This window comes from Streptomyces sp. NPDC107538 (assembly GCF_055657445.1).
Map to the genome: position 1 here is coordinate 1024692 of NZ_JBVKAY010000001.1, position 230686 is coordinate 1255377.

Genomic DNA, 230686 nt, shown 5'->3' on the forward strand with positions numbered 1-230686 from the left:
GGACGAGGGGTGCGGGGCAGTCGCGCGTCACATGCTCGACCAGGTCCGCGATGACCTCGAACCGTTCCTCGCGGTCGACCGCGTACCGCCGCTGCTGACGTTCCCAGCGCTCCACCCATCGCGCCGCCGTCGCCGTGCTCAGATCCATGCCGGTCGCACTGCCTCCGTCTCGACTCGCTTCCGCTCATGGAAATCATTGCAGATTAGCGAGGGCGGAGAGCAACTCGTCGATCTCCTGGGGGGTGTTGTAGACATGCAGACTCACCCGGACCGACCCGTCCGCCGCCTCGCGGCCCGCCTGGCAGTGGCCGTCCGTCCGCACCATGAAGCCATGGCTGAACAGGATGAACCCCAGGTCCCGCGAGTCGATCGCGCGATGCCGGAAGGTGACGAGACTGCGGCGCCGCTGCACCTCGCTGCCGACCGTCAGACTGGACCGGCAGCCGAGCACCTCGTAGGCCTCCATCCGGGCCAGTCCGTCCGTGAGCCGGGAGGTCAGGTCCACCGTCCAGCGCTCGATCCGGTCGGTTCCGGCGGCGTCCAGCCAGTCGAGCGCCGCCGTCAGCGAGACGACGCCGACCGTGTTGGGGGTGCCGCTCCAGCCACCGGGCCGGAAGGCCGGCCCCCGCAGATTCCGGGACCACACCGCACCCGTACCGGGCAGCGCCATCGCCTTGTGCCCGGAGAACACCACGAAGTCGACGTCGAGCGCCGCTGTCGAGAGCGGCAGATGGCCGACGCTCTGCGCGGCGTCCAGACAGATCGGCACCTCCGGCCCGACCACCCGCCGAATCCGGTGCACGTTCATGTCGACGCCGTAGACGTGATGCACGTGCGTCGCCGCCACGAAGCGGGTGCGCGGGCCGACGGCCTCGGCGAGCGCCCCGGGGTCGTAGTCGCCCGAACTCTCCTGGTACGGCAGTTCCCGCACCCGGACGCGCACGCCCCGTCGGGCGAGCAGGTCCCGCGCCTCCAGCCACGGTGACAGGTTCGCCTGGTGGTCGGCGAACGGGACCACGATCTCGTCGCCGTCGGTGAGCAGTTCCGCCAGCCAGTCCCGGGCGACGCTCCGCAGCCCCTCGGTGGTCCCACCGGTGAAGTGCACCGAGGACCGCGCCGGTTCGGGATCGGCCAGGAACTCCTTGACCCGGTCGCGGGCGTGCTCCACCAGCCCCGTCGTGGTGTTCGCCCACGGATACGAACCCCGCCCGGCGTTGGCGTTCGAGGTCGTCAGATACGTCTGTACGGCGTCCAGGACCGGCTGCGGCTTCTGGCTGGTGGCCGCGCTGTCGAGGTACGCCAGCTCCGGGTGCCCGGCGACGATCGGGAACTGGGCGCGCAACGACCGCTGCCACTCGGCCGGTTCCACCGCTTCTGCCGGTCGTGCGACGGGATCGGTCATGTCAGTCACGCACCAGCGGCGCGCCGGCGTCCCGCCAGGCGATGATGCCGCCCGCCAGGCTGCGCACGTCGGGGTGCCCCATCCGGGTCAGCAGGGCCGCGTACCGGGCCGACTTCTCCCCGACCGGGCACGCGAGCAGCACCGGCTGCCGCTTCCCGAAGGGCAGCCCGCCCCGCAGGAGTTCCTCGAAGAGCTCGTCGACGATGTTCACCGAACCGTCGATGTGCAGCGCCGCGTACGCGAAGGGGCCGCGCAGGTCGACCACGAGGGGGCGCTGCGCGGCGATCCACTTCTGGGCGTCCTCGACGTCGATGACCGTCGCCGAGCGGACCTCGGTGTCGGTCAGCGTGGTGACCGAGTTCTTCGCGGGCGGGCGGCCCAGCAGATCCGGGCGGCGCTGCCGGACGTAGTCGAGATAGCTCTCCACCCGGTCGCAGACGATGAACACCGCCGTCCTGCGCTCCGTCAACCCGGCGTCCAGGGCACGCAGATGACGGACCCCGCCGTAGTACGCCGCCCCTCCGGTGGGGCCGGCGAGCAGGCCGCAGCGGCGCAGCAGGGTGAGCATCCCGTCGATGGCCTCCTCGGCGCTCACCGCCTCCAGCGTGTCGTAGGTCGCCGGGTCGAAGATGCCGACCTCCTGCACCTCGTCGACGGTACGGATGCCGGGGATGAAGTCCGCCTTGCGGCCCACCAGTCCGACGACCCGCACCGCCGGGTCGTGCGCGCGCAGGGCGCGGGCCACGCCCGTGGAGGAGCCGGCGGTGCCCACACAGGCGATGAACCAGTCGGGGGCACGGCCGTCGAGGTCGGCGATGATCTCCGGGCCCGTCCCGGTGGCGTGGGCCTCGGTGTTGAGGTCGTTGAAGTACTGGTCCGTGTGCAGATGGGCGCCGCCGGGGCGGTTCAGCCGCTGGTGGAAGAGGGTCAGCGGATCGTCCGTGTCGGTCGGGTCGAGACATTCGCTCCGGCCGGGCAGTTCCTCGATCTCGGCGCCGAGCAGCAGGAGCAGGTCCTTGATCTCGGGGATCCGCATCCGGTTGGTGACACTCTTGAACGGCAGCCCGTGCAGGCCCGCGATGAGGGCCAGGGCCTTGGCGGTGTTCCCGCTGGACAGCTCCACGATCGTCTCGCCGCGCTCCTTGGCGCCGGCCAGCTCCCGCCGGGTCATGCTCCACGCCGCCCGGTCCTTCAGCGAGCCGAACGGGTTGAGCATCTCCAGCTTCGCGTAGAGGTCGATGTTGCGCAGCCCGTGGACGGCCGGGTCGATCCGGACCAGCGGTGTGTCGCCGATGGCGTCGGTGATGCTGTCGTACCTCATCCCTGCGGTTCCCCCGTACGGTCGAACGGCCAGTACTCCTCGTCCAGGCACCACCGCCACCGCCCCGCCTCCTCGTGGACGGCCACCTTCCGTGCCAGGGGCTGCTGTTGGGCGTGGGTGGCGCCGAAGTCCATGCAGTAGCCGGCCGTGTTGACGAAGGCGAGGAGATCGCCGGGGCGCGGCGGCCGGGGCAGGTACACGGTGCGGCGGGTGATCAGATCCGCCTCCAGGCAGAGGTTGCCCATGAGGTGCACCGCCACCGGGTCCGACGCGTCGGGCGGGGCCGGGGCGCGGGGCACGAGGACGGGGTCCATCAGCACCCCGTGGTCCTCCAGGCCCACGTCCCCCGCGTTCATGGCCAGCCGCACCATGGGTTCGCCCGTGTCCGTGGCCCGGACCTCCAGGACCCTGCCGAGGGTGAGCCCGCAACTGTCGGCCAGGGCCCGGCCGGGCTCGACGTAGAGGTCGTACAGGCTCTCCAGGAGCAGGGTGCCCAGGGGGCGGCCCAGGCCCGGCGCGGGGAGGGAGAGCAGGTCGTCCAGATACGCGGCGCCGGCCGTGGGCCGATGGGCCGGGTACAGGCTCAGGGCGCCCTTGAGGGTGCCGTTCTCGGCCCGGAGACCGTAGCCGTGGCCGCCCCGGGTCAGCGGCGGGCGGCGGCCCATGACGGCGCCGGTCAGCTCGGTGGTCCAGCGTTCCCACTGGGCCGCGTGCGCCAGGTAGTTGACTCCGTAACCGCCGCCGATGTCGATGGCGCGCGGCTGGGAGCCCTGGATCCGTAACTCCTCCATGGCCCGCAGACAGCCTTCGAGGGCCGCCGCCTTCTCGTCCGGGCTCGTGGTGTCGAGGTGGTAGCCGACGCCGATCGGATCCAGCTCTTCCCGGTGCCGTGCGAGGACGTCGAGCAGCTGGTGCAGGGACTTCACCGGCGTACCGAAACGGCTCTCGCGGACGAGCCGTCTGGCGCCGGGCGCCTCGAAGCCGGACAGCCGCAACAGGACGCGGACGCGCGGCAGTCCATGGGTCCGGACCAGGTTCGCCGCCCGCTCCAGCTCGGCCGGGCCGTCGGCGTTGAGACAGGCCCCGCCGCGCACGGCGAGCCAGAGGAACGCCGGGTCCTTCGGACCGGTCGCCATGATCCGGGACCCCGTGAAACCGGACCCGAGAGCGTGCCGCAGCTCGTCGAGCGACGCGACGTCGATGTCCGCGTCCGTCGTGGTCAGCCGGCGTATCAGGGAGCTGGAACGGTTCGCCTTGTGGGCGAAGAAGATCCGCCCGGCGAGCCGGTGGTGGTCGAGGACCGAACGGAAGCGCCGTACGTTGTCGGCCGTCTCGTCCGGCAGCAGGACGTTCAGCGGGGAGCCGAGGGCGTCCACGAGGGTGTGCAGGAAGGGTGCCGCGTCCAGGAGGGCCGCTGTGCGCGGTTCCAGCCGTGGTGCCAGGTACAACGGGTCGTCGCGCATCCCAGATGTTCCTCCCCACCGAGGAAGAAGACGTACCGGTGCCTGCGGGTGGTCATGACGACCGTAACCCTCCCCCCGCCGGGCCTCGGGAAATCGGGCGCGGTGGGGGAGGGGCCGTTTCCCGACGTCCGACGGCTGGAACCGGCCGGTCGGGGAGGGGCGAGGAGTTGAGGGATGAACGAATCGAGAGGGCGGAGGGGGCCGCCGGTTTCAGGGAATCAACCGGCGCGGAGGGGGAGGCTCATCAGGATCGCGTCCCGGTCGTCGCCCGGGGCGATCCGCAGCGCTCCGGGCCACCGGCCGACCTCCACCCAGCCCACCTTGCGGTAGAAGTCCTCCAGGCCCACCCCGCCCCGGGTGGAGAGCATGAGCCGCTCCAGGCCCATCTCGTCACGGGCGACGGCATGGACGCGGTGCATCAGCGCGGCGCCGATCCCCAGGCCCCGGAAGCGGGGATGCGTCTGGACGTGGTTGACCGTCCCGCAGTGCGCGCCGAGCCGGTGCGGCTCCCGGCGGACGATCAGCCAGCCCGCGAGCGCGCCGCCGACCGTGGCGACGAGGAGTCGGCCGTGCCCCGGGTGCAGGCCCCGCACGAGCCCGTCCACCACTGGGACCACGTCGTGCGCGCTCACCGGCAGCGGGGGGAACTCGGTGGCGAGGACCGCGCCGCCCGCGTTCGCCACGACCTCCCAGCAGTCGGCGATCTCCCGTCTGAGCCCCGGGGTGACCTCCCCGGGGCTCGTCAACTGCAGGAACTCCGAGACCTGATGCACCGTCATGGCCGTCAGCCTCGCACACGCGCCGCCGGGCACCTGTACGCCGAGCACCCCCGCCGCCGGCTCCGGGCCGGGCCCGGGGCTACGGCTTCGCCCTGACCAGCCCCGCGTCGTACGCCATGATCACGGCCTGGATGCGGTCACGGGCGCCGATCTTGGCGAGGACCCGGCCGACGTGCTTCTTCACGGTGGACTCGGTGAGGACGAGCCGTTCGGCGATCTCCGCGTTGGTCCAGCCCTGGCCGATGGCGACCAGCACCTCGTGCTCGCGGTCGCTGAGGGTCCCCAGCCGGGGGTCGGCCGGCAGCGGGGTGCCCGTCGGGGCGAGTACTTGGTGGGCGTAGGCGTCGAGGAGCCGCCGGGTGAGACTGGGGGCCACGACCGCGTCCCCGGTGGCGACCGCGTGGATACCGGCGACGAGTTCCTCGGGGCGGGCGTCCTTGAGCAGGAAGCCGCTGGCGCCGGCCCGCAGCCCCTCGTACGCGTATTCGTCGAGGTCGAAGGTGGTCACGATGAGGACGCGGGTGCGGCCGCCGGAGGCCACGATCCGGCGGGTGGCCTCCAGACCGTCCATGCCGGGCATACGGATGTCCATGAGGACGACGTCCGGGCGCAGTCGTGAGGCGAGGCGGACGGCCTCGGCGCCGTGTTCGGCCTCGCCGACCGGGGTGAGGCCGGGGGTGCCCTGGAGGAGCATGCGGAAGCCGAGACGCTGCAGGGGCTGGTCGTCGGCGATCAGCACGGTGGTCATGGCAGAGGGTCTCCTGAGGCCGGCCGGGCGGGCGGATCGGGGGGTGCCGGGGACGCGGCGGGTGTGGGAGGGGCGGGTGGCGCCGGGGACGCGGGGGGTGCGGGGGGTGCGTCGAGCAGGGCGTCCACGATCCAGCCGTGGCCGGTGTCGCGGGGGCCGATGGTGACGGTGCCGCCGTACAGGGCGGCCCGCTGCCGGATGCCGACCAGTCCGTGCCCCGGGTCGTCGCCCCCGGGCTCCGGCTCCGCGCGGCCGGGCGGGTCCGCCGGTACGCCGGTGTCGGCGACCCGGACGCGTACGGTGCCGGACTCGGCGCTCACCCCGACCTCGGCCGCGGCGCCCGTACCGGCGTGTTTGAGGGTGTTGGTCAGGGCCTCCTGGACGATGCGGTACACGGCCAGCTGCACACCGCTGCCGAGCGCGTCCAGATCGCCGACGGTCCGGAAGGTGACGGGCAGGCCCGCCGCGCGGACCCGCGCCAGCAGGGGGTCCAGATCGCGGATGCCGGGCTGCGGGCCGAGCAGCCGCTCGTCGTCCTGGCCCTCGCGCAGCACGCCCAGGACCCGGCGGAGTTCCCCCATCGCCTGGCGGCCGGTGTCGCCCAGGATGCGCAGGGCGTCGGCCGACTCCTCGCCCCGGTGGGCGGCGAGCACCGCGGCGCCGTCGGCGACGCTCACCATGACGGAGAGGTTGTGGCCGACGATGTCGTGCATCTCGCGGGCCACCCGGGAGCGCTCGGCGGCGGCGGTGAGCCGGACGCGCTGGTCGCGCTCGACATCCAGCCGCGTCGCGCGGTCCTCCAGGGTCGCCAGATACATCCGGCGGATCCGCAGGGTGAGGCCGAGGGTGACGGCCGCCGTGGCCGTCCCCAGCAGGAAGAACAGGCCGAGCAGCGGATGCTCGATCCGCCCCAGGAACCAGACCACGGCGACCAGTTCACCGGCGGTCACCGCCACGGCCCAGCCCAGCAGCCGCAGCGAGCCGTGCAGGGCCAGGCTGTACAGGGCGACGAGCATGCTGATCCCGGCCTGCTGCCAGATGTCCAGCGACCACTGGACGACGGAGACCGCCGCGATCACGAAGTAGGTGACGGCGGGCACCCGGCGCCGCCACCACAGCGGGAGGATCAGCGCGGCGGCCAGCACGAACGGGACGGCGGCGGGCAGGTCGGTGCGGTACTCCATCTCCCCGAAGGGGCCGCCGTTCCCGTCGCGCATGAGGAGGTCGGGCAGGCTGAGCAGGGCCACGACCAGCACCACCGCCGTGTCGAGCAGCCAGGGGTACCGCTGGTCCAGCTGCCGCCGCCGACGCTGCCCGTGCAGCATCCGACCCAGGACCGGGTGCCAGGCGGCGTCGTACCCCGGGGACGGCGGGAGAGCCGTCCCCGGGGGCGACTGCGCGCCGGGTGTCGCGCGGTGCGGACTCATGGTCCTCATTGTCCTCGCTCTCGCAGGTCGGGCGGCGTCCGTGGTCCCGGAGGTGGGAAGCCGGTGGGCCGGGCGCCGGGCGCCGGGCGCCGGGGGTCGGGGGCCGGAGTGCCGGTGGGGCCCGGAGCGGGGAGGCCGGCGGGCCTGGAGGCTGAGCGCCGGTGGGCCGGTGGGGGCCCGGGGCGGGCGGGGAGGCCGGCGGGCCTGGAGCCTGGGCGCCGGCGGGCCTGGAGGCTGGGCCCCGGCCCCGTGGGCCACCGGCCGGGGCCGGGCAGTCCGGGGGCCCCGGGTCAGGCGTCCGTGCGGGCCAGCCGGTACGCCGCTCCCGCGAGGGCCAGGGCCACCCAGCCGGCGAAGACCGCGAGCCCCTGTCCGGGCGAGAGGGAGTTCGCGGACTCGGTGAGGGCGTAGACCGCCGACCCGGCGTTGCTGGGGAAGTAGGGGGTGAGCGTGTCGTACCAGGAGTCCGGCAGCAGTGTGGCGAGCCCGGGGAGGATGAGCAGGATGCCGACCAGGGCCGCGATGGCTCCGGCGGAGGAGCGCAGCAGGACGCCCAGGGCCACCCCGAACACGGCGACCAGGCCGAGATAGACGCCGGCTCCGGCCAGGCCGCGCAGCACCCCGTCGTCGCCCAACGAGAGGGAGATCTTCTCGCCGTCCAGGCCGGGCACGCCCAGCTGGAACGCGGCCAGCGCGCCGACCGTGGTGAGCACCAGCGCGATCACCCCGATCACGGCGCTCTTGGACCACAGCACCGGCAGCCGGCGCGGCACCGCGGCGAGCGTGGACCGGATCATGCCGGTGCTGTACTCGCCGGCCGACAGCAGCACCCCGAGGACGCCGACCGCCAGGGACGCGAAGGTCACCCCGGTCAGCGCCAGACTGACCGCGTCGCTGTCGCCGGACCCCTGTCCGGGCGGCCCGTCGGCGACGACATCGGGGCTGTAGGTGTAGCTGGCGATGGCCCCGAACAGGATCAGCAGCACCAGGGCCACCCCGAGGGTGATCCAACTGGACCGCAGCGACCAGAACTTGGCCCACTCCGAGCGCAGCACCCGCAGGCCGGTCACCTTGTGCACTCTGGTGCGGGCGGGGACCACGGAGAGATCGGTGGCGGTCATCAGGCGGCCTTTCGCGCGGGCTCGGCGGGAGCGCTCTGGTATTCGACGGCGTCATGGGTGAGTTGCATGAAGGCCTCCTCCAGGGAGACGGCCTGCGGGGTGAGTTCGTAGAGCGGCACCCCGTGCTCGGCGGCGATCGCGCCGATCTCCCGGGCGTCCAGGCCCGCGACGATCAGTTCCTCGGTGGCGGAGGAGCTGATGGTGACGTCCGGACCGGCCAGCAGCGAACGCAGCTTCAGCGGCTCGGTGGTGGCGACCTTCACCCCGCCGCCGCCCGCGTCCCGGACGAAGTCGTCCACGGTGGTGTCGGCCAGCAGCCGCCCCCGCCCGATGATCACCAGATGGTCAGCGATCAGCGCGGTCTCGCTCATCAGGTGCGAGGAGAGCATCACGGCCCGGCCCTCGTCGGCCAGTCGGCGCAGGAGGTTGCGCACCCACAGGACGCCCTCCGGGTCGAGGCCGTTGACCGGCTCGTCGAGCATCACCACCGCCGGGTCGCCGAGCAGCGCGGCGGCGATCCCGAGCCGCTGTCCCATCCCGAGGGAGAAGGCGCCCACCCGCTTCCCGGCCACGCTGGTCAGCCCGGCCAGCTCGATCACCTCGTCCACCCGGCCGCGCGAGATGCCATGGGTGTGCGCCAGGGCCATCAGATGGTTGACCGCGGTCCGCCCGGGGTGGACCGACTTGGCCTCCAGCAGTGAGCCGATCTCGTGCAGCGGCGCCGCGTGCCGGGCGTAGGACCGCCCGTTGACGGTGACCGTGCCCGCGGTGGGGGAGTCCAGTCCGATGATCATGCGCATGGTCGTGGACTTGCCCGCGCCGTTGGGTCCCAGGAACCCGGTCACCTCACCGGCCTTGACGGTGAAGCTCAGGTGGTCGACGACCGTCTTGTCCCCGTACCGCTTCGTCAGCTCACGCGCTTCGATCATGACAGTGGGCCTTCCTCGCCTCGCGACGGGCCGCGATTCCCCCGCGGCCTCCGCCATCGAAACTACGAGCCGGGCCGCCCGCCGCCCTGGGACCCCGGGGGACTCTTCGGCACCCCGCTGGTACCGCGGTACCAGCGGGGCGTCATCCTTCTGTCGCACCCCCGGTATTCGGTGTATTCGGTGGGTGGATGACAGGCATCCAGAGAATCGATTTCGCAGATCACGGGGTGGGGCACCACATTGGGTCCATGCGCTTCGCCTCCTACGCACACCGGCACCGACGCCGGGTCGCCGTCCTCGCACCGGACGGCACCCTCCACCCCGTCCCCGGAACGGACTCGCTGACCGAGCTGATCCGCCGTCACGAGGGCCTCGACGTCCTCCTCGCGGCCGGCGCCGCCGCACTCGACGGACCCGCGGGCCCCCGGCTGTCCGACGTACGGCTGCTCGCGCCCCTGGAGCCGCCCACGCTCCGGGACTTCGTCACCTTCGAGGAACACGTCGAGGGCGTACGCCGGTCCGTGGACGGCGTGGGCGGGGTACCGGAGGCCTGGTACGACGTGCCGACGTTCTACTTCACCAACCCGTACGCCGTCATCGGCCCCCACGACGACGTCCCCGTGCCCCCGGGCTCCCAACTCCTCGACTTCGAACTGGAGGTCGCCGCCGTCATCGGCCGCGAGGGCCGCGACCTCACCCCCGAGCGGGCCCGTGACCACATCGTCGGCTACACGATCCTCAACGACTGGTCCGCCCGCGACCTCCAGTCCCGCGAGATGCGGGTGGGGCTCGGCCCCTGCAAGGGCAAGGACACCGCCGCCACCCTCGGCCCGTACCTGGTCACCGCCGACGAGCTGGAGCCGTACCGGGACGCGGACGGCTTCCTCCGGCTGGCGCTCACCGCCTCCGTGAACGGCGAGACCGTCGGCGAGGACCTGCTGTCGAACATGAGCTGGACCTTCGAGGAGATGACCGCCTACGCCTCGCGTGGCACCCCGGTCCGCCCCGGCGACGTGCTCGGCTCGGGCACCTGCGGCAACGGCGGCTGCCTCGCCGAACTGTGGGGCCTGCGCGGCGAACGCGTCCCGCCGCAGCTCAAGCCCGGCGACACCGTCACCCTCACCGTCGAGGGCATCGGCAGCGTCTCCAACACCGTGGTCGCGGGCGTCGCCCCGGTGCCGCTGCCGGCCGCCCGCCGCCGCACCCGGGAGCGGCCGTGACCGGCCCGCGCGCCGGGCGGCTGCACGGCAAGGTCGTGGTCGTCACCGGCGCCGCACGCGGCCAGGGGGCCGCCGAAGTGGAAGCGCTCGCCCGGGAGGGCGCCCTGGTCGTCGCCACCGATGTACAGCCGACGGGCGGCTGCCGCCGCCTCGACGTGACGAGCGACGCGGAGTGGGCCGAACTCGCCGCCGAACTGCGGGAGTCGTACGGCCGGGTCGACGGCCTGGTCAACAACGCCGGCATCACCTGGCGGGCCCGCCTCGGCGAGGTCGACCCCGAGGACTTCGCCCGCGTCCACGCGGTCAACGTCACCGGGCCCCTCCTCGGCATCCAGCATCTCGCCCCGCTGATGCCCTCCGGCTCCTCGATCGTCAACGTCGGCTCGCCCGCCGCCCTCACCGGCCACTATCCGGTCGCGTACACGGCCAGCAAATGGGCGCTGCGCGGTCTGACGAAGACGGCCGCCACCGAACTCGGGCCGCGCGGCATCCGCGTCAACATCATCCATCCGGGCTTCATCGAGACCGAGATGACCGCCTCCGCGGCCCCGGAGTTCCGCGAGGCGACCGTGCGCGAGACCCCGCTCGGCCGGACCGCCGATGTCGAGGAGGTCGCCCCGGTCGTGGTGTTCCTCCTCTCCGACGACGCCTCCTTCGTCACCGGCGCCGAGATCCCGGTCGACGGCGGTCTGACCGCCCACGGCGGCACCAAGTCCATCTCGGACACCCTGCGTTCGAGACGGCCCCCGGCATGACCGTCCCGGTGACACGGCCGTTCAGCGTCGTTGCGCGCGCGCTCTCCGGCGGGCGTTCAGCAGGACCCGCAGTGTGCTCGGCAGCGACGGGGACGCGGAGCCGCGCAACAGCCGGGCGCCGCGCGCGAACGCCGCGTCGGCCGTGAGCAGTTCGATCCTGATCACCGCGTCCAGCAGCACTCCGGCGGGGCCCTCCGTGAGGACGGGCTCCTCGGCCGCCGCCCGCAGACAGACGCGGGCCGCCTCGACCTGGTCCTCCACCAACTCCCGTGCACCCGCCGTCTCCCGGCCCGCCACGAGGTCCTCCACGGAGACCGAGAAGCGTTCCAGGGTCTCCACCGGGATGCCCAGCCGGCCCTCCGGCAGGTCCTCGGCCAGGTCGTTGACGAAATCCAGCCGTTGGCTGCCGTCGATGAGCGTGCGGCAGGCGGCACGGAACCGTCCCTGCCGCCCGTCGTCCCCCTCCGGCCCGACCAGGCACGCCACCAGCAGGAACGCGGGCAGCGAATAGGCGTCCACATAGGCCTGGTAGTCGGCCTCGGTCGCGAAGCCGGTGAACTCCAGATCGGTGGTGGCGGTGGCCAGATACTCCTCCACCGCCACCCGCAGCCGCGGATGCGCGTCCGCGCTGTGCAGCAGCGCGCGGATCAGCGGATCCTCGCTGATCCCCGTGTCCAGCGCCTTGCGCACCGCTTGTTCCCACGCCGCCCACGCCGCGATCCGCTGCGGCTTCGGACCGGTGTCCAGGAGGTCGTCCCCGTGATGCATCACCGCCGTCGCCGCCACGAAATGGGGCAGCAACGGCCGCGGCGACAGCAGCCGCGCCGCGACGTACGAGGTGCGCCGCACCCGCGCCACCAGGTCCCGCTGCGCGGTGTAGTCCCGCCGCGCCTCCGGCTCCCGCACACCCGCGGCGTCCAGGCTCTGCTTCCACACACTCATGCGCCGACTCATGCGCTGATCGTAGGCGCGCCCGCCGGGCACGGCCGACGACCCCGGACCTGCCCCTTCATCCCTTGCGCCCGGAGCGGACGCGCCGCGGCCCCGGTCGGCGCCGCGTGCGAGGATGGCGGTGCGAAGACCGGGTGGGGACATCGGAGATGGGACGCAATGATCGGGACCGTGTTCCGTAGCGAGGACGTGCCTGCGGAAGACAGATTCGACTTCTGGCGCGAACTGCTCGGCGCCACCCGGGCGAGCGAGGCGATCAGCGCCCACGCCGCGGACTTCCGGGCGGAGTTGCGGTTGATGGAGCTGGGCCCGGTGACCGTGTGGCCGGCGTCGTGCCCGCCGTCCCGCTACGTGCGCGACCAGCGCATGGTGCGCCGCTCCGACCCCGAGCTGTACCACCTGACCCTGCTGCTCGACGGCGCCCTGGCCCTCGAACACGCGGGCCGGTACGACACGTTCGGGCCGCACGACCTGCATCTGGCCGACAGCTCACGGCCGTACGACATCCGGTCGGCGGACGGCCGGGGAGCCGCGCTCATCAGGGGAGTGGGCGTCGACTTCCCCAAGGCGCTGCTGCCGCTGCCGCCGGACCGGGTCCGGAAGTTGCTGGGGCGGGGGCTGTCGGGGCGGGAGGGGCTGGGCGCGCTGCTGGCCGACTTCCTCACCGGTCTGGACCGCCAGGCCGACTTCCTGCGGCCGTCGGACGCGCCCCGGCTGGGCACGGTCGTCCTCGATCTGCTGTCGGCCTGGTTCGCGCACGCGCTGGAGGCCGAGGCCGCCCTGCCGCCGGAGACCCGGGTGCACGTGCTGACCCAGCGGATCCGGGCGTTCATCAGGAAGAACCTGCACGATCCGGAGCTGACTCCGCCGGTGATCGCCGCCGCGCACCACATCTCCCTGAGCTATCTGCACCGCGTCTTCCAGCAGCAGACGCGGGGGGAGACGGTCGCCGCCTGGATCCGTGCCCGGCGGCTGGAGGGCGCGGCCCGCGATCTGGCCGACCCCGCCCTGCGCACCACCCCGATCCATGTCATCGCCGCCCGCTGGGGCATGCCCCGCGCCTCCGACTTCACCCGCGCCTTCCGCACCACGCAGGGGCTCTCGCCGCGGGAGTACCGGGTGCGGGCGCTGCCCGAACAGCGGCCGACGCCGCCTGAGGGCGGTTAGGGCTGTGGAGTCACCGGAGTTCGCGATGCGCCGAACTTCGCGGTCCATGTCACCGACGCCGCCGCGACCGCCGAGCGGCTGCGGCGCGACGGCCACGAGATCGAGCTGCTGACCTTCGCCCGAGAGGGGTCGCCCGTGTCGTTGCGGGAGGCGTTCCGGTCGTGCCGCTGCCCGGCGGGCATGTGCACTTCACCTCCGGCCCGGCGGACCGGATCACCGCGCTGCTGCTGCCCGGGGCCCCCGCCCACGATGGTGATCCGCGACCTCGACATGCGCCCGCGACAGCTCACTCGGCGTCCGCGACAGCTCACTCGGCGGGCGCGGCGGCCTCCGGGCGCGGCGCGCGGCGGCGGATGAACCAGGCGGCGGCCGGCTCGGTGTACCGGGCGGTGAGCGGGCCGACGACGACCAGGATGAGGACGTACGCGGTGGCCAGCGGGCCGAGGGACGGTTCGATGCCGGCGGTGACGGCGAGGCCGGCGATGACGATGGAGAACTCGCCGCGCGCGACGAGCGTGCCGCCCGCCCGCCAGCGCCCCTTCGTCCCCACGCCCGCCCGTTTCGCCGCCCAGTAGCCGGTGGCGATCTTCGTGGCCGCCGTGACGACGGCGAGGGCGAGCGCGGGCAGCAGCACGGGCGGGATGCTGGCGGGGTCGGTGTGCAGGCCGAAGAAGACGAAGAACACCGCGGCGAACAGATCCCGCAGCGGCGCCAGCAGCCCGTGCGCGCCCTCGGCGACCTCACCGGAGAGCGCGATGCCGACGAGGAACGCGCCGACGGCGGCGGACACCTGGAGCTGCTGGGCGACCCCGGCGACCAGCAGGGTCAGCCCGAGGACGACGAGCAGCAGCTTCTCGGGGTCGTCGCTGGAGACGAACCGCGAGATGTGCCGCCCGTACCGCACGGCCACCAGCAGGACGAGCCCGGCGGCCGAGAGGGCGATCGCCAGGGTGACACTGCCCGCGGCCAGGCTCGTCCCCGCGACCAGCGCGGTGAGGATCGGCAGGTACACGGCCATGGAGAGGTCTTCGAGCACCAGGATGCTGAGGATGACCGGGGTCTCGCGGTTGCCGAGCCGTCCCAGGTCGCCGAGGACCTTGGCGATGACGCCGGAGGACGAGATCCAGGTGACCCCGGCGAGGACGACGGCGGCCACAGGGCCCCAGCCGAGCAACAGCGCCATGGCGGCGCCGGGGAGGGCGTTGAGGGCGGCGTCGACGAGGCCGGCCGGGTACTGGGTCTTGAGGTTGGAGACCAGATCGCTCGCCGTGTATTCGAGGCCGAGCATGAGCAGCAGCAGGATCACGCCGATCTCGGCGCCGATCGCCACGAACTCCTCACTCGTGCCCAGCGGCAGCAACCCGCCCTCCCCGAAGGCGAGACCGGCCAGCAGATAGAGCGGGATGGGCGAGAACCTCAGACGACCGGCGAGCCGGCCCAGCAGCCCCAGCCCGAGGATGATCGCGCCGAACTCGATCAGGAAGACGGCGGAGGAGTGCCCGGACGACGGCGACCCGGCGGCTATCTGAGCGGAGAGGTACATGAACAGCTCACGTCCGCCCGAGTATCGCGGCGGCCGACTCCACACCCTCCCGGGTGCCGATCACGATGAGCGTGTCACCGCCCGCGAGGCGGAAGTCCGGAGTGGGGGACGGGATCGCCTGGGCCCGACGCAGGACGGCCACGATCGACACGCCCGTCTCGGTCCGCATCCGGGTGTCGCCGAGGACCCGGCCGTTCCAGTACGAGGTCGACGCCAGCTCGATCCGCTCCGCCACCAGCCCGAGATCGGTGGTGGACAGCAGGTTCGGGCTGTGGTGACCGGGGGCGAGCGCGTCGATCAGGAGGGCGGTCTCCGGTTCCGTCAGATGCAGCGCCTGGGCGCAGGCGTCCGGGTCGTCGGCCCGGTAGACGTTCACCGTCCTGGTGCCGTCCCGGTGCGCGATCACCGACAGATGACGGTGCTCCCGGGTGGTCAGGTCGTACTGGACACCGATCCCCGGCAAGGGTGTGGTGCTCATCCGGCCGGCAGGCACAACCCCTCCCCCTTTTCGTAGAACTCTGCGTGCGCTTGCGTGGAACTCTTCGTGTGACGAGGGGCCATGGTGCCATCCGCGAAGTGGCCGGGGATATGGGTGTCAGCACGGATGGACAGGGCCGGTGACCGGCGGAAAGGGTGGGGCGGGGCAGTGGGCCCGGAACCGTGGAGGGAGCATGGAGGCATGTCGCTGTACTGGCGGATCCTCCTGTCCAACGCGGCCGTGCTCATGGTCGCGGTCCTGCTGCTCCTCGGCCCGGTCACCGTGTCCACGCCCGTGCTGTTCGGCGAGGCCCTCGTGCTGCTCGCCGGGCTGGTCGTGATGCTGATCGCGAACGCCGTCCTGCTGCGGGTCGGGCTGGCCCCCCTCGGCCGGCTGACCCGGGCCATGACCACCGCCGACCTCCTGAGACCCGGTAGCCGCACCACGGTCACCGGCCCGGTCGAGATCGCCGGACTCACCCAGTCGTTCAACGCCATGCTGGCCCGCCTCGAAGCGGAGCGGGCCACGAGTTCGGGCCGGGCCCTGTCCGCGCAGGAGGCCGAACGCCGGCGCCTGGCACGCGAACTCCACGACGAGGTCGGGCAGACCCTGACCGCCGTGCTGCTCCAGCTCAGCCACGCCGCCGACCTCGCGCCCCGGGCCGTACGCACCGAACTGCGGCAGGCACAGGAGACCACCCGCGCGGGCCTGGAGGAGATACGCCGCATCGCGCGCCGCCTGCGCCCCGGCGTACTCGAAGAACTCGGCCTGCACAGCGCCCTGCGCGCCCTCACCACGGAGTTCACCACCCCACGGCTGCGGGTCACCGCCCACATCACCCCGGGCCTGCCCCGCCTGGACCCCGACACCGAACTCGTCCTCTACCGCATCGCCCAGGAGGGCCTCACCAACACCGCCCGGCACGCCGACGCCACCCGCGCCGAGATCCACCTCCGCCCCCTGCCGGACGGCCGCACCGCCCTGCTGATACGGGACGACGGCCGCGGTATCGCCGCCGCGCCCGAAGGAGCCGGTCTCAACGGCATGCGCGAGCGGGCCCTGCTCATCGGCGCCGACCTCACCATCGGCACCGGCCCCCGAGGAGGCACGGAGATCACCCTGCACGCCAAGACCGGTGACCTCGCCCCGACTGCCGACCGAGTCCCCACCGTCGGGAGTGCCCACACTGCCGACCTCGTCCCCACCACCGACCGCGTCCCGGAAACCGCACGATGACCCGACCGGCCCCGGCCCGTATCCTCCTCGCCGACGACCACGCCCTCGTACGCCAGGGCGTGCGCCTCATCCTCGACGCCCAGCCCGATCTGACGGTCGTGGCGGAGGCGGCCGACGGTGTGGAGGCGGTCGCGCGGGCCCGCGAGGGCGGCATCGACCTGGCCGTCCTCGACATCGCGATGCCCCACCGGACCGGACTGCAGGCGGCCCGCGAACTGGCCCGGCTGCGGCCCGAACCACGCACGCTGATGCTGACGATGTACGACAACGAGCAGTACTTCTTCGAGGCGTTGAAGGCCGGCGCCTCCGGCTACGTCCCCAAGTCGGTCGCCGACCGCGACCTCGTCGAGGCCTGCCGCGCCGCCCTGCGCGACGAACCCTTCATCTACCCCGGCGCCGAGACCACCCTCATCCGCACCTACCTCGACCGCGCCCGCACCGGCGACCGGCTCCCCGAACGCCCCATCACCGAACGGGAGGAGGAGATCCTCAAACTCGTCGCCGAGGGCCACACCTCCAAGGAGATCGCCCGCCTCCTCGTCATCAGCGCCAAGACCGTCGAACGCCACCGCGCCAACCTCCTCCACAAACTGGGCCTGCGGGACCGCCTCGAACTCACCCGCTACGCCATCCGCACGGGCCTGACCGAGCCCTGACCCGCCGCCGGTCCCCTCAGTCGGGGGTAGTGGAAGAAGACGGTCCGGTTCAGGGTGAAGGCATGACAGAACTGCAGACCTTCGTACTGCCCTCGACGGTTGACGGCAGTGACACGGACCAGGCGCTCGGCCAGGCACTGATCGCCGCCTGGCAGGCCGACGGCATCTTCCAGATCCAGGCCACACCGGAACAGGAAGCCGCCACCGAGCGGGCCCTCGACGCCTCCAGGGGCTTCTTCGGCCGCCCGTTCAAGGAGAAGGCCGGGCACGTGTCCGACCTCACCTACAGCGGGTACGTCGCGTCCGGTGAGGAGGAGACGGCCGGGGAGAAGGACGGCTCGGAGATCTTCACCGTCTGCCCCGACATCCACGAGGACGACGCCCGGGTCGCCGAGAAATGGCCGTGCCACGGCCCCGCGCCCTGGCCGTCCCAGAGCTACGCCGACGCCATGAAGGACTACATGGGCACCGTCGGCGACATCGGCGAGCGACTGCTCCGGCTGGTCGCCCTCGGCCTCGGCCTGGACGACATGGACCACTTCACCAAGCTCACCGAGGACGGCTGGCACCACATGCGCGTCCTGCGCTTCCCGCGCGCGGACGCCACCTCCGAGCGCGGCATCGGCTCCCACACCGACTACGGTCTGCTCGTCATCGCGGTCCAGGACGACGTCGGCGGCCTCTACATCCGTCCCCCGGTGGAGGGCGAGACCCGTGGCCGCAACTGGCTGCCCGACGAGTCCATGGCCGGGCGGTACGAGAACGAGGAGCCCTGGACGTTCGTCACCCCGGTGCCCGCGGTGTTCACCGTCTTCCCCGGCGACATCATGCAGTTCATCACCGGCGGCAACCTCCTCTCCACCCCGCACAAGGTGCGCCTGGCCGACCGTGAGCGGTACACCATCGCGTACTTCCACGAGCCGTCCTTCCAGGCCGTCGCCCGGCCTCTGGAAGGGGGCGGGGAGGACGAGTTCATCCACTACGGCACGCACTTCACCAACATGTTCATGCGCTGCTACCCCGACCGCACCGCCACCGCCCGCATCGAGAGCGAGGACCGGCTCACCGTCCTCGAACGCCTCCGCAAGGAAGCCCTCACCTCCTGAACCACGACCGAAGCCGCCCGGCACCTGCCGGGCGGCTTCCGTGCACGGGTTCTCTCCCGGCCGTGCGGCCGTGCGGCTGTGTGGACATGTGGCCGTGTCGCCTGGTGCAGGAGTTCAGGGCAGCAGTCCCAGGCGGCGGGCGGTCACGACCGTCTCCATCCGGGTGTGGCAGCCCAGCCGGCGCATGGCGCTGCGCAGATAGCTCTTCACCGTCTCGGCCCGCAGACCGAGTTCGTCCGCCACATCGGCGTTGGTCCGCCCCAGCGCGACGCAGGACAGCACATCGAGTTCCCGCGACGAGAGGCCGCTGAAAGGGTGCGAGGCGGGGGCCGCGGCGGTGGCCAGCCCGTCGGACACCCCGACGACCCGGTCGCGCAACTCGTCGTCGGTGAGCTGCTGGGCGAGGATCCGCAGCTCCGCGTACGCCTCGCGGACCGTCTCCCACCGGGGGGAGGTGGGCTCCGTCGTCCGGTCGGCCGTCTCCGGGGGCTCGTTGAGGGCGTCGAGGCGGCGCAGCACCTCGTCCCGGACGGCGAGGTTCTGTTCCAGGCTCCGGGCGGCCTGCATGACCGCGTCGACCGTCCGGTCGCCCAGGGCCACGGACCGGCGGACCGCGCCGTACATGACCGCCCGCACCGTGCGGTGCACCACCACGGGTGCCGCGACGACGCCGTGGATGCCCTCGGCGGCGACCATGAGGTCGTAATGGTGGCTGATCTGCCTGGAGTTCGCATAGTCGTTGACGGCGACGGGGCGTTGCAGGGCCACCACCTTGCCGCCGAGGCCCATACCGAATCCGAGGGTCAGACCGAACAGGGCGTTGGTGGAGTTGCCCGTGAACTCGGTGAGCTGTGCGTGCCGGCCCCGGACGACGACGCCACCGAAGGCGAGGTCCACGTCGGCCGTGTCCCGTAACGCGGTGATGCCGCGTTTCACCTGGCGGTCTTCGTCCGGGACGGGGGGTGATTTCACTGTCATACGGCTACCTCGATCTGCCCGGGGGCAAAGCGCGCCCCCTGCCCGACAAGTGCGCGGGCTTCGTGCGGAATGGTGCTTGTGGTGCGTCTGCTGTGAATCAATACGCGAAAGCGGGGTTCGTGACTCGCCGCCGACGGTGGCTACGGCCGCCGCTCGTCGCTCGTCGCTCGTCGTTCAGGCGGAGCGGCTTCCCCGTTCGGGGAGCACTCGATGCCGGGCGGGCGGGCGGTGCGGAGTGTGGATGTCGGCCGCCCCGTGGCCGGGGCCGGGCAGGGTCTTCGGCGCGGGTGCCGGCCGCGTCAGGGCTTCGCCGGGTTTGTCGGTCAGCCGGGCAGGGGCTTCGCGGCGATGGGGAGGGGGAGAGGGAGGCCGAGGCCTTGGGCGATCCGTTCGGCGGCGGGCTGGAGGAGGGTGCACAGCCGGTGCGTTCGCTGGGCGCCGAGCGTGTCCCAGGGCGTCGAGGCGAAGCGGTCGGTGAGTATCTCGACGGTGTCCCGGGCCGCACGGCCCCCCGGGGTGAGCTCTCCGGCGGAGTCCAGCAGCCGGCGGTCGCGCAGCCGCCGTTCGCCCTCGGCCCACTCCTCGTCGGTCCAGCCCCGGCGGGCCTGGATGCTCGACCGGACCTCGCCGCCCGCCGCTGTGATCGTCACCAGCGCCTCGACGCCGTCGAACCCGGCATGCGTCAGCGCGGCGACATGCCCGTCCCCCCGGTACTCGCGCAGTGTCGTGGCCGCCTGCCACAGCGCGAGGTGGGGCGCTTCCGGGAGCGGCAGGGCGGCGTTCGCGGCGCCGAGCGGACGGCCGGGCGCGCCGCACGCGGCGGCGGCCGAGACGGCGAGGGACGCGGCCTCGGCGATGCACGGACCGTCGACCGTCTTGCCCAGCAGAGCGCGCAGCGCCGCGTCCACGCCGGTCAGCCGGGCGGCCAGGATGGCGTCGGGCGGCGCGGCCTCCCAGACGGACGGGACCGCCCGTGCGACCAGACCCGGCTCGAAGTGATGGAAGAGCGCGGTGACCACGGCCGCCGGGGCCGGGCCCAGCGGGGCGGCACGGCCGCCGAAGTAGCCGCGCCACAGGCCCTTCACCCCGATGTCCGCGAACGCCTCCTGGACTTGGGGCGCGTAGTAGAGCACCGCGTGGTACGGCTCCAGGACGTCGTGCAGGGCCCGTGCGGTCGTCCGGGGCGCCACGGCCGGCGCGCTCACCGGGCCGCCCCTTCCACGAGCGGGCCCCGCGCCCCGGGCGACTCACCCGGCGAACCGTCCGTCGTCACCTCCCGCGCCTCACCCAGCTCGCCACCCAACCCCTCACCCAACCCCTCACCCAACCCGGCATCCCGCCCCTCGTTCTCCTCGGCCGGTGCCGCGGCGAACCGCAGCAACCCCGACAGCCCCCGCTTGTCGATCTCGTCGGCGATCACGAGCCGCTGGACCTCGGAGGCGCCCATCCAGATCCGGTCGACGCGGGCCTCGCGGTAGAGCCGCTCGACGGGGTTGTCCCGCAGGCAGCCGCGCCCGCCGAAGATCTGCACCGCGCGGTCGACGACCCGCCCGGCGGCCTCGGTCGCCGACACCTTGGCCATGGCCACCATCGCGTTGAGTGTCCTGGGGTCGCCGCCCCGGTCGATCTCCCACGCGACCCGGTACACCAGCATGCGGTTGACGGCGATGTCGGTCGCGGAGTCCGCCAGCATGGCCTGGACCAACTGGTGCCTGATGAGGGGCTGTCCGCCCTCCACCCGCTCGCGCGCCCAGTCCGAGGCCAGCCGCAACGCCCGCTCCGCGGCGCCCACGGCGCGCGCCGCGACGAGGACCCGCTCCTCCAAGCAGGTGGCCCGCACGAGGTCGAGCCCGGCGCCCACCTCCCCGAGGACGGCGTCGTACCCCACGTGCACGTCGTCGAAGGCGAACTGCGGGTGCTCGTAGGCGAAGTGGTGGGTGTAGCGCGGTGTGGCGACCGGCCGTACCCCCGGGGTGTCCTTGTCGACGAGGAACAGCGTGGGCCCGCCGTCGGGCCGGACGATCGCGAGGACGAGCAGATGGTCCGCCGGCTCCCCCGGGCCGACGAACCACTTCTCACCGGTGATGCGATACCCGTCGAGGGCGCGCTCCGCGACGGTCGCGAGGCGCCGGGGGTCCGACCCCGCGTCCGGCTCGGTGATCGCCATCGCCCCGAAACGCTCGCCCCGGTTCCCCGGCAGGAGATACCGCTCGCGCTGCTCCGGGGTGGAAGCGAGCAGTGCGGCGGCGGTCGGCCGCCACACGGCGGCCCACAGACCGTTGGTGAGCGCCCCCAACTCCTCCTCGACGGTGACCTGTTCGACCCAGGTCAGCCCCGCGCCACCCCAGGCGACCGGCGCGTTCATCGCCTGCAACCCACTGTCCAGCACGGTCTGCCGGAGCGCGGCTCTGCTTCGCGGGCCCAGACCGTCGCCGGCCTCGCACTCGTCCTCGTAGACCATGATCTTCCGGGCGAGGTCGACAGCGCTTTCTCTGAGGTCGGCGAGACGTGGGGAGTACGAGAAATCCATGGGGCGCCTCTCTGTGCGCGCAGGCTCGGGCTGCTGGGGGCACGCAACGGCCCTGCGTCCAGCGGGCCTTGAGTCGGTGGAGGGAGAGAGCACGCTGGCTCGCCCCCGGCCCGGCCGGAGCCGGGAGCGGCCTGTCGCTCGCACCACGATGAGGTAAAGCGGGCCGTCCAGCTACCCCCGTCTGAGGGTGGGGCGGGGGAGACCGCTACTGAACGCCCGATCAGAAAGCCGTCTCGGGCACCTCGACGCGCCGCGGCGCCGGGGGCCCGCGCCGGCGCGGGCACGTGTCACCTCTTCTGAAGACTGACTCTTCGTCAACTACGTTTCCGTTGAGCACTCTTGACGCGGTCGCGGCGCTTGAAGAACTGTTTCTCCTGACGACGGGGGAGTCGCCCACAGCGATGTGTCACCCACTGTCTGTCAGGTGAGGAGTCGGCCCTGTCGTGTTACCGGCGGAAGACAGCGAAGAGGCCGCGGCCGCCCGCGCCGCGGTCCTGACTCTGCGCAGGGAGAGCGGGTTGCCCGTCGCCGGGGCGGCCTGGGTGGTCGCCCCCCGGCAGCTGCGGATCAGCGAGACGAGCGGCGTCCGGTCACGCAACCGCCGGGGACTGTCCGTCCCGGCCGGGGCCGGACTGATCGGCAAGGTGCTCAGGACCGGCAGACCGGCGGCGGTCAGCGACTACCGGACCGCCCGGCAGATCAGCCACGAGTACGACTCCTTCGTCGCGGCCGAGGGCGTACGGGCGATGGCGGCGGCCCCTGTGATCGTGGGCACCACCGTCCGGGCCGTCCTCTTCGTGGGATCCCGCGACGCGGTACGGCTCGGCGACCGGGTGCTGACCGCGCTGACCCGGGCGGCGCGCGACCTGGAGCAGTTCCTCGCGTCCCACGAACAGGTGGGCAGGCTGCTGTCCGAGGCCCGCGCCGTGCGCGACAGCGCCGCGCCGCGTGACGGTGCCGCGCTGGGCCGGGTCCACGAGGCCCACGCCGCACTGCTGGACGTCACCGCGACCCTGGACGACGGGCACCTCAAGGACCGCTTCCACGAGGTGTGTCTCCTGCTGGGGCAGGGCTGTTGCGCCGAGGAGCCCGAAGGGGCGTCCCTCGCGCAGCCGGCGCGGCTGTCGCCCCGCGAACTCGACGTCCTCACCGCGGTCGCCGCGGGCTGCACCAACCTCGACATCTCCGACCGGCTCGACATCGGTCTGGAGACCGTGAAGGGCTATCTCCGCTCGGCCATGCGCAAGCTCGGCACCACCACCCGCTTCGAGGCGGTCACCGCGGCACGGCGCGCCGGCCTGCTGCGCTGACCCCCTCACCGGGTGCCCCCCCTCACCGGGGGCCCCGCAACCGGGAGGCGCGGTCAACTCCGGTGCACGACGGTCACCTTGACGCTCAGCGTGCCCCGGTTGTCCTCGGAGCAGACGCCGGCGGTGTCGTTCATGCCGAGCTGAAGCGTGCCGTCCCCGGTGGCCTTGAAGGTCAGCTTCTTCCCGACGGTGTGCACGGGGAACTTCTTGTCGCCCGTGAGGACCGCGAGCAGCGAGGCGAACGGCGCCGCGGCCTTGACCTTGCAGTCCTTCGCGCCCTCCAGCAACGCGTCGGTGGCCGCGTCGTAGCCGGCCGGCCCCGCCATCGGCATGTTCCGGTGATCGGCCGTCCACTCGCCCGAGACGAAACGCACGGTGACCCGGTCGCCCTGCCGCACGGTGACCCCGTTCACCGGCTGCCAGCCGGTGGCCGACTGGACGACATGGGCGACGGTCGCCGTGGATTCCCCCTGCAACGGCAGCACTCCGGCGAGGAAGAGCCCGCCCACCGCACCCGCCGCCAGCACCGCCGTACCGGCCAGCCCCCACCACAGCGGCTTCCGCCCGGCCGGACGCGCCGTCCCCCGGCCCGGCCCCCTGGGCGCGGACGACCGGGCGTGCCCGGCCGTCGGCACGGTCTCCCCGACCCGTACGGGCCGCTCGTGGCCGCTGGTCACGGTGTCGACGTCGGCGAGCGGCGCCGACGGCCGGGAGACGCGCACGGTCGCCGAGGGCAGCGGCCCGGGGCCCGGCTCGCCCGCCGCGACGAGCCGCAGCGCGGACCGTACGCCCGCCGCCGACGGACGCGCCTCGGGGGACTTGCGCAGCAGCGCCTCGACGACCGGCCGCAGCGGGCCCAGCCGCTCCGGCAGCACAGGCTCCTCGTACGCCACCGCGTGCAGCGTCGCGGGCCCTCCCGGCCTGCGGAACGGCGACTGCCCGCAGCTCACCGAGACGAGGGTCGCGCCCAGCGACCACAGGTCGGAGGCCGGACCGCTCTCCGCGCCCGTCACCCGCTCGGGCGCCATGTACTCCAGGGAGCCCACCAGTTGGCCCGTGCTGGTCAGGAACTCGCCGTCGTCCAGGGCCGCGATGCCGAAGTCGGTGAGCACGGCGTTGCCGTCGCGGCGCAGCAGGACGTTGGCGGGTTTGACGTCCCGGTGCAGCGCGCCGGCCGCGTGCACGGCCTCCAGCGCGTCGAGCATCTGCAGCCCGAGCGCCGCCGTGTGCTGCGGGGTGAGCGGTCCCGACTCGGCGACCCGGTGGGCCAGCGAGGGGCCCTCGACGAGTTCCATGACGATCCAGAGCCGGTCCTCCGCCTCGACCAGGTCGTGGACGCCGACCACATGCGGGTGCGGGACCCGGGCCACCGCGCGCGCCTCCCGGACCGCCCGGCGCATCCGGACGCGGTGCTCGTCGTCGCCGTGGGAGAGGAGATGCAGTTCCTTGGCGGCGACCGGGCGGTCCAGCAACTGGTCGTGGGCGCGCCAGACCGTGCCCATGCCGCCCCTGCCGAGGACCTCATGGAGCAGATACCGTCCGGCGATCAGCCGTTCCGTGCCGCGCTGGGCGCGCGTCGCCGTCTGGTCGTCGCCGTCTGCCGGTATCACGTGCTCGCTCACGTTCCCTCCCGGTGAGCGAGGTGCCCGCCGGTCGTCGCCTGTTCGGTCGGTCGTCATGCGTTCGAACGGGGCCGAGCATAGCGGAGCGCGTGGTGCGGGCATGCCGTCAACTGCGGTGCGCCGAAGGTGTTTTGCGGAAGCGGCCGGGCTCGCACGCCCTGACGGAACGACTCCCGGGCCCGGCGCCCTTAGGCACCGAACCCGGGAGGCTCCTGCTTGTCCCGCTACTCCTGCTTGTCCTGCTGCTACTTCTTCTTCCAGGCGTAGTGCAGGCGGTCGAGGCCGCTCTGGTTGTTGACCTTCAGGCTGAGGCGGGTGCCGGTGCCCTGGAGGGTGGTGAGGGAGTACGTGTCACCGTTGCGCAGACCCGGCCAGTAGACCGAGCCGAGGCGCAGCTCCCGGATGACGTCGGTCGCGGCCTGGATGTAGGCGACCTCGTTGGAGCCGTTGACCGGGCCGTTGTAGTCCAGGCCGGTGGTCATGGAGGCGCCGAACTCGTCGAGGATGGTGCGCGAGGCGCAGTCGCCGATGCGCGCCTTGAAGTCCGCCTTCCACTGGTCGACGCTGGTCCAGTCGGTGTGCCAGAAACCGTAGTTGTGCAGGGCGATCCGGGTGCCGTCCAGCCGGCTGTCGGCGCAGATCGGCTTGACGTCCTCGCTGTACTTGTAGCCGCCGATCAGAACCCGGTCGCGGGGGATCGAGCGGTGGACGGTCAGCCAGCGAGCCGCCACGTCCTGCCACTCCTGCGCGGTGTAGCCGAACGGCTCGTTCATCGGCTCGAAGTACACCTTGGAGTTGTGGCCGTACGCGGTGGTGATCCGCGCCCACATCCGGTCCCAGGACGCCTGGTCGTCGATCTTGCCGTCCTTGGCGTTGTCGGCCTCCCAGTAGCCCAGGATGACCTTGAAGCCCTTGGCGGAGGCGGCGTCGATCGCGGCCCGGTACGACTTCCAGAAGGGGCCGTTCACGGACGTGGGGTTCACGGGGAGCCGGACCGTGTTGGCGCCCAGCTTGGCGAACCCGTCGATGATCGCCCGGGACTTGGCGTACGTCGTGGCGTAGCCGTCCGAGGTGGACAGCCCCGAGGGCACGACCGCGTCGTCGGCGTAGTTGTCGCGGGCGTCGGCCCAGTTGACGCCGCGGAAGTCGCTGACCGGAGGCGGCGAGGCGTGATGACGGGAGGCGGCTGCGGAGTCGGCGGACGCCGGGGCGGCGATGAGGCCGCCGAATGCCGTGACGCCGGCCAGCGACGCCGCGAGGCAGGCCGTCCCGCGATGGTTCTTGAGTGGCACCGGATCCCTTTCTGGGCGGTTGCGTCCGCGAAACCTGGAAGTGCAGGCCGGCGGCTCTGTGGCTCCCGCAAACTAAAAGAGATCTCGAACAGAGGTCAACACATCTGCACACCAAATTTCATCAAGAACACAGAGCCGACGGATCTACGAGCCGCCGCCCACGGCCAGTTCCGACCCGGTGAGCCGCACCCGGATGCCGTCCTCCTCGACCCGCACGTCCCGCAGCCGTACGGTCCCCCGCTCCGGCTCCGGCAGTTCGAACGACAGCGACAGCCGCTCCGCGAGCACGGGCCGGGTCAGCCGGGACAGGGCGTCGAGCAGATCGGGGTCGAGGCCCAGCCCGCGCAGCACGTCGGGGTTGTCCAGGGCCAGGTCGATGAGGTTGAGGTCCTGGGCCTGGCGGGCGAAGCGCGGGGAGCCGGTCAGCTCGGCGAGTTTGCCCTCGTCACCCAGGGCCTCGCGGGCGGTCGCGTCGGACACGCCCAGCCGCTTCACGATCGCCGGCACCGACAGCAGCGCCTTCGCCTTCCGGGTCTCCCGGGCGAGACCGGCGGACGCCTTCGGCGTCAGATGCAGTCCGTCCGAGGCGCCCGAGCCGGGACGGTAGGTGGCCAGGTCCCCGATGTCCAGCTGCATCCCGCCGATCTCCGTCGCGATGCCCCGCTCGCCCTGCCGCTCGATCGTGGCCTCCGCGCGCAGCCGCAGATCGCGCCCGGCCACCGGCAGAGTGCCGCGCGCCCGTACCCGGTCCCGGCCGTCACCGGTGAACGTCACCTGGGAGGCGCCGAGTTCGCGATTGAGATCGGCGAACGACAGCAGGACGTCACCGTCGAGCCGCGGCACTTGGGCGCCGCGCACCGAGGTGAGACCGTCGGCGTCCAGCCGGATGTCATGGGCGGTCGCCGACACCCTCGCCAGTGACACCCGGTCGGCCGCCACGTCCGGCACGGTCAGCCGTACCGACTCCAGCCGCTTGCCCGCGAGTTGGGTGAGAAAGGGGAAGCCGCCGATCTCCACCTCGGGCGCCGCCGCGAGGTCCAGCCGGTCCTTCAGGGCGTCCCCGGCCCTGTGCTCCGCGTACAGCAGGGCCCAGCGGTCGGCGAGGGTCACGAAGGAGGCGAGGACCACCAGACCCACCACCGCCTTCACCGCGAGCGGCAGCCCGGCGAAACGGCCACGCCGCCGCCGGCCGCCCCGGCGATGGACGGGCGGCGTCCACTCCGGCTCCTGCTCCGCCTCGTCCCCGGACCGGCCGGTGTCCGCGTCGAAGAACTCCTCCAGCGAGGTCACTTCGAGCGGGCCGTCGTCGAGGGCGCCGAGTTCGTCGTACGGGTTGCGCGGTGCCTCGGCGGGAACGTGGGGTGGCGCGGCGGGACCGTGGGGTGCCCCGGAGGGGCCGTGCGGTGCCGCGGCCTGGGCGTCGATGTGCTGATGCGGATCTGTGCGGTGGGGGGAGCGCATCACCTCATCCGAACACGCGCACCACCCCCGGCCGCAACCCGAACCCCGGGGATGCGATGTACTTCACGATCGTGATCAACCGCCGAAGCGGGTCAGGAACACGGCTGCCCTCTCACGACGGGGGCGGCCGATTTCACGCCCGAGGGCACTCGTTCGGGCCGCCCGTACCGTGATCACCCGTCACCCACCGTGCCTGGCCCGTACAGTCCGTGCTGCGAGGGCCGGTGTGTCGCCGGCCCGGCGGTCGATCGATCAGGGGACAGACACATGGACACCGAAACCGGTCGCGGCTCCCTCCCGTCCGCGCCCGAGGAGCCGTACCTTCCCGGCACGGGCAAGCCGGTTCCCGAGGCCGATCCGGAGCTGGTGAAGCGGTGGCACTCCGCACGCGGCGAACTGGTCGCGCTGCTCACCGAGGTACGTGAACGGCACGGCGGTGTCGCGGCGTTCCGCCTCGGCCCCACGCCCACGATCCTCGTCACGGACCCGGCGGCGGTGCAGCACGTCCTCGCCCGGCGGCCCGAACGGTACGTCAAACGCTCGCACCGCGCCCGGCTGCTGGTCGGCGACGGTGTCCTGTCCGCCACCGGCACGGCCTGGAAACGCCAACGCCGCCTGCTGCAGTCCCAGTTCACCGGCACCGGGATGCGCCGCTACGAACAGCGGATCACCGCCGCCGCCCGGACCACCGCGGCCCGCTGGGACAGCTGTGCCCGGACCGGGCGGACCGTCGACATCGGCGAGGAGATGCGCCGCTTCGCCCTGGACACCATCTGGCGCTCCCTCACCGGGCACCCCCTCGACGACGACACCCAGCGGGAACTGGCGGCCGTGGAGACCGTGGCCGCCGCTCTGCCGACCCTGCCCACCGAAGCCGACGAGGCCCGGGAGGCCGTCGCCGCCGATCTCGCCCGTATCGACGCGGTGGCCCGGCACGCGGTCGAGGCCGCCCGCGACGGGGCGGCGGGACCCGAGGGCCCCGGCCTGCTGCACGTCCTGACCGAGGCCGCCGCCGAACACCCCGAGTACACCGACCGACTGATCCGCGACGAGTTCGTCACCCTGCTCGCGGCCGGACACGAGACCACCGCCACCACTCTGACCTGGCTGTATCTGCTGCTCGACCGGCACCCCGAAGCCCGCGAACAGGCGCTGGCCGCCGGCCCCGAGGGCTCGGCCGAGCGCCGTCAGGCCCTCCAGGCGCTGGTCCACGAGACGCTCCGGTTCTACCCGCCGGCCTGGATCCTGCCCCGCCACGCCGCCGAGGACGACCTCCTCGCCGGACACGCCGTCGCGGCGGGCACCGACCTCCTGGTCTGCCCGTACCTCACCCACCGCGACCCCGGACTCTGGCCGGATCCCGAGCGCTTCGACCCCCGGCGCTTCACCACCCCGGGCGGCCGGCCCTCCCACCCCGGCGCCTACTACCCCTTCGGTATCGGCCCCCGCGCCTGCCTCGGTCTCCAGTTCGCGCTGCGCGAGTCGACCGTCCTCCTCGAACACCTGCTGCCGGTCCACGTCCCGGCCTTCCACTCCGTCCCCGCGAAGGCCGTCCACGGCATCACCGTCCGCCCCGACGGCCCCACCCCGGCGACCCTGCGGCCGTCGCCGAGCTGAGTCAGCCGGCGAAGCTGTCGCGGGCGTGTTCGATGTCGCCGAGATACCGGTGGGTCCAGCCACACAGGGCGTCGACCGTGGTGCGCAGGGCCCGGCCCGGTTCGGTGAGGGTGTACTCGACACGCGGCGGCACGGTCGGGTACACCGTCCGGTCCACCAGGCCGTTGCGCTCCAGCATCCGCAGGTTCTGGGTCAGCATCTTGTGACTGACCCCCTCGACCTCGTCGCGCAGCTCGCTGAAGCGCAGGGTGCGCTCGCCCAGCGCCTCGATGATCAGCAGCGCCCACTTGTTGGCGACGTCGGAGAAGATCTCCCGTGCCAGGGAGTCCGCCCGCCGGAGGTCCGCGTCCTCGGGCAGGCCCTTGAGCTGGTGCTTGGTCGCCATCAGGTCCCTCGGTCATCGCACAGTGCGTGCTTCGTACAGTGCGTTTCTTCGTACAGTGCGTTCTTCCAGGTCACCGCTCACTCTCCTACGGTTTCCGAGTAACCACAAGAGAGCCAGGAGCCGGGGTCAGGCCTCGGCCGGCCCGTAGCGGGCCGCGGCCGCCCCCGTGCGCAGGGCCCAGTAGCGGTCGCCGTACGACCAGTGCCACCACTCCGTGGGGTAGTTGGCGAGGCCGGCCGTGGTGAGGGCGGCGGACAGGATACGGCGATGGCGGCGCGCGGCGGCCGAGATGTTCGGGGCCGCCGTGTAGCAGGCGCCGTCGCTCTCCTCGGGGCTCGCGTTCACCGGGGTGCCCAGATCCAGTTCGGCGCCCCGGGCGGTGCACAGGGTCAGATCGACGGCGGCGCCCGCCACATGCGGGCCGATCTCCGGCGGCGACAGGGAACGGCTCGTCCGGTCCCGCAGATACGACGCCGGCCACTCGGGATGCGCGGCGCGCAACTCGGCCTCGTACCGGTCGAAGTACCGCTGCTGCAGGGCGAACGGGCGGTAGCCCTCCGTGACCAGCAGACACAGCCCGTCGGGCAGCAGCCGCGCGGCCCGGGCCAGCCGCCAGGCCACACCCTCGCGCAGAAGGGCGTAGGCACCCGCCGGGTCGGCGAGCCGGGTGTCGACGCGCAGGAACGACAACTCCCGCAGATCCACCAGGGGTTCGCGGGACTCGTGGACCGGGACACCGGCCACCCGGGGGTCGTTCATGAGGATGATCTCTGACATCTCAGTCCTGTGGGAGGTGGCGTGACGCACGAGATGCCCCCGGGGCCGGTTTGGGGACCGGCACCGGGGGCTCCCCCGTGGGTGTCTGGCTCTCGTTTCCGCCGCTCGTTACTTCTTGGGCGTCACATAGCCGACGACGTCACCGGCCTTGGTGTTGTACCGGGTGCGCTGGTACACGCCCTCGGTGCCACCGTTGCCGGTCTTGGTGGTGTTGCCCTCGATGGTGGTGAGGGCCTTGGTCTTGGCGTTGTAGCCGATGACGATGCCGATGTGGTCGACGTCCCAGCCGTTGGTCCCGAGGCCGGGCGTGCTGCCGTCCCAGTCGTAGAGCACCGCGTCACCGATCTTCGGGACGTAGGAACCCCGGGCGTGCCAGGTGCCGATGGAGTTGCGGGCCCGGTAGAACGAGCCGGCGAAGGCGTCGGTGTTCTTGGTGCGCGCGCCGGAGTTCTTCCAGACGTAGCGGACGAAGTCGGCGCACCAGTTGTTCGTGCGCCACTGGAGTCCGCCGACCTTCTTGCAGTTGCCGACGACACCGCTCTTCGGGCTGGTGGCGACGGCGCTGTAGTAGTTGCAGTTACCGGCCTTCTCGCGGTTGCGCGGCGACAGGTTCACCTGCTGCTGCGCCTTGCTCTTGATGGCCGACTGGAGCGAGACCGCCGCCGCCGCGGAGGCCGAGCGCGGCGACTCCGTGGTGGCCGACGCCGCCCCCGCGGTGAGCGTGCCGCCCGCGAGGGCCGCGATCAGCAGGAGGGTGGTGGCGGTGCCGTGCTTGGTGGTGCCGTGCTTGGTGGTGCTGGACATCGGAAGTCCTTTCCCCGTTGAATCCCCGTTGGTGCCGGGGGAGTTCGGGTTGCTGCCCGTTCCCCTCCGACACCGAGAAGCTTCGCGGGGCCCGCTACAACTTCCCTTCAGGTCCTCTTCACTTCGTCTACTACGACTCCCGTGCCTCATGCGCCTCGTACGCGGTGAACACCTCGCCCGCTTCCTCCCGCAGCGCGAGAGCCCCCTTCTCGTCGCCGAGGCGGTCTCGCAACTCCGCGAGGGAGCGCAGCGTACGGGCCCGGGGCAGAGGGAGCCGTAGCGTGTCCCAGAGTGCGACGGACTCGGTGAGATGCGTCTCCGCCTCCGCCAACTCCCCTGCGGCGAGGGCGCATTCGCCGAGCGTGCGCCGGACCAGCGCCTCGCCCCACCGGTCGCCGTACGTCCGGCACACATCGAGCAGACCGGCCAAATCCGCCGCCGCCTCCCGGGTCCGCCCCAGCCTCAGCCGGGCCTTCGCGCGCGCCTGGGCGGCGTACGCGCTCATCAGCCGGTCGCCGAACTCCTGGAGAATCGTCAGCGCCCGCCCGGACAGTTCCTCCGCCGCCGTGTACTCGCCGAGGGCGCGGTGCAGCAGCCCGTACGACCGCAGGGCCAGCGCCTCGCCGCGCCGGCTGCCGAGCCGGCGGTAGGCGGCCAGGGACTCGTCGAGGAGGACGCGGGCGGTGGCGTACTCGCCGACTTCGAGGTGGACCGAGCCGGCGAGACGGCAGGCGAGGCCGAGGCCCGCCGTGTCGTCGAGCCGTCTGAAGTCCTCGATGGCACGGGTGAGTTCACGCGCGGAGTCCCGCAGCCGGCCCTGCTCCCGGTAGGTGCCGCCCAGTCCCGCCAGGGCCGCCGCGTGTCCCCGGGTGTCGCCGAGATCGGCGCACAGCCGGACCGCCTGCCGGTAGTGGTCCACTGACTCGGTGAAGTCGTCCTGCTCGTACCGGAGTTGCCCGAGGCCGATGAGCAGCAGGGCCTCCCCGGTACGGTCCTCGGCTCGGCGTACGGCGGCGAGCGCGGCCTCATGGGTACGCGACCACGAGTCGAAGCGGTTGTTGACGATGTACGCCGACGAGCACAGGGTGACGGCGGCCTCGCGGGCGAGCGCGTGCAGGTCCATCGCGGCGGCCCGCTCGACGGCGGTGGCGATCGCCCCGGCCTCCGCCTCGAACCACGCGGTCGGGTCCGCCAGCACCTGCCGGGCGGCCCGATCACCGACCGGCCACAGGGTGCTGGGGTCCTGGAGCACCACCTCACCGGACGGCCCGGCGGCGGTCGCCCGGGCGGTGAGCCACAGCCAGGCGCCGAGCGCGCGCCCGAGGGCGGCGGCCCGCTCGGCGCGCGGTTCCTCCGTCTCGGCCCGCTCGGCCGCGTACACCCGGACCAGGTCGTGCAGTCCGAACCGCGCCTGCCCGGCCGGGTCGACACCGGTGAAGTGCAGCAGCTGCGCGTCGACGAGCCGGTCCACGACGTCCTCGGCGTCCTCGGGATCCGGCAGGTCCAGCAGCGCGGCCACCGTCCAGGCGGCCACGTCCGGCGCGCCGAGCAGACCGAGGCGCCGCAGGGCGGTACGGCAGAGCGGGTCGAGGGCGTCGTAGCTGAGACCGAGGCCGGTGCGGACCTCCAGGTCGCCGACGGTGAGTTCGTCGAGACGGCGGCGTTCGTCGGCGAGGCGGTCGGCGAGCATCCGCGGCGTCCAGTGCCGGCGGGTCGCGAGGCGGGCCCCGGCGATCCGCAGGGCCAGCGGCAGCCCGCCGCACAGGGCGACGATACGGCGGGCCGCCTCCGCGTCGCTCCGGACCTGCCCGTCACCGGCGATCCGGGCGAGCAGATCGATCCCCAACTCGTCGTCCAGCACGTCGAGTCCGGTACGGGCCGCGCCGCCGAGCCCCGCCAGCCGGGCGCGGGAGGTGATCAGCACGCCACAGCTGGCGCTGCCCGGCAGCAGGGGCCGTACCTGCGCCTCGCTGCCCGCGTCGTCGAGGACGAGCAGCACCCGGCGGCGGGCGAGCAGGCTGCGGAAGAGGTCGCCGCGTTCGGCGGGGCCGTCGGGCGGTTCGGTGCCCAGCGCGCGCAGCAGCCGGGCCAGCACCTCGGCGGGCGGCACCGGATCGCTGAAGCCGTGCAGTTCGGCGTAGAGCTGGCCGTCCGGGTAGTCGGCGGCGACCCGGTGCGCGACCTGCACGGCGAACGCGGACTTCCCGACCCCGCCGGGCCCCGACACCACCGCCACCGGCATCGCCTCCCGCGCCCCGGTCAACAACGCCGACACCTCCCCGAGCTGCCGCTCACGCCCCGTGAAGTCCCCGATGGCAGGCGGCAACAGAGCGGCCCGCGGCAACCCGTCGGTGCGCGGCAGCGCGTCCCTGCGCAGCAACGCTTCATACGACGCCCACGCCTCGTCCGGCCCGCGCGCCGGGCCCACGGGGGCGCCGTCCCCATCGCCCACCACGGAGGGGGCGGGCCGCGGGGTGGGCTCGGACGGGCGGTTGGGGTCCGAGGGGCTCGCGGGGCCTGAGTGGTGAGCGGGGTCCGAGGGGTGAGCGGGGTCCGAGAGGCGGTCGGGGGCCGGCCGGTGGGTGGAGTCCATCCCGTGGAGGGAGCCCGAACGGTGAGCGGCCTCCTGACGATTGGCGGCCCCGGCCCCGGCCCCGGCCCCGGCCTCAGACCTGGCCTGGGCTCCGGGAGATCCGGCCCCGGCCCCGGGCCACGAACTGAACCCGGCCTCAGACCCGGCCCCGGCACCGGCCCGGGCCTCGGGCTCAGACCCGGCCCCGGGCCCCGACTTGGGCCCGGTCCCTGCCTCAGACCCGTACCTAGCCTCGGAACCGGCCCCGTGCATCAGCTCCGGGTCCGAGCGCAGGATCGCCGCGTGCAGCTGGCGTAACCCCGGGCCGGGATCGATGCCCAGTTCGTCGGCGAGGACGGCGCGGCCCTCGGCGTATGTCGTGAGGGCGTCGGCCTGTCGGCCCAGGCGGTAGAGGGCGAGCATCAGATGTCCGCGCAGCCCTTCCCGGGTGGGGTGGGTGCCGACCAGCGCGGTCAGTTCGGCGACGAGGCTCTGCTCATGGCCGGGCACGGCGAGGTCGGCCGAGATACGGTCCTCCAGGGCGGCCTGCCGCGCCTCCTCCAGCCGCTCGGCCTCGACACGCAGTGCGTCCCCGATCCCCCCGAGGGCAGGCCCGTGCCACAACTCCAGTGCCGCACGCAGGAGTCGGGAGGCCTCGGCACGGTCGCCGGCGGCCGCCCGGCCCCGCCCCGCCACCGTGAGCCGCTCGAACTCCCCGAGGTCGATCCGGTCGCCACCGCCGCCCTCGTCGCCGTCCACGCGCAGCAGATAGCCGGGCGGACGGGTCTCGATCCCGTCGGCCCCGGTGGGCAGCGCGCGCCGGAGTCCCGAGACGTACGTCTGGATCAACGCCCGTGCCGAGTCCGGCGGTTCGTCACCCCAGATCGTGTCGATCAGCGCCTCGGCCGCGACCACCCGCCCCGGCCGCAGCAGCAACGCGGCCAGCAGCGCCCGGGGTTTGGGCCCGCCGAGCGAGAGACGACGGCCGCCGGACCAGACCTCGACCGGCCCGAGCAGTCGGTATTCCAGGCTCACAGCGCCCCCGTTTCCGCCCCATAGCGCTCCGTTCCCGCACTATTTCGCGTGCATGCCAACTCTGAACAGCTCGGGATCGTACGCATACGGTGAACGCACGGTCACGAACGACATGCACGGCGACGGCTCCCCGCCCGTTCACGTACGACACTCGTGTTCACACGCGACACGCTTGCCGGTAGGGAGTGACCTTCGTCGGTGACACCACCTCCGGCGGCGCGCCTACAAGGTCTACCGGGCACAGGCGGGCTCGTACCGCTTCAACGGCACGTCGCCCACGGCCCGATAGGCAACGGAGGGACCCGGCCGGAAAAGCTGAGTTCAATTCGGTACCGGAGGTCGTCCGCGTCAGTCGGGGATCAGTACGGCACGCCCCCGTACCCGGCCCGAACGGAGCGCGTCGATCGCCTCCGGGGCCCGCGACAGCGGGAACCGCTCCGTCGCGACCCTGACGGCGCCGGCGCGGGCGAGCGCCACGACCTGCTCCAGGTCGGGCCGGGTGCCCCAGAACGGCAGGGAGATCCGCAAGCCCGGAGGGAGAGCCCCGGGCTTGCGGACCGTCAGTTCCCCGCCACCGCTGCCGACGAGGGAGAGGGCACCGCCCGCCCGCAGCACGCTCAGCCCCAACCCGAGCGTGGCGGACGTGCCGACGAAGTCGAGAACGGCGTCGGCCCCCGCGCCACCGGTCCGCTTCCGCAGCACCTCGGCCGTGTCCGCCCGCACGACCGTCCCGAAGTGCGCCCCGCACTCCTCGGCGAGGGCGATCGCCTCCTCCCGTACGTCCACCGCGAGCACCCGGGCGGCCGTGGTGGCGCGGAGGATCTGCACCGCCAGATGCCCCAGCCCGCCGACGCCGACGACGAGCACGCTCGCGCCGACGCCGGGATCCACACCCCCGTGCTCCCCGTCGCCGAGCGTCGGCCGCAGTCCCGCCACCGCGTGGTACGACGTGAGCCCAGCGTCGGACAGCGGCGCGGCCTGGGCCGGGTCAAGGTCGCCCACCGGTACCAGCAGGCGTCCGGACGGGACGAGCAGGAAGTCGGCCAGGCCGCCGTCGCGCCCGAGTCCCGCCCCGGTCCCGGTACGGGTCGCGTCCAGGGCGGCGCGGCGGTCGCAGTAGTTCTCCGCGCCCGCCGCGCAGCGCCCGCACCGGCCGCAACCCCAGGGGCCGTACACGACCACCCGCTCCCCTGCCCCGGGCCCTACGGCGTCCGGACCCCGCTCGACCACCCGGCCGGCCACCTCGTGCCCGAGAGTGAAGGGCGGCTCGTACGGCAGGGCGCCGGGTCGCGCGGCGAGGACGTGCAGGTCGGAGCCGCACAGCCCGGCCGCCTCGACCCGCAGCAGCACCTCCTCGCCACTCGGCGCGGGGCGTTCCACCTCGGTGACCACCGGTTGGCCGCCCCAGCGCGTCAGCCGGACCGCTCGCATTCCGTCCTCCCGGCGCAGCCTGTTGACAGGGGCGCCACCATAGCAAAAATGAAGTCAGTTCAGTAGGAGTCGGTTGAGTAGACGGCGACGGTGCGAGGACGGTGGCTCGATGGGCGACAGAAGCACGGGGCACGGCCGATTCACGGGACGGGTCGCACTGGTCACCGGCGCGGGCTCCGGGATCGGCAGGGCGGTCGCGCGCGGACTGGCCGCCCAGGGCGCCGAGGCCGTCGTCGTGGCGGACATCGACGGCCCGGCCGCCGGCACGGTGGCACGGCAACTGACCGCGGGGCACGCGGTGGACCTGGACGTGGTCGACGCCGACCAGGTCGACCACGTGGTCGACGCGACCGTACGGGCGCACGGCCGACTGGACGTGGTGGTGCACGCGGCGGCCGTCGACGATCCCACCGTGAAGGAGTGGCTGGCCGACGCGGTACTGGCGGGCCGGCCGCCCGAGGTGACCACGCGCCTCGGTACCGAGGCCTGGCGGCGGGTCCTGCGGATCAACCTGGACGGCACCTTCCACGTCCTGCGCGCCGCCCTGCGGGTGATGGCGCCGAACCGCTCGGGAGCCGTCGTCACCTTCGGTTCCTCCGCGGCCTTCGACACACTCACCGGCTATCCGCACTACGCGGCCTCCAAGGCCGGCGTGCACGCACTGAGCCAGTCCGTGGCCAAGGAGGCCATCGCGTTCGGCGTGCGCGTCAACACCGTGGCCCCCGGTCCGACCGAGACCGGCATGGCCGCCCACACCCCGGCGGTGCTGCGCGCGGGCTTCGCCGACCCGCGCGTACGGCCGTACGCGACGCCGGAGGAGATCGCCGACGTCGCGCTGTTCCTGGCGAGCGACGAGGCCGCCAACCTCGTCGGCGCGGTGCTGCTCGCCAACGGCGGCCGCTTCACGGCGTAGCCGGCGGTCCGGCGCACAGGCGGGAACCGGGGGACCACACATGACCGTGCTACATGACCGCGACGCGGGAGGCCTGATGTTCCGGTTCGACGTGGATCCGGCACTGCTGGGAGAGACGGAGGAACGGCGGCAACTGCGCACGGCGCTCCGGGAGTTCCTGGCGCGGATGTGCGGGCCCGAGGAGGTGCGCGGGCAGACGGCCGGGCCGCGCGGGTTCGACCGGGCGCTGTGGGACCGGCTCGCCGGGGAGATCGGGGTGCACGGTCTCGCGCTGCCCGAGGAGTACGGGGGAGCCGGCGGCTCGTTCGCCGACCTCGCCGTGGCGCTGGAGGAGACCGGACGCGTCCTGTGTCCGGCCCCGCTGCTGCCGACCGTCGTGCTCGCCGCGCACGCCCTGCTGGTCGGTGGCGACCGGGCGGCGTGCGCTCGCTGGCTGCCGGGGATCGCCTCCGGCGCCCTCACCGCCACCGTCGCCGGGTTCGCGCACCCGGCGCGGATCACCGCCGAACGCGGGCCGGGCGGCTGGCTGCTGCGCGGCGAGGCGGACTTCGTGCTCGACGGCGAGGGCGCCGACGTCGTGCTGGCCGTCGCCCAGGCGCCCGACGGCCCGCGCCTGTTCGCCTGCGAGCCGGACGCCGGGGGCTGCGACCGTACGGCGCGGCGGGTACTGGACCCCACCCGCCGTCAGGCCCTGCTCCGCTTCCAGGGCGCACCCGCCGAACCGGTCGGCGAGGCGGGCCAGGCCTCCGAAATCGTCGGCGCCGTCCTGGACGCCGGGCGGACGGCGCTGGCCGCCGAGCAGGTCGGCGGCTGCGGCCACGCACTCGACGCGATCGTGAAATACGTGTCGCACCGAACTCAGTTCGGTCGCCCGATCGGGTCGTTCCAGGCCGTCAAGCATCGCCTGGCCGATCTGCTGGTCGAGGTCGAGGCGGCGAGGTCGGCGGCCGGGTACGCGGCCGTCCGTCTCGCGGTCCCGGAAGCGGGGCGGGAGGAGGAGTCGCGGGTGGCGGCGAGCGCCGCGGCGGTGGTGTGCGCCACCGCCTACCGTCGGGCCGCCGCCGAATACGTGCAGCTCCACGGGGGGATCGGCTTCACCTGGGAGCACCCGGCCCATCTGTATGTACGCCGGGCGCGGGCCGACGAGGCGCTCTTCGGCACGGCGGACGACCACCGCGTACGACTGGCCGGACTCCTCGGCCTCACCGGGCAGCCGGGCTGAGTCCGCTCCGCCGGCTGATTCGGCCGGCCACCCGCAGGACCTGTTGACAGGGTGCCTACCGACCCCGAGAATCAAATGAATTCAGTTCAGTTTGAGGGAAGTGAAGGAGAGAGCGGATGGCAGTCGAGGACGAGATCCAGTTCGAGCGGGACGGCCATGTGGCCCGTGTCTGGCTCAACCGGCCGCACAAGAAGAACTGTGTCACCGTGCCGATCCTGAACCGGCTGGACGAGATCATCACCGAGGTCGACGCCGACCCCGAGCTGCGCGTGCTGGTCCTGCGCGGGCGCGGCAACACCTTCTGCTCCGGGTTCGACCTGGACAGCCTCAAGGCCGACTTCATCGGCAGCTCCACCGCCATCGACGTCGCCGTGCTCTCGGCGAAGGTCTGCGACCGGCTCTACTCGATGCGGACCCCGTCGATCGCGGTGCTCGAAGGACATGTCACCGCGGGCGGGTTCGAGCTGATGATCTCCTGCGACTTCGCCATCGCCGCGGACGACGCCCTGATCGGCGACTTCCACATCCGCCGCGCCCTCTTCGGCGGCGCCGGACCGATCTACCGCGTCCCCCGCATGATCGGCGTCCGCAAGACCAAGGAGCTGATGCTCACCGGCAAGCTGCTCACCGGCGTCGAGGCCGCCGAGTTCGGCCTGATCAACGACTCGGCGCCGGCCGACAAACTCGACGCCACGGTCGAGGAGTTCGCCGGACAGCTCACGGACAAGAGCCCGTTCACCATGTGGATCACCAAGATGACCATCGACCGGAGCCTTGACGCCGACATCCAGTCCCTCATGGTCATGGAGCACCTCGCGGTCGGCGTCATGCTCAACTCCGAGGACGCGTCCGAAGGCGTCTCCGCCTTCCTGGAGAAGCGCGAGCCGAAGTGGAAGGGGCGCTGACGGCCGTGCCCGGCGCCCACCCGGCGTCGCGGTCCGTGCCCGAGCCGGCCTTGCGCGGCTCCCGCTGCGCGGCCTGTGCCGTGACCGTCCACCCGGCCGACCCCGGCTGCCCGAGGTGCGGAGGGCCCGCCGAGCCGGTGGTCCTCTCCACCACGGGCACCGTGTGGACCTGGACCGTGCAGCGGTACGCGCCCAAGTCGCCGCCGTACGTGCCGCCCGAGGACGGGTTCCGTCCGTTCGTGGTCGGCTACGTCGAACTCCCCGAGGGCGTACGGATCCTGGCGGTCCTGGACGGCGTACGCCCCGAGGAGATGAGGATCGACATGCCGGTCACCCTCACGGCGGGCGAGGGCGTCCCGCGTGCCCGGCCGGCGGCCCCGGGCAGTGTCCCGCGTGCCCGGCCGGCCGACCCGAAGAGCGTGGGTCGTGCCCGGTGGACCGGCCCGGAAGGAGCGCCGACGTGAGCGCCGAGGACATCCTGGTCTGCGGTGTCGGCATCACCCCCTTCGGCCGGTCGGCGGCCACGGGGAGGGACCTCGCGGTGGAGGCCGTGCACGCGGCGCTGGCCGACGCCGGACTGCCCTGGTCCCGGGTGCGGGCCGCGTTCGGCGGCAGTGACGCCGCCGGCAACGCCGACACCCTGGTCACCCGGCTCGGCCTCACCGGAGTGCCGTTCGTCAACGTCCGCAACGGCTGCGCCACGGGCGGCAGCGCCCTGGTGTCCGCCGTCAACGCGCTCCGCGCCGGCGCCGCCGACGTGGCGCTCGCCGTCGGCTTCGACAAGCACCCGCGCGGAGCGTTCGACCCGCGCCCCGCCGACTGGGGCCTCGACGAGGCGTACGGCGCCGACGGCCTCATGGTGACCACCCAGTTCTTCGCCCTGAAGATCCAGCGGTACATGCACGACCACGGCATCACCCCGCACACCCTCGCCCTGGTCGCCGAGAAGGCGTACGCCAACGGAGTCCGCAACCCCCACGCCTGGCGCCGCGAGCCCCTGACCGCCGACGAGATCCTGGCCTCCGGCATGGTCAACGACCCCCTGACCCGCTACATGTTCTGCTCACCCGGGCAGGGCGCGGTCGCCCTGGTGCTGTGCAACCGCGCGGCCGCCCGTGAACTGGGCGGTGCCGCCGCCCCGGTCACCCTCGGCGCGGCCGTCGTCCGCACCCGGCGGTTCGGCTCCTTCGAGGTGTTCAGCCCCTGGGCACCCGGCGGCACCCCGACCTCCGTCAGCACGGACGCGGCCCGCGCCGCCTTCGAGGAGGCCGGGACGGGCCCGGAGGACATCGACGTGTGCCAGCTCCAGGACACCGAGAGCGGCGCCGAGGTGATGCACATGGCCGAGTGCGGCTTCTGCGAGCACGGCGAGCAGAAGTGGCTGATCGCCTCGGGCGCGACCGCGATCGGCGGCGCGCTCCCCGTCAACACGGACGGCGGCTGCATCGCCAACGGCGAGCCCATCGGGGCCTCCGGGCTGCGCCAGGTCCACGAGATCGTCCAGCAACTGCGCGGCCGGGCGGGCGACCGCCAGGTACCGGGCGAACCACGAACCGGCTTCACCCATGTCTACGGAGCACCGGGCGTCAGCGCCTGCACCGTACTGACCCGCTGAACGGAAGGGAGGGGAGGTGAGGTGACCCAGGTGGCGCCGAGAGCCGTACCCGGGCCCGAGGAGTTCCGCACCGAGGCCCGCCGCTGGCTGGCGAAGGTGGCGGAGCGGCGGGGCCCCCGGGGGCGGGAGTGGGGTCACGGCGACGACTCCGTGGCCGTGTTCGAGAACTGGACCGAGGACGAGGAGCGTGCGCACACCGCACGCGTCCGCGCCTGGGAACGCCTCCGCCACGACCAGGGCTGGGGCGCCCTCGGCTGGCCCGAGGAGTACGGCGGACGCGAACTGCCCGCGTACTACGAGCAGTTGTACCGCGCCGAGGAGGCCGCCTTCGACGTACCCCGGCGCCCCGAGATCTTCCCCGTCACCCAACAGCTGGTCGCCCCCGCGATCCATGTCTGGGGCACCGAGGAGCAGAAGCGCCGCTGGCTGCGGCCCCTGCTCCGCACCGACGAACTCGCCTGCCAGCTCTTCTCCGAGACCGAGGCCGGCTCCGACCTGGCCGCCGTCCGCACCAAGGCGGCCCGCGACGGCGACGGCTGGGTGCTCAACGGGCACAAGGTCTGGACGTCCGGCGCCCGCGTCGCCACCTGGGGAGTCGCCGTCTGCCGCAGCGATCCCGACGCGCCCAAGCACGCCGGTATCACGGTCTTCCTGGTCCGGATGGATGCCCCCGGCGTCACCGTGCGCCCGATCCGGCAGATGACCGGCGGGTCCAGCTTCAACGAGGTCTACCTGGACGACGTCCGGGTCCCCGACACCGACCGGCTCGGCCCGGTCGGCGGGGGCTGGCGGGTGACGCTCACCGTCCTCGCCGCCGAACGGCTGGACTCCGGCACCCTCGGCCTGGACAACGCCGACCGCGCCCTCGACCTCGCCCGGCACCTGCCCCGGCCGCTCACCGGCGGCGAACAGCAGCAGGCCGCCGACCTCTACGTCCGCACCTTCGTCCAGCGGCTCATCGGACTGCGGGTCACGGCGGCCCTGGTCGCCGGCCGCGAGCCGGGCGCCGAGGCCTCCGTCGGCAAGCTCTACGCCACCGCGACCATGCGCGCCACCACCGACCTCGTCCAGCAACTGCTCGGCCCGCGCCTGGCCGCCGACACCGGGGAGTGGGGCACCTTCGCCTGGACCGAACACCTGCTCGGCGCCCCCGGCTACAGCATCGCGGGCGGCAGCGACGAGATCCAGCGCACCATCCTCGCGGAACGCGTGCTGGGCCTGCCCAGGGAGCCGAGGCCCGCGGAGCCCAGGCCCGCCGAGCCGCACACCAAGACGCCGAAGGAGGTGGCGAGTTGAGCACGCTCGCCGAGGTGACCGAACTCGCCGGACGGGTGCGCGAATGGCTCGCCGCACTCCACCCCGGCCAAGCGCTCGGCGCCCTGGAGACCCTGCCCGGCGGCCACTCGGGCCTCACCTACTCCGTCACCGCCGGCCCCCACGCGTACGTCGTCAAGGCCGTCCCTCCCGGGCAGCGGCCGGTCGGCCGGAACGACGTCCTGCGCCAGGCCCGCGCCCTGCGCGCCCTCACCGGCGCGGTCCCCGTACCGGCCGTCGTCGCCCTGGACGAACGCGAACCGGCCTGGTTCGCCATGGAGTTCGTGTCCGGCGAGGCGATCGAACCCGTCCTCGACGACCACCGGCTCGACCCCGCGCTCTGCCGGACGAGGATGCTGGCGCTGGCGGGCGTCCTGCGCGAGCTGCACCTGACCGAAGTGCCGGGCCTGGAGCGGTCGGACCCCCTCGACCCGGCCGCCGAACTCGACCGGTGGAGCCGTACCATGCGGGCCGTACCGCCCGAACTCCGGGTCGGCGCGGAGGAGTTGCTCGAACGCCTCGCCGCGAGCGTTCCCGCCGGCCTGCCGCCGGTCCTCACTCACGGCGACTTCCGGCTGGGCAACGCGCTCTGTGCGGGCGAGACCCCCGTGGCCGTCATCGACTGGGAGATCTGGGCCCACGGCGACCCCCGCACCGACCTCGGCTGGTTCCTGCTCTTCACCGACCACCGCCACTTCCCCCGGCTGGGCCACGAGATCCCCGGCCTGCCCACCGAGAACGAGCTGCTGGCCGCCTACCTCGACGGCCGCCCGGCCCCGCCCGCCCTCGACTGGTTCCGCGCCCTGGCCCGCACCAAGATGGCCGCGATCATGGGCCACAACCTGCGCCGCCACCGCGAGGGCAAGCACCACGACCCGGACCAGGAACGACTGCCCCCGACCATCGCGGCGATGATCCGCACCGCCCGGGACATCCTCGGCTGACGGAGAAGGAGCGACACCCGCATGGACTTCGAACTCTCCCCGAGAGCACGGGAACTGCGCACGCGCATGAGCGCGTTCATGGAGGAGTACGTCCTCCCGGCCGAAGCCGTCTACGACCGGCAGCTCGCCGCATCGGGCGAACCCCATCGACAGCCCGCCGTCATGCGGGAGTTGCAGGAGAAGGCCCGCGCCGAGGGCCTGTGGAACCTGTTCCTCGCGCACGGCGACTGGGGCGCCGGCCTGACCAACCTCGACTACGCCCCGCTCGCCGAGCTGGCCGGACGGTCCGTCATGGGCCCCGAGGTGTTCAACTGCTCCGCCCCCGACACCGGGAACATGGAACTGCTCGCCCTCTACGGCACCCCCGCCCAGCAGGAGCGCTGGCTGCGGCCCCTGCTGAGCGCCGACATCCGGTCCTGCTTCGCCATGACCGAGCCCGAGGTCGCCGGCTCCGACCCGCGCAACATCCGTACCCGTATCACCCGCGACGGCGACTCCTATGTCGTCAACGGCCACAAGTGGTACACCTCCGGCATCCTCGACCCCGACTGCGCGCTGATCGTCCTCATGGGGGTGACGGACCCGGACGCGGAGACCTACCGGCGGCAGAGCATGCTGCTGATCCCGCGCGACACGCCCGGCATCACCGTCCTGCGTGATCTGCCGATGTTCGGCTACACCGACCGCTGCGGCCACGGCGACGTGCTCCTCGAGGACGTCCGTGTCCCGGTCGGGAACCTCCTCGTGGGGGAGGGGGAGGGTTTCGCGCTCGCGCAGGGGCGGCTCGGCCCCGGCCGGATGCACTACGCCATGCGCGCCGTCGGTTTCGCCGAACGGGCGCTGGACCTGATGTGCCGCCGGACCCTCAGCCGGACCGCGTTCGGCGGCCCCCTCGCCGAGCAGGGTGTCGTCCGCGAATGGATCGCCCGCAGCCGCATCGAGATCGAACAGCTCCGGCTGCTGGTCCTCAAGTCGGCCTGGCTGATGGACACCCGGGGCAACGCCGCCGCCCGCACCGAGGTCGCCGCGATCAAGGTGGCGGCCCTGGAGGTGGCCCACCGGGTGGTGGACCGGGCCGTGCAGGCCCATGGCGCGGCCGGGGTCAGCGACGACACCGTACTGGCCCGGCTGTACGCGATCACCCGCGCGCTGCGGATCGCGGACGGGCCGGACGAGGTCCATCTGCGCACCGTCGCCCGGCGGGAACTCGCCAAGTACCGGAAGGAGCAGGCGTGAACGGACACACACCCCAGGCGCCGCACGCACCCCAGGCGCCCGGGGCCCTGCACGGCCGGGTCGCCGTGATCACCGGCGGCTCACGCGGTATCGGCCTCGGTATCGCCACCGCCTACCGGCAGGCGGGCGCCCATGTCGTGATCGCCGCCCGCAAACCGGACGGGCTCGCCGCCGCGCGCGAGGAACTGCTGCGGACCAAGGGCGACGGCGACGTCCACGAGGTCGTCGCCAACGCCGGGGAGCCCGACCAGGCCGAGCGGTGCGTCGAGGAGACCATGGCCCGCTTCGGCCGCCTCGACATCCTGGTCAACAACGCCGCCACCAACCCGTACATGGGCGACCTGCTCGACCTGGACATGCCGCGCGCGGAGAAGACCGTACGGGTCAACCAGTACGGGATGATCGCCTGGACCCGGTACGCGTGGCGGGCCTGGATGTCCGAGCACGGGGGAGCGGTGGTCAACATCGCCTCCGTCGGCGGCCTCGTCGTCGACCCCCACATCGGCTGGTACAACGCCACCAAGGCGGCGATGCTGCATATGACCCGGCAGCTCGCCTACGAACTCGGCCCCAGGGCGCGGGTGAACGCGATCGCGCCAGGCCTGATCAAGACCGAACTGGCCCGGGCCGTCTGGGAGCCGAGGGAGCCGATCCTCACCGCGAGACTCCCGCTGCGCAGACTGGGCACGGTCGAGGACGTGGCGCACGCGGCACTGTTCCTGGCGTCCGACGCCTCCTCCTGGATGACCGGGCAGACCCTGGTCCTGGACGGCGGCGCCACGGTCCTGCCCATCGGGGTGGACGCGTGACGGCCGACATCTTCTCCCTGCACGGCCGCACCGCCGTGGTCACCGGCGCGTCCTCGGGCCTCGGCGCCCGGTTCGCCACCGTGCTCGCCGAAGCGGGCGCCACCGTCTTCGCCGCGGCCCGACGCCTGGACCGGCTGAAGGAACTCGCCGACACCAACCCCCGCATCCACCCCGTCGCCTGCGACGTCGCCCGCGACGAGGACCGCGTACGGCTCGCCGAGACCGTGCTCGCCGCCGGCGGACGCATCGACGTACTGGTCAACAACGCGGGCGCGCCCGGCGCGGTACGGGCCGAGGACGAGGGCGCCGACGACTTCGCGGCGGTGCTCGCGGTCAACCTCGTCGCGCCGTTCCACCTGGCGCGGCTGATGGCCGAGTCCTCGAACGCCGGCCGCGGGTCGGTCGTGAACGTCTCTTCCGTCCTCGGCCTCGTCGCCGGCGCCCCGCTGGGCGGCGCCTCGTACGCCGCCTCGAAGGCGGGCCTGATCGGGCTCACCCGCGAACTCGCCGGACAGTGGGGACCGGCCGGGATACGGGTCAACGCGCTCGCCCCCGGCTGGTTCCGCTCGGAGATGACCGACGACCTGTTCGCGGACGACCGCTCACGGCGCTGGGTCGAACGGGGCACCATGCTCGGCAGGGGCGGCACACCGGGTGAACTCGACGGCGCGCTGCTCTTTCTCGCCTCGGACGCCTCCTCGTACTGCACCGGCCAGGTCCTCACCGTCGACGGCGGCTGGACGGCCCGATGAACGCCGTCACGGTCCGCGTCGACGGGACGGGCGTGGCGCGTGTCGAGCTGTGCCGCCCGGAGGCGGGCAACGCCATCGACCTGGCCCTGGCGACGGGACTCCTCGACGCCGCCAGGACCTGCGCCGAGGCGGACGGGGTGCGGGCGGTGCTGCTCACCGGACGGGGACGCTCCTTCTGCGTCGGGGGCGATCTGCGGGAGTTCGCCGAGCTGACCGGCGACCGGCTCGCCGCGCACCTCGGCCGGGTCACGGACGCGCTGCACGGCGCGCTGCGGGTGTTCGCCGCGCTGGACGCGCCGCTGGTGGCGGCCGTGCAGGGCGCCGCGGCGGGCGCCGGGCTCGGACTCGCGGCGGCGGCCGACCTGACGATCGCCGCCTCCGACGCCACGTTCGTCGCCGCCTACACCGGCATCGGGTACTCCCCGGACGCCGGGGTCAGCTGGTCGCTGCCACGGCTCGTCGGCCCGAAACGGGCCCTGGACCTGCTGCTGACCAACCGGCGGGTCACCGCGGCGGAGGCGGCCGGCATGGGGCTGGTCAGCAGGGTCGTCGACGCCGGCCGGCTGACCGAGGCGGCCGGGGAGACCGCGGCGGCGCTCGCCCGGGGCGCCACCGGGGCGTTCGGCGCCACCCGCAGACTCGTCGCGGCGGGACTCTCCACGGACCTCGACGCCCACCTGGACGCGGAGGCCCGTCACCTCGCCGACGCGGCGGTCTCGGCCGAGGGGCGTGCGGGTGTGGCGGCCTTCCTGGCCCGGCGGAGGCCGGACCACGGCGTTTCCCGTGTCACCTGACTTCGTAACCGAGTTCAGGTAGGTCTACCCTCAGACATCCGATCGGCGACCGGCGCCGGTCATGGAGCGCAGGGAGAGCCGATGGCGAGGGCGCGGATCGTGGATCCGGACCAGGGGCCCAGGTCCAAGCGGGCGGCCATTCTGGAGGCCGCGGTCGAGTACTTCGGCGAGACCGGCTACGAGACCACGAAATGGTCGGACGTGGCCGACCGGGTCGGCATCGGGCAGACCGCGCTCTACCACTACTTCGAGTCCAAGGCGCACTGCCTGCTCACCATCATGCGGCTGGAACTGCAGCGTTCCCACGACATGTTCACCGAGGCGGCGGCCGAGGAGGAGGACCCCGTCGAGGCCCTCCGGGCCGGGGTCCGCGCCGCCTTCGCGGTCTCCGAGCAGGAGATCCGGCAGATGCGGGTGCTCCAGGCCAACATGTCGCTGCTCGCCACGCCCCGGAAGTCCAAGCGCGAGGAGACCGAGCGGATCGCCGCCCGGCAACTGGTGCAGATGGTCGAGCGGGACTGGACGAACCTGCTGGTGCGCGGCATGGCGAAGGGCGCCTTCCCGGTGCGCGACGCCCATATGCTCGGCCTGTCCGTGCTCGGGACGATCGTCAGCGTGTGGCGGTGGTACCGGCCGACCGGGGCGATCCCGCTGTCGGAGATCAGCGACCTGATCGAGGGATGCGTGGTGCGGATGGTCGGCGAGTAGCGCGGCGACCGGGGAGTGCTCCGCCTCTTGTGTGGGCGGGGCACCCGTCCTATCCTCAAACTGAACTGAACTCAGGTTGAAAAATGGTGAGGGACACGGCAGGGAAAGGGCGCAGAGCATGTTGCTTCGCGAGTACATGGCCCGGATGGACGGTCAGGATCCGGAGAAGGCGCTGGAGTTGCTGGAGCCAGGGTTCCGCTTCCTGATGGCCCTGCCGGGCGGCGAGCGGACCGGTGAGTCGAAGGCCGACTTCGCCGCGTACATCGCCGGCCGGAACGCCGTGGACCGGGTGCACGAGATCGTGCGCTCCTCCGTGGACGGGGACCTGGAGACCGTCTACGGCTTCGTGGTCGAGCAGGGCACCACGACCGGGGCGTTCCTGTCGGCGGCCCTCGTCTCGCCCGCCGGTCTGATGGCGCGCTACCAGTCCTTCTTCACCCCCGCCTTCGACCTCGTCGACCGGCCCTGAACAGGAGGCCCAGCGGATGCCCGAGACCCAGACCCCGCCGTCCGCGCCCGCGCCGTTCCTGAGCGCGTGGTTCGCGCTCCTCGACAGCCCGGACGCGTCCCGGATCCTCGATCTGATCAGCGACGACTTCTCGTTCTCCATCCTCTTCTCCACCGGCGGCGACGGCGCGACCGACTTCCACGGCGGCCGGGCCGAGATGGAGGGCTACCTCGCACAGCGCGAGCAGGGCACCCGCACCCACCACCTGCTGACCGCCGGCGCCCACGGCCCCGACGAACTGTTCCTCGGCGAGGTCCGCCGCTCGGGCGAGCCCGAGGCGACCTTCGTGGCCTCGGCCCGGCTCGACCCCTCGGGCAAGGTCCGCCGCCTGCTCATCGGCCGGTCGCCCGCGGTGCTCTTCGCCTGACGCCCTTCGCCCGACGCTCCGCGTCTGACGCTCTTGGCCCGACCCACCCGCACTCACCCGGGAGACGGCATGTACAACCTCGTCCTGCTGGCCGCACGGCCGCCCGACTGGACCCATGAGCGGTTCATCGACTGGTGGCGTGGCGACCACGCCGAACTGGCCCGCCGGCTGCCCGGACTGCGGTCCTGGCGGCACACCGAGATCGACGCCGCGCTGGAACCGCGCTCCGAGGGCTGGGACGGCCTGTCGGTCCTCGGGTTCGACACCGCCGAGGACCTGCGCACGGCACTGGACAGCCCCGAGTGGGCGGCCTCCGTCGCCCAGGTCGGCGACATGCGGGGCCGCCGGATCGCCGTCATGGGCACCGAGCGGGAGATGTACGCGGGCTGACCGCCCCGACGAGCGAAAGGGCAGGGGCCGGATGCGACAGACCGTACGGGAGTTCCAACAGCTGGCGGAGGAACGCGACTTCACCGCCGTCATCGACGACCACGGCCACCACAGCGCGCGCGACCTCCTCGACTCCGCCGTCACCCTCGCGGAGGCGATGACCCCGGACGGCACGGCCGTCGGCACGGTCCTGGTGCAGGCCGACAACTCCTGGCGCACCGTCGCCGCCACCCTGGCCGTGGGCATGACCGGAGGGGTGCTCGCCGTGGTCAACCGGCACACCACGGCCGCCGAGTTCGCGTCGGCCCTCGCCGACATCCGGCCGGACGTCGTCGTCGCCGAGCCCGCCGCGCTGCGCGAGTGGCACGGACCGGGCATGCCGGCGGGCGGCAAGGCGGAGGCGCTCGGCGGCTGGACCGTGCTCTGCGACCGGACCCCGAGAGACGTCACCCGCTGGAACGGCGGTACGGTCATCGGCTTCACCTCCGGCTCCACCGGGCGCCCCAAGGGCGTCGTCCAGTCGGAGGCCGCCCTGCGCTACGCCTGCGCCCGCACCCGTGAGATCAACGGACTGCGCCCCGGTGACGCGGTGGCCGCGATCGTGCCGCTCTCCTCCACCGCCGCGTACTGCTTCGGCGTGTGCATGTCCCTCATGCTCACCGGACCGCTGGTGCTGACCGGCCGCTGGGACCCCGGCGCCGCCGTCGAACGGATGGCCGAGCACCACGCCCGGTGGACCATGTGCGTCCCGACGATGGCCCTGCAGATGGGCGCGGCGGCCGCGGGCTCCCGGGCCCTCGAAGGGGTTCGCTCGATCACGGTCGGCGGCGGCCCCATGGACCGGGGCGCGCTCGCCCGCGCCGAACGCTCCCTCGGCACCCGGATCCTGCGGGTCTTCGGCATGTCCGAATGCCTCGGCCACACCTCGCCGCACCCCGACGACCCCGAGGAGATCCGACTCGCCCGCGACGGCCGCCCCTTCCCCGGGACCGAGCTGAGATGCGTCGGCCCGGACGGGACCGTCCTCGGGCCGGGCGCGACCGGACGCGCGCAGGTGCGCGGCCCCTCCCTCTTCCTCGGCTACGCCCGCGACGGCGCCGTCGAGCCGCCCGCCCTCACCGCCGACGGCTTCCTGCCCACCGGCGACCTGCTCATGACCGCCGCCGACGGCACCGTCACCGTCATGGGCCGGGAGAAGGACGTCATCATCCGCGGCGGCCGCAACCTCGACATCACCGAGATCGAACGCGCCGTGGCCAGCCACCCCCGGGTGGCCCGCGTCTGCGTCGCCCCGCTCCCGGACCCCCTCCTCGGCGAACGCCCCGCCGTGCTCGTCGTCCCCGAGGACACCTCCGACGACCTCCCCCTCGACGAGATCACCGCCCACCTGGAACGCACCGGCCTGTCCAAGGCGAAGTGGCCCGAGTTCGCGTTCACCGTGCCCGAGCTGCCCCAGACCAGGGTCGGCAAGCTCGACCGAGGGGGCGCCCGGGACCTCGTACGCGACCTGTACGAGCGGCACTTGGGGACGCACCCCGCACAGCGACACATGGGAGACGTATGACCACCCGTTTCGACCGAGGACAGTGGGCGCGGAGCGGAGCCCAGACCGTACGGCCCGGAGTGCACCGCGTACCGCTGCCGCTGCCCGACGACGGGCTGCGGGCGGTCAACGTCTACGTCCTGGAGGAGGACGACGGGCTGGTGCTGATCGACGGCGGGTGGTCGATCCCCGAGTCCCGCAAGGCGCTGGAGGAGGCCCTCGCCGGCCTCGGCCACGACCTCGCCGAGATCACCCACGTCCTGGTCACCCACATCCACCGCGACCACTACACCCAGGCCGTGGAGCTGCGCCGTCTGCTCGGCTCCCGGGTCTACCTCGGCTCCGGCGAACGGCGCGGCCTGGAACTGCTCGGCGAACTCCGCACCGACCAGCCCGTCGGATCGCTGCGGACCCTGCGCCGGGCCGGCGCCCTGGAACTGGCCGACCGGATCGAGGCGATGGACCACGGCGGCTTCGACCCCGCCGTGTGGGAGGCGCCCGACCGCTGGCTGGAGGCGGAGGAACTGCGGTTCGGGGACCGCACCCTGCGGGTCGTACCCACCCCCGGGCACACCCGCGGTCATGTCGTCTACCTCGACGAGGCACGGGGGCTGCTGTTCTCCGGGGACCATGTGCTGCCGCACATCACCCCGTCCATCGGCTTCGAACTGGGCGACGGCCCCGGGCTGCCGCTGGGCGACTACCTCGCCTCGCTGCGGCTCATGACCACCCTCGCCGACGCCCAGCTGCTCCCCGCGCACGGGCCCGTCGGCGACAGCGTCCACGGCAGGGTCGCGGAACTCCTGGCCCACCACGACGACCGGCTCGGCGAGACCCTCGCGGTCCTCGGCACCCGGTCCCTCGACGCCCACGCCGTGGCACGGGAGCTGGGCTGGACCCGGCGGCAGGTCCCCTTCGACGACCTGAACCCCTTCAACCAGATGCTCGCCGTCAACGAGACCGCCGCCCACCTGGACGTCCTCGTGGCCCGCGGCCGGGCCCACCTCGCCTCGGTGGACGGTGTGCACCGGTACACACGGTGTGACTCCGGCGCCGGCGACGACACGGGCACGTCGGCGGGCGGGCGCCTCAGCGGGCCGTCCAGCCCCCGTCGACGTACAGCTCCGAACCGGTCATGAAGCCCGCGTCGTCCGAGGCGAGGAACGCCACGGCGGCGGCCACCTCCTCGGTCCGGCCCAGCCGGCCGAGCGGGGTGCCCTCGATCATCGCGGCCAGCCGGGGGGTGCCCTTCCACAGCTCGCGCGAGAGGGGCGTCTCGATGAAGCCCGGGTGCAGCGAGTTGACCCGCACCCCGCGCGCGCCCCAGTGCAGCGCGGCGTTCTTCGTCATCAGCCGTACGGCGCCCTTGGCCGCGTGGTACGAGAACTGGGCGCCGAAGCCGCCGACCGTGCCGAAGATCGAGGCGACGTTGACGACGGAGCCGCCGCCGGAGCGCTCGATGGCCGGGCCACCGTGCTTCATCCCGAGCCACACACCGGTCTGCGTCACCCCGATCACCCGGTCCCAGCCCTCCCGGTTCTCGGTCTCCACCGTGGCCATCGTCGCGATCCCCGCGTTGTTGACCAGCACCGACAGACCGCCCAGCCGGTCGCTCACCTCGGCGACGACCGTCTCCCAGGCCGTCTCGTCGGTGACGTCCAGGGCCAACCCCAGGGCGCCGCCGGGCAGTTCCCCGGCGAGTTTCGCGCACCGCTCGCCGTCGAGGTCGGTGACCACGACGGTCGCGCCCTCGTCCGCCAGCCGCCGTACGATCGCCTCGCCGATGCCTCCGGTGGCACCGGTCACCAGCGCCACCTTCTCCGAGAGCCGCATCGTCACTCCCGCACCTCCTTCTCTCGTCTCAGACACGTGGCGGGTCGACGGACAAACCCGACCGCAGCAGTTCCGGGACCGCCGACCCGACCCGGTCGAAGCCCGGTCCGACGGTGCTCCCGGCGCGATGGCGGGCGTGGATGCCCTCCGCGATGACCGCCAGCTTGAAGTAGCCGAGGGCCCGGTGGAACGGCAGCGCGGAGACGTCCTGGCCGGAGCGCTCCGCGTACCGCTCGGTCAGCTCCCGTGGGGAGAGGAACCCCGGGTTGGCGGTCGGGACATGTCCGTCGCCGAGGACCGGCTCGCACACCGGGTCCCAGTAGACGAGCAGCAGACCGAGGTCGGCGAGCGGATCGCCCAGCGCGGCCATCTCCCAGTCGACGATCGCGGCGATCCGCCCCGGGTCGCCGACGTCGAGGATCACGTTGTCGAGCCGGAAGTCCCCGTGCAGGACCGCCGGTTCGCCGCCGTCGTCCCGCGTCACGGCCAACCTGTTCGTCAACTTTCCGTACAGCGCGTCCAGTTCGGGCAGCTCGCGGGTGGCGACCCGGTCCCACTGGCCGCGCCACCGCCGCACCTGCCGTGCCACGTACCCGGCCGGGCGCCCGAATCCGCTCAGCCCGACCTCGTAAGGGTCGAGCGCGTGCAGGGCCGCCAACTGGTCGACCAGCGCCAGGGAGCATCGCCGGGCGTCCTCGGCGGGGAGCCGGGCGGCCTGTTCGGCGTCCCGCAGCACTGGGCCCTCGACGAAGGAGACGAGGGTGAAGGGCGCGCCGATCACCGACGCGTCGGCGCAGGACACCACGGTCCGGGGCACCGGGACGTCCGTCGCGGCGAGCGCGGCCATGACCCGGTACTCACGGTCCATGTCGTGCGCGGTCGGGGTGAGCGTGCCGAGCGGCGGCCGGCGCAGCACCCAGCGGTGTGTGCCGTCGGTCACGAGGTAGGTGAGATTGGACCGCCCGCCGAGCAGCGGGCGGACGTCCAGCGGACCGGTCCGGCCGGGAACCTCGCGTGCGACGAAGCGCTGGAGCGCGGGCAGGTCCACCCCGGCCACGGTGGCGTCGCCCGGGGCCGTCATCCCGCACCCCCGGGCACGGGTGCGACGGCCTCGCGCCCCTGCTCCCCATGCCCACTTCCCGGATCCGCCTGCCCACTCCTCAGATCCACGAGTCCCCGCCCCTGGTCCGCCTGCCCGCGCTCCCGCGTCGCCCGGACCGCGCGTTTGGCGATGGCCCAGCGGTGGGTCTCCGAGGGCCCGTCGTAGATCCGGAACGGGCGGACCTCCCGGTAGAGCGAGGCCAGCGGGATGTCCTCCGAGATGCCGAGGGCCCCGCAGATCTGGACGGCGCGGTCCACGACCCGGCCCACGGCCTCCGACACGAAGGTCTTCGCGATCGAGGTCAGCTGGGCGCCCGGCCCGCCCTGGTCGAGTTCCCAGCAGGCCCGCCAGAGCACCGCCCGGCTCGTCTCGATGTCGATCTCCGAGTCCGCCAACTGCTGCTGCACCATGCCGAGTTCGGCCAGCCGCCCGCCGAAGGCCCGGCGCCGGGAGGCCCGGTCGAGGGCGATGTCCTGCGCCCGGCGGGCCACCCCGAGCCAGCGCATGCAGTGGGTCAGCCGCGCGGGGCCGAGCCACACCTGCGCGTATTCGAAGCCCCGGTGGACCTCGCCGAGCACCGTGTCGTCGGGCACCTCGCAGCCGTCGAGGACGAGTTCGCTGTGTCCGCCGAACAGGGCCCGGTCGAGGGTGCCGATGTTCCTGACCGTCGTCATCCCGGGGTTCTCGGCATCGATCAGGAACATGGTCGCCCCGCCCGGGTCCCCGGGTTCGCCGCCCGTGCGCGCCATACAGATGGTGAACGCGGCCCCGTCCGCCCCGCTGATGAACCACTTGCGGCCGTCGATCCGCCAGCCGCCCGGGACCCGGACCGCCGTCGTGGCCAGCGCCCGCGGATCGGAGCCGGCCCCGGGGGAGGGCTCCGTCATCGCGAAACACGACCGCGTCTCCCCGGCCGCCAGCGGCGCCAGGAACCGGGCCTTCTGCGCCTCGGTGGCCACGGCTTCGAGCAGATGCGTATTGCCCTCGTCCGGCGCCGCGCAGTTGAGGGCGAGCGGGCCGAGCAGCGAGTACCCGGCGGCCTCGAAGACGACCGCCTGGCCGCGCAGATCCAGCCCCAGCCCGCCCCACCGCTCCGGCACATGCGGGGCGAACACCCCGGCCGACCGCGCCGCCTCCTGCAACGCGCGCCTCAGCGGCTCCGGACCCGCGTGCACATCACCGCGGCACTCCTCCTCGACAGGCAGCACGCTCTCCCGGACGAACGCGGTGGTCCGCCGCGCGAGGTCGGCGACTTCCGGATCGATGGCGAACTCGATGGCCATACGGCCCCTCTCCGATCAAAGGTGTTCATTCCCGGACCCCGTGCCAAGCCAGTGCGCCGCCGTCGATGACGTACGAGGCTCCGGTGATGAACGCCGCGTCGTCGGAGGCCAGGAAGCAGGCGAGCCGGGCCACCTCCTCGGGGCGCCCGAGCCGGGGGACGAGCTGATGGGCGGTCAACTCCCGCTCCACGGCGTCGCCTTTGCCGGAGGACTCGAAGAAGTCCCGCGCCAGTGGCGTCTCGACGATCCCGGGGCAGAAGCAGTTGCAGCGCACGGGTGCCAGATCGATGGCGGTGACCTTGGTGAGGTGGATGACGGCGGCCTTCGTGGTGCCGTAGACCGGGGCCAGGGGGCGGCCGGTGAGCCCGGCCACCGAGGCCGTGTTGACGATGGCGGGCCCCCGGACGGAGCGCCGCAGATGGGGTGCGGCGAACTTCGTCGCCAGCCAGACCGCCTTGAGGTTGACCTCGTACACGGTGTCCCAGACGTTTTCGGGAAGGGTGTCGACCGCGCGGTCCCCGGGCCGGTCCACCAGCGCGGACTCGATCACCCCGGCGTTGTTGACGAGGACGTCGAGCCCGCCGAACCGTTCCGCCGTGCGGTCCACCATGGCCTCGATCTGCTCGCGGTCGCGCAGATCGCAGACGATCGGCTCCGCGTCGGCCCCGGCGGCCCGGACGAGTCCGGCGGTCTCGGCCGCCGTCGTCGCGTTCCGGTCGGCGACCGCGACCGCCGCCGCGCCCCGGCGCGCCATCTCCACGGCGATCGCCCGCCCGATGCCCTGACCGGCGCCCGTCACCAGCACCGCCCTGCCGTCCAGCGCACCCATGCCCATGCCCCTGCCTCCGGTCACAGTTTCTCGAAGATGTCGGAGCCCGCCACCGCCATGGCCACGAACACACCCGCCGACGTCACCAGCGTCATGACGAGCGCGATGGCCGCGACCAGCGGATAGGAGCCGTTGGTCCAGTAGTCGAACAGGATGGTGCCCATGACCTGTGTCGTCGGCGCCCGGACCAGCAGCGAGGCGGTGAACTCATGGGTGAGCAGCACGAACATCAGCGCCCCGGCACCCGCGAGCGTGGGGCGCAGCAGCGGCAGCATGATCTCGGTGGTGGTGCGCAGCGCGCCCGCCCCGCTGGTCCGTGACGCCTCGACATAGGTGTCGCCGAGCGCCACCATCCCGGACAGCTGCATCCGGGTCGCGAACGGCAGCATCAGCGTGACGTAGACGAGGACGATCACCGTGCGCGTGCCGTACAGGATGAACGGCTCCCGGCTGTACGTCAGCAGGAAGCCGGCGCCGAAGACGACCGCGGGGATGCCCAGGGGCATGGCCACGATGAAGTCGACGGCGGTCCGGACGACACGGAACCGGCGCCCCTTGAGGAGCAGGGAGGCGGCGACGAAGCCGAGGGGGAGGGCGATGGCGACGGAGATGACCGAGGTGGTGAGGCTGTTGACGATCGCGTCGGTGATCCCCGACTCCTGGAACACCCGGCGGAAGTTGTCGAGCGTGAATCCGCTCGGCTCGATCTTCCCGCTCCAGAAGGAGGAGAGCGACACCACCAGCAGCGCGCCCAGCGGCAGGGCGAGCGCCACCAGGGCGTAGAGGAGGATGCCGGTGACCGCGACCCAGGACGGGCGGCCCCCGGCGCGGAACGCCTTGCCGCCGTGGGTGACGAAGCGGCTGTGGTCGCCGAGGATCACCTTCTGGAAGAAGACGACGGCGATGCCGAAGAGCAGCAGCGGTGAGCCGATCGCCGCGGCCCGGCCGTAGTCGACGGGGCTCTGCGACACGGCCGCGTACATGTCGGTGGTGAGGACGTCGATACCGTTGTTACGGCCGAGCAGCAGCGGCCCCGTGAACTGGCCGAGCCCGAGGAGCAGGGCCACGAAGCCGCCGTACACCAGCACCGGGCGCAGCAGCGGCAGGGTCACCCGGAAGAACACCCCGGCGGCCGACGATCCGCTTACCTGGGCCGCCTCGATCAACTCCGCGTTGATGTTGCCGAAGCCCGCGCTGACGAACAGGTAGACGAACGCGGTCAGCCCGAAGCCGGTGATGATCACGATCCACGGCAGGGTGTAGATGTCGACGGGGCCCTCGTCGAGATGGTTCCACCAGGGCAGGTTGCGCAGGGCCGCGTTGAGGTAGCCGGGGCGGGGCGAGAACAGGAACGCCCAGCCGGTCACCGCCGCCACGGCCGGGACGACGATGGGCAGGATGGGCAGCACGCGCAGCAGCCGCAGCCGGGGCGGCAGCCGGGTGGCGGCCCAGGCCAGGAACGTGCCGAGGACGAGCGCGATGGCCAGCGAGCCCAGCGCCAGTCCGGCCGTCCGGCGCAGGGTCTCCCCGATGTCCGGTGCGTCGAAGGCGGTCCGGTAGCCCCGGGCGTCGTTCTCGAAGGCCAGCCGTTGCAGGCCCACCAGCGGGGCGATCACCAGATAGCCGATGGCGGCCAGGAACACGAGCGCGCCGAGCCGCGGCAGATGGCGCCGCGCCCGGGTCAGCGCCGTCGTAGGCGACGGGTCCGGGGGCGGCGCCGTCGTGGGGGCGGGAGCGGATACGGCGGGTGCGGCCATGACGTCACGCCCCCACCGGGGCCGCGGGTGCCTGGGCGGCCGTGCGCACCCCGTCGGCGTCGTAGTAGATCGCCGCGTCCTTGGGGAACCACGCGGTGACCCGCCGGCCGCGTGACAGACCGCGGGCCCACGGTGTGCCGGTCAGGGGCGCGCGTGCGTGCAGTCGGCTGCCGCCGATCGTGACGACCACGTCCATGTGGCGCCCGCCGAACTGCGCGTCCACGACCTCCGCCGCGAGGCCGACGCCGTGGCCCGGCGGTTTCTCCTCGACCGGACAGAGCAGCAGGTCCTCCGGGCGCAGCCGGGCGGAGACCTCGCCGTGCGAGCGGGGCACGGGCAGCTCGCCCATCACGTGCCCGGCCGTCGCGTCCGCCGTGCCGTCGGCGCCCGGTGCGCCGGCGAGGGTCCAGCCCTCGCCGGACCGCCGGAGCGACAGCCGGTTCGACATGCCGATGAACCCGGCGACGTACTCGGTGGCCGGTTCCTCGAAGACCCTTTCCGGGGTGTCCAGTTGCTCGATCCGGCCCGCCTTCATGATCGCCAGCCGGTCGCCGAGCGCCAGCGCCTCGCTCTGGTCGTGGGTGACGAACACGGCGGTGAAGCCCAGCCGTGCGTGCAGTTCGTGCAGCTGGGCGCGGACCTGGTCGCGCAGCCGGGCGTCGAGGTTGCTCAGCGGCTCGTCGAAGAGCACCAGGTCGGGCCGGGCGGCCAGCCCGCGGGCCAGCGCCACCCGCTGCTGCTGGCCGCCGCTGAGCTGGGCCGGATAACGGTCGAGGAGGGCGGCGCAGTCGACGAGTCCGGCCGCCTCCTCGATCCGCTCGCGCGCCTGGTCACGGGGCACCCGCCGGGTCCTGAGCGGATAGCCGATGTTGCGGCGCACCGTCATGTGGGGCCACAGCGCGTACGACTGGAACACCATCCCGATCCGGCGTTTGTTCGGAGGGAGGTTGACCTTCCCGCGTACGTCCAGCACCGTCCGGTCGCCCAGCGAGATACGGCCCTCGTCGGGTGTCTCCAGTCCGGCCAGACAGCGCAGGGTCGTGGTCTTCCCGCAGCCGCTCGGGCCGAGCAGGACGATGAACTCGCCCGGTTCGATCTCCAGCGACAGATCGTCGACGGCGACCGCCGGCGGTTTGCCGGCGAACCTCTTCGTCAGACCCTCGATGCGCACATGGGACACGGGGGACTCCTCACATCCAAAGATCGGGTGAGTGGGCACCCGTCGGCGTGGGTGCCCACACTGCTCCGCACACGTCCTGCCGGACGCGGTCCACCGCCCCTACTGGAACAGGGACTTCCACTTCTTCTGGTAGGCGGCCACGGCGTCCGGCGTGAGCTTCGCCGGGTCCTGGATCCGCACCTTGTCGTTGGTGATCACGGTGCCGGGGACGTCGGGCAGGACCGAGCCGGCCGACGGGGTGATCAGCTCCTGTCCCTTGGCGGTGACCATGAAGTTGGCGAAGAGCTGACCGGCGTTGGGGTGCGGGGCGGTGCTCAGCACCATGCCGTAGTACCGGGCACCCCACGCGCCCTTGGGCGGCATGCGGTACTCGATCGGAGCGCCCTTCTTCTTGGCGGGGTCGAGCGCGATCGGCGCCACGAAGCTGCCGGCGGCGATCTCACCGGACTGCAGCGCCTCGCCCATCGGCAGGGAGCTGGGGTAGATACGGGGTTTCTGGGCGGCCAGCTTCTTCACGAAGTCGGCGCCGTACGTCTCCTCCAGCCACAGGTAGAAGTCGACGAGGGAGGGCGCGGTCGGCTCGACGACACCGATCTTGCCGCCCGCGAGCGACGGGTCCAGCAGGCCCGTGTAGTCGGTGAGTCCCTTGGGATGGAGCTTGGTGTTCCAGCCGAAGGTGAGGACGGCGGAGTTGGTCTCGAAGTAGTTGCCTTTATGTACGTACTGCTTGGCGTCGTAGGCGCCCTTGCCGGTCAGCTCGGGACCGACGGGGGTGAGGAACCGTCCGGCCTCGGCCTGCGGCTCCACCCAGGACAGGCTGGCGCTGACGTACATGTCGGCGATGCCCTTGCCGGAGTTGAACTCCGTCTCGACCTTCACCCCGAGGTCGCCGTCGACACCTCGTACGGTCTTGACGTCGATCCCCGGGTATTTGGCCTCGAAGGCCTTCGCGAGGTTGTTGAGCGAGGTCAGGTCCTGCGCCGAGTAGACGGTGACCTGGCCTTCCTTCTTCGCCGCGGCGACCAGTTCGTCCATGCTCGCCGACGCGGGCACGACCTTGGACTCGGCGTTGGTGTCGCTGCCGCCGCCGCACGCGGTGGCCAGCAGGGCGGTGATCGACAGCAGGACGAGCAAAGCGCCGCGCCGTCGCGGTTCTGGTCTCATTTCGGCTCCCTTGCCTGAAACCGGCTCCCGGCCCGACCACCCCGCCCGGACTGACTGCGCGCCGGACGGTGGCTGGACGGCCAAGATTTCAGGGAAATTACCAAACTGAACTAAGTTAGGCAATAGTTCGCGCATGTGGGGGAGGGGAGAGGAGTGCGACGGGATGGGCTCGATCCGGGGCGGTGGAAGAGGGTGACGTGCGGTGCCGCGGTGCGGAAAAGGCCTGCTCGGCGGCGGTTTGCCTGAGTGGACGACGATGGTGCGGGCAGGGTGGGGGCTCCGGCCGGGCGATGACCTGCCTCTAGATTGAACTCATTTCAGTTCAGTGACGGTGTGGTTGCGACGGGTGTGGTCAGCCGCCGGGGTTCTCACGATGCGCGACGCCGTCGATCCGCACAAGCGTCTTGCCGGTGTTGTCCCCCCGGAACAGCGCCGCCAGCGCCTCCGGTGCCCGCTCCAGCCCGTCCACGACCGTCTCCCGGTACCGGAGCCGTCCCTCGCGGACCCAGCCGCCGAGCCGCTGTCTGACCTCCGGCAGCAGGGAGGCGTGCTCGCTGCCTCGGAAGCCGCGGATCGTCAGGTTCTTCGTCACCGCGAGCATCAGATTGCCGGGACCCCGCACCGGCCCCCGCTCCGCGTACTCCGAGATCATCCCGCAGATCGCGACGCGCCCCGACGCCCGCAGCGCGCCGAGGGCGGCTTCGAGATGGTCACCGCCGACGTTGTCGAAGTACACGTCGATGCCGTCCGGTGCAGCCTCGCGCAGCAGGCCGGGCAGCGGGCCGTCCTTGTAGTCGAACGCGGCGTCCAGGCCGAGTTCCTCCCGGAGGTACCGCACCTTCTCGGCGGAGCCCGCGCTGCCGATGACCCGATGCCCGTGGAGCTTCGCCAGCTGGGCGACGACGCCGCCCACGGCACCGGCCGCGGCGGAGACCCACACCACGTCATCGTCCCGCAGCTCCGCGACTCGGAACAGTCCGGCGTAGGCGGTGAGCCCGGTGGCGCCGAGGACGCCGAGATGGGCCTGCGGCGGTGTGCCGCGCACATCGAGCCGCGTGAGCGCGCCGACACCGCCGAGCGCCCGGCCGCCCGCCTCGACGACCGCGTAGTCGCGCCAGCCGGAGGCGTGCGACACCGTGTCGCCCGGCGCGAATCCGTCGGCACGGGACTCGACGACCTCCCCGACGGTCATGATCCCGTCCATCGGCTCGCCGAGGGGGAAGGCCGGGAAGTACCCCTCCGGCGCCCGCTCCCGCAGACGCAGCCGGAGAGCGGCGTCCACGGACGTCCAGGTGTTGCGGACCAGTACCTCGCCCGGCCGCGGCCGGCGCACCCGGGCCTCGACGACACGGAAGTCGGACGCCCGGACCTCGCCGCGCGGATAGGCGACCGGCCGGATCTCACGGCCGAGCATCTCGTCCATGAACTGAACTTGTATCATGATGACTCTTGCGCGTCCATGCTTGGTGCGACTGGCAGGAGGCAGCGCTACTGGTCAATACTTGAAGTGAGTTCACCAGGCAATCAGGTCGGGAAGTGCTCTTCGGCCCCCCGTCAGAGCATGCGGTTCAGCAGGTGGTCGCGGTCGACCAGCTGGTGTTTGAGCACCAGGCCGACATGGACCGCGACAGCCGCGTAGAGGACGATCTGGGCCGCGATGTGGAGGGCGAGCAGCTCGTCGCCGGAGAGCAGGAGGGCCAGACCCGTGACCGGGACGGCGAACGTGACCGCGTACAGGGTGGTCTCGGTGCCGTGGGCGAGCCGTCGTTCCGCCGGGGTGAGGGTCGGCGCCCACGGGGGCAGCGGTGTGGCCAGCCGCCAGGCGAGACGCGCGGCACCGAGCAGCAGGACGGTGACACCCAGCACCACGTGCGCGGTGAGCAGCGCGTCGTCGCCGAAGGGGTCGTAGGCGTCCTCCCCGCCCCGGCCACGGCCGCGCCCTCGGCCCGAACCCTCTCCTCGCCCACGGCCCCGCCCCCGGCCGTGCCCGCTGTCGTCGACGTCGAGCAGGTAGCCCACGGCGAACTGGGCGGCGAGGGCCGTGAACACCACCCAGTGGAGGGTCTTCGTGACGATTCCATAGCCGTGCGGACCGTTGCGCAGGGAGGGGCACATCGCTCCAAAGTGCCCCACGGCCGGCTCTCCGCCCGCCTCCGACACGACGGGAACCGGCCCCCGGCGCACCGTGGGCCGGCTCCCGTCGCGGGGATCGTCACCGGTCGGTCAGAAGTCGTCCGGTGTACGGATGCGGTCGCGGATCCAGACGCCCGCGGGCTTGAGGGAGGACGTGCCGGTCCACGGGCCGTTGCCGTCGCAGGTCCCCTGCTTGAAGACGGCACCGCTGCGTTCGTCGTCGGAGAAGTTCCAGTTGACCCAGCTGATCTTCTTGGCCGCGAGCAGATCGAGATAGCGCTGCGACATGGCGAAGTCGTTCGCGCCCTCACCCGCGTAGTTCTGGGTGCCGAACTCGGTCACGAAGACGGGGATGCGGTCGGCCGCGCGGGAGAGGGTGCGGAGGTACTCGTCCCGGTGCGAGTACGCGTAGAAGTGGAAGGTGTACATGATGTTGGCCGCGTTCACCGGGTTGTCGACCACCTCGGACTCGTTCGCGCCCTCCGACACACCGAGCGAGGACCAGGCGCGGCTGCCGACCAGGACCGGGGCGTCGGGGTCCTTGGCCCGGATGACGGGGATGAGCTGCTCGGCGTAGCTCTTGATACGGGACCAGCTCACGCCGCTGGGCTCGTTGGCGATCTCGTACAGCAGGTTGTTCTTGTCGCGGTGGCGCTGGGCGATCTCGGAGAAGAAGGTCTTGGCGCGGGCGAGGTTCTGGTGCGGGTCGCCTGGGTCGAGCATGTGCCAGTCGACGATGGCGTACATGCCGCGGGCCGTGGCCTGCTCGATGGCGGAGTGCACCAGATCGGTGAAGCGGCGCGGATCGGTCTCGTAGCCGCCCTCCTGGACGTACATGGAGACGCGCAGGACGTCGGCCTTCCAGTCGGTGGCCAGGGCGTTGAGCGAGCCGCCTGTGACGCACTGGCTGTACCACTGCAGTCCGTGGGTGCTCATCCCACGGAGCTGGATCGTTTTTCCTTGCTGGTTGCAGAGCTTGGTGCCGCAGACCTTGAGCTGGCCGTTGGCGGCGACGGGGGTGGCCGCCGCCGGGGCCGTGGGGCCGGCCTGGGCGGTTCCCGGGATCAGGACGAGGCCGAGAAGGAGCAGCACGGCGACGAGCGGAACGGATCGTGCCGGTCTCATGGGGGACTCCTCGCTAACTGGTAGGAAACTTTCCTAACAGAAGGGAATAGCGGTTGGTCCGGACCTTTACAAGGGATCTGACAAGACCACGACAACATCGCCACGTGGGGCACCTGGTGTGGGGCGTGCGCCGCCCCGCATGTCACATCCGCGCCGCACGACCGGTCTTAGGGGGGGAGACAGAGGGCCGGCCCGTCGGGGCGGTCCGCTCCGGGAGGGGATGAAGCGATGACGACGCCGGACGGGAAGACCGCGAGCGAGGTCGCGCACGCGGGCACCGCCACCGGGAGCCGCGCCCCCGGCGTTCCCGCCGGTGACGCCCCGGACGCCTCGATCAGTGGCGCCTCGGCCAGTGATGCCTCGGTCGGTGACGCCTCGGTCGGTGACCCGCCTGCCGGTGGGTCGCCCGTCGGTGATCCGGAGGTCTGCCTGCAGGCTCCCGAGCGGGTGGCGGAGCGGCTCGGCGTCGACCCGGCGGTGGGGCTCGGCGAGGAGGAGGTCGCCGGGCGTACGGAGGCCTGGGGCGCCAACCGGCTGTCCGAACCGGCCCGGCGCCCGGAGTGGCTGAAGTTCCTGGACCAGTTCCGCAACTGGCTGATCGTCGTCCTGCTGATCGCCGCCGTGGTGGCCGGAGCCGTCGGCGACCTCCGGGACGCGGTGGTGATCACCGTCGTGCTGCAGGTCAACGCCGTCCTCGGCTACTGGCAGGAGCGACGAGCCGAACGCAGCCTGGAGGCGCTGCGCCGGATGCTGGTGCCCATGGCGAGGGTGCGCCGCGACGGCACCGAACAGGTGGTGCGGGCCCAGTCCCTCGTCCCCGGGGACGTCGTCCTGCTGGAGGCCGGCGACCGCGTACCGGCCGACGGCAGACTGACCGTCGCCGAGACGGTCGAGGTGGACGAGGCGGCCCTGACCGGGGAGTCCCAGCCGGTCACCAAGAGCGTCACGGCCGTCGAGCGCACCTCGACCGCCACCGCCGTGCCGCTCGCCGAGCGCACCAGCATGCTGTTCATGAACACCGCGCTGACCCGGGGCCGTGCCGAGATGCTGGTCACCGCCACCGGAATGCGCACCGAAGTGGGCGCCATCGCCGAGGCGTTGCGCACCGGGACGGAACCGCCGAGCCCGCTCCAGGTCCAACTGGACAGTCTGGGGCGGCGGTTGGCACTGCTGAGCGGAGCCGCGGTCGTCGCCTACGCGCTGACCGCCTGGGTGCGCGGCGAACCGCTCTCGGACATCGCGCTGCAGGCCGTGGCCCTGGCCGTCGCCGCGATCCCCGAGGGACTGCCCGCCGTCCTCGCCCTGACGCTGGCCCTCGGCGTGCACCGCATGGCCCGCCGCGGCGCCATCGTCAAGCGGCTCGCCTCGGTGGAGTCGCTCGGCGCGGCGACGGTCGTGTGCAGCGACAAGACCGGCACGCTCACCCTCAACGAGATGACCGCGCGCACGCTGTGGACCGGGGGCAGGTTCTACGACGTCACGGGGGAGGGGTACGGGACGACGGGCGCCCTTCGCCGCCACGGCCCGGATGCCTCGTCTCCCGGCGACGGTACGTCTTCCGCCGCCGACCCACGGCTCACCGCCGGCCCCTCGCTCACCGCCGGCCCCGCGCTCGCCGGCGATCCCTCGCTCACCGGCGACCTCGTCCTCCCCGACGCCACCCGTGCCGCCGACGATCTCCGGGACGCGGTGCTCCCCTTCGCGCTGTGCAACGACGCCCGGCTGACCGGCGGTCACTTCATCGGTGACCCGACGGAGGCCGCGCTGGTCGTGCTGGCGGCCAAGGCCGGGGTGGACGCCGACCGGGTGCGGGCCGAACTGCCGCGCGTGGGCGAGGTGCCGTTCGACGGGGCCACCAAGTACATGGCCACCTTCCACACCGGACCCGACGGCCGCACCCGCGTCCAGGTGAAGGGCGCGGTCGACGTCCTGCTGGGGATGTGCACCGATGTGCTCACCGAGGACGGCGTGCACGCCCTCGACGCGGCGCACCGGGACGAGGTCCTCGCCGTGACGGCGCGGTTCGGGGGCGCCGGGCTGCGCGTGCTGGGCGCGGCCACCGCCCTGCTGCACGGCCCGCCGAGCACGGTCACCCCGGTCACCCTGCCCGGCCTGACCCTGGTGTCGGTCGCCGGGATCGCCGACCCGCCCCGCCCGCAGGCCAGGGACGCGATCACGCTGTGCCGCACGGCCGGGGTCGCCGTCAAGATGATCACCGGTGACCACGCCGACACGGCGGCGGCGATCGCCCGCGAGCTGGACATCCCGGGGCGGGTCGTGACGGGCGCCGAACTCGACCGGATGACACAGCGGGACATCGCCGAAGGCGTCGACGACATCGGTGTGTTCGCCCGGGTCGCCCCCGAACACAAGGTGGTGATCGTCCGCGCGCTCACCGACCGGGGACACGTCGTCGCCATGACCGGTGACGGTGTCAACGACGCCGCCGCGCTCAAGACCGCCCACATCGGCGTGGCCATGGGCGTCACCGGCACGGACGTGGCCAAGGAAGCCGCCGACATGGTCCTCACCGACGACGACTTCTCCACGATCGTGCGGGCCGTCGAGGAAGGGCGGGCCATCTACGCCAACATCGTCAAGTTCGTCCGCTTCCAGCTGGCCACCAACATCGGCGCGATCCTGACCCTGCTCAGCGCCTCACTCGCCGGACTGCCCTCCCCGCTCACGGCGGCCCAACTGCTCTGGATCAACATCATCATGGACGGTCCGCCCGCGATGGCCCTGGCCGTCGACCCCGCCCGCGACGATGTGATGCGTCACCCGCCGCGCGACCCGCGCGAACGCATCCTGGACGCCCGCCGGCTCCTCGCCATCGGCTGGGCCGGTGCGGTCATGGCCGCGGGGACCGTGACACTGTTCGCCTTCGCCCGTGCGTACGTCGACCCGGACACCGCCCTGACCATGGCGTTCACCACGTTCGTACTGTTCCAGCTGTGCAACGCGCTCAGCGCCCGCGGCGACGAGGGGCCGGTCCTTGGCCGCTACCAGCTCACCAACCGCGCACTGTGGCTGTGTCTGGCCGGTGTCCTCGCCGTCCAGGTCGCTGTCGTCCAACTGCCGTGGGCGGGCACGGTCTTCGGCACCGTCCCGCTGACCGCGGCCCAATGGGCCCTGTGCCTGGGCACCGCATCCACCGTGCTCCTCGCCGAATCCGCCCTGCGCGCCGCACGGTCGGCGAAGCCGACCAGAAACACCGTTGTCACACCGTCACACACTGACCTGTCCAGCTGAACGAGGGACGAGAAACCGAGGGAATCATGCGTGAGATCCTGATCGTCGGCGGCGGTTACGCGGGCTTCTACACGGCGTGGGGCCTGGAGAAGTCGCTGCGGGCGGACGAGGCCAGGGTGACGGTCGTCGACCCGCGCCCCTACATGACGTACCAGCCCTTCCTGCCGGAGGTGACGGCCGGGTCGGTCGAGGCCCGCCACGCCGCCGTGTCGCTGCGACGCCATCTGCGCAGGACCCGGCTGGTCGCGGGGAGCGTGACGGAGATCCGGCACCGGGACCGGGCGGTCACGGTCCGCCCCGCCGACGGAAACGACTACGAACTGCGCTACGACGTCCTCGTCGTCACCGCCGGCGCCGTGACCCGCACCTTCCCCGTCCCCGGGGTGGCGGAGCGGGCCATCGGCCTCAAGCACGTGGAGGAGGCGGTCGCCATCCGCGACCGCCTGCTGACCGCGTTCGACCAGGCGGCGTCCCTGCCGCCCGGCGCCGCCCGGCGGAAGCTGCTCACCGTCACCTTCGTGGGCGGCGGGTTCTCCGGCGTCGAGGGCTTCGGCGAACTGCTGTCGCTGGCCACCGCGATGCTCAGGTACTACCCCGAACTGGGCCCGGAGGACCTGTCCTTCCACCTGGTCGAGGCCCGGGACCGCATCCTGCCCGAGGTGAGCGACAAGCCAGGGGCGTGGGTGGTGCGCTCCCTGGAACGCCGGGGCGCGCGGGTGCACCTCGACACCCGGCTGGTCTCCGCCGTGGACGGGCACGTGGTCCTCTCCACCGGAGAGGAGTTCGACTCGGAGCTGATCGTCTGGACCGCCGGCAACGCCGCCAACCCGGTCGTGCACAACCACACGGACCTGCCGGTGGACGAGCGGGGCCTGCTGGTGGTCCGGCCCGACCTCCGCGCGGGCACCGACACCGAGCCGCTGCCGGACGTCTGGGCGGCCGGCGACGACGCGGCCGTCCCCGACCTGGCGCTGCCGATCCCGGGGGCACGCACGGTGCCCAACGCCCAGCACGCCGTCCGCCAGGGCAGGCGCCTCGCCAAGAACATCGCCGCCGACCTGCGCGGGCGCAAGCTCCGCGACTACCGCCACGGCAGCCTCGGGGTGGTGGCGACGCTAGGGCTGGGACGCGGCATCTTCCAGTACCGGAGCCTGGTCATCAAGGGCTTCCCGGCCTGGCTGATGCACCGCGGCTACCACGTCCTGGCCGTGCCCACCTGGGAGCGCAAGATCCGGGTGCTCACCGTCTGGCTCACCGCCGCCGTGTTCGGCCGGGACCTCGTCTCCCTCGCCTCCGTCCAGCACCCGCGGGACGCCTTCGTCACCAGCGCCGGTCCGCGCACCGCCCCCCTCTCAGGAGCCCGCCATGGACGCGAGTGAAGAGGCCGCGCGCGGCCTGACCGACATCGAGGCCCTGCTCTACCGGGAGGGCCATCTGCACGCGGCCCAGCAGCGGGTGGCGGCCTTCATCGCCCGGGAGCCCGGTCTGACACCCGAGCAGAGGAGCGACATCGAGCGCTGGTACCTCGACGAACAGACCTATGTGGCCCGGATGGTCACGGACCACATCACCGACAGCGTCGCCACGGCACACGCACAGCACCGCGTCCGCCTCGGGCGCTGGCTGAGGGGCACCATGATCGCCATGACGCTGATCACCGTCGCCATGGTCGGGCTGTGCGTGGTGATCGTGGAGTCGGTGAACTGACACCGTGTGCGACTACGAACGCGCGGCGCGGTACAGGCCCCGGCCGGCCCGCCGTACCCGGGAGGCGCCGACCAGCCGGTCGAGGGTGCTGCGCACCCCGTTGATACTGCCGCTGTCGGTGTCACGGCCGAGTGCCGCGGCGACATCGCGCGCCCGAACCTCGGCATCGCCGACCCCCGCGAAGTACTCCATGATCTGCTCGGTGAGCCTGCCGTACGACTTCTGCCCCTGGGCCTCGGCAGCGGCCCCGGCGGCGCCGCTGACGTCGGTGTCATCGGTGTCTACGCCGTTGCCCGCGGCCTCGGCGGCACCGGACATGACGGTCCCGGACATGACGGCCGCGCCGTCGGTCCGCGACGCGGTGGCGGCGGCCGTGGAAGTGCCAGTGGCCGTGGCCGGGGCGTCGAGCAGGAGGGGCTGGAGGACACCGAGGGCCCGCTGCACCGAGCCGAGGTGAGCCACGACGGCGGCCAGTTCCCGTTCCAGTGCCTGCTTCTGGATCCGCAGCCGGGCCAGCTCGCCCCGAAGGCTCTCGGCGGTGACCTCGATGCTGTGCCCCGTAACAGAAACCATGTGTTCCTCTCCATCCGCAACTCCCGCAATCATAGGCAGTCGTCGGACACAGGGTGGGGGCCCGCGGAGCGGGTGCCGGAGGCGAGGAACGCGGCGATCTTGCCGGGGCTGAACACCCACATCAGCTGGTGGATGCCCTCGGCCGACGCGGCGACGGTCAGGAACGCGATGGGTGCGCCGGCCCGGCTGATCAGCACACCCGTACCGCCGTTGGCGTCGACGAACCGGGGTTCCGCGTCCCGCCAGAGCTTGGTGTAGGTCACCATCTTGGCCACCCGCGCCCGGCCCCGTACGGGGATACGGGCGCAGCCCCGCATCCCGTTGCCGTCGGACAGGCTGACGGTGTCGGGGGTGAGCAGCGCCTCCAGCGACGCCACGTCCCCGGTCTGCGCCGCCGCGACGAACACGCTGAGCAGACGGCGGTGTTCGGCCGTGTCCACGCTCGCGCGCTGCTCCTGCGACAGATGCTTGCGCGCACGGCTGACGATCTTCCGTACGTTGACCAGGCTGAGGCACAGGATCTCGGCGATCTCGGGATAGGCGTAGTCGAACGCCTCGCGCAGCACGTAGGCGGCGCGTTCCGTGGGGCTGAGTCTCTCCAGCACCAGCAGCATGGCCATTTCGAGCGCTTCCGCGCGCTGCGCGCCCAACTCCGGGTCGGAGCCGGTGTCGACGGGCTCGGGCAGCCACGGTCCGATGTAGGTCTCCCGGCGCACCCGCGCGGACTGTGCGACGTTGATGGCCAGCCGGGTCGTCGTGCTGGAGAGGAAGGCGACGGGACTGATCACCACGGAGCGGTCGGTCCGCTGCCAGCGCAGCCACACCTCCTGCACGACGTCCTCGGCCTCGACCGCGCTGCCGAGGACACGGTAGGCGATGCCGAAGAGACGCCTACGGTGCTGGACGAAGACAGCCACCGCATCTTCGAGATCTCTCGTCGTGGGGGACGGTTCGGGATCCGTCGGCCTGCGGTCTCCGCTGAAAGTCACGGCTGCTCCAATCGCGTCTGCCCCACAAGACCGAGCAGAAAGCGTTTTTGTGACAGTGGTGGCACAGTGGGAACCGTTTGTTGCTCCGGGACGGCCCGGAGACGGACTCGATGGACACACGGTGTGTTCAAGACGCTCGTCGTCACTCGGTGCGCAGGCCCTCGGGGCGCATCATCCGCCACAGCGCCGGCAGGCTCAGCAGGGTGACGAGCAGGACCAGGACGCCGCCCACCCCCGCGTAGGGCAGGAAGACCCACCGGTCCCCGGTCTCCTTCCCCAGCATCCCGAGCATCACATGGCCCAGGACCAGGCCGCCGACCGAGGCGAGCAGGGTGCTGAGGACGACCGGGACGGCCGTCTGCCAGAGCACCGACCAGGCCAGTGTGGAGCGCCGGGTACCGAACGCCACCAGGACCGACAACAGGTGTCTGCGTTCCCGGAGTTGCTCGATCTGCGAGACCAGCATGCTCGCCGCGATCAGGACCAGCATCAGCGTGCCGCCGACCAGCAGACCGGTCTGCACCGACTGGTAGTCCTTGTCGCGCTGCCGGTTCTGCCGCTCCCGCACCACGAGGGTCGGATCGACCTCGGCGGCCGTGTTGCGGATCTCGTCCGCCACGTCGGTGACCTGGGGATCGGTGATCACACCCGCCAAGGTGACGGCCCCGGGCAGGGGACCGTCCGGCAGCGCGCCCGGGGTGGCGAGGATCCCGTCGTGCCGCTCACCCAGCGGGTCGGGCACGGTCGGCACCACCGGACTGTCCTCGGGCAGCGTCCAGCGGACCGTGCGCGCCGTACCGGAACCGTAGTCGTCGAGGGTGACGGCCCTGCCGGGCCGGGCCGCCTCGTCGACGGCCCGACTGCCCACGGTGTCACCGGGGTTGTGTGCGACGAAGGTGTCGCCGTCGCGGCACGAGGGCAGCCGTGCCAGCTTCCGCAGCTGGGCGCAGTCGCCGACGGTCAGGGTCGTCACCGCCCGCGCGGAGCCACTCGCGTACGCCTGGGTGTACGCGAACGCCGTCGTCACCCCCGGCGTACGCCGCAGCCCCTCGTCCAGCCGCGCGGTCGTGGCGGCGGACCCGTTCTCGGACACGAGGGTGACGTCCGGCGTCCGGGCGGCACCGGTGGCCGCGCCTCCGCCTCCGCCACCTCTGCCCCCGGCACCGCTGTCGGAGGGGTTCATGAAGCTCTGCTGCATCGCGCCGAACATCAGCTGCAGCACGATCGCGCCCGCCGTGGCCACCATGATGCCGCTGACCGCGCGGGACGCCGATCCGCTGGACAACTGCAGTCGGCGCACGGCGAGTTGCCATGGCACGGGGCCGGCTCCCAGCCGGGCCACGGCCGCCTCGACCAGCCAGGGGAGCAGCCCCGCCAGGCCGATCAGGACCAACGTCACCCCGGCGGCGACGGGGATCGTGCCGATCTCCTGGGACCGCGAGGTGACCCGGTCGGAGAGCAGCAGGATCGCCAGGCCCAGGACCGGCGGCACCAGCCGCCACCACAGACGCCTTCGGCGCGGGCGGGCGCTGCGGACGACACCGAGCGGTTCCACGGACACCGAGCGCATCGCGGAGAGCGTCACCACGACCGAGGCGAGCGGCACCGCGACGGCCACGAGCACGGCCCCCGCGGGGCTCGGAACGATGTCGCCGGGGTGGGCGCCGACGTCCCACAGCCTTACGTACGACGCCGCCTGACGGGCCATCAGGAAAAACCCGGCGCCGAGGACGACCCCGAGGACCGAGCCGAAGAGGGCCTCACCGGCGGCGATCCTGGCCACCGTCCGCCGGTCCGCGCCGACCAGTCGCAGCGCGGCCAGCCGCCGGTCCCTGCGGTCGCCTCCGAAGCGCACGGCGGTGGCGATGAAGATGCCGACGGGTACCAGCAGCACCACACACATCGTCACCACCAGCAGATACAGCAGGGCGTTGAGGGAATCGTGGCGGGGGACGTACCCGAAGCGGTCGGCGCGTACGGACCCGCCGGCGACGCTGATGCGGTCGGTGCCCGCGTAGTAGCGCAGCTCTTTTGCGTCGAGGAGGCCGGAGGGGGCGATGGTGCCCACGATCCGGTGGTCCAGACGCTCCTTCAGCAGCGCGCCCTCGGACGATTCCAGCAGCTCCCGCAGGGCCGGCGAGACGACCATCTCGCCCGGGGCGGGGATGCGCGCGACGCCGGGTGGGGCGGGCGCGTGGGAGCCCTCGGCGCGCAGCAGCAGGCCGCCGACGCGGTCGGAGCGGTAGTCGGTGTCACCCGAGTCCCATACGAAGGAGGAGTCCGACCGTGGTACGGAGGTCTCCGACGCGGCGTTGGAGGGCTGACGGGCGTTGCCGCGCTCGGTGCGGGCGGACAGGACGTTCGGGGTGGACGCGGCGAGCAGCAGCAGCGCGACGCCGAGTGCCACCCCGGTGGCGGTGAGGACGGTCCTGCCCCAGCTGCCGCGGCCCCCGGCCGCGGCGAAGCGTATGCCCAGGCCGAGGTCACGGACCCACGAGAAAAAGGTGTTGCCGATGTGCATGGGTGGGACTATACACACTATGTATACACGGTGTGTATAGAGGTGGAGGTGACGGTGTTTCAACGGTGGTGGTGGCCCGCCGCGTCGGTGGTGGGGGGCCGGTTCCAGGTGCGCAGCTTGTCGGGGTTGAGTACCACCCAGACCTGGACGACGCGCTGGTCGGCGACGTCGAGACTGATGACGGCCGCGACCTGGTGGTGGTAGCGGGCGACGAGCCCCGTGGAGCCGTTGACGGCGTGGGTGGTCAGGGTGGTGCGCGGACGGTGGGCCAGGAGGGTCAGCAGGCTGCGGGCCACCTGCCGGTCGCCGTGGACGGGCCCGGCCAGGGCCCGGACCTTGCCGCCGCCGTCGAAGAACGCGGTGGCGTCCGGGCACAGCAGTGACGCCAGCCGGTCGGCATCCTCGGTGACACACGCCTGGCGGACGGCGTCGACGAGGGCGTCGTGCTGCGCCGGCGTGGTGGGGCGCGAGCGCCGCCGCCGGAGACTGTGGCGGGCCCGGTCGGCGAGTTCGGCACACTCCGGCTCGGTGCGTCCCACGATGTCGGCGATCGCGCCGGAGGCCATCCCGAAGACGTCGTGCAACACGAACGCCGCCCGCTCGTCCGGCGACAGACACTCCAACGCATGCAGCACAACCCGACTGACCACCTCCGGCACACCCGCCCGCCCGACTCCCTCACCCCTGTCGCTGCCGGGCCCCGCGTCGGCCCTGCCGGGGGTGTCGGGGCGGGGCTCCTGGTTGGGTTCGTCGGCGCGGGGCGCCTTGAAGGGCTCTTCGGTGCCGGGCGATCTGCCGGGTTCGTCGGTGCGGGGCGCTTGGCCGGCCCTGTCGGTGCCGTCCGTCCCACCGGGCTCGGCAGCGCGGGGCGACCTGCGGGGTTCGTCAGCGCGGGACGCCTGGCCGGGCTCGTCGGTGCCGTCCGTCTCACGATGCTCGTCGGCGCCGGGCCTCCTACGGGGTTCGTCTACGCCGGGTCCGCTGCCGGGTTCATCAGCGCCGGGCGTCTGGCCGGTGCCGTCCATTTCACCGGGCTCGTTGGCGCCGCGGGCCCTGCCGGGTTCGCCGATGCCGGGCCCCCGGCCGGGGGCGTCGGCGCGGGGCGCTTGGCCGGTCCCGTCGTTGCAGTCCGTCCCACCGGGCTCGGCGGCGCTGGGCGACTTGCGGGGTTCGTCGGTGCGGGGCGCTCGGCCGGGCTCGCCGGTGCCGTCGGTCTCACCAAGCTCCGCGGCGCCGGGCCCCCTGCCGGGTCCGTCCGCGCCGGACGCCCCGTAGGCCCTGACCTGGACCGCGGCCGACTCGGGTCCCTCGGCCCCGTCACCCCTCCCGGCCCCCTGGCTCCACTCGGCCGCCCCGCCCCCCTCGTCGGCCCCCCTCGGGTACGCGGTGTCGGCGTTGGTCGTCCCGCCCCCGCCCCCCTCGCCGCCCCCCTCCCCGTACGCGGCCCCGGTGTAGATCGGACCCGGTGTGGCAAGTCGGGTGAGGCAGAAGGTGCCTGCGGTGCGGGCGAGCCAGGCGCGGGGGAGGGGGATGGCGTGGCGTGCGGTGTCGGACAGGCCGTACCAGCGCCGGTAGGTCTCGGCGACGACGTGTTCCGCCTCGCCGGGGCTGCCCAGCATCCAGTAGGCGACATCCAGCAGATACCGACGCTCCTCGACCAGCTCCGCGATCGGCACCGCCTCACCGTGATCCATGCAGCAGCCTTCCTCTCTCACCGCGCCGATTCCTCGCCTCGACCGATTGACCGGGCACACCCGGTTCCTGTGACACGGCCTCCACGGATGCCCCGTGGCCCGGAGCGCGGCCGGGTGTCACACCCGCGCCGGCTGCCCGGTCTGAGCTGGCAGCCGGACTCTGGAGGTTCGCTCTCATGGCTGCTGAACGCGGAGACGAAGCCCTGTACTGGCGCGAACGGGCGGCCTGCCTGCGCGTCGATCCCGATCTGTTCTTCCCCATAGGTGTGAGCGGTCCGACGCTCGTCCAGGTCGACGAGGCCAAGGCGGTCTGCGCCCACTGCCCCGTCGTGCGGCGCTGTCTCGACTGGGCCCTGCGGGCGGGCCAGGTGGAAGGCGTCTGGGGCGGCACGACGGAGAGCGAACGCCGCGCGATGAGACGCCATGGCCACTTCCGAACGGTTCACGATTGGCGGCAGGGACATGGATGACGGGCCTGGGGGAAAGCAAGCGCCGGCCGGTGGAAAAGGCGAAAGGCTCGCCGAATGGGCCGGCGTACGCCTGGGCGTTCACCGCTCGCTCAAGGAAAGGACCCGGCGACTCTTCCCGGACCACTGGTCCTTCCTGCTGGGGGAGATATGTCTCTACAGCTTCGTCGTCATCGTCATCACGGGTGTGTATCTGACGTTCTATTTCCACCCCTCGATGGAGACGGTGGAATACCAGGGCAGCTACGCGCCCCTGCGCGGGCAACTGGTGTCGGAGGCCTTCGACTCGACGATGCGCATCTCTTTCGAGGTCCGCGGCGGCCTGCTGATCCGGCAGGCCCACCACTGGGCGGCACTGGTCTTCGTCGCCGCCATGCTCGTCCACATGATGCGGGTCTTCTTCACGGGCGCCTTCCGCAAGCCCCGCGAACTCAACTGGCTGTTCGGATTCTCGCTGCTGATCCTCGGCATGTTCGGTGGCCTGACGGGCTACGACCTCCCCGACGACCTCCTCTCCGGAACCGGACTGGCGGTCGTGAACGGAACGATCCTCTCCGTCCCGATCGTCGGCACCTATCTCTCGATGTTCCTCTTCGGCGGTGAATTCCCCGGCCATGACCTGGTGGCGCGCTTCCACGCGATCCATGTCCTGATCATTCCGGCGCTGATGGTGGCACTGATCGTTCTCCATCTGCTGCTCGTGCTCCGCCATCGGCACACCCAGAAACCGGGCCCGGGGCGGAGCGACGGAAAGGTCGTGGGTCTGCCGTTCAAGGCGAAGGCCGTGAAATCCGCCGGATTCTTCTTCCTGGTCTCCGGTGTCATCTTCGTCATGGCCGCCGTCGCGCAGATCAACCCCGTCTGGCTCTACGGCCCCTACCGTGCCGACCAGGTCTCGGCCGGCTCGCAGCCGGACTGGTACATGGGCATCGCCGACGGCCTGCTGCGGGTCATGCCGGGCTGGGAGGTCGTGCTGTGGGGCCACACCCTGGCTCTGGACAACCTCATCCCGCTACTGGCCGGCGTCGGTTTCTTCCTCGCCCTGGCCGCGTACCCGTTCGTCGAGGCGTGGGTGACCGGCGACGACCGGGAACAGCACCTCCTCGACCGCCCGCGCAACCGCCCGGTGCGCACGGCACTCGGCGTCGCCTGGCTCAGCTTCTACGGAGTGGCCCTGGTCGGCGCCGCCAACGACATCATCGCCATCCGCCTCCATGTCTCGGTCAACGCGGTGACCTGGGCGGTGCGCATCGGCCTGTTCGTCGTCCCCGTCGCGGCCTACGTCCTGGCGAAGCGGTGGGCGCTCGGGCTGCAGCGCCGGGACCGGGACAAGGTGCTGCACGGCCGGGAGACCGGCATCGTCAAGCGCCTGCCGCACGGTGAGTACGTCGAGGTGCACGAGCCGCTCGGCCCGGCGGAACTGCACCGGCTCACCCAGCACGAGCAGTACACACCGGTCGCCGCCCGCCCGTCCGTGAACGGCGGGGGCCCCGACGGCGCACCCCGTCCCGCCGAGCGCCTGCGGGCCAGGCTCAGCCGGGGCCTCTACGGCGAGGGCGCCCAGATCATCAAGCCGACCGAGCAGGAGTACAGCCGGCGTCCGCACACAGAACCCGCTCCAGACGGTCCAGGTCACCGCGGTGAGCTGCCGTGAGGAACGCCTCGACCAGCCGCCGGTGCGCCACGGAGTCCACCGGCTGCCCGCGATGCCCCGCCGCGAGGCGCTGCTGGGCGCGGACGACCTGCTGTCTGGCGTTGGCGGCGGTGAGACCCAGCAGCCCGGCGATCCGGCCGTAGGAGCAGCCGAAACCCTCGCGCAGGACGTAGACCGCCCGCTGCCTCGGCGTCAGCGCCTCCATCAGCAGCAGGACCGCCCGCTCCACGGCGTCCCGCCGCTCGACCAGGGCCTCCGGGGTCGCGCGTTCGTCCATGAACTCCGGGAGCCAGGGACTGGCGCAGGACTCCCGGCGCCGCCAGGCCGACTGCACGACATTGATCGCGAGCCGGGCGGTGGTCGTCCGCAGCAGCGCCGACGGGTTCACGACGAGCGTGCGGTCGGTGCCCTGCCAGCGCAGCCACGCCTCCTGGAGCACGTCCTCGGCCTCGTTCGTGTTCCCCAGGATCCGCTGGGCGGTCCTCAGCAGTCCGGGTCTGGCCCGCACGAACACCGCCACCGCCACCTCCAGCTCACCGCTGGAGTCCCTCTCGTGCCCGGCTCGGGCCAGATACGTGTCCACGACCGGCTCCTCTGCTCCGCGCCCACCGGCTGGGCAGGCTGTCGCCCCCAACCTCGCGCCGGTGAGCGCCCGGCCGCGCCCCTGGGACCCCGTGGGCACCCCCGTGGTCGTACCCCGGGGGTGCCGCGTGGCCGGGCGGCGGAGCCCACCGCCTCCCACACGGTGTCCCGTGCGTGTCACACCGTCGGCGGGTGTCCGGTCATAGAGGTGACAGCGGGCGGTGGCCCGCCGATCCGAGGAGTGCAGCGATGACGAAGCACGTTCTTGAGACCGCGGCTCAGGAACTGGCGGACACGGCGTCCGTGCCGCCCTTCCTGTACGAGCTGGGTCCGGAGGGTGCCCGGAAATTCCTCGACGAACTGCAGGCGCGGCCGGTGGAGAAGCCGGACGTCGACGAGCGGTGGATCACGGTGCCCGCCGAGGCGGGCGAGGTGCCGGTCCGCATCGTGAAGCCCGTCGGCAGCCGAGGCCCGCTGCCCGTCGTCCTCTACACGCACGGCGGCGGCTGGGTCGTCGGCAACGCCGGCACGCACGACCGGCTGGTGCGGGAGCTGGCCGTCGGGGCGGACGCCGCCGTCGCCTTCGTGGAGTACGACCGCGCCCCGGAGGCCAGGTACCCGGTCGCCGTCGAACAGGTCTACGCGACGGCCCGGTGGATCACCGACAGCGGTGCCGAGGCGGGCCTGGACGCGTCCCGGCTCGCCGTGGCCGGGGACTCCGCCGGCGGCAACATGACCGCGGCGCTGACCCTGCTGGCCAAGCGCCGCGGCGACGTGACCTTCGTGCACCAGTCGCTGTACTACCCCGTCACGGACGCGGCCCAGGACACCGACAGCTACCGGGAGTTCGCGGACGGCCCCTACCTCACGGCGAAGGCCATGGCCTGGTTCTGGGACTGCTACACCACCGACCCGGCCCAGCGGGCGGAGCCCACCGTCTCACCGCTGCGGGCGAGCCTGGAGGAACTGCAGGGGCTGCCGCCCGCGCTCGTCATCGTCGACGACAGCGATGTGCTGCGGGACGAGGGCGAGGCGTACGCCCGCAGGCTGACCCAGGCCGACGTCCCCACCACGAGCATCCGGGTCAACGGCGCCTTGCACGACTTCATGGTGCTCAACCCCCTCCGGACCACCCAGGCGGCCAGGGTCGCGACGGAACAGGCCGTCCGCGCCCTGCGCACCGCCCTGCACGGCGACTGAGAAAGGCAGGTCGACATGAGCGACTCCTCGGTGGGTCTGCGGGGCCTGCCCCGTCCCGTGGCCGCGGTGGTGGGTGCCGGCGGTGTGCTCGGAGCGGCCCATGTGGGGGTCGGGTACGCGCTGGAGCGGCGCGCGTTCACCCCGGACATGATCATCGGTACGTCGGTGGGAGCCCTGAACGGGGCCATCGCCGCCGCCCACCCCGACCGGGCCGCGCCCTGGCTGGACCATGTGTGGACCCGGCTGCGCCGCCGCGAGGTGTATCCGCTCGGCTATCTGTCGTCCCGGACCAGCCTCTTCACCGACCGCGGCCTGCGCCGGTTGATCGCGCGGGCCGAACTGCCGTCGCGGATCGAGCAGTTGGCGATCCCGTTCACCGCCGTCGCGATGGATCTGGTGACCGGTGTCCCGGTGGCGCTCGACCACGGGGACCTGGAGTCGGCGCTCCTGGCGAGCGCGGCCATCCCCGGGGTGCTGCCGCCGGTGGCCCGCGGCGGCCGGACGCTGGTCGACGGCGGGGTGGTCGCCTATGTGCCGGTGCTGGCGGCGCTGCAGGCCGGCGCGGCCAGTGTGGTGGTGCTGTCGACCGGCCCGGAGAGCTCGCCGCTGCGCCCCGTCGAACCGGGTGCGCGGGCCGGTGCGATCGCCTCCCGGGCCGGGCTGTTGCTGTTGCGCCACCAGATCGAGCGCGATCTGCACGAGGTGTCCCGGCACATCCCGACCGTGGTGCTGCCCACCGGTATCGAGGCCTGGCCCGCCCCCTGGGACTTCGGCCACACCCAGCGGCTGATCGGCACCGCCGCCCGCACGGCGGGCCGCTTCCTCGACGACCTGCGCATCAGCGGACCCGGCCTGTACCGCGTCGACGGCCCGCCGATGGCGCCCCCCGGCCCGGCCGCCCCCGCCGGACGGGCCACGCCCGGCGCCCCCACCGGTCCCACCACGCCCGCCGATCCCGGCGTCCGGGCCGTGCCCGCGGATGCCGGCGTCCGGGCCGTGCCCGCTCGTCCGGGCGTTCTGTCCGCGCCCGCCGACCCCGGCGTCCGGGCCGTGCCCGAGGATCCCGGCGTCCCGGCCGTGCCCGTGGATCCCGGCGTTCCGTCCGCGCCCGCCGACCCCGGCGTTCCCACCGCGCCCGCCCGTCCGGGCGTCCCCACTGTTCCCACCGCGCCCGCCCGTCCGGGCGGGGCACCGACTTCCTCGACCGTGGAGGCAGGGCTGTGAGCACCATCGCGTTCCTCAACATCAGCATGCACGGGCACATCAATCCGACGCTGCCGGTGGTGGCGGAGCTGGTGCGGCGCGGCCACACCGTCACCTATCACGCCTCGCCCGAGTTCCGCGCGGAGATCGAGGCCGTCGGCGCGACCGTGCGCGACTACCCGGGCGGCAACCCGCCGTTCCCGGACCCGCCGACACCGCTGACGTGGATGGAGGCGCTCGCGGAGACCGCCGTCCGCTGGCTGCCCGGGGTGCTCGCCGACCTCCGCCGCGACCCGCCGGACCTGATCGTCCACGACAGCGCCTGTCTGTGGGGCGCGGTCGCCGCCCGTGAACTGGGGGTGCCGGCGGTCTCGTCGTTCACCACGTTCGCCTTCGGCCGGCAGGTGCCCAGCCCCACCCACGGCTCCTGGGAGCTGCTGGCGGCGGCCCGGGCCCGGCCCCGCAGCCTGTGGCGCTATCTGCGGTCCCGCTGGGAGCTGCACCGGCGCTTCACCGCGAGCGGGCTGCCCCTGCTCGACGTGGCCAACATCCGCCAGCCGCTCAACCTGGTCTACACCTCGCGGGAGTTCCAGCCCGCCGTGGAGGAGTTCGACGGGTCCTACCGTTTCGTCGGCCCGAGCATCGGCGCCCGCCCGGCCGACCCGTCGTTCCCGCTCGACCGGCTCCAGGACCCGGTGCTGTACGCCTCGCTGGGCACGGTGTTCAACGCCGACCCCCAGCTGCTGCGGACCTTCGCCACCGCGCTCGCCCCGCTCGGCGGCACCGTGCTCGTGTCCACCGGTCAGACCGACCCCGACGCGCTGGGGCCGCTGCCGGCAAACGTGCTGCCGTACCGCTTCGTACCGCAGCCGGAGGTACTGGCCCGGGCCGCGCTGTTCGTCACCCACGGCGGGATGAACAGTGTCAACGAGGCCATGTACGCCGGTGTGCCGCTGCTGGTGGTGCCACAGGGCGCCGACCAGCCGATGGTGGCCCGGCGGGTCGTCGAACTCGGCGCGGGCCTGTCGATGCGCACCGAGGACGTCGCCCGGGGCACCGTGCGGAGCCTGGCCCGGCGGCTGCTCCACGAGCCCGGGTTCCGCACGGCCGCGGCCGGGCTGCGGGTCGCCCAGCACGAGGCGGGTGGCGCTCTGCGGGCCGCCGACGAGCTGGAGGGGTGCCTGCGCGCGGCCGGGGCGCCCCGGCCGCAGGTCCCCGTCGACCCGTCACGGCGGGGCTGAGCGATGTCCACCGCCGTCGTCCTGCTGCTGGTGTGCGCCGGTCTCTCGGAGGCCGCCGGACGCATCGTGCCCCTGGTGTCGCGTCGCCCCGGCATGTCGCGGACCTTCGTGGCCGGGCTGCTGGTGGCCGCCGGTCTCGTCGAGGGCGCCGTCCTCGCGCTGTGGCCGCTGACCGCCTGGACCCTCGCCGAACTGCTCCAGTCCTCCCCGCCGCCGGAGAGCGGACTGTCGTGGACGCCGAACCTGCTGGTCCCGCTGCTGCTCTCCGCCGTCCTCGCCTTCCCGCTGCTCGGACCCCTGCTGCACATGCTGCTCTTCGTCGGCGTCGGGGCCGGTCTCGCGGGCTCGCTCGCGACGGCGTCCGGGCTCGGCTGGTGGACCGCCGCCGGGTGCGTCGCCGTCGCCGGGACCGGCCTCGGCGTCACCGTGGAGGGCGTGCGGCGGCTGGTCGTACGGGTCAGCGCCACCCGGACACCGGAGGTGATCGTATGAACGACCTCGTGCTCTGGATCTGCGCGCTCGGGCCGGTCCTGATCGCCGAGGGACTGCTGGCCCGCTACGAGGTGCTCGCCTACAGCGCGGGCTGGCGCGACCCGGTCACCGAACTCCCCGACGGCGTCCCCTACGCCAGGGGCGCCGCCCCCGACAGCCCCCCGGCCGCGTACCTGGTCTATCTGGACGGCATCGGCAAGCGGCGCTTCCGTGACACCCGGGACGGCGGCCAGCTCGTCAAGGCCGTGCTCGCCGGAGCGCCGGAGCTGCGGGTGCTGGGGCAGGTGCAGCCGTACTCGCCGCTGGCCGACCCGCTGGCCGACCGGCCCGTGTGGGCGTGGCTGCGCCGGCACATCGGGCTGCTGCTGTTCCTGCACAACGTCATGCAGGTCTTCGTCGCCGCCGACCACCGCTACCGCCCGCTCTACAACCGGGCCGTCGGCTCCCAGATCGCCACCCAGCTCCGGCTGGCCGGTTATCAGCCCGACAGCGGCATCCCCGTGGTGCTCCTCAGCTACAGCGGGGGCGCGCAGGTGGCCACCGGCGCGATCGACGAACTCCACACCCAGTTGCGCGCGCCGCTCGTCGTCATCACCCTCGGCGGGTTCCACAACGGGGCCAACGACCTCACCCACGCCGCGCACGTGCACCAGCTGACCAGCGCGGGCGACCGGATCGAGCGGGTCGGCACCTGGATCTTCCCGCAGCGCTGGCCCCTGCTGCGCCGCAGCGGATGGAACCGCGCCCACCGCGCGGGCCGGATCACCGTGCACCGGCTCGACCCGGCCACCCACCTCGGTCCGCGCAGCTACATCAGCCCGGACACCCGGCTGCCCGACGGCCGCACCTACCTCGACCGCACCACCGACACCGTGATCGGCATCGTCCGCGCCCACCACGGCACACCGACGACGACGGACCCCTCCCTGCCCTGACGGTCCCCCTTGCCCTGACGCCCCCCTGCTGCCCGGAAGGCTCACCTCTACCCGGGCGTAGCGATCGAAAGGCGTATTACCATACCGGTCGAAGCGTTCAGACCGGGGAGCGGCCATGGCGAGGAGCGGTTCACACGCCGGACTCCTCGGCAGACAGAACGAGTGCCGGGCTCTCGACGACCTGCTCGCGGGCGCCCGGGCCGGCCGCAGCGGCGTCCTGGTGCTGCGCGGTGAGGCGGGCATCGGCAAGACCGAACTGCTGCGGTTCCTCCTCGACCGCGCCGACGGCTGCCGCACGGTCAACGTGGCCGGCGTCCAGTCCGAGATGGAACTCTCCTACGCCGGACTGCACCAGCTCTGCGCACCCCTGCTGGCCGGCCTCGACCGGCTGCCCGGCCCACAGCGCGACGCGCTCGGCACGGCCTTCGGACTGAGGGCCGGTGCCGCCCCGGACCGGTTCCTGGTCGGGCTGGCCACCCTGAGCCTCCTCGCGGACGCCGGCGGGGACCAGCCGCTCGTCTGCCTCGTCGACGACGCCCAGTGGCTGGACCACGTCTCGGCCCAGACCCTGGCCTTCGTCGCCCGCCGACTGCTCGCCGAATCGGTCGTGCTCGTCCTCGCCGTCCGCGAGCCCGGCCCCGCCGAAGCCCTCGGCGGCCTCCCGGAACTGCCCGTCACCGGACTCTCCGAGAGCGACTCCCGGCGACTCCTCGACTCGGTCGTCACCGGCCCCCTCGACCAGCGGGTGCGCGAACGCATCGTCGCCGAGTCCGGCGGCAACCCGCTGGCCCTGCTGGAACTGCCCCGCCGCCTGGCCGTCGGAGAACTGGCCGGCGGCTTCGGACGTCCGGACGCCGGACCGCTGCCCAGCCAGATCGAACAGGGCTTCGCCGACCGGGTCCGGTCGCTGCCCGCCGAGTCCCGCCGTCTGCTGCTCACCGCCGCGGCCGAACCGGTCGGCGACGTGACCCTGCTCAGGCGCGCCGCCGAGCGGCTGGGCATCGACGTCGACGCCGCCCTGGCGCACCCCGACGCCGCGGAGCTGATCACCCTCGGCACCCGCGTCCGCTTCCGGCACCCCCTGGTGCGCTCGGCCGCATACCGCGCGGCGAGCCCGCACGACCGCCGCGAGGCACACCGGGCCCTGGCCGACGCCACCGACGCCGCACTCGACCCCGACCGCCGGGCCTGGCATCTGGCCGGCGCCACCCCGGGCCCCGACGAGAGCGTCGCCGCCGAACTGGAACGCTCCGCCGACCGGGCCCAGGCCCGCGGCGGCATCGCCGCGACGGCCGCGTTCCTGCAACGCGCCGCCGCCCTGACCGAGGACCCGGACCGACGCGCCCGGCGCACGGTGGAAGCCGCCCGCGCGACCCTCCACGCGGGCGCGTTCGAGCCCGCGGCCACGCTCCTCGCCACGGCGGAGTCCGGGCCCCTCGACGACCTCGGACGCGCCCGGATCGACGTCCTGCACGCCGAACTCGCCTTCGCCCAGAACCGGGGCAGCGAGGCGGTCCCGCTGCTCCTCGCCGCCGCCCGCCGGTTCGGTCCGCTCGACGCCGCGCTCGCCCGTGACACCTACCTGGACGCCGTCGCGGCGGCGATATTCGCGGGCCGCCTGGCGCGCGGTCCGGGTCTGCGGGAGGTGGGCCGGGCCGCCCGGGAAGGAGCCCCGCCGACCGAGCCGGCGCTCCTTCCCGACCTGCTGCTGGACGCCGTCGCCGTGCGCCTCACCGACGGCTACGCGGCCTCGGTGCCGCGCATGGAGAAGGTCCTCGAAGCGTTCTGCGACGACGGCCTCCCCGTCCAGGAGGCGCTGCGCCGGCTCTGGCTCGCGGGGGTCCTCGCCTCGGACCTCTGGGACGACGAGCGCTGGCACCGGGTCGTCACCCGCCATCTGACGATCACCCGCCGGGCCGGGGCGCTGAGCGCCCTCCCCGACGTACTGGAGGCCCGCGCCCACACACACCTCCTCGCCGGTGAGCTGACGGCCGCCGCGGCGCTGGTCGAGGAGGTCGGCACGGTCTGCGCGGCGATCGGGAGCCACCCGACGCGCGTCCTGCCGCTCGGCCTGGCCGCCTGGCGCGGCCGCGAGGACGAGGCCCGCACCCTGCTCGACGAGATCATGGGCGAGGCCGTGCCACACGGCCAGGGAGCCGCCGTCACCGTCTCGCACTGCTACCACGCGGTGCTCTGCAACGGCCTCGGCCAGTACACCGAAGCGCTCGCCGCCGCCCGGGAGGCCGCCGCCCACCCCTACGAGTTCGCCTCGCCGCACTGGGGCCTGACCGAGCTGATCGAGGCGGCCGTCCGCAGCGGTCTGCCCCAGTCGGCCACCGACGCGCTGGAGCGGCTCTCGGCGGCCACCCGCGCCAGCGGCACCGACTGGGCACTGGGCCTGGAAGCACGCTGTCGGGCCCTGCTGAGCGAGGGCGACACCGCGGAGCGGCTCTACCGTGAGGCGATCGAACGCCTCACGCGGACCCGGGTCCGCGTGGAGCTGGCCCGCGCACAGCTGCTGTACGGCGAGTGGCTGCGCCGGGAGAACCGCCGGGTCGACGCCCGCGCCCAGCTGAGCGTCGCCCACGACATGTTCAGCCGGATCGGCGCCGAGGCCTTCGCCGGACGCGCCCGGAGCGAGTTGCAGGCCACGGGGGCGAAGGTCCGCAGACACACCATCTCGGCGCCCACGGCCCTCACCTCCCAGGAGGCCCAGATCGCCCGGCTCGCCGGCGAGGGCCTCACCAACTCCGAGATCGGCACCCAGCTGTTCCTCAGCCCCCACACCGTCGAATGGCATCTGCGCAAGGTGTTCTCCAAGCTCGGCATCTCCTCCCGCAAGGAGATCCGCACCCTGCGCCTCGAAGGCGAGGCGACATCGGCCTGAGGGCCCGCTCTACTCCGCGGTGGTGTCCAGGCCGTCGACCAGGCCCCGCACCAGCGGGCCGTATTCCGGGTGGGCCAGCGCGAAGGCCATCTGGGCGACCAGGTAGTCGGCCGGGTTGCCGGTGTCGTACCAGCGGCCCTTGATGACCTGCCCGTACACCGCGCGGGTGGCGGCGTAGGCGTTGATGGCGTCGGTCAGATAGACCTCGCCGGTCCGGTGCTCGTACCAGCGGCGGGTCTGCTCGCGCAGTTCGTCGATGATGCCGGGGGTGACGACATAGCCGCCGATCGCCGCGTACGCCGAGGGCGCGGCGGCCGGTTCGGGCTTCTCGACCAGGCCGGTGATGCGCAGCTGGCCGTCGCCGAGGTCCTCCTTGACGATGGGCACGCCGTAGCGCTGGGACTCGGTGGGGTCCATCGGCAGCAGGGCCAGCACCGGGCAGCCGGTCTGCTCGTAGGCGCGGATCAGCTGCTGGGCGCGGGGGACCTCGGCCACGAACACGTCGTCGGGCCAGAGGACCAGTACGGGCTCGTCGCCGAAGGCACGCGCGGCGTTGAGCACCGGGGTGCCGTTGCCGTACGGCCCGTACTGGTCGAGGTAGGTGATGTGGCCCCGGCGGGCCAGCTCCGCGACCTCCTCCACGGCGTCGGCGTAGGCCGTCTTGCCGTCCTCGCGGAGCTGCTCGACCAGGGCCGGGTTGGGGCGGAAGTGGTCCTGGATGAGGCTCTTGCCCCCGGAGACGACGATGGTGATGTCGGTGATGCCGGAGTCCACCAGTTCGCGCACGGTGTGCTCGATGACCGGCTTGTCGCCGACCGGCAGCATCTCCTTCGGCGTCGCCTTCGTCAGGGGCAGCAGACGGGAACCGAGGCCGGCGGCGGGGATCACAGCCCGGCGAATCGTCGGGGGCATCAAATCTCTCCTGGTAGAGCGGCACACCGTACCGGTTGGCACGGCGACCCGGGCACACACGTACACGGGCGTGCGGCTCCGGGAGGAAGCCTACCCAGGGCCTCTCCGGCCCCTACCCAGGGCCTCTGCGGCCGCCGCGGGCCCGTCCCTGGTCGAGGCGGCGCAGGGCGTGCAGGACGGCCCGCGTCCGCTCGTCGAGGTCGGCCAGCTCCCGGCGCAAGGTGTCGACCCGGGTCTCCAGCGCGGTGGCCTCGGCGGCCAGCGACACCACGGTGGCCGCCATGGCGGTCCGGTCCTCGGACGGCCGGGTCATCGCGGGTCCAGCTCCACGGCGGAGATGTCGAGGACCAGCTTCACCTTGTCGCTGATCAGCACCCCTCCCGTGGCCAGCGGCGAGTTCCAGTCGATCCCCCAGTCGGAGCGCCGCAGGGTGGCCGTGCCCTCGAAGCCGACCCGCTGCTGCCCGCCGGCGTCCTGGCCCGCGCCGCCGAACTCCAGGTCGAGGTCGAGGGGCAGTTCGACGTCCTTGATCCGCAGGAGGCCCGACATCCGGAACCTGCCCTCCCCGGCGTCGGCGATCCCGGTGGAGCGGAAGGTCATCAGGGGGAAGGTCGCCGAGTCCAGGAAGTCCCCGCTGATGACATGGGCGTCCCGCTGGGCGATGCCCGTGTCGAGACTGCCGGTCTGGACACTGACATGGGCCTCGGACCGGGTCGGGTGTTCCCCGTCGAGTGTGAGCAGCCCTTCGAAAGCGGTGAATTTCCCCCGCACATTGCTGATCATCGCGTGGCGGACGGAGAATCCGATGGTGCTGTGTTCCGGATCGATGGTGTAGGTGCCCGTCAGCCCTGAATAGGGCGCGGAATCGGACAGCACGGTTTCGGTGCGGTTGGACATGGCGAACCGTCCCTTCGGGAGGGGAATTCCGGAAAGCGGTGGATCCAGCGGCCCCCGCCCGTCGGCGGGGGCCGCGGGAAAGGGCCTACTTCTGCTGGGCGAGCCAGTCGGCGAACCGGGTCTCGGCGATGTGCGCGTCCGGGCCCGGGACGAGCGTGTTCTCCTGCACCTGGGCACCGGAGTACGCGGCCTTCGGGTCGGTGACGACCCGGCGGGGGTCGCCCTTGGCGGCGAGCCCCTTGCGGATCAGCTCGTCGAGCTGGAAGACGTCGGGGCCCGCGACCTCGACCAGCCCGTTGACCGGGGAGCCGACCGCGGTGCGGCCGACGGCGGCGGCCACGTCGCCGGAGTAGATCGGCTGGATCTTCACGGGGGCCAGCCGCACGGTGTCGCCCTCGGTCGACATGTCCGCGATCCCCTTCATGAACTCGAAGAACTGCGTGGCGTGCACGATCGAGTACGGAATCCCGGACGACTGGATCAGCTCCTCCTGGGCCTGCTTGGCGCGGAAGTAGCCGCTCTCCTGGAGGCGGTCCGTGCCGACCACGGAGAGGGCCACATGGTGCTCCACACCGGCCTCGGACTCGGCCTTGAGGAGGTTGGTCGTGGAGGTGCGGAAGAAGTCCATGACGGCGTCGTCCGCGAAGGAGGGCGAGTTCGACACGTCGACCACGACCGACGCGCCCTCCAGGACCTCGGCGAGACCCTCGCCCGTCAGGGTGTTGACGCCGGTGTTGGGCGCGGCGGCGACGGCCTCGTGCCCGTGCTCGTTGAGCTTTTCGACGAGCTTCGAACCGATGAGCCCGGTTCCACCGATCACTACGACCTTCATGACGGAATCCTTTCGGAAGTTCTTCTCGTTACCAGAGGAGACAGGACAGGGGCGGTACTTGTGACAGGGGTTCCGCGGGAATTCCGAGAATTCTCGTCGTTCCCGTCGTTCTCGTCATTCGACGAGCTTGCCCTCTGTCGTGACCTCCTGCATCAGCGCGGAAATCTCGTCCGGGATCGCCGGAATACTCTCGTGGGTGATCCCGGTCGTCGGTGACCACACGAGATTCACCCGCATCGCGGGGTCGAGGTCGGGATAGTCGCTGCGGTTGTGGCAGCCGCGGGTCTCGCGGCGTTCCAGCGCCGCTTCGAGCGTGGCGCGGGCGGCCAGCGCGGCGGACTTGAGGTCGAAGGCGTGGGCGAGGTCCTGATAGCCGGCGATGTCGGGGTGGACCCCGACGTCCTCCATCCGCTTCTCGATGACGGAGAGTTCCGCCAGCCCGGCCCGCAGGCCCTCCTCGTCGCGTACGACCCCCGCGTGCTCGGTCATCGTGTTGCGGATGGCCCGCTGCAGGGCACGGACGTTCTCCGGCCCGTCGGCCGTGAGCAGGTCGTCGACCTCCGCGCGGGCCTGTGCGACGGCCGCGGCCGAGCGCGGCTGGGCGGTCAGGGACTCGGAGTAGGCGGCGGCGGCCCGGCCGGTGATCCGGCCGAAGACCAGCAGCTCGATCAGGCTGTTCCCGCCGAGCCGGTTGGCGCCGTGCAGTCCGCTCGACGCCTCCCCGATGGCGTACAGCCCCCGTACGTCGGTGCTGTGGTCCTCCGGGCGCACCCACACCCCGCCCATCGAGTAGTGCGCGGTGGGCGCGATCTCGATCGGTTCCCGGGTGATGTCCAGCATCTGCAGGTCCAGCAGCGTCTGGTAGACGCGGGGGAGCCGCGTCATGATCGTCTGCCGGGGCAGCTGGGACACGTCGAGCCACACCCCGCCCTTGGGGGTCCCGCGCCCCTCCTTGATCTCCGTGTAGGAGGCCAGGGCCACCCGGTCGCGGGTGGACAGCTCCATCCGGTCGGGGTCGTAGCGGGCCATGAAGCGTTCCCCGAGCGCGTTGCGCAGGACCCCGCCCTCACCCCGGGCGGCCTCGCTGACCAGGGTTCCGGCCGCGCTCTCCGGCTCGATGATCCCGGACGGGTGGAACTGCACCAGCTCCGGGTCGCGCAGCCGGGCCCCGGCGTCCACGGCCAGCCGGAAGGAGTCGCCGGTGTTCTCGTCGCGCCGCGAGGACGTACGCCGCCAGATCCGGGTGTGCCCGCCCGCCGCGAGGATCACGGCGTCGGCGTGGATCAGATACCGCGTCCCGTTCGTCAGGTCGAAGCCGTAGGCGCCGAAGACGGCCCCGTCGTGCACCAGGAGCCGGGTGATGTACACCCCGTCGAGGATCGGCACCTTCAGCTGCTCCGCGCGCCGGATCAGCGTCCGCTGGATCTCCAGCCCCGTGTAGTCGCCCGCGAAGGCGGTGCGCCGGAACGTGTGCGCCCCGAAGAACCGCTGGGAGATCCGGCCGTCCTCCTCCCGCGCGAACGCCATGCCGAACCGCTCCAGGTCGTCGATGCCCCGGGCGGCGCCCCGGGTGACGATCTCGGCGGTGCGGGGATCGGCGAGCAGATAGCTCTCCTTGAGGGTGTCCGCCGCGTGCTGCTGCCAGCTGTCCTCCGGGTCCATGGTGGCCAGCGCCGCGTTGATCCCGCCGGCCGCGAGAGCCGTGTGCGCGTCCTCCTTGGGCCGCTTGCCGACCGCGAGGACGTCCACGCCGGCCTCGGCCAGTTCGATCGCCGCGCGCAGCCCCGCGCCTCCGGTGCCGACCACCAGCACCATGGTGGAAAGACGTTGTTCGGTGAGTGCCACGGTCTACTCCGATCGCCGGTGTTGTCACCTCTACGACCGGACCGGCCCGCGATCTGTGACATCACCGGCCACGGACTCCTCTGCCGGGGACCCCGCGGCTACGGGGCCAGCGTGATGGTGGTCGGCGTGCCCCGCCAGGCCATCTTCGCGTAGGGGCACAGCGAGTCGGCCTTCGCGAGGAGCGGGGCGGCGGTCTCCGGATCGACGCCCGGCCAGGTGACCACCAGGTCGACGTGCAGCAGATAGCCGCCGTCCTCCGGGTCCCGGCCGAACGCCACGGTCGCCTCGACGGTGAGGGCGGACGGATCCAGCGCGGCCTGCCGTGCCACCAGGCTCAGCGCCCCGTGGAAACAGGCGGAGAAACCGGCGGCGAACAGCTGCTCGGGGTTGGTGCCGCTGCCGTCGCCGCCCAGTTCGGCGGGCATGCGCAGATCGAGGTCCAGCACCCCGTCGTCCGAGCGCGCCCGCCCCGAGGCCCGCCCATGACTGGCCGTCCCGCCGCTCACCGTCACCGTCGTGGTGTAGATCGGGGCGAAGGACTCCCCGTCGAAGTCCTTCTCGACGGACAGATCGGGCAACGGGTTCCGTTCGGTCACCGCGCGCCCACCGAACCGGCTTTGCCATATTCCATGCCGTATGCACCTTTATGTGGGAGGGAAGCCGCTGGCTCCGGACAGCTGGTTGACCGGCCAGTCACCCCGCTTGTGACACGGCCCACGCCGCCCGCGTGGTCCGCACCGCCAGGACGGACCGTTCGCTCCGCTCGGGCAGCGGAGCGAACCCGGCCTCCCTCAGTTCCCCGATCACCTCCGTCCGGGCCGCCGGCCACATCCAGAACGTCTCGTGGTGCACCCGCAGCACACCGCCCTCACCGCGCACCCAGTAGTCGAAGCGGGCCCGGATCCGCTCCCCGTCGGGCGAGGTCACCATGCGCCCGCCGTACTCGTGCCGGCCGATGCGCTGGGCCGGGAACTCGTACGCGGTCGCGTGCCGCGGCGGCCGGGCGGGCGGCAGCTGGACCAGCAGCACACCGCCGGGCACCAGCGCCTCGGCGACGGCCGGCCACAGGGCGCGCCGCGCCACCGGCGGCAGACAGGCGACCGTGTTGTGGCACACCGCGACGTCGGCCACCGCGCGCAGCCCCGCCTCGTCGACGCGGTGCGGATGCACGGTGACCCGCCGGCGCTGGTCGGCGGGCAGCGCCGCCAGCCGTGTCATCAGCGGGGCGCGCATGGCACGCGTGGGCTCCACCGCGTGCACGGGGACCCGCGACTCCAGGAGGCTCATCAGCGTCACCCGACCGGTACCGGCACCCACGTCCAGCACCCCGACCCGGGCCCGCGCGACCTCACCCCCGTACAGCCGGCGTACCCGGGCCCCGTCCCGCTCCGCCTGCAGCACGTCGTAGAACTCGGCACTGACCGCGTAAGAGGGACGGCGCATGGCACTCCTCGGCGACCGGTCAGGCCCGCCGCTCGTGGCGGGCGCGCGCTCGGACGACGGTCTCCGGGGCGACCGCGCCGGCGCGTGCCAGCCGGTCCAGGGCGGCGACGACGATCGACCCGGCGTCCACATGGAAGTAGCGGCGCACCGCGTCCCGGGTGTCCGACAGTCCGAAGCCGTCCGTGCCGAGCGAGGTGTAGTCCTGCTCGACCCACTGGCTGATCTGGTCGGGCACCTGCCGCATCCAGTCGCTGACCGCGAGGACGGGCCCCGGCGCGCCCGCGAGCGCCGCCGTCACATACGGCACACGCTCCTCGCCCCGCAGCCGCGCCCGGTCGGCGCTCAGGGCGTCACGGCGCAGCTCCGTCCAGGACGTGACCGACCAGACGTCGGCCTGCACCCCCCACGCGGACGCCAGCGACTCCTGCGCCTCCAGCGCCCAGTGGATGGCCGTGCCCGAGGACAGCAGCTGGATCCGCGGCCCGGCCGCGTCGGGCTCCGCCGCCCGGAACCGGTACATGCCGCGCAGGATCCCCTCCTCCACCGCGGGCCCGTCGGGCATGGGCGGTTGCCGCTTGGGCTCGTTGTAGACCGTCAGATAGTGGAAGACGTCCTCGGGCCGCTCGCCGTACATCCGCCGCAGGCCCTCCCGGACGATCACCGCGATCTCGTACGCGAAGGCCGGGTCGTAGCTCACGGCGGCCGGATTCGTGGAGGCCAGGAGATGGGAGTGCCCGTCGGCGTGCTGCAGCCCCTCGCCGGTCATCGTCGTACGGCCGGCCGTCGCGCCGATGACGAAGCCGCGGCCCAACTGGTCGGCCAGGGCCCAGAACTGGTCGCCGGTGCGCTGGAATCCGAACATGGCGTAGAAGATGTAGAAGGGGATCATGGGTTCGCCGTGGGTGGCGTACGACGTCGCCGCGGCCGTGAACTCGGCCATCGACCCGGCCTCGGTGATGCCCTCGTCGATGAGCTGGCCGTCCGTGGCCTCCCGGTAGCGCAGTAGTTGATCGGCGTCCACCGGATCGTAGGTCTGGCCCTTCGGCGAGTAGATGCCGGCCGTCGGGAACAGCGACTCCAGCCCGAACGTCCGTGCCTCGTCGGGGACGATGGGCACCCAGCGCCGCCCCGTCCCCTCGACCCGCATCAGATCCTTGACCAGCCGGACCAGCGCCGTCGTGGTGGCCACCTCCTGCTTCCCGAAGCCCTTGAGGAGGGGCGCGAACGGGTCGGACGGCGGCTGCGGGAGAGGCCTGGCCACCACCCGCCGTACCGGGACGGGGCCCGCCAGGGCGGCCCGCCGCTCGCGGAGGTAGCGCACCTCCTCCGAGTCCTCGCCGGGGTGCCAGTACGGGACCATGTCACCGCTCAACGCACTGTCGGGGATGGGGAGTTCGAGGGTGTCGCGCAGCTGGCGGAACTGCGCCATGGTCAGCTTCTTCATCTGGTGGTTGGCGTTGCGGGACTCGAAACCGGACCCCAGCGTGTGGCCCTTCACCGTCTGGGCCAGGACCACGGTCGGCTGCCCCCGGTGCTCGACGGCGGCCCGGTAGGCGGCGTACACCTTGCGGGGCTCGTGCCCGCCCCGGGAGTTCTCGAACAGGTCGGTGAGCCGCGCGTCGCCCAGGCCCGCCGCGAGGCGCGCAAGCCCGTCCCCGACGAAGAAGTGTTCGCGCAGGTAGCCGGCGTCCCGCGCGGCGTACGTCTGGAGCTGGGCGTCGGGTGTCTCGTCGAGGCGGCGGACGAGGGAGCCGTCCGTGTCCTGCCGCAGTACGGGGTCCCAGGCCTCGCCCCACAGGGTCTTCACCACCTGCCAGCCCGCACCGCGGAACCGGGCCTCCAGCTCCTGCACGATCTTGGAGTTGGCCCGTACCGGGCCGTCCAGCCGCTGCAGATTGCAGTTGACGACGAAGGTGAGGTTGTCGAGGTCCTCACGGGCGGCGAGCTCCAGCGCGGCCGTCGACTCCGGCTCGTCGACCTCGCCGTCGCCCAGGAACGCCCACACCCGCGACCCGGACGTGTCCTTGATGCCCCGGTGGTGCAGATAGCGGTTGAACCGTGCCTGGTAGACGGCGGCGAGCGGGCCGAGCCCCATCGACACGGTCGGGAACTCCCACAGCCAGGGCAGCCGCCGGGGGTGCGGATAGGACGGCAGCCCGTGACCGTCGGCCTCCCGCCGGAAACCGTCCAACTGCTCCTCGCTCAGCCGTCCTTCGAGGAAGACCCGCGCATAGACGCCGGGCGAGGCGTGCCCCTGGAGATACAGCTGGTCCCCGGAACCCGTGCCGTCCTTGCCCTGGAAGAAGTGGTGGAACCCGACCTCGTAGAGCCAGGCCGCCGAGGCGTAGGTCGAGATGTGGCCGCCGAGGCCCAGCGGCGAGGCACGGGTCACCATCGCGGCCGCGTTCCACCGGTTCAGCGCGGTGATACGGGACTCCAGAGCGAGGTCGCCCGGGTAGGCGGGCTCCGCTGACGCCGGGATCGTGTTGATGTAGTCCGAGGTCAGCAGGCCCGGCACGGCCACTCCGGAGCGGGCCGCGTACGCGTGCACCCGGCGCAGCAGATACGCGGCCCGCTCGGGCCCCGCGTGGGCGATGACGACGTCGAGCGAGGCCCGCCACTCCGCGGTCTCCTCCGCGTCACGGTCGGGCAGCTGGTCGAGTTCGCTCGTCGGGGGGAACTCCGCGGACCGGACCGGGCCGTTCATGACACGGGCCCGTCCGCGTGGACGACGGGCCGCGCGAGCCAGTCGGCGAACGACAGGTGCCCCATGTGCGCGTCCGCCCCGGGCAGCAGTGTCCGCTCCCGCAACTCGGCACCGAAGTAACGGGCCTGCGCGTCGGGGACGACGACTCGCTCGTCCCCGTGGGCGGTCAGTGCCTCGGCCGCCAGCTCGTCGAGCCGGCGCTCCTCGGGCCCGGCGACCTCGCGGAGTCCGAACAGCGGCAGTCCCACGGCGACATGCGCGACGGTGACGGCGACGTCGTCCGTCGACACGGGGCGGGCGAGGACCGGCGGCACGTGCACACGGTCGCCGTAGGTGTTCCGGTCCACCATGACCTCGACGGACTCGAAGAACGGCGTGGCCCGCACGACGGAGTGGGGAACGGGCGAGCTGCGCACCATGTCCTCCTGGAGCAGCTTCGCGCGGAAGTACTCCGACCACAGCTGGTCGGCGCCCACGGCGGAGAGGACCACATGGTGCTCGACCCCGGCCACGACCGCCGCGGCCAGCAGATTGGCCGTGGCGGTACGGAAGAAGTGCATCCCCGCCCCCTCGGTGCGCGCGGGCGCGTCGGTGACGTCGACCAGCACCTCGGCTCCCCGCAGCGCCTCGTCCAGACCGTCCCCCGTGAGCACGTCCACACCGTGGCGACGGGAGACCGGCACCGCCTCCACACCGTGGTCCCTGAGCCTCGCCACCGTCCTGGACCCGATCCGGCCCGTGGCCCCTGCGACAACTACCCTCATCTGGAATCCCTTTCCATGAGTCCCCGCGTGCACCACATACGACAGACCACGTCCCACTGTTGTGACAACGAGCTGTTGTGACGGCGAGCGCGACGACTGTCACAGAAGCGGTGCGCGTCCGGTCTTCCCGGCGAAGCAGCGGGTGGAGGCGGACGGTGAAGCCTCGCCCGCGCGACCCATGGAGGTGCGACCGTGTCCGACGACGACCTGACGGGGACGACGACCGACGACCATCCGCGTCCGGAGACCTGGACGACCGCGGCGACGGTGCTCCAGGACGCCGAGCCGCCCCACATTCCCGAGGGCGCCTCGGGGATGACGCTCCTGGTCACCTGGCCGCCCGGCGACATCGGCACCCCGCCGCACCGCCACTCGGGCCCCGCGTTCGGCTATGTGATCGAGGGCGCGGTGCGTTTCGAGCTGGAGGGGGAGCCGGAGCGTGTGGTCAAGGCCGGGGAGACCTTCTGGGAACCGGGCGGCGACGTCATCCACTACCAGGACGGCAACGCCCTGACCGACGCGCCCACCCGGTTCGTGGTGACCATGCTGTGTGCGCCGGGCCGACCGATGCTCACGTTGGTCGACGAGGAGGAACTCGCCCGCCGGGCCCCCTTGCGCGCACCGCGGCCCGTGGACTGAACCGGCGAGTCCGTCTCCCCGCCGTAGGTCGGGGCGGCGTGGAGACGGACCGTGGGGCGCCTGCCCGGGGAGGGCCTGGCCGAGCTGGCCGAACTAGCCGAACTGGCCCGGCTGGTAGTCCCCGGCAGGCTGCTGGTTGATGACATTGATGCGGTTGTAGGCGTTGATGATGGCGATGAGCGAGAGGAGGGCGACGAGCTGCTCCTCGTCGAAGTGCTTCGCGGCGTTCGCCCAGGCCTCGTCGGTGACACCGCCCGCCGCGTCGGCGATACGGGTGCCCTGCTCCGTGAGTTCCAGCGCGGCGCGCTCGGCCTCGGTGAAGACCTTGGCCTCGCGCCAGGCGGCGATCAGATACAGGCGCTGCGGGGTCTCGCCCGCAGCGGTGGCGTCCTTGGTGTGCATGTCGGTGCAGAAGCCACAGCCGTTGATCTGGCTCGCGCGGATCTTCACCAGCTCCTGGACGGTGGCCGGCAGCGCCGAGTCCGACACCAGCTTGCCGGCCGAGTTGATGTGCTTCAGTACCTTGCCCGCGAGGGGGTGACCGAAGTAGTTGAGACGCGATTCCACGGTGATCTCCTTGCCGTGTGGCGGATACACCCTACTGACCGGACGGACCGGGCGATCCGTGACAGGAAGTCGGGTGTGACGTGCGTCTCATGGGCGGTCTGCACCTCTCACCCGCCTCTCACCCGCCCTGCTCCCGCGCCTACTTGGTGAGCCAGAGGTCGGGGCCGAAGACCTCGTAGTGGATGGCGGAGGGGTGCAGCCCCTTGTCCAGCAGTTCGCCGCGCACCACCCGCATGAAGGGCAGCGGCCCGCAGAGGTAGGCGGTGGTGTCGGGGGCGGGGGTGAGGTGGTCGAGGGTGGCGCGCCCGGCGAAGACCTGGGCCGCGGGGGAGCGGTGGGCGTCGTTCTCGTACCACAGATGAAGATCGGCGCTGGTCAGACGGTCGACGAGCGCCGCCTGCTCGTCCCGGTGGACATGGTCGGCGGGCGAGCGGTCGGCGTGCACGACGGTGACGGGACGCGAGGAGGAGGTGAGGGCGAGATGGTCGAGCATCGACAGCATGGGGGTGATGCCGATGCCCGCGGAGGCGAGGAGGAGCGGGGTGCCGGCCTCGGGCAGGACGAGATCGCCGGCGGGCAGTGACACATCGAGGAGGTCGCCCACCTCGGCGTGGGCGTGCAGCCAGGACGAGACCTCGCCGTCCGGGACACTGCCGTCGGCGGCCTTCTCGCGCTTGACCGTGATGCGCCAGGTCTTCTGATCGGGCGCGGTGGACAGGCTGTACTGGCGGCTCTGGCGTGCGCCGTCGGGCAGTTCGACGCGGACACTGACGTACTGTCCGGGCCGGAAGGAGGCGGTGGGGCGGCCGTCGGTGCGGCGCAGCACCAGGGACACGGCGTCGGCCGACTCCTGACGGCGCTCGGCTATCTCCATGCGGCGCCACACGTCCCCGTTCTCGACACCGGCCTCGGCGTAGAGCCGGGACTCGATGGCGATCAGGGCGTTGGCCATCAGCCAGTAGACCTCGTCCCAGGCGGCGCCGACCTCCGGTGTCACGGCGTCACCGAGCACTTCGGCGACCGCCCCGAGCAGATGCCGTCCGACCAGGGGGTACTGGTCGGCGGTGATGCCGAGCGAGACGTGCTTGTGGGCGATCCGGGCGAGGACGGAGTCCGGGCGGGTGTCGGGCCGCTCGACCAGCAGGGTGGCGAAGGCGGCCACCGATCCGGCCAGCGCCTCGCGCTGCGCGCCGGTGGCCTGGTTGGTCCGGTTGAACAGATTTTGCAGCAGCTCCGGACGCTCCTCGAACAGCCGCCGGTAGAACAGCTCCGTGATCGTGGTCAGTGAGGCTCCGACCGCGGGAAGGGTCGCTCGTACGACGGGGGCCGACTGCGCAGACAGCATCAGACACACTCCTGGATCGAGTTCGATTGAATTGGTATTCGAGATGCATATTTTTGGTCATGGGTGTGACGGCCCCGGCGCTCCGGGAGTGGTGCCGGGAATGTCACGGGAAAAGCTCGGGCGGTCAGCCCGGGGGAGCGCCCAGCGTCAGCAGGACCGGGCCCGTCGGGGAGGTCACCAGATCGGCGACCGTCACCCCGTTCAGCGAGGAGTAGAACGCCTCCTGCGCCTCCCGCAGGGCCCGCCGCAGCCGGCAGGCGCCCGAGAGGGGGCACGGGGCATCCCCCTCGCACACCACGGCCTCCCGGTCCCCCTCCAGTGTCCTGACCAGATCCCCCACAGGGGTGCCGCGACCCGCGCCGGTGAGCGTCAGCCCGCCGTTGCGCCCCCGCCGCGCCTCGATCACCCCCAGGTGCTGCAACTGCGCGATGGCCTTCGCCATGTGCGTGTAGGGGACGTTCATCGAGTCGGCGATCTGCCTCGTCGTCAGCAACTCCTCGCCGTCCACGACGGCCAGACGCATCACTGCCCGAAGCGCGAGATCCGTGTACCTGGTCAGCCTCACGCAGGCAGACTATCAATATTGCATCGGAGATGCGTATTTACGGGGAGTGGTCTACGTCTCCTCAACGGCCGTACGGCCGACGGGTTTTGCCCGTGGCCCTGCGGTGGACGACGAGGCGGCGGACGACGCCGACAGCGTGGACCAGGGCCACCGCCAGGACGACTCCGGCGACCCAGTGCGTCCACGGGCCCGGCGACGCCAACAGGAGTCCGCCCGCGCCGAGATGGACGGCCACGACCAGCAGGACGACGGCGACGAGGCCGAGCGTCCTGCGGGGCCCGGGCCGGGGCCGGGGCCGACGGGCGGTCGTGGGCTCCTGGGGTGTCGACTCGGCGCTCATGATGAGGACTTCACCTTCCGCGTTCTCGTCCCGCGTTCGTGGGGGTTCCCTGCGCAAGACAAGGCGGCGGACTGATCTGTGACAGTCGCACCGGGTCGGCCCGGCCCTCGCGCAGCCGCCGGGCCTCCCGGAACAGCTGGTTCGTGTGGTCCGCCAGGACGCCGCCCAGGAGGAGCTCCGGGCTGTAGAAGGACCGCGCGGCGGTGGCCACCTCCCGCGCGGACAGGGCGATCTGGATGATGTCGGTACGGCGGATCTCGTCGATCGAGCTGGCCCACACGACGCGCCGCACATCCGCCCACGCCAACGCGCTCATGCACATCGAGCAGGGCTCACCCGTGGTGTAGAGGGTCGTCCCCGCCCAGCCCTGATTGCCCTGCCGGCGCACGTAGTCGTTCATCGCGACCACCTCGCCGTGCAGCAGCGGACTGTCCGCCCCGGAGTTGACCCCGCTCCCCAGGACCTCACCGGTACGGGAGTCGACGATCACCGCGCCGAACGGCCACTCCGGGTTCTTGCGCGCCTGCTCGACGGCCAGCCACATGAACCGCTCGTGCGGGGTGGGGTCGTCGGCGGCCGTGGGCGTCGTCGACGCCGCGTTCGGCGCGAGGGTGAGTGGTGCCAGAACCCCCGTCGCGATGGCTGCCGATCGCCCGAGAAACCGTCGCCTGCCCGCATCCATACGCTTCTCCTCGCCTGATGTCCGACACCGAAAGTGCCACAAGGTGACCGGATCATCACGGACCGTCCCCATGTCGCCCCGCGATCATGCGCCGTGCCGGAATCGGGTGTCGAGCGACGAACCGCGGCCTAACCGCCCGGGGGCGGGGCGCTGTCGCCCCGGCCGCCCGGGCCCAGGAGGCCGGTGGGGCGGAGGGGCTGTTCGGAGGCGAGGCGGGGGAGGGTGCGGCGGGTGGCCCGGAGGACGAGGGGTGGGATCGCGGCTCGGGTCAGCTGGGCCAGGCGCAGTCGGCGGGGGACGTAGACGGCGGTCCTCCGCCGCTCCACGGCCCGGACCAGCCGGGCGGCGACGGTGTCGACGGGCTGGACGTGCCGGGCGGGCAGGGGCATGTGGGCGCGCAGTTCCCGCACGGCCGCGTACCGGTCGGCGTCGCGGATCAGCTCGGTGTCGGTCCAGCCCAGGTAGGCGATGCCCACGGCCACACCCTGGTGCGCCGTCTCCGCGCGCAGCGTCTGGGCGAATGCCTCGACGCCGGATTTGGAGGCGCAGTACGCGCTCATCATGGGGGCGGCGCCGATCGAGGCCAGCGAGGCGATCTGCAGGTGATAGCCGGCCGTCCCGATCAGGTCCGGCAGGAACGCCCGCGCGGTCCCGGCGCTGCCGATCAGGTTGACGTCGATCACCCGGCGCCAGGTGTCCGGGTCCGACAAGGCGAAGGGCCCGCCCTCGGCGACTCCGGCGTTGGCCACGACGACCGAGGGTCGGCCCAGCCGCGTCCGGACGGTCTCGGCGGCGTCGTCGAGGGCCGCGCCGTCGGTGACATCGGCCCCGAGGGCCAGCACCGGGCCGGGAAGGCCGGCGGCGGTCGCCCGCAGCGCCGGTTCGTCGTGGTCGAGGAGGGCCAGGCGCGCGCCCCGCCGGGCCAGCGCGTCCGCCAGCGCCGCACCGATGCCCCGTGCCGCGCCGGTCACCACGACGACACGGTCTTTGAGAGGGCTGTCGTCCACGGCTGATCCCTTCCGCGCACGCGGTTCACGCGACGTCCGTACGTCTGCGCACGCTGTTCAGATGACCGGGGACCGGGCCGCCGCCGTACGGGAGGGAGGACGGTGTCAGCGGCGTGGGCCCGGTTTCCGTCCGGTGCGGTCCCGGTGGGCGAGGGCGCGCTGGGCGCGGGTGAGACCGGGCAGCCGGTGCCGCCGCAGCGCGGCCCGGGCGGCGTTGGCGCCCGGGGCCCCGTGGACCCCGCCGCCCGGGTGGGCGGAGGCGGAGGCCAGGTAGAGACCGTCCACCGGTGTCTCGGGGCGGCCGGTGCCGGGGGCGGGCCGGAAGACGAGTTGCTGGTGCAGGGCCGCGGTGCCGCCGTTGAGGGCGCCGCCGTACAGGTTCCGGTCGAGTGCCTGGAGCGTGGGCGGGGCCAGCACGCGCCGGGCGCGGACCCGGGAGCGGAAACCGGGCGCGAACCGCTCGACCTGGCGTTCGATCCGGTCGGCCATCACCTCCTGCTCGGTACGGTTCCAGGTGCCGGTCAGGCCCTCGTCGCCCGCGTCGGACCGGACGGTGTGCGGGACATGGGTGTAGGCCCAGGCGGCCTCGGTGCCCCGGGGTGAGCGGGAGGGGTCGGCTGTCGTCATCTGGCCGAACAGCGCGAAGGGACGGTCGGGCACCTGGCCCATGGCGAGCTGGGCGGCGCCGCGGGTGAGTTCGTCCACCCCGTCGGCGAGATGGACGGTCCCGGCCGACGCCGCCGCCTCGGCCCGCCAGGGCACCGGCCCGTCGCAGGCCCAGTCGACCTTGAACGTGGCGAAGTCCCACTGGAAGCGCCTCAGATCGGCCGTCAGCTGGTCCGGCAGCTGGTCCGGCCCGACGAGTTCGCCGTAGAGGGCCGGTGCGGACACGTCCGCGAGGACGGCGCGGCGCGCGGCCACCTTCTCGCCGTCGTCGGTGAGCACCCCGGCGGCCCGTCCGTCCCGCACCAGGACGCGGCGGACCCGCACACCGCAGCTGAGGCCGCCGCCCCGCGCCCGCAGCCGGCTGACGAGGGCCGCCGTCAGGGCGCCCGCACCGCCGGCCGGTACCGGGAAGCCGTACGTCTGTCCGAGCATGCACAGCAGCCAGCCGTAGCCGCCGCTGCCCGCGGCCTCCGGGGCGAGGTCGGCGTGCTGGGCGTTTCCGGCCAGCAGGAGCTTGCCGCCTTCCCCCCGGAATTCCTCGTCCCCCATGCGGCGTACCGGGGTCGCCAGGGTGCGGGCCATCCGCAGGCCGCCCGCCGCCCTCAGCCGGACGGCGAGGCGGGCGGTGGCACGCAGCGGCGGGAACGGGGTGAACAGCGCGTCCACGATGTCCGGGCCCAGCCGCTCCCACGTCGCGTGCAGGCGCCGCCAGGAGTCCCCGTCGCCCGGGTGGAAGGCGTCCAGGGAGTCGGCGGTGACGTCGATCTCGCGGGAGAGGACCGCGCACCTGCCGTCGCGCAGCGGGTGGGCCAGGACGTGGGGCGCATGGCTCCACCGCAGACCGTGCGCGTCGAGACCGAGCCGGGCCAACACGGGGGACGCGGCGGCCAGGGGATAGAAGGAGCTGAAGAGATCGCTGACGAAGTCGGGGTCGACCCCTGTGTCATGGCGCACCGCGCCGCCGGGCTCGGGCTGCTCCTCCAGGACCTCGACGCTCCATCCGGCGTCGGCCAGCAGATTCGCGGCCACCAGCCCGTTGGGGCCCGCGCCGATCACCACCGCGTCAGGCATGGTCGCCGGTGCCGCGCGCGGTCGCCCCGCGCCGCCGGACGCGCGCCGGCCCTCCGGTCCCGGTCCCGGCCTCCGTGGCCTCCGGGGCTTCCGGCTGGTCCTCGCAGAGGCGGGCGAGGCGGGCGAGCATCGTGCGATGGCGCAGCTGGATCAGCGCCTCCACGCCCACGTTGTGGAGCGCCCCGCCCACGCCCTGCAGCGGGTGTTCGTCCGCGATCACCAGGCAGTAACGCCCCCAGGGGCGCAGCCGGAGAGAGATCCGTGCCGTGCCCAGCGCGCCCGCCCGCGCCTCCAGCCCCAGTTCGGAGCCCTCCTCGCAGTGCCGGACCACGGTCTCGTTGGTCAGCCGCAGCGGGCCCAGACGGATCTCGTAGGCGATCGCCGAGTCCACCTGCGGCCACTGCCCGCGCACCGGCTCGGAGGCCGACGTACCCACCACCCACTCCGCGTACCGGGTGCCGTCCGCGAGGACGGCCCACACGGTCCGCGGACTCACCTTGATCAGCCGATGCCGTACCGCCATGCCGCACCTCCAGCCCGCCCCGCCTCGGTCGACGGCCGAGTGCCCGAACCGCCGAGATCCACACCAGGTGGTGCGCGGTCGGAGGCGCCGGGCGCACAGCGGCGCGCGGTCGGAGGCGCACGGCACACAGCGGGGGAGTGGACCCGCCGCCCCACGGGAGCCGAAGGTAGGACCCATGACTGACGTGTACACGGGTACCGAGGCCGCGGAGATCCGCCGGTTCTGGGAGTCGCTCGGCCTTCCCGGGCTGGTCGACGTCCATACGCACTTCATGCCCGAGCGGGTGCTGCGCAAGGTGTGGGAGTACTTCGACGGGCTCGGACCGCTGACCGGCGGAATGGAATGGCCGATCACCTATCGCGAGGAGGAGGCGGAACGGGCCGCCCTGCTCCGGGAGTTCGGCGTCCGGGCGTTCACCGCGATGCTCTACCCGCACAAGCCGGGCATGGCCCGGTGGCTGAACGGCTGGGCCGTCGACTTCGCCCGCCGTACCCCCGACTGTCTGCACACCGCCACCCTCTTCCCCGAGCCGGGCGTCGAGACCTACGTCCGGGAGGCCGTCGAGGCGGGCGCGCGGGTCTTCAAGGCGCATGTGCAGGTGGGGGCGTACGACCCGGCCGACGCACTCCTGGACCCGGCCTGGGGACTGCTCGCCGAGGCCGGCGTCCCCGTGGTGATCCACTGCGGCTCGGGGCCCGCGCCCGGCAAGCACACCGGGCCCGAGCCGATCGCCCGTGTGCTGGCCCGGCACCCCCGGCTGCGGCTGGTCTTCGCCCATATGGGGATGCCCGAGTACGAGGACTTCCTCGGCCTCGCCGAGCGGTACGGGGAGGTGCGGCTGGACACGACCATGGCGTTCACCGACTTCACCGAACGGTTCATGCCCTTCCCCCGCCAAGCCCTGCCCCGGCTGACCGCCCTGGGCGACCGCGTCCTCCTCGGCACCGACTTCCCCAACATCCCCTACCCGTACCTGCACCAACTCCGCGCCCTGGAACGGCTCGACCTGGGCGAGGACTGGCTGCGGGCGGTGTGCCACGACAACGGGGCGGAACTCTTCGGGCTCTGACTTGATAGGCAAGTGGCGACTTGCCTATGCTGGGGTGGTGGCCGACGACGACCTGTTCAAAGCCCTGGCCGACCCCACCCGCCGCACCATCCTCGACGAGCTGACCGAGCAGTCCGGACAGACACTGTTCGAGATCTGTTCGCGGCTGAGCATGAGGCATCGGCTCGGCATCTCGCGCCAGGCGGTCTCCCAGCACCTCGCCGTGCTGGAGGCCGCCGGACTCGTCGAGACGAGGCGGGAGGGCCGCTACAAGTTCCACGACCTGAACACCGCCCCCCTGGGGCGGATCGCCGAGCGATGGCAGGTGCCCGGCACCGCCGGACCGAAGGAGAGCACCCCATGAGGATCCATCTGACCAGCGTCTTCGTCGACGACCAGGCCAAGGCCGAGCACTTCTACACCGAGATCCTCGGCTTCGTGAAGAAGCACGACGTCCCGGTGGGCGAGAAGGACCGCTGGCTGACCGTCGTCTCGCCCGACGAGCCCGACGGCACCGAACTCCTCCTGGAGCCCGCCGGGCACCCGGCCGCCCGCACCTACCGCGACGCGCTCGTCGAGGACGGCATCCCGCTCGCCCAGTTCGCCGTCGACGACGTACGGGCCGAGTACGAACGCCTGCGCGGCCTCGGTGTGCGCTTCACCCAGGACCCCGTGGAGATGGGCCCCGTCACCACCGCCGTCCTCGACGACACCTGCGGCAACCTCATCCAGATCGCGACCCAGCCGCAGTAACTCCGCTACGCGTCCTGCCGCCGACGCACCATCTCGGTGATCCAGACGGGGGCGAACGGGGACGTGCAGCCCGGGGAGGTCGGATAGTCCTTGAGCACCTCCAGACGCTCACCGATGGCGAGCGCACGGGCGCGATGTCCGGGGTGGTCGATGCCGATCTGGGCCAGACAGTGGTTTCATCGCCCACTGGAGACGGTCGGGGGCGTCCTTCATCTCCGCCTCGATGACGTCGAGCAGTCCCCCCCCGGCCGCTCGTTCACCTCGCGTGCCCTGGGGTCCTCCAGCGAGGCCAGTTCGGCCATCAGCTCGGCCATCACCTCGGCCACGTCGGTCTCCTGTCCGTCACGGGGGAGACGCAGCCCAGCCGGGACGGAACGCGGGGTGTCACCGACCGGGGGCGTCGAGTGCGGACGAGGGCGACAGATGCTGGTTGGCGGCCCAGGAGGCGAGGATGCGCAGACGTTCGTGGGTGGGGGAGCCGGGGGCGGCGGTCCAGACGGTGAGGTGCTGGTCGGGGTCGGTGTCGGCGGTGAGGGTGTCCCAGTCGAGGACGAGTTCCCCGACGACCGGGTGGTTGAGGGTCTTGGTGCCGACGGTCCGGGACGCGACACGGTGGTCCCCCCACCACTGGGCGAACTGCTCGTCCCGGGTGGACAGTTCACCGACCAGCTCGATCAGCCGGGGGTCCTCGGGGTACTTGGTGGCCTCCATCCGTACCTGCGCCACGGCGATCTGCGCGGAGGCCTGCCAGTCGGCGTACAGCGTGCGCATGGACGGTTCGGTGAAGATGATCCGGGGGTAGTTCCGGTGCTTCTCCGGGATGTGGGAGAAGTCCATGACCAGCGCGGCCGCGAGCGCGTTCCAGGCCAGGACGTCCCCGCGCCGGCCCTGCACGATGGCGGGGGTGGCGGTGAGGTCGCCCAGCACCCGCTGCAGCTGCGGCTGGACCTGCTGCCTGCCACGGCGCCGGGTACGGGTGCCGGGGCGTCCCGCGAGCTGGAAGAGGTAGCCCCGCTCGTCGTCGTCCAGGTGGAGTACCCGGGCGAGAACGGTCAGCACGGGCGCGGACGCCCGCATGCGGCCCTGTTCGAGCCGGGTGTAGTAGTCGGTGCTGATACTTGCCAGCTGGGCGACCTCCTCGCGACGCAGCCCGGCCACCCGGCGGGGCCCGCCCGTCTCGGGCAGTCCGACCGCGCGGGGAGTCAGCGCGGCGCGGCGCTTCTTGAGGAATTCTCCCAGCTCGTCGCGGGGGACGTTCTTGGACATGGCTTCAGCATGGCACCGAGGAATCCTGGGGAGAGGGGGAGAATTTCCTCCCAGGATGCGGTTGTCCAGGAGACGTTTCTCCGCTGTTCCCGTCCTGCGTTCTGCGTTCCGGCCGGTGGTGTAGAGCGGGCTGCCCGCGCCGGCCGCGTCAGGGTCGCCGACCGCCCGGCACCGCGCCCGGCCCCGTGACAGAAAGTTTCGCTCAGTGCGGTGGAGAATCCAACCTGCGGATTGTGCCGGAGACCGCAGGCGTGGTGGTGCGAGGTGCCAGAATGAGCCGGGCACATCGAGAGGACGGGCGGGCGACCTTGGCGGAGCACGCGGCCGGCGGGCCGGCGGACGACCACGACGGGCGGGGCGGCACCTCCCGGCCCGTCACCATCGCTTTCATCGCCGAGTCGGCGGGGGTCTCGGTCCCCACCGTGTCCAAGGTGATCAACGGCAAGTCCGGCGTCTCCGCGGACACCCGCGCCCGCGTCGAGGAACTGGTCGACCGGTACGGCTACCGCAAGCCGACCGGCGCCCACCGCAACAACGTGGTGGAGCTGGTGTTCCGCGAGCTCAAGCACATGTGGGCCGTCGAGATCATCCGCGGCGTCGAACAGGTGGCCCGCCGCCACCGGGTCGGCGTCATGGTCTCCGAGTTCGGGCTGCCCGACACCGACCCGCCCACCTGGGACGACACCGTCTCCCGGCGACCCCACTGCGTGCTGTCCGTGGCCCAGCTCTCCGCGGCCGAGCGGGAGCAGCTGACGGCGAAGGGCATCCCCTTCGTCGTCGTCGACCCGGCCACCGAACTCCCGGACGACGTCCCGTTCGTGGGCGCCACCAACTGGTCCGGCGGCCGGGCCGCGACCCGCCACCTCACGGACCTCGGACACCGCCGCATCGCCATGATCGGCGGCCCGCGGGACCAGCTGTACTGCTGCGCCCGGCTGGACGGATACCGCTCCGCGATGCGGTCCGCCAATCTGCCCGTCGATCCCGAACTCGTCGTGCACGCGCCCCTCACCAGCGAGGACGGCTACGCGGCGGCCCACACCCTGCTGGCCCGGCCCGAGCGCCCGACAGCGGTCTTCACCGCCAACGACCTCCAGGCACTCGGCGTCTACCAGGCGGCCCGCGAGGCGGGTCTGCGCATCCCCGACGACCTCAGCGTCGTCGGATTCGACGATCTGCCGGTCGTCGCCTGGGTGGACCCGCCCCTGACGACCGTTCACCAGCCCCTGACCGAGATGGCCGTGGCCGCGACCGAACTGGCGCTCACGCTCGGCCGCGGTGAGGAAGCGCCACAGGCCGCCCGCCTGGAGATCGCGACGACCCTGACGGTCCGGGCCAGCACCGCTCCGCCCAAGCGCTGACCCGTGTGCTCACCGGCGCTCACCGGCCGTTGACCGTGGACACGGCCCGTCGTTAGCCTGCTCGCGAAACTATCCATCGGCGGATGAGAAAGTATCCATCGGTGGATGAGGAACTTTCGTCACTGCGAAGGGACCCGATGAGGGTGACGAGCGTGTCCGAGACCGGAAACACCGTCAGCAACCCGGTGATCCCCGGCTTCTACCCCGATCCGTCCATCTGCCGGGCGGGCGACGACTACTACCTCGCGTGCTCCAGCTTCGAGTACTTCCCCGGCGTCCCCATCCTGCACAGCCGGGACCTGGTGCACTGGACGCAGATCGGCAACGCGCTCGACCGCCCGAGCCAACTGCGTCTGCCGCCGGACACGCCCTCCTCCGGAGGGATCTACGCACCCACCCTGCGCCACCACGACGGCCGGTTCTGGCTGATCGTCACCAACGTCAGCGGCGACGGCAATCTGCTGTTCACGGCCACCGACCCGGCCGGCCCCTGGTCCGAGCCGATCCGGCTGCCCGGGGTGCACGGCATCGACCCCGACCTCGCCTGGGACGACGACGGCACCTGCTGGATCACCACCGCCGGTGTCGGCCAGATCCGCGTCGACCCCCACACCGGCGAGACGTTCGGCGAGCGCCGCCAGCTGTGGTCCGGCGCACCCGGCGCCAAGGCCCCCGAGGCACCCCACCTGTACCGCATCGGCCAGTACTGGTACCTCCTCATCGCCGAAGGCGGCACCGAACGCGGCCACGGTGTCTCGATCGCCCGGGGCACCGCCCCCACGGGCCCGTTCGAGCCCTGCCCGGACAACCCGGTCCTCACCCACCGCGGCACCGACCACCCCGTCCAGAACACCGGCCACGCCGACCTCGTCCAGGGCCCCGACGGGTCATGGTGGATGGTCCTCCTCGGCGTACGGCCGGGCGGCGGCACCCCCGGCTGGCACGTACTGGGCCGGGAGACCTTCCTGGCGCCGGTGGAGTGGGTGGACGGCTGGCCCGTCGTCGGCCCCCTCTCCTGCGCACCGCCCGCACCGCCCTGGCCCCTCCAGCCACCCACCGCCGCGCCGGACCACCGGGACGACTTCGACGCGACCGAACTGGCCCCGCACTGGGTCTCGTTGCGCCACCGCCCCGCCGAGGACTGCACCACCGAGGAACGGCCCGGCTCGCTCACCCTGCGGGCCCGGGGCGCATCGCTCGACGACGCCGAGGTGACCTTCGTGGGCCGACGGCAGCGGCATCGGTCGTGCCGGGCCCGCACCCTGGTGGACGCGAGCGACGGGGAGGGCGGCCTGGCCGTACGCCTCGACGAGAGCCACCACTACTCCGTCGAGGTCGCGGCGGGGACCGGACAGGTGCGGGTCCGTGCGCGCATCGGCCCGTTGAGCACGGTCGTGGCATCCCGTCCGGTGCCGCCGGGCCCGGTCGTCCTCCGCGTCGAGACGACACCCGTGGACACCGTGAACAGCCCCCTCGCCGGACCCGACTTCGTCTCGCTCGGCTTCGAGGAACCGGACGGCACCTTCGTCGAACTCGCCTCCCTGGACGGCCGCTATCTGTCCACGGAGGTCGCCGGCGGCTTCACGGGCCGGGTCCTCGGCATGGTCGCCACCGCCGGCACCGCGCACTTCGACTGGTTCGACTACGCGCCTCTGGAGCACCGAGCACCGAGGACTCCTCCGGAGGACTGAGGACCGATCGCCCCGTAAGCCCACGTCCCCGGGTAAATCGTCAACGGCCCATGCCGAGCGAGGCGTTGGAGGTAGCTTCCTCGGCATGAGCAACGACATCCGCATCGACCGCGCCCCGTCCGCCGGGGGCGGCATCCAGATCACGGTCAGCCTTTCCCCCACGGTTCTGGAGAAACTCCAGCAGGACGGCTCCTGGACGGAGTCCATCGGCGACGGCCAGGTCACCGGCGATGGACCGTCCATCACCCAGATCGAGTTCAAGGTCTCGTAGCCACCGCCGCCACCGCCGCGTCCCGGACTTCAGCGGCGGGCCAGCGCCAGCACACTAAGTCCGAACATCAGGACACCCAGGGGAAGATGGACCGACGGGACGTGCGCGATCCCGAGCACGACCTGGACCGAGGCGAGGACGAGGAAGCCGGACGCGTGCAGAACGGGCCGGGACGAGCCGCCGCCCGGCTTCCACGCCAGTACCGCCGCGAGCAGGTACAGCATCGACGCCCCGTACATCACCCGGGCTCCGACACTGTGCAGGACCTCCCCGTAGGACGTGCTCAGCAGCAGTCCGGCGGAGACCGCCTGGAGGAAGACGGTCAGGGTCTGCAGGGCTATCGCGATCCGCAGGAACGAGGAGCCCCGTCGCGCCTTCGCCGTCCCTGTCACCGTCACCTGGGTGGCCATGTCTCACGTCCCCGTTTCCGCCCGTCGGGCAGTGGATCGATAAGGTCTCACCGACCCGACGACGCGGGCCGACGAAAGGTAAGGCGAGGGGGCGGCCGGAACCATGGGGACTGCCGGGACCGGCGCGGAGGCGACGGACGGAACAGGCGGAGTGCGTGGACCGGACGGAGTGGCGGGCGAGCGGCGTCAACTCGTCAATGTGGCCTACCGGTTGCTCGGTTCGGCGACCGAGGCCGAGGACGCCGTCCAGGACGCCTACGCCCGCTGGTACGCGCTGCCGGGCGACCGGCGGGCGGCGATTCTCTCCCCCGGCGCATGGCTGACGACGGTGACCGGCCGTATCTGTCTCGACCTGCTCGGCTCGGCGCGAGCCCGCCGGGAACGCTATGTCGGCGCGTGGCTGCCCGAGCCGCTGCCCGACCGCGGCGCATGGGAGCCCACGGGCGGTGACCCCGCCGGCCGTGCGGACCCCGCCGACCAGATCGTGCTGGACGAGTCGGTGGCCATGGCCTTCCTCGTCGTCCTGGAGTCGATGACGCCGGCCGAGCGGGTGGCGTTTGTGCTGCACGACGTCTTCCGGTACCCCTTCGCCGAGATCGCCGGTGTTCTCGGCCGGACCCCCGCGGCCTGCAAGCAGCTCGCGGCCTCCGCCCGGCGGCGGCTGGACGGCGAACGCGCCGCGGTGCCCGCGACCGGCCGCGCCGAGGTGGTGCGACAGGTCAAGGAGGCCTGGCAGAGCAAGGACATCGCGGCCCTCGTCGGCCTCCTCGACCCGGCCGCCGTGATGACCGCCGACGGCGGGGGTCTGGTCGGCACCGTCCTGCACCCGGTCGAGGGCGGCGCGCGCATCGCCCGGTACCTGCTCGCCATCGCCGACAGGGCCCCGGGGCTCGAACTCCTGGAACTCTCGGTCAACGGCACACCCGGCCTGGTGGCCCGGCACACCGGCCGCGTCATGACCGTGGCCGCGTTCGACATCTCCGACGACCGAGTCACCCGCATCTGGGCTATCCGCAACCCGGAGAAACTGCGCCCGTGGGCGCGGGCGACCGCGTAGGGAGGGCTTTCGCGGGTCCACGATTCCCGGACCGCGTCCCGGCGGACGAGCCGCTCGGCGACCGGAATCCGCCGGCGGATCGAGGCCGGAGGCGGGTCACGTCGTGCCGCGGACATCCAGAGTCGGCGTCAGGACGATGGGGGGCGGCAGTTCGCCCGCGAGGAGCCGGTCGACCTGGTGGATGGCCAGTTCGCCCAGCCGTCGCTTGTCGAGGTGGAGGGTGGTCAGCGGCGGGTCGACGAGATCGACGACGCTCAGCCCGTCGTAGCCGATGAGGGCGCAGTCGTCCGGTACGCGCACGCCGAGCCGGCGGGCGGCCCGGAGCGCGCCGATCGCCACCAGGTCGTTGAAGGCGACCACGGCGGTGACGTCCGGGCGGGCGGCGTACAGCGCCTCGAACGCGGCGGCGCCCCCTGCCGGGGACTGTTCACCCATGACGATCCAGCCCTCGTCGACGGGCAGCGCGTGTTCGCCGACGATGTCGAGGAAGGTACGGCGCCGGACCATCGGGACGTTCAGGCACTCGCAGTCGATCATGCCGATCCGGCGGTGGCCCCGGTCGAGGAGGTGCCGCAGCCCGGCCCGGATGCCGGCCGCGGCGTCGATGTGGACCAGGGCGTGGTTCGACGAGTCCAGTCCGCGATCGACCAGCACCAGCGGCACGGTGCCCACGTACGGCTCCAGCTGCGCGTCGGGATGGTTGATGTAGCCGACGAGGGCGTCGACCTGCTGGCCGAGTGAGCGGACCAGGGCCAGCTCCCGGGTCCGGTCGTTCTCGCTGCTGGCCACGAGCACCTGCCAGTCGCGCTGGTCCGCGGCCGCGATCACTCCCGCCACGAACTCCGGGAAGAAGGGGTTGACCACGTCGGGGACGATGAGCCCGACGGACACGACGTCCGGGCGGGCCAGACCGCGGCCGAACCGGCTGGGCCGGTACCGCAGCTGCTTCGCGACATCGAGCACGCGTCGCTGCGTCTCCGGGTCGATCTCCCCCTTGCCGTTGATCGCCCGGGAGACGGTCTGATGGGACACGCCCGCCGCCAGGGCGACGTCGCGCAGGGTGACGCGCTTGACGGCTCGCGCACCCCGCGCCCGCTGGTCTTCCGTTTCCCGCTGTCCGGCCACGCTGCCCACTCACTTCTGTTCCTGTGCCGCCCGGTGTCCAAGTCAATCAGGTCCCCCCGCTGTTGACGGCATCCGCTTCCCTGGTCCAGACTCCCGTTACCGGTCACGTTAACGGTAACGGCACTAATGAAGGAGAGTGCAGTGGCTTCTTTGAGGGGTCCCCTGCCGCACGAGCCCCACCCGATGTTCCGTGGCGTGTTCCACGGCTGGCACGCGAAGGCCGACGTCTTCTCGGCGCTGCCGGACGCGCCCGTGCAGCCGGATGACCCGCCATCTCGGTGGCGCCGACGCGGAGTTCGGCGGCGGGAGCCGAGCGGCGGCGGATCTTGGCTCAGGTGGTTCATCGCGCGTCCCCGGGGCTGTCCCGCTCCCGGTGGGGACGGCCGGACCCCCTGATCCGGTGCATCCGGTGCGCGAAGCGGTTCGTTGTTGTGCAAAACGTTTTGGATGTCTAGCTTGTGCCGCATGAGCGACAGAACGTCCCCTTCCGCCGTCCCCCACCGCCTCCTGGTGCGGGGCTGTGACGTGCTGCGCGTCCCGGTGGAGGGGGAGTGCGAGGTACTGCCCGGGCAGGACATCGCGGTCGAGGACGGACTCATCGTGGACGTCCGGCCGACCGGGGCGCGGCCGCCGGGGGAGCGCGGCACGGAGGTGATCGACGGGCGCGGGCTGCTGGCCCTGCCCGGGCTGGTGAACGCGCACACGCACAGCCCGATGGTGCTGATGCGGGGCGCGGCCGAGGATGTGACGGTCGAGGGCTGGTTCAACGACCGGGTGTGGCCGATGGAGTCCAATCTGACCGCCGACGACGTGCGGGCCGGGGCGCTGCTGGCCTGCGCGGAGATGATCCGGTCAGGGGTCACGACCTTCGCGGACCACTACTTCTTCCCCGAGCGGATCGCCGAGGCGGTCGCGGAGACGGGCCTGCGGGCCGACATCGCGCCCACCTACTTCAGCAGCGGCGGCCCCGCGGCCCTGGAAGCCGGCGTCGCCTTCGCCGAGACCTGGCACGGCGGCGCCGACGGCCGCGTGACCGTCTCGCTCGGGCCGCACGCCCCGTACACCGTGGACGACGCCGATCTGCGGACCCTCGCCGACCACGCCCGGCGGCTCGGGGTGCGTATGCACATCCACGCCGCCGAACACCTGGAGCAGACCGAGTCGAGCCTGCGGCGGCGCGGGATCACCCCGGTCCGGGTGCTGCACGACACCGGCGTCCTGGACGCCGGCGCCCTCATCGCGCACGGCTGCGGCATCGTCGAGCGGGACCTCCCGCTGCTCGCGGAGCACGCGGACACGACCGCCGTGGCCTGCTGCCCCAAGGTGTACCTCAAGCACGCGCTGTCCCCGCTGACCCCGGTCCGTGACCTGCTGGCCACCGGGGTCGCCGTCGCCGTCGGCACGGACGGGGCCGCCGGGCACAACACGCTGGACGTGTGGGAGGCGCTGCGGCTGGTCGCGCTCACCCAGAAGCAGGCCGAGCGCGACGCGACCTGGATGACCGTGTCCGACACCCTGCGGACGGCCGTGCGCGGCGGCGCCAGGGCACTGGGCCTCCAGGACCGCATCGGCGCGCTGGAGCCGGGCCTGCGGGCCGACATCGTCCTCACCGATCTCTCCGGCCTCCACTGCCGTCCGCTGCACGACCCGCGCGCCGCACTCGTGTACAGCGCCCGCGCCTCCGACGTCCGCACGGTCGTCGTCGACGGACGGGTCCTGATGCGCGACGGACGGCTGCTCACCGTCGACGAACCCGCGCTGCTCGCCGACGCGGACGCGCGGGTCGCGCGGCTCCTCGACACCTCGCACGGACGGGCGGTGCAGCACTATGACCCGTGACCTGTACGGCACCGCCCCCGACCCCGACCGGCCGGGCCTCGCGCCGCTGAGACCGGGCCACGATCCGCTGGGCCACGACCGGCACGCCGTCCGCCGGGCCGCCTCCATCAAAGACGTGGCCGCGGCGGCCGGGGTCAGCCCCACCACCGTCTCGCACGTCCTCAGCGGCAACCGGCCCGTCAACGAGCAGACCGCCGCCCGTGTGCGCGGGGTCGTCAACCGCCTCGGCTACGTCCCCGCGTCGCTGGCCCGCAGCCTCCAGGCCGGATCCACCTCCGTGATCGGGCTGCTCATCCCGGACATCAGCAACACCTTCTTCGCCGAACTGGCCAAGGGCGCCGAGGACGCCGCCCACGACCTCGGCTACGGCCTGATCCTCTGCAACACCGAGTTCGACGCCGAGCGCGAGGACCGCTACCTCGGCATGATCCGCAGCCGGTTCATCGACGGCATGGTGTACGCCTCCGGGTCCCCGCCCTCCCGGCGGCGGCTGCAGGCACTGATGGGCAAGTTCCCCATCGCGCTCGCCGACGAGGAGGTCGAGGGACTGAGCGGCGCGCTCATCGCCAGCGCCGACCACGAGACGGGCGGCCGGCTGGCCGGCGGGCATCTGCGGACGCTCGGCCACCGCCGGGCCCTGATGCTGACCGGCCCCCGCGACCTGCGAAGCAGCGCGGCCCGCGCGCACGGCTTCCGCGAGGCCTTCCGCGGTGACGTCGTCGAGCGGGCGGGCGACTTCAAGGAGGCGTCCGGGTACCGCCTGGTCGCCGACCTGCTCGACCAGGGCCGCTTCGAGAGCCGTACGGCCGTGTTCGCGGCCAACGACCTGATGGCGTTCGGCGCCCTCACCGCGCTCCGCGAGGCCGGGCTCACGGTGCCGGACGACGTCTCCGTGGTCGGCTTCGACGACATCCGCGCCGCCGCGCTGATCGACCCGCCCCTGACCACCGTCCACCAGCCCGCCTACGACGTCGGCCGCACCGCCACCGCGCAACTCCTTCAGTACGTCACCCGGGGCGAGGTCCCGCCCGCGTCCCGGCACACCCTCCCCGTCGAGCTGAAGGTACGCGGGAGCACGGCACCGCCCGCCTCCCGCTGAACCCACCCCCTCCCCAGGCCGCCACGCCGCGCGGCCATGCCCCTGTGCCCGAAGTACATCCCGCAGCACCCCTATGAGAAAGGTGGTTGACCCATGCCCGCAGTCCTCGTCATCGGCGAGTCCTGGTTCACGTACACGGTCCACCAGAAGGGCTTCGACGCCTTCCACACCGCCGAGTACACCGAGGGCGGCGGCGTCTTCCTCGACGCCCTGCGCGCCCGCGGCCACGAGGTGACGTACGTGCCCGCGCACGAGATACCCACCCGGGTCCCGGACACCGCCGACGGCTTCGACGCGTACGACGTCGTGGTCATCAGCGATGTCGGGGCCAACAGCTTCCAGCTGCCGCCGGAGACCTTCAACCGGTCCGAACCCGCCCCCGACCGCTCGGCGCTCGTGCGGGACTTCGTCGAACGCGGCGGTGGCGTGCTGATGATCGGCGGCTATCTGACCTTCAGCGGTATCGACGCCCGCGCCCGCTGGGGGCGTACGCCACTGGCCGCCGCGCTGCCGGTGACCCTGCTCGACCGCGACGACCGGGTGGAACTGCCGTCCGGCGCCGTACCCGAGGTGGTCGGCCTGCACCCGGTGGTGGCGGGCCTCGACCGGACCTGGCCCGCGCTGCTCGGCCTCAACGAGGTCACCGTACGGCCGGACGCCGCGCTGCTCGCCGAGTGCGCCGGGCATCCGCTGCTGGCCGTCGGCGACCATGGCACGGGCCGCTCCGCGGCCTTCACCTCCGACGTGGCACCGCACTGGGCCCCACCCCCCTTCCTGGCCTGGGACGGCTACCCCGAGCTGTGGGACCGCCTGGTGCGCTGGCTCGCGGGGGAGGAGCTGTGACGGCCACCGACGGCGCGCCCGGCACCTCCCCGGGCGGCACACCCCTCGGCCGGGGCACACCCCATCTCTCCGCCGCGCCCGGCGACTTCGCCCCGCTCGTGCTGATGCCGGGGGACCCACGCCGCGCCCGGCGGATCGCCGAGACGTTCCTGGACGACGCCCGGCTCGTCACCGACGTACGCGGCATCCTCGGCTACACCGGCGCCCACCGGGGCGTACCGATGTCCGTGCTCGCCTCCGGCATGGGCATCCCGTCGATGTCGATCTACGCGACGGAACTGTTCCGGCACTACGGGGTCCGCCGGATCGTGCGCGTCGGCACGGCGGGCGCGCTTCCCGCCACGGTCCGCGTCCGGGACGTCGTCATCGCGTCCGCCGCGCACACCGACTCCGGTATCGGCAGCCGTCTCGTGGACGGTGTGACCCTCTCCCTCGCCCCCTCCTACCGGCTGCTGCGCGCGGCCGTGGACGCGGCGGACGACGTCGGACGGGAGCCGTCGGACGGGGTGGCGGCCGTGCGCGTCGGCCCCGTGTTCTCCAGCGACCACTTCTACCTCGACCGGCCGGCCGTCTTCGACGCCCTCGAACGCCGGGGCACCCTCGCGGTCGAGATGGAGGCGGCGGGGCTGTACGCGGTGGCCGCCGCCGAGGGCGGCGAGGCCCTCGCCGTCCTCACCGTGTCGGACCACGTGCGCACCGGGGAGGCCCTGTCGGCCGAGGACCGGGAGACCGGATTCGACCGGGCCGTACGCATCGCGGCGACCGCGTTGCGGGCCGACGGCTGAATTTCTCCTGGAAGAAATCAAACAGAAACCCTTCGACGTAGCCAAAACGTTTTGCACTTCTTACTGTCGCTGTCAGCGAGAACAGCGGGAAATGATCAGGAGGTCGATGACGATGAGAAGTTTCGGACCGGGCGCCGCCGTCGCGGTGGTGGGAATGCTGGTGCTGAGCGCATGCGGCGGATCGGACGCGGGCGACTCCGGATCGGCCGCCTCCGGAAAGACCCGGATCAAATTGGTGGTCAATGGCGGACTCGGCGACAAGTCGTTCTTCGACTCCGCCTACGAGGGCCTGAAGCGGGCCGAGAGCAAGCTCGGCTACGAGCTGAAGGTGGTCGAGCTGGGCTCGGACCGCACCAAGTGGGAGCCGGGCTTCGAGGACGCGGCGGCGGCCGACGACTACGACATCCTCGCGGCCGGCACCTTCGACGTCACCGACTACATCGGTGAACTCGCCCCGCAGTACCCCGACAAGAAGTTCTGGGTGTTCGACTCCGCCGTCGACTACAGCGGAAAGAACGGCTGTTCCAACAAGTGCGAGAACGTCTACTCGGTGACCTTCAAGCAGAACGAGGGAGGATATCTGGCCGGATTCCTCGCCGAGAAGCTGGTGGCCGAGAAGGCACTCAAGGGAGCCGAATCCCTGAACAAGGTCGGCGTGATCGGCGGGGTGAAGATCCCCGTGATCGAGGACTTCGTCGTCGGATTCAAGGCCGGATTCAAGGCGGCCGGCGGCAGGAACTCCGATGTCCTCGTGCAGTACGTCGGCGGCGACAAGCCCTTCGGCGACCCCGCCAAGGGCAAGGAGATCTCCACCGCGATGTACGGACAGGGCGCCGCCCTCGTCTGGCCCGTCGCGGGGCTCTCCGGACTCGGCACCTTCGAGTCGGCCGCGAGCGCCGGCCGCTACACCTTCGGCGTCGACTCCGACCAGTACAGCACGCTCACCGACAACGCCCAGAAGAACACCGTCGTCACCTCGATCCTCAAGAACGTCGGCAACGCCCTGTACAAGGCCGCCGAGGACGACAAGAAGGACACCGTGAAGTACGGCGCCGCCGAGAGCGTCGGGCTCTCCGAGGACGCGGTCGGCTACGTGGACGACCAGCACTTCGAGGAACTCGTCCCCTCGGGCATCCGTACCGAGTTGGAGGAGGCCGCCGACAAGGTGAAGTCCGGCTCCGTCACGGTCCCCAGCGCCTTCTGACCCCCGAACGGCCTTGAGATGAACGAGTCATGGGACCCGGCCGGGCCCGCCGTCGCCACCCGCGCGGTCACCAAGACCTACGCCAACGGTGTCCGCGCGGTCCGAGGCGTCGACCTCGACGTACCGGCCGGTGAGATCCGCGCGGTCGTCGGCGAGAACGGCGCCGGCAAGTCCACGCTGATGAAACTGTTCTACGGCCTGGAGCAGCCCACCTCCGGCGAGATCCTGATCGGCGGCCGGCCCCGCGTCCTGCGCGGCCCCGCCCCCGCGATCGCGCTCGGCGTCGGCATGGTCCACCAGAACCTGATGCTGGTGCCGTCCTTCACGGTCGCCCAGAACGTCGTCCTCGGCGTCGAACCCGGCCGACGCGGCCTGGTCGACACGAAGGCCGCCGTCGAGGCCACCGCGCGGCTCGCCGAGGAGGCCGGACTCGCCGTCGACCCGCTGGCCCGGATCGACGAGGTGTCCGTCGGAATGCGCCAGCGCGCCGAGATCCTCAAAGCCCTCCACCGCCGCGCCCGGATCCTGATCCTGGACGAGCCGACCGCCGTGCTCACCCCGCAGGAGACGGAGGACCTCTTCGCCGCCGTACGACGGCTGCGGGACGGCGGGATGACCGTGCTGTTCATCTCCCACAAGCTGCGCGAGGTACGGGAGATCAGCGACCGGGTGAGCGTGATGCGGGCCGGCGCGCTGGTCGGGACCGTCACCACCGCCGACACCACCGAGCACGCGCTCGCCGCGATGATGGTCGGCCGCGAGCTGTCCCTCGACGTGGCCCGCACCCCGGCGAGACCCGCCGGGACCACGCTCCGGGTCCGCGGTCTGGAGTACACCGCCCCGACCGGGCAGTCCCTGCACGGCCTCGACTTCGACGTCGCCGCCGGCGAGATCGTCGGCGTGGCCGGCATCGAGGGCAACGGGCAGACCGAACTCGCCGAGATCCTCGCCGGGTTGCGGCGGCCGAGCGCCGGAAGCGTGCGGGTCGGCGACACCGACACCGCGGGCCTGGACGTCGCCGGACACCGCCGTGCCGGCATCGGCTACGTCCCCGAGGACCGCCTCCACGACGGGGCCGCGCTGGACGAGTCGATCGCCGACAACCTCGTCGTCGACCGGCACGACCGGCCACCCCTCGCCCGCCGCGGCGTCCTGCGCCCGGCGGCCGTACGCGCCCACGCCGAGCGGCTCGTCGCGGACTACGCGATCCGCACCCCCGACCCGTCCGTCCCCGTCCGCGCACTGTCCGGCGGCAACATGCAGAAGGTCGTCGTCGCCCGTGAACTCTCCGCCCGGCCACGGCTGTTGATCGCCTCCCAGGTCACGCGCGGCGTGGACATCGGCGCCATGCGCTTCATGTACGAGCGTCTCGTCGCCGCCCGCGACGAGGGCGCCGCCGTCCTCCTCGTCTCCGCCGACCTCACCGAACTCCTCGCCCTCTCCGACCGGTTGCTCGTCCTCAAGGACGGCCGCCTCGTCGGCCGCTTCGACGACACGACGGACCTCACGGAGAAGCAGGTCGGCCTCCACATGCTCGGTGTCGAACACCACGGACCCGCGCGGCTGCGGGCCGGGCTGGACGACGACGGCGCCGGCGACTCCGGGAAGGCGGCCACCGCATGACCACCAGCCCTCCGACCCCTCCGACCTCACCGACTCCACCGACCACGCTCATCGAGAGCGAGGACCGCCGGGAGTACCGGGCCACCCGGCGCCGGGGACTCGCCGTCGATCTCAGCATGACCCTGGCGACGATCCTGGCCGCGCTCGTCATCGGCTTCCTCGTCATGCTCGCCACCGGCAAGGACCCGATCGCGGCCTACGAGGCCCTGCTCACCGGCCCGTTGGAACGCTCGTTCCGCGTGGGCCGCTGGCTGGAGGACGCGACCACCCTCACCCTGCTCGGCCTGTCCGTGGCCATCCCCTTCCGGGCCCGGCAGATCAGCCTCGGTGCCGAGAGCCAGCTGTACGCGGGCGCGCTGGCCGCCGCCATGGTCGCCATCCTCCTGCCGCTGCCGCCCGTCGCCGCCGTGATCGTCCCGCTGGTCGCCGCCGCGGCGGCCGGGGCCGGCATGGGCTTCGTCCCCGGCTCGATGAAGGCCCGGCTCGGCGCCAACGAGATCGTCGCGACGCTGATGCTCAACGCGATCGTCGTCCGCGTCTACGACTACCTGGTCAACGGCCCCCTGAAGGAGCCCGGCAGCAGCGCCGTCCACTCGGAACGCATCCGGCCGGACTCCGCGCTCACCCCGCTCACCGAATGGTTCGGCGTCCCCCTCGGCCGCGCGAACATCGGCCTCCTCCTCATGGTGCTCACCGCCGTCGCGCTGTGGCTGCTCATCACCCGCACCCCGCTCGGCTACCGCATCCGGATGACCGGCTCCAACCCGCACTTCGCCGAGTACGGCGGCATCCGGGTGCCCCGCGCCATCGAGTGGAGCTTCGTCATCGGCGGCGCCGTCGCGGGCCTGGCCGGGGCGCACCTCGTGCAGGGCGTGTACGGGCGGCTCGAACCCGGACTCGCCGGGAGCCTCGCCTTCGAGGGGATCGTGGTGGCGCTGCTCGCCCGGAACAACCCCCTGGTCGTCGTGGTCGCCGGCCTCTTCTACTCCTACCTGCGCGCCGGGGGAGACATCATGGAACAGCAGACGGACGTGGGCACGGAGATCGTCGTCGTGATCCAGGCGGTCATCGTCCTCCTGGTCACCGCCCAGGCCCTCCCGAACCTCCTCAAGCGCCGCCTCGCCCGCAGACAGGCCGGTCCGTCGCACCGGCGGCCGACCGCCCCGCAGGGGAAGGCCGGTGCCCGATGAACTCCGTCCTCGACGTCGTCCTCAGCAGCGCCTTCCTCGCGGCCGTCCTGCGCGTCGCGACCCCCTACCTGCTCGCCGCCATGGGCGGACTCGTCGCCGAACGCGCCGGCATCAGCAACATCGCCCTGGAGGGCCAGATGCTCAGCGCCGCCTGCACGGGCGCGCTGGTCGCCGGGTACAGCGGATCGGTCGCGGCCGGTGCCCTCGCCGGAGTCACCGTGGCCGTCCTCCTCGGCCTCCTCCTCGCCGCGCTCCGCCTGGAGCTGGGCGCCGACGCGATCATCGCCGGTATCGGCATCAACCTGCTCGCCTCCGGCGGCACCGCCTTCGCCGTCTTCACCCTCCTCGGCGACAAGGGCGGCACATCGGGCTTGAAGAGCGGAACCCTTCCCACGGTCACCCTGCCCGGCATCGAGCACATCCCGGTGGTCGGCGAGGTGCTGAGCGGCCAGAACACGGTCACCTGGCTGGCCTTCCTCGCCGCTCCCTTCGTGGCCTGGCTCTTCTACCGCACCCGCTTCGGCTTCCACCTCCGCGCGGTCGGCGAGATGCCGGACGCCGCCGCCTCGGTCGGCATCGCGGTACGGCGCGTCCAGTACGCCGGACTCGCCCTCAGCGGCGCGCTCGCGGGCCTCGCCGGGGTGTTCCTCAGCATGGGGTACGTCTCCTTCTTCGTCCGTGACATGACCGCCGGCCGCGGCTTCATCGCCCTGGCCGCCGTCTTCCTCGGCGGCCTGCGCCCCTGGGGCGTCTTCCTCGCCGCCCTCGGCTTCGGCGCGGCGGAGGCCCTCGCGGTGCAGTTGGGCACCCTCGACGTACCCCCGCAACTGGTGTCGACCATCCCGTACGCCATGACGCTGGTCGCCCTCGCCCTGTACGCGTGGCGGAGGAAGCGGCGGGGAGCGGGGGAGGTGGCTCCGGCGTCCCTCTGATGCCGGCTGCTGCTGGGTGGGGGCTGGTCGCGCAGTTCCCCGCGCCCCTGAAAAGCAGGGGCTGCGCCCCTGTGCTTTTCGGCCCGCAGGGCCGGGTCTTTCAAGGGGCGCGGGGAACTGCGCGACCAGCCCCCACCCACCCGCACCCCGCGACGCGACAGCTCCACCCCTCACCCTCCCCGGAAGGAACACCCATGCCCGGACACAGAAGGCCCGTCGGCAGGCACAGACGCAGACGCGTCGCCCTCGCCGCCCTGACCGCCGCCGCCCTTCTCGGCGGCCTGACCCTCACCGACAATCTCGCCGCCGACGCCGCCCCCGAGGCGGACGGCACCCCCAGGAAGACCCAGAACGGCATCACCCTCCTCGACACCCTCACCGTCCCCGCCGGCACCACGGAACTCGGCATGCCCTTCGGCGGTCTGTCCGGCATCGACTACAACCCGAGGACCCACACGTACGCCGCCCTCAGCGACGACCGCTCCGAGAACGGCAAGGCCCGCTTCTACTCCCTGCAACTCCCCCTGAAAGGAAAGAAGTTCGCCACCGACAAGCCCACCCTCGACGCGCTCACCGTCCTCGACGACACCACCGGCGAACCCTTCGCCGCCAAGGCCGTCGACCCCGAGGCGATCCGCTGGAACCCGGACGGCAAGGGCCTGCTGTGGACCAGCGAGGGCGCCTCGTCCTCCGGCCAGCCGGCCTTCGTCCGCGAGACATCGACCTCCGGCGCGTACGTACGCGACCTCCCGCTCCCCAAGGCGTATGCCCCCGTCCGCTCGGAGTCCGGCACCCTCACCGCCGGTGTCCGCAACAACCAGGCCCTGGAAGGGCTCAGCCTCTCCCCGGACGGCCGCAAGGCCGTCACGATCACCGAGAACGCGCTCGTCCAGGACGGCCCCGCCGCCGGACTGACCGCGAAGAGCCCCTCCCGACTCCTCGTCCTGGACCGCCGCACCGGCAAGGCGGAGGCCGAGCACGTCTACGAGGTCGACCCGATCTCCGCCGCGCCCACCGCCCCGCTGCCCGCCCCTGTCGGCACCTACTCCGCCGACCGGGGCGTCTCCGAGATCCTCGCGATCAACAAGACCGACTACCTCACTGTCGAACGTTCCTTCGCCTCCGGCGTCGGCTTCGCGATCCGCCTGTACTGGACCACCACGCGCGGCGCGACGGACGTACGCGGCGAGGCGAAGCTGTCCGGCTCCGAGCGGCCGATGCCGAAGAAGCTGCTCTACGACTTCACCCTGTCCGGCACGGACGCCGACAACGTCGAGGGCATCACCTGGGGCCCGACCCTCCCCGACGGCTCCCGCACCCTCGTCCTGGTCGCCGACGACAACTTCGGCTTCAACGGCAGCGTCACCAAGTTCCATCTGCTGTCCCTCCGCCCCGGCCTCCTGGCCCATGGCGCCCCCGCCACCCCGAAGCAGCCCGACACCGTCGACGTCCAGCTGCTGTCCTTCAACGACTTCCACGGCAACCTGGAGCCGCCCACCGGCCGGGACGCCAACCTCGGCTCCAAGCTGGACCCGAAGTCCACCCCGGTCGGCGGCGCCGAGTACCTCGCGGCCCGGCTGAAGCAGCTCCGCGAGGGCACCGACGCCTCGCTGACCGTCGCCGCCGGCGACATCATCGGCGCCAGCCCCTTCCTCTCCGGCCTCTTCCACGACGAACCGACCGTCGAATCCATGGAGAAGCTGCGCCTGGACGTCACGAGCGTCGGCAACCACGAGTTCGACGAGGGCACCGGGGAACTGCTGCGCATCCAGCACGGCGGCTGCCACCCCGACGACGGCTGCTACATCGACGGCGAGCCCTACGACGGCTCCGCCTTCCCCTGGCTCGCGGCCAACGTCCTGGACCGCACCACCGGCAAGCCGCTCCTCGCCCCCACCTGGGTCAAGAAGGTCGACGGCGTCAAGGTCGGCTTCATCGGCATGACCCTGGAGGGCACGCCCGAGGTCACCGGCCAGTCCGGCATCACCTCCGTACGCTTCGCCGACGAGGTGGAGACCGCTGACGCCGCCGCCCGCAAGCTGCGCCGGCAGGGCGTCGAGGCGATCGTCGTCCTGCTGCACGAGGGCGGCGTCCAGGCCGGTTCGTACGGGCAGTGCGACGGCGTCTCCGGCCCGATCGTCGACATCGCGAAGCGGCTGGACCCGGCCATCGACGCCGTCGTCACCGGCCACACCCACCAGCCGTACGTCTGCTCCCTGCCCGACCCGGCCGGTAACCCCCGCACGGTCACCTCGGCCTCGTCGTTCGGCCGGGTCGTCACCGAGACCCGGCTGCCGGTGGACCGCCGTACCGGTGACGTCGTACGCGACCGGGTCGCCGCGATGAACCACCTCGTCGCCCGCACCGGCGCCAAGGATGCCGAGCAGACCGCCGTCATCGACAAGTGGAAGGCGCTCTCCGCGCCCCTCGCGAACCGTGTCGTCGGTGGCGTGACCGCCGACATCACCCGCTCCGAGACCCGCGACGCCGAGTCGGACCTCGCCAACCTCGTCGCCGACGCCCAGCTCGCGGCCACGTCCGCACCCGAACGGGGCGGCGCCCGGATCGCGTTGATGAACCCCGGCGGCGTACGGGCCGACCTCGTCCACGCCTCCTCGACGGGCGGCGAGGCACCCGGTGAGATCACCTACGCCGAGGCGTTCGCGGTCCAGCCCTTCGCCGGATCCCTGGTCTCGGTCGACCTCACCGGAGCGGAGATCGAGAAGATCCTGGAGGAGCAGTTCAACGACTCCGGCACCCGGGCGCCGACCCTGATGCTCGGCGTCTCCAAGGGGCTGACCTACTCCTTCTCTCGCTCCGCCCCGGTGGGCGACCGCATCGACCCGTCCTCGATCAAGCTCGACGGCGAGACCCTGGATCCGGCCGCCACCTACCGGGTGACCGCCAACACCTTCCTCGCAGGAGGCGGTGACGGCTTCACCGCCTTCGCCGAGGGGACGAACACGGTCGGCGGCGGCGACGACATCACCGCGCTGACCGACTACCTCACGGCCCACAGCCCGGTCTCCCCGCCGGGCACGGACCGGGTGACCGAACTCCCCTGATCCGCAAGGGAGTTGCGGCCGCCGCAGGACGCCCGCAGTCCGTCATCAGTAGCTGAGCGCGTCCTCGGCGGTGCCGAAGAAGCTGGTGACCTGGCTGTCGTCGACGGTGACGGGACCGTCGACGATGGCCACGGTCGCCGGGCTCTCGGCCGCGGTGAGCGCGATCTCCACCTGGTCGGCGCTCTTGCCACCCGTGGTGTCGGCGCCGTCGAACAGGATCCCGGCGTAGGCGTGTCCGCCGGGCTCCACGATCCAGTCCGTGCCGGCGGGGCCTCTGTGTTCGGCGGCGCCGTCGAGCCCCGGGATCGTGATCACCAGGTCGTCGGCGGGCAGCAGACAGGGGTCGCCGCTGTTGTTGACCGCGGTCAGCAGGGCGTGACTGACGGGCTGGGACGCGACGGTGACGGTGTAGACCAAGTCGCTCGTCTCACACATCCCCACACCACCGTCCTGGCCGTCGTCCGGACCGCCGACCTGACCTTCGTCCGTGCCGGGTTCCGACGACGGCGAGGCGCTGTCGGCGCCACCGGACGGGCTCGCCTTCGTGCCGGGGGCGGTCGTGCTGGGAGCCGCCGTGGTCGGAGCCGCCGTGGTCGGTGCGGTCGCGCTCGGAGCCGTGGCTCTCGGCGTGGCCGTGCCCCCGGCGTCCGTGTCCTTCTCCGCTCCGCCGCCGCAGGCGGTCAGAGCCAGGACGCCGAGCGAGAGAACGGCGAGTGCGGCGGTGGTACGGCGTGGACGAGCGGTGTAAGTCATGACAAGCCCCCGGGATTCGTGATGTCCCGGTGATCGTGCCTGGTGGGAGCGGTACCGCACCGTTCGCCGACGGAGAGGGAACCGTTTCCGCACAGCTCTGTGACACTGTGGTCGGCTCCGTGACGGGTGCCGCTCAGCTCCGGGCGCGGGCGCCCGGCCCCAGGCGGGCGGTGACGTCCTTGGGGGCGAGGGTCGTGTGGTCCGCCGAGCACGCGACGACGACGCGTACGGGGGCGTCGCAGTCGGTGTGCCGGACGTCGAGCGCCGGCCCCTCGGAGCCGAGCGCGTAGGTCTCGCCCCACTGGCTCAGTGCCATCAGGACGGGCCACAGGTCCCAGCCCTTACGGGTCAGGCGGTACTCGTTGCGGGAGCGGCTGCCCGGTTCCCGGTACGGCACGGCCGCGAGGACACCCGCCGAGACGAGCTTGCGGAGACGGTCGCTGAGGACGGCCTCGGACAGGCCGATATGGCGGTGGAAGTCGTCGAAGCGTCGGACCCCGTTGACGGCGTCCCGCAGGATCAACAACGTCCACTTCTCGCCGACCACGTCGAGCGTCCGCTGGACGGGGCAGTTCTCCGTACTCGCGTCGAGCCACTCCATCACGCCATCGTAAAGGCCTGGCTTCGTCATTGACAGCCAGGTGTCGCGCATCTAGCTTCGCTTTCAGAAGTCAGCTGAGAGGATGGTTCCCGGTCGTGGGGCGAACGCGTACATATCAGTGGGATGATCCCGCGATCCTGGCGGAGGCCGCCGGACGTATGTCCGGTATCGACTTCCTGCGCGCGCTGACCGAGGGCAGCCTGCCGAGGCCGCCCATCAACTACGCCATCGACTTCGCCCTGGACGAGGTGGAGCCCGGCAGGGCGGTCTTCTCGCTGACGCCGGGGGAGGAGCACTACAACCCGATCGGCAGTGTGCACGGCGGGATCTTCGCCACCCTGCTCGACTCGGCGGCGGGGTGTGCCGTCCAGTCGACCCTCCCGCTCGGTATGGCCTACACCTCCCTCGACCTGACGGTGAAGTTTCTGCGGCGGATCACCGCGGACACGGGCACGGTGCGCGCCATCGGCACCGTCGTCAGCAGCGGCCGCAGAACGGCCCTGGCCCAGGCGCAGTTGCTGGACGCGTCGGACCGCCTCCTCGCCCACGCCACCAGCAGCTGCATGCTGTTCCCGGTGCCGACCCCCGAGAGCTGACCGAGCACCGCCACCGCGGGCGGGTGGCCGCGCCGGTGACCGGATCGGTCCGTAGTGGGACCCGATGCGGCCTGTCGGTGGCACGGGCGTACGGCGGAGGCTGGGGGCATGACCCGAGCACTGATCGTCATCGATGTCCAGGAGTCCTTCCGCGCCCGCCCGCAGTGGGAGGCGATCTCCGACCCGAAGATCGCCGACAAGGTGAACCGGCTGGTCCGGCTCGCACGCCGGGCCGGGGACCTGGTGGTGTGGGTGCTGCACTCCGAGCCCGGCAGCGGCGACGTCTTCGACCCCGCCCTCGGCCACGTCCGGCCGCTGGAGGAACTGGACGGGCGCGAGGACGGCGAGCCGCTGATCCACAAGACCTCGCACAACGCCTTCACCACCACCAACCTGCAGCAGATCCTCACCGAACACGGGATCCGCGAACTCACCGTCTGCGGCATCCGCACCGAACAGTGCGTGGAGACCACCGCCCGCGTCGGAAGCGACCTCGGCTACCGGGTCACCTTCGTCGTCGACGCGACCGCCACCGACCCGATCCCGCACCGCGACGCCCCCGATGACCTGACCGTCGCCGAACTGCTCGCCGACCCCCGCACCCTGCCCGCCGCCGAGGTCGTCCGGCGCACCGAGTACGCCCTCGCCGGACGCTTCGCCACCATCACCACGGTCGACGAGGTGGAGGCCGCGGCGGACCTTCGGGCATGATGACCGGATCGTGAGCCACGTCGTCTTCTTCCTGGTGCCCGGAGTCCATCTGCTGGACCTGGCAGGACCCGCGCAGGTCTTCTCCACCGCGGCCGACTTCGGGCACCCCTACACCCTCACCTACGTCGCCGAACGCCCGCAGGTCCCCACGGCCCAGGGACTGCCGCTCGTCGCCGGGCTGGACTGGCCCGAACTGGGGCCCGACGACCTGATCGTGGTCCCCGGCTGGCGGGCCGCCACCCTCGCCGACTCGCCTCCCGTCACCGAGGCCTCCCTGAAGGTCCTGCGCGACCACCACGCCAGGGGCGGCAGCGTGGCCAGCGTCTGCGCCGGCGCCGAGGCACTCGGCCGGGCCGGGCTGCTCCAGGGCCGCCGCTGCACCACCCACCACGACGTGCAGGACGAACTGGCCCGGCGCCACCCCGGGGCGGTCGTCGTCCGCGACGTCCTGTTCACCGCCGACGACCGGGTGATCACCTCGGCCGGAATCGCCAGCGGCATCGACCTCGCCCTGCATCTCGTCGCCGGCCGCCACGGACCCGCCGTCGCCGCGCAGGTGGCCCGCGACATGGTCGTCTACGCCCGTCGCAACGGCCACGAGCCGCAGTCCAGCGCGATGTTCCGGCACCGGTCCCACCTCGACGACACCGTGCACCGCGCCCAGGACCTCATCGACACCCGCTTCGACCAGCCGCTTCCCCTGCCCGGCCTCGCCTCGGCCGTCGGCGTCAGCGAACGCACCCTCACCCGGCTCTTCAGCCGCGCCACCGGCCTCACCCCGCTGCGCTACCAGCAGACCCTGCGCCTGGAACGCGCCGAACACCTCATCAGCCACGGCGCCACGGTCGACGCCGCCGCCCGCTCGGTCGGCTTCGAGGACGCCCGCATGCTGCGCCGCCTGCGCGCCCGCGCCACCTGAACGCCGGCCCGGGAGCACGGGAGGCTCTTGCGGACGTGGCGTGGCTCAGCGGGCGAACACGTCCGCGAACTTCCGCCCCGCCACCACCGGGTAGCCGAAGTCGGTCGCATTGAAGGACGTCGCCGAGGTCGTCGTCAGGCCGGAGGCCGCGCCCCGCAGCACCCACGCCGCCCCGTCGTCGTAGCCGTTCGACAGGACGTCCTCGCCGAACGCGCCGATCGCCAGATCGGCCTTGCCGTTGCCGTTGACGTCACGCAGCCGCAGCGAGGAACCGAAGTGGTCCCCGGCCTCCGCCGCGCCCGGCACCCCCGCCGTGGCCTGGTGCAGGGACCGGGCACCGGCCGTGGTCAGACCGTTCGGGCCGCCCTTGAGGAGCACGACATCGCCGACGTTCCGCTTGCCGTCCACGTCCTCGTACGGGGCGCCGACCGCGAGGTCCGCGTAGCCGTCGCCGGTCACATCGCCCAGGGCGAGCGCCGAGCCGAAGTCGTCACGGACCTCGTCGGTGCCGGGGACGCCGGGGCTGTCCTGGTGGTATGTACGGCCCTTGAGCGGCAGCCCGGCCGCAGAGCCGTACCGCACCATGATCGAACCGCCCTCGACGCCCGCCTCGTCGGCGGTGACCAGGTCGTCGTAGCCGTCGCCGTCGATGTCGCCCGTCGCGACGGCCGCCGACCACCACGCGGCGGAACCGGTCGTCCCGTCGTCGCTGAGGACGGTGTGGAGGGAGCCGATGTCGCCGTGCCCGCCGCGCAGCACGCCCACATAGCCGGACATCGGGGTGCCGTCCGGCTCGGTCCGGGTGCCGTGCAGCACGTACTCGAAGCCGTCGCCGCCGTCCTCGGAGGAGAAGTGGCCCGCGACGACGCCGTCCAGGCGGACACCGTCCGGCAGGAAGTCCACCTCGGGGGCGAGCGCGCCGTCCTGCGTGGGCCCGCCGTCGCCGTACCACCAGAACGTGTCGTTCCCGACGACGGCGAGCTGGGCGGTGCCGTCTCCGTCGAGGTCGGCGAAGGCCGCGCCCTCACCGAAACCGGCCGCCTCGGCGGTCGGCGCGGTGAGCACCATGCCGCCGGACGTGAACGGCTTCGCGCCGCCCCAGACGATCGTCACCGAGCCGCGCGGCTTGCCGGTGACCTCCTCGCCGGGCGCGCCCACGATCAGATCGGCGTAGCCGTCACCGTTCACATCGCCACTGGTGACGTTCTCACCGAACCTGTCCACGCTCTCCGAAGTGCCCGGCACACCAGGGGTGTTCTGGGTGACGTTCACGAACCGGGTCCGCGCGACACCGGAGGCGGAGCCGAACAGGACGGTGACCGTGCCGCCGCTCGCCTTGGGCGTTCCGACGGCGAGATCGCGGTAGCCGTCGCCGTTGAAGTCGTCCGCCAGGGGAGCGGGCGCCGCGTCGGCCACGGGCGCGCCGAGCCCCGTGACGGCGAGGGCGAGGGCGGCGGCTGCCGTGGCCATGGTCAGGGTGGATCTGCGCAAGTCATGCTCCCGTCCGAGAATCCGACGCCCCTACGACGCCCTTGGTGCACAAAGGGTTGTACGGGGCGGAAGACGCGTTCAGCGCTGTGCGAGGCGGCGGGGGTGCCGCGTCGGAGAGCCCGCAAAACCGTGTGCGGGCGACCGAGGTGGGTCCTTACCCTCCGGTCATGCATCTTCGCGAAGAACTTCCGGGCGACAGCGAGTCCGTGCGGGACATCCACCTGCGGGCGTTCGGTGACCACGGCCTTGTCGTGGCCGACCTGGTCGACACCCTGCGCGGCACGATCACGGCCGCGGACGGTCTGTCACTGGTCGCCGAGGTCGACGGGCGGAGCGTCGGGCACGTCATGTTCACCCGCGGTCTGCTCGACGCCCCTCGGCGACTGGTCGAGGTGCAGGTGCTCAGCCCGCTGGCCGTCATGCCCGAGCATCGCAAGCGCGGTATCGGCTCGGCCCTCGTCCGGCACGGGCTGAACACCCTCGCCGAGCGGGCCGTCCCCCTGGTCTTCCTGGAGGGCGATCCGGGCTACTACTCCCGCTTCGGCTTCGCGCCCGGCGACGGCCAGGGCTTCCGGAAACCGTCCCTGCGTATTCCGGACGACGCCTTCCAGGCCTTCCGACTCCCGCCGTACGAGCCGTGGATGACAGGGACACTGGTGTACGCGGAGCCGTTCTGGCGACACGACGCGGTCGGCCTCCGCGACCCCGGCGCATAGCACCGCACGCCCCCGACCATGACGTGACGCGCCCTCCGCGCACTCACCCTCGTCCCGGGTGAGGGCGCGGCGAGCACGGTCCCCGGCCGCTCAGAGGGTCGCCGCGTGGTCGGGGACGTACGTCTGCAGATCGCGTGGCGGGCGCTGGTAGCCGGTCGACGGCGGGCGCGTCGGCAGGTCCAGGACCGGGGGCGGGACCTCGTGGTACGGCACGGAGGCCAGCAGATGGGCGATCATGTTCAGCCGGGCGCGGCGCTTGTCGTCGCTCTCGACGACGAACCAGGGCGCCTCGGAGATGTCGGTGTGCACCAGCATCTCGTCCTTGGCCCGGGAGTACGCCTCCCAGCGGGTGAGCGACTCCAGGTCCATCGGCGACAGCTTCCAGCGTCGCAGCGGATCCTCCAGCCGCTTGCGGAACCGCTCCTGCTGCTCGGTGTCGCTCACCGAGAACCAGTACTTGCGCAGCAGGATCCCGTCCTCCACCAGCATCCGCTCGAAGATCGGGCACTGCCGCAGGAAGAGCTGGTACTCCTCCTTCGTGCAGAACCCCATCACATGCTCGACACCGGCCCGGTTGTACCAGGACCGGTCGAGCAGCACGATCTCCCCGGCGGCCGGCAGATGCTCGACGTAGCGCTGGAAGTACCACTGGGTGCGCTCGCGCTCCGTCGGCTTGGGGAGCGCCGCGATCCGGGCGACCCGGGGGTTGAGGTGCTCGGCGACCCGCTTGATCGTGCCGCCCTTGCCCGCCGCGTCCCGCCCCTCGAAGACCACGACCAGCCGGGCGCCCTCCGCCCGTACCCACTCCTGGAGCTTCACCAACTCCGTCTGCAGACGCAGCAGTTCCCGCTCGTACGCCGCGCGCGGCACCTTCGCCGCCTTCTTGTCGGCCATGTCGCCTCCACCACCCGACCAAGGTCGCACACCAGAACGTCACCGTACGTTCTGCCGAGGAGCCGCGCACCCCGGACGCCCGCCCGCGAGGTCACGGGCGTCGGTCGGCTCCGCCGGGGGAGAGGGCCGGCTGCAGTTCCGCCTGCTGCAGTTCGGCGAGCAACTCGCTCTGACCGGCGAGTAGTTCGGTGAGGATACGGCGGGCCGCGCGCAGCAGTTCGGCCACGTCACCGCCGGCGAGCGCGTAGCTGACGGTGGAGCCCTCCCTGATGGAGACGACGATGCCCGACCGGCGCAGCACTCCGAGCTGTTGGGAGAGGCTGGACGGTTCGATGTCGATCTCGCCGAGAAGGTCGCGTACGGCGAGAGGGCCGCCCTGCAGCAGTTCCAGGACCCGGATGCGTACGGGGTGCCCCAGCATGCGAAAGAACTCGGCCTTTGCCTGGTAGAGGGGGACCTGCATGAGAATCGCTCGCTCCCTGCCGCGTTCGACGGGCCTTCAGTGGGCGCGGCGACCTGAACGGATCACCGCAGGCGGTATCGCGGACCTATTTTCGAGGACCGGGCCTCGCACGCTCAGGGGATTGACCTGATCTGGACATTCCCACTTGAAGACATCTTCAAGTCGTGGGCGTGCGAGGCCGCGCAACGAGGCGCTTTTCTACACGGTGAGTTCCACTTCGATGCGTTTGAGCTGGTGGCGGGCCATGGCGAGATTCGACTTGGCCCTGTCGAGCACGAGGTAGAGGAACAGTCCGTTGCCGCCGCGTCCCTTGAGCGGCTGGATGATGTGGTACTGGCTGCCGAGCGTGATCAGCATGTCCTCGATCTCGCCCTTGAGGCCGAGGTGTTCCATGGTGCGGTTCTTGGCGCGGATCACATCCGTGTTGCCCGCCGCCGCGACGGTCAGGTCGAGGTCCTTGCCGCCGCCCAGTGTGCCGAGTGCCATTCCGCTGGTGTAGTCGACCAGCGCGGTTCCCAACGCCCCTTCGATCGACGTCATGATCTCCTTCAGGGAAATCTCGACATTGCTCATCCCGATGTCTCCTTCTGGGCGCCACGTGATTCCGGCTTCGCCCTCTCCGCCGGTGCGAGGACTCTACGAAGCGCCCGTGACCGCCACCGCTGTTGTTCCGGTACTGAATGAGGAAGCCCGGAATTGCCGGGCGGCACGTCATTTCTGACCGGTCATGCGCGTGGGCCGAGGCGGGCCGTCACCCAGGGGATGCTGCGGCCGGTCGCGGCGGCCAGTTCCCGCAGGGTCGCGCCCTCGGCGGTCCGGGACCGCAACCACGCCCCGATGTCCCCGGTGCCGACACGCTCGGCGGCGGCCCGGTCGTTGAGCCGTACGCGGGAGCGCCGCCCGGCGGCGGAGTTGGCGCCGACGGGCCGGATCGCGACACCGTGCTCGACGAGCAACTCCCGTACCCGGCGCTTGCCCACGCCGAGCACCCGCGCCGTGTCCTCGATGCTCGCCTGCCGGTCGACGTACACGGCCCGCAAGGCCTGCTCGACGTCGGCGAAGCCGCCGGCGCTCAGCGCGGCAGCCATCCGCTCCGCGGAGGCGCGGCTCTGCGTACGGCGACCGGCGGCAAGGCTCTCCGCGCGCTTGTGCCGCGACTCCGCCGCATCCCCCTGCACACGGTCACTGGCCCGGCGCCTGCGGGCCAACTCGCCCGAGCGCGCCATCGCCCGACCCGACGCGAACCGCTCCTGCGCCGCCTCCGACGCGTGGTACTCCGCACGCCGCGTACGGGACTGCTCCCGCGCGAACGACCGCGCGCTGAGCGCCCGCCCGCGCATCAGCCCGAACTCCCGCCGGTACTCGACCGCGGTCATCCCATGAGCCCGTACATGCGCCCCGAGCGAACGGAAGGCCCGCCCGCACACATGACAGAGCACGGTGTCCGCGTCCTCGTCACGGATCAGCCGCCCGAAGTCGGGATGCCGGGCTCCACCGGGCACGGACGCGGGGAAGTCGGCACCGAGGAAGCCGGGTTGCCGCTCCATCGCCCCCCCCAAGCCCGACCGGTACGTGTTCCCGAACCCGCACACGCGTGCTCCAGTCTCGCGGATCCGAACGGGCCGACGCGAGGGGCGACACAGGCCCGTGGTCAGCGCAGGCGGCGTGCGCGCAGTACCAGGTCGTCGGTGTGGTGTGCGCCGGCGCCGCCGTCGGGGGCCGTGCGGGGGCGTTGCTCGTTCACCTCGATCTCCCAGTCGTCGTCGAGCAGGGCGGCGACCATCGAGGGCCAGACATAGTCGGCCGGGTCGAAGCCGCCGTCCTGCGGCTGGTGGGTGTCCATTCCCGCGTGGTGGACGAGCAGCAGCACCCCGCCCGGCGCGACGGCCGCGAGCAGCGCCCGCTCCGCGGCGGCGTCAGGGGTGCGCAGCAGCGCCGGGTACTGCGCGGAGACCAGGTCGAAGGAGGTCGGCGGGAGCGCCGCCTCGGTGAGCGTGGCGTGCACCCAGCGCACGGGGAGACCGGCGTCCCGCGCATGCCCGGCGGCTCGTTCCAGCGCCACGCCCGACACCTCGATCGCGGTCACGTCCCAGCCGCCGCGCGCGAGCCAGACGGCGTCCGCGCCCTCGCCGCAGCCGACGTCGAGCACTCGCCCGGGCGTGAGCCCGGCGACCTCCTCCACCAGCGCCCCGTTCGGCTGCCCGCTCCACAACTGGTGCCGGTCGGCGTACCGGCTGTCCCACTCCGCCCGCACCGCGGGATCCCCCACGTACCCCTCGACAACCGAGGACGAGAACGAGGGGGAGGGGGAGAGGTCGGGGGAGGGGGATGCGGAAGCGGGCGGTGCCGCGGTGATGTCGTCAGTCATAGGCCCACCGTCGTCCACCACACCCCGGCCCGCCCACTCCTGTTGCCGTTCCGGCAAAACGGCTTCCCGCCTCGGCCGGTCAGGTCTCGGGCGATGTGTCCGGGGAGGCGGGGAGTTCCTGCTCGGCCCAGATCGTCTTGCCGGTGTACGTGTTGCGCGTACCCCAGCTCTGCGTGAGCTGGGCGACCAGGAGGAGGCCGCGTCCGCCCTCGTCGAAGGTGCGGGCCCGGCGCAGATGCGGGGCCGTGCTGCTGGCGTCGGAGACCTCGCAGATCAGGTTGCGGTCGCGGATCAGCCGGAGCCGGATGGGCGCTCCGCCGTACCGGATCGCGTTGGTGACCAGCTCGCTGACGATCAGTTCGGTGACGAACGCGGCCTCCTCCAGGCCCCACACCTCCAGTTGACGGCAGGCGTTCTTGCGGGCGTCGGCGACCGCGGCGGGGTCGGACGGCACGTCCCAGGTGGCGACATGCGCGGCGTCCAGGGCCCGGGTGCGGGCCATGAGCAGCGCCACGTCGTCGGCCGGGCGTTCCGGGAGCAGCGCCCGCAGCACGCTGTCGCAGGTGTCCTCCAGCGACGGGGTCCGCCGGGCCAGTGTCGTCCGCAGGGCGTCGAGGCCCTCGTCGATGTCGCGGCCCCGGAACTCGACGAGACCGTCCGTGTACAGGGTGAGGACACTGCCCTCGGGCACCTCGATCTCGGTGGCCTCGAACGGCAGACCGCCCAGCCCCAGCGGCGGCCCGGCGGGGACGTCGAGGAACTCCACGGTCCCGTCCGGCGTCGTCAGCGCGGGCACGGGATGGCCGGCCCGGGCCAGCGCGCAGCGCCGCGAGACCGGGTCGTAGACCGCGTACAGACAGGTGGCGCCGATGCCACCGGCGGGATCGGCGGAGCGTTCGGCCTCGGCGGACAGATGGATGACCAGGTCGTCCAGGTGGGTCAGGAGTTCGTCGGGCGGCAGATCGACATCGGCCAGGGTGCGGACGGCGGTGCGCAGCCGCCCCATGGTGGCCGAGGCCTGGATGCCGTGGCCGACGACATCGCCGACGACCAGCGCCACGCGGGCACCGGACAACGGGATGACGTCGAACCAGTCCCCGCCGACGCCGGCCTGCGTGCTGGCCGGCCGGTAGCGGGAGGCGACCTCGACGGCAGCCTGCGGCGGCAGCCGCTGCGGCAGCAGACTGCGCTGCAGGGTGAGGGAGGTACGGCGCTCACGGGAGTAGCGGCGGGCGTTGTCGATACAGACGGCGGCCCTGGCCGTGATCTCCTCGCCCAGGAGCAGATCGTCCTGTTCGAAGGGCTCCGGGCTCCGGTGCCGGGAGAAGGTGGCCACGCCGAGGGTGATGCCACGGGCCCGCATCGGCACGGCGAGCACCGAGTGGAAGCCGAACCTCCGCACCCGCTCGGCCCGGACCGGGACCTGGTGCGCCCACTTGTCGATCGCGGGTTCGGTCACCGCGCGGATCAGCGGGCGCCCGGCCGCCAGGCACTCGGCCGCGGGCGACGCGTCCGGGTAGGCGGCCAGCTCGCCGTACCCGACCACGGCCTCGGGGCAGCCGTCGAGGACGGACTGGTTGGCGACGCGGCGCAGCATGACCTGGCCGGGCGGCGGTCCGGTCGGCGGATCGTCACCGCCCTCGATGGCGGGCAGGAGGTCGACGGTGACGAAGTCCGCGAAGCGGGGGACGGCCACGTCGGCGAGTTCCTGCGCGGTACGGGCGAGGTCCAGGGTGCTGCCGATGCGGACACTCGCGTCGTTCAGCAGGGCCAGACGCCCCCGGGCCACATGCTCCTCGGTCATGTCGTGGGCGGACAGCAGCACCCCCTGTACGGCCCCCTCGGCGTCCGGCACGGGGGTCAGCGTCGTGCTCCAGACGCTCTCCCGGGCATGGCCGACCATGCGCAGGGTCTGCCGCAGATACTGCTCCTCGCCGGTCTCCAGCGCCCGGCGCATGCACTGTTCCGTCCGGTCGCCCTCGGGGTCCACCACGATCTCCGAGACCCGCAGGCCCCGCATCGCCGCCTCGGGCAGCCCGATCACGCGTTCCATGTCCGCGTTCGCGCGCCGCAGCCGCAGGCCCGTGTCGTAGAGGGCCGTCGCGGACGGGGAGCGGGCGAACGCCCACCTCACCAGCGCGTCGTCCCCGGCCGGCGGCGCCGCGCGGGCCAGGGGGACGACCAGGAGCCACCCGCCGGTGCCCGGGTCGTGGCCGTCCGGCGTCCGGCGGTGTGCCAGCAGGTCCACGGTGAGACGGCGGCCGTCGCGGTGGAGGAGTCCGACCGGCCCGTTCCACCTCGGCAGGTCGCGAAGGTCGCGAAGGTCGCGAAGATCCGGCGCGGGCGGTGCCCCGGCGAGCAGGCGGGCCGCGGGCCGGCCGACGACCTCCCCGGACCCGTAGCCGAGCAGCCGCCGCGCGCCCTCGCTCCACCCGGTCACGACACCGCGCGCGTCCACCGTGGCACGGGCGGTGGCCGCCTCGTCGACGGGGTCGTACGACCGCCGCGCCTCCCGGTCGTCGCCGACGGCATCAGAACCCGTCATCGTGCTCATCCGCCCTCGCCTCGGTCATTTCCACGGTGCGCCCGGGCCCGTCCGGGAGCAACCGTGGGCGGAACAGCCGGACATTAAGGAGTAATCATCAGTAATCATGATGTGCATACCAAAAGGTGTCGTGCGTCGACGAGGACGAGAGCGAGGGCGTGCCATGACCGCCATCAGCGGGCAGACGTGGCCGGACGTGGCCGACTGGACCGGGAAGATCCACAGCGGTGGCTGGCGCCGGTCCGAGGGCGGAACCCTCCTGGTGACCGAACCCGCCACGGGCGAACGGCTGGCGGAGGTGGGCGTCGCCACACCCGCCGACGTCGCCCGGGCCGCCGCGCTCGCCGCCCGCGCCCAGCCGGACTGGGCCGCGACGGCCCCTCCCGAACGCGCCGAGGTGCTGCTCCGTGCCGCCCGGGCGCTGCGGGACCACAGCGACGCGATCCGCGAGTGGATCGTCAGGGAGTCCGGCGGCGTCCCGGCGAAGGGCGACTACGAGATCGCGGCCGGACTCAGCCAGCTGGCACAGGCCGCCGGAACGGCGTCGCTGCCCCTCGGCGAGATCCTCGGCTCCCCGGTCCCCGGCCGGGCCAGCCACGCCTGGCGGGTGCCGCTCGGGGTGGTCGGGGTCATCAACCCCTGGAACGCTCCGCTGCTGTTCGCCATGCGCGCCCTCGCACCCGCGCTCGCCCTGGGCAACGCCGTGCTCCTCAAACCCGATCCGCTCACCCCGGTGTCCGGCGGGGTGATCGTGGCGCGGCTGTTCGAGGACGCGGGACTGCCCGAGGGGCTGCTCCACGTCCTGCCCGGGGGTGTCGTCACCGGTGAGGCCGTCGTGGCGGATCCCCGGGTCGCCATGGTCTCCTTCACCGGCTCCGTCGAGGCCGGCCGGGCGGTCGCCCGCGCCGCCGGGGACGGGCTCAAGCGGGTCTCCCTGGAACTGGGCGGCAAGAACTCGATCGTCGTCCTCGACGACGCGGACGTCGACGCCGCCGCCACCGCCGGTGCGCTGAGCACCTTCGGCTACCAGGGACAGGCCTGCGTCGCCGCCGGGCGCCATCTCGTGCACGAGGACCTCGTGGAGCCGTACACCGAGGCACTGATCGGGCAGGCCCGTGCCCTGCGGGTCGGCGACCCCCGCGAGGACGGTGTCGCCCTCGGCCCCGTGATCAGCGAGCGGCAGGCCGCCAGGATCGAACGCATCGTGCAGGAGAGCGTGGCGGCGGGCGCCCGGGTGCTGGCCGGGGGGCGGCGTGACGGACTGTTCTATTCGCCGACCGTGCTGGACCGTGTCGGGCGCGCCATGCCCGCCTTCCGGGAGGAGATCTTCGGGCCGGTCGCGCCGATCGTCGCCTTCCGCACCGACACCGAGGCCGTCGAGATCGCCAACGACACGGAGTACGGCCTGGCGGCGGCCGTCCACTCCCGTTCGGTGCCGCGCGCCACCGCGCTCGCCGAACAGCTCCGTACGGGCATGGTCCACATCAACGGCGTCACCGCCGCGGACGCCGCGAACGCGCCCTTCGGCGGCATGGGCGCCTCGGGCAACGGCACCCGCATCGGCGGCACCGCCAACCTGGAGCAGTTCACCCAGTGGCGCTGGGCGACCACCCCGGAGGCGGGCTGACACGACCGCGAGGCGATGCCGGGGCTCCGGTCGTACCCTGACCACATCGGATGACGTGTGCGACAACGGTGGTGCCCCAGCCGCGCCCTAGCCGCGCCGGAAGGAGCGGCCCGCATGCACGGGTATGCGACCCCAGATCGCGACGAGACGCTGGCGACGCCCGGCGGGCTGCTGGACCTGTTGCACGTGGCGTCGGTGGTGCTGGACGCGGACGGCCGGATCGTGCTGTGGAGCCCCGCGATGGAACAGCTGCTCGGCCATTCCGCGCAGGAGGCGCTCGGGCAGCGCGCCGACACCCTTCTGATCACGCCCGAGAACCGGCCCCGGGCCCGCGCACTCTTCGACCAGGTCAGCGGGGGCGCCCGCTGGACGGGTGTCTTTCCGCTGCGGCACCGGGACGGCGGCGAACGCGCCGTGGAGTTCCGCACGATGCGGCTGCTCGACAGCGAGGGCAAGCGCCATCTGCTCGGGCTGGCCGCGGACGCGAGGACCGTACGTGGCGTCGAGCGGGACCTCGCCCTCTCCCACAGCCTCGTCAACCAGACCCCCGTGGGCATCGCCGTCTTCGACACCGCCCTGCGGTGGATCGGCGTCAATCCCGCGCTGGAACGCATGAACGGCGTACCCGAGTCCGCCCTGGTGGGCCGCCGGGTCGGCGAGGTGCTGCCGGACCTGGACGTGGAGGCCATCGAGTCCCGGATGCGGCACGTCCTGGAGACCGGCAGATCCCTGCTCGACCAGCACACCGTCGGCCACACGGCCGCCGACAGCCAGGACCGCACCTACTCCGAGTCGTACCACCGCATCGAGGACACCAACGGGCGGGTGCTCGGCCTCGCCATGGCCGTCCTGGACATCACCGAACGCCAGCGGGCCGCCGCCGAGGTCGCCGAGGCCCGCCGGCGCCTGGCCGTGATCGCGGACGCCGGCGTACGGATCGGCACCACCCTGGACCTGGAGCAGAGCGCGCAAGAGCTGGCCGACGTGGCCGTACCGCACGTGGCGGACCTGGCCGCCGTGGACGTCCTGGAATCCGTCGTGGCCCTCGGCGACGTGCCCCCCGTCACCGGTGATTCCCCCGCCGAGTTCCGAGCCCTGGCCGTGGCGTCCGCCCACCCCTCCGACGCGATCCACGCCGCCGACCCCGTCGGCGAACTGACCGCCCACCGGGCGTCGAGAGTCATCACCCAGTGCGTCCGCACCGCCCGGCCGGTCCTCGTCGAGCGCGTCGACGAACGGAGCATGCGGCGGATCGCCCGGGACGCGGCCGCCGCCCGCGCCCTCCTCGCGGCGGGCGTCCACTCCTACATGGCGCTGCCCCTGGTCGCCCGGGGCAGTGTGCTCGGCACCCTCAGCCTCTACCGCACCGCCAACGAGCGCCCCTTCGACGACCAGGACCGCCTCCTCGCCTCGGAACTGGCCGCGCGTGCCGCCATCTGCATCGACAACGCCCGCTCCTACGGCCGGGAACGCGCCACCGCCCTGACCCTCCAGCGCAGCCTCCTGCCCGCCACACCGGCCCGGCGCGAGGGACTCGACATCGCCGCCCGGTACCGCCCGGCCCTCAGCGACGTCGGCGGCGACTGGTACGACGTCCTGCCGCTCGGGCCGGGACGGACCGGGCTCGTCGTGGGGGACGTCATGGGCAAGGGCGTCCAAGCCGCCGCGATCATGGGGCAGTTGAGCAGCGCCACCCGTGCGCTGGCCCGCCTCGACCTGGAACCCGCGGAACTGCTGCGGCATCTCGACGACATCGCCGGCTCGCTCGGCGACGCCATCGCCACCTGCGTGTACGGCGTGTGCGACCTGAACCGCGGCACCTGCGCCCTGTCCAGCGCCGGACACCTGCCGCCCGTCCTGGCCACCGCCGACGGCACCGCACGCCTCGTCGACATCCCCGGCGGCGTACCGCTCGGCGTGGGCGGTGTGGACTTCGGCACCGTCGAAGTGGACCTCGCCCCTGGCTCGTTGCTCGCCCTCTACACCGACGGACTGGTCGAGAACCGGGCGGAACCGATCGACACCGGCCTCGCCACCTTCACCCGCCTCCTCCGCTCCCCGACCGACGCCGGCCTGGAACACACCGGCGACACCCTCCTCAACGCCCTGTGCCCCCGCCCCGACGACGACGTCGCACTCCTGCTGGTGCGCGTCCGCGCGGGGCACGTCGGGCCGCCCAACTGAGGCTCCGCAAAAGGCGGTTGACCGCACCGGTGGCCCGTCCTGACACTGGTCTCAGCGGAACCGTTTCAGCGGGGGCTGTGTCCTCCTTCGCGAAGGTGGTTCCACGCTGAGCAACCACCCGGTGAAGGGGGATCACCATGGGGCAGGTACGCGAGGGGGCGCGCATAGCGGCCTGGGCCGTCGCGGGGGTCCTCGGCCTGGCGGTGCTCTACGTGATCGGGGCGTTCGCCTTCGGCGGCGCCGCGTGGATCACCGCACCGTTCCGCGGCGAGACGGCGGAACGCGAGAACACCGTCGGCTCGGGCGTGTTCCGGCAGTCCACCTATGAGCAGTTCTTCGAACTGTGCGAGGCCGTGCAGAACGCCGAAGGGACGATCGAGGCGCTGGAGGAGGAGCGGAAGACCGCTTCGGAGACGCGCACGACACAGATCGACCAGTCGATCACCGCGCTCAGGGCCACACGCGTCGAGTCGGTCAACGAGTACAACTCGAAGGCCGCGCAGGAACACCGCGCGCCCTTCCGCGACAAGGACCTGCCGTACTCGCTGGACGCCGACGCCGAACGCACGACGTGCACCAACTGACCACCGGCGCACCCCGGAAAGAGGGCAGCACCTCATGAAGAACGTCGTACGCATCGCCCTGGCCGCCGTCGTCGCGCTCGTCGTGGGCCTCGCCCTGACGTCCTGCACCGACTCCAGCCAGGACAAGGAGAACCAGGCCAAGCAGGAGAACTACGACCGCCTCGTCGCCCAGCAGCCGGCGGGCCGCATGGAGTACTCACCGACCCGCGAGGCGATCAACCAGTGGGTCAAGACGTGGGGGAAGCGCGGCAAGCTCTCGTACGTCTACATCCAGAACGCCAACGGCGAGTACGGGTACTTCATCATGAAGGGCCTGCCGGTGCCGCGCTGCAAGATGCTCACCCCGACCGAGAGGGTGGAGCACTCCGACGGCGGCGTCGCGGTCCTCGCCCAGCCCGGCATGGACGGCACGTACACGACGGGGTCCACCTGCAACGCCTATTACGGCTTCGACGCCACGACGGACGCCTACATGGAGTTCACGGTCGGCACGAACCAGTCGTTCTTCCTGTTCGACAAGCCCATGACGATGCCGGAGTACGCCAGCGCCAAGCAGATGGGGCCGACCTCGGTGAAGGACGTCGAGAAGAAGCCCTGACCCCGCGGGGCCTCGTCCTGGCTGAGCGCGTCGTTCAGCTGACGCCTCCCGTCAGGGTGTCCGAGGCCCAGCGGGCGACGCGCTCCGCGACCGGGTCGTCGCCGTCGCCGTCGCTGTCGAGGAGCAGGCGGGAGAAGGCGTCGCGCTCATGGGTCAGGATCGCGGCCTCCCAGACGCAGGGGGCGAGGCCGCTGCGCCCCGGGCGGAGTTGGTCGGGGCGGCCGGCCGGGCCGGTGAAGACCGCCAGGTCCGACATGTACCCTTCGATCCAGCTGTGGACCAGGACGTAGTCGCCGTCGCCGCCGGCGTGCACGACCAGGACAGCGAGTCCCAACGACCCCCGGTGGCGGCCGAGTTCCAGATGCGCCGCGGCGATCCGCAGGGCGGCGGCGACGTCCTGCTCCGTCACGGCGCGGCCCGGGGCCTCCAGGGCGTACGTCTTCACCAGATGCCCGCCGGCCTCCCGGGTGCCCGTGGCCCGTGCGACGCGCTCGTGGTGCCCCCGGGCCAGGGCGAGCAGGGCGTCCGTGTCCACGGACGGCGGCAGTTCCTCGTGATCACTCATGCGTCCATCATGCGGCCGGTGCGCGCCCTTGACGGGTTTCCCCTGGGGCGGTCCCGGTCATTCCGGGGGACACGCCAGGTCGATCAGGCGGTGGACGACCGTGGTGGGGAGCGCCGGGTTGCCGGCCGCGGCCTCGGCGGTCTCCGGGTCGCGGAGCAGACGGACGAGGGCCGGCACGGGGAGGCGAGGGTTTCCGATGGCCGCTCGGCGGGTGCGGGGGGTGGAGTGGAGCAGGCGCAGCACCGTGCCGGGCGAGAGCCGGGGGTCGGCCGCCGCGCGTGCCCTCACCGGCTCGTCGGGATCGTCGGCGAGACGCTCGGCGAGTTCGCCGGTGGAGTCCGGGGCGTCCAGGGCCAGTCGGCGCCGCAGGGGGTCGGGATCGTCGGCGAAGCCCAGGAGGAGGTGGCGGGGGAAGTTCGGACGGGCGAGCACGGTGACGGGACGGTTCCTCTGCCGGATCGCCACCTCCAGCAGGAGTTCGGCCGGGGCGTCCTCGCAGAACTCGGCGAGGAGGGACCGTACTTGGGGATCGGGGTCGTGGGAGAGGCGGTCCACGACGTCGGGGGACAGACGGCGGGCCCGCGCGACACCGCGCCGGATCGCCACGCTCGCGGAGGCGGCCAGCCGGCGCATCGACTCGGGGTCGCCATGGAGTTCCTCGACCCACGCCACACGCCAGTAGCCGGTGCCCGGGGGAAGTCCGGCGCCGATCTCGGCACGCAGCGCCTCGGTCGCCCTGGGGTGGACGGCTGTCGCCGCGCGCACCTGGAAGTCCTCGTCCCGCGCCGGCAAGGCGAGCAGATCCGCGTCCAGGCGCTCGTTGCGGACGACGGACATCCGCAGTCCGTACTCCGGGTGGTGGACCAGGTGTTCGGCGAGGTCGCGGTCGAGCACCTGGCAACCCGCCGCGCGCCGCTGTTCCGTGGAGGTCAGGGCGTCGAAGTCCGACCGTGACATCGGCCGGTCGAAGGCGGCCTGTCTGCGGGCGACTTCCCTGACCTGAGGCGCGGGATCGTCGACCAGCGCGGACCGCCGGTCCGCATCCAGCCGCGCCCAGGCGTAGGCGCAGGCCTCCGCGCGCACCTCCGGGTCGGGATCGGCGGTCAGGGCCGTACTCAGCCGCTCGGGAAGGCCCCGGAACCACAGGGCTCGCACGCGGATCCGCGGATCCGGGTCGCGGACCCAGCGTTCGAACTCGGCCTCCGGCACCTTCGGGCAGTGCCAGGCGGCCACCGCCCGGAGGCAACGGCGAAAGCCTTCACCGGGTTCACCGGCGATCAGACGAACCCATTGATCGATGTTCATCTCCCTCTGGAACTCCGCGAGTTGCAGGCGGATTTTTCGCTCGGGGCGCGCGATCGCGGCGTCGACGACCTCGGCCGGGAGTGACCTGCGGACCACCAGGTCGGGCACCACGCCCAGCAGCCGCACCAGCGTGTCCGGCGGTGCGACATCGCTCAGGCCGCGCAGCCAGGCCCGCCGTATCGACGCCTGCGTGGCCAGGGCCTCGATGCCCACGAACAACTCCGCCCAGTCGTTCCCGGCATCCCCTGTACCTCGCGTCGACATGCGAACACGGTAGCTGTCACCGGTCGGCGGGGCGGATTGTCAGTGCCGAGTGCTTCGATGACTCGCGCAGGTCCTGCGAGACGCGCAGCACATGTCGGGACGATCGGGATGACCGGGATGACCGGGGTCACAGGGATGACAGGAGAGACCATGACGCGTACGACGCCGCCACGGACGTTGGATCTGGCCGCGGTGTTCCCGGAGTTGGCCACGATGTCGAGGGGCGTCACCCGGCTGCATCCGCGGACGGGTGCGCCCACGGTCGCGGACAGTTCGGTGGGGGGTCCGCTGCTGTGGCCGAAGGACGAACCATGGCCGACCTGTACGCGCGCGCACGAGGTGTACGAGGTGTCGGAACTGGAGGCGGTGCGTGCGGCCCATCACGTCACGGTCGCCTGGTGGTCCCGACCGGAGGAGGAGCGGCACACTCCCGAGGAACAGGCGATCTTCGACCGGAACACACCGAAGAAGGTCGACAGCCCTCTCACGGACCCGGTGCCGCTGCTGCCCGTGGCGCAGGTCTACGCCCGGGACGCCCCCGGTCTGCCCGTCCCCGAGGGCGCCGACCTGTTGCAGATCCTGTGGTGCCCGTTCATGGACCACGAGGACGACATCCCGGCCGTCCATGTGCGCTGGCGCAGCGCCGACCAGGTCACGGAACTCCTCTCGCCACCGCCGGAGCCGACGGTGATCGAGCTGGAGGACTACTGGCCCGCCCCCTGTGTCCTGCACCCGGAGCGGGTGACCGAGCTGCCGGCGGCCAACCAGCTCCCCGCCGCCGTGCGCGAGCGCGTGCACGCATGGCAGGAAGACACCGGTCACTACTACTCCCAGTTCGCGACGGCTCCGGGCTGGAAGCTCGGCGGCTGGGGCGTCGTCCCCACGGACCTGGACCCGGGCGATCGCCTGGGCGAGGACGGGGAGGTCCGTCCGCCGCGCTGCGCGTGCGGCGCGGAGACCGAGCCCCTCTTCACGATCGGCCTCGGCGAATGGAACGGGAACGACATGGGCGGTTGGCGCCCGGTCGAGGACGCCGATGCCGACGTCGCCGAATGGCGAGGCTACCCACCCGTCGGGAGCGCGACCACGATCGACCTCGGCGACGAGGAGATACAGATCTACCACTGCCCGGCGTCCCACGAACACGCCCCGGTGGTCGCCCGGGTGTACTGCACGCTGTGAGCCGCGTGTGCCGCCGGGGCGTACGTACCGCCGGTGCCGCACATCCGCCGGAACAGCAGGTCGACGGAGCGTGGTCCTCGGGGCGTGGTCGTCGGGTGTGGTGAAGTGGGGATCATGACGACGAGTGACGTGATCGTGGTGCCGGAGCTGTACGTCGGCTACCCCGGGGTGGCCTTCGGTGGTTACGTCGCGGGCGTGCTGGCGGAGAGGTCCGGGGCGGAGACGGTGCGGGTGGACTTCCGTGGGCCGGTGCCCGTCGGCGTGCCCGTGCGGATCGCCGAAACGGCGGTCGGGAGCGTGGAGGTGGGCGAGCCCGAACAGCCCCTCGCCGCCGCCCGCCCCGGAGAGCTGCCGCTCGACGTGCCGGCCGCGCCCTCCTGGGACGAGGCGGCAGCGGCGGCGGAGAGGTACCGGGCGGCGCCGCCGCCGGGGGTGGTCGACTGCTTCGGCTGTGGCCTGCGCACCGCCGAGCGCGGTCTGCGGGTGCACTGCGCACCCGTGCCGGACCTCGGCGTCGTGGCCTGCGCCTGGACCCCGTCCCCCGCCTTCGCCGATCCGGACGGCCTCCTTCCGCCCCGACTGGTCTGGGGCGCCCTGGACTGCCCCGGACACTGGGCCGGCCGCTTCCTCGGCACCCAGCGACCCGGCGCGGTCACCGCGGCCCTCACGGGCACGATCCTGCGCCCGGTCACCCTGGACGAGCGGTACGTCGTGTACGCGTGGCTGCTTGCGGAGTCCGGCCGCAAACACACGATGGGCGTCGCTCTCACCACGGCCGACGGTGAACTGTGTGCCGCGTCCGAGTCGCTGTGGATCGACCCCCGGCCCACCGCGCCCTGAAGCCACCGCCGCCGTCCCCGAGTTGGCGACCAAGGTGCCCCCGGTTCCCCGACCGTGCCTTCACAAACAAGGCACATCTGGGGAATGAGGGAGCATCGGCAGGGCACACGGAGCGGCAGGAGGTCGATGACTATGGTTCCCCTGCTACTGGTTCTGCTTCTCGCGGTCGTCCTTTTCGGTGCGGGTTTCGCCGTCAAGGTGCTTTGGTGGCTGGCCATCGCCGTGCTGGTGCTCTGGCTGCTGGGCTTCGTGATGCGGTCCACCACCACGGGTGGTGGCCGCGGCCGCTGGTATCGATGGTGACGTGATCCGCAGCACATCCACCCTCGTAGGGCCCGGCCGTCACGACGGCCGGGCCCTACGCGCGTGCCTCGGTGCGATGGTCGTAGTAGGCCCACACCGCCACTCCCGCCACCAGGGTGAGCCCGACCGCCAGGATCCGCACGACGCCGCTGGTCGCGAAGGCGACCAGGCCGGTGGCCGCCCCTCCGCACAGCATGATCACGCGGCTGACGACGTACTGCCGCGGCGGCCGAGGGGCCTCGCGGTCCTGGAGATCGTGCAGGGCCTCGCGTGCGGGCCGGTCGGAGCCGCGCCGGGCGCGTGCGCGGTACGCCAACCCGTAACTGATCAGGGCGTACAGCGCCAGTGCGCCCAATGCCCAGAGCCAGCCCTCACCGTCCGCGCTTCCTCCCCGTGCCAGATACATGACACCCTCTCCTCCCTTGAGGACTCCTCGCACCATGGCCCGCCCGGCACCTCGTCCGGCCCCCGTCTCGGCACGCCCTGGCCGTCCGGATCCCCCAAGTGCCCGCTTCTGAACGCGTCGTGCGCGTATGGGCCGGAAAGACACCGCCCGGGAACCGCCGTGGAGTCAGAAGGTGAGCACCACCCGCCCCCGGTGGCCCGCTCGGCCGGCAGGGTCCGGGCCACTGGCAAAAGGTGCGGCAAGGGGGGATGAAACCCTCCCTGCCAAGGGTGGGGTCGGTGGTGCGAGACTTCCCGCCGGCTGCTACGTCAAGATCGTGCGCGCGATCGAGCGGACCGCCGCCCGGAAGTGAGGAGCGGCCCCATGCATCGCGCGACGGCTACCGCTACCACGCCGAACCCCTGCCCGACCGACTCCCTGCCCGACTGACTCCCCGGACGATGCCGTGACCCCGACCACCCGTTCCAGCCTCGCCCGCGCCGTGCCGACCGCCTTACTGCTGGCGGCGACCGCCTGTACCGACGAGGCACCGCCTTCTCCCGCCGCCCGACCCTCCGCCTCCGCGGCACAGGTCACGGCGACGCCGACCGCCACCGCACCGGCCCCACCCCCGGATGACGAGAACACCGCCATGAACCTCCGCCTCACCCTCGACGGCCAGCGCGTCGACGCCACCCTCGACGACAGCGTCACGGCCCGCGACTTCGCCACCCTGCTGCCGCTGACCCTGGAGCTGAGCGACTTCCACGGCACGGAGAGGATCGCCGACCTGCCCCGTCGGCTGTCGACCTCCGGCGCCCCGGACGCCGCCGCGGCCGAGCCCGGCGACCTGGCGTACTACGCGCCCTGGGGCAACCTGGCCTTCTTCCACCGGGGCAGCGGCTCCAGCGACGCCGGCCTGATCATCCTCGGCCGAGTGCACGCCGACACCGAACTCCTCGCCACCGCCGGCACGGTCACCATCGAAGCCGCCCCCTGACCCGGGCACTCCCTCACTGGGAGACAACACGTGAACCCCGCCTACGACTTCACCGGCCAGGTCGCCTTCGTCACCGGAGCCGGCTCCGGAATGGGCCTGGCGACCACCCGCGCCTTCGCCGAGGCCGGCGCCGCCGTCGCCCTCACCGACATCGACCGGGCGGCCCTGCACACGGCCGTCGAGGAACTCAGCGACGCCGGGCACCGGGCACTCGCCCTCACCTGTGACGTCAGCGACGAGGACCAGGTCGCCGCCGCGGTCGACCGCACCGTCGAGACCTTCGGCCGCCTCGACATGGCCTACAACAACGCCGGAATCCAGATCCCGCGCAGCGACGCCGCCGACGAACCCGCCGCCCGCTTCGACCACGTCAACGCCGTCAACCTCCGCGGAACATGGGCCTGCATGAAGCACGAACTACGGCACATGCGCGCCCGGGGCAGCGGCGCCATCGTCAACTGCTCCTCCCTCGGCGGCCTGGTCGGCCTCCCCGGCCGCGCCTCCTACCACGCCTCCAAGCGCGGCGTGATCGGCCTGCGTGGAAGGCGGCTACGTCGCCCGATAGCCGCGGGGGAGCCACCCTCACGCGCGATCCACATGGAGGGCCGACGACAGCGCCCTGGGATGAACCGTGTAACCGCTCGGGACGTACTCCTGGTTCGACGGTGCGATCGTTCGACGGTTCGGCACAGGGAGGGGACCGGGTCATGGAGGGTGTGCCCATGGTGCGGGCTCCGTTCGCGAAGGAGAGCGTATGACGACCGGAGCGGATTTCGTCTTCGCGGACTCCGAGCCGATGGAGCGGGGCGACGAAGGCGCCGACGCGGTGCCTTCGGCCGAGGAGTTGCTGGCGGTGCACGGAAGAGCCGTCCTGGACTACGCGGCGCTGTGCACGGTGCCGCGCCGGGGCGCCGCGGAGCGGCTGGCCGGGCAGGCGTTCCGGAACACCCACCGCGACCTGGCACCGCATGTCGGCGTCGACTTCCCGTGGCGCCCACGGCTGCTCGCGGCCGTCCTCGACGCCGCCCGCGCATGGCGCGCGGACGACAGACGCCCGTCCCTCCACCCGGACCTGCGCGACGGCACACCCGGCGACGTACGCCCGGCGGCACCGGCCCCGGCACCAGCACCGGCACCGGCCACGGGCCCCGGCAGTGGAGCCGCAGGTCTGGTCCTGCGCGCCTTGCGCAACCTGCCCGACCGTGTGCAGTTGCTCCTGTGGCACATCGAGGTCGAGGGCGAGGACCTCGAAGCGGTGGCACCCCTGCTCGACGCCGACCCCGCCCTCCTGAACCCCGAGCGCGCCCGCGCCCTGCTGCGCGACGAATGCGTACGCGTTCACCTCGATCGCGCACCCGACGAGTGCTGCCGTCGTCTCAACCGGCTCATCGACGTCCACGCCCGCCGGGGAACCGCCGAGATGATGGCGGAGGTGAGCGACCACCTCGATGTCTGCGCCTACTGCCGGGCGGCGGTGGACCAGTTGGACCAGTCCCCGGACCGCCTCCCCACGCTGCTCGTGGACGCCGTCCTGGGCTTCCGTGCCGCGGACTACCTCGCGACCCGGCCCGCCCGCCAGGTGCTCGCGTCGGCCCGGGCGCGCTCGGAGCCCGTCCCGGCACCCGAGGACGAGGAGACCCGGCCGCTCGCCCCGTCCGCTGCCGCGCCTTGGCGGCGCCGGTGGCCGCTGCTGGTCGCCTCGGGGGTGGTGCTGTGCGGGGTGGTCGCGGCGTCGCCCATGGCCCTCAGCGGAACCGAGAACGACCGTGAGGCGGCAGGCGCTTCGGTGCCCGGAGCCACCGGGAGCCCCTCCGCCGCCGGCCCCGGACAGCCCGCCGTACCCCCGTCGCCCGACCCGTCTCAGCCCGACCCGTCTCAGCCCGACGGGGCGTCGGCCCCCGGCACGGGTGAGCCCCCGGCCACCCGGCTGCGCAACGCGCGGACGGGGCTCTGCCTCGACCTGCGCGCCTCCACGGAGTCGGAGGTGGAGGGCGTGCCCGCGGTGACGGCGGAGTGCGGGGCGTCCCCGACCCAGCTGTGGTGGCTGGAGGACGGGGGACGACTGCGCAACCAGGCGGCCCCCGACCTGTGCCTGAACGCCGAGCCGCAGGGCACCGTCGCCCTGCGGCCGTGCGCCGACCCGGAGGGCGCGGACGGTGAGGAGTCCGTCGACGACGGGGGCGGCGACACGCGGTACGACCTGGCGGCCGACGGTCTCCTCACGCTCGTGACCCAGCCGGGGGTGGCCATGACGCCCATTCGTCTGGCCGAGGGGGCGGTCATCCTCCTGGAGCCCGTCCCGCAGGACAGGATCCGCAGGTCCCAGCGCTGGAGCGTCGACGAGGACGGAGTCTCCGCCCCCTCGTCGTCGGAAGCGGTCCGGGCGGCCTCGGCCGAAGGCTGAGGCCGCTGCGCCTCAGGCGCGGGGCAGGTACTCCTTGCGCCACTTCGTGAACTGGCGTGTCGGGTCTCCGGTGTACGACCAGGGAGCGCGGGTCGCCCGCTGTCCGATGATGTTGAACAGCGAACCGGCGATGTCCCGGAGCCCGGCCGAACAGGCCGCGTGCGCCAGGTAGTTGAGGTCGCGTACCTCCCCGGGCGGGGGTGCGCCGTCCGCGCGTCCGGTGATCCAGCGCTGCCAGGTGCGCCGTACGTCGGCGGCGGCGCCGTCGTGGCTCCAGTGCTGGCCGACTCCGACCCCGGCCGGCCGCGCCCCGCCCTCCTCCTGGAGGGTGCGGTACTCCTCGACCCGGGCGTACTGCACCAGCACCGGCAGCGGGGACCCGGCCGGGGCGACACCGGCCGCGTCCCGGGCGAAGTCGTACATGAGGCCGTGCGAGCCGTGCCAGCGCGACGAGTAGTAGTGGAGCACCTGGAGGTGGCCCTCCACGCTGAACGGGTCGCGGTCGTACAACTCGTCCCACCAGCGGGCCAGTTCCTGGCGGCGCACCCCGTCGCCGTAGAGCCGGGCCACCGAGATCAGGGAGATCCACGGCGTCGGGTCGTCGGGGCAGGCCTCGGCGGCCTCGAAGCAGGCCACCGCGGCGCCGTCGACGCGGCGCGGGTCGATGGGCACGCCCCGGCCGGCGGCGATGGCCAGGTTGAAGGCCCGCGCGGTCTCGGTGGCGGCCCGCAGCACCAGGGCGTCCGGGCTGCGGGGTTCGGCGGCGAGCCAGGACTCCACGGTCGAACTGCCCGCGCACGCCTGCGCGAGCAGCCGCACCCGGTGGCCGCGGGCGACCCAGTCCGGGCCGGTCGCGCGCAGCAGCGCGCGGGGGCCCTGCCAGCGGCCGATCACGATGTCCTGGCGGGCCGAGGTCAGGGGCCCGTCCCCGCAGTCGGGGTCGAAGTCGGGTGCGAAGCGTTCGCGCGCCATCGGGGTCCCTCTCAGAAGTCGGTCGGGAGACCCTCGTGGGCGTGGGACCGTTCGGCCGCCGCGGCGGCGGCCGCGGCGTCGCCCGCCGCGGCGTCCGTCCCGACGGCCTCGGCGGCGTCGAGCCGGGCCGGCCGGTAGTACTCGCTGCCCTTGCGCCAGTACCAGAGCATCGGGATCACACCGACCCCGAGGCCGCCGAGTCCGATCGTGATGGACGCGCTGCTCAGCTCGCCCAGGGACTCGACGAGCACCCAGAACATGAACAGCGCGCCGAACAGGGGCCACAGCCCGCCGAAGACGAAGTTCGACACGGACTTCAGCAGCATCCTGCGGTAGGCGACGACCACCGCGAGCCCGGCCAGACCGTAGTAGACGGCGATCTGCAGGCCGATCGCGGAGATGGCGTCCGCGAGGATCTCGCCGACCGAGCCGAGGGCGTTGGAGGCCACGAACATCACCAGCGCCACCCCGCCCACCACGGCGATGGCCACGTAAGGGGTGTTCCAGGTGCGGTGGACACGGCCGAGTGCCTCGGGCATCGTGCGGTCGCGGCCCATGGCGAACAGGGAGCGGGTGACCTGGATGAGGGTGGTCTCCAGGGTGGCGATGGTGGACAGCATCACGGCGACGATCAGCAGCTTGCCGCCCAGGCCGGGCCAGATCACCTCGCCCAGGACTGCGAGGACGTTGGCGTCGTTCCGCTCGATCTGGGAGTCGGTCAGGATGACGTTGACCGCGATGGTGAAGACCTCGAACAGCAGGAAGACGATGCCGACGCCGATCAGACCGGCCAGGCCGGTGGTGCGGCGGCTGTCGCGGGTCTCCTCGCTGAGGTTGCTGGTGACGTCCCAGCCCCAGTAGTAGAACGCGGCGATCAGCGCGCCCGACGCGAAGCCGCTCATCCCGTCGAAGTGGCTGAAGCCCAGCCAGGACCACTCGAAGGACCGGGCGCTGCCGCTGTGCGTCAGCGCCAGGAACGCGAACAGGGCCAGGATCACCAGCTCCACGCCCGACATGATCAGCTGCGCGCGGACGGTGAGACGGGCGCCGCCGAGGACGACGAGCAGCATGACCAGGAACCAGAAGGCGCCGACCGCCGTGGCCAGCGCGGTGTTGTCGGCCAGGTCGGCGTCGAAGAGGGACAGCGTCATCGCACCGGCGGGCAGGGAGCCCGCCACCATGAAGATGGTCGCGGAGATCACCAGGGCCCAGCCGCTGATGAACCCGAGGAAGGGGTGGAGCGTGCGGCCCACCCAGGAGTAGGTGGCGCCCGCGTTGACGTCGATCCGGCTGAGATAGCTGAAGGCCAGGGCGATGCCCAGCATCGGTATCGCGCAGTACAGCAGGGCCGCGGGGCTGGCGAGGCCCACCGCACCGACGAGGACGGCGGTGGTCGCCGCGATCGAGTAGGCGGGCGCGCTGCCCGCCACCGCCATGACCACCGTGTCGAACGTGCCGAGGGCATTCGCCTGCAGCCCTCTGCCCCTGCTGTTGCTCATCGATGCGCTGCCTTCATGAGGACACGACGGACGGACGCCATGGGCCGCCGGCGTGGGGAGGTCGGGAATGACGCAGCCTCGGGCCCGGAGGGGGGAGGGCGGGCCTGGGGTGGGGGACGCGGAGTGCTTCGGGCGCCAGCGAGCGGCGACCGGATGATCACACCGTGTGTGCGAGTGATGATATCCACGTTGTTTGAGGGTTCAAGATTGACTGGTGGGTAATGTGCCGAGTTGACGAAGATTTCACGTCACGTGGTCGAGGCGGCCAGGTTCTCGGCGGTCTCGCGGATGGTCGGGTGGCGGTACAGCTCCCGTAGCCGCAGCGGCGGCAGGCCGTGGGCGCGCAGCGCCGCGCCGATGCGGACGGCGAAGAGGGAGTTCCCGCCGAGTTCGAAGAAGTCGTCGTCCAGACCGACGGGCCTGCCCAGGATCTCGCTCCAGATCTCCCGGAGGCGGCCGGTGAGATCGTCGTCCGCCGTGGCGTTCTCCGCCGGGGTCTCCACGGATGCCGGTGCCGGTGCGGGGAGCCGGGTCGTGTCGAGTTTTCCGTTGTGCGTCAGGGGGAGCGACTCCAGGGGCGTCACCGTGGCGGGGAGCATGTAGGCGGGCAGGATGCCCGCCGCCCGGGTGCGAACCGTGGACGGGGTGCCGCCGCTGAGGACCACGTACGCGTCGATGCGGGCGGTGGCGGCGTCGGCCGGGTCGTCGTGGTGGACGGCGACGGCCGCCGACCGCACGTCGGGGTCCTCCAGCAGGACCGCGCGGATCTCGTCGAGTTCGATGCGGAAGCCGCGGATCTTGACCTGGCTGTCGATCCGCCCCAGGTGTTCCAGGCACCCGTCGGGGCGCAGTCGGCCCAGGTCACCGCTGCGGTACATCGTGCCGCCGGTGAACGGGTCCGCCACGAAGCGGTGGGCGGTCAGTTCCTCCTGGCCGAGGTAGCCGAGAGCGACGCCCGCGCCGCCGACACAGATCTCACCGGCCACGCCGGGCGGCAGCAGCCGTCCCGCCTCGTCGGTCACATAGAGGTGCCAGCCCGGCAGCGCGGGCCCGACGGAGCGGGTGGCGGTGAGCGCCAGGTGCCGGGTCAGGGTCTGGTGGGTGACGTGGACCGTCGTCTCGGTGATGCCGAACATGTTCACCACCCGGCAGACCGACTCGGGATGCCGGTCGAACCAGGGCAGCAGCATCCGCGCGTCGAGCGGCTCACCGCCGAACACGACCAGCCGGACCGCGACTCGGGTGTGGTCCACGTCCAGCAGCTGGGCGAACGCCGACGGTGTCTGGCTGAGCACGGTGACCCGCTCGGACACCAGCAGGTCGCGGAAGCGGTCGGGCTCACGGGAGAGGAAGTACGGGACGACGACCAGCCGTCCGCCGGTCAGCAGACAGCCCCAGATCTCCCACACGGAGAAGTCGAAGGCGCTGGAGTGGAACCAGGTCCACACGTCCTCGGCCCCGAACCCGTACACGTCACGTGTCGCGTCGATCAGGGCGACGGCATTGCGGTGCGGCACCTCGACGCCCTTGGGACGGCCGGTGGAGCCGGAGGTGTAGATGACATAGGCGGCGGCGTCGGGGCCGACGGTGGGGAGCGCGGTCGCGTCGCCGTTCTCCGGTGCCGCGTCGAGGAGTTGGTCCGGTGTGACCGCCGCGCAGCCCGGCACGTCCGGGAACGCGGACAGCCGGGAGATCACCACCCGCGCCCCCGCGTCCCGCACGGTGTGGGCGATACGGTCCGCCGGATACGCGGGGTCGACGGGCACGTACGCCGCACCGGCCTTGAGGACGGCCAGCAGCGCGATGACGAGTTCGGCGGTGCGCTCCAGGCAGACGCCCACCCGGTCCCCGGCGGTGACACCGTGGGCACGCAGACCGTGGGCCAGGAGCGTGGCACGGTCGTCCAGTTCGCGATACGTCAGACCGACCGCGCCGTCGGTCACGGCGACACGGTTCGGTGTCGCGTCCACGATCCGCGCGAACGCCTCGGGCACGCCGGTCGGGGTGCTCACCAGGGGGTGGGCCGGCCGGCCGAGTGCCGCGACCCGGGCGCGTTCGGCGTCGTCCAACGGATCGACATCGTCGGCACCGGTCCGGGGCGCGCTCAAAATCTGCTGGTGCACGCGTACGAGATGCCGGGTGAACTGCACGGCCATCTCCGTGGACACGTACGCGCCGACATGGTCGCAGCGCAGCCGCCAGCCGTCGGCGTCCCGGAAGACCGACAGGGTGAGGGGGAACGGCGGTGCCAGGCAGGGCACATACGCGCCGGGCACCTCCGCCTCGTCGAAGAGCAGACCCACGAACGCCGGACCGTCCGCGGGGGAGGGCTTCAGCTCACCGAGGGTCGGCGCGTTCTCGACGGTGAGGAAGCCGTGGTCCGTGCCGACGACGGGCCTGCTCTCCGCGTCGTAGCGGCGCAGGGTGACGGCGAGGGCGGCGAGCCACGTCGCCTCGTCACCCCCTTCGGCTTCGGTGAGGGAGAAGAGGTGGGGCACGGTGGGGCCGTCCTCACCCAGCCCCCACGCGGGCGGGGGTGCGGGCGTGGAGGCGGCCGTGGGGGCGCCGGAGTCCGCCGGGGCCGCGGCCGGGTCGACGGGTTCACCGGCCGCCAGCCGCGCCAGGGCCGTACGGTCCCACCGGTCGCGCGGGGCCACGACGATCAGGTCGCGGTGGCCGTCGGCGTAGCGCAGCAGGACCTTGCGGGGCGCGTCGGCCGGGCGGGCGAGTTCGGCGCGGCGGCGGCGCTCGGCGAGCGGGTCGGCCGCCGGCACGGGGACGTCCTCGATCCACAGCCCCGGCTGTGCCGCGAGGTCCGACGAGCGGTCCGAGAGGTCCGAGCGGACGCGCACCGCGTGGCAACGGGCGGCGGCGGGGTGGAGGGAGCCTGACACGGGGGGTACTCCTTGTCGTTCAGGGGGGTGGGCGGCGTACGGGGGCTCAGCGGGCGCTGAACCCGCCGTCCACGGTCAGGACCGAGCCGGTGATCTGCCGGGACTCGTCCGAGGCGAGGAAGACCACCGCGTGCGCGACGTCCTCGGGTTCGATCAGCGCGTTCATCGGCTGGGCCTCGACGAAGGTCTTCTCGTGCTCGTCCACCGGGACGTCGAGCGCCCTGGCGATCTCGGTGAGCATCCGGCCCTCGGCCCGCGCGTCGTCGCGTACCGAGCCGGGGCAGACCGCGTTCACCCGCACCTTCGTGGGCGCGTAGTCGAGGGCGGCGGCCTTGGTCAGGCCGACCACGGCGTGCTTGGCGGCCACGTACCCGGCGAAGTGCCGGTAGCCGACGAGCCCGGCGGTGGAGGCGACGTTGACGATGCTGCCGGACCGCCGGGCGCTCATCGCCTTGCCGACCTCGCGGATCACCCGCCAGGCCCCGGAGAGGTCCACGTCGATCATCAGGGACCACTCCTCCTCACCGATCTCGTGCACCGGCTTGCCCGAGGGCGCGGCGATGCCCGCATTGTTGACGGCGACGTCGATCCGGCCGAACCGGTCCTCGGCCAGGGTCACCGCCTCCCGCACGGCACGCAGGTCACGGATGTCGGCCACGGTGGTCAGGACGGCCGCGCCCGCTTCCCGGCACAGCGCGGCGGTGTGCTCCAACTGCCCCGGTGTGCCCAGCGGATAGGGCACCCCCGGCAGGTCGGCGCAGAGGTCCAGCAGGGTGAGGTCGGCGCCCTCGGCGGCACAGGCGAGCGCGGTGGCCCTGCCCAGTCCGCGGGCGGCGCCGGTGACGAGGACGGACTTGCCGTGCAGACGCATCGGGAACTCCTTGATGGTCGGGTGGGGGGTCTACAACACGGTCGAGACGATCAGCCGCACCAACGCGGGCGCGGCGTCGGTGAGATACATGTGGCCGCCGGGGATCTCGACGTACTCGAAGTCGCGGCCGGCGACCTTGCTCCAGGACTCGGCGTCGTCGTAGCCGACGAGGTCGTCGTCCTCGCCCCGCACGACCGTGAGGGGCACGTCCAGCGGGGCGTCGGTGGACGGCGTGTACCGCTCGTGCATCTCCACGTCCGCGCGCAGCGCGGGCAGGATCATCTCGCGCATCTCCGGGTCGTCCAGCGCGGGATGGTGATACCCGGCGAACTCACCGACCCGCGCGAGGAAGTCCTCGTCGGACAGGCCGGTGGCCCGCCGCTCACGTCCCCGGGCCGGTTCCGGCGACCCGCTGACGAACAGGTGCACCAGCTCGACGCCCGGCTCCGGGGCCAGGCGGTGCGCCAGCTCGTAGGCGAGCACCGCGCCGAGGCTGTGCCCGAACAGAGCCACCCTGCCGCCCCGTTCACCGAGCCGCTCCCGCAGCTGGGCGATTAGTCCGTCGACGGCCTGGTGCGCGTCCCGGTACGGCTCCTCGTCGATCAGCCGCTCGCGGCCCGGCAGTTGCAGCGGCACGATCTCCAGCGCGTCCCCGGCCAGGGCGGTCCAGGGCCGGTAGAACGAGGCGCCCGCCCCGGCGTACGGCAGGCAGATCAGCTTGGTCGTGTCATGCGTGGTCATGGGTGCGGGGCTCTCCTTGTGAGTGGGGTGCTTCATGGGCGCCTTGTGGGCGAGGAGTTCCGGGGCGCGGGCCGGGCGCGAGAACCCCGGCGAGTTCCGCCGCCTCGACGGCGACGCGCAGCGCGTCGGCGGCGCGGTCCGGGCCGGGTAGACCGGGGCCCACCGGCATCAGGTTGAGCGTGGTGGCGCCGGCCTCGGCGAACGCGGTCATCCGCTCGGCGATCCGCTCCCGGGGCCCGAGCAGTGAGGTGGCGTCGAGGAAGTCGAGCGGTACGGCGGCCATGGCGCCGGGGTAGTCACCGGCGAGGAACCGTTCCTGGACGGCCCGGGCCTCGGTGCCGAAGCCCATGCGCTCGGCCAGCTGGGTGTAGTGGTTGTCCTCCCGGCCGCCCATGCCGCCGAGGTACAGCGCCGCGTATCCGCGCACCCGGCGGGCGCAGGTCCGCCAGTCGGGGCCGGTGACCAGGGGGACCCCGGGGGCGATGTCGAAGCCGTCGAGGGTGCGCCCGGACTTGGCGAGGCCGGCCCTGAGGGGGTGCAGCTGCTGGGCGGCGTGGGCGGGGGAGAAGAACACCGGGAGCCAGCCGTCGGCGATCTCCCCGGCCAGTTCGAGGTTCTTCGGGCCCAGGGCGGCGAGGTAGACGGGTATGCGCTCGCGGGGCGGCCGGATGGTCAGGGCCAGCGCCTTGCCGGGGCCGTTCGGCAGGGGGAGTGTGAAGTGGCTGCCTTCGTACGCCAGCGGCTCCCGGCGCAGCGCGCGGCGCACGAGGTCGACGTATTCGCGGGTACGGCCCAGCGGGGAGGCGAACCTGACGCCGTGCCAGCCCTCCGAGACCTGGGGGCCGGAGACTCCGAGGCCGAGCCTGAACCGTCCGCCGGAGAGGGTGTCGAGCGTGGCGGCGGTCATCGCCGTCATCGCGGGCGACCGGGCGGGGATCTGCAGGACCGCGCTGCCGACGTCGATCCGGGTGGTGCGGGCGGCGATCCAGGACAGGACGGTGACGGCGTCGGAGCCGTAGGCCTCCGAGACCCACACGGCCGAGTAGCCGAGGTCTTCGGCGAGGGAGGCGAGCGAGAGGTTGGACGCGTCGTTGCCGCCGACCCAGTAGCCGAGATTGAGGCCGAGACGCAGGGTGGGGACGGGCATGGGGGCTCCTGTGGGGGACACGGACGGGGCGCGCTGCCGGGGGCCGCCGCGCCGAGTGGCGGCGGAGTCGACCGGCGGTCACGGTCACGGTCGCGGGGTAGCTGTCAGCGGCTCGTACGGGTGCGGTAGCGCCAGGTCGACAGGGTGATGAAGACGGCGGCGAGCAGTACCGAGCAGCCCGCCGTGTAGAGCACGGGGTGCTGGGCGGGCCAGTCGTGCTGGACGCGGAAGCCGGCCGGGGGAGTGTTGCCGAACAGATGGCGCAGGGCGTTGGCGAGGGAGGTGATCGGGTTCCAGGCGGCCACGGTGGACAGCGGGCCGGGCAGCGACGAGCCGGAGACGAACCCGGAGGAGATGAACGTCGCCGGGAACAGCCAGATCAGCCCGAGGCTGCCCGCCACCTGGGCGTTCGGCGCGATGAGGGCGACGAAGACGCCGATCCACGACATCGCGAAGGAGAACAGCAGCACCAGCAGTACCCCGGCGGTGATCTCGACGGGCCCGGTGTGCGCCCGCCAGCCCATCAGCAGTCCGCAGACGGTGGTGACGGCGACGCTCGCCAGACAGGTGACGAGATCGGCGGTGGTCCGGCCCAGCAGCAGGGACACCCGGGAGATCGGCAGGGCGCGGAAGCGGTCGACCATCCCCTGTTCCAGGTCCCTGGAGAGCCCGACCGTGGTGAAGGTGGTGGTGAAGGCCACCGTCTGGGCGATCAGACCGCCCATCATGTACGAGCGGTAGGAGTGGCCGCCCAGGCTGTTGCCGAAGACGTACCCGATGAGCAGGGCGTACACGACCGGCTCGACGAGGCAGGAGATGAGCAGGCCCGGGGAGCGCCGCAGATGCAGCAGACCGCGCAGGGCGAGGTCCGCGCTCTCCGCGGCCACCCGGATCACCGGGTTCCGGCGGGCCGCGGTCGGCCGGAGTACGGGGTGGGCGGCGCTCGGTCGCGGGCCGCGCGCGCCCCGGTCGTACGGGGGCGTGGAGGTGTCCGGGGCGCGTACGGGGGCGCTCATCGGGTGACCTCCCGGCCGGCGTGGTCGGCGTGGACCGTGTTGATGGCGTCACCTGCGTCGACGGATCCGACGGCGTCACCGGCCTGACCGGCCTGACCGGCGTCACCGGCCTGACCCGTGTGGCGGGCGTGGCCGGTCAGGCCGAGGAACACGTCGTCGAGGGTGCAGCGGCTGAGGCCGATCTCCAGTACCTCGACGTCCTCGCCCTCCAGCGCGGTGAGGGCACGGGCGAGCGCGGCCCGGCCGTCGCCGGCGGCCGCCTCCACCCGCCGGGCGCGGCGGTCCACCGCGGGGACCGCGCCGGTCGCCCGGGCGGCGGCGCGGGCGGCGGCGTCGAGCTGGTGGTCCTCGGCGACACACACGACGAGCCGGTTCCCGGCGGCCGCCTTGAGCGCGTCGCTGGTGCCCTCGGCCACCACCTGCCCCCGGTCGATGACGGTGATCCGGTCGGCGAGCCGGTCCGCCTCCTCCAGGTACTGGGTCGTCAGCAGGATCGTGGTGCCCCCGGCGACGAGATCGGTGACCGCGTCCCAGGTGTCCAGCCTGCTCTCCGGGTCGAGTCCGGTCGTGGGCTCGTCCAGGACGACCAGTGGCGGGGAACCGACCAGGGCGGCGGCCAGATCCAGCCGCCTGCGCATCCCGCCCGAGTAGGACCCGGCCGGACGTCCCGCCACGTCGGTGAGCCGGAACCGGGACAGCAGATCGTCGGCGACACGGCGGGCCGTACGGCGGCCCACCCCGCGCAGTTTCGCGAGGAGATAAAGATTCTCGAAGCCGGTCAACAACCCGTCGACCGTCGAATACTGCCCGGCCATTCCCAAGGTCGCACGTACCTTCTCCGGTTCCTCCGACACATTCCAGCCATTCACGAAAGCGTGTCCGCGATCCGGCCGGAGAAGGGTCGTAAGAATCTTCACCAGAGTGGTCTTACCGGCTCCGTTCGGCCCCAGCAGGCCCATGACCTCACCGGTTCTCACCTCCAGTTCGACTCCGCGTAACGCATGGTTCGCCCGATATTTCTTGTGGAGGTCGTCGATGACGACGGCCGACCTGCTCGACGCATGCACGGAACCGTTTCTACGCCACTCCAGGGGGCGCGTCGATCATGGAAGCGTCAAGGTTTCTTGTCCGTTCGATGGCCTTGTTTTAGGTGTACTTGAAGCTTTCAGTACGGGTTCGGGAACCAAGATCACGTACAGTTCATGTCGTGCGAGAATTACTCACCGAGCTGATGGATCAGGCAGCGCGTAATCCGCAGCAGCCCGCAGTGACCTTCGTTTCCGATTTCAGCGAGATCGGCGGCACGGTACGCGATCGCGCAGAACTCGATCTGCATTCCCGGCGAATCGCCTCATGGCTCCAGGAGAGATTCTCCCCGGGGGACCGGGCGCTTCTCCTCTACTCCCCGGGGATCGAATTCACCACCGCGTTCTCCGCCTGTGTGTACGCCGGCGTCATCGCGGTACCGGCTCCGCTCCCGGGCCGCTACCGGCATGAACGCCGCCGCCTCGCCGCCATCGCCCGGGACGCCGGCGTACGCGTCGTCCTGACCCGGCGCGACGATCTGCCGGACGTCGAGAAGTGGATCGCCGAGGAAGGCATCGTCGGCGCGGTCTGCCACACCACCGACACCGGCGAGGGCGACCCGGACACCTGGACCGCCCCGGAGGTGTCGCCCGACACCCTGGCGCTGCTCCAGTACACCTCGGGTTCGACCGGCGACCCCAAGGGCGTCATGGTCACCCACGGGAACCTCGTCGCCAACGTCGAGCGCATGATGGACACCTTCCGCAACGACAGCGGCACGACGTACGGCGGCTGGATCCCGCTCTACCACGACATGGGCCTGATCGGCCTGATGCTGCCCGGCATCCTCTGCGGCAACGGCTATGTGCAGATGGACCCCATGTCCTTCCTGCGCCGCCCCTACCACTGGCTGCGGATGCTGGACGCCTACGGTGTCGGATTCACCGCCGCCCCCGACTTCGGCTACGAGATGTGCGTCCGCCGCGTCACCGACGAGCAGCTCGCCGCGCTCGACCTGTCCCGGGTCAAGTTCGCCGACGGCTCCGAACCGGTCCGGGCCGACGTCGTCACCGCCTTCACGGAGCGGTTCGCCGCCGCGGGACTGCGGCCCGACGCGCTCATCCCCGTGTACGGCCTCGCCGAGGCGACCCTGATGGCGTCGGGCACCACCGGGCGGCCGGCACTGCGCACCACCGTCGACGCCGCCGCACTGGAGAACCGGGTCCTCCGGCCCGCCACCGGCACGGAACCCTCCCGTGTCCTCGTCGGATGCGGGGCACCGACCGGGTCCGACGTCCTGATCGTCGACCCCGCCACCCGCGAGGCGCTGCCCGAGGGACGCATCGGCGAGATCTGGCTCGACGGCCCCTGCGTCACCGCGGGCTACTGGGAGAACGAGCAGGTCACCGACGTCACGTTCCGGGCCCGCACCGACGACGGGCGCGGACCGTTCCTGCGCACGGGTGACCTCGGCGCCCTCCTCGACGGCGACCTCTACATCACCGGCCGCAGCAAGGACGTCCTGGTCCTGCATGGACGCAACCTCCACCCCTCGGACATCGAGTACGAACTCCGCTCACAGCACGAGGAGTTGGAGGGGCTGCACGGTGCCGTCTTCCTGGTCGGCGACGACCGGCCGGACCTCTCCCCCTCGGTCGTCGCCGTCCACGAGATCCGCGCCCACTGGGGTGCGGAGCGCCTCGGCGAGATAGCCGTCGACATGAAGCAGACCGTGGCCCGCGAGTTCGGCGTCCCCGTCGCGGCGGTCGCCCTGGTCCGGCCCGGCGGCGTCCGGCGCACCACGAGCGGCAAGGTGCAGCGCGCCGCCATGCGCGCGCTCTATCTCGCCGGGGAACTGGACACCCTCCACCTCGGCGAGGACCCCCTGCTCACCGCCGCCCTGGCCGAACACCGGCGGGTGACCGGGCGATGACCACCACGGCCGATCTGGAGACCCTGCTCACCGCCCACGAGGACGACGCCTTCGCACCCGACGCGCTCGCCGGGCTCGACGATCGCGAGGAGTTCCCCGCCGGAGCCGTCCGCGTCCTCGACGACGCCGGGCTGCCCGCCCACTACGTGCTGCCCCCGGACGGGGACCTGAGCGAGACGGTACGGCTGCTGCGCGCGGTCGCCCGCCGCGATCTGACCGTGGCCATCGCCCACGGCAAGACGTTCCTCGGGGCGGCACCGGTGTGGGTGGCCGGCACCCCGGACCAGACCGCCCGGCTCGCCGCACGCGTCCGCGCCGGCGAACCGGTCTGCTGGGGCCTGACCGAACGCGGCCACGGCGCGGACCTGCTGGCGGGCGAGTTCGCGGCGGTGGCCGACACGGCGGGGGGCGACACGGTGGTGGCCGACACGGTGGTGGCCGACACAGTGGGGGCCCACACGGCCGGGGCAGGTGCCGATGCCGGGGCCGAGGCGGGAGCGGCGGCCGAGGCCGGGGACGAAGCCGAAGCCGGGGGCGAGGCTGGGGCCGGGACGGGAGCGGCGACCGGGGCCTGGGCCGAAACGGGCACGGCGGCCGAAGCCGAAGCCGAAGCCGGGGCGGGGGCCGGGGTCGAAACGGCGGCGGAGCCCGGGGCCCGTGTCGGCTGGCGTCTCACCGGTGAGAAGTGGCTCATCAACAACGCCACCCGCTCCACCCTCGCCTGCGTCCTCGCCCGCACCGACCCGGCCGGCGGCGCACGCGGCTTCAGCCTCTTCCTCGTCGACAAGCGCCACCTGCCCGCAGGCGCCTGGCGAAACCTGCCGAAGGTCCGTACACACGGCATCCGCGGCGCCGACATCAGCGGCTTCGCCCTGGACGGCGCACCCGTCCCCGCCGACGCGCTGATCGGGCAGGAGGGCGACGGCATCCCCGTGGTCCTCAAGACCCTCCAGCTCACCCGCGTCACCTGCGCCGCGCTCTCCCTCGGCGCCGCCGACCACGCCCTGCGCCTGGCCCGGGACTTCGCGACCGGACGCGAGCTGTACGGCCGTCGCCTCGCCGACGTCCCGCACGTGCGCCGCATCCTCGGCCGGGCGGCCGCCGCCGCGCTGACGGCGGAGGCGGTGAGCGTCCTCTCCGCCCGCTCGGTGCACACCCTGCCCGGGGAACTGAGCGCGATCTCCGCGATCACCAAGGCCTATGTCCCGACGCTCACCCAGGACACCCTGGGCTCGCTCGGCGAACTGCTCGGCGTACGCGGCTTCCTCACCTCACCGCCCGGCGGCGGCTTCGCCAAGCTGGAACGCGACCACCGTATCTGCGCGATCTTCGACGGCAGTACGGCCGTGAACCGCGCGGCCCTCCTCAACCAGATGCCGCGCCTGGCCCGGCAGTTGACCCGCCGCCGGACCGACGGCGAGGGCCTGCGCGCCGCCGCCGACCTCACCGCCCCGCTGCCCCCGTTCGCCCCCGAGCGGTTGGCGCTGCTGTCCGTGACGGGCTGTAGCGCCGTACAGGCCCTGCCGGACCTGACGGAACGGGTACGGCGCGAGGGACCTCCGGGAGCGGGCCCGCTCCTCGACCTCCTGCTCGCCGAACTGGCCCGGATGGAAGCGGAGTCGGCGGACTTCGTACCCGTGGCGGGCGGTCTGCCCAGCACGGCGTTCCGTCTCGCCGAGGCCTACGAACGCGCCTACGCCTCGGCCGCCTGCCTGCTGCTGTGGCTGGAGAACCCGCCCCTGCGCACGGGACGGCTCGGCGGGGACGGCCTGTGGCTGCGCGCCTGCCTGACCGTGCTGCTGGGCGCGGGCGGAAGCGGGGACGGCGGCGAGGTCATCGACGCTCTGGCCGATGCCCTGCTCGATTCGTCCGCACCGGAGTTCACCCTGCTGGGAGGTGCCGCATGACCACCGCCACCGCCACCGGCCTCGCCCCCAAGCGCACCGACGAACTGGAGCACCTGCTCGGCCGCCTCGCCGATCCCGCCAACCCCACGGGCGCGGCCGCGATCCTCGCCGCCGACGAACGCGCGGCGACGCTCACCGCCGGGGAGTCACAGCTGGACGCGTACGGGCTGAACGCCGAGTTCGTGCCGCCCGAGCTGGGCGGCCGGCTGGAGCGGGCCGACCACCTGGCCGAGGTGATGCGCGCCCCGTACCGCCGCGACCCCGCGCTCGGCCTCGGCTACGGCGCCAGCTCGCTCATCGCCGGAGTCGTCCTGTGGACCGCCGGCGACGCACGGCAGACCGAACAGGCCGCCCGCCTCCTCCTGGACGGCCGGCGCATCGCCATCGCCTTCCACGAACTGGCGCACGGCAACGACATGGCCGGAACGGAGTTCACCGCCACGGCGGCGGACGACGGCTCACTACGGCTGAGCGGCCGCAAAGAGGTCGTCACCAACATCCGCCGCGCCGACGCCCTGGTCGTGCTCGCCCGCACCGACCCCCGGCCCGGCCCGCGCAGCCACTCCCTGGTCCTCGTCGACCGGGCGGGCGCCGACCCCGCGCACCTGACGGACCTGCCGCGCTTCGCCACCGTGGGCATGCGCGGAGTCCAGCTCGGCGGTCTGGCCTTCGACGACCTGCCGGTGCCCGCCTCCGCGATCCTCGGCCCGGTCGGCTCCGGCCTGGAGACCGCGCTGAAGGCCCTCCAGATCACCCGCACGGTCCTGCCCGCCATGGCCACCGGCATCCTGGACACCGGACTGCGCATCGCCCTGGACCACCTGACGACGCGACGGCTGTACGGCGGTCCCGCGACCGGCATCCCGCACGTCCGCTCGGTGCTGGCCGGTGTCTTCGCCGACCTGCTGCGCGCCGAGGCGCTCGGCGCGGTCGGCGCCCGCGCGCTGCACCTGGTGCCCGGCGCGGCGAGCGTGTACGCCTCGGCGGTCAAGTTCGAGGTGTCCAGGCTGCTCCTGGACGCCATGGACCGCCTCGCGGAACTCCTCGGCGCCCACTTCTACCTCCGGGAAGGGCCCACCGCGCTGTTCCAGAAGCTGCTGCGCGACCTCGCCCCCGTCGGCTTCGGGCACATCGCGCGCGCCGCCTGCCAGATGAGCCTGCTGCCCCAGCTCCCGCTGCTGGCCCGCCGCACCTGGGCCCGCCCCGGCACCGAGCCGCCCGGCGACCTGTTCACGCTCCCGGAGGCGCTGCCGCCCCTGCGCTACGACCGGCTCGCCCTCCACGCCGCCGGCCGCGACCCCGTCGCCGGATCCCTGCACACCCTGGCCGACGCGTCCTGGACCCCCGGGCACGCGGACCTGCGTACGACAGTGCGCGCCGACCACACCGAACTGGCCGAACTCGCCGCCGTATGCGGGTCGTTGTCCCCGGTGGACCTCGGCGTCGACGCCCGGCCCGAACACTACGACCTCGTCACCCGGTACGTACGCCTCCTCTCCCGCACCGTCTGCGCGCAGGTCTGGCGGCACGCCCACCCGGGGGACTTCCTCGCCGACCCCGCCTGGCTGCGCGCGGCCCTGCACCGATCGGGCCCCGGCCCGGACCCGTCGGGCCCCCTGCCCGCCCCGGTCGAGGACGCGCTCTTCACCGAACTCCTGGACCGCCACACCACCGGCCGCTCCTTCGGCCTCACGGGAAGACACCTCGCGGTCTGACGGCCGCCACCCACATCACCCCACCACCCCACATCACCGCCGTACGGCCTCCACCGTCCGCCCGCACGGGCGCGCGCCACGCCGTCGTGCCCCGCGGCTCCGCCCGCCCTCACCCGCTCAAGAAAGAGACCTCCTCATGACCGCTGGCAACCGAGACGTGCACACCTGGCTGACCGCGCGGGTGGCGACCTATCTGCGCCGCGCTCCGCAGGACATCGACACGTCCGTGCCGCTGGCCGACTACGGCCTGGACTCGCTGACGGCGCTGGCCATCACCGCCGACATCGAGGACGAGTTCGAGGTGACCGTCGACGACGCGCTGACCTGGGACCACCCCACGGTCGACGCGCTGAGCGCGGCCCTGACCGAACTGGTCGGCGGGCAGCCCGAGGTCGCGCGCACGAGCGGGGAGCAGGTCTGACCATGCATGCTGCCCCGACGCGTCCGGGTCTGCCGCTGACGGCGGCCCAGCACGGGGTGTGGGTCGCCCAGCGGCTCGCGCCCGACAGCCCCCTGTTCACCTGCGGTATCTACTTCGACGTCCCCGGACCCGTGGACCGCGCCCTGCTGGCCCGCGCGGTGGAACGCTCCGTGGCCGAGACCGAGGCACTGCGGGTCCGCTTCCACGAGGCCGACGAAGAGGTGCGGCAGGTCCTGGACCCCTCGCTGACCGGCGAGTTGGACTTCGTCGACGTGAGCGGCGAGGCCGACCCGGCCGCCGCCGCGCGGACCTGGATCGACCGGCAGGAGGCACGGCCGTTCCCTCTCGATCCGAGCGGCGACCGGCTGTTCCGGCACACCCTGCTGCGGCTCGGACCCGACCGGCACTGGGTCCACTTCGGCTACCACCACATCCTCCTCGACGGCCGTGGACAGGTCCTCCACTGCGGCCGGCTCCTGGAGACGTACACGGCGCTCGCCGCCGGCGAGGAACCGTCCCCGTGCGGCTTCGGCACCCTGAGTGAGGTGCTGGACGAGCACGACGCCTACCGCGCCTCCGGCCGCCACGAGGCCGACGGCGCCTACTGGCGCGGCGAGTTCGCCGACCTGCCCGAGTCCACGGAACTCGGCTCCGGCACGCCCGGTCTCGCGCCCAGCATGCCCAGCGCGCACGGCCGGCTGCCCGAGGACGTGACCCGCCGGCTGCGCGGCTTCAGCGGCTCCCGCTGGTCCCTGCCGGTGATCGCCGCCATGGCCGCCCACACCCACCGCGTCACCGGCGCCCACGACGTCGTCGTCCGGGTGTTCATGGCCGCCCGGCTCAGCCCGCACGCCCTGGCGACCCCGGCCATGCTGGTCAACGAGGTCCCGGTACGCGTGCCCGTGGACGGTTCCACGAGCTTCGCCGAACTGCTCGACCGGGTCACCGTCCGCGTCAACGAGGCGACCCGGCACCAGCGTTACCCCCAGGAGCGGCTGCGTCGTGACCTCTCGGCCGCGGCCCACCCGGGAAGCCTCGGCGGGCCGTCCGTGAACGTCCTGTCGTTCGCCTCCCCCCGCGTCCGCTTCGGCACCGTCGAGGCCGAGGCCCATCCGCTCGCCTCCGGCCCGGTCCGTGACCTGGCCTTGCACGCGATCGGTGACCCGAGGGCCGCCGAGGGCATCGAGGTCGTGGTCAACGCCCACTCCGGACGCTTCACCCCGCAGACGGCCGCCGCCCACCGCGAGCGCTACCTACGCCTCCTCGCCGCCGCCACCGAACGCCCCGACCTGCCGATCGGCGCCCTCGACCTGCTCGACGACGCGGAGCGGGAGCGCTTCCACGCCCGCAACGCCAACAGTCAGGCCACCGACCCGCGCTCCCTCGTGGACCTCTTCGAGGCGCAGGACCCGGCCGCCGAGGCCCTTGCCTTCGAGGGCGAGCGGCTGACGTACGGCGAACTCAACGCCCGTGCGAACCGTCTCGCGCACGCCCTGCGCGGCCGGGGCGTGGGGCCGGAGTCGCGGGTCGCGGTGAAGCTGCCGCGCTCGCCCGAGCTGATCGTCGCGCTGTGGGCGGTGCTCAAGACCGGTGCCGCGTACGTGCCCGTCGACACCGGCTACCCCGCCGACCGGATCGCGTACCTCGTCGCCGACTCCCGCGCGACCCTCGTCCTCGACGAGGACAACGTCCGCGCCCTCGGCCAGGGGCAGCCCGACACCAACCCCGGCGTCGCCCTGCGGGGGGACAACGCCGCGTACGTCATCCACACCTCGGGCACCACCGGCCGCCCCAAGGGCACCGTCGTCACCCATGCCGGCATCGGCAACATGCTCGCCTGGATGCAGGACGAGTACCGGCTCACCCCGGCGGACCGGGTCGTGCACAAGACACCCGTCGGCTTCGACGTGTCGGTGTGGGAGGTGTTCTGGACCCTCACGCGCGGAGCCACCCTCGTCGTCGCCCGCCCCGACGGCCACCGCGACCCGGCCTATCTGGCCCGGCTGGTCCACGACGAGCGCGTCACCGTCATCCACTTCGTCCCGGCCATGCTCGGCCCGTTCCTCGACGAGTACGACGAGAACGATGCGAAAGCCGAGAGCGAGGCGAACGGGGCAGGGCCGGCCCCCTCCCTGCGCATGGTCAGCTGCGGCGGCGAAGCCCTGCCCGCCGGGCTCGCCGACCGCTTCCACCGCCAGAGCCGCGCCCGGCTGCACAACTCCTACGGCCCCACCGAGTTCTCGGTCACCGCCACCTCCCACGCCTGTGTGCCCGGCGAGCCCGTCACCATCGGCACGCCCACCCACAACTCCCGCGCCTATGTGCTCGATCCGGCCCTGCGGCCGGTGCCGGACGGCGTGACCGGCGAGCTGTACCTCGCGGGCGTCCAGCTGGCGCGCGGCTACCTCGGCCGGCCCGCCGCCACCGCCGAGCGGTTCGTCGCCGACCCCCACGGTCCGGCCGGCACCCGTATGTACCGCACCGGAGACCTCGTGCGCCGCCGCGCCGACGGCGCTCTGGACTTCGTCGGACGCGCCGACGACCAGGTCAAGATCAACGGTCAGCGGGTCGAACCCGCCGAGGTCGAGGCCGCCTTGGCGTCGGTGCCCGGCGTGACACAGGCGGTGGTCCTCGTCCACGACTCCGCCGCGGGCGCCCGGCAGCTCGTCGGCTATGTCACCGGCGCCCCGGAGACCGACCCCCGGACCCACCTCGCGCGGCGGCTGCCCGCCCACATGGTGCCGGTGAGCGTGTTCGTACTGCCGTCGATCCCGGTGACACCCAACGGCAAGATCGACCGCCGTGCCCTGCCCGCCCCGGCCCGGCCGGCGGGCGGACGCGCCCCCGCGACCGCCACCGAGCACACCCTGCACACCATCGCCGCCGCACTCCTGGGCCGCCCCGAACTGGGCGTGGACGACGACCTGTTCGCCCTCGGCGCGGACAGCATCCACGCCATCCAGCTCGTCAGCCGCGCCCGCCGCCAGGGCCTCGACCTCACCCCCCAGGACGTCTTCGACCACCCGACCGTGGCCCGGCTCGCCACCGTCACCACGACGGCGCCCACGGCGCCGACGGCCCCGCCCGTCGAGGACGACCCGGTCGGCGAGGTCCCCGACACCCCGATGGCCCGCCGCCTCGCCGAACGCTCCGGCTCCACGGCCGGCTTCGCCCAGTCCCTCCTGCTGGCCCCGGGCCCCGGCCTGTCGTACGACCGGCTGACCGCCGCCCTGCAACAGGTGCTCGACCGTCACGACGCCCTGCGCATGCGCGGCCGGCACATCCGGCCCGTGGGCGCCGTACGGGCCGAGGACTGCCTGAGCCGCGCCGGGGACGAGGACGTGGCCGGGCAGAAGGAGGCCGCGCGCCGCGCGCTGTCGCCGGACGACGGTGTGATGGTGCGGGCGGTGTGGTTCGCGTCCGGCCGACTGCTGCTCGTGCTCCACCACCTGGTCGTCGACGGGGTGTCCTGGCGCATCCTGCTCACCGACCTCACCGAGGCCCTCGCGGGCGCCGAGCTGTCCCCGCCCGGGACCTCCCTGCGCCGCTGGGCCGGACACCTCGAAGCCCCCGTCGACGAACTCCCGCTGTGGGCCGACCTGTTGTCCACCCAGGAACCCCCGCTCGGCACCCGCCCCCTCGACCCCGCCCGCGACGGCCACGGCACCGCCCGCTCGGTCACCGTGACCGTCCCGGCCGACCTCACCGCCACCCTGCTGACCACCCTGCCCGCCGCCTACCGCGCCGGCCCGGACGTCGTCCTGCTCGCCGCGCTCTCGGCGGCCGTGCAACACCACCGGGGCGAGGGCCCGGTCCTGGTCGACCTGGAGGGCCACGGCCGCGACCACCTCCCGGACGGGACGGACCTGTCCACCACCGTCGGCTGGTTCACCCGTATCCACCCGGTGCGCCTGGGCCCCGGCGGCGAGACCGGCGCCCGGCTGATCAAGCGCACCAAGGAGGAGCTGCACGCGATCCCGCACGGCGGCCGGGGCCACGACCTGCTGCGCGACCGGCTCACCGGACTGCCGACACCGCAGATCTCCTTCAACTACCTGGGCCGCCTGGACGCACAGGACCTCGGCGGCTGGCGGCTGGCCGACGGCGAGGCCGCCGTGGAGCTGCTGGCCGACGACGACCTCTCGCTCACCCACGCCCTCCAGATCGACGCCTACGTCCGCGACGGCGAGCTGACCGCCGAGTGGACCTACCCCTCGGGCGTCCTCACCGAGACCGAGGTCCGCGCCCTCGCCGAGGCGTGGACGGCGGCCCTGGCCGAACTCGCCCCGCACACCCGTGGCGGCCTCACCGTCTCCGACGTGCCTCTCGTCCACATCACCCAGGACGAACTGGACCGCTTCCGGGGCGCCACCGACGTCCTGCCCCTCTCCCCGCTCCAGGAGGGGCTGCTCTTCCTCGCCCTGTACGAGCCCGAGGACCCCTACGTCGGCCAGCTCGTCCTGGAGACCGACCGCGGCTTCGATCCCGAGCGGATGCGGGCCGCCGCCACCGCCCTGCTGCACCGCCACCCGAACCTGCGGTCCGCCTTCCGCAGCCGCTCGGCGGGCGCCCCCGTGCAGGTCGTCCCCGCCGACGTGAAGGTCCCCTGGGAGGAGCGCGACGAGGACGACCTGCAGGCCTTCCTCGTCCGCGACCGCGCCCGCGGCTTCAGCGTCGTCCGGCCGCCCCTGCTGCGGTTCACCGCCCTCGGCGACCGCCGCCTCGTCCTGACCCACCACCACCTGCTGCTCGACGGCTGGTCCCTGCCCCTGCTGGTACGGGAGCTGTTCACCCTCTACGGCGGCACCGAACCGCTCCCGCCCACCGCCCCCTACCGCGACTACCTGGCCTGGCTCGACCGGCAGAACCACGAGACCTCCGCCGGGGTGTGGCGGGAGCGGCTCGCCGGTCTCACGGCACCCACCCTGCTCGCGCGGGCCGACCGCACCTCCGACGGACACGACGTCCACGAACTGGTCCTGTCCGAGGCGCTCACCGACGCCCTGACGTCGACGGCGCGTGCGCACCGGCTCACCCTCAACACCGTCGTGCAGGGCCTGTGGGGGCTGCTGCTGAGCGCCTTCACCGGCCGTGACGACGTCGTGTTCGGCGCGACCGTCTCCGGGCGCCCGCCCGAGCTGCCCGGTGCGGAGTCGATGCTCGGACTCTTCGTCAACACGCTGCCGGTCCGCGTGCGCGTCCACCGTGACGAGACCCTGGCCGCGCTGCTGACCCGGCTCCAGCACGAACAGCGGTCGCTCCACGCCCACCAGCACGCTTCCCTGGCGGAGCTGACCCGCGCCTCCGGCTTCGACGCGCTGTTCGACACCATCGTCGCCTTCGAGAACTACCCGATGGACGACGGCATCGAGGCCGGCGGTCTGCGCCTCGCCCACGCCGACCTCGTCGAGCGCACCCACTACCCGCTGACCCTGTCGGTCTTCCCCGGCGAACGGCTGCGGCTGAAGTTCTCCTACCTCGCCGGAGCCTTCGACCCGACCGCCGTCACCCGCCTCGCCGACCTCGTCACCGACCTGATCGGCGGCGCGGCGGCCGAACTCGACGCACGCGCCCATGAGTTGATTGCGGTGGGCGAGAAGGACCGGCTGCTCGTCATGGGCGCGGCCTCCGTGGAGACCGAGACCGTGACGGTGGCGGCGTCCGGTGGCGGCGAGCCCCGCTCGCCCGAGGAGGCGTCCCTGTGCGCCATCGTCGCCGACGTCCTCGGCGTCGAACACGTGGGCGTCGACGACGAGTTCTTCGCACTCGGCGGCACCTCGATCCTGATGATCCGTCTGGTCCACCGGGTCCGCGACGAGTTCGGCGTCGACCTGTCGCTGCGCGACCTCTTCGCCACCCCGACCGTCGCCGGTGTCGCCGAACGCCTGACCGGTCTCGCCCCGCAGGCCAAACGCATCACCGCGGAGGAACGGCCCGGCCGCATCCCACTGTCGTTCGCCCAGGAACGCATGTGGTTCCTGCAGAGCCTCCAGGGCTCCTCCGGCACCTACAACATCCCCCTCGCGATCCGACTGACCGGCACCCTGGACGCGGACGCCCTCGGCGGCGCGCTGGCCGATCTCGTCGCCCGCCACGAGGCGCTGCGCACGGTCTACCCGGAGGACGCAGACGGCCCCCACCAGGTCGTCCTGCCGCCCGAGACGCCCTACACGACGCAGTACGTCCGGGACCCTGCCCCCGACCTCGCCGCCGACGCGGCCCGCGCCTTCGACCTGACCCGCGACATCCCCCTGCGGACGACGCTGTACGAGACCGGACCCGACACCTACGTCCTGCTGCTGGTCGTGCACCACATCGCGGCGGACGGCGCCTCACTGCGCCCGCTCGCCGAGGACATCACCACCGGCTACCGCGCCCGCACCGGCGACGCGGCAGCCGCCTTCCCCGAACTGACCGTCCAGTACCCGGACTTCGCGATCTGGCAGCGCGAGACCCTCGCCGCCGACCTGCCCCGCCAGATCGAGTACTGGAAGCAGCACCTGGACGGCCTGCCGCCCGAGGTCACCTTCCCCGGCGACCGCCCGCGCCCGGCGGTGGCCACCCACCGCGGCGACCACGTCGAGTTCCCCGTCGCCCCCGAGCTGTACCAGCGGATGCTGGACCTCGCCGGCCGCACCCGCACCACCCCGTTCATGGTCCTCCAGGCCGCCGTGTCGCTGCTGCTGACCCGGCTCGGCGCGGGCGAGGACATCCCGCTCGGCGGTGTGATCGCCGACCGGCCCGACTCGGTCCTCGACGACGTCGTCGGCGTGTTCATCAACACCCTCGTCTACCGCATGGACACCTCCGGCGACCCGACCTTCGAGGACCTGCTCGTCCGCGTCCGCGAGACGGGCCTCGCCGCCTACGCCCACCAGGGCGTCCCCTTCGAACGACTGGTGGAGGAGCTGAACCCCGAGCGCTCCCGCTCCCGGCACGCCTTCTTCCAGGTGATGCTGGCCTGGCTCGACCTCACCGAGGCCCGCTTCGACCTGCCCGGCGTCACCTCCGACCCCGGCCCGGTCACCAGCGGCACCGCCAAGTTCGACGTGCACTTCGACTGCCACGTCCACGAGGCCGGCGGCCTGCTGTGCCGCCTGGAGTACGCCACCGACCTGTACGACCGCCGGACCGCCGAGAGCTTCGCGACCCGGTTCGTCCGCGTCCTGGAACGCGTCACCGCCGACCCCGGACAGCGCCTCTCCGAGGTGGACGTCCTCGGCGCCGACGACCGCGCGCTGGTGCTCACCGGCTGGAACGACACCACCGTGGCGTTCGACGGCGAGGGTTCGGCGGTCGAGCTGCTGGAGGCGCACGCCCGCCGCACCCCCGACGCCGAGGCGGTCCGCTTCGAGGGCGAGTCGGTCACCTACGGCGCGTTCAACACCCGGGCCAACCGGCTCGCCCACGCCCTGCGCGAGCGCGGCGTCGGCCCCGAGTCACGGGTGGCGGTGATGCTGCCGCGCTCGGTGGACCTGATGGTGGCCCTGTGGGCGGTCCTCAAGGCGGGCGCCGCGTACGTGCCGATCGACACCGGCTACCCGGCCGACCGGATCGCGTACATCCTCGCCGACTCCGGCGCCCGGCTGCTGATCTCCGACCGTGACGCGGACGGCTTCGACCGGATCGCACCCGACGCCGAAGGACCCACCGGGAACCCGGGGGTGACGGCCCACGGCGACAACGCCGCGTACGTCATCTACACCTCGGGCTCCACCGGCCGCCCCAAGGGCACGGTCAACACGGTCGCGGGCATGGCGAACCGGCTGTGGTGGATGCAGCGCGACCACCGACTCGCCCCGGGGGAGCGGGTGTTGCAGTCCACCCCGGTCAGCTTCGACGTGTCGGTGTGGGAGGTCTTCTGGACCCTGATGTACGGCGGCACCCTCGTCGTCGCCCGGCCCGACGGCCACCGCGACCCGCTCTACCTGGAGCGGCTGATGCGCGAGGAGTCCGTCGCCGTCGTCCACCTCAGCGCCTCCATGCTCGGCGCCTATCTCGCCGAGACCGGGCTGCCCGCCTCCGTACGCCTGGTCGTCTCCGGCGACGAGGCCCTGCCCGCCGAGCTGGTCCGCCGCTTCCACGACGACTCCGCGGCCGTGCTCCTCAACGCCTACGGCCCCACCGAGGCCGCCGTGGACGTCACCGCCTGGGCCGCGCCGGCGGTCACCGGGACCGTGCTGATCGGCGGGCCCGTCGCCAACACCCGCGCGTACGTGCTCGACGCGACGCTGGCGCCCGTCGCCCCCGGCGTGCCGGGCGAACTGTACGTCGAGGGCGTGCAGGTGGCCCGCGGCTACCTCGACCGGCCCGCCCTGACCGCCGAACGGTTCGTCGCCAGCCCGTACGGCCCGCCCGGATCCCGGATGTACCGCACCGGGGACGTGGCACGCTGGACGGCCGACGGCGAGCTGGAATATCTGGGGCGCGCCGACAACCAGGTGAAGCTGCGCGGCTTCCGCGTCGAACTCGGGGAGATCGAGGACGCCCTCGCCGACCATCCGGCCGTCTCCCGGGCCGCCGCGGCCGTGCACGGGCAGTGGCTGGTCGGGTACGTCGTGCCCGCCGCCCCGGGCGCCCCCGTGGACCCGGAGGCGCTGCGGACCCGGCTCGCGGCCCGCCTGCCCGAGTACATGGTCCCGGCCCAGATCGTCACCCTGGACGTGCTGCCGCTCACCCCGAACGGCAAGCTCGACCGCAAGGCCCTGCCGGTCCCCGATCTCGCGCAGACCGCCGGGCGCGGCCCGCGCACCCCGCAGGAGGAGATCCTGTGCGGGCTGTTCGCCGAGGTCCTGCGGGTGCCCGAGGTCTCGATCGACGACGACTTCTTCGCGCTCGGCGGCCACTCCCTGCTGGTGACCCGGCTGGCGAGCCGGATCCGCGCCGCCCTCGACACCGACCTCGAACTGTCGGTCCTGTTCGAGGCGACCACCGTGGCGAAGCTCGCGTCCCGGCTCACCGGGAGCGGCCCGCGCCGCACCGGCGTCACGGCACAGCCCCGCGAGGGACGCCTGCCGCTGTCGTACGCCCAGGAACGGCTGTGGTTCCTGCACCGCTTCGAGGGCCCGTCCCCGACGTACAACCTGCCCGTCGCGCTGCGGCTGACCGGTGACCTCGACGTGGCCGCGCTCACCGCCGCCCTGGACGATCTGGCGGGGCGGCACGAGGCGCTGCGCACGGTCTTCGCCGAGGACGAGCAGGGGCCCCACCAGGTGGTCCTGCCGTCCGTGCCGCCGCTGCTCGTCGTCCCCGCCGACGCGGACACGCTCGACGAGCGCTTCGCCGACGCCGTCCGCACCCCCTTCGACCTCACCGCCCAACCCCCGCTGCGCGCCACCCTGTTCGACCTCGGCGCCGGCGACCACGTCCTGCTGCTCGTCCTGCACCACATCGCCGGCGACGGCGCCTCCATGGCCCCGCTCGCCCGCGACCTCGCCACCGCGTACACGGCCCGCACCAGGGGAGAAGCCCCCGACTGGGACCAACTGCCTATCCAATACGCCGACTTCGCGGTCTGGCAGCGACAGGCGCTGGGTGACGCCGACGACCCGGACAGTGCCCTGTCCCGGCAACTCGACCACTGGCGTACGACGCTCGCCGGACTGCCCGAGCAGCTGGAGCTGCCCTTCGACCGGCCCCGCCCCGCTGTCCCCACCCACCGCGGCGACACCGTGCCCCTCGCGGTCGAACCCGCCGTCCACGAGGCCCTGGTCCGGCTCGCCCGCGAGCACCACACGACCGTCTTCATGGTCGTGCACGCCGCCCTGGCCACGCTGCTGCACCGGCTCGGCGCGGGCGACGACATCGTGATCGGCTCACCGGTCGCGAACCGCACGGACGAGGCCCTCACCCCGCTGGTCGGCTTCTTCGCCAACAACCTCGTGCTGCGCACCGACCTCACCGGCGACCCCGACTTCACCGAGGTACTGCGCCGGGTGCGCGCCGCCGACCTGGCCGCCTACGCCCACCAGGACGTGCCGTTCGAACGGGTCGTGGAGGCGGTCAACCCGGCGCGCTCCACCGCACGGCACCCGCTGTTCCAGACCGGCCTGAACTTCAATGACGCCGACCAGCAGACGGCCCTCGACCTCGCCGTCGACCTGCCCGGCCTCACGGCGCGCGTACGGCCGGTCGCGTCGCCCGCCGCCAAGTTCGACCTGTCGTTCTTCCTCACCGAGCGGCCCGAGGGCGGAGTGACCGGGCTCCTGGAGTTCGCCACCGACCTGTTCGACCGTGACTCCGCCGCCCGTATCGCCGAGCGGTTCACCCGGCTGCTCACCGACGTCGTCGCCGAACCCGGCCGCCCGGTGGGGGAGTTCGACGTCGTGGACGGCGACGAGCGGCGGCTGCTGCTCACCGAGTGGAACACCAACGACCACGAGGTGCCCTCCGGGACACTCACCGACCTGATCGAGGCCCAGGCCGCCCGCACCCCGGACGCCCCCGCCGTCGTGTTCGGCGCGACCGAGCTGTCGTACGCCGAACTCGACGCCCGCGCCGACCGGTTGGCCCGGCACCTGCGCGACCTCGGGGCCGGTCCGGAACGCTATGTCGCCGTCCTGATGCCGGTCTCCGAACACATCCCGGTGACCCTGCTGGCCGCCCTGAAGACCGGCGCCGGGTATCTGCCGCTCGACCCGGCGCACCCGGCCGACCGGCTCGCCTTCATGCTGGCGGACATCGCACCGGCGGCCGTGGTCACCACGGCCGAACTCGCCCCGACCGTAGGCGCGTTGACCTCCGCGCCGATCGTGCTGAGCGACGACCCCGCCCTCGCCCGACAGCCGTCCGGCCCGCTCACCGACGTGGTCCGGCGGCCCGAGCACGCCGCCTTCGTCATCTTCACCTCGGGCTCCACCGGACGGCCCAAGGCGGTCGTCGTCGAACACCGCTCACTGGTCGCCTACCTGGCATGGGCGACCCACGAGTACGCGAGCCTGCGCCGGCGCGTCCTCGTGCACTCGCCGGTCTCCTTCGACCTCACCGCCACCGGTATGTTCGGCCCGCTCATCTCCGGCGGCACCGTGGAACTGGTCCGCTGGAGCGCGAGCGGCCCCGACCCGGACGCGGCCGTCACCCGGCCCGACTTCGTCAAGGCCACCCCCAGCCATCTGCACCTGCTGGGAGCGGTCCCCGAGGAGTACTCGCCCAACGGTCAACTCGTCCTCGGCGGCGAGTCGTTGCTCGGCGACGTGCTCGACGCCTGGCGCTCCCGGCACCCTGGCGTGACCGTCCTCAACGAGTACGGGCCGACCGAGACCACCATCGGCTGCAGCCTGTTCCGCATCGAACCCGGCGACCCCGTGCCGCCCGGCGTCATCACCATCGGCACGCCCGCCTGGAACACGCGAATGTACGTCCTGGACGCGCTGCTGCGCCCGGCACCCCTCGGCACCGCCGGCGAACTGTACGTCGCGGGCGACCTCGTCACCCGCGGCTACCACGGCCGCCCCGGCCTGACCGCCGGACGCTTCGTCGCGAACCCCTTCGGCCCGCCCGGCTCCCGGATGTACCGCACCGGCGACCTGGCCCGCTGGACCGCCGCCGGGCGGCTGGAGTTCGTCAGCCGCGTCGACGACCAGGTGAAGATCCGCGGATTCCGTATCGAACTCGGCGAGGTGGAGGCCGTCCTGACGGCCCGGCCCGGCATCGACGCGGCGGCCGTCGTGGTCCGCGAGGACACCCCCGGCGACAAGCGCCTCGTCGCGTACGTGGTACCGGAGCCGGACCACCCGGCGGACCCGGCCGCCCTGCGCGCCGCCGCCGCGCGGGCCCTGCCCGACTACATGGTTCCCTCCGCGTTCGTCGTCCTGGACACCCTGCCGCTGACCGCCAACGGCAAGATCGCCCGCAAGGCGCTGCCCGCTCCCGATGCCATGGCTCCCGAGGGCACGGGCAGGCCGCCCGCAGAGGGCCTGGAACGTCAGGTGGCGGACGTCTTCGCCGCCGTCCTCGGGGTGCCCGGCGTGGGCGCCGACGACGACTTCTTCCGCCTCGGCGGCCACTCCCTGCTCGTCGCCCGCCTGGTCAACCGCATCCGGGCCGACGTCGGGGCGGAGCTGTCCATCCGGGAGGTCTTCGAACACGCGACGGTCGCCGGACTCGCGGAGCTGCTGGCGGACCGGCCGACGCGGGCCTCCCGGGCCCCGCTCGTCCGACGCGAACGGCCCGAGCGGGTCCCGCTGTCGGCGGCCCAGCGGCGGATGTGGTTCCTCGACCGGCTCGACGGCCCGTCGCGGACGTACACCATCCCCGTCGTCCTGCGGATGACCGGCACCCTCGACCCGGACGCCCTGCGGGACGCCTTCGGGGACCTGGTGCGGCGGCACGACGTGCTGCGCACGGTGATCGCCGAAGGACCGGAGGGCCCGCACCAGGTCGTCGTCGACACCGAGCCGCGCTTCACGGTCCGGTCGTGCGACCCGGCCGACTTCGACGCGGGTCTGGCGGAGGCCGCCCGGACGCCGTTCTCCCTGGACCACCAACTTCCCCTCCGCGCCGAGCTGTTCACCGACGGGGAACGGGAACACGTCCTGCTGCTCCTCCTGCACCACATCGCGGGCGACGGCGCGTCCATGCGGCCCCTCGCCGACGACCTCTCCACGGCCTACGCCGCGCGCCTCACCGGTCACGCCCCCGACTGGGCTCCGCTGCCCCTCCAGTACGCCGACTACGCCCTGTGGGAACGCGAACTCCCCACCGACCGGCTCGACTTCTGGACGAAGGAGCTGGCCGGGATCCCCGACCAGACCGAACTGCCCACCGACCGTCCCCGGCCCGCCGTCGCGTCCAAGAGCGGTGGCACGGTGCCCTTCACGGTGCCGGCCGGACTGCGCGCCCGGATCGACGCGCTCGGCCGGGCCCGGGGCGCCAGCGCCTTCATGGTGCTCCACGCCACGCTCGTCACCCTGCTGCACCGGCTCGGCGCCGGCGACGACATCGTGATCGGCACCCCCGTGGAGGGCCGCCCGGACACCGCCCTCGAAGACCTCGTCGGACTGTTCGCCAACACCCTGGCGCTGCGCGCCGACACCTCCGGCGACCCCACCTTCGAGGACCTGCTCGACCGGGTGCGCGCGGCGGACGTGGCGGCGTACGACCACACCGACGTGCCGTTCGAGCAGCTGGTCGAGGCGCTGAACCCGGTGCGCTCACGCTCCCGACACCCGCTGTTCCAGGTGATGCTGACGGTCAATCAGCAGCCGATCGCCCCCACGCTGCCCGGACTTGAAGTCACCGTCGGGGACGTACAGGGCGACCAGGCCAAGTTCGACCTGTCGCTGACGCTCACCGAGAGCGGCGAACACGGGGAGGACGGGGCGTACGGCGAGGACCTGGCGGACGGGGAGGGCGGCGGGGGCGGCTGGTCCGGATCGGTCGAGTACGCCTCGGACCTGTTCGACCGCGCCACCGCCGAGAGCGTCGCCGCCCGCTATCTCCGCCTGCTGGACGAGGTGACCACCGACCCGGCGCGCCCCCTGCACGCCCTGCCGCTCCTCACCCCCGCCGAATGCGAGGACGTCCTCGTCCGCCGCAACGACACCGCCCGGCCGCTGCCGAAGGCGTCCCTGCCGGACATGTTCGAGGCCCAGGCGACGCGCACCCCGCACGCGGTGGCCGTCGTCGCGGACGGCACGGGTACCACGGACGCTTCGGAACTGACGTACGACGAGCTGAACCGCCGAGCCAATCGACTCGCCCGGCACCTGATCACGCTCGGCGCCGGACCGGAGACCGTCGTCGCCGTGGTGCTGCCGCGCCGCCCGGACGTGGTCGTGGCGCTGCTGGCGGTCCTGAAGACCGGGGCGGCCTATCTGCCGATCGACCCGGCCAACCCGCGGGCGCGGATCGACGCGCTGGTCGCCGACGCGGGCGCGCGGATCGTGCTGGACGAGGCGAGCCTCCCGGCCGTCCCGTTCCCGGCAGATCTCCCCGACGGCGACCTGGGCCTGTCCGTCCACCCCCACCAGGCCGCCTACCTGATCTACACCTCCGGATCGACGGGCCGCCCGAAGGGAGTGGTCGTCGAACACGGTTCGCTCGCCGCCTACCTCAGCGAGGCCCTGGAGATGTACTCGGCCGCCTCGGGCGAGTCCCTGGTGCACACCTCCCTCGCCTTCGACATGCCGGTCACCACCCTCTTCACCCCGCTGCTCACGGGCGGCCGGGTGCGGTTCACGGACCTCGACGAGGACACACCGACCCCCGCCCTGCTCAAGGTCACCCCGAGCCATCTCCGGCTCCTGGAGTCGCTGCCCGACCACGTCAGCGACGCCCGGAACCTGGTCATCGGCGGCGAGGCACTCGACGGCACGGCCCTGCAGGCCTGGCGGGACCGGCACCCCGGGGCCGTGGTGATCAACGAGTACGGCCCGACCGAGGCGACCGTCGGCTGCGTCGTCCACCGCCTGGAGCCGCACGACGTCCTCGACGCGGGTCCGGTACCCATCGGCCGCCCCATCGGCAACGCACGCGTCTATGTCCTCGACGCCCACCTCCAGCCCGTTCCCGACGGGGTGTGGGGCGAGCTGTACCTCGCCGGCGCCGGACTCGCCCGCGGCTACGCCGGCCGTCCCGGCCAGAGCGCCGAACGCTTCGTCGCCGACCCGTACGGCCCACCCGGCGCCCGCATGTACCGCGTGGGCGACCGGGCCCGCTGGAACCGCGCCGGAGTGCTGGAGTACGCCGGACGCGTCGACGACCAGGTCAAGATCCGGGGTTACCGCATCGAACCCGGCGAGATCGAATCGGCCCTGACAGCACTGGACGGCATCGCACAAGCCGCAGTGATAGCCCGAGAGGACCGCCCGGGCGACCAGCGGCTGGTGGCCTACCTAGTGCCCGAGGCCGCGCCCCGTAAGGGGCGCGGGGAACTGCGCGACCAGCCCCCACATACCCGCAGCGAACACACAACCCCTCAGTCGGAACGCACACCCCTGGATCCCGACACCCTGCGGACCAAGCTCGCCGCCACCCTGCCCCCCTACCTCATCCCGTCCACCTTCATCGAGATCGACGACATCCCCCTGAACCCCAACGGCAAGCTCGACCGCCGCGCCCTGCCCACCCCGCCGAACACCGCGGCCGGCACCGGCCGCGCCCCCCGCACCCCACAAGAGACCCAGCTGTGCACCCTGTTCGCCGAAGCGCTCTCCGTGCCGGAGGTCTCCGCCGACGACGACTTCTTCGCCCTCGGCGGCCACTCCCTGCTCGCCGTCCGTCTGGCCGACCGTATCGGTGACACGCTGGGCGTCCGCTTCAGCCTGTCGGCGCTGCTCGAAGCACCGACCCCGGCGGGACTGGCCCGCCACCTCACGGAGGGCGGCCCGCACACCACGTCATGGGTGCCGGACTCGGAAGCCGAGCTGAGTCCCGCCCTGCGCTTCCCGAACACCGGTACCGGTGCTCCTCGGGAGATCCTGCTGACCGGCGCCACAGGATTCGTCGGAGCCTTCCTCCTGGCCGAGCTGCTGCACCGGACCTCGGCGCGGGTGCACTGCCTCGTCCGGGCGCGGACCGACGCCGAGGCGGGCGAGCGGCTGACCGAGGCCATGCGGCGCTACGGCATCGACCTCAAGCCGGCGCCGGACAACCCGCGGCTGAACATCGTCCGGGGCGACCTGGCGGCAGCGGACCTCGGTCTCGGTGCCGCCGACTGGGCGGGGCTGCGCGAGCGGGTCGACACGATCGTCCACAGCGGCGCACACGTCCATCACCTCTCGCCGTACACCCAGTTGAAACCGGCCAACGTGGAGGGCACCCGGACCCTGCTGCGCCTGGCCGCCGAAGGCCGGCCGAAGGCGTTCCACCACCTCTCCACCCTCGGGGTGTTCACCCTCGGCCGGAACTCCCGGCCGGTCACGGAGGATTCACCGATCGACGGGGAGAAGCACCCGTCCGGGAACGGGTACGCGGCGAGCAAATGGGTCGCGGACCGGCTCGTGGAGCGTGCCTTCGAACGGGGGGCGTCCGGTGGCATCCACCGGCTCGGCCGCATCTGGGCCCACACCTCGACCGGTGCCGTCAGCTCGGACGACATGTTCTCCCGGCTGCTCACCAGTTGCGCGGCGCTCGGCTGCCATCCGGTCGGACCGGAGCTGGAGGAGGCGCTGCTGCCCGTCGACGTCCTGGCCCGTGCCGTCGTGGAACTGATCCTGACCGGGACGGGAACCGCCCGTGTGCACCACCTCCACCACCCGCGCAGCGTCGGAGTCGATGTCTTCATGCGCGGCCACGACCGGATGCGCGGGACGCGATCCGAACCGGTCACGCTCACCGAGTGGCTGCACCGCCTGCGGCGCGCGAGCGAACGCGGACAGAACCTGCCGATCCTGCCCTACCAGGCGTATCTCGAAGAGCACGCGAGGACCGCACCCGACCCCCGGCGACCGGCCCTGGAGTTCGAGAACGACAGGACGCTGCAACGCCTGCGGGACCTGGCGGTCGCGATCCCGGACATCGACGACGCCGCGATCTCCCGCTACTGGGACTTCGTCGAACGGTGAGGCCGGCCGAGCACAACCGGCCCACCCCCCTCCGCACCGGGAGGCGAAGCGCCTCCCGACTCCCGAAAGGACACCGACCTGTCATGACCAACCCCTTCGAGAACCCCGACGGCACCTACCGGGTCCTGGCCAACGACGAGGGCCAGCACTCCCTGTGGCCCGACTTCACCGACGTACCCGCCGGCTGGACAGTCGTCTTCGGCCCGGACAACCGCACCGCCTGCCTGGAGTACGTCGAACGCGAGTGGACCGACCTGCGTCCCCAGAGCCTCGTCGACGCCATGGGCGCCTGACCGACCCCCGAAGCCACGCGACGTACGGAACGGAAGTGAACACGACGTGATCAGCGTCGAATCGACGACGGCCCCCGCGGACCCGGCGCGGACCGCCCGCCCCGCGGACGGCGACGGGACGGTGCGCCTCGGCGCCACATCCCTGGCCGCACTGGCCCAGGTGACGAGCGGTCTGCTGGACCGGGCGGGCGACCGGGTCGACGACCCGGCCTGGGTGGACCGCGCCCGCCACGCCTGGGAGGACGCCCCGGCCGAAGTACGGCGCCCGGTACGGGAGTTCCGCAGGAACTCCGGCCCGGACGGCGCCCTCGTCCTGCGGCGGCTGCCCATCGGCGCCGCCGACCTGCCCCCGACCCCCATGGTGAAGGGCTCCGTGCAGCACAGCCCCTCGCTCCCGGCGGCGACGCTGCTGCTGTTCGCGGCGGGGCTCGGCGACCCGGCCGCGTTCGCCGCGGAGAAGTCCGGAGCCCTGGTCCAGGACGTGGTGCCGGTGCCCGGTCAGGAGAAGGTCCAGGGCAATGTCGGCTCCGTCGAACTCACCTTCCACACCGAGAACGCCTTCCACCCGCACCGCCCCGACTACGTCATGCTGCTGTGTCTGCGGTCCGACCACGAGGGCGTCGCCGAACTGCGCACCAGCTGCGTACGCCGGGTCCTGCCGCTGCTGACACCCGGCACCCGGGCGGCGCTCGGCCGCCCCGAGTTCATCACCGAGGCCCCGCCGTCCTTCGGACCGGCAGGCGGCGGCACCGCGCACGCCGTCCTCACCGGGGACCCGGAGGACCCCGACTGGTGCTTCGACGAGGCCGCCACCCGGGGCGCCACCCCCGAGGCCCGAGCGGCCCTCGCCGAACTGTCCGAGGTGGCGCACCGGACGTACACCCCGGTACGCCTGCGCCCCGGTGACCTCGCCGTCGTCGACAACCGGGTCACCCTGCACGGCCGTTCGGCGTTTACGCCGCGCTACGACGGCCGTGACCGCTGGCTGCAGCGGACGTTCGCGTTCAGCGACCTCCGCCGCTCCCGCGACCACCGCCCGGGTGACGGAACGGTCCTCGTCAAGTGACCCCGTCCGCACCCGGGTTACGAGAATCTATGAAAGGTACGTGCTGACATGACCGAGACCGACCGGACACCCCTCACGGTGTTCGAACGGCACGAGTCGAACGTACGCAGCTACTGCCGCGACTTCCCGGTGGTGTTCGAGCGCGCCGCCGGACACCACCTGTGGGACACCTCGGGCCGCCGCTATGTCGACCTGCTGTGCGGGGCCGGCTCGCTCAACTACGGCCACAATCCGCCGGAGATCGTCGAGCGGGTGACGGCCTACCTCACGGCGGGCGGCCCGGTGCAGTCGCTGGACCTGCACACCACGGCCAAGGCCGACTTCCTGGAGCGGTTCACCGGTCTCGTCCTTCAGCCGCGCGGCCTCGGCGACCACGTCGTGCAGTTCCCCGGACCGGCCGGCACGCTCGCCGTCGAGGCCGCCCTGAAGCTGGCCCGCAGGGTCACCGGGCGCACCGAGGTGATCGCCTTCACCGGCGGCTTCCACGGCGCGTCCCTCGGCGCCCTCGCCGCCACGACCTCCCCGCTGCTGCGCGGCGCGGCGGGCGTACCCCTGACCGACGTCACGATCCTCCCGTACGGCGACGCGGCCGAGCCCGATCCGTTCGTCGCCCTGGAACACGCCCTCGGCCCGGACGCGGCGACGCCCCCGCCCGCCGCGGTCCTGCTGGAGACCGTCCAGGGCGAGGGCGGACTCCACGCGGCGCCCCGCGTGTGGCTGGCCCGGATCCGTGAACTCGCCGACGCCACCGGCACGTTGGTGATCGTGGACGACATCCAGGCGGGCTGCGGACGCACCGGTACCTTCTTCAGCTTCGAGGACGCCCCCGAACTCCGTCCCGACCTGGTCTGCCTGTCGAAGTCGCTCAGCGGCATGGGGCTGCCGATGGCGGCCCTGCTGATCCGGCGCGAGATCGACCGTTGGGCACCCGGCGAGCACAACGGCACCTTCCGCGGCCACAACCTCGCCTTCGTGGCGGGCTCGGCGGCCCTGGACCACTGGGCCGACCCGCGCTTCACCGACCACACCGCCGAACTGGCCGCCGCGATCCGCACCAGCCTCGCGGGCATCACCGACGCCCTCCCCGCGGGCGCCGCCGAAGTCGTCGGCAAGGGAGCGATGAGCGGACTGCGATTCCCCGCCCCCGGGACGGCCGAGCGGACACGGGAGGCGTTGTTCCGCGCCGGCGTCGTCGCCGAGACCTCGGGGTCGGGTCATGTACTGAAGCTGCTGCCACCCCTGACGATGTCCCTCACCGAGTGGAAGGAAGTGGCGGACACCGTGGGCGACGCCGTCCAGACGGCCGCTGCGGCGTAGTCGCCCGACACCCCGGGGACGGCCGGGCCTCGCGGCCCCGGCCGTCCCCGTCCCCGGCTGTGACCGCTACCAGGCGAAGGCCTCCGGAGACGGTCCCGGCCCCGGGAAGATCTCGTCCAGCCCGGCCAGCACCTCCTCGCTCAGCTCCAACTCGACGGCGCGCAGGGCGGATTCGAGCTGCTCCGCCGTGCGCGGACCGACGATCGGGCCGGTCACACCGGGACGGGTGAGCAGCCAGGCCAGAGCGGCCTCACCGGGCTCCAGACCGTGCTTGTCGAGCAGGTCCTCGTAGGCCTGGATCTTCGCGCGTACGTCAGGGCCGGACATGGTGCCCGCGGCCAGCCCCTCGCCGCGCCGGCCGCCCTGGATCTCCTTCTTCAGCACGCCGCCGAGCGCACCGCCGTGCAGCGGTGACCACGGGATGACGCCGAGGCCGTACTCCTGCGCGGCCGGGATGACCTCCATCTCGGCACGGCGCTCGTAGAGGTTGTAGAGGCACTGCTCGCTGACGAGGCCGATGGTGCCGCCGCGCCGGGCGGCGGTCTCGTTCGCCTGGGCGATCTTGTAGCCCGGGAAGTTGGAGGACCCGGCGTAGAGGATCTTGCCCTGCTGGACCAGTACGTCGACGGCCTGCCAGATCTCGTCGAACGGGGTGGCCCGGTCGATGTGGTGGAACTGGTAGACGTCGATGTAGTCCGTCCGCAGCCGCTTGAGGCTGGCGTCCACGGCGCGCCGGATGTTGAGGGCGGACAGCTTGTCGTGGTTGGGCCACGCCTCGTCGTCGGCGCCCATGTTGCCGTACAGCTTGGTGCCGAGGACGACCTTGTCGCGGCGCTCGCCGCCCTGGGCGAACCAGTTGCCGATGATGCTCTCGGTACGGCCCTTGTTCTCGCCCCAGCCGTACACGTTCGCCGTGTCGAAGAAGTTGATGCCCGCGTCCAGCGCCGAGTCCATGATCGCGTGGCTGTCGGCCTCGTCGGTCTGCGGGCCGAAGTTCATGGTGCCGAGGACGAGTCGGCTGACCTTGAGACCAGTGCGTCCCAGTTGCGTGTACTTCATGGACGCACGCTAGTCCAGTGGAGTGCGCTCTAGGCAAGCGCGCGAATCCGCGACCGGTGGGCTGTCCCACCGCACATGCAGGGTGGTGGGCTTGCGGAAGACCAGGCCGGACGGGGCCGAGGGGTGGTCCGGGTCCAGACGCAGGGCCGGGAGCCGTTCCAGCAGGTGCCGCAGGGCGATGCGAGTTTCGAGGCGGGCCAGGTGTGCGGCGAGGCAGTAGTGCGGGCCGTGCGCGAACGCCAGCTGCAGGCGTGCGTTCGCGCGGCGGACGTCGAACACGTCGGGGTCGGGGAAGACGTCCGGATCGCGGTTTGCCCCCGTCAGAGAGACGGTGACGAGGTCGCCCCGGCGGATCGTGGCCGGACCGAGGACGGTGTCCCGGGTCGCGTAGCGGTCCACCACCGCGGCGCCCGGTTCGAGACGCAACGACTCCTCGACCGCGCCGTCCAGCAGACCGAAGTCGGCTCGTACGAGGGCGAGTTGGTCGGGGTGTCGCAGCAGATGCAGCAGCGCGTTGGTGATCATCGCCTCGGTGGTCTCGATGCCCCCGAACATCAGCACCGCGGCGTTGGACGCCACCTCGGGCACGGTCAGGCGCCCGGCGGCCGAGCCGAGGAGCGAGGCGGTGTGCGGGTCGGCGACGGTGGCTTCCACGGCGGCGCGCAGCCGCGCGTAGGCCGCGGCGCCCGCCGGTGCCGCCTCCTGGCCGGCGGTGATGTCCGAGACCGACCGCACGATGGTGTCGTACCAGTCGAGCACGGTGTCCGAGGTGGTGCCGACCAGCCCCAGCGCCTCGGTGACGACCGCGACCGTGAGGGGCCCGGCGAAGGCCCGCCGCAGCTCGGCGGCGCCCGCCGCCACGAGCGGTGTGAGGAGCCGGGCGGTCTCCCGCTCGATGAACTCGGCGAAACCGTCGTGCACGGCCCGGGGGCGGAACGGGGCGGTGAACGGCTCGCGGTGCCGGGCGTGCCGTTCGCCGTCGAGGGACAGCATGCTGGGGCCGACGACCTGCGCGGTGGAGAACCGGGGGTCGTCCACGGTGAAGGTCTCGGCGTCCCGCATCACGTCCAGGGCGAGATCCCGGCGGGTCACCAGCCAGCCGCCCAGCTCGGGGAGCCAGGACACCGGCTCCCGCGCCCGCAGCAGCGCCAGGCGCGGATGCGGATCCCCGGCGAGTTCGGCGAGCGTGGTCGCGGCACCGAGCGGGCACGAGTCGACGACGCTCATGAGGCGCCCTGGCCTGGAAGGAAGGAACCGATCACCCTGCCGAGGCTAACAAGCCCGCCTCCGGGGCGCGGAGGCCGGCGGAACCACGCCGAGGCGGGGCCGGCCGGCGGTGTCAGCTCCTGTCCTGTGGCGTGACCGGCTCGGCGGGGAGCTGGTGGTCGGCCCACACATAGCTTGCGGGCAGCAGATCGGTGATGGAGACGGTGCGGACGTCGTCGCCGTCGCCGTCTGCCACGATGACCCGGAGCGCCGGGAAGTAGTCGAGCAGGACCTGACGGCAACGGCCGCACGGGGGCACGACACCGCGGTCGCGGTCACCCACGGCGACGACGGTCACCAGCTCGTGGGCGCCCTGGGCGGCGGCCGCACCGATCAGAACCAGTTCGGCGCAGGGGCCTCCGGTGAAGTGGTACGCGTTCACCGCGGTGACGATCCGCCCGTCCCGGGCCCGGCCCGCCGCCGCCATGGTGTGCTCGTCGCCGCGGCAGCGTGTACGGGCCACCAGTGCCGCCGCCTCGATCAGTTCCTGGTCGACGGGGTCCGTCCGGGGGGTCATCCTGTCTCCGCCTTCCTCGGGTGTCAGCCGACGGTGACCCATCCGGACGTCGTCGCGCAAACGGATATCGGGCCCGACGGTTGGGGATCAGGGATCAGCTCTCGCAGCTGTCCTTCAGGTCACCGTTGTCCCCCGTGCAGGTGTCGGTGCCGGCGTCCCCGTAGGAGCGGTCGTTCCCTGCCGCGAAGTCACCGGCGTCGATACGGTCGTTGCCGTTCCTGCCGAACATGGTGTCGTCGCCGGCTCCGCCGGTGATGTTATCGATCCCGGCTCCGCCGAAGACGGTGTCGTGACCGGCCTGGCCGTTCAGGAAGGTCCTGGAGGTGGCGGTGTAGTCAAGGGTGATGATGTCGTTGCCAGTGCCGCCGGAGATGTCGGCGGGCATATTGCCCGTCACGAGGACGATGTCCCCGAGGTCGCCCATGTCGAGCGTGAGGGTCCGGCCGTCGAACGGACAGTCGACGGTGTCACGGTCGATCTGGGTGCACCCGGATCCCGCGGTGACCGCGTCGCCGCCGTCGCTGATGACGACCCTGTTGTTCGACCGGGTGACGGAAAGGTCGTTCGCCTTCCCGGCGACGGCGTTGACGTAGATACGAACCGTGTCCACCCGCACACCCGTCGCGGCATGTGCCTGCCCGGCCGACAGCACCGTCGCCGCACCCAGCGCCACGCTCATCGCACCGGCCTGTACCGCTCTGCGTATCGAGGTCTTCAACGCTCCTCCTGTTTCTCCCCGTTGACCACTGGCTGGTCTCGCCGTGATCCATCCTGGGCGCGGAGCGGGTGGCGGCACATGGGGGGAGAACCCCCAAGTACCGCCGGTGGAACGGGTGTTGGGACGCTCAGGGGGTGAAGACCTGGTCGAGGCGGTCGATGGCGCCGTCGCCGCCGAGGTGGTAGGTGAAGACCAGACCGGAGTTCGGATGGGCCTCCAGCCAGTCGAGGAACTCCTGGACGCCGATGGGCTGGTTCTCCGTGCTCTCCACGATGGGCGTGGTGACGGTGGTGTCCGCCGCCTGATCGAGCGGGATGAACGTCTCCTTGCCGACCGTCTCGAACGGCGCCCCGTCCGAGTCGGGGGTGCCGCATCCCCAGTTGCCGTGCCTGACGATCAGACTCAGAAACCCCCCCTCCGGCGTGTACCGGTACACGGCGATCTCGTCGGGGGAGATCGGCATCTTGTGGTCGCAGTCGTCCCCACCGCCGCCGGTACCGCCCGAGACGGCCCCCTCGGCGGCCGGTGACTTGGAGGCGGCCGGATCGTCGGCGGGGGTTTCGGTGCCGCCGCTCGCGTCCGCCGAGGCCTTCGCGTCGGCCTGGGCCCCCGCCCCGTCGCCGGTGTCGCTCACAGCCGTTGCCGTTGCCGTCGCGGTCGGCTTCGAGCCGTCGTCGGCACCGCCCGTACCGCCGCCACCCGCGCCACCCGCGCAGCCCGCCAGCGCCAGCGCTCCCGCCGCGCACAGGCCCAGCGCGACTGCCCGGGCGGCGCCCGGTCTGCGGCGGATCGTTCTCGGCGTCAGGTTCATCATCCGTCCCCCACTTGGTTCTTCGCGGTCTCCCGAGCCCCGTCGGCTCGGGAGGAAGGGACGAGTTTCAGCCGTCGGCAGTTGCGCGTCCTGGCTGGATTGTGCTCATCGGGGCGCGTTCGTTCAACCGGGACCGGGACCGGGGCCGGACCGCGCAGCGCGGTCCGGCCCCGGTGCGCGAGGTCGCGAGGTCACGCCTCGCAGGCGCTCTTCGTGTCGTTCGTGTCGGCCGTGCAGGTGTCGGTGTTGGCGCCCCCGTTGAGGGAGTCGTTGCCGAACACACCGTCCACGGCGTCCAGGGTGTCGTTGCCCGCCCCACCGCTGTGGCTGTCACTGCCGGCGCCGCCGACGAGGGTGTCGTTGCCGTTCCCGCCCACCAGGAGGTCGTTGCCCCCGAAGCCCGACAGGATGTCGCCCGCAGCGCTTCCGGTGAGCGTGTCGCCGAACTGGCTGCCGTAGACGAACTCGACATCGGTCAGGACGTTGTCCCCCTCGCCGCCGGTGCCGTCGTCGGCGGCGTTGTCGATGTCGACGACCACGCCGGAGCCGCTGTCCAGGTAGTTGACGAGGTCGGCGGTGCCGCCCCCGCCGCTGAGCCGGTCGGCGCCCGGGCCGCCGACGAGCATGTCGAAGGTGACGCCGCCGTTCAACGTGTCGTTGCCCGTACCGCCGTTGAGGATGTTGCTGCCCGGGCTGGGGCCACCGTTGATGACGTCGTTGCCGGACTCGCCCTTCAGCTCACCGCGCACATTGCCGGTCTTGGTGATGATGTCGTTGCCGTCACCGGCGTTGACCACGACCGTGTCGGTGCCGAGGTTCACCGGGCAGGCCACCGAACCGTTGACCTGGAGCGTGCAGCCGATCCCCGCGGAGAGGGTGTCGGAGGTGTCCCGGATGAAGACGGTGCTCCCGGACAAGCTGACGGTGATGTTGTTCGCGCGCCCCGCCGCCGCGTTCACGACCAGATGGGTCCCGCTCTTGGACACACCGGTGGCCGCGCTCGCGGACCCTCCGGTCAGGGTCACCGCGGAACCCGCCAGCGCGGCGACCACCATGACCCGGAGTAACGCGTTTCTGCCCATGGGCTCCCTCTCGCTCACCTGATGCGGCCTGGCCCGCGCACGCCCAGTGCGCCGAGCCGGTCCCAAGGTGCCAGGCCCGCCCGGGCGGTACATGGGGGAACGGCCCCCATGTACCGGCCATGCGGTTGCGGCGGGCCGGTGAAAACCCTGTGGAAGTGCTGTCGGTGGTGCCGTCTATGCTGCACCGGAAGATCACGCGGGACCACGGGGAGGACTCGGCATGCTCGGCAAGCTGTTCGGCAGGGGTACGGAGAGACCGGCGGCGGATCCGTACGCCCTGCCCGTGCCCCGCAGACAGAAGAGCGGCATGTACACGCTGCGCGCGCTCGGGGACGCCCGGGTGCTCGCGCTGGTGGAGGCCGCCGACGCCGGCGACTGGGAGGCCGTGAAGGCGGCCCTGGCCCCCTTCGACCTCGGCCGGGACCATCGGATCCTCGGTGAGCTGGACGACCTGGACGGCCTGCAGGACTGGATCGGCAGGGCCGTCGAGGAGGACAAGGAGCACCGGGCGACCGCCCTGCTGATATCCGGGACGCGCCACGTCAGCTGGGGCTGGGAGGCCCGCACCGCCGCCCGTGCCGTGAACGTCTCGCAGGAACAGTGGCGGGTCTTCCACGAGCGGCTCCGCATCGCCGAGGAACAGCTGCTGGAGGCCGCCGAGCTGCGGCCGGACTGGGTCACCCCGTGGCGCCGCCTCCTCACCTCCGGCCGCGGCATGTCGCTCGGCACCGCTGTCAACGAGGCCCGCCGCGACGCCGCCCTGCGCCGCGACCCGCTGGACCTGGAGACCCACCTGGAGTGGGTGTCGCAGCTCCAGCCCCGCTGGGGCGGTGAGCCGGGGCAGGCCCTGGCCTTCGCCCAGGACGCGTTCTCCCGGGCCCCGCAGGGACACCGCCTGGGCTGTGTCATCGCCATGGCGTACATCGAGGAATGGGTCGAGTCGGACCGCGGGGACTACCTCGAAACCGCCGAGATCCAGGCACAGTTGCGGGAAGCGGCCGACCACAGCGTCCTGCACCCCGCCTATGTGCGGCACCCCGGGTGGCAGCAGGACTTCAACATGTTCGCCATGGCCCTGGCACTGGCCGGCGAGCGCCACACGGTCCGGCGCGTGTTCCAGGCACTGGACGGCGCCTACACCACCTGGCCCTGGACCTACTTCGCGGACCCCGAGAAGGAGTTCGCCCGCCATCACCGCCGGGCCTGAGCACACACCGGGCCTGCGCCCGGACCGCGCCCGCGCCCACACCGGGCCCGAGCCGGCCCCGGGTCCGTCCCGCTCGTTCGCCCCGGCCGTACCCGGGCGCACACCGCTCCCGCCCGGCCGCCACCGGCGTACGCGAACATCCGCCGGCCCCGGCCCCGGCGCCGCCCGCCACGTACCGGCACCGCCCGGCCTCATCCGTCGCCCTTCCCTCTTCCCACCCCGGACTGCCCCATGACTCTGCCCGACACCGCCGTCGACCCCGCCGCAGCCGCCGACCGCACCTTCCAGGTGGATCTGCGCGGCCTCGTCGACCTCCTCTCCCACCATCTGTACTCCAGCCCCCGGGTCTACCTGCGCGAACTGATGCAGAACGCGGTCGACGCGCTCACCGCCCGGCACACCCTCGAACCGGCCACCGGCGCGGGCGGCGACGCCTTCGGTATCCGTCTGTACGCCGACGGTTCGGTGGTCCGCGTCGAGGACGACGGCGTCGGTCTCACCGAGGCCGATGTGCACACCTTCCTCGCCACGATCGGCCGCAGCAGCAAGCGTGCCGACCGCATCGAGGAGCAACGGGCCGACTTCATCGGCCAGTTCGGCATCGGTCTGCTCTCCTGCTTCCTGGTCGCCGACGAGATCCACGTCCTCAGCCGCTCCGCCCGCACCCCCGACGCGCCCGCCGTGGAGTGGCGGGGACGCGGCGACGGCAGCTACACCGTCCGCACCCTGCCCGCCTCCGCCCGCCCCCGGCCCGGCACCACCGTCACCCTGACACCGCGCGCCGACGCGGGGGAGTGGACCCGCCCGGCCCAGGTGCACGCCCTGGCCCGGCACTTCGGCTCCCTGCTCCGCCACCCGGTGACCTTCGACGACGGCACGGGCGGTACCGGCGGTACCGGCGGCCCGGTGGGTGCGGACGGTCCGGGCGGCCGGGGCGCGTCCGTCAACCCCGAGCCCGCCCCCTGGTCGCGTACGTACCCCACGCCGGGCGCCCGCTCCCGCGCCCTGGCCGCGTACGGCGCCGACGTCTTCGGCTTCACGCCGCTGGACACCATCGAGCTGGACCTCCCGGCCGTGGGCCTCAAGGGCATCGCCTGCGTGCTGCCCGAGACCGTGCCGGCCGGGCGCCGCCACGGCCACCGCGTACACGTCAAGGGCATGCTGCTGTCCGAGCAGGCCGAGGAGATCCTGCCCGAGTGGGCGTTCTTCGTCCGCTGCGTCGTCGACGCCGAGAGCCTGCGTCCGACCGCGTCCCGCGAGTCCCTGTACGAGGACGACACCCTCGCCGCCGTCCGCGACGCCCTCGCCGAGCGGCTGCGCGACTGGATCGCCCGTGCCGCCGCCAGCGACCCGGATCTGCTCGCCCGCTTCCTCCACGCCCATCACCTGGCCGTGAAGTCGCTCGCGGTGCACGACGACGAGATCCTGCGGATGCTGCTGCCCTGGCTGCCGTTCGAGACCACCGACGGGCACACCACCCTCGACGAGTTCGCCCGCACCCACCGCACCGTGCTCGTGACCTCCAGCGTGGAGGAGTTCCGGCAGGTCGCGGCCATCGCCTCGGCCGCCGGACTCGGCGTCGTCAACGGCGGCTACACCTACGACCGCGACCTGGTCCACCGGCTGCCCGAGATCCGGCCCGAGGTCTCCGTCGCCGACCTCGACCCGGCGACCCTCACCGCCCACCTCGACCCCGTCGACCGCGAGACGGAACTCGCCGCCGCGGCCTACCTCGCCCAGGCCCGCGACGCCCTCGCCGTCTTCGACTGCGATGTCGCGCTGCGCACCTTCCAGCCCGCGTCCGCACCCGCCCTCCTCGTCGACAGCCGCGAGGCCCGGCACGAGCGCACCCGCTCCCAGCTCGCCCGCGAGCAGGAGGGCGGCCTGTGGGGCGACATCCTCGGCGCCCTGCGCCAGGAGGCCCCACGCGCGCAGCTGATCCTCAACCAGCTGAACCCGCTGGTCCGCACCGCCGTCACCATCGGCGAACCCGAACTGGCCCGCACCAGCGCCGAAGCCCTCTACGGGCAGGCCGCGATGCTGTCCCGGCGCCCGCTGAGGCCCGCCGAGTCCAGCCTCATCAACCGCTCCTTCCTCGACCTGCTCGCCCACGCCCTCCGCAAGGACAGCTGACGATGCCGACCGCACCCGCACCCCACCCCCAGACCACGGACGAGCTGTTCCAGGCGCTCCAGGCGAACCACGAGCGCCCCTACGGCCGCCCCCGCACCGTCACCGCCGAGGAACTCGTCGACGCCGCCGAGCAGTTCGAGGACCCACTCGCCCTGGTCCGCGCGCTCCTCGAACTCCAGGAGGCGTACACGTACGGCTCCGAGCCCCGGAAGTCGCCCGTCGTCTTCGCCCGGCTGCTCAACCTCTTCGACGAGCAGCCCGACGTCTTCGACGAGCGCCTGCGCCACCTGCTGTTCTGGCGGTTCAAGTGGGTCGCCAACGCCCTGCGCCAGCTGCCCGAGGTGCCGCTCGTCAGCCTGCGCCAGTGGCTGACCGAGATGCGCGACCGGTACGAGAAGGCCGGCCTCGGCCTCCAGCCCTACTACGGGCAGGCCTACCAACTCGCCGCCCACGTCGGCGAGGACACCACCCTCGCGTACGAGCTGTGGGCGAGCCGTACCCGCGTCCGGCTCAGCGACTGCGAGGCCTGCGAGACCTGCGAACGCGCCCTCCACCACCTCGCGGCGGGCGACGACGCACGCGCGCTGCGCACCTGGGAACCCGTGCTGGCCGGGAAGGAGTCCTGCCAGGAGGAGCCGGCCCGCTCCGTCTCCTACGCGCTGCTGCCCCTGCTGCGCACCGGCCGTGCCGACGAGGCCCGTGAGCTGCACCTCGCCGGTTACCGCGGCTGCCGCCGCACCGTCTCCATGGCCCAGGAGGTCGGCCGCCACCTGGAGTTCTGCGCGCTCACCGGCAACGAGGCCCGCGGCCTGGAACTGCTCGCCGAGAACCGCAGCCTGTTCGACGAGGTCGACTCGCCGCTGGGTCTGCTCAGCTTCCTCACCGGCGTGGAGGTCCTCCTCCAGCGCGTCGAACTCCTCGGCCAGGGCGACCTGCCCGCCGCCGGGTACGCGGGCCGCACCTGGACGGTGTCCGGCCTGCGCGCCGAGGTGAAGAGCCGCGCCGACGACCTCGCCGCCCGCTTCGACGCCCGCAACGGCACCACCGCCCACACCGACCGCCGCCGCACCCGCCTCGACCGCGCCCCGCTCCTGGACGCGCTCGAACTGACCCTGCGCACCCGCAGCCTCGACGACGTCGCCGCGGCGGCACCCCGCGCCGTACCCACCGCCCGTACGACCGCCGCCGTCCCCGAAGCGCTGCCCGAACTCATCGTCCGCGCAAGGGCGTTGGAGGAACAGGGTCACCCCGACGCGCAGGCCTGCTGGACCCGGCTGCGCACGCTCGTCGCCGACCGCGACTACAGCCACCCCGACGACCCGGCCGTGGGACCGCTCGTACAGTTGCGTGCCGACCTGCTGGAGGACGAGGCGAGCCGGGCGGCCCAGAAGGACGAGTTCGCCGACGCCGCCGACCTCTACGAGGACGCCGCGGCCCTGTACGACGACGCCGCCCTCCCCGAACACGCGACACTCGCCCGCGCCTGCGCCGTGCTCGCCACCGCCCAGATCCCGGCCGAGACCCCGGCGGAGGACGCTGATGGGGCTGGGAGGAAGGACGCCGACGGCGGCGGGACGAAGGACGCCGACGGCAGTGAGGTGAAGGGCGTCGACGGCAGCGAGGCGGAGGACGCCGACGGCAGCGTGGCGAAGGGTGCCGCGCTGACCGCCGCCTACGCCTCCGTCGTGCGCCTGCACGAGGCGACGCCCGGCCTCACCCCCTCCCAGGAGGCCCGTCTCCTGCGCCTTCGGGGCAACGCCCTCGGCCTGCGCCTGCAGACGACGGGGAGCGAGGAGCACGTCGCGCCCGTCTTCGCCGAGGCGGACGCGCTGCACACCTTCGCCGCCCGGCACGACCTCGCCGGACAGATCTCCGGCGCGCTGCTGCTGCGGGTCACCACCCACGCCATCTCCGGCGACCTGCCCGCCGCCGTCACCGAGATCGATGCCCTCCTCGACCGGCTGAAGGCACACGGCCCCGCCTGGCACCTGCCCCGTACGCTGGGCCTGCGCGGGCGGCTCCACTTCGGCCTCCGGGACGCGAAGACCGCCCACGCCGACCTGACCGAGGCCCTGCGGCTGGCCGCCGACTGGCCGGCCGAAGCGGTCGACACCGGCCGCCTGTACGGCGATCTGGCCCAGGCCTGTCTGCACCTGGGCCGCCCCGAGGAGGCCCTGCGGCATCTGACGCGCTCCGCGGAACTGGAGCTGCGCCACGGCGGCCGGACGGACGCGTTCTGCGCCTACAGCAACGCCGCTCAGCTCAGCCTCGACCTGGGCCGGGTCGAGGACTGCATCGCCCTGCTCGACTCCCTGCTGGCCGAACCGGACGTCGTGGCGGGGGAGTTGGACGACCGGCTCGTCGCCCAGCTGCGGCTGACCCGCGCCCGCGCGCTGCAGGAGGGCGAGGACATCAAGGCCGCCACGGCGGAGTTCGTCGCCCTCGCCGCCGAGTCGGCCGGCTGGGACGACGACGCCGGCAGCCACGCCATGATCGCCGGGGAGACGGCCGTACTCCTCGCCGAGTCCGGCGAGTTCGGCCGGGCCCGCGAGGTCGCCGACCAGGCACTCGCCGCCCACGCCCGGGCCCCGCGCTACGAGCACCTCAGCAACTGCCTGCGCGAGATCGCCCGGCTCCAGGCCCAGAAGCAGGGCCCCGACGGCCTGACCGACGCCCTTGTTCTTCTCGCCGACGCGGGCCGGATCGCCGACGAGGCCCGCGCCGCCGCGTACGAGGCCCACGGCCGCTCCCTGGACAGCGCCCTGGCCTACGAACACGGCCGGGTCAACGCCTACGCCGGTGAGTACGAGGCCGCCCTGAGCGCCCTGGAGCAGGCCCTCGCCCTGCTCGGCGAGCCGGGACGCGACGACGACCACGCCGGGGAGTGGGCCGAATGCGTCCGCCTCGCCGGCGCCGTCGAGGGCATCTACCTGGAACGCCCCACCCCCGCCCTCACCCGCCTGGACCACGCGATCACCCACCTGACCACCCTCGGCCACACCACCGAGCAAACCGAACCCCTGGCGTCCCTGGCGTCCCAACTACGCGACGAGAAGTGACCCACCGGGCACCTGCCTCGCGCAGGTGCCCGGCCGTCATGCACCGCTCAGCGAACGAAGGCCGCCTCAGCGTCCGGTGGATGCCCGAGTGAGCGATCCAGTTCGAGACACCGTTCGACATGGGGAGCGAGGAGCTGGCGGAAGTGCCTCAGCCGGCGAGCAGGGTGTGCACCCACTGGTCTTCGCGCTGTTCGATGTATTCGGCGTCGTTTCGCCAGGCGTCGCCATGGCCTGCGGCCCACAGAGTTGCCCAGGGCTGGACACCCCGGGCGGCCTGTTCGCGCAGGAAGTCGTGCATGGAACGCGTACGGCGCCCCAGCAGTGGGACCAGCCGACGGCGTTCGGCTTCATCGAGGCCGTAGGCGTCGGCGAAGACTCGCAGTCGGTCTGCCGCGTCGCCGTGTTGCCAGTCAGGATGAGCGGACAACGGGATGAAACCGTGCATGGCATACGCGACGTCCCACAGGCGGGAACCGGGGCCGGCGGTGTCCCAGTCGATGAAGGCCCACTGGGACTCGTCTGCGACCACGAGGTTCCATGGGGCCAGATCGTGATGGGCGATGATGTCGCCGTCCTCGGCGGGGATCAGCACCTGCCAGTGCGCGTCGGCTGGTGGCGTGAAGTCCTGCACCGCATCGTGGAAGTCCCGGATCAGTCGTGCCACACGAGCCAGTTGCCGAGCGGGTTCCAGCAGAGAGAACCGGTCGGGCCAGACCGCGTGTCCCGGCACAAAGGTCAGGATCTCGCGCCCCTGGTCGTCAATACCCAAAGGGCGAGGCGCCGCACGGAATCCCACCTCGTTCAGGTGGGTGAGCAAGGCGTGCACTGCGGGAGTCCAGGGTCCGGCCGGACGACGGACAGTATCTCCGACTCGAACGACACCCTCGCTGACGTTACCGCCGGACAACGGCTGTTCTTCATCATGATGCACCGAACCAGTATGTTTGAGCAGGCCGCCGTGATCACACAGTTAAAGGGGACCACCAAGGAGGTGTAGAGGTCACTGGGACCAGCGGCGTCCGGTGCGCCCGCCCTTCGGGGTGGCCGGCGGTTGCCTTCTGCCAGCGGCAGAACACCGGCCCGACCGGGCTCGACGATCACTACAGTCCAGGCTCATGACGACAGTTACAACGCGCACGATCGAATACGCGGCCGACGGCCTGACGATGATCGGGCACCTCGCGCTCCCGGCCGGTGCCGACCGCCGGCCCGCGGTCCTGGTCGGGCCCGAGGGGGTGGGGCTCAGCGACGTCGAGCGCCGCCGGGCCGATGCGCTCGCCGAGTTGGGATACGTGGGGCTGGCCTTCGACCTCCACGGCGGGCGCTATTTGGGCGACCCCGAGGAGATGCTGGCTCGTTGCATGCCGCTGCTCGCCGACCCCGACCGGATGCGAGGCATCGGCCACGCGGCGCTCGACGTGCTCCGCGCCGAGCCACGGACCGACCCGGACCGGATCGCCGCCGTCGGCTACGGCACCGGGGGCGCGATCGCGCTGGAACTCGGGCGCGACGGCGTCGACCTGCGCGCGATCGCGACAGTCAACGGACTGACCACGGGCCGACCAGGCGAGACGGCGCGCATTCACTGCCCTGTGTGGGCCGGGGTCGGGTCGGAAGACCCGATCATGCCGCCCGCGCAACGGGACGCATTCACCGCGGAGTTGCAGGCCGCGGGCGTCGACTGGCGCCTCGTGGTCTACGGCGGCGCCTTGCACGCCTTCCACCACCCACCGGTCGACCACACCGTGCTTCCCGGGGTCGGCTATCACCCTCAGCACGCGCAGCGAGCTTGGCGGGACATCGTCGACCTGCTCGCCGAGTGCCTGCCCATAACGTAGTGATCTGGTCGGCAACCACGATCCCGGACCGCACACCAAGCCGGTCGACAGGGGCTTTTCGGCATCCCGCGAGCGTGCGTGCCCGACGCCGCTACCCAGATGGGGGTTTGTTCACAGACCCTTACCTTGTCGTTTAACGTGGGCACTGCCGCTTGGGTCGAGCCGGTGGGCTGGGGGGCCTGACATGCTTCGGGCATGGAGTCCCCCAGGAGCCCCAAGAAGAACCCGTTGCGCCTGGCTGATGTCTGCCCTGATCTTGTAGGCGAGATAAGTGCCCTGCTGCGGGACTCACATCCGGGAGACCCGATCGCGGACTCGATCTCGAGCCTTCCCTTTCACGGGATCTGCCGCAACTACGTGCTGACCGCTCCAGAAGGGACACCATCGCCGTGGGTCATCGTGCTGGAGCGTGAACAGGAGACGGTGTTCCTGTTGGGTGTTGATCCGTCTCGGTCTGTAGTCACGTGGGTTGATGTGGTGGACGGGCGAGATCCGTCTGCTGCATTGACGGGTCAGGCTTGACTGACGCGTCTGGGCTTCGTTCCCTTTTGGTGGTGTTGGACGGCTGTAGGCCTCACCGGTGGGGAGGATCCGGCCCACATCATGACGGGATGCCGGGCAGCGGTACTTCGAGTCGGGTGGCCGGCCGGGACCGGGCGTAGACGGTTTCGGTGCACCAGCCGGAGAGCCGGTCTTCGCGTGCAGGTTCCTGAACCCCCGGCGGACGCGCGCTGGTGCCAGCTTGTTCGGCTCGGTCGGCTTCGCCCAGGGCCGCCGCAAGTCGGTGGCCAGCGGGCGGGCCAGTCGGAGCTGGGCATAGGCCGCGATCACCAGCCATGTCCACCGGTCGGCGGCTTCCGAGCTGCGAAGCCGAGGCTTGGTCCACCCGAGCGTCTGCTTGAACAGGCGAAACGTGTGCTCGATGTCGAAGCGGCGGAGGAAGGACTGCCATCAGCGGTCGACGTCCGTCTCGGTGGCGCCGGTGCCCGACCACCACAGCCAGACGGGCTTGTTCACCCCGCCGCTGGGCAGCTTCTCCACGACCAGGCGGACGACGGTGCCTTCGATGATCGGCAGCGGACCGTCGTGGTCAAGCCATGCAGCCCGGCGGGTGAGCCGCGGGTGCAGCCGGTCCCAGGCCTGGGCGGTCGCCTTCCCGCAGAGGCGGGTGTCCGTGACCGTCACGGCCTGCTCGACACCCCAGGTTGCGGGCTCTTCGAAGACGAACTCGCCGCCGTGCTTGGGCGGTCGGCCGCCCTTGAGGTTGGCCAGATAAAACTCTTCACGGGATGGCATCGGACGCCGCATCACGCGATCGGACCAGATCCGGCAGAGGATCTCGACGGGCAGCCCGACCAGCAGGTGGGCGCTGCGCGGCGCGTCGTATCCGGCGTCCAGTACGACCAGGAGCTCCGGGTCACCCGGCCGCCATTGGCCGGCGGCGACGAGACGCTCGACGACCTCGCGGATCTGCACCGCGGTCACAGCGGCGACGTCCGCGCCGGGCTCCAGGCGGACCGCGTCCAGCACCGCAGTCCAGGACGTGTGCCCCGTCTCCAGCGCGGCCACCACCGAGTTAAGCCCAGCCAGGCACCATCTGGTGCTTGCCCTCGCCTCGGCGGAACGTGTGGCAAAAGGCCCGGTCAGCACACGTGCTGGCGTCCGGCCGAAGCCACGGCGAGACATCCTCCGCCAACACCAGCCGACCATCCGCAGCCCTCGGCAACGGCATCCCAGCCAGGGCTCGACGCAGCCGGGCGACATCGATCCGACCCCGGTTGAGCCCGCCGTACAGAGCTCCGTGCCCACGGCGGTGTTCGGGCGCGAGCGCGAGATCGACCAGTGTCCGCACCGGACCATCCGTGCACAGCAGGGCGCCACATAACTCGAACAAGGCGTCGCCCCGCGCGGTCAGACACGCGTACAGTTCCGACCGGAAGTGCGACACTTCCGCGAACGCATCCCGCAGGACATCCTGATACAACCAAACTCACGACCACGGTCTTCGCGCTGATCCACTCTGTGACGGAGCACAGGATCAGACGGTGGCCACCTTCACGTCCGCTGAACTGCGAAAACGCTGATCAAGTTCGAGCCGCGTTCGACGCCGGACCTTGAACGACAAGCGTACTCGTCGCTTCTTGTGGCTACGGTGCGGAGTGGGCAGCTTCAGGGAAGCCCAGTTCGTCCAGCAGCGCGTCGAACAACTCCTCCACGAAGGTCTCTCGAGCGCGCAGCAGTTCCTCGATCCGCGGCTGCTGCGCCGTGGCCTGGACACTGGCTGCTGAAGCCCACATGAGAGCGCCTTCGGCGTCCGTCGGCACCTGCGCGTCGAGCTCCGCACGCTTATGTCCGATGGCCTCTTCGAACTCCGGGGTAGCAATCCACAGGCTCACGTCGTCCACGTCCTCGGGTTCCTCAACGAGGAGAGCCGCGGCGTTGTCCAGGTTGAGCCATGTCTGCCAGCGACGCCCGTTGGTGTCCAGGCCGGTCACGAGGGCGACGCTGCTGTCGGAAACATCGGCGACGCAGGCCGGCGCACCGGACCATTCGACCAAGGTGGCCAGGTACTCGTCTTCCCAAACGCCTTGCTCCAACTGCAGGGTCTGCCAGCCGCCCGGTCGCGGCTCCCACTCATGCACGTCGTCCCTCAGTTCGGGACCGATGCTGCCGAAGCCGAACAGGGGAGCTTCCAGCAGTGAGCGCTCGCTGCGCGCAAAGACCAGATGACCGGAAAAGCCCATGGAACCTCCTCGTTGGATACCAGCGCACCCTACGAGCCGTCACTGACACCACCGACGCCGGCCGACTGTCGCTCCGGCCGACTGACTCTCACCGAATCAGTCGGCGGTAGCCGATGAGGGATGCGGCGAAGAGGTATTCAGGGAAGCGGTGGCGGACCTCGGGATAGCTCGCGGCCGGAATCTCGATCTCGATCTCTCCATGAGCCCGTGTCCGCGTGCCGCGGAAGAAGTCCAGCGCCCAGCCTGCGGCCACGTATTAGGGCGTGCTGATTCCGGCCAACCACTGCGCGACCTCACTCGGGGTCCAGCATGATGACCACCTGGCAGGGAGGGCTTCGATCTCGTTGGGTGACAACTCGACGCCGCCGCTTCGTAGTTTCCCGCCCACCGAAGGAATCTGGCAGTGGGCTCGAAAGGTCTCTGGCTGTAGTCGATGAAGGCGATGAACGAGTCCTGGAGTTGTACGCCGCCGGCGATCACAGCCAGTCAACCAGCGGGCTGGGTTCCTCGGGGAACCGGCGACAGTTGAATATGCGAGCCACCGGTCCCCCCCCCGCCTCAGCCCATATGACGTTCCACCCCACCGATTACTCCGGGCGGTCTCGGATGCTGTGGTGCTCCGGCGTGAGTGGTGTGGAGCTGGTCGTCGAAGCCCTGTTGCGGTACGCCGAGGATCTCGCCTCGGTCGCGGCTCGGGTGACATCCACCGGGATCTGGTTCACCGCATCACCCGACCCGGATCACCGTGAACGTCTCGCCGTCCCTCGGCGGGCGTGTCCAGGAGCGGGTGGTGAAGGTGTGCAGGCGTCCGCGCACGATCGCGTGGCGCGGCAGGCGGGCACCGAACTCCGCGGCCACCGCTTCCAGCAGCGACCGTTCCGTCGTGTCCGACAGGGCGCCGAAGAAGCGGGCCGGGGCCAGTGCCGGCGGCATCTCCCCGCTCGACCGGACCTGTCCGTCGGCGTAGGTGAACGCGTACTGCTCGACGCCGTCCCGTGCGACCGACAGGTGGAAGACCGGATCCCGGTGCTCCGCCCGCAGCCCGCTCCAGACCACCACCGCACGTGTGCCCGCGCTGGCGCCGGCGGCCGGGGAGACGAACCGCTCCGGACTGAACGAGGAAGGTTCACCGTCGAAGGCGAAGCTCCAGCCCGCGCCGGCCCGGCCGACCGCCACGAGGGCCCGGTCGTCGTAGGACGAGAACTCCCGCTTGTTCTCCAGCGACTTGCGGCGCGCCTCCCAGAGGGTCAAGGGCTCACTCAGCACGACCCCGGCCCCAGCACCAGCCGAAGCCTCGACCCCAGGACCCGGACCGGCCTCAGCCCCAGCCGAAGCCCCAGCCCCAGCCGAAGCCCCAGCCCCAGCCCCAGCCCCAGCCGAAGCCCCGGGACCGGCCCCAGCCCCGGCCCCTCCCATGTCGCCGTCACCACCCCCGCCTCCCTCCCCGAGACGTCCCGGCAGTTCCGCTGGCGCCACCCCCTCCACCAGCACGAACCGGTAGGACGTGCGGTTGTTGCCCGGGTCCGGTTCCGCGAGCCACGCCAGGCCGTCCAGGCCGTCCGGGTCGTGCCGTACGGGCGGCGGCGGTGCCTCGCCCGAGTGCCCGCCCCTGGGCGTGGCCAGCAGTTCGCGGCCCCGCTCCGCAGTCAGCAGCGGTCCGAGCAGGGGGTCGGCCACCCACCCGAGCGGCGCCAGGAGGTCCGGTCCCGGCGGCTCCCACAGGGGCAGGGCGTCGATCAGCGTCCGCCACGCCCCGTCGGAGTCTCCCCAGCGGGCCGACTCCCGTGCCCGGCCGACCGCTTCACCGAACGGTCCCGCCGCCGTGTACCGGTACGCGCCGCTCCGCACCTCGTCGAGCGTCGCGTACGCCCGTGCCACCAGGTCCCGGTCGGCGCCCCGCAGGTGGTACGTCAGTGTGGAGTCGTCCCGGTACGAGTGCGCCGCGTGCTCGGCGACCAGCGGTGGCAGCAGCTCGGCAGCGTACGTCGGGTCCGTCGCCAACCCGTCGAAGTACACCATCGAGGTCTGGCCGAGCAGAAGGTGTATCTGGTCGCTGAGCCCGGCGGCCCTCGGTCTGCCGTACGCCTTGGCCTCGTCCAGCGCCAGCGCGGCCCCCTCCCAGTCGCCGCGCAGCGCCGCCAGGCGGCCCGACTCCGTCAGGGCGTCCAGCTCGCGCGTGGTGTCGTTGACGAACTCCGGTTCCCCGTCCCTCCTGCGCGCTCCGAGGTTGTGGAACTCCCGGTGCATGTCCCGCATGAACGCACGGAAGCTCGCGTGCCGTTCGGGTGGTGCGGCCCGCCAGCTCGCCCAGGTGTACACGGCCCACTCGCCGTCCTCGTCCACGTCCTCGGGATCCATGAGGACATGGGTCATGTCGGACTCGACGTCGAGCTGCAGCCCGCGGTGCCAGATGTCCACCTCCAGCCGCTCCTCGGGCCCGGCGTCCTCGTCGAGGTGCTCCTCGTACATGTCCGCCAAACCTGACGCGTTGTCGTGCCAGCGCGCGTCCCGGGTCCCCGCCAGCAGCCACACGAACCCGCCCGCGTGCCGCCAGCCGTCGCTGACCTTCAGGAACTCCCGGTACGACGGGGGCATCCGTCGGCCGAGACGCTCCTCCATGGCCACGATCCGCTCCTCCGGGGCGGGCGCGAACCCCAGCCACCGCGCCCGTCGCGCGGCCTCGTCGTCCTCGCTCGGCGTCTCGTCCTCCGGCAGGGCATCCGCCCACTCCCCGCTCCACCTGAGCAGGAAGGACCGCCAGTCGAACGCCGTGGTCTCCGTTGCCGTGGTCTGCGTCATGGGCCCGATACTGCCAGCCGCCACTGACAGCGCCCGCCGCCCTGTGGACGGCCGCTGTGGACGGCTCCTCTGAACGGCTCCTGCGGACGGCCAGGAGTGACCCGTCCCCTCACGATGAGTTCTTCCGTGGCCGCCGGTCTATATCTGTGACACGTGAGCGACCGCATGCGACGCGAGGAGAGCACCATGACCGCCGCCTACACCTTCGACGTCTTCTCCAGCCTCGACGGCTTCGGCGCCGCCGGTGGCGACTGGACCGGCTACTGGGGCAAGCAGGGCCCCGAGCTGCTCGACCACCGCCTCGCCCTGTACCGCGAGGAGCAGCGGATGGTCTTCGGGGCCCACACGTACCGGGCGTTCGCGAGCATGCTGGCGGCGAGCACCGAGGACTCGGACGTGCGCGACCCGTGGGTCACCCGGATGCGGAACCTGCCGACGACGGTGGTGTCGAGCACGCTGGAGGGGCCCCTCGACTGGCCCGACGCGGACGTCGTGGCCGGGGACGCCGTCGAGGTCGTCGCCCGGCTCAAGGAGGAGTCCGAGGTGCCGTTGCGCTCGCACGGCAGCCTGTCGATGAACCGGGCGCTGATGGCCGCCGGTCTCGTCGACCGCGTCCAGGTGACGCTGTTCCCCGTGATCACCGGGCGGACCGGGCTGGACCCGATCTTCGGGGGCGCGGCCGACTTCGACCTGGAGCTGATCGAGCACCGGACCCTCGACGGCCACATCCAGGAACTCGTCTACCGGCCCACACTCCACGCCTGACGCGCCCCCCCGGCCCCCGTCGGCCCGCCCTCCCGCACGGCGGTCGCGCGGGCCGGACACAGTGATGTCCGGTTCTCGCCGTTCCGCCTTAAATGCCTGGACTTGGGACCTCCCCGGACGGGACACTTCCGACTTCCGAACTTCCGGGAGTGTGATGGGGACATCAGAAACGCGAGGGCCGACGCCCGGCAGGAGCGCGGTCGTTCTGGCACTGCGCCACTACGGCCGGGAACTGCTGCGGCTGCGCCGGCTGGCCCTGCCCGCGCTGCTGCTGCCGGCCGTGGGCAACATCGGCATCCGCTACGTAGCCCCCCTGCTGATCGCCAAACTGGCGGGACAGGCCGCCGACGGCGGCGGTCTCACCCTCGCCTCGGCACTGCCGTACGTGCTGGGCTTCGGTGTGACGCTACTGCTCGCCGAGGCCGTGTGGCGGGTCGGGCAGCACTGCCTGAACCGCGTCGACGCCCTCGGCATGGAACACCTGTACGTCACCGGGATGGACGAACTTCTCGCCAAGGACGCGGCGTTCTTCCACGACAACTTCGCCGGCTCACTGACCAAGCGGGTGCTGAGCTTCGGCAAGCGCTTCGAGGACTTCGTCGACACACTGACGTACCGGATCGTGGGCAGTCTCGTCCCCCTGGTGTTCGGGGCCGTGGTGCTGTGGACCTACGAACCGATGCTCGTCGTCGGCCTGCTGGTGATGATCCTGCTGACCGTGGTGGCCGCGACACCGCTGATCCGTCGTCGGCAGCGGCTCGTCAACGAACGGGAGGCCGCGGTCGCCCGCGTCTCCGGCCATGTCGCCGACAGCCTCGTGAACATGGAGACCATCCGGGCGTTCGCGGCCGAGGAGCGGGAGGCCGACGAGCACCGCAGCCGGGTCGCTGACTCCCGGCGTCTGACGCTGCGGTCGTGGGACTACGGCAATCTGCGCGTCGACACCCTGATCGCCCCCATGTCCGTGCTGACGAACGTGCTGGGGCTGTTGGTCGCCATCGCCTTCGGCGGCTCCGGCCAGGGGGTGGAGGAGATCGTCGTCGCCTTCACCTACTACTCCAACGCCACCCAGATCATGTTCGAGTTCAACCAGATCTACCGGCGTCTGGAGAGCTCGATGACCGAGGCCGCGCAGTTCACCGAGCTGCTGCTGGATCCGCCCACCGTGCTCGACCCGGCGGAACCCGAACCGCTCGCACCGCGGGACACCGGCGTCCGCTTCGACGTCGTGACGTTCTCCCACGCGGGCGCGAAGCCGATCTTCCAGGGGCTCGATCTGGACGTGCCCGCGGGTGCGCGGATCGGTCTGGTCGGCAGGTCCGGCGGTGGCAAGACCACGCTCACCCGGCTTCTGCTGCGGATGTCGGACATCGACCGAGGACGCATCCTGATCGGCGGGCAGGACATCAGCCGGCTGCGCCAGAACGACCTGCGCTCACTGATCGCCTACGTGCCGCAGGAACCCGCGATGTTCCACCGCAGTCTGCGGGACAACATCGCCTTCGCCCGGCCCGGCGCCACCGATGAGGAGATCCACGCCGCGGCCGCCGCCGCGCACGTCACGGAGTTCGCCGCCCAACTTCCTGAAGGCTTCGGCACCTTGGTGGGGGAGCGGGGAGTGAAGCTCTCGGGCGGCCAGCGGCAGCGGGTCGCGCTCGCCCGGGCCATCCTGCGCGACGCGCCGATCCTGCTGCTCGACGAGGCGACCAGCGCGCTGGACTCGGAGAGCGAGATCCTCGTCCAGGACGCGTTGTGGCGGTTGATGGACGGACGTACGGCCCTCGTGGTCGCGCACCGTCTGAGCACCGTCGCCGGCATGGACCGCCTCGTCGTCCTCGACCGTGGCAGCGTCGTCGAGCAGGGTTCCCACGAGGAGTTGCTCGACGCGAACGGTGCCTACGCCAAGCTGTGGCAGCACCAGTCGGGCGGCTTCCTCGGTGAGAGCGCCGAGTCGGCCTGCGGCTCCCCGGCCCCGGGCGCCGGACTCGCCGCCATGCCCGCCCCGGCCGACCCGGCACCGGACGGGGACCGTGCGACGCCGTCGCCCGCCCGGACGGGCACCGGGCCCACGTAACACGGCGCGGCGCTGCGCGGCGGAAGGTACGAGGCGCGGGACATGCTCCACCCGCAGCCGCGGGCCTGCCGGTGCCCTGTCCCCCGGGACTCGGCACAGGCAGGCCCGCGGGGTCAGCGCTCGGCGGGCTCCCACCACGTCAGATGGGCGGCGGCCTGGGCTACCGGCTCGATGATCTCCCAGGCTTCGGCGATCAGGCCGTCCTCGATCCGCCAGATGTCGACGACCACGATCTCCGGCCCTCCCTCGGGGAGCCGGCGTCGCGAGTGCATCACGAGGTGATCGCCTTCGGCCAGCAGGTGGTGGACCTCGACCCGCATGCCGGCGAGCGGCACGAGCGCCGCGTGGACGGCGGCGAGCCACTCCGTCCTGGTCGACGAGGTCGAGTCCGGCCGGTGATGGACGAAGTCGTCGCTCAGCAACGGTTCGAGCGCGTCGACGCTGCCCGTCCCGATGAGTTCCGCCAGTGCCTGTCCGACAAGGCTCTTGTGGTCCCGTGGTGGTGTGGTCATGGACGCAGTGTTTCCGCGGTCGCGACGGCTGTCGATGAAGTCGCACTTCATGGCGTTCCGCTCCACGACGAGTACTGTCGACGACCGTGCATACCGTGGGGGAACTCTTACGGCAGTGGCGGCATCGCCGACGACTCAGCCAGCTCGATCTCGCGATCGCGGCCGACGTCTCCGCTCGTCACGTCAGCCTGGTCGAGACGGGCAGGTCCAACCCGAGCGCCGACATGGTCCTCCGGCTCGCGGACCAGCTCGATGTGCCGTTGCGCGAGCGCAACCGGCTGCTGCTAGCGGCAGGGTTCGCACCCCGGTACGCCGAACGGCCGCTCGACGACGCCGCGTTGTCGGCGGCCCGGGACGCGGTCGCGAGGGTGCTCCGCGCGCACGAGCCGTACCCGGCGCTGGCCTTCGACCGCCGGTGGAACATCGTGATGACCAATCGCGCGGTCGAGCCGTTCTTCGCGGGCGTCCACCCCGACCTGCTCCGGCCGCCGGTCAATCTGGTGCGGCTGGGACTGGACCCGCGCGGATTCGCTCCGCTCGTCGTCAACCTGGCCGACGTACGGACGATGTTCCGCTCCCGGCTCACGCGTCAGCTCGCCCTCGCCCCCGACGCCGAACTCGCCGCGCTCTACGAGGAACTGCTGGACCCCACCGCCGAGGACGGGCCCGGCCGATCGGTCGCCTCCGACGTCCTGATCCCGATGATCCTTCGCCTCGACGGACGAGAGCTGCGACTGTTCTCGACCATCACCACCTTCGGCACCCCGATGGACATCACTCTGGACGAGGTCGCGATCGAGTCGTACTACCCCGCGGACGCGGAGAGCGCCGCCTACTTCGAGGAGCCGGGCGGGACCGAGCCGCTGCCCGGGGCCCTTTGCTAAGGTGCGCCGATGTCAACGATCAGGCAGTTCCAGGTGACCTTCGACTGTGCGGACCCCGAGCGTGTGGCCCGCTTCTGGTGCGAGGTGCTGGGGTACGTCGTACCGCCCCCGCCGGAGGGGTTCGCGACGTGGGCCGATTACGACCGCTCGCTGCCGCCCGAGCGGCAGGGCGCGGGGTTCGTCTGCGGCGACCCCACCGGGGTGGGCCCGCGCATGTACTTCCAGCGGGTTCCCGAAGGCAAGGTCGTCAAGAACCGGGTGCACCTCGATGTGCGGGTCGGCACCGGGCTGGTGGGCGAGGAGCGCCTCGCCGCGCTCCAGGCCGAGTGCGACCGGCTGATCGCGCTCGGCGCGACCCGCGAACGCGTGCTGCTGGCCGACGAGTACAACGAGTCGTGCATCGTGATGCAGGACATCGAGGGCAACGAGTTCTGTCTGGACTGAGCGTGTGATCCCCGAAAACGCGGTGGTGTCCCACCGCGGACCCGTGCGCGGTGGTGTCCCACCGCGCACGGGCCCCGTCGGCTACTTCGTGGCGGGCGGGGACGGAAGGAGCGCGATCCCGTCGTCGTCCGCGTGGAGGATGTCGCCGGGGTGGAAGGTGACGCCGCCGAAGGTGACGGGGACGTCGAGGGCGCCCGTGCCGTCCTTGCCGCTCTTGCGGGGGATGGTGCCCAACGCCTTGACGCCGAGCCGGAGTTCGGCGAGGACGGCGCTGTCGCGGACGGCGCCGTGCAGGACCAGGCCGGCCCAGCCGTTGTCCTGGGCGGCACCGGCGATGAGATCGCCGACCAGGGCGGTGCGCAGGGAGCCCAGACCGTCCACGACGAGGACGGCGCCGTCGCCGGGGGTGCGCAGCAATTCGCGGAGCAGGCCGTTGTCCTCGTGGCACGCGACCGTGCGCACGGGTCCGGCGAAGGCGCGGTGCGCACCGAACTGACGGAACTGCACATCGCAGACGCGCAGTTCGGCGCCGTACCGGTCGACGAGGTCGGCGGTGGGGACGGGGGTGAGGAAATCGGGCACGGTGTGGCCTTTCGCTGGGCTGGGGGCCGCCGTGTTCGCGCTGGTCCGGCCGTCAGGAAGGAGTGGGCGCGAGCACGGCGGCCTGCTCGGGGGTGAGGGGGCGGGTGGCGTGCCCCCGGAGGAGAAGATGAAGTCTGGCGGTCTGCTCCAACTCCTCCATGGCGTCGGTGGCCTGCTCCAGCGTGGCACCGGCGACGACGGGTCCGTGGTTGGCGAGGAGAACCGCGTGGTGGTCGCGCGCGGTGCGTTCGGCCCGTGCCTCCAGGCCGCTGTCGCCGGGAGCGTGGTACGGCAGGAGCGGCAGGGTGCCGACGCGCATGGCGTAGTACGCGGTCAGCGGCGGTAGCGCGGCGGCGGGATCGAGGCCGTCCAGGCAGGAGACGGCGGCGGCGTACGTGGAGTGCAGATGCACCACCGCGTGCGCGCCGGGCCGGGCCCGGTAGAACGCGGCGTGCAGGAAGGTCTCCTTGGTGGGCGGCGGGCCGCCGAGGGGACGGCCCGCCGGATCCGTGCGGGACAGCTCGTGTTCCGCGACCGTACCCAGACTGGAGCTGGTGGGCGTGAGCAGCAGACCGCCGTCGGCGAGGCGGACCGACAGATTGCCGGTCGAGCCGTGGGTCAGACCGCGGGCGAACAGGGAGCGCGCCGTACGGACGATCAGCGCGCGGGCGGCGGCCTCGTCGGCGTACGGGCTCACCGGGACCCTCCGTCGCCGAGGGCACGGGTGAACAGGTCGGGCGCGCCGAAGTTGCCCGACTTCAGCATCAGCGCGAGATCACCGGCCCTGGTGGTGGCATGGGTCCACGGCACGCCGGGATCCGCTTCGTCGCCGACCAGGACGGCACGGATGCCGAGGGCCGTGGTGACGGCGCCGGAGGTCTCCCCGCCCGCCACCAGCAGCCGCCGTACGCCCTGTTCGACGAGGTGGACGGCGATCGTGCCCAGCAGCTCCTCGACCCGGGCGGCCGCCTCGGTGACGCCCAACCGGGCCTGGACGGCGGCGAGTTCCTCGGGCGCGGCGGAGGCGTGGATCAGGACGGGCAGGCCGGGGTCCTGGGCCTCGAACCAGGCCAGTGCCTCGCCCGCCACGTCGCGTCCGGCCGCGTCGGCGAGGACGTCGAGGCGGAGGGAGGGCAGACCGGCGGCGTGGAAGTGGGCGATCTGCTCCAGGGTGCGTGCCGAGCAGCTGCCCGCCACCACGGCGGCCCGGCCCTCGCGCGGCACGGCGACAGCGGTGGCCGGACCGCTGTCGGGGCAGGCGTGGCCGAGGCCCTCGGCCAGCCCCGCCGCGCCGGCGACGACGGGCAGTTCGAGACACGCGGCGCCGAGCACGGCGAGGTCGGCGTCGGTGAGCGCGTCGGCGATGACATGCCGTACGCCGTCCCGCTGGTGGGCGAGCAGCGCGTCACGGACGGCGTCGGCACCCCGCCGCACCGTCGCCCAGTCGATGAGGGCGACGCGGTGCCGGGTCTGGGCCGACAGCAGCCGGACCAGGGCGGAGTCCGTCATCGGGTTCAGCGGGTGGTGCCGCAGCGGGGAGTCGGACAACAGCTGGTCGTGGACGAACAGATGGCCCTGGTAGACGGTCCGGCCGTTGGGCGGGGAGGCCGGGCAGTGCAGGGTGATGCCCGCTCCGGCCGCGTCCAGCAGCGCGTCGGCGACCGGGCCGATGTTGCCCTCGGGGGTGGAGTCGAAGGTGGAGCAGTACTTGAAGTAGACCTGTGCCGCGCCCCGCTCCCACAGCCACCGCTGGGCGCCGAGGGACTCCGCGACGGCCTGGTCCGCGGGCGTGGAACGGGACTTGAGGGCTACCACGGCGGCGTCGCACCCGGCGGGCAGGGCCGTGTCGGAGTCCGGCGTGCCGAAGACCAGAGCGGTGCGCAGGCCGGCGCGCCGGAAGGCGGCGGCGACATCGGTGCCGCCGGTGAAGTCGTCTGCTGTGCAGCCGATGCGCAGAGGCATGGTCGGAGTCTCTCCAGGTGGGGCGGGTGGGGCAGGTGGAAGGCGGGACTGGGGTGACCGGGGGAGTGGCCCCGCCCGGTGGCGCGGGTGGCACCGGGCGCGCGGGCGGGGCATGTGCGGTCACCCGGCGCGCGGGCGACGTACGACGGGGTGCCCCGGGCGAGGGCGTCGCCGTGTCGGGTGCCCCGCACGAGAACGTCCGCGCGTCGGCGCTCGGCGCTCCGGGCCGTCAGCCCTGACCGGCGCCGGCGGCGATCGCCTTGATGACGGCGGCGGTGAACTCGGTGGTGGAGGAGGAACCACCCAGGTCGCGGGTGGAGACGCCGGAGGCGATCGCCTCGGCCACCCCCTTGTCGATGATCTTCGCGACGCGTCCCGCGGCCTCGTCCCCGTGCTTCGCGCCGAGCCACTCGAAGAGCATGGCGCCGGAGAGGATCATGGCGACCGGGTTGGCGATGTCGCGCCCGGCGATGTCGGGGGCGGAACCGTGGGACGCCTGGGCCATCGCGCGGTCGGCGGAGGCGCTGATGGAGGGCGCGGTGCCGAGCGAGCCGGAGATCTCGCCGGCGAGGTCGGAGAGGATGTCGCCGAACATGTTCTCGGTGACGATGACGTCGAAGTCCTGGGCGCGCCGCACCAGATGGACGGTCATGGCGTCGATGTGGAAGTCGTCCACCGCCACGTCCGGGTACTCCTCGGCGACCTCCTGGCACACCGTGCGGAAGAGTCCGGTGGTGAGCTTGAGGACGTTGGCTTTGTGGACGATCGTGAGCTTCTTGCGGCGCGAGCGGGCCAGGTCGAAGGCGACCCGGGCGACGCGTTCGGTGGCGGCGCGGGTGATGATGCCCATGGCGATGGCGACACCCTCGACCGGGCTGAACTCACCGGTGCCCGCGTAGGTGTTGCGGTCGGCGTAGAAGCCCTCGGTGTTCTCCCGGACGATCACGAGATCGGCGCTGTCGCAGACGGCCTTCGCCCCGGGGAAGCTCTTGGCGGGGCGGATGTTGGCGAAGAGCTGGAAGTGCTTGCGCAGGGTGCCCGAGGGGTTGAGCGCGGACTTGTGCGGCTCGGGGTAGGACACGGAGTCGTGCGGGCCGAGGAACCAGCCGTCCAGGTCGGCCAGGGCCTGCTCGGTCTCCTCCGGGACGGGGGTGCCATGGGTCTCGATGGCGGTCGCGCCGAGCGGCAGCGTGACCCAGTCGACGGAGACGCCCGCGGCCTGCGCGGCGGCGGTGGCGATCTCCACGGACGACGGGACGATCTCCGGACCGATGCCGTCGCCGTCCAGGACACCGAGGCGGTAGGTGGTGCTCATGATGCGGGGTTCCTCTCTGAAGAGCGGTAAGGAGCAGGGGAGTCGGGGCGTCGAACCGATGGGGAGCAGGGGCGTCGGCTCGGTTCGGTGGAAGCGGCGGCGTCCGTCAGCGCGGCGAACGAGCGGGCGGCGGCCGCGGCGCTGTCACCCTCCTGGGTGTGCTCCAGCGTCAGCCAGCCCGCGAAGCCGCCGTCGCGCAGCCCGTTCAGCAGGGCGGGCAGCCGTGGATCGCCGACGGTCAGCGGGCCCCGGCCGACGGGCGCGGCGAGCTGGAGGCAGCCCGTGACGCCGGCGAGGTCCGTGACGGCTCGTACGGGATCGACGCCCTCGGCCTCCAAGTGGTGGGTGTCCAGGACCAGTTGGGCGTTCCCGCCGAGCGAGGGCAGAGCGGCGAGCGCCTCGTCGGGGGTGTGCCACAGCGAGGTGTTGCTCCGTTTCTGCGGCTCCAGCAGCAGCCGGACGCACCGCCCGGCGGCCTCCTCGGCCAGCTGCCGGACACCGCGCTCCGCCCAGGCCCGCTGCACGTCCTCAAGGCCGGGCAGGAAGACACCCCGGGTCTGACCGAGCGTCACGGGCACCCCCAGCGCTCCGGCCAGCCGGGCGGCGCCCACCAGCCGGCCCAGTGCGTGACGGCGTACGTCGGGCGAGGGGTCGGTCAGGGTCAGCCGGTCCTGCGCGGCGACCGGACCGGTCCCGATGCCCAGCACCTTCAGACCGCTGCCCTCGACGGCGCGGACCAGGGCCTCGGCGTCACGCGCGGTGACCTCGCGGACCTGCACCTCGACACCGTCGTAGCCGAGTCCGGCCAACTGCCGGGCCGCGTCGGCGAGCGGAGCGTCGAACCCGAGCGGGACGGGCGTACGGCAGTCGTCGCCGGAGACGGTGTACGCCAGCGGCCAGGGCAGGTGCAGCCCCGCGCTCACGGCGCGACCGCCTCGGTGTGGCGCTCTCGCGCTGCGGGGACCAGCAGCTCCCGTAGTTCGCGGGCGGCGGCGCCGGCACCGTCGAGGACCGGCACCCCCAGGAGTTCGGCCAGCGCGTCACGGGCGGGAGTCAGGGAGTACTGCGCCAGCAGCACCGCGTCGGCCTCGGCTCCACCGGCGGTCCGCAGCGCGACGGCGAGACGGCGGGCCGTCTCCTCGGCGCCGTCCGCCGTGGCCGCGTCCTCGCTCAGCGCGGTCACGACGTCGAGGGGGCGGCCGGGGCGCACGGTCGGCACCAGCGCGTCGAGCTGCGCGACGGCGGCGGGGACGGCGGGCCCGGTGGAGGCGACGACGGCGATCCGCCGGTACGTCCCGGCGAGGGCGGCCTTGAACATGGCCTCGTCCGACTTCAGGATCGGCACGGGCCACAGCGTGCGGGCGGTGTCCACGACCTCACCGTAGGAGGAGCAGGTCAGCAACAGGCCCTGGGCGCCGCTGTCCATCACATGGCTCATCAGACGGAGCATGCGCCGGCGCAGGGTGTCGGTGAGACCGCCGGCGTCCCGGACGTCGTCCAGGAGCCGGTCGTCCAGCACGTTCCAGACACGGGCCTCGGGAAAGTCCCGTGCGAAGGCTTCCTGAGCCGTACGGGCGCCGGAGGGCACGGCGTGGATCATGGCGACCAGCGGGTGATGTGCGAGCACCGGGTTGATTCCTCTTCCGGTAGACGAGGACCGACGAGGTTCTCGACCGACGTGCGGCTGTGCTGCCGCGGCCACCACTCTAGAGGTGACTGGTAAACCGGTCAACCGGTTGAGCTGATGCAGGGCTCCGCTGGTCTCGCCGAAGTGCCGACGCGGGCGTGCGCACGGCCCAGTGGTGACAGGCGAGGGGCCGTCGAACCTGGTCCGACGGCCCCTCGGGTCTCACTCGCCGTGTCTCACTCCCCGCGCTGCTCCAGGGCCTCCATCAGCCGCTGGGACGCCCCCTCCATATGGCGGGCCATCGCGGCGCGGGCCTCGTCCGGGTCCCCGGCGGCGACGGCCTCGAAGATGGGTACGTGGTCCGCGTAGGCCACCTCGCGGGGGCGTACGGACCCGGTGCGCTGCACCCAGCCGCGCTGGATCATGGCGCGCATGCCCTTGAGCATGTCCCGCAGCACGGTGTTTCCGGCCAGCTCGCCCAGCGCCGCGTGAAAGGCGGTGTCCGCTTCGGGGAACTCCTCGTCCGGGCACTCCCGCATGGCCGCCAGCCGGGCGCGCAGCAGCTGTACGCCGGCGTCGTCGCGGGCCTGCGCGGCCAGTCCGGCCACGACCACCTCCAGCTCCGCGCGGGCCCGCACCATGTCCCGGGCGCCGCGCTCGCCGAGCACCAGGCCGAGTTCGAACAGGCGGTAGAGCACATCGGAGTCCGCGCCGCGGAAGTACGTTCCGCTGGACTGGCGGATCTCCAACAGGCCCAGGAAACCCAGTGACTTGATGGCCTCGCGCACGGTGGGGCGGTTCACGCCGAGCATCTCGGTGAGCTGCCGCTCGGAGGGAATGCGGTCGCCGGGCTGCACCTCACCGGACATCAGGTAGTCGATCAAGCGCCTGGAGACCTCGGCGGCCAGCGGTTCCCGCGGCTCGACCGTGATCCGCCCGAGTTCGGCCATGGATTCCCTCACTTCGGTATTGACGTGGTGGCCGAATTCTAGTTACCTACCGGCCATCCGGTAAACCGGTTGTCCGGAAGTCCGGAAGCGGCCCGGACGGTCCCCGGTGCGCGAGCCGCCGCCGGAGGTGTCCGCCATGTCGGGCGCACTCTGTCACACCCCTGTCGCACCCCAAGCCACGCCCTTGTCACACCCCCAGTCACGCCCTGTCGACCCCGCCCGACCGGACATCGCGCCGCCCTCCGAGCACATGGTCCTCACCCCCCGGCACGGGGCGCAGCCCCCAGCACGGAGCTGCCACCCATGCACGTACAGGAGCCGCACACACCATGACCGACCCCACGCACGAGCCGGGTACGGCACCGCGTGCCCCGGCGGGCCCGGCCCACTACGCGCCGGCCCGCGTGCTCGTCACGCGCTGACCCGCGAGTCCTCCGCCGCCGGCCGACCGGCGGCCCCCGGTTCTGCCCCAAGGAGCAACGATGCTCGCCGTACTCGGCTTCGCCACCCTGGGCAGCTTCATGCTGCTCGTGATGCGGAAGTACCTTTCCGCGTTCACCGCCATCATGCTCACGCCGATCGCCGCCGCCCTCGTCGCGGGCAAGGGCGGCAAGCTGGGCGACATGATCATGAGCGGTCTGGAGACCGTCGCGCCCACCGCGGCCCTGCTGCTGTTCGCCGTCCTCTACTTCGGCCTCATGATGGAGGTCAAACTCTTCGAACCGGTCTGCCAGGCCATCGTCCGCGCCTCCAAGGGCGACCCGGTCCGCATCGTCGTCGGCACCGCCGTACTGGCCCTGCTCGTCGCCCTCGACGGTGACGGCACCACCAGCTACATGATCATCTGCTCGGCGTTCCTGCCCATCTACCGGCGCCTCGGCATGAACCCCCTGATCCTCGCCACCCTCGCTGCGATGGCACTGGGCACCATCTCCGGCACCACCCCCTGGGGCGGCGCCGCCACCCGCGGCATCAGCGTCCTGCATCTGAGCGCCACCGAGTACTTCGTCCACATGATCGGCCCCATGGCCCTCACCAGCCTCGCCATCATCGCCGTCGCCTACTGGCTCGGCCTGCGCGAACGCCACAAGATCGACGCGGAGAAGCTCGCCGCCTACAAGCTGGAGATCGCCTCCGGCGAGGCGTTCGAGCCGGTGAAGGCGGACTGGCGCATGTGGTTCAACGCGGCCCTCACCCTGCTGCTGATGGTCCTGCTGATCCTCGAACTGGCCGACCTGGTCGTGCTGTTCATGGTCGCGTTCGTCATCGCCCTGCTCGTCAACATCCGCTCCATCGGCGACCAGCAGGAACTGATCAAGCGTCAGGCCGCCAACGCCGTCCCCGTGATGATCCTCGTCCTGGCCGCCGGCGTCTTCACCGGCATCATGACCGACGCCGGAATGATCAAGGCCATGGCGAACGCCGCCCTCTCCGTCGTACCCGACTCCATGGGCAACCTCATCCCCCTGTTCACCGCCGTCCTCGCCCTGCCGCTCGGCTTCTTCATGTCGAACGACGCCTACTGGTTCGGCGTCGTCCCCGTCCTCGCCGAGTCCGCCGCTTACTACGGCATCGACGCCAACGAGATCGCCCGCGCCGGCGCCATCGGCCAGATCCTCCACATGATGGGTCCGACCTCCGCCCCGCTCTGGGTGCTCCTCGGCCTGGTCAAGGTCGAACTCGGCGACTTCCAGAAGCACGCCCTGCGCTGGGGCATCCCGGTCTCCCTCGCCTACATCGTCTTCGCCCTGCTCACCGGCGCGATCAGCATCGCCTGACCACGCGGGGGCCCTGACCACGCGGGGGAGAGGGGCCCCGCCGTCACAGGATGCTGTCGATGAAGGCCCGGGTCGACTCGTGGACGGGGGCGTCGATGACCTGGGACGGCGGGCCCTTCTCGACGAGGCGGCCCTCCGACATGAAGACCACCTCGTCGGCGACGCCCCGGGCGAAGCCGATCTCATGGGTGACCACCATCATCGTCATACCGCTGGTGGCCAGCCGCTTCATGACGTTGAGCACCTCACCCACCAGCTCGGGGTCGAGGGCGGAGGTCGGCTCGTCGAAGAGCATGACGCTGGGCTTCATGACCAGCGCACGCGCGATCGCCACCCGCTGCTGCTGGCCCCCGGACAGCGTGCCGGGGTAGACGTCCGCCTTGTGGGCCATGCCGACCTCCTCCAGCGCCCGCATCGCGTCCGTCACCGCCTCGGCCTTGTGCACGCCCTTGACGCGGCGGGGCGCCTCGATGAGGTTCTCCAGCACCGTCATGTGCGGGAAGAGGTTGTAGGCCTGGAAGACCATGCCCGTCCTGGTGCGCTGCTTCGCGATCGCCGACGGCGGCAGTTCGTGCAGTTTGTCGCCCTTGACGCGGTAGCCGATCACCTCGCCGTCCACGACGACCGTGCCCCGGGAGGGACGTTCGAGGTGGTTGACGCACCGCAGCATGGTGCTCTTTCCCGAGCCGGACCGCCCGAGGATGACGACCACCTGGCCGCGGTGCACCTCCAGGTCGACGCCCTTGAGCACCTCGACCGGTCCGAAGCTCTTGTGGAGGTCGATGATCCGGACGATGGGACCGGTCATCGAGGTGTCGGTGCCGCCGGGCGCGGATACGGGTGCGCTCATGGGGTCTTCACCTGTCCTTTCGTTACGCCGGAGTCGGGTCGTCACGCCGGAGTCGGGGAGTCGGTCGACCGGGACCGCCGCGACACCCGGGTGCCGAGCGAGCGGAGCCTCGCGAGTCCGCCGGGCCGGGGCGCGCCGACATGGACACCGCGGCCGTAGTGACGCTCGATGTGACCCTGGGCGTAGGACAGCACCGTGGTGCACACCAGGTACCAGAGCGAGATCACGACGAGCAGCGGGATGGTGCGGAAGTTCTGCGAGTAGATCAACTGCGCCGAGTACAGCAGGTCGGCCAGGGCGATGATGCTCACCAGCGAGGAGTGCTTGAGCATCCCGATGACCTGGTTGCCGGTGGGCGGGACGATCACCCGCAGGGCCTGCGGCAGGACCACCCGGTAGAAGGTGAGCCATCGGTTCATCCCGAGCGCCACGGCCGCCTCGCTCTGGTGTCGGGGCACCGAGAGCAGACCGCCGCGCACGATCTCGGCCATGTAGGCCGACTCGTTGAGGGTCAGACCGATGATGGCGACGGCCCACAGGTTCAGCACACTGTTGGTGGACGCGCCGACGATCTCGGGCCCGCCGAACGGCACACCCAGCGACAGGCGGGGGTAGAGGGCCGACAGGTTGAACCAGAAGATCAGCTGGACGAGGAGCGGTGTGCCGCGGAAGAACCACAGATACGCGCCCGACAGCGACGACAGCACCCGGTTCTCCGACATCCGGCAGGCCGCCAGCACGATACCGAGGACGATGCCCAGCGTCATCGACACCGCGGTGAGGATCAGGGTGGTGCGCAGGCCGGCCATGATCTCGGGGTGGAACAGGTACTCCCTGACGACCGGCCACTCGAAGTTGTCGTTGGTCAGGGCGGAGTAGCCCAGACTCGCGGCGGCGACCAGCACGACCAGGGCGGACAGGGCCCGGCCGGGATGGCGCATCCGCACGAGTTCCGTGGGCGGGGTGGCCGAGGGGTCCACCCGGGTCGAGTCGAGGGCGGTGGCCGCTTTCATCAGTTGCTCCCCGAGGAGGGAAGGATCTCGGACTTCTCGATCAGCCCTTGGCCGGCGTTGAACTCGTCGAGGACCTTCTGCAGCTCACCGTTCTTGATCAGGTGGTCGGTGGCCGTCCGAACCGCCTCGGCGAATTTCGCGCTGTCCTCGCTGCGGCCCAGCACGAAGCCGGTCTTGTACTTGGGGGCCCATGGCAGCTCGACCAGCTTGAACTGGTTCTTGGTCTGGCTCATCACATAGGCGACCTGGCTGGCGCTGCTCACCGCCGCGTCGACCCGGCCGCCTTGCAGCGCGAGATTGACCTCGGCCTGCGACTTGAAGGTCTTCACAGCGATCGCGCTCTTGCCCGCGCTCCGGCACTTCTTCGCGAGCTTCCCGGCCAGGGCCGCCTCGGCGGAGCCGAGCGAGGCCGCCAGCGTGTGCCCGCACAGGTCCGTTTCGCTGTCCGCGCTGGTGATCTTGCTGCCGACCGGCACCATGAGGGCGTCGCTCGACGAGTGGTTGGTCACGAACGTGACCGTCTCCGTGCGTTCGTCGGTCGCGTAGATCTCCCCGGTCGCGCCGTCGTAACGGCCGGCCTGGAGCCCGGCGATGATGCCGTCGAACGGGACGATCTTGATCTCGACCTTCAGACCCAGGACTCCGGCGATCTGCCGTACGTTCTCGACGTCCCAGCCGGTGGGCGACCCGCCGTCGGCCGGCTCGATCACCGCCGGGGGATAGGTGGCGGCGGCGATCGTCAACGTCCCTTTCTCCGCTATCGACTTGGGGACGAGGGCGGCGATCGAGTCGACCTTCTTCGCCACCCCTTCCGCCTGGGTGGAGGTGGACGAGGCGGTGGTCGCCGACGCCCCGCAGGCCGCCGTCGAACCGATGAGGGCGACGGATCCGACGATCGCCCCGAGGCGGACCAGACGTGCATCGCGCATACGCTCCATGACTCTCCCTGTGGCTGACATGCCTGGCTGAATGCCTGAGCGGAGGAATCCCGACATAGGCCCTGTTTCCGGAAGACTCAGGGGTCGGTGATGGCAGGTAACTTCGCACCTTCACGGAGGCCTGACAAGATGTGATCACAGATCTTTTTCGCGCGGCCATCAGCTCCATGCCCTCTGAGCTGGGAAAACGCGTCGGTCACAATTTCGACGCCGACGGAAACGGGGAAGGGCGGCCGAGTCGGCCGCCCTTCCCCGTGGTCACCGCGACTGGGCGACTGCCGCGACTATCGCGTGACCAGTTGTGCCTTGATCCGGTCGGTGGCGTTGGCCAGCGACTCGTTGGTGATGGCCGCCGCGGCCTCGCCGTCGTGGGCGTACGCGGCCTTGACCAGATCCTCCTGGAAGCGCCACAGCGAGTCGTCGCCGGGGACGTCGAGCGTCGCCCGAGCACCGACGATCTTGTAGGCGCGGCAGTGTTCCCACAGGGTGCGGATGGTGTTGAGCAGCACCGGGTTGCCGGCCGCCTCGTACAGGATGGTCAGCAGGGCCTCGTCGTGGTCGAGGTACGGGACGACGGCGCCCTCGGTGATCGCGCTGCGCATCTGCTCGAACTCCGCGCCCATACGGGCGGCGTCGGCTTCGCCGATCAGTGCGGCGCCGCGCTGGGCGGCCTCTATCTCCAGGACCCGGCGGGTGTCGTAGATGTGCAGCAGCTCGGCGAGGTTCTGGCCCTTGACCACGGCGCCCTTGTGCGGGACGCGCTCGGCGAAGCCGGCCTCCTCCAGACGCCGGATGGCCTCACGCACCGGCATCACGCTGGTGCCCACCTCGGCGGCCAGATCGCGGATGCGCAAGCGGTAGCCGGCGGGGTACTCGCCGCTTGTGATCGCCTCGTGCAGCACCGCGTAGACCTGGTCGGCCAGGGAGGCCGCCGGCTCAACCCGTTTGGACATACGCACGACTGAATCATAAACAGCCTGGTCGGGGACAGAGGTTGGACCAACGCCCACCCCCGGCCCGCCCTCCGGACCCCGGTCCGCCATCCGAACTTGGGTCCGACCCATTGTGTGATCTGTGATCACATCCTAGGGTGGCGGGCAATCCCCATCCGGACCCGGACCTACCCTTGCGGTGTGGGCCCGGGCACCGCCCCCGGAGGCCGTGATGAGCGAGACCGCAGGAAACAGGCTCGACGACGCGCCCCTGTCGCGCTTCCACAAGAAACTGGCGCTGTACTCCTCGGGAGGACCGTTCCTCGACGGCTACGTCCTGAGCATCATCGGCGTCGCCATGGTCCAGATCACCCCGCAACTGGACCTGTCCGACTCCGCGCAGGGCCTCATCGGCGCGTCCGCCCTCATCGGCATCTTCCTCGGTGCGTTCGCCGGCGGATGGCTGACCGACCGGTTCGGCCGCCAACTCCTCTACACGCTCGACCTGATCGCCATCATCGTCTGCTCCGTCGCCCAGTTCTGGGCCACCGACCCGGTCTGGCTGTTCGTCCTGCGGCTGCTCATCGGCATGGCCGTCGGCGCGGACTACCCCATCGCCACCTCCCTGCTCGCCGAGTTCACCCCGCGCCGCCACCGGGGACCGCTGCTCGGCGGACTGGTCGTCATGTGGTTCCTCGGCGCGGCCGTGGCCTACATCGTCGGCGAGCTGCTCCTGCAGACCGGCGACGACGGCTGGCGGTGGATGCTGGCCAGCGCCGCACTGCCCGCCACCGTCATCGTGCTGCTGCGCCACGGCACCCCCGAGTCCCCGCGCTGGCTGGCGAACAAGGGCCGCACCGAGGAGGCCGACGCCGTGCTCCGACAGGTCTACGGCCCCGATGTGACGGTCGCCGACCTGCCCGACGAGGCGGAGGCGCGCGAGAACGTCGACCTCAAGGCGATCATGACCTCCGGCTACGGCGGCCGGATGCTCTACATCACCGTCTTCTGGACCTGTTCGATCATCCCGCTCTTCGCCATCTACGCCTTCGGCCCGAAGATCCTGGACGCGCTCCGGCTGGAGGGCGGCCTCGCCAACATCGGCGAAGCCATGATCACCGTGATGTTCCTCATCGGCTGCGTGGTCGCCCTGCTCTGTGTGAACCGCATGGGCCGCCGCCCCCTGGTGATCCACAGCTTCCTCTGGTCGGGGCTGGCCCTGCTGCTGCTCGGCATCTTCCCCGACGCGCCCTCGGCCGTGATCATGACCCTCTTCGCCCTGTACGCGGTGATCATCGGCGGCACCCAGATCCTGCAGTGGGTCTACCCGAACGAACTGTTCCCCACCGAGGTACGCGGCTCCGCGGTGGGCCTCGCCTCCTCCGCCAGCCGGATCGGCGCCGCCGTCGGCACCTACCTCGTCCCCATGGCCCTGACCGGCTGGGGCGTCGGCGGCACCATGCTCGCGGCCGCCGCCATCAGCCTCGTCGGCGCCGTCGTCTCCGTCCTGTGGGCGCCCGAGACCCGCGGTCTGGCCCTGCACGAGGCCGCCGCACTGACACCCCGGCCCCGGCCCGTCGGCCGCCCCGCCGGCGCCTGACCCGAACCCTCGCGCGGTGAACCGCGAGAGCCCACCCCGACCCGCGACCGCGCAGGAGGACTTGATGAAAGACGTAGTGATCGTCGGAGGCGGCATAGCGGGCCTCGCCGCCGGCTGGCGCCTGCGGCACTGGGACACCCTCCTCCTCGAATCCGAGGGGCGGATCGGCGGACGCGTCCGGTCCGAGCGCCGCGGACCGTACTGGCTCAACTGGGGCGGCCATGTCTACGCCGGCGGGAACTCCGCGACGTCGTGGCTCCTCGACAACACCGGGGTCGACGCGGTAGCGGTACCCGGCTCCCTCGCCGGCCTCTCCATGAACGGCAAGCTGCTGCTCAAGGGCCGGGTGGAGACCTACCCGTTCCGCATCCCGATGCCGATGTCGGCGCGCGTCGGCATGGTCCGGGCCGGCGCCAAGGTCGCCCTCCAGGTGGCCCGTTACGCCCGTATCGTCGAACGCCGGCGCGGCGAGACCGAGGCCCAGCGCCAGCAGCGGATCTACGGCTTCATGAACGACCGCTCCTTCAAGGACTTCATCGGCGACCTGCCCGAGGACGCCGAGGCCCTGTTCAAGCCCACGGTGACCCGCTCGGCCGCCGACATCGACCAGCTATCGGCGGGCGCGGGCGTCGGCTACTTCAGCCTGGTGTGGAACATCGGGGCCGGCCTCTCGCAGAGCATCCTCGGCGGCCCCTCCACCCTCACCGAGAGCATCGCCGCCGCCCTGGGCGACCGGGTGCGGCTCCACGCCACGGTCGACGAGATCGTGCAGAAGACCGGCTCCGTCGTGGTCCGTTACCGGCAGGACGGCGTCGAGCAGGAGGTCGAGGCCCGCTGCGTGGTCCTGGCCACGCCCGCGACCGTCAGCCACCGCATCGCCGTCGACCTCGACCGTGACGTCCGCGAGGCCCTGTCGAAGATCGAGTACGGCCCCTACGTCAGCGCGGCGTTCCTCAGCGACGAGACCGGACCCCAGGTCTGGGACGGCGCCTACGGCATCGCCACGCCCAAGCGCTCCTTCAACGTCGCGCTGAACATGTCGAACGTGGTGCACGGCTACGCGGCCGAACGCCGGCCGGGCAGCAGCATCATGACGTTCTCGCCCGGCAGCCTGGCCCGCGAACTGCTGGACCACGACGACGCCGAGATCCGCCGGATCTACCTCGACGACCTCGACCAGGTCCTGCCCGGGTTCGCGTCCCACGTCGTCGAGGCCGAGATCCAGCGCTGGCCCACGGGCGCCCCGTACTGCTTCCCCGGCCGCGGCAAGCTCCAGCAGACGCTGACCCGCCGCACCGGCCGGGTCCTGCTGGCCGGCGACTACCTCGGCACCCTCTACACCGAGACCGCGATCCAGTCCGGCCTGTCGGCGGCACAGGAAGCACGGAGCCTGCTGGCCACCGACCGCCAGTCGACCCCGCACGGCCTGGCACCGGTCGGCGCCGCGTCGTAGGCCCACCGCCCCGAACCGCCCCGCTCACCCGAGGAGAACCCAGACATGTCGTCACAGCTCAGCGGTGTCCTGACCGCACTCGCCTCACCGTTCGCGCCGGACGGGCGACTCGACGAGAAGACCCTGCGCCGCCTGGTCGACCGCAGCATCGACGGCGGGGTCGACGGCGTCGTCGCCTGCGGATCCACGGGGGAGTTCGCGGCGATGACCGCGACGGAACGACGCCTGGTCGTCGAGACCGTCGTCGACCAGACGGCCGGACGGGTGCCGGTCATCGCGCAGACCGGCGCGGTCAGCACCAGGGAAGCGGTCGAACTGTCCCGCCACGCGCAGGCCGCCGGCGCCTCGGTCCTGATGGTGGTCACCCCGTACTACGAGCCGCTGACCCTCGACGAGACCCTGCACTACCTGCGTACCGTCGCCGACGCCGTCGACCTGCCGATCATGCTCTACAACCTCCCCGGGGCCACCGGCGTCAACCTCACCCCGGACACCGTCGGACAACTCGCCCGCCAGGTCGACAACATTCGCTACATCAAGGACACCAGCGCCGACATGGCCCAGGCCGGACAGCTGATCCACCGCTACGGCGACGTCGTCTCCACCTTCGTCGGCTGGGACAGCCTCCTGCTGCAGGCCATCGCCGAGGGCGCCGCCGGTGTCATGGCGGGCACGGCGAACGTGATGCCCGCCCAACTCGTCTCGATCCACCGCGCGTTGCGCGACGGAGACCTCGCCCGCGCGCGGGCCGAGTGGGCACGGATCTACCCGCTGATGGACGCGATCATGTCCGCCCCGTTCATCCCGGCGGTCAAGGCGGCCCTGAACGCGGCCGGATTCCCCGTCGGCGGCCCCCGCGAGCCGCTGCTCGGGCTCGACGCCGACACGACCGCGAGGATCACCGCGCTGGTCGAGCGACTCCCGCAGCCGACCGCGGCGAACTGACGACACCACGCGCAAGGAGCCGACCATGAGCACCGCAGCCGAGACCACCGCAGCCGAGACCACCGCAGCCGAGACCACCGCGACCGCGAGCACCGCGGCCGACCCGACGACGCCCACGGTACGACGCGCGGCGGACGCACCCCCGCTGATCACCGAGGCCGACCTCCCCCCGGCCCGGCACTTCATCGACGGCAAGTTCGTCGAGCCGACGACCGACCGTGTCATCGACGTGGTCGATCCGAGCACGGAAACAGTCATCGCCCGCATCCCGGAGGGCACGTCCGAGGACATCGACCGCGCCGTCGCCGCCGCGCTCGCCGCCAAGGACGCGTGGGCCCGGCGCGTTCCCAAGGACCGCTCGGAGGTGCTGCACGCGCTCGCCGACCGGGTGGCCGAGCACACCGACCTCCTCGTCCGGCTGGAGTCGGCGGGCACCGGCAAACCGCTCGCGGTGTCCCGGGACGACGTCGCCATGACCGTCGACACCTTCCGCTTCATGGCCGGCGCGGTGCGCGCGACCACATCCATGGCCGCCGGCGACTACGCCGAGGACCATCTCTCGGTCATCCTGCGCGAACCCCTCGGCGTGATCGGCGTGATCACCCCGTGGAACTACCCCCTGCTCATGGCGGCCTGGAAGATCGCGCCCATTCTCGCCGCCGGCAACACCCTGGTCGTCAAACCGTCCGAGCAGACCCCGCTCACCACCCTGAAGTTCGCCGAACTCGTCGCCGACCTGCTGCCGCCCGGCGTGCTGAACGTGGTCACCGGACACGGCTCGCCCGTCGGCGCGCGGCTCGCCGAACACCCCGACGTGAACATGATCGCCCTGACCGGTTCGGTGCGCAGCGGCCGTGCCGTCGCCCGGGCCGCCTCCGACACGCTCAAGCGCGTCCACCTCGAACTGGGCGGCAAGGCCCCCGTCGTGATCTTCGAGGACGCCGACCTCGCGGCAGCCGCGTCGTCCCTGCGCACCGCCGGCTTCTGGAACTCGGGCCAGGAGTGCGGGGCCGCCTGCCGCGTCCTCGTCCACGCCTCGGTCGCCGAGCGGTTCGTGGAACACCTCGTCGCCGAGGTCCGCTCCCTGGTCGTCGGCGAACCGACGGCGGGGGAGGACGTCGAGGTCGGCCCCATGGTCTCCAAGGCCCACTTCGACCGCGTCACGGGCTACTTGGAGCGGGCGCGCACCGAGGGCGTCCGCGTCGCGACCGGGGGAGGGGCCCTCGACGGGCCCGGGTACTTCGTGGCCCCGACCGTCCTGGTCGACGTCCCCGCCGGCGCCGAGGTCGCCCGCGAGGAGGTCTTCGGCCCGGTGATCTCGGTCGAGACCTTCACGGACGAGGACGAAGCCGTACGACGGGCCAACGGCGTCCCCCTCGGCCTGTCGGCGTCGGTGTGGACCGAGAACGCCCGCCGCAGCCACGACATCGCCGCGCGCCTCGACTTCGGCACCGTCTGGGTCAACGCGCACCTTGTCCTGGCGGGAGAGGTCCCCTGGGGCGGCTTCAAGGGCTCCGGCTACGGCCGGGACCTGTCCCTCTACGCGCTGGACGACTACTCGCGCACCAAGCACGTCATGCACAACCACGCACGCTGATCCGGACGCCCGCCGGAAGTGGCGCCCGCCGTCCCGACGCGCCCGGCCTCCACCCCGACGTGGGGGTGGAGGCCGGGCCGGCGTATGCCGTGCGGCGCTGAACAGCCGGGTCAGAGCCGGGTCAGAAGGTGTAGACGCCTCCGTTCAGGAGGGCGGGCGTCGTCCCGGCGACAGGGGAGAGGACCGTGAGCGTCCTGGCGGTGCCGGAGACATGCCCGGCGCCGTCCCCGGGCCACCAGCGCGCGGCTCCGGAGGAGTCGACGGCCGCGAAGTCGGTGTGGCCGTCGGAGTCCACGTCACCCGTGAAGAAGCGGCTGTACGCGGCGAAGGAGGTGCCGGACGCCAACTGCTGGGCGGCGCCCAGGCCGCCGTTGCCGTTGCCCTTCCACCACCAGAGGGTGCCGTTCGAGTCGACGGCGGCGACATCGGTCCTGCCGTCGTCGTCGAAGTCGCCGGTGGGGACGCCGGAGTAGCCGGCGAAGGCGGTGCCGGTCACCAGGTTCTGCCGGGCGCCGAAGGTGCGGTCGCCGTTTCCGGGCCACCACCACAGGCTGCCGTCGAAGCCGAGGCCGACGATGTCGGTGAGGCCGTCGGCGTTGAAGTCGCCGCCGGAGACCGCCTTGACGGTGCTGAACGAGGTGCCCGACATCAGGACCGTGGGCGCGGAGAGGATGCCGTCGCCCTGTCCCAGCCAGAAGTTCAGCTGACCCTGGTCGTTGATGGCGATGAGGTCGCCGAGGCCGTCGTTGTTGAAGTCGCCGCGGGCCGGGTGGAAGGACGAGCCGAAGGTGCCGCCGATCAAAGTGCGGTTCTCCAGGTGCCGTTCACCGGTGGTGGCGTCGCCGAAGCCCGCGAAGTACCAGAGGTTGCCGTCACTGGTCCGGTTGAAGACGTCCAGCTGGCCGTCGCCGTCGGTGTCGTCCCAGGAGCGGGTGTCGGCCTCACCGGTCTCGAACGGCAGATGAAGCAGCGGGGCGGCGCCGGAGTACGTGTCCGAGGTGGCCGCGGCGGAGATCTCCTGCGCGCTCAGGGCCCGGTCGTAGAGCACCACGCTGTCGATCGACCCGGAGAAGGGCTGTGCGCCGTCCAGCCGGTTGCCGACCTGGAGCGGCTGGGGCCGGGCCGGGGAGACGGCGCCGGTCGGCGCGGTGTCGGTGTCGACCTTGGTGCCGTCGATCCACAGACTCAGCTCCTGGCCGGTGCGCACCAGGGCGACGTGGTGCCAGGCGTTGTCGTTGTAGCTCGACGCGGAGGTCAGATTCCTGCTGCCGGACGTCGTGGTGGCGTTGGCCACGATCCGGTTGCTCTCGGGTTCCGCCCGGATCCACAGCTGCGGCAGCCCCGCGCCGACGCCGAAGCCCCAGAGGATGCTCCGCACTCCGGTGGTGGAGTTGTACTTGAAGTCGGCGGCGGCCGTGAAGTCCCCGTTGAGACCGGCGTACGCGGGGCTCGGGTTGACGTCGACGAAGCCGGCGGAGGTGTCCGGGCTCAGGGTCAGCGCGCGGCCGAACTTGCCGTCGGTCAGCCGGGCCCTGCCGCGCAGGACGGCCGCGTTGCCCCCGGCGGTGTCCGGGCTACGGGCGCCGGTCACCGGGCCGGTGATGACGCTCTGGCCGGCGGAGACGACGGTGTAGCGGACCGAGGTGTGGTCGTAGGTGGTGTCGGTGTCCTGCCACGGGTCGGGCCCGGCCTCGTAGATCACTCCGAGCCCGCCGGACTCGGTGCGGGTGAGGTCGGAGTAACCGGCGCCCGCCTTGGCGATGGTCAGACCCTGGGCGGGCGTCTGCCAGGTGGCGCCGTTGTCGAAGGAGGAGCGGAGCTTGAGGGTGCCCTGCAGTCTCGGACTCGCGGGGTCGTGGTAGATGGGCTGGGTGATCACCAGCTGGTTGTAACTGTCGCCGTCCGGGACGCTGTTGAGCGACAGCACCGGGGCGAAGACTCGCGCGCCGGGGAGGTTGGCCGCGGTGACCGTACCCCAGGTCTCGCCGCCGTCGGTGCTGACGGCCTTGTTGCGGTTGGCGCCCGCGGTGGCGTCGGCGTCGGTGGCGGCGTTGTTGTTGCGGGAGGTCATGTAGAGGCTGCCGTCGGCCAGTTGCGCGATGCTGGCCTCGCCCGCGTACAGCGGTGTGGCGTTGCCGGTGATCCTGCCCCGCCGCCAGGTGGCCCCGTGGTCGTCGGTGTAGAGGGCGGAGGCGTGATGGCCGTCGTTCACCCACGCTCCGTCGCTCCCCGGACGGCCGTTCTGGTACGCGGGCGCCAGGAGCCGACCCCCATGGTCGCCCCCTGGACGCAACTGGATGCCGTGCCCCGGACCGGGCTGGAGGAAGCGGACGCCCTGCTGCTCGGTGGCGGGCTGGTTGGCCTGCCGGGGGTTCACCTGGCTGGTGATGTCCGTCCGGTCGACCCAGGTCCTGCCGTCGTCACGGCTGTACATGGCGAAGGTCTGGATACGGTTCGGCTGACCGTCCGGGCCGTTGACGCCCCCATTGGTGAGCAGCCGCACGCTGTAGAGCAGCACGACCTGGCCCTCGTAGGCCGTGTTCGGGTTGTCGTACGTGGCGTCGACGATCGGCGTGGGCTGGGCGTTGATGGCCGGCACGCCCAGGTCGGCGGGGTCGCTGGTCAGACTACGGGCGATGATTTTCGGCGCGGTCCAGGTGGCGCCGCCGTCGGACGACGTCCGGCTGACGATGTCCATCTCCTTGGTGTCCTCGCACGCGCCGCCCATCCGGGCTTCGGCGAAGGCGATCAGCGTCCCGTTGCCGGTGCTGACCAGCGAGGGCACCCGGAAACACGTATAGGTCCGGCCGCTGATGGTCGTGTTCGAGGTGAACAGGGTCGACTGGCTGGGCAGTTGGGGTGGCTGAGCCGTGATGACGGGCGCTGCTGTCGCGGGTGCCGGTGACACCAGTGCGGCACCGGCGATCAGCGGCAGCAGCAGAGCCCTGACGACGGCGGAGAGATTCATGAGAGGAAACTATGATGATCTCATGTGACGATTCAACGAAATACGGTCGGGCCAGGGGGTTAACGGGAGGCTTCTTCCACGACGGCGGACTCGCCCGTCAGCCGACCGATGTCAGCAGTCGCCGGATCGTGTCCGGGTCCAACGCCGCGTTCGCCGCCGCGACATGGGCCAGCTCCTCGTCGTCGAGGAGCGCCGTGAGCCGGGCCCGCGGAAGGTTCGGGTGACGGGCTGCCGCGGCCCTCACGGCGGGGTCCGGGTCCCGGGTGAGGCGGTCCACGGCGGCCGGCTCGGTTTCGGGGTCGCGTGTGGCCAGGGCGCGGGCCTCGGGGTCCTTGTGGTCGGCGAGGGCGGCGAGGCCGTGGGTCGGGAAGTTCGGCCGGGTGGTGAGGTGATCGCGCTCCGGGCCGGTGTATTCGAGGAAGCTGCGCAGCAGGAGCGGCGCGGGGGCGGCCGGATGGTTCTGGGCGAGCAGGACGCGTACGCCGAGGTCGTCGTCGGCGGCCAGGAGGGCGACGAGGTCCGGCGGCAGCCGGTGGTCCGTGGCCGCCTGCCGGCGCAGGAGCGGGTGCTGGGAGAGCGCGTCCCGGCGTACGGTCCGGGGATCCCGGGGAACCTCGGGCGCACAGCGAAAGACGAAGTACTGGTCCATGGGCACCCGGTAGTCGATCCGGGCCCGTTCCTCCTCGCTCAGCGCGGGGTGCAGGGACACCGCCAGCCGGACCTCCGGGTGCGGGTCCGTCATCAGCACACGGCGCTCGTCGGGCCCCAGGTCCGCGCGGCTCGCCGCCTTCGTGCGTACGTCCGGGTCCGGATCGGCGACCAGTGCGCGGCGCTCGGCGGGGCCGAGGTCGGCGCGGCCCGCGATCAGAGCCCGTAGGTGCGGGTCCGGGTCGGCGGCCAGCAGGATCACCGCGTCGGGCGGGAGGGAGGGGTTCTCGGCGATCATCGCCTTGTCCTCCACGCCGGCGGGCCGGGCGAGGACGCGGTCCACCACGGCTGGGCCGAGCCGGTCGTGGAGCAGCATGTCGGTACGGGCGTGGCACGAGTGGTCGGGCAGCGCGCTCTCCACCCACACCGGATCCTGATGGCGCGCATGACGCCCTGCCATCTCCCGGACCGTGTCGTCGGGGTCCGCGAGCAGTGCGCCCCGGGTGTCCGCCGACAGGGAGGTCCAACTGCCGACGCCCCAACGGCGGACCTTCGCCAGCGGATGCGTGGGCATGGAGCGGCGGAATTCATCGGAGATCTGCTGGTAGAAAGGCCCGCCGAGGAGTTCGTCCTCGTACGTGCTGATCATGTGGACGACGGCGTCGTCCGGCAGGGGCCTCGGCCGGCCGGGCACCGCCACCCGCGGCCCCTCGGCGAGGTGGGCGCGGACGAACCACTCGGGATCGTCCAGCAGCCGAACCCGCTGGGCCGGATCGACATGGGGATTACGGGCGAAGAAGCTACGGGTGTACGTGTCGGGGTGCTCGACCACCGCGTCGACGACGGCGTCGGGCAGGATCCGGTCCCGGCACAGCACCATCCGCACGGCGAGCGGGGCTTCGGAGAGCAGCCGCAGGAGGACGCTTTCCGACGCGGACGGGTTGAGTGCCAGCCCGGCGAGCCGACGCGTGGGGAGATCGGCGTCCGCCCAGATCTGTTCAGGCGTGGGCATGTCCGTGTCCCCCCGGATCTCGGCGTGGTCATTTCAGATGCTGCCGCCCTCTAGACATCGGATCAATCGTACCGCCACGATGATCGCGCCCTCACGGGAGAGGGTGAGATCCGATGAAAGAGCCGATGAATGGCGGGGAGAGCTTACCGTGATCAATGAACCCGAACCGCAGCGACGGAGCATCCTCAAGTTCGGCGGTGCCCTCGCCTTCGCACCTTTGATCACTCAACTGACCGGTGGTACTCCCATGGGACAGGCGGTCGCCGCAGGCACCGACACCTCGGCCGCAGGCACGGACGCATCGGCGGCCCACCCGTGGCCGACCCTTTCGCGCAAGGCGCTGAAGTACCGCGCCCCGGCCGCGGACTGGCAGTCGCAGGCCCTGCCGATCGGCAACGGTCGCCTCGGCGCCATGCTCTTCGCCGACCCCCACGAGGAGCGCGTCCAGTTCAACGAACAGAGCCTGTGGGGCGGGCTCAACAACTACGACAACGCCCTCGCCGGCCGACCGGACAGCGACTTCGACACCGGCATGACCGGCTTCGGCTCGTACCGCACCTTCGGCGACCTCGTCGTCACGTTCGCCTCCATGGCCAGCCCCAAGGTCACGGCCCCGGGCGGACCGTACGACAGTTCCGCGGCGGAGGGTGTCGACAAGTCGTACGACGGCACGTCGAGCACCAAGTGGTGCATCGACGGGCCCGGTGCGAAGGTGCAGTGGCAGGTCGAACTGCCCGACCCGGTCGAGGTGGCGTCGTACCGTCTGACGAGTGCCAACGACGTACCGCAGCGCGACCCGCAGGAGTGGACCTTCTCGGGTTCCGCCGACGGCACCACCTGGACCACGCTGGACCGCCGCACCCTGGACGCGCCCTTCGAAAGCCGCTTCCAGACGAAGGAGTTCACCAGCGCCGACAGCGGCGCCTACCGCTTCTACCGGTTCGACTTCGTCCCCAAGGCAGGCGTCAGCCACTTCCAGGTCGGCGAGATCGGCCTCGCGGGCGTCGACCTCGGCGGGAGCGGCACGGTCTACCTGTCGTCGCCGAGCGGGCACTCGGAGGGCTCCGGCGCCGGGAGCGGGTCCCGGGCCACGGACATCTCGCACTCCGTGGACGGCGATCCGGCCACGGTCTGGCGGGTCGGCGCCACCACGACCCCGGTCGTCTGGCAGGCCGACCTGCCCCGCGCGAAGGTCGTCACCTCGTACGCGCTGACCTCGGCCCCCGACCGCCCACGGGAGGACCCCCGGGGATGGCGGCTCCAGGCGTCGCAGGACGGGAGCACCTGGACGACCCTCGACACACAGAACCTCGACACACAGAACCCCGAGAAACCCTTCGCCGGCCGCGGCGAGACACGCACCTTCCGGTTCACCAACGGCACGGCCTACCGCGTGTACCGGCTCACCCTCACTCCCGCCGCGTCCTCGCCGGGCCTCGGGATCGCGGAGATCGCGCTGATGGGCGAGGGCTTCGACACACGTACGCAACGGACGGTCGTCGACTACCAGCGCGGCCTCGACTTCGTGGACGGCGTCCACACCACCCGCTTCGGCGCACCGGGGCGACGCGTCCTGCGCGAGGCCTTCGCCGCCCGGACCGCCGACGTCATGGTCTTCCGGTACACCTCGGAGACCGCACACGGGCTCTCCGGCACGATCTCACTGACCTCCGGACA

Annotated in this window: 191 protein-coding genes and 3 pseudogenes (2 of these 194 only partly in view); 90 read left to right on the forward strand and 104 right to left on the reverse strand. The window is 72.4% G+C overall.

Features of this window, described 5'->3' with window-relative positions; all coding sequences use genetic code 11:
* The 9 genes from ACZ7MG_RS04510 to ACZ7MG_RS04550 form a co-directional block, all read right to left on the reverse strand.
* Window positions 1–148: the 5' end (the start) of a class I SAM-dependent methyltransferase gene (locus ACZ7MG_RS04510; protein ID WP_471392492.1), read on the reverse strand. 608 nt of this gene lie to the left of the window's left edge; the window shows 148 of its 756 coding nt (coding positions 1–148); the start codon lies at window positions 146–148; its stop codon lies beyond the left edge, outside the window.
* Between the two features lie 45 nt (window positions 149–193).
* A complete protein-coding gene (locus ACZ7MG_RS04515) occupies window positions 194–1402 on the reverse strand; it encodes an aminotransferase class V-fold PLP-dependent enzyme (protein WP_471392495.1) in 1209 nt (402 codons plus the stop codon).
* Window position 1403: 1 nt separating this feature from the next.
* The gene (locus tag ACZ7MG_RS04520) at window positions 1404–2723 is read right to left on the reverse strand and encodes a pyridoxal-phosphate dependent enzyme (protein WP_471392498.1); all 1320 of its coding nucleotides are present in this window, start codon (window positions 2721–2723) and stop codon (window positions 1404–1406) included.
* Window positions 2720–4186 carry a type III PLP-dependent enzyme domain-containing protein gene (locus ACZ7MG_RS04525; protein WP_471392501.1) on the reverse strand — a complete coding sequence of 489 codons (1467 nt, stop codon included), beginning with the start codon at window positions 4184–4186 and terminating at the stop codon, window positions 2720–2722. Before ACZ7MG_RS04525 ends, ACZ7MG_RS04520 begins: the two co-directional genes overlap by 4 nt.
* A gap of 218 nt (window positions 4187–4404) precedes the next feature.
* On the reverse strand, window positions 4405–4965 hold the full coding sequence (locus ACZ7MG_RS04530) for a GNAT family N-acetyltransferase (RefSeq protein WP_471392504.1): 561 nt from the start codon (window positions 4963–4965) through the stop codon (window positions 4405–4407).
* A 79-nt stretch (window positions 4966–5044) separates the two neighbouring features.
* The gene (locus ACZ7MG_RS04535) at window positions 5045–5713 is read right to left on the reverse strand and encodes a response regulator (protein ID WP_471392507.1); all 669 of its coding nucleotides are present in this window, start codon (window positions 5711–5713) and stop codon (window positions 5045–5047) included.
* A complete protein-coding gene (locus ACZ7MG_RS04540; RefSeq protein WP_471392510.1) occupies window positions 5710–7140 on the reverse strand; it encodes a sensor histidine kinase in 1431 nt (476 codons plus the stop codon). Before ACZ7MG_RS04540 ends, ACZ7MG_RS04535 begins: the two co-directional genes overlap by 4 nt.
* A 290-nt stretch (window positions 7141–7430) precedes the next feature.
* Entirely contained in the window at window positions 7431–8261 is an 831-nt protein-coding gene (locus ACZ7MG_RS04545; RefSeq protein WP_471392513.1) for an ABC transporter permease, read from the reverse strand.
* Window positions 8261–9190, reverse strand: coding sequence for an ABC transporter ATP-binding protein (locus tag ACZ7MG_RS04550; protein ID WP_471392516.1), 930 nt, complete (start codon window positions 9188–9190; stop codon window positions 8261–8263). Before ACZ7MG_RS04550 ends, ACZ7MG_RS04545 begins: the two co-directional genes overlap by 1 nt.
* Before the next feature lie 248 nt (window positions 9191–9438).
* Here ACZ7MG_RS04550 and ACZ7MG_RS04555 point away from each other — a divergent pair, with 248 nt between their 5' ends.
* Both ACZ7MG_RS04555 and ACZ7MG_RS04560 read left to right on the forward strand, forming a co-directional pair.
* On the forward strand, window positions 9439–10410 hold the full coding sequence (locus ACZ7MG_RS04555) for a fumarylacetoacetate hydrolase family protein (RefSeq protein ID WP_471392518.1): 972 nt from the start codon (window positions 9439–9441) through the stop codon (window positions 10408–10410).
* A complete protein-coding gene (locus ACZ7MG_RS04560) occupies window positions 10407–11165 on the forward strand; it encodes an SDR family NAD(P)-dependent oxidoreductase (protein WP_471392521.1) in 759 nt (252 codons plus the stop codon). The genes ACZ7MG_RS04555 and ACZ7MG_RS04560 overlap by 4 nt, the downstream gene beginning before the upstream one ends.
* A 21-nt stretch (window positions 11166–11186) precedes the next feature.
* Here ACZ7MG_RS04560 and ACZ7MG_RS04565 read toward each other — a convergent pair whose 3' ends face one another.
* Window positions 11187–12107, reverse strand: coding sequence for a squalene/phytoene synthase family protein (locus tag ACZ7MG_RS04565; protein WP_471392811.1), 921 nt, complete (start codon window positions 12105–12107; stop codon window positions 11187–11189).
* 168 nt (window positions 12108–12275) lie between these two features.
* Between ACZ7MG_RS04565 and ACZ7MG_RS04570 the strand changes: the two genes are divergently transcribed.
* Window positions 12276–13283 (forward strand): AraC-like ligand-binding domain-containing protein, encoded by a 1008-nt coding sequence (locus ACZ7MG_RS04570; protein ID WP_471392524.1) that lies wholly within the window; start codon window positions 12276–12278, stop codon window positions 13281–13283.
* A 307-nt stretch (window positions 13284–13590) separates the two neighbouring features.
* Here the strand turns inward: ACZ7MG_RS04570 and ACZ7MG_RS04575 are convergent, their stop codons facing one another.
* Both ACZ7MG_RS04575 and ACZ7MG_RS04580 read right to left on the reverse strand, forming a co-directional pair.
* On the reverse strand, window positions 13591–14826 hold the full coding sequence (locus ACZ7MG_RS04575; protein ID WP_471392527.1) for a cation:proton antiporter: 1236 nt from the start codon (window positions 14824–14826) through the stop codon (window positions 13591–13593).
* A gap of 7 nt (window positions 14827–14833) precedes the next feature.
* Window positions 14834–15304 carry a cation:proton antiporter regulatory subunit gene (locus tag ACZ7MG_RS04580; RefSeq protein ID WP_471392530.1) on the reverse strand — a complete coding sequence of 157 codons (471 nt, stop codon included), beginning with the start codon at window positions 15302–15304 and terminating at the stop codon, window positions 14834–14836.
* A 201-nt stretch (window positions 15305–15505) separates the two neighbouring features.
* On the opposite strand from ACZ7MG_RS04580, the gene ACZ7MG_RS04585 reads away from it, so the two are divergent.
* From ACZ7MG_RS04585 to ACZ7MG_RS04595, 3 genes are all read left to right on the forward strand, one after another.
* Window positions 15506–16540: a HAMP domain-containing sensor histidine kinase gene (locus tag ACZ7MG_RS04585; RefSeq protein WP_471392533.1), complete on the forward strand. Its 1035-nt coding sequence runs from the start codon at window positions 15506–15508 to the stop codon at window positions 16538–16540.
* A complete protein-coding gene (locus ACZ7MG_RS04590) occupies window positions 16537–17196 on the forward strand; it encodes a response regulator transcription factor (protein ID WP_471392535.1) in 660 nt (219 codons plus the stop codon). Before ACZ7MG_RS04585 ends, ACZ7MG_RS04590 begins: the two co-directional genes overlap by 4 nt.
* Before the next feature lie 62 nt (window positions 17197–17258).
* Window positions 17259–18302, forward strand: coding sequence for a 2-oxoglutarate and iron-dependent oxygenase domain-containing protein (locus ACZ7MG_RS04595; protein WP_471392538.1), 1044 nt, complete (start codon window positions 17259–17261; stop codon window positions 18300–18302).
* A gap of 114 nt (window positions 18303–18416) precedes the next feature.
* Here the strand turns inward: ACZ7MG_RS04595 and ACZ7MG_RS04600 are convergent, their stop codons facing one another.
* The 3 genes from ACZ7MG_RS04600 to ACZ7MG_RS04610 form a co-directional block, all read right to left on the reverse strand.
* A complete protein-coding gene (locus ACZ7MG_RS04600; RefSeq protein ID WP_471392541.1) occupies window positions 18417–19280 on the reverse strand; it encodes a helix-turn-helix transcriptional regulator in 864 nt (287 codons plus the stop codon).
* 323 nt (window positions 19281–19603) lie between these two features.
* The gene (locus tag ACZ7MG_RS04605; RefSeq protein ID WP_471392544.1) at window positions 19604–20485 is read right to left on the reverse strand and encodes an SCO6745 family protein; all 882 of its coding nucleotides are present in this window, start codon (window positions 20483–20485) and stop codon (window positions 19604–19606) included.
* Window positions 20482–21810: an acyl-CoA dehydrogenase family protein gene (locus ACZ7MG_RS04610; protein WP_471392547.1), complete on the reverse strand. Its 1329-nt coding sequence runs from the start codon at window positions 21808–21810 to the stop codon at window positions 20482–20484. The genes ACZ7MG_RS04605 and ACZ7MG_RS04610 overlap by 4 nt, the downstream gene beginning before the upstream one ends.
* A 443-nt stretch (window positions 21811–22253) precedes the next feature.
* Here ACZ7MG_RS04610 and ACZ7MG_RS04615 point away from each other — a divergent pair, with 443 nt between their 5' ends.
* Window positions 22254–23120: a LuxR C-terminal-related transcriptional regulator gene (locus ACZ7MG_RS04615; protein WP_471392550.1), complete on the forward strand. Its 867-nt coding sequence runs from the start codon at window positions 22254–22256 to the stop codon at window positions 23118–23120.
* 53 nt (window positions 23121–23173) lie between these two features.
* Here ACZ7MG_RS04615 and ACZ7MG_RS04620 read toward each other — a convergent pair whose 3' ends face one another.
* From ACZ7MG_RS04620 to ACZ7MG_RS04630, 3 genes are all read right to left on the reverse strand, one after another.
* Entirely contained in the window at window positions 23174–24742 is a 1569-nt protein-coding gene (locus ACZ7MG_RS04620) for a serine/threonine-protein kinase (protein WP_471392552.1), read from the reverse strand.
* A 245-nt stretch (window positions 24743–24987) separates the two neighbouring features.
* The gene (locus tag ACZ7MG_RS04625) at window positions 24988–26034 is read right to left on the reverse strand and encodes a glycoside hydrolase family 5 protein (RefSeq protein WP_471392555.1); all 1047 of its coding nucleotides are present in this window, start codon (window positions 26032–26034) and stop codon (window positions 24988–24990) included.
* 144 nt (window positions 26035–26178) lie between these two features.
* On the reverse strand, window positions 26179–27495 hold the full coding sequence (locus tag ACZ7MG_RS04630) for an LmeA family phospholipid-binding protein (RefSeq protein WP_471392558.1): 1317 nt from the start codon (window positions 27493–27495) through the stop codon (window positions 26179–26181).
* 267 nt (window positions 27496–27762) lie between these two features.
* On the opposite strand from ACZ7MG_RS04630, the gene ACZ7MG_RS04635 reads away from it, so the two are divergent.
* Window positions 27763–29112 (forward strand): cytochrome P450, encoded by a 1350-nt coding sequence (locus ACZ7MG_RS04635; protein WP_471392562.1) that lies wholly within the window; start codon window positions 27763–27765, stop codon window positions 29110–29112.
* A gap of 1 nt (window position 29113) precedes the next feature.
* Here the strand turns inward: ACZ7MG_RS04635 and ACZ7MG_RS04640 are convergent, their stop codons facing one another.
* From ACZ7MG_RS04640 to ACZ7MG_RS04660, 5 genes are all read right to left on the reverse strand, one after another.
* Window positions 29114–29497: a winged helix-turn-helix transcriptional regulator gene (locus ACZ7MG_RS04640; RefSeq protein ID WP_471392564.1), complete on the reverse strand. Its 384-nt coding sequence runs from the start codon at window positions 29495–29497 to the stop codon at window positions 29114–29116.
* Window positions 29498–29623: 126 nt separating this feature from the next.
* Window positions 29624–30274 carry a M15 family metallopeptidase gene (locus ACZ7MG_RS04645; RefSeq protein WP_471392567.1) on the reverse strand — a complete coding sequence of 217 codons (651 nt, stop codon included), beginning with the start codon at window positions 30272–30274 and terminating at the stop codon, window positions 29624–29626.
* Between the two features lie 108 nt (window positions 30275–30382).
* Complete coding sequence (locus ACZ7MG_RS04650) at window positions 30383–31078, reverse strand: CHAP domain-containing protein (RefSeq protein WP_471392570.1); 696 nt, start codon at window positions 31076–31078, stop codon at window positions 30383–30385.
* 130 nt (window positions 31079–31208) lie between these two features.
* Window positions 31209–34685, reverse strand: coding sequence for an AfsR/SARP family transcriptional regulator (locus tag ACZ7MG_RS04655; protein WP_471392573.1), 3477 nt, complete (start codon window positions 34683–34685; stop codon window positions 31209–31211).
* Window positions 34686–35033: 348 nt separating this feature from the next.
* On the reverse strand, window positions 35034–36116 hold the full coding sequence (locus ACZ7MG_RS04660) for an NAD(P)-dependent alcohol dehydrogenase (RefSeq protein WP_471392577.1): 1083 nt from the start codon (window positions 36114–36116) through the stop codon (window positions 35034–35036).
* A gap of 109 nt (window positions 36117–36225) precedes the next feature.
* On the opposite strand from ACZ7MG_RS04660, the gene ACZ7MG_RS04665 reads away from it, so the two are divergent.
* From ACZ7MG_RS04665 to ACZ7MG_RS04745, 17 genes are all read left to right on the forward strand, one after another.
* Window positions 36226–37029 (forward strand): SDR family NAD(P)-dependent oxidoreductase, encoded by an 804-nt coding sequence (locus ACZ7MG_RS04665; RefSeq protein WP_471392580.1) that lies wholly within the window; start codon window positions 36226–36228, stop codon window positions 37027–37029.
* Window positions 37030–37069: 40 nt separating this feature from the next.
* The gene (locus tag ACZ7MG_RS04670) at window positions 37070–38251 is read left to right on the forward strand and encodes an acyl-CoA dehydrogenase family protein (RefSeq protein WP_471392583.1); all 1182 of its coding nucleotides are present in this window, start codon (window positions 37070–37072) and stop codon (window positions 38249–38251) included.
* Between the two features lie 116 nt (window positions 38252–38367).
* Window positions 38368–39156 carry an enoyl-CoA hydratase/isomerase family protein gene (locus ACZ7MG_RS04675; protein ID WP_471392586.1) on the forward strand — a complete coding sequence of 263 codons (789 nt, stop codon included), beginning with the start codon at window positions 38368–38370 and terminating at the stop codon, window positions 39154–39156.
* The gene (locus ACZ7MG_RS04680) at window positions 39141–39620 is read left to right on the forward strand and encodes a Zn-ribbon domain-containing OB-fold protein (protein ID WP_471392588.1); all 480 of its coding nucleotides are present in this window, start codon (window positions 39141–39143) and stop codon (window positions 39618–39620) included. The genes ACZ7MG_RS04675 and ACZ7MG_RS04680 overlap by 16 nt, the downstream gene beginning before the upstream one ends.
* Window positions 39617–40771, forward strand: coding sequence for a thiolase family protein (locus ACZ7MG_RS04685; protein WP_471392591.1), 1155 nt, complete (start codon window positions 39617–39619; stop codon window positions 40769–40771). The genes ACZ7MG_RS04680 and ACZ7MG_RS04685 overlap by 4 nt, the downstream gene beginning before the upstream one ends.
* A gap of 21 nt (window positions 40772–40792) precedes the next feature.
* The gene (locus ACZ7MG_RS04690; RefSeq protein ID WP_471392594.1) at window positions 40793–42067 is read left to right on the forward strand and encodes an acyl-CoA dehydrogenase family protein; all 1275 of its coding nucleotides are present in this window, start codon (window positions 40793–40795) and stop codon (window positions 42065–42067) included.
* Window positions 42064–43029, forward strand: coding sequence for a phosphotransferase family protein (locus ACZ7MG_RS04695; RefSeq protein ID WP_471392597.1), 966 nt, complete (start codon window positions 42064–42066; stop codon window positions 43027–43029). The genes ACZ7MG_RS04690 and ACZ7MG_RS04695 overlap by 4 nt, the downstream gene beginning before the upstream one ends.
* 21 nt (window positions 43030–43050) lie before the next feature.
* The gene (locus ACZ7MG_RS04700) at window positions 43051–44265 is read left to right on the forward strand and encodes an acyl-CoA dehydrogenase family protein (RefSeq protein ID WP_471392600.1); all 1215 of its coding nucleotides are present in this window, start codon (window positions 43051–43053) and stop codon (window positions 44263–44265) included.
* Window positions 44262–45074: an SDR family oxidoreductase gene (locus ACZ7MG_RS04705; RefSeq protein ID WP_471392602.1), complete on the forward strand. Its 813-nt coding sequence runs from the start codon at window positions 44262–44264 to the stop codon at window positions 45072–45074. Before ACZ7MG_RS04700 ends, ACZ7MG_RS04705 begins: the two co-directional genes overlap by 4 nt.
* Window positions 45071–45826 (forward strand): SDR family NAD(P)-dependent oxidoreductase, encoded by a 756-nt coding sequence (locus ACZ7MG_RS04710; RefSeq protein ID WP_471392605.1) that lies wholly within the window; start codon window positions 45071–45073, stop codon window positions 45824–45826. The genes ACZ7MG_RS04705 and ACZ7MG_RS04710 overlap by 4 nt, the downstream gene beginning before the upstream one ends.
* Window positions 45823–46620, forward strand: a complete 798-nt coding sequence (locus ACZ7MG_RS04715) for an enoyl-CoA hydratase/isomerase family protein (protein WP_471392608.1) — start codon at window positions 45823–45825, stop codon at window positions 46618–46620. Before ACZ7MG_RS04710 ends, ACZ7MG_RS04715 begins: the two co-directional genes overlap by 4 nt.
* An 81-nt stretch (window positions 46621–46701) precedes the next feature.
* On the forward strand, window positions 46702–47328 hold the full coding sequence (locus ACZ7MG_RS04720) for a TetR/AcrR family transcriptional regulator (protein WP_471392610.1): 627 nt from the start codon (window positions 46702–46704) through the stop codon (window positions 47326–47328).
* A gap of 118 nt (window positions 47329–47446) precedes the next feature.
* Window positions 47447–47797 carry a nuclear transport factor 2 family protein gene (locus ACZ7MG_RS04725; protein WP_471392613.1) on the forward strand — a complete coding sequence of 117 codons (351 nt, stop codon included), beginning with the start codon at window positions 47447–47449 and terminating at the stop codon, window positions 47795–47797.
* A 16-nt stretch (window positions 47798–47813) separates the two neighbouring features.
* Entirely contained in the window at window positions 47814–48203 is a 390-nt protein-coding gene (locus ACZ7MG_RS04730; RefSeq protein WP_471392616.1) for a hypothetical protein, read from the forward strand.
* 69 nt (window positions 48204–48272) lie between these two features.
* Window positions 48273–48593 carry an EthD family reductase gene (locus ACZ7MG_RS04735; protein WP_471392619.1) on the forward strand — a complete coding sequence of 107 codons (321 nt, stop codon included), beginning with the start codon at window positions 48273–48275 and terminating at the stop codon, window positions 48591–48593.
* Window positions 48594–48624: 31 nt separating this feature from the next.
* Window positions 48625–50157, forward strand: coding sequence for a class I adenylate-forming enzyme family protein (locus ACZ7MG_RS04740; RefSeq protein WP_471392622.1), 1533 nt, complete (start codon window positions 48625–48627; stop codon window positions 50155–50157).
* Window positions 50154–51275 (forward strand): MBL fold metallo-hydrolase, encoded by a 1122-nt coding sequence (locus ACZ7MG_RS04745; RefSeq protein ID WP_471392625.1) that lies wholly within the window; start codon window positions 50154–50156, stop codon window positions 51273–51275. The genes ACZ7MG_RS04740 and ACZ7MG_RS04745 overlap by 4 nt, the downstream gene beginning before the upstream one ends.
* On the opposite strand, the gene ACZ7MG_RS04750 is transcribed toward ACZ7MG_RS04745, so the two are convergent.
* The 10 genes from ACZ7MG_RS04750 to ACZ7MG_RS04795 form a co-directional block, all read right to left on the reverse strand.
* The gene (locus ACZ7MG_RS04750) at window positions 51226–51975 is read right to left on the reverse strand and encodes an SDR family NAD(P)-dependent oxidoreductase (protein WP_471392628.1); all 750 of its coding nucleotides are present in this window, start codon (window positions 51973–51975) and stop codon (window positions 51226–51228) included. The two genes, ACZ7MG_RS04745 and ACZ7MG_RS04750, sit on opposite strands and share 50 nt — an antisense overlap.
* A 22-nt stretch (window positions 51976–51997) precedes the next feature.
* Window positions 51998–53050: a phosphotransferase family protein gene (locus tag ACZ7MG_RS04755; protein ID WP_471392631.1), complete on the reverse strand. Its 1053-nt coding sequence runs from the start codon at window positions 53048–53050 to the stop codon at window positions 51998–52000.
* Window positions 53047–54354 (reverse strand): acyl-CoA dehydrogenase family protein, encoded by a 1308-nt coding sequence (locus ACZ7MG_RS04760; protein ID WP_471392634.1) that lies wholly within the window; start codon window positions 54352–54354, stop codon window positions 53047–53049. Before ACZ7MG_RS04760 ends, ACZ7MG_RS04755 begins: the two co-directional genes overlap by 4 nt.
* A 25-nt stretch (window positions 54355–54379) precedes the next feature.
* The gene (locus tag ACZ7MG_RS04765) at window positions 54380–55207 is read right to left on the reverse strand and encodes an SDR family NAD(P)-dependent oxidoreductase (protein ID WP_471946107.1); all 828 of its coding nucleotides are present in this window, start codon (window positions 55205–55207) and stop codon (window positions 54380–54382) included.
* A complete protein-coding gene (locus ACZ7MG_RS04770; RefSeq protein ID WP_471392639.1) occupies window positions 55204–56940 on the reverse strand; it encodes an ABC transporter permease in 1737 nt (578 codons plus the stop codon). Before ACZ7MG_RS04770 ends, ACZ7MG_RS04765 begins: the two co-directional genes overlap by 4 nt.
* A 4-nt stretch (window positions 56941–56944) precedes the next feature.
* Window positions 56945–58120 carry an ABC transporter ATP-binding protein gene (locus ACZ7MG_RS04775; protein ID WP_471946108.1) on the reverse strand — a complete coding sequence of 392 codons (1176 nt, stop codon included), beginning with the start codon at window positions 58118–58120 and terminating at the stop codon, window positions 56945–56947.
* 99 nt (window positions 58121–58219) lie between these two features.
* Window positions 58220–59284, reverse strand: a complete 1065-nt coding sequence (locus ACZ7MG_RS04780) for an ABC transporter substrate-binding protein (RefSeq protein WP_471392648.1) — start codon at window positions 59282–59284, stop codon at window positions 58220–58222.
* 352 nt (window positions 59285–59636) lie between these two features.
* Window positions 59637–60725 (reverse strand): NADP-dependent oxidoreductase, encoded by a 1089-nt coding sequence (locus tag ACZ7MG_RS04785; RefSeq protein WP_471392650.1) that lies wholly within the window; start codon window positions 60723–60725, stop codon window positions 59637–59639.
* Between the two features lie 113 nt (window positions 60726–60838).
* Entirely contained in the window at window positions 60839–61399 is a 561-nt protein-coding gene (locus ACZ7MG_RS04790; RefSeq protein ID WP_471392653.1) for a cytochrome b, read from the reverse strand.
* Window positions 61400–61507: 108 nt separating this feature from the next.
* Complete coding sequence (locus ACZ7MG_RS04795; protein WP_471392656.1) at window positions 61508–62542, reverse strand: glycoside hydrolase family 5 protein; 1035 nt, start codon at window positions 62540–62542, stop codon at window positions 61508–61510.
* A 228-nt stretch (window positions 62543–62770) separates the two neighbouring features.
* On the opposite strand from ACZ7MG_RS04795, the gene ACZ7MG_RS04800 reads away from it, so the two are divergent.
* Genes ACZ7MG_RS04800 through ACZ7MG_RS04810 form a run of 3 tightly spaced genes read left to right on the forward strand, consistent with a single transcriptional unit; the run spans window position 62771 to window position 67501 of the window.
* Window positions 62771–65794 carry a cation-translocating P-type ATPase gene (locus ACZ7MG_RS04800; RefSeq protein ID WP_471392659.1) on the forward strand — a complete coding sequence of 1008 codons (3024 nt, stop codon included), beginning with the start codon at window positions 62771–62773 and terminating at the stop codon, window positions 65792–65794.
* Between the two features lie 26 nt (window positions 65795–65820).
* Entirely contained in the window at window positions 65821–67173 is a 1353-nt protein-coding gene (locus ACZ7MG_RS04805) for an NAD(P)/FAD-dependent oxidoreductase (protein ID WP_471392661.1), read from the forward strand.
* Complete coding sequence (locus ACZ7MG_RS04810) at window positions 67160–67501, forward strand: hypothetical protein (protein ID WP_471392664.1); 342 nt, start codon at window positions 67160–67162, stop codon at window positions 67499–67501. Before ACZ7MG_RS04805 ends, ACZ7MG_RS04810 begins: the two co-directional genes overlap by 14 nt.
* Before the next feature lie 12 nt (window positions 67502–67513).
* Here ACZ7MG_RS04810 and ACZ7MG_RS04815 read toward each other — a convergent pair whose 3' ends face one another.
* The 4 genes from ACZ7MG_RS04815 to ACZ7MG_RS04830 form a co-directional block, all read right to left on the reverse strand.
* The gene (locus ACZ7MG_RS04815; protein ID WP_471392666.1) at window positions 67514–68074 is read right to left on the reverse strand and encodes a hypothetical protein; all 561 of its coding nucleotides are present in this window, start codon (window positions 68072–68074) and stop codon (window positions 67514–67516) included.
* Between the two features lie 29 nt (window positions 68075–68103).
* Window positions 68104–68991: a sigma-70 family RNA polymerase sigma factor gene (locus ACZ7MG_RS04820; RefSeq protein WP_471392668.1), complete on the reverse strand. Its 888-nt coding sequence runs from the start codon at window positions 68989–68991 to the stop codon at window positions 68104–68106.
* Between the two features lie 214 nt (window positions 68992–69205).
* On the reverse strand, window positions 69206–71584 hold the full coding sequence (locus ACZ7MG_RS04825) for an FtsX-like permease family protein (protein ID WP_471392671.1): 2379 nt from the start codon (window positions 71582–71584) through the stop codon (window positions 69206–69208).
* Window positions 71585–71643: 59 nt separating this feature from the next.
* Window positions 71644–73278, reverse strand: a complete 1635-nt coding sequence (locus ACZ7MG_RS04830) for a sigma factor-like helix-turn-helix DNA-binding protein (RefSeq protein WP_471392674.1) — start codon at window positions 73276–73278, stop codon at window positions 71644–71646.
* 176 nt (window positions 73279–73454) lie between these two features.
* On the opposite strand from ACZ7MG_RS04830, the gene ACZ7MG_RS04835 reads away from it, so the two are divergent.
* Both ACZ7MG_RS04835 and qcrB read left to right on the forward strand, forming a co-directional pair.
* Window positions 73455–73748, forward strand: a complete 294-nt coding sequence (locus ACZ7MG_RS04835) for a WhiB family transcriptional regulator (RefSeq protein WP_471392677.1) — start codon at window positions 73455–73457, stop codon at window positions 73746–73748.
* On the forward strand, window positions 73741–75399 hold the full coding sequence (gene qcrB / locus ACZ7MG_RS04840; RefSeq protein WP_471392680.1) for a cytochrome bc1 complex cytochrome b subunit: 1659 nt from the start codon (window positions 73741–73743) through the stop codon (window positions 75397–75399). The genes ACZ7MG_RS04835 and qcrB overlap by 8 nt, the downstream gene beginning before the upstream one ends.
* On the opposite strand, the gene ACZ7MG_RS04845 is transcribed toward qcrB, so the two are convergent.
* Window positions 75314–75982 (reverse strand): sigma factor-like helix-turn-helix DNA-binding protein, encoded by a 669-nt coding sequence (locus tag ACZ7MG_RS04845; RefSeq protein WP_471392683.1) that lies wholly within the window; start codon window positions 75980–75982, stop codon window positions 75314–75316. The two genes, qcrB and ACZ7MG_RS04845, sit on opposite strands and share 86 nt — an antisense overlap.
* A 248-nt stretch (window positions 75983–76230) precedes the next feature.
* On the opposite strand from ACZ7MG_RS04845, the gene ACZ7MG_RS04850 reads away from it, so the two are divergent.
* From ACZ7MG_RS04850 to ACZ7MG_RS04875, 6 genes are all read left to right on the forward strand, one after another.
* The gene (locus ACZ7MG_RS04850) at window positions 76231–77181 is read left to right on the forward strand and encodes an alpha/beta hydrolase (protein ID WP_471392686.1); all 951 of its coding nucleotides are present in this window, start codon (window positions 76231–76233) and stop codon (window positions 77179–77181) included.
* Window positions 77182–77196: 15 nt separating this feature from the next.
* Entirely contained in the window at window positions 77197–78405 is a 1209-nt protein-coding gene (locus ACZ7MG_RS04855) for a patatin-like phospholipase family protein (protein WP_471392689.1), read from the forward strand.
* Entirely contained in the window at window positions 78402–79625 is a 1224-nt protein-coding gene (locus ACZ7MG_RS04860; protein WP_471392692.1) for a macrolide family glycosyltransferase, read from the forward strand. Before ACZ7MG_RS04855 ends, ACZ7MG_RS04860 begins: the two co-directional genes overlap by 4 nt.
* 3 nt (window positions 79626–79628) lie before the next feature.
* Entirely contained in the window at window positions 79629–80117 is a 489-nt protein-coding gene (locus ACZ7MG_RS04865; RefSeq protein ID WP_471392695.1) for a hypothetical protein, read from the forward strand.
* Window positions 80114–81052 (forward strand): hypothetical protein, encoded by a 939-nt coding sequence (locus ACZ7MG_RS04870; protein ID WP_471392698.1) that lies wholly within the window; start codon window positions 80114–80116, stop codon window positions 81050–81052. Before ACZ7MG_RS04865 ends, ACZ7MG_RS04870 begins: the two co-directional genes overlap by 4 nt.
* A gap of 115 nt (window positions 81053–81167) precedes the next feature.
* The gene (locus ACZ7MG_RS04875) at window positions 81168–83939 is read left to right on the forward strand and encodes an ATP-binding protein (protein WP_471392701.1); all 2772 of its coding nucleotides are present in this window, start codon (window positions 81168–81170) and stop codon (window positions 83937–83939) included.
* Window positions 83940–83948: 9 nt separating this feature from the next.
* Here the strand turns inward: ACZ7MG_RS04875 and ACZ7MG_RS04880 are convergent, their stop codons facing one another.
* The 9 genes from ACZ7MG_RS04880 to ACZ7MG_RS04920 all read right to left on the reverse strand — a co-directional run bounded on the left by ACZ7MG_RS04880 (window position 83949) and on the right by ACZ7MG_RS04920 (window position 93339).
* Window positions 83949–84851, reverse strand: coding sequence for a UTP--glucose-1-phosphate uridylyltransferase (locus tag ACZ7MG_RS04880; RefSeq protein WP_471392704.1), 903 nt, complete (start codon window positions 84849–84851; stop codon window positions 83949–83951).
* Window positions 84852–84963: 112 nt separating this feature from the next.
* Window positions 84964–85164, reverse strand: coding sequence for a hypothetical protein (locus tag ACZ7MG_RS04885; protein WP_471392707.1), 201 nt, complete (start codon window positions 85162–85164; stop codon window positions 84964–84966).
* Window positions 85161–85748: a YceI family protein gene (locus ACZ7MG_RS04890; protein WP_471392710.1), complete on the reverse strand. Its 588-nt coding sequence runs from the start codon at window positions 85746–85748 to the stop codon at window positions 85161–85163. The genes ACZ7MG_RS04885 and ACZ7MG_RS04890 overlap by 4 nt, the downstream gene beginning before the upstream one ends.
* An 85-nt stretch (window positions 85749–85833) precedes the next feature.
* On the reverse strand, window positions 85834–86580 hold the full coding sequence (locus tag ACZ7MG_RS04895; RefSeq protein WP_471392712.1) for an SDR family oxidoreductase: 747 nt from the start codon (window positions 86578–86580) through the stop codon (window positions 85834–85836).
* A gap of 114 nt (window positions 86581–86694) precedes the next feature.
* Entirely contained in the window at window positions 86695–88395 is a 1701-nt protein-coding gene (locus tag ACZ7MG_RS04900) for an L-aspartate oxidase (protein WP_471392814.1), read from the reverse strand.
* Window positions 88396–88523: 128 nt separating this feature from the next.
* Window positions 88524–89021, reverse strand: a complete 498-nt coding sequence (locus ACZ7MG_RS04905) for an Ohr family peroxiredoxin (RefSeq protein ID WP_471392715.1) — start codon at window positions 89019–89021, stop codon at window positions 88524–88526.
* A gap of 97 nt (window positions 89022–89118) precedes the next feature.
* On the reverse strand, window positions 89119–89868 hold the full coding sequence (locus ACZ7MG_RS04910; protein WP_471392718.1) for a class I SAM-dependent methyltransferase: 750 nt from the start codon (window positions 89866–89868) through the stop codon (window positions 89119–89121).
* A 19-nt stretch (window positions 89869–89887) separates the two neighbouring features.
* Window positions 89888–92575 (reverse strand): pyruvate dehydrogenase (acetyl-transferring), homodimeric type, encoded by a 2688-nt coding sequence (aceE, locus tag ACZ7MG_RS04915; RefSeq protein WP_471392721.1) that lies wholly within the window; start codon window positions 92573–92575, stop codon window positions 89888–89890.
* On the reverse strand, window positions 92572–93339 hold the full coding sequence (locus tag ACZ7MG_RS04920; RefSeq protein ID WP_471392724.1) for an SDR family oxidoreductase: 768 nt from the start codon (window positions 93337–93339) through the stop codon (window positions 92572–92574). The genes aceE and ACZ7MG_RS04920 overlap by 4 nt, the downstream gene beginning before the upstream one ends.
* A gap of 192 nt (window positions 93340–93531) precedes the next feature.
* On the opposite strand from ACZ7MG_RS04920, the gene ACZ7MG_RS04925 reads away from it, so the two are divergent.
* Window positions 93532–93978: a cupin domain-containing protein gene (locus ACZ7MG_RS04925; RefSeq protein ID WP_471392727.1), complete on the forward strand. Its 447-nt coding sequence runs from the start codon at window positions 93532–93534 to the stop codon at window positions 93976–93978.
* Window positions 93979–94071: 93 nt separating this feature from the next.
* Here the strand turns inward: ACZ7MG_RS04925 and ACZ7MG_RS04930 are convergent, their stop codons facing one another.
* The 8 genes from ACZ7MG_RS04930 to ACZ7MG_RS04965 all read right to left on the reverse strand — a co-directional run bounded on the left by ACZ7MG_RS04930 (window position 94072) and on the right by ACZ7MG_RS04965 (window position 100744).
* Window positions 94072–94545, reverse strand: coding sequence for a carboxymuconolactone decarboxylase family protein (locus ACZ7MG_RS04930; protein ID WP_471392730.1), 474 nt, complete (start codon window positions 94543–94545; stop codon window positions 94072–94074).
* A gap of 139 nt (window positions 94546–94684) precedes the next feature.
* Window positions 94685–95890 (reverse strand): globin domain-containing protein, encoded by a 1206-nt coding sequence (locus ACZ7MG_RS04935; protein WP_471392733.1) that lies wholly within the window; start codon window positions 95888–95890, stop codon window positions 94685–94687.
* Window positions 95891–96014: 124 nt separating this feature from the next.
* Entirely contained in the window at window positions 96015–96455 is a 441-nt protein-coding gene (locus ACZ7MG_RS04940; RefSeq protein WP_471392734.1) for an RrF2 family transcriptional regulator, read from the reverse strand.
* A 61-nt stretch (window positions 96456–96516) separates the two neighbouring features.
* The gene (locus ACZ7MG_RS04945; protein WP_471392736.1) at window positions 96517–96795 is read right to left on the reverse strand and encodes a hypothetical protein; all 279 of its coding nucleotides are present in this window, start codon (window positions 96793–96795) and stop codon (window positions 96517–96519) included.
* 10 nt (window positions 96796–96805) lie between these two features.
* Entirely contained in the window at window positions 96806–97477 is a 672-nt protein-coding gene (locus ACZ7MG_RS04950; RefSeq protein WP_471392737.1) for a nucleoside deaminase, read from the reverse strand.
* A 128-nt stretch (window positions 97478–97605) separates the two neighbouring features.
* Window positions 97606–98484 carry an SDR family oxidoreductase gene (locus ACZ7MG_RS04955; RefSeq protein WP_471392740.1) on the reverse strand — a complete coding sequence of 293 codons (879 nt, stop codon included), beginning with the start codon at window positions 98482–98484 and terminating at the stop codon, window positions 97606–97608.
* A 105-nt stretch (window positions 98485–98589) separates the two neighbouring features.
* Window positions 98590–100221 (reverse strand): phytoene desaturase family protein, encoded by a 1632-nt coding sequence (locus ACZ7MG_RS04960; protein WP_471392743.1) that lies wholly within the window; start codon window positions 100219–100221, stop codon window positions 98590–98592.
* Window positions 100214–100744: an SRPBCC family protein gene (locus ACZ7MG_RS04965; RefSeq protein ID WP_471392746.1), complete on the reverse strand. Its 531-nt coding sequence runs from the start codon at window positions 100742–100744 to the stop codon at window positions 100214–100216. The genes ACZ7MG_RS04960 and ACZ7MG_RS04965 overlap by 8 nt, the downstream gene beginning before the upstream one ends.
* 175 nt (window positions 100745–100919) lie before the next feature.
* Here ACZ7MG_RS04965 and ACZ7MG_RS04970 point away from each other — a divergent pair, with 175 nt between their 5' ends.
* Genes ACZ7MG_RS04970 through ACZ7MG_RS04980 form a run of 3 tightly spaced genes read left to right on the forward strand, consistent with a single transcriptional unit; the run spans window position 100920 to window position 102545 of the window.
* Window positions 100920–101813 (forward strand): amidohydrolase family protein, encoded by an 894-nt coding sequence (locus ACZ7MG_RS04970; protein ID WP_471392748.1) that lies wholly within the window; start codon window positions 100920–100922, stop codon window positions 101811–101813.
* 34 nt (window positions 101814–101847) lie between these two features.
* Window positions 101848–102156, forward strand: coding sequence for an ArsR/SmtB family transcription factor (locus tag ACZ7MG_RS04975; RefSeq protein WP_471392750.1), 309 nt, complete (start codon window positions 101848–101850; stop codon window positions 102154–102156).
* A complete protein-coding gene (locus ACZ7MG_RS04980) occupies window positions 102153–102545 on the forward strand; it encodes a VOC family protein (protein ID WP_471392753.1) in 393 nt (130 codons plus the stop codon). The genes ACZ7MG_RS04975 and ACZ7MG_RS04980 overlap by 4 nt, the downstream gene beginning before the upstream one ends.
* Before the next feature lie 5 nt (window positions 102546–102550).
* Here the strand turns inward: ACZ7MG_RS04980 and ACZ7MG_RS04985 are convergent.
* Window positions 102551–102785, reverse strand: a pseudogene (locus ACZ7MG_RS04985) (DNA alkylation repair protein); the annotation flags it as partial.
* A 144-nt stretch (window positions 102786–102929) separates the two neighbouring features.
* The gene (locus ACZ7MG_RS04990; protein WP_471392756.1) at window positions 102930–103811 is read right to left on the reverse strand and encodes a helix-turn-helix domain-containing protein; all 882 of its coding nucleotides are present in this window, start codon (window positions 103809–103811) and stop codon (window positions 102930–102932) included.
* A 272-nt stretch (window positions 103812–104083) separates the two neighbouring features.
* On the opposite strand from ACZ7MG_RS04990, the gene ACZ7MG_RS04995 reads away from it, so the two are divergent.
* The 3 genes from ACZ7MG_RS04995 to ACZ7MG_RS05005 all read left to right on the forward strand — a co-directional run bounded on the left by ACZ7MG_RS04995 (window position 104084) and on the right by ACZ7MG_RS05005 (window position 107134).
* Window positions 104084–105172 carry a LacI family DNA-binding transcriptional regulator gene (locus ACZ7MG_RS04995; protein WP_471392759.1) on the forward strand — a complete coding sequence of 363 codons (1089 nt, stop codon included), beginning with the start codon at window positions 104084–104086 and terminating at the stop codon, window positions 105170–105172.
* Window positions 105173–105309: 137 nt separating this feature from the next.
* On the forward strand, window positions 105310–106863 hold the full coding sequence (locus ACZ7MG_RS05000; protein WP_471392761.1) for a glycoside hydrolase family 43 protein: 1554 nt from the start codon (window positions 105310–105312) through the stop codon (window positions 106861–106863).
* An 85-nt stretch (window positions 106864–106948) separates the two neighbouring features.
* Window positions 106949–107134: a hypothetical protein gene (locus ACZ7MG_RS05005; RefSeq protein WP_152174529.1), complete on the forward strand. Its 186-nt coding sequence runs from the start codon at window positions 106949–106951 to the stop codon at window positions 107132–107134.
* A 29-nt stretch (window positions 107135–107163) separates the two neighbouring features.
* Here ACZ7MG_RS05005 and ACZ7MG_RS05010 read toward each other — a convergent pair whose 3' ends face one another.
* Window positions 107164–107544 (reverse strand): hypothetical protein, encoded by a 381-nt coding sequence (locus ACZ7MG_RS05010; protein WP_471392765.1) that lies wholly within the window; start codon window positions 107542–107544, stop codon window positions 107164–107166.
* 103 nt (window positions 107545–107647) lie between these two features.
* Here ACZ7MG_RS05010 and sigJ point away from each other — a divergent pair, with 103 nt between their 5' ends.
* On the forward strand, window positions 107648–108601 hold the full coding sequence (sigJ, locus tag ACZ7MG_RS05015) for an RNA polymerase sigma factor SigJ (RefSeq protein WP_471392768.1): 954 nt from the start codon (window positions 107648–107650) through the stop codon (window positions 108599–108601).
* A 96-nt stretch (window positions 108602–108697) separates the two neighbouring features.
* Here sigJ and ACZ7MG_RS05020 read toward each other — a convergent pair whose 3' ends face one another.
* Complete coding sequence (locus tag ACZ7MG_RS05020) at window positions 108698–109726, reverse strand: LacI family DNA-binding transcriptional regulator (RefSeq protein ID WP_471392771.1); 1029 nt, start codon at window positions 109724–109726, stop codon at window positions 108698–108700.
* A gap of 465 nt (window positions 109727–110191) precedes the next feature.
* Here ACZ7MG_RS05020 and ACZ7MG_RS05025 point away from each other — a divergent pair, with 465 nt between their 5' ends.
* The 9 genes from ACZ7MG_RS05025 to ACZ7MG_RS05065 all read left to right on the forward strand — a co-directional run bounded on the left by ACZ7MG_RS05025 (window position 110192) and on the right by ACZ7MG_RS05065 (window position 122306).
* Window positions 110192–111565, forward strand: a complete 1374-nt coding sequence (locus tag ACZ7MG_RS05025; RefSeq protein ID WP_471392774.1) for an amidohydrolase — start codon at window positions 110192–110194, stop codon at window positions 111563–111565.
* Window positions 111555–112664 carry a LacI family DNA-binding transcriptional regulator gene (locus ACZ7MG_RS05030; protein WP_471392777.1) on the forward strand — a complete coding sequence of 370 codons (1110 nt, stop codon included), beginning with the start codon at window positions 111555–111557 and terminating at the stop codon, window positions 112662–112664. Before ACZ7MG_RS05025 ends, ACZ7MG_RS05030 begins: the two co-directional genes overlap by 11 nt.
* 93 nt (window positions 112665–112757) lie before the next feature.
* The gene (locus ACZ7MG_RS05035) at window positions 112758–113507 is read left to right on the forward strand and encodes a glutamine amidotransferase (RefSeq protein WP_471392780.1); all 750 of its coding nucleotides are present in this window, start codon (window positions 112758–112760) and stop codon (window positions 113505–113507) included.
* Window positions 113504–114292, forward strand: a complete 789-nt coding sequence (gene deoD, locus ACZ7MG_RS05040) for a purine-nucleoside phosphorylase (RefSeq protein ID WP_471392783.1) — start codon at window positions 113504–113506, stop codon at window positions 114290–114292. The genes ACZ7MG_RS05035 and deoD overlap by 4 nt, the downstream gene beginning before the upstream one ends.
* 106 nt (window positions 114293–114398) lie before the next feature.
* Window positions 114399–115496: a BMP family lipoprotein gene (locus tag ACZ7MG_RS05045; RefSeq protein ID WP_471392786.1), complete on the forward strand. Its 1098-nt coding sequence runs from the start codon at window positions 114399–114401 to the stop codon at window positions 115494–115496.
* A gap of 18 nt (window positions 115497–115514) precedes the next feature.
* On the forward strand, window positions 115515–117119 hold the full coding sequence (locus ACZ7MG_RS05050; RefSeq protein WP_471392788.1) for an ABC transporter ATP-binding protein: 1605 nt from the start codon (window positions 115515–115517) through the stop codon (window positions 117117–117119).
* Window positions 117116–118309, forward strand: coding sequence for an ABC transporter permease (locus ACZ7MG_RS05055; protein ID WP_471392790.1), 1194 nt, complete (start codon window positions 117116–117118; stop codon window positions 118307–118309). Before ACZ7MG_RS05050 ends, ACZ7MG_RS05055 begins: the two co-directional genes overlap by 4 nt.
* Window positions 118306–119241 carry an ABC transporter permease gene (locus ACZ7MG_RS05060; RefSeq protein WP_471392793.1) on the forward strand — a complete coding sequence of 312 codons (936 nt, stop codon included), beginning with the start codon at window positions 118306–118308 and terminating at the stop codon, window positions 119239–119241. Before ACZ7MG_RS05055 ends, ACZ7MG_RS05060 begins: the two co-directional genes overlap by 4 nt.
* Before the next feature lie 194 nt (window positions 119242–119435).
* A complete protein-coding gene (locus ACZ7MG_RS05065) occupies window positions 119436–122306 on the forward strand; it encodes an esterase-like activity of phytase family protein (protein ID WP_471394295.1) in 2871 nt (956 codons plus the stop codon).
* A gap of 45 nt (window positions 122307–122351) precedes the next feature.
* Here the strand turns inward: ACZ7MG_RS05065 and ACZ7MG_RS05070 are convergent, their stop codons facing one another.
* On the reverse strand, window positions 122352–123059 hold the full coding sequence (locus ACZ7MG_RS05070; RefSeq protein WP_471394292.1) for a DUF4232 domain-containing protein: 708 nt from the start codon (window positions 123057–123059) through the stop codon (window positions 122352–122354).
* A gap of 133 nt (window positions 123060–123192) precedes the next feature.
* Window positions 123193–123660, reverse strand: coding sequence for a winged helix-turn-helix transcriptional regulator (locus ACZ7MG_RS05075; RefSeq protein ID WP_471394289.1), 468 nt, complete (start codon window positions 123658–123660; stop codon window positions 123193–123195).
* A gap of 95 nt (window positions 123661–123755) precedes the next feature.
* Between ACZ7MG_RS05075 and ACZ7MG_RS05080 the strand changes: the two genes are divergently transcribed.
* From ACZ7MG_RS05080 to ACZ7MG_RS05090, 3 genes are all read left to right on the forward strand, one after another.
* The gene (locus tag ACZ7MG_RS05080) at window positions 123756–124256 is read left to right on the forward strand and encodes a PaaI family thioesterase (RefSeq protein WP_471394286.1); all 501 of its coding nucleotides are present in this window, start codon (window positions 123756–123758) and stop codon (window positions 124254–124256) included.
* A gap of 108 nt (window positions 124257–124364) precedes the next feature.
* Window positions 124365–124967 carry a cysteine hydrolase family protein gene (locus ACZ7MG_RS05085; RefSeq protein ID WP_471394283.1) on the forward strand — a complete coding sequence of 201 codons (603 nt, stop codon included), beginning with the start codon at window positions 124365–124367 and terminating at the stop codon, window positions 124965–124967.
* 10 nt (window positions 124968–124977) lie between these two features.
* Entirely contained in the window at window positions 124978–125886 is a 909-nt protein-coding gene (locus tag ACZ7MG_RS05090; RefSeq protein WP_471394281.1) for a GlxA family transcriptional regulator, read from the forward strand.
* A gap of 45 nt (window positions 125887–125931) precedes the next feature.
* Here ACZ7MG_RS05090 and ACZ7MG_RS05095 read toward each other — a convergent pair whose 3' ends face one another.
* Entirely contained in the window at window positions 125932–127377 is a 1446-nt protein-coding gene (locus tag ACZ7MG_RS05095; protein ID WP_471394279.1) for an FG-GAP-like repeat-containing protein, read from the reverse strand.
* Between the two features lie 167 nt (window positions 127378–127544).
* On the opposite strand from ACZ7MG_RS05095, the gene ACZ7MG_RS05100 reads away from it, so the two are divergent.
* Window positions 127545–128093, forward strand: a complete 549-nt coding sequence (locus tag ACZ7MG_RS05100; RefSeq protein WP_471394277.1) for a GNAT family N-acetyltransferase — start codon at window positions 127545–127547, stop codon at window positions 128091–128093.
* A 90-nt stretch (window positions 128094–128183) separates the two neighbouring features.
* Here the strand turns inward: ACZ7MG_RS05100 and ppk2 are convergent, their stop codons facing one another.
* The 6 genes from ppk2 to ACZ7MG_RS05130 all read right to left on the reverse strand — a co-directional run bounded on the left by ppk2 (window position 128184) and on the right by ACZ7MG_RS05130 (window position 134372).
* Window positions 128184–128987, reverse strand: coding sequence for a polyphosphate kinase 2 (gene ppk2 / locus ACZ7MG_RS05105; protein ID WP_471394274.1), 804 nt, complete (start codon window positions 128985–128987; stop codon window positions 128184–128186).
* A 91-nt stretch (window positions 128988–129078) separates the two neighbouring features.
* Window positions 129079–129450 (reverse strand): ArsR/SmtB family transcription factor, encoded by a 372-nt coding sequence (locus ACZ7MG_RS05110; protein WP_471394271.1) that lies wholly within the window; start codon window positions 129448–129450, stop codon window positions 129079–129081.
* A gap of 198 nt (window positions 129451–129648) precedes the next feature.
* Window positions 129649–130023: a roadblock/LC7 domain-containing protein gene (locus ACZ7MG_RS05115; protein ID WP_471394268.1), complete on the reverse strand. Its 375-nt coding sequence runs from the start codon at window positions 130021–130023 to the stop codon at window positions 129649–129651.
* Window positions 130024–130175: 152 nt separating this feature from the next.
* On the reverse strand, window positions 130176–130997 hold the full coding sequence (locus tag ACZ7MG_RS05120; protein WP_471394265.1) for a MucR family transcriptional regulator: 822 nt from the start codon (window positions 130995–130997) through the stop codon (window positions 130176–130178).
* Window positions 130998–131101: 104 nt separating this feature from the next.
* Entirely contained in the window at window positions 131102–131818 is a 717-nt protein-coding gene (locus ACZ7MG_RS05125; RefSeq protein ID WP_471394261.1) for a class I SAM-dependent methyltransferase, read from the reverse strand.
* A 79-nt stretch (window positions 131819–131897) separates the two neighbouring features.
* Window positions 131898–134372 (reverse strand): SpoIIE family protein phosphatase, encoded by a 2475-nt coding sequence (locus tag ACZ7MG_RS05130; protein WP_471394258.1) that lies wholly within the window; start codon window positions 134370–134372, stop codon window positions 131898–131900.
* Between the two features lie 154 nt (window positions 134373–134526).
* Here ACZ7MG_RS05130 and ACZ7MG_RS05135 point away from each other — a divergent pair, with 154 nt between their 5' ends.
* From ACZ7MG_RS05135 to ACZ7MG_RS05150, 4 genes are all read left to right on the forward strand, one after another.
* Window positions 134527–135990: a benzaldehyde dehydrogenase gene (locus ACZ7MG_RS05135; protein ID WP_471394255.1), complete on the forward strand. Its 1464-nt coding sequence runs from the start codon at window positions 134527–134529 to the stop codon at window positions 135988–135990.
* Between the two features lie 114 nt (window positions 135991–136104).
* Window positions 136105–138174: a SpoIIE family protein phosphatase gene (locus ACZ7MG_RS05140; RefSeq protein ID WP_471394252.1), complete on the forward strand. Its 2070-nt coding sequence runs from the start codon at window positions 136105–136107 to the stop codon at window positions 138172–138174.
* Window positions 138175–138311: 137 nt separating this feature from the next.
* Window positions 138312–138758, forward strand: coding sequence for a hypothetical protein (locus ACZ7MG_RS05145; RefSeq protein WP_471394250.1), 447 nt, complete (start codon window positions 138312–138314; stop codon window positions 138756–138758).
* A 34-nt stretch (window positions 138759–138792) separates the two neighbouring features.
* A complete protein-coding gene (locus ACZ7MG_RS05150) occupies window positions 138793–139356 on the forward strand; it encodes a hypothetical protein (protein ID WP_471394249.1) in 564 nt (187 codons plus the stop codon).
* Between the two features lie 34 nt (window positions 139357–139390).
* Here the strand turns inward: ACZ7MG_RS05150 and ACZ7MG_RS05155 are convergent, their stop codons facing one another.
* Together ACZ7MG_RS05155 and ACZ7MG_RS05160 are read right to left on the reverse strand one after the other, a co-directional pair.
* The gene (locus tag ACZ7MG_RS05155; protein ID WP_471394247.1) at window positions 139391–139921 is read right to left on the reverse strand and encodes a hypothetical protein; all 531 of its coding nucleotides are present in this window, start codon (window positions 139919–139921) and stop codon (window positions 139391–139393) included.
* Window positions 139922–139978: 57 nt separating this feature from the next.
* On the reverse strand, window positions 139979–141490 hold the full coding sequence (locus tag ACZ7MG_RS05160; RefSeq protein ID WP_471394244.1) for a PE-PGRS family protein: 1512 nt from the start codon (window positions 141488–141490) through the stop codon (window positions 139979–139981).
* Window positions 141491–141640: 150 nt separating this feature from the next.
* Between ACZ7MG_RS05160 and ACZ7MG_RS05165 the strand changes: the two genes are divergently transcribed.
* The 3 genes from ACZ7MG_RS05165 to ACZ7MG_RS05175 all read left to right on the forward strand — a co-directional run bounded on the left by ACZ7MG_RS05165 (window position 141641) and on the right by ACZ7MG_RS05175 (window position 143815).
* Window positions 141641–142672 (forward strand): hypothetical protein, encoded by a 1032-nt coding sequence (locus ACZ7MG_RS05165; RefSeq protein WP_471394243.1) that lies wholly within the window; start codon window positions 141641–141643, stop codon window positions 142670–142672.
* A gap of 114 nt (window positions 142673–142786) precedes the next feature.
* On the forward strand, window positions 142787–143512 hold the full coding sequence (locus tag ACZ7MG_RS05170; RefSeq protein WP_471394241.1) for a hypothetical protein: 726 nt from the start codon (window positions 142787–142789) through the stop codon (window positions 143510–143512).
* A gap of 132 nt (window positions 143513–143644) precedes the next feature.
* Entirely contained in the window at window positions 143645–143815 is a 171-nt protein-coding gene (locus ACZ7MG_RS05175) for a hydrophobic protein (protein ID WP_471394312.1), read from the forward strand.
* 55 nt (window positions 143816–143870) lie between these two features.
* Here ACZ7MG_RS05175 and ACZ7MG_RS05180 read toward each other — a convergent pair whose 3' ends face one another.
* Window positions 143871–144221, reverse strand: coding sequence for a hypothetical protein (locus ACZ7MG_RS05180; protein ID WP_471394239.1), 351 nt, complete (start codon window positions 144219–144221; stop codon window positions 143871–143873).
* 445 nt (window positions 144222–144666) lie between these two features.
* Here ACZ7MG_RS05180 and ACZ7MG_RS05185 point away from each other — a divergent pair, with 445 nt between their 5' ends.
* The 3 genes and pseudogenes from ACZ7MG_RS05185 (at window position 144667) to ACZ7MG_RS05195 (ending at window position 147604) form a co-directional block, all read left to right on the forward strand.
* Window positions 144667–145200, forward strand: a complete 534-nt coding sequence (locus ACZ7MG_RS05185; RefSeq protein ID WP_471394236.1) for a cyclophilin-like fold protein — start codon at window positions 144667–144669, stop codon at window positions 145198–145200.
* A gap of 30 nt (window positions 145201–145230) precedes the next feature.
* Window positions 145231–145737, forward strand: a pseudogene (locus ACZ7MG_RS05190) (SDR family NAD(P)-dependent oxidoreductase); the annotation flags it as partial.
* Window positions 145738–145954: 217 nt separating this feature from the next.
* Window positions 145955–147604, forward strand: coding sequence for a ricin-type beta-trefoil lectin domain protein (locus ACZ7MG_RS05195; RefSeq protein ID WP_471394234.1), 1650 nt, complete (start codon window positions 145955–145957; stop codon window positions 147602–147604).
* Between the two features lie 12 nt (window positions 147605–147616).
* Here the strand turns inward: ACZ7MG_RS05195 and ACZ7MG_RS05200 are convergent, their stop codons facing one another.
* The 8 genes from ACZ7MG_RS05200 to ACZ7MG_RS05235 all read right to left on the reverse strand — a co-directional run bounded on the left by ACZ7MG_RS05200 (window position 147617) and on the right by ACZ7MG_RS05235 (window position 157811).
* Window positions 147617–148576 (reverse strand): hypothetical protein, encoded by a 960-nt coding sequence (locus ACZ7MG_RS05200; RefSeq protein ID WP_471394231.1) that lies wholly within the window; start codon window positions 148574–148576, stop codon window positions 147617–147619.
* An 11-nt stretch (window positions 148577–148587) separates the two neighbouring features.
* On the reverse strand, window positions 148588–150075 hold the full coding sequence (locus tag ACZ7MG_RS05205; RefSeq protein ID WP_471394228.1) for an APC family permease: 1488 nt from the start codon (window positions 150073–150075) through the stop codon (window positions 148588–148590).
* 248 nt (window positions 150076–150323) lie between these two features.
* Window positions 150324–152969, reverse strand: a complete 2646-nt coding sequence (locus tag ACZ7MG_RS05210) for a non-ribosomal peptide synthetase (protein ID WP_471394226.1) — start codon at window positions 152967–152969, stop codon at window positions 150324–150326.
* Window positions 152970–153015: 46 nt separating this feature from the next.
* Window positions 153016–153840, reverse strand: coding sequence for an SDR family oxidoreductase (locus tag ACZ7MG_RS05215; RefSeq protein ID WP_471394223.1), 825 nt, complete (start codon window positions 153838–153840; stop codon window positions 153016–153018).
* Window positions 153841–153870: 30 nt separating this feature from the next.
* Window positions 153871–154581 (reverse strand): thioesterase II family protein, encoded by a 711-nt coding sequence (locus tag ACZ7MG_RS05220; RefSeq protein WP_471394220.1) that lies wholly within the window; start codon window positions 154579–154581, stop codon window positions 153871–153873.
* Entirely contained in the window at window positions 154568–155728 is a 1161-nt protein-coding gene (locus tag ACZ7MG_RS05225) for an LLM class F420-dependent oxidoreductase (RefSeq protein WP_471394217.1), read from the reverse strand. The genes ACZ7MG_RS05220 and ACZ7MG_RS05225 overlap by 14 nt, the downstream gene beginning before the upstream one ends.
* A 104-nt stretch (window positions 155729–155832) precedes the next feature.
* Window positions 155833–156744, reverse strand: a complete 912-nt coding sequence (locus ACZ7MG_RS05230; RefSeq protein ID WP_471394214.1) for an ABC transporter permease — start codon at window positions 156742–156744, stop codon at window positions 155833–155835.
* Entirely contained in the window at window positions 156741–157811 is a 1071-nt protein-coding gene (locus ACZ7MG_RS05235; RefSeq protein ID WP_471394211.1) for an ABC transporter ATP-binding protein, read from the reverse strand. The genes ACZ7MG_RS05230 and ACZ7MG_RS05235 overlap by 4 nt, the downstream gene beginning before the upstream one ends.
* Window positions 157812–157951: 140 nt before the next feature.
* On the opposite strand from ACZ7MG_RS05235, the gene ACZ7MG_RS05240 reads away from it, so the two are divergent.
* From ACZ7MG_RS05240 to ACZ7MG_RS05275, 8 genes are all read left to right on the forward strand, one after another.
* Window positions 157952–159703 carry a fatty acyl-AMP ligase gene (locus tag ACZ7MG_RS05240; RefSeq protein WP_471394209.1) on the forward strand — a complete coding sequence of 584 codons (1752 nt, stop codon included), beginning with the start codon at window positions 157952–157954 and terminating at the stop codon, window positions 159701–159703.
* Window positions 159700–161610, forward strand: a complete 1911-nt coding sequence (locus ACZ7MG_RS05245) for an acyl-CoA dehydrogenase family protein (protein ID WP_471394208.1) — start codon at window positions 159700–159702, stop codon at window positions 161608–161610. The genes ACZ7MG_RS05240 and ACZ7MG_RS05245 overlap by 4 nt, the downstream gene beginning before the upstream one ends.
* The gene (locus ACZ7MG_RS05250; RefSeq protein WP_471394206.1) at window positions 161607–163325 is read left to right on the forward strand and encodes an acyl-CoA dehydrogenase; all 1719 of its coding nucleotides are present in this window, start codon (window positions 161607–161609) and stop codon (window positions 163323–163325) included. The genes ACZ7MG_RS05245 and ACZ7MG_RS05250 overlap by 4 nt, the downstream gene beginning before the upstream one ends.
* Window positions 163326–163461: 136 nt before the next feature.
* Complete coding sequence (locus ACZ7MG_RS05255) at window positions 163462–163746, forward strand: acyl carrier protein (RefSeq protein WP_471394203.1); 285 nt, start codon at window positions 163462–163464, stop codon at window positions 163744–163746.
* Window positions 163747–163748: 2 nt separating this feature from the next.
* On the forward strand, window positions 163749–180251 hold the full coding sequence (locus tag ACZ7MG_RS05260; protein WP_471394200.1) for an amino acid adenylation domain-containing protein: 16503 nt from the start codon (window positions 163749–163751) through the stop codon (window positions 180249–180251).
* Between the two features lie 83 nt (window positions 180252–180334).
* Complete coding sequence (locus ACZ7MG_RS05265; protein WP_471394197.1) at window positions 180335–180544, forward strand: MbtH family protein; 210 nt, start codon at window positions 180335–180337, stop codon at window positions 180542–180544.
* 46 nt (window positions 180545–180590) lie between these two features.
* Entirely contained in the window at window positions 180591–181610 is a 1020-nt protein-coding gene (locus ACZ7MG_RS05270; RefSeq protein ID WP_471394194.1) for a TauD/TfdA family dioxygenase, read from the forward strand.
* A gap of 48 nt (window positions 181611–181658) precedes the next feature.
* Complete coding sequence (locus tag ACZ7MG_RS05275) at window positions 181659–182927, forward strand: diaminobutyrate--2-oxoglutarate transaminase (protein WP_471394191.1); 1269 nt, start codon at window positions 181659–181661, stop codon at window positions 182925–182927.
* A gap of 66 nt (window positions 182928–182993) precedes the next feature.
* On the opposite strand, the gene ACZ7MG_RS05280 is transcribed toward ACZ7MG_RS05275, so the two are convergent.
* The 6 genes from ACZ7MG_RS05280 to ACZ7MG_RS05305 all read right to left on the reverse strand — a co-directional run bounded on the left by ACZ7MG_RS05280 (window position 182994) and on the right by ACZ7MG_RS05305 (window position 188380).
* Window positions 182994–183986 carry an aldo/keto reductase gene (locus ACZ7MG_RS05280; protein ID WP_471394188.1) on the reverse strand — a complete coding sequence of 331 codons (993 nt, stop codon included), beginning with the start codon at window positions 183984–183986 and terminating at the stop codon, window positions 182994–182996.
* A 9-nt stretch (window positions 183987–183995) separates the two neighbouring features.
* Window positions 183996–185213: a cytochrome P450 gene (locus ACZ7MG_RS05285; protein ID WP_471394185.1), complete on the reverse strand. Its 1218-nt coding sequence runs from the start codon at window positions 185211–185213 to the stop codon at window positions 183996–183998.
* 112 nt (window positions 185214–185325) lie between these two features.
* Window positions 185326–185769 (reverse strand): cytidine deaminase family protein, encoded by a 444-nt coding sequence (locus ACZ7MG_RS05290; RefSeq protein WP_471394182.1) that lies wholly within the window; start codon window positions 185767–185769, stop codon window positions 185326–185328.
* A 94-nt stretch (window positions 185770–185863) separates the two neighbouring features.
* Entirely contained in the window at window positions 185864–186487 is a 624-nt protein-coding gene (locus ACZ7MG_RS05295) for a calcium-binding protein (RefSeq protein WP_471394179.1), read from the reverse strand.
* A 127-nt stretch (window positions 186488–186614) separates the two neighbouring features.
* Window positions 186615–187301, reverse strand: a complete 687-nt coding sequence (locus ACZ7MG_RS05300) for a hypothetical protein (RefSeq protein WP_471394176.1) — start codon at window positions 187299–187301, stop codon at window positions 186615–186617.
* Between the two features lie 188 nt (window positions 187302–187489).
* The gene (locus tag ACZ7MG_RS05305) at window positions 187490–188380 is read right to left on the reverse strand and encodes a calcium-binding protein (RefSeq protein ID WP_471394173.1); all 891 of its coding nucleotides are present in this window, start codon (window positions 188378–188380) and stop codon (window positions 187490–187492) included.
* 220 nt (window positions 188381–188600) lie between these two features.
* Between ACZ7MG_RS05305 and ACZ7MG_RS05310 the strand changes: the two genes are divergently transcribed.
* The 3 genes from ACZ7MG_RS05310 to ACZ7MG_RS05320 all read left to right on the forward strand — a co-directional run bounded on the left by ACZ7MG_RS05310 (window position 188601) and on the right by ACZ7MG_RS05320 (window position 194779).
* Window positions 188601–189587, forward strand: a complete 987-nt coding sequence (locus ACZ7MG_RS05310) for a hypothetical protein (RefSeq protein WP_471394170.1) — start codon at window positions 188601–188603, stop codon at window positions 189585–189587.
* 231 nt (window positions 189588–189818) lie between these two features.
* Window positions 189819–191720 carry an HSP90 family protein gene (locus ACZ7MG_RS05315; protein WP_471394167.1) on the forward strand — a complete coding sequence of 634 codons (1902 nt, stop codon included), beginning with the start codon at window positions 189819–189821 and terminating at the stop codon, window positions 191718–191720.
* A gap of 2 nt (window positions 191721–191722) precedes the next feature.
* Window positions 191723–194779 carry a hypothetical protein gene (locus ACZ7MG_RS05320; RefSeq protein ID WP_471394165.1) on the forward strand — a complete coding sequence of 1019 codons (3057 nt, stop codon included), beginning with the start codon at window positions 191723–191725 and terminating at the stop codon, window positions 194777–194779.
* 148 nt (window positions 194780–194927) lie between these two features.
* Here ACZ7MG_RS05320 and ACZ7MG_RS05325 read toward each other — a convergent pair whose 3' ends face one another.
* Window positions 194928–195686, reverse strand: coding sequence for a phosphotransferase enzyme family protein (locus ACZ7MG_RS05325; RefSeq protein WP_471394310.1), 759 nt, complete (start codon window positions 195684–195686; stop codon window positions 194928–194930).
* 208 nt (window positions 195687–195894) lie between these two features.
* On the opposite strand from ACZ7MG_RS05325, the gene ACZ7MG_RS05330 reads away from it, so the two are divergent.
* Complete coding sequence (locus tag ACZ7MG_RS05330; RefSeq protein WP_471394162.1) at window positions 195895–196617, forward strand: dienelactone hydrolase family protein; 723 nt, start codon at window positions 195895–195897, stop codon at window positions 196615–196617.
* 195 nt (window positions 196618–196812) lie between these two features.
* Complete coding sequence (locus ACZ7MG_RS05335; protein WP_471394315.1) at window positions 196813–197139, forward strand: hypothetical protein; 327 nt, start codon at window positions 196813–196815, stop codon at window positions 197137–197139.
* A 39-nt stretch (window positions 197140–197178) separates the two neighbouring features.
* On the opposite strand, the pseudogene ACZ7MG_RS05340 reads toward ACZ7MG_RS05335, so the two are convergent.
* The 4 genes and pseudogenes from ACZ7MG_RS05340 to ACZ7MG_RS05355 form a co-directional block, all read right to left on the reverse strand.
* A pseudogene (locus ACZ7MG_RS05340) lies at window positions 197179–198601 on the reverse strand (NF041680 family putative transposase); the annotation flags it as partial.
* A 163-nt stretch (window positions 198602–198764) separates the two neighbouring features.
* Entirely contained in the window at window positions 198765–199361 is a 597-nt protein-coding gene (locus tag ACZ7MG_RS05345) for a hypothetical protein (protein ID WP_471394159.1), read from the reverse strand.
* Window positions 199362–199449: 88 nt separating this feature from the next.
* Window positions 199450–199614: a hypothetical protein gene (locus ACZ7MG_RS05350; RefSeq protein WP_471394156.1), complete on the reverse strand. Its 165-nt coding sequence runs from the start codon at window positions 199612–199614 to the stop codon at window positions 199450–199452.
* Window positions 199615–200087: 473 nt separating this feature from the next.
* Window positions 200088–202160 carry an SMI1/KNR4 family protein gene (locus tag ACZ7MG_RS05355; protein ID WP_471394153.1) on the reverse strand — a complete coding sequence of 691 codons (2073 nt, stop codon included), beginning with the start codon at window positions 202158–202160 and terminating at the stop codon, window positions 200088–200090.
* A gap of 186 nt (window positions 202161–202346) precedes the next feature.
* Here ACZ7MG_RS05355 and ACZ7MG_RS05360 point away from each other — a divergent pair, with 186 nt between their 5' ends.
* Entirely contained in the window at window positions 202347–202925 is a 579-nt protein-coding gene (locus ACZ7MG_RS05360; protein ID WP_471394150.1) for a dihydrofolate reductase family protein, read from the forward strand.
* Between the two features lie 154 nt (window positions 202926–203079).
* Entirely contained in the window at window positions 203080–204999 is a 1920-nt protein-coding gene (locus ACZ7MG_RS05365; RefSeq protein WP_471394148.1) for an ABC transporter ATP-binding protein, read from the forward strand.
* Between the two features lie 113 nt (window positions 205000–205112).
* Here ACZ7MG_RS05365 and ACZ7MG_RS05370 read toward each other — a convergent pair whose 3' ends face one another.
* A complete protein-coding gene (locus ACZ7MG_RS05370; protein ID WP_471394145.1) occupies window positions 205113–205511 on the reverse strand; it encodes a nuclear transport factor 2 family protein in 399 nt (132 codons plus the stop codon).
* A gap of 86 nt (window positions 205512–205597) precedes the next feature.
* Between ACZ7MG_RS05370 and ACZ7MG_RS05375 the strand changes: the two genes are divergently transcribed.
* Both ACZ7MG_RS05375 and ACZ7MG_RS05380 read left to right on the forward strand, forming a co-directional pair.
* Window positions 205598–206395 carry a helix-turn-helix domain-containing protein gene (locus ACZ7MG_RS05375; RefSeq protein WP_471394142.1) on the forward strand — a complete coding sequence of 266 codons (798 nt, stop codon included), beginning with the start codon at window positions 205598–205600 and terminating at the stop codon, window positions 206393–206395.
* 9 nt (window positions 206396–206404) lie between these two features.
* Window positions 206405–206839, forward strand: a complete 435-nt coding sequence (locus ACZ7MG_RS05380; RefSeq protein ID WP_471394140.1) for a VOC family protein — start codon at window positions 206405–206407, stop codon at window positions 206837–206839.
* Window positions 206840–206920: 81 nt separating this feature from the next.
* Here the strand turns inward: ACZ7MG_RS05380 and rraA are convergent, their stop codons facing one another.
* The 7 genes from rraA to ACZ7MG_RS05415 all read right to left on the reverse strand — a co-directional run bounded on the left by rraA (window position 206921) and on the right by ACZ7MG_RS05415 (window position 213275).
* Window positions 206921–207421 (reverse strand): ribonuclease E activity regulator RraA, encoded by a 501-nt coding sequence (rraA, locus tag ACZ7MG_RS05385; protein ID WP_471394138.1) that lies wholly within the window; start codon window positions 207419–207421, stop codon window positions 206921–206923.
* A gap of 52 nt (window positions 207422–207473) precedes the next feature.
* Complete coding sequence (otnC, locus tag ACZ7MG_RS05390; RefSeq protein ID WP_471394135.1) at window positions 207474–208118, reverse strand: 3-oxo-tetronate 4-phosphate decarboxylase; 645 nt, start codon at window positions 208116–208118, stop codon at window positions 207474–207476.
* Entirely contained in the window at window positions 208115–209383 is a 1269-nt protein-coding gene (gene otnK / locus ACZ7MG_RS05395) for a 3-oxo-tetronate kinase (RefSeq protein ID WP_471394132.1), read from the reverse strand. The genes otnC and otnK overlap by 4 nt, the downstream gene beginning before the upstream one ends.
* A gap of 229 nt (window positions 209384–209612) precedes the next feature.
* Complete coding sequence (locus ACZ7MG_RS05400; protein ID WP_471394130.1) at window positions 209613–210698, reverse strand: isocitrate/isopropylmalate dehydrogenase family protein; 1086 nt, start codon at window positions 210696–210698, stop codon at window positions 209613–209615.
* On the reverse strand, window positions 210695–211621 hold the full coding sequence (locus tag ACZ7MG_RS05405; RefSeq protein ID WP_471394127.1) for a sugar phosphate isomerase/epimerase family protein: 927 nt from the start codon (window positions 211619–211621) through the stop codon (window positions 210695–210697). Before ACZ7MG_RS05405 ends, ACZ7MG_RS05400 begins: the two co-directional genes overlap by 4 nt.
* Entirely contained in the window at window positions 211618–212325 is a 708-nt protein-coding gene (locus ACZ7MG_RS05410; protein ID WP_471394124.1) for an aspartate/glutamate racemase family protein, read from the reverse strand. Before ACZ7MG_RS05410 ends, ACZ7MG_RS05405 begins: the two co-directional genes overlap by 4 nt.
* Before the next feature lie 236 nt (window positions 212326–212561).
* Window positions 212562–213275 (reverse strand): FadR/GntR family transcriptional regulator, encoded by a 714-nt coding sequence (locus ACZ7MG_RS05415; protein ID WP_471394121.1) that lies wholly within the window; start codon window positions 213273–213275, stop codon window positions 212562–212564.
* Window positions 213276–213757: 482 nt separating this feature from the next.
* Between ACZ7MG_RS05415 and ACZ7MG_RS05420 the strand changes: the two genes are divergently transcribed.
* A complete protein-coding gene (locus ACZ7MG_RS05420; RefSeq protein WP_471394118.1) occupies window positions 213758–215053 on the forward strand; it encodes a CitMHS family transporter in 1296 nt (431 codons plus the stop codon).
* A 43-nt stretch (window positions 215054–215096) separates the two neighbouring features.
* Here ACZ7MG_RS05420 and ACZ7MG_RS05425 read toward each other — a convergent pair whose 3' ends face one another.
* The 4 genes from ACZ7MG_RS05425 to ACZ7MG_RS05440 form a co-directional block, all read right to left on the reverse strand.
* On the reverse strand, window positions 215097–215903 hold the full coding sequence (locus tag ACZ7MG_RS05425; RefSeq protein ID WP_471394115.1) for an amino acid ABC transporter ATP-binding protein: 807 nt from the start codon (window positions 215901–215903) through the stop codon (window positions 215097–215099).
* 41 nt (window positions 215904–215944) lie between these two features.
* Entirely contained in the window at window positions 215945–216916 is a 972-nt protein-coding gene (locus tag ACZ7MG_RS05430) for an amino acid ABC transporter permease (RefSeq protein ID WP_471394112.1), read from the reverse strand.
* Window positions 216916–217845 (reverse strand): transporter substrate-binding domain-containing protein, encoded by a 930-nt coding sequence (locus tag ACZ7MG_RS05435; RefSeq protein WP_471394109.1) that lies wholly within the window; start codon window positions 217843–217845, stop codon window positions 216916–216918. The genes ACZ7MG_RS05430 and ACZ7MG_RS05435 overlap by 1 nt, the downstream gene beginning before the upstream one ends.
* A gap of 293 nt (window positions 217846–218138) precedes the next feature.
* On the reverse strand, window positions 218139–218807 hold the full coding sequence (locus ACZ7MG_RS05440) for a GntR family transcriptional regulator (RefSeq protein WP_471394106.1): 669 nt from the start codon (window positions 218805–218807) through the stop codon (window positions 218139–218141).
* Window positions 218808–219018: 211 nt separating this feature from the next.
* Between ACZ7MG_RS05440 and ACZ7MG_RS05445 the strand changes: the two genes are divergently transcribed.
* The 4 genes from ACZ7MG_RS05445 (at window position 219019) to ACZ7MG_RS05460 (ending at window position 224381) form a co-directional block, all read left to right on the forward strand.
* Window positions 219019–220386, forward strand: a complete 1368-nt coding sequence (locus ACZ7MG_RS05445) for an MFS transporter (RefSeq protein ID WP_471394103.1) — start codon at window positions 219019–219021, stop codon at window positions 220384–220386.
* A 64-nt stretch (window positions 220387–220450) separates the two neighbouring features.
* Window positions 220451–221839 (forward strand): NAD(P)/FAD-dependent oxidoreductase, encoded by a 1389-nt coding sequence (locus ACZ7MG_RS05450; protein WP_471394100.1) that lies wholly within the window; start codon window positions 220451–220453, stop codon window positions 221837–221839.
* Window positions 221840–221884: 45 nt separating this feature from the next.
* Window positions 221885–222784 carry a 4-hydroxy-tetrahydrodipicolinate synthase gene (gene dapA, locus ACZ7MG_RS05455; protein WP_471394098.1) on the forward strand — a complete coding sequence of 300 codons (900 nt, stop codon included), beginning with the start codon at window positions 221885–221887 and terminating at the stop codon, window positions 222782–222784.
* Window positions 222785–222809: 25 nt separating this feature from the next.
* On the forward strand, window positions 222810–224381 hold the full coding sequence (locus ACZ7MG_RS05460) for an aminobutyraldehyde dehydrogenase (RefSeq protein ID WP_471394095.1): 1572 nt from the start codon (window positions 222810–222812) through the stop codon (window positions 224379–224381).
* A 121-nt stretch (window positions 224382–224502) separates the two neighbouring features.
* Here the strand turns inward: ACZ7MG_RS05460 and ACZ7MG_RS05465 are convergent, their stop codons facing one another.
* A complete protein-coding gene (locus ACZ7MG_RS05465) occupies window positions 224503–227349 on the reverse strand; it encodes an FG-GAP-like repeat-containing protein (RefSeq protein ID WP_471394092.1) in 2847 nt (948 codons plus the stop codon).
* 97 nt (window positions 227350–227446) lie between these two features.
* Window positions 227447–229009, reverse strand: a complete 1563-nt coding sequence (locus ACZ7MG_RS05470) for a hypothetical protein (protein WP_471394089.1) — start codon at window positions 229007–229009, stop codon at window positions 227447–227449.
* Between the two features lie 148 nt (window positions 229010–229157).
* Here ACZ7MG_RS05470 and ACZ7MG_RS05475 point away from each other — a divergent pair, with 148 nt between their 5' ends.
* Window positions 229158–230686, forward strand: the 5' portion of a protein-coding gene (locus ACZ7MG_RS05475) for a glycosyl hydrolase family 95 catalytic domain-containing protein (protein ID WP_471394086.1). The gene runs 1762 nt beyond the window's last position; the window shows 1529 of its 3291 coding nt (coding positions 1–1529); it begins with the start codon at window positions 229158–229160; its stop codon lies off the right edge, out of view.

Bases quoted from the DNA above. Each gene is read 5' to 3' on its own strand.
- ACZ7MG_RS05380 (WP_471394140.1), top strand. From the start codon at position 206,405: ATGTCAACGATCAGGCAGTTCCAGGTGACCTTCGACTGTGCGGACCCC.
- ACZ7MG_RS05360 (WP_471394150.1), top strand. From the start codon at position 202,347: ATGACCGCCGCCTACACCTTCGACGTCTTCTCCAGCCTCGACGGCTTC.
- ACZ7MG_RS05440 (WP_471394106.1), bottom strand. From the start codon at position 218,807: ATGTCCAAACGGGTTGAGCCGGCGGCCTCCCTGGCCGACCAGGTCTAC.
- ACZ7MG_RS05355 (WP_471394153.1), bottom strand. From the start codon at position 202,160: ATGACGCAGACCACGGCAACGGAGACCACGGCGTTCGACTGGCGGTCC.
- ACZ7MG_RS05075 (WP_471394289.1), bottom strand. From the start codon at position 123,660: ATGGAGTGGCTCGACGCGAGTACGGAGAACTGCCCCGTCCAGCGGACG.
- ACZ7MG_RS04755 (WP_471392631.1), bottom strand. From the start codon at position 53,050: ATGACGGCCCCGGGCGACGCCACCGTGGCCGGGGTGGACCTGCCCGCG.
- ACZ7MG_RS05470 (WP_471394089.1), bottom strand. From the start codon at position 229,009: ATGCCCACGCCTGAACAGATCTGGGCGGACGCCGATCTCCCCACGCGT.
- ACZ7MG_RS05315 (WP_471394167.1), top strand. From the start codon at position 189,819: ATGACTCTGCCCGACACCGCCGTCGACCCCGCCGCAGCCGCCGACCGC.
- ACZ7MG_RS05425 (WP_471394115.1), bottom strand. From the start codon at position 215,903: ATGAGCGCACCCGTATCCGCGCCCGGCGGCACCGACACCTCGATGACC.
- ACZ7MG_RS04600 (WP_471392541.1), bottom strand. From the start codon at position 19,280: ATGACAGTGAAATCACCCCCCGTCCCGGACGAAGACCGCCAGGTGAAA.
- ACZ7MG_RS05010 (WP_471392765.1), bottom strand. From the start codon at position 107,544: ATGGCCACCCAGGTGACGGTGACAGGGACGGCGAAGGCGCGACGGGGC.
- ACZ7MG_RS04610 (WP_471392547.1), bottom strand. From the start codon at position 21,810: ATGGATTTCTCGTACTCCCCACGTCTCGCCGACCTCAGAGAAAGCGCT.
- ACZ7MG_RS05415 (WP_471394121.1), bottom strand. From the start codon at position 213,275: ATGGCCGAACTCGGGCGGATCACGGTCGAGCCGCGGGAACCGCTGGCC.
- ACZ7MG_RS05215 (WP_471394223.1), bottom strand. From the start codon at position 153,840: ATGCGTCTGCACGGCAAGTCCGTCCTCGTCACCGGCGCCGCCCGCGGA.
- ACZ7MG_RS05030 (WP_471392777.1), top strand. From the start codon at position 111,555: ATGACCCGTGACCTGTACGGCACCGCCCCCGACCCCGACCGGCCGGGC.
- ACZ7MG_RS04945 (WP_471392736.1), bottom strand. From the start codon at position 96,795: ATGAGCGCCGAGTCGACACCCCAGGAGCCCACGACCGCCCGTCGGCCC.
- ACZ7MG_RS04720 (WP_471392610.1), top strand. From the start codon at position 46,702: ATGGCGAGGGCGCGGATCGTGGATCCGGACCAGGGGCCCAGGTCCAAG.
- ACZ7MG_RS04980 (WP_471392753.1), top strand. From the start codon at position 102,153: ATGAGGATCCATCTGACCAGCGTCTTCGTCGACGACCAGGCCAAGGCC.
- ACZ7MG_RS05175 (WP_471394312.1), top strand. From the start codon at position 143,645: ATGGTTCCCCTGCTACTGGTTCTGCTTCTCGCGGTCGTCCTTTTCGGT.
- ACZ7MG_RS04865 (WP_471392695.1), top strand. From the start codon at position 79,629: ATGTCCACCGCCGTCGTCCTGCTGCTGGTGTGCGCCGGTCTCTCGGAG.
- ACZ7MG_RS05225 (WP_471394217.1), bottom strand. From the start codon at position 155,728: ATGCCCGTCCCCACCCTGCGTCTCGGCCTCAATCTCGGCTACTGGGTC.
- ACZ7MG_RS04815 (WP_471392666.1), bottom strand. From the start codon at position 68,074: ATGGTTTCTGTTACGGGGCACAGCATCGAGGTCACCGCCGAGAGCCTT.
- ACZ7MG_RS04635 (WP_471392562.1), top strand. From the start codon at position 27,763: ATGGACACCGAAACCGGTCGCGGCTCCCTCCCGTCCGCGCCCGAGGAG.
- ACZ7MG_RS05045 (WP_471392786.1), top strand. From the start codon at position 114,399: ATGACGATGAGAAGTTTCGGACCGGGCGCCGCCGTCGCGGTGGTGGGA.
- ACZ7MG_RS04645 (WP_471392567.1), bottom strand. From the start codon at position 30,274: ATGTCAGAGATCATCCTCATGAACGACCCCCGGGTGGCCGGTGTCCCG.
- ACZ7MG_RS05200 (WP_471394231.1), bottom strand. From the start codon at position 148,576: ATGGCGCGCGAACGCTTCGCACCCGACTTCGACCCCGACTGCGGGGAC.
- ACZ7MG_RS04825 (WP_471392671.1), bottom strand. From the start codon at position 71,584: ATGCACATCGGCAACACCTTTTTCTCGTGGGTCCGTGACCTCGGCCTG.
- ACZ7MG_RS05150 (WP_471394249.1), top strand. From the start codon at position 138,793: ATGAAGAACGTCGTACGCATCGCCCTGGCCGCCGTCGTCGCGCTCGTC.
- ACZ7MG_RS05195 (WP_471394234.1), top strand. From the start codon at position 145,955: ATGACGACCGGAGCGGATTTCGTCTTCGCGGACTCCGAGCCGATGGAG.
- ACZ7MG_RS04790 (WP_471392653.1), bottom strand. From the start codon at position 61,399: ATGTGCCCCTCCCTGCGCAACGGTCCGCACGGCTATGGAATCGTCACG.
- ACZ7MG_RS04570 (WP_471392524.1), top strand. From the start codon at position 12,276: ATGATCGGGACCGTGTTCCGTAGCGAGGACGTGCCTGCGGAAGACAGA.
- ACZ7MG_RS04795 (WP_471392656.1), bottom strand. From the start codon at position 62,542: ATGAGACCGGCACGATCCGTTCCGCTCGTCGCCGTGCTGCTCCTTCTC.
- ACZ7MG_RS04770 (WP_471392639.1), bottom strand. From the start codon at position 56,940: ATGGCCGCACCCGCCGTATCCGCTCCCGCCCCCACGACGGCGCCGCCC.
- ACZ7MG_RS05435 (WP_471394109.1), bottom strand. From the start codon at position 217,845: ATGCGCGATGCACGTCTGGTCCGCCTCGGGGCGATCGTCGGATCCGTC.
- ACZ7MG_RS05255 (WP_471394203.1), top strand. From the start codon at position 163,462: ATGACCGCTGGCAACCGAGACGTGCACACCTGGCTGACCGCGCGGGTG.
- ACZ7MG_RS04960 (WP_471392743.1), bottom strand. From the start codon at position 100,221: ATGCCTGACGCGGTGGTGATCGGCGCGGGCCCCAACGGGCTGGTGGCC.
- ACZ7MG_RS04660 (WP_471392577.1), bottom strand. From the start codon at position 36,116: ATGCGAGCGGTCCGGCTGACGCGCTGGGGCGGCCAACCGGTGGTCACC.
- ACZ7MG_RS04870 (WP_471392698.1), top strand. From the start codon at position 80,114: ATGAACGACCTCGTGCTCTGGATCTGCGCGCTCGGGCCGGTCCTGATC.
- ACZ7MG_RS04760 (WP_471392634.1), bottom strand. From the start codon at position 54,354: ATGGCCATCGAGTTCGCCATCGATCCGGAAGTCGCCGACCTCGCGCGG.
- ACZ7MG_RS05370 (WP_471394145.1), bottom strand. From the start codon at position 205,511: ATGACCACACCACCACGGGACCACAAGAGCCTTGTCGGACAGGCACTG.
- ACZ7MG_RS04810 (WP_471392664.1), top strand. From the start codon at position 67,160: ATGGACGCGAGTGAAGAGGCCGCGCGCGGCCTGACCGACATCGAGGCC.
- ACZ7MG_RS05305 (WP_471394173.1), bottom strand. From the start codon at position 188,380: ATGGGCAGAAACGCGTTACTCCGGGTCATGGTGGTCGCCGCGCTGGCG.
- ACZ7MG_RS05005 (WP_152174529.1), top strand. From the start codon at position 106,949: ATGAGCAACGACATCCGCATCGACCGCGCCCCGTCCGCCGGGGGCGGC.
- ACZ7MG_RS05285 (WP_471394185.1), bottom strand. From the start codon at position 185,213: ATGAGCGTCGTCGACTCGTGCCCGCTCGGTGCCGCGACCACGCTCGCC.
- ACZ7MG_RS04835 (WP_471392677.1), top strand. From the start codon at position 73,455: ATGGCTGCTGAACGCGGAGACGAAGCCCTGTACTGGCGCGAACGGGCG.
- ACZ7MG_RS05450 (WP_471394100.1), top strand. From the start codon at position 220,451: ATGAAAGACGTAGTGATCGTCGGAGGCGGCATAGCGGGCCTCGCCGCC.
- aceE (WP_471392721.1), bottom strand. From the start codon at position 92,575: ATGAACGGCCCGGTCCGGTCCGCGGAGTTCCCCCCGACGAGCGAACTC.
- ACZ7MG_RS05245 (WP_471394208.1), top strand. From the start codon at position 159,700: ATGACCACCACGGCCGATCTGGAGACCCTGCTCACCGCCCACGAGGAC.
- ACZ7MG_RS04850 (WP_471392686.1), top strand. From the start codon at position 76,231: ATGACGAAGCACGTTCTTGAGACCGCGGCTCAGGAACTGGCGGACACG.
- ACZ7MG_RS05100 (WP_471394277.1), top strand. From the start codon at position 127,545: ATGCATCTTCGCGAAGAACTTCCGGGCGACAGCGAGTCCGTGCGGGAC.
- ACZ7MG_RS05330 (WP_471394162.1), top strand. From the start codon at position 195,895: ATGACGACAGTTACAACGCGCACGATCGAATACGCGGCCGACGGCCTG.
- ACZ7MG_RS05365 (WP_471394148.1), top strand. From the start codon at position 203,080: ATGGGGACATCAGAAACGCGAGGGCCGACGCCCGGCAGGAGCGCGGTC.
- ACZ7MG_RS04585 (WP_471392533.1), top strand. From the start codon at position 15,506: ATGTCGCTGTACTGGCGGATCCTCCTGTCCAACGCGGCCGTGCTCATG.
- ACZ7MG_RS04520 (WP_471392498.1), bottom strand. From the start codon at position 2,723: ATGAGGTACGACAGCATCACCGACGCCATCGGCGACACACCGCTGGTC.
- ACZ7MG_RS04785 (WP_471392650.1), bottom strand. From the start codon at position 60,725: ATGATACAAGTTCAGTTCATGGACGAGATGCTCGGCCGTGAGATCCGG.
- ACZ7MG_RS04730 (WP_471392616.1), top strand. From the start codon at position 47,814: ATGCCCGAGACCCAGACCCCGCCGTCCGCGCCCGCGCCGTTCCTGAGC.
- ACZ7MG_RS05110 (WP_471394271.1), bottom strand. From the start codon at position 129,450: ATGCAGGTCCCCCTCTACCAGGCAAAGGCCGAGTTCTTTCGCATGCTG.
- ACZ7MG_RS05050 (WP_471392788.1), top strand. From the start codon at position 115,515: ATGAACGAGTCATGGGACCCGGCCGGGCCCGCCGTCGCCACCCGCGCG.
- ACZ7MG_RS05070 (WP_471394292.1), bottom strand. From the start codon at position 123,059: ATGACTTACACCGCTCGTCCACGCCGTACCACCGCCGCACTCGCCGTT.
- ACZ7MG_RS05125 (WP_471394261.1), bottom strand. From the start codon at position 131,818: ATGACTGACGACATCACCGCGGCACCGCCCGCTTCCGCATCCCCCTCC.
- ACZ7MG_RS04545 (WP_471392513.1), bottom strand. From the start codon at position 8,261: ATGACCGCCACCGATCTCTCCGTGGTCCCCGCCCGCACCAGAGTGCAC.
- ACZ7MG_RS05085 (WP_471394283.1), top strand. From the start codon at position 124,365: ATGACCCGAGCACTGATCGTCATCGATGTCCAGGAGTCCTTCCGCGCC.
- ACZ7MG_RS05120 (WP_471394265.1), bottom strand. From the start codon at position 130,997: ATGGAGCGGCAACCCGGCTTCCTCGGTGCCGACTTCCCCGCGTCCGTG.
- ACZ7MG_RS04895 (WP_471392712.1), bottom strand. From the start codon at position 86,580: ATGAAGGTCGTAGTGATCGGTGGAACCGGGCTCATCGGTTCGAAGCTC.
- ACZ7MG_RS04530 (WP_471392504.1), bottom strand. From the start codon at position 4,965: ATGACGGTGCATCAGGTCTCGGAGTTCCTGCAGTTGACGAGCCCCGGG.
- ACZ7MG_RS05445 (WP_471394103.1), top strand. From the start codon at position 219,019: ATGAGCGAGACCGCAGGAAACAGGCTCGACGACGCGCCCCTGTCGCGC.
- ACZ7MG_RS05290 (WP_471394182.1), bottom strand. From the start codon at position 185,769: ATGACCCCCCGGACGGACCCCGTCGACCAGGAACTGATCGAGGCGGCG.
- ACZ7MG_RS04665 (WP_471392580.1), top strand. From the start codon at position 36,226: ATGGGCGACAGAAGCACGGGGCACGGCCGATTCACGGGACGGGTCGCA.
- ACZ7MG_RS05420 (WP_471394118.1), top strand. From the start codon at position 213,758: ATGCTCGCCGTACTCGGCTTCGCCACCCTGGGCAGCTTCATGCTGCTC.
- ACZ7MG_RS05165 (WP_471394243.1), top strand. From the start codon at position 141,641: ATGACGCGTACGACGCCGCCACGGACGTTGGATCTGGCCGCGGTGTTC.
- ACZ7MG_RS04595 (WP_471392538.1), top strand. From the start codon at position 17,259: ATGACAGAACTGCAGACCTTCGTACTGCCCTCGACGGTTGACGGCAGT.
- ACZ7MG_RS05140 (WP_471394252.1), top strand. From the start codon at position 136,105: ATGCACGGGTATGCGACCCCAGATCGCGACGAGACGCTGGCGACGCCC.
- ACZ7MG_RS04830 (WP_471392674.1), bottom strand. From the start codon at position 73,278: ATGGATCACGGTGAGGCGGTGCCGATCGCGGAGCTGGTCGAGGAGCGT.
- ACZ7MG_RS04540 (WP_471392510.1), bottom strand. From the start codon at position 7,140: ATGAGTCCGCACCGCGCGACACCCGGCGCGCAGTCGCCCCCGGGGACG.
- ACZ7MG_RS04725 (WP_471392613.1), top strand. From the start codon at position 47,447: ATGTTGCTTCGCGAGTACATGGCCCGGATGGACGGTCAGGATCCGGAG.
- ACZ7MG_RS04525 (WP_471392501.1), bottom strand. From the start codon at position 4,186: ATGCGCGACGACCCGTTGTACCTGGCACCACGGCTGGAACCGCGCACA.
- ACZ7MG_RS05000 (WP_471392761.1), top strand. From the start codon at position 105,310: ATGAGGGTGACGAGCGTGTCCGAGACCGGAAACACCGTCAGCAACCCG.
- ACZ7MG_RS05205 (WP_471394228.1), bottom strand. From the start codon at position 150,075: ATGAGCAACAGCAGGGGCAGAGGGCTGCAGGCGAATGCCCTCGGCACG.
- ACZ7MG_RS04745 (WP_471392625.1), top strand. From the start codon at position 50,154: ATGACCACCCGTTTCGACCGAGGACAGTGGGCGCGGAGCGGAGCCCAG.
- ACZ7MG_RS04575 (WP_471392527.1), bottom strand. From the start codon at position 14,826: ATGTACCTCTCCGCTCAGATAGCCGCCGGGTCGCCGTCGTCCGGGCAC.
- ACZ7MG_RS04640 (WP_471392564.1), bottom strand. From the start codon at position 29,497: ATGGCGACCAAGCACCAGCTCAAGGGCCTGCCCGAGGACGCGGACCTC.
- ACZ7MG_RS04805 (WP_471392661.1), top strand. From the start codon at position 65,821: ATGCGTGAGATCCTGATCGTCGGCGGCGGTTACGCGGGCTTCTACACG.
- ACZ7MG_RS04675 (WP_471392586.1), top strand. From the start codon at position 38,368: ATGGCAGTCGAGGACGAGATCCAGTTCGAGCGGGACGGCCATGTGGCC.
- ACZ7MG_RS04875 (WP_471392701.1), top strand. From the start codon at position 81,168: ATGGCGAGGAGCGGTTCACACGCCGGACTCCTCGGCAGACAGAACGAG.
- ACZ7MG_RS04670 (WP_471392583.1), top strand. From the start codon at position 37,070: ATGACCGTGCTACATGACCGCGACGCGGGAGGCCTGATGTTCCGGTTC.
- ACZ7MG_RS05160 (WP_471394244.1), bottom strand. From the start codon at position 141,490: ATGTCGACGCGAGGTACAGGGGATGCCGGGAACGACTGGGCGGAGTTG.
- ACZ7MG_RS05280 (WP_471394188.1), bottom strand. From the start codon at position 183,986: ATGAAGTACACGCAACTGGGACGCACTGGTCTCAAGGTCAGCCGACTC.
- ACZ7MG_RS05180 (WP_471394239.1), bottom strand. From the start codon at position 144,221: ATGTATCTGGCACGGGGAGGAAGCGCGGACGGTGAGGGCTGGCTCTGG.
- ACZ7MG_RS05465 (WP_471394092.1), bottom strand. From the start codon at position 227,349: ATGAATCTCTCCGCCGTCGTCAGGGCTCTGCTGCTGCCGCTGATCGCC.
- ACZ7MG_RS05035 (WP_471392780.1), top strand. From the start codon at position 112,758: ATGCCCGCAGTCCTCGTCATCGGCGAGTCCTGGTTCACGTACACGGTC.
- ACZ7MG_RS04590 (WP_471392535.1), top strand. From the start codon at position 16,537: ATGACCCGACCGGCCCCGGCCCGTATCCTCCTCGCCGACGACCACGCC.
- ACZ7MG_RS05055 (WP_471392790.1), top strand. From the start codon at position 117,116: ATGACCACCAGCCCTCCGACCCCTCCGACCTCACCGACTCCACCGACC.
- ACZ7MG_RS05115 (WP_471394268.1), bottom strand. From the start codon at position 130,023: ATGAGCAATGTCGAGATTTCCCTGAAGGAGATCATGACGTCGATCGAA.
- ACZ7MG_RS05265 (WP_471394197.1), top strand. From the start codon at position 180,335: ATGACCAACCCCTTCGAGAACCCCGACGGCACCTACCGGGTCCTGGCC.
- ACZ7MG_RS05310 (WP_471394170.1), top strand. From the start codon at position 188,601: ATGCTCGGCAAGCTGTTCGGCAGGGGTACGGAGAGACCGGCGGCGGAT.
- ACZ7MG_RS05220 (WP_471394220.1), bottom strand. From the start codon at position 154,581: ATGACCACGCATGACACGACCAAGCTGATCTGCCTGCCGTACGCCGGG.
- ACZ7MG_RS04515 (WP_471392495.1), bottom strand. From the start codon at position 1,402: ATGACCGATCCCGTCGCACGACCGGCAGAAGCGGTGGAACCGGCCGAG.
- ACZ7MG_RS04715 (WP_471392608.1), top strand. From the start codon at position 45,823: ATGAACGCCGTCACGGTCCGCGTCGACGGGACGGGCGTGGCGCGTGTC.
- ACZ7MG_RS04535 (WP_471392507.1), bottom strand. From the start codon at position 5,713: ATGACCACCGTGCTGATCGCCGACGACCAGCCCCTGCAGCGTCTCGGC.
- ACZ7MG_RS05155 (WP_471394247.1), bottom strand. From the start codon at position 139,921: ATGAGTGATCACGAGGAACTGCCGCCGTCCGTGGACACGGACGCCCTG.
- ACZ7MG_RS05320 (WP_471394165.1), top strand. From the start codon at position 191,723: ATGCCGACCGCACCCGCACCCCACCCCCAGACCACGGACGAGCTGTTC.
- otnK (WP_471394132.1), bottom strand. From the start codon at position 209,383: ATGCCTCTGCGCATCGGCTGCACAGCAGACGACTTCACCGGCGGCACC.
- ACZ7MG_RS04740 (WP_471392622.1), top strand. From the start codon at position 48,625: ATGCGACAGACCGTACGGGAGTTCCAACAGCTGGCGGAGGAACGCGAC.
- dapA (WP_471394098.1), top strand. From the start codon at position 221,885: ATGTCGTCACAGCTCAGCGGTGTCCTGACCGCACTCGCCTCACCGTTC.
- ACZ7MG_RS05230 (WP_471394214.1), bottom strand. From the start codon at position 156,744: ATGAGCGCCCCCGTACGCGCCCCGGACACCTCCACGCCCCCGTACGAC.
- ACZ7MG_RS04890 (WP_471392710.1), bottom strand. From the start codon at position 85,748: ATGTCCAACCGCACCGAAACCGTGCTGTCCGATTCCGCGCCCTATTCA.
- ACZ7MG_RS04550 (WP_471392516.1), bottom strand. From the start codon at position 9,190: ATGATCGAAGCGCGTGAGCTGACGAAGCGGTACGGGGACAAGACGGTC.
- ACZ7MG_RS04910 (WP_471392718.1), bottom strand. From the start codon at position 89,868: ATGCGCCGTCCCTCTTACGCGGTCAGTGCCGAGTTCTACGACGTGCTG.
- sigJ (WP_471392768.1), top strand. From the start codon at position 107,648: ATGGGGACTGCCGGGACCGGCGCGGAGGCGACGGACGGAACAGGCGGA.
- ACZ7MG_RS04565 (WP_471392811.1), bottom strand. From the start codon at position 12,107: ATGAGTGTGTGGAAGCAGAGCCTGGACGCCGCGGGTGTGCGGGAGCCG.
- ACZ7MG_RS05250 (WP_471394206.1), top strand. From the start codon at position 161,607: ATGACCACCGCCACCGCCACCGGCCTCGCCCCCAAGCGCACCGACGAA.
- ACZ7MG_RS04555 (WP_471392518.1), top strand. From the start codon at position 9,439: ATGCGCTTCGCCTCCTACGCACACCGGCACCGACGCCGGGTCGCCGTC.
- ACZ7MG_RS05460 (WP_471394095.1), top strand. From the start codon at position 222,810: ATGAGCACCGCAGCCGAGACCACCGCAGCCGAGACCACCGCAGCCGAG.
- ACZ7MG_RS04650 (WP_471392570.1), bottom strand. From the start codon at position 31,078: ATGTCCAGCACCACCAAGCACGGCACCACCAAGCACGGCACCGCCACC.
- ACZ7MG_RS04965 (WP_471392746.1), bottom strand. From the start codon at position 100,744: ATGGCGGTACGGCATCGGCTGATCAAGGTGAGTCCGCGGACCGTGTGG.
- ACZ7MG_RS04855 (WP_471392689.1), top strand. From the start codon at position 77,197: ATGAGCGACTCCTCGGTGGGTCTGCGGGGCCTGCCCCGTCCCGTGGCC.
- ppk2 (WP_471394274.1), bottom strand. From the start codon at position 128,987: ATGGCCGACAAGAAGGCGGCGAAGGTGCCGCGCGCGGCGTACGAGCGG.
- ACZ7MG_RS04950 (WP_471392737.1), bottom strand. From the start codon at position 97,477: ATGGATGCGGGCAGGCGACGGTTTCTCGGGCGATCGGCAGCCATCGCG.
- ACZ7MG_RS05025 (WP_471392774.1), top strand. From the start codon at position 110,192: ATGAGCGACAGAACGTCCCCTTCCGCCGTCCCCCACCGCCTCCTGGTG.
- ACZ7MG_RS04580 (WP_471392530.1), bottom strand. From the start codon at position 15,304: ATGAGCACCACACCCTTGCCGGGGATCGGTGTCCAGTACGACCTGACC.
- ACZ7MG_RS04900 (WP_471392814.1), bottom strand. From the start codon at position 88,395: ATGGTGCTGGTGGTCGGCACCGGAGGCGCGGGGCTGCGCGCGGCGATC.
- ACZ7MG_RS04700 (WP_471392600.1), top strand. From the start codon at position 43,051: ATGGACTTCGAACTCTCCCCGAGAGCACGGGAACTGCGCACGCGCATG.
- qcrB (WP_471392680.1), top strand. From the start codon at position 73,741: ATGGATGACGGGCCTGGGGGAAAGCAAGCGCCGGCCGGTGGAAAAGGC.
- ACZ7MG_RS04885 (WP_471392707.1), bottom strand. From the start codon at position 85,164: ATGACCCGGCCGTCCGAGGACCGGACCGCCATGGCGGCCACCGTGGTG.
- ACZ7MG_RS05430 (WP_471394112.1), bottom strand. From the start codon at position 216,916: ATGAAAGCGGCCACCGCCCTCGACTCGACCCGGGTGGACCCCTCGGCC.
- ACZ7MG_RS04630 (WP_471392558.1), bottom strand. From the start codon at position 27,495: ATGCGCTCCCCCCACCGCACAGATCCGCATCAGCACATCGACGCCCAG.
- ACZ7MG_RS04995 (WP_471392759.1), top strand. From the start codon at position 104,084: ATGAGCCGGGCACATCGAGAGGACGGGCGGGCGACCTTGGCGGAGCAC.
- ACZ7MG_RS04800 (WP_471392659.1), top strand. From the start codon at position 62,771: ATGACGACGCCGGACGGGAAGACCGCGAGCGAGGTCGCGCACGCGGGC.
- ACZ7MG_RS05400 (WP_471394130.1), bottom strand. From the start codon at position 210,698: ATGAGCACCACCTACCGCCTCGGTGTCCTGGACGGCGACGGCATCGGT.
- ACZ7MG_RS04780 (WP_471392648.1), bottom strand. From the start codon at position 59,284: ATGAGACCAGAACCGCGACGGCGCGGCGCTTTGCTCGTCCTGCTGTCG.
- ACZ7MG_RS05275 (WP_471394191.1), top strand. From the start codon at position 181,659: ATGACCGAGACCGACCGGACACCCCTCACGGTGTTCGAACGGCACGAG.
- ACZ7MG_RS05345 (WP_471394159.1), bottom strand. From the start codon at position 199,361: ATGGGCTTTTCCGGTCATCTGGTCTTTGCGCGCAGCGAGCGCTCACTG.
- ACZ7MG_RS04990 (WP_471392756.1), bottom strand. From the start codon at position 103,811: ATGTCCAAGAACGTCCCCCGCGACGAGCTGGGAGAATTCCTCAAGAAG.
- ACZ7MG_RS05130 (WP_471394258.1), bottom strand. From the start codon at position 134,372: ATGAGCACGATGACGGGTTCTGATGCCGTCGGCGACGACCGGGAGGCG.
- ACZ7MG_RS05300 (WP_471394176.1), bottom strand. From the start codon at position 187,301: ATGATGAACCTGACGCCGAGAACGATCCGCCGCAGACCGGGCGCCGCC.
- ACZ7MG_RS04970 (WP_471392748.1), top strand. From the start codon at position 100,920: ATGACTGACGTGTACACGGGTACCGAGGCCGCGGAGATCCGCCGGTTC.
- ACZ7MG_RS05170 (WP_471394241.1), top strand. From the start codon at position 142,787: ATGACGACGAGTGACGTGATCGTGGTGCCGGAGCTGTACGTCGGCTAC.
- ACZ7MG_RS05065 (WP_471394295.1), top strand. From the start codon at position 119,436: ATGCCCGGACACAGAAGGCCCGTCGGCAGGCACAGACGCAGACGCGTC.
- ACZ7MG_RS05060 (WP_471392793.1), top strand. From the start codon at position 118,306: ATGAACTCCGTCCTCGACGTCGTCCTCAGCAGCGCCTTCCTCGCGGCC.
- ACZ7MG_RS05135 (WP_471394255.1), top strand. From the start codon at position 134,527: ATGACCGCCATCAGCGGGCAGACGTGGCCGGACGTGGCCGACTGGACC.
- ACZ7MG_RS04920 (WP_471392724.1), bottom strand. From the start codon at position 93,339: ATGAGGGTAGTTGTCGCAGGGGCCACGGGCCGGATCGGGTCCAGGACG.
- ACZ7MG_RS05260 (WP_471394200.1), top strand. From the start codon at position 163,749: ATGCATGCTGCCCCGACGCGTCCGGGTCTGCCGCTGACGGCGGCCCAG.
- ACZ7MG_RS04735 (WP_471392619.1), top strand. From the start codon at position 48,273: ATGTACAACCTCGTCCTGCTGGCCGCACGGCCGCCCGACTGGACCCAT.
- ACZ7MG_RS04935 (WP_471392733.1), bottom strand. From the start codon at position 95,890: ATGCTGTCTGCGCAGTCGGCCCCCGTCGTACGAGCGACCCTTCCCGCG.
- ACZ7MG_RS05335 (WP_471394315.1), top strand. From the start codon at position 196,813: ATGGAGTCCCCCAGGAGCCCCAAGAAGAACCCGTTGCGCCTGGCTGAT.
- ACZ7MG_RS05145 (WP_471394250.1), top strand. From the start codon at position 138,312: ATGGGGCAGGTACGCGAGGGGGCGCGCATAGCGGCCTGGGCCGTCGCG.
- ACZ7MG_RS04880 (WP_471392704.1), bottom strand. From the start codon at position 84,851: ATGCCCCCGACGATTCGCCGGGCTGTGATCCCCGCCGCCGGCCTCGGT.